We start from the raw sequence: 195,577 nt of genomic DNA, 5'->3' as shown, positions 1-195,577 counted from the left end.
CCAGGTCGGTGAAGGCGCCCAGGACGGTCTTCGACAGGAAGTCCCGGCCGCGGTCGACGCGTACGTGCTCGGGTATGCCGCCCGCTGGCCCGTACGGGCCGGTGCGCAGCACGGCGGCGCGCAGAGCCGCCAGGATCGAGGCCCTTGAGGGATGGCCGGGGGTGACTGCGGTGCCCGTGATGGCCTTCGTCGCGACATCGATGAACCACGTCACCCACGGGCGCACCAGCTCCCCGTCCGCGTCGACCACAAGCGGCGCCTGGACGTGGTCGGACTCCCAGGTGTGGTTCCGCCACAGCCTCGGCCTGCGCCCGAACACATCGTGAGCCCGGGCCGCCTCCGGACCCCGGGCCAGGCCCGCGCGTTCGCCCGCGGTCAGGTCACGGCGCACCGCGCGCAGGAACGTCGACAACGACGGCACCGGATCGAGCAAGGGAACCGCCTCCATCGGCGCCCCGCCTGGCACCGCGGTGACCAGATCACCGGCTGCGGCACGGGCGCGGACCACCAGCTGCCGGTGTACCGCCGAGGCGTTGCCCCGCCAGTACGCCAGGAGCACCCGCACCTGCGACGTCACCTCGAACCGGTCCACCGTTCTCGCCCCCGGACGGGCCGCCATACGGGGCTCGGCGTCAGCCTGCGCGAGCCACCGCCACACCGTCCGCTCCGACACCCCCAGACACTCCCCCGCAAGGCGCACGTGCCCCCGTGAAAGCCGCCTCTGGGCCCGCAGCCGCAGCAGCCGCTGAACCACAGCACCGCGCAACGCGGCGAGCGCCGGACCCTGGAGCTCAGGCACCGGCTCTGGCACGTCCAGCGGTGCCGACGCTCCCGCCTCGGATGAACTGATCATGGAACCGCTCCCTGCCGCCCGCTGTTGGTCTCCCTTTTCGATCCTGTGCCGTCGGCCGTTACGGGTAGGGGCCAAGCCGGGCGCAGGCCTGCTCGATCAACACACGGTCCACGCGTACGTCCCTGCCTCGCTTGGACAGGGCGTAGACATGGGAGGTGATCTTCGCCCAGGTACGGAAATTGCCCCGCGCAACCGTCGCATCCGCCCATCCCACGTCCGCCGGCTCGACGCCCTCCCACACGTCATGGAACATCGCCAGCGTCTCTGCGAGCCGCTCCTGGTCCAGGCCGGGAACCTGGTGCCAGGTCAGCACCCGCGACCGCAACGCAGGCGCCCGCGCGATCACCCGCTCCGCACCCGCCCCACACAACAGCAGCGCGGCAGCCGTACCCGGCTCGTCCCACAGCAGACGCAGGTAGTCCAGCAGCGGCGGGGACAGGCGCTGTACGTCATCGAGGAACAGCACCCCAGGCCTGCGCAGCGCCTCTCCGAGGGCGCGGTCCGCCGACTGCGCCCGGTGCGAGAGAGAACCCGCCGCCAGCCCGAGCGCGTCCAGCAGCGAAGCGCGCATCTGCGGCAGGCCCGGCTTCACGCCGACCACCGCCCGCCATACAGGCACCCGATCAGGCAGCAGATGCAGCGACTGCTGCACGGCCACCGTCTTCCCCACCCCCGGCTCCCCGAACACACACCCAATTCCCCGCGCGGCCACGGTGTGCCCCGCGGCTTCCACCACAGCAGCAACGCCGGCCGTCGACACCACCCGGGCACCCGGCACAAACAGCCGCACCCCACCCCGCGACGGACCGGTCTTCCCCTCGTCCGGCTCGGCAACAGCTGGGACTTCCGAAACCGCGTCCACCACCGGCAGACCCTCACCCGCCCGCTGCAGCTTCAGGTCGGCCAGAACCCGCTCATACCGGCTGGCCTCGACCCGGTTCCGGGAAGGCCTCGCCACCTCCAGCACCCGCCCCGCCCGCAGATCACGGAGCACCACGCGCTGGAGCGTCGAGAGAGACGGGACGCGCCCGACACCCCACTCCTCCAGCCCACCATCGGCGTGTGCCCGCTCTATCCGCCGATGCAAGCCGGAGACGTTACCGCCCTCTTCCGCGAGGACCGCCCACAACGCATCACTCAACGCGAACCCGTCCCCGCGCGGCCTCGCCTCCATCCGCCCCGCCCGCCCCTCAGCGAGCCAACGCCACACCGTCCGCTCCGACACCCCGGCAAGCTCCGCCGCGACCTTCACATGCAGCCGCGATACAACCCCCGACTCCTCCACCGCGAGCAGACGCCGAACCACCACACCCCGACCCGCACCAGACCCCGCAACCGAAGCCCCTGCCTCACCACGTACACCGCGACCCGACCGAGCAGCCATACCCACCAGCACAGCCCAAGCAAGCCACCCCGAACACAGGAACTTTCAACCCTGTGACAGCCACACCATCCACGTGCTATCGGCCAATGGCAGCCCCCTGGTCAACCCATGACAGCCATCACAGACCCAGGAACCGTGCTGTACCAGGCCAGAAACCCATCACGCAGCGATGACGCCCAAACCCCGCCACCACACCCCCAACTCACACGCTGGAGGACGGGTCCTGCTGGTCGCCGCATACTGGCGGGCCAACCTCCGCTGCGGCAGTTGGCGCCGCTGTCCGGAGTATCGAAGTCAGCTGCCGGCCGCATCGTCGACCGCAACGCCCCGGCGATGGCGCCGCAGCAGCGAACCGGTGGTGGCGACCAGCGCGGCGGCGGCCAGGTCCGCGGACAGCTCGGTGATCAGTGCCAGGGCGTGATGCTGCCGCAGTGAGGAGAGCAATCGCCAGATGCCGCACTCACGATCATCACTAAGACGATGAGAGCCAGGACGACCAAAGCTACGACGATGAGAGCCAGGACGATCACAGCTACATGGCCAGCCCAATTGCCTTTTTCAGGTGGGGTTTTCGGAGCGCTGCCCTGCGGGACCTCATTGTGGCTCTCGGGCTCGCCACTGGGCCCGTCGTGTCCCTCTGCCGCCACCGTGTCATCCCCCGTCGCAGTGTGTCCTCTCATGGCACGACGTCAGATCTCCTCCGTCAAGGCCTGCGGCGGGTTGCTATCGAGAAGAGCCGCACCGGCTTGACGGATCGTTGTGGACGGGGCGGGAGTGGACGCTGCGCTCTGGCCGGCTCAAGGGGCCGGAGGGCCAGGGCCGTACGGGTCCTCGGAAGGTTCAGTGCCTGTGTCTGAGCTAGCCATGACATTTGAACCGTTGAGTCGATGTCGGGAGACTTAGACCACTGGTGCCTCCATGACGCTCCGAGCGGATGTATCAGTCGTCCGTCAGTGGGAAGCGGGCCCGCTATTAAGGTGTCCGTAAGTGCGCGCACGCCAAACCGTGGATACGTTGCCTGCGCAGTTGGCAGGCAGGCCACGGTCATGCCGTGGCCTCACGGAGTACCGCACGAGAGCGGGAACGGAATGGCAATCCCACGTATCAGGACGGCCGCACGCCTGGGCTTCTGTGTCGTCATCGCGACCGTCTGGCAGTTGGTTCCGCTGTCGGCCCAAGCAAACCCATCGCACGAGCTGCTAGTCCCCAAGAACTACCCCACCATCCAGGCCGCAGTCGATGCCGCCCAGCCCGGAGACCGGATCCGCGTCCGGCCCGGTGTATACCGAGAGCAGGTGGTGATCGACAAGAATGTGTCAATCACCGGCTCGGGCGCCAGGAAAACGACGATCCTTGCTCCGCATACCCTGGTCGCCGGCGAGGACGGCGGCACTTCGATTGTCGAGATCCACAACGGCGCGTCCGTCGCGCTGTCGCAGCTCGCCGTCAGCGGACCAGGTTCCGGGACGTGCAGCGACGGCGCACTCGGGTCCGGCATCCGCGTGCTGGGGGGTGCCCGGCTCGACCTTGGTCACGCTCGCGTCACCCACATCACCGACACGCCCGCAGCGCCTTGCGCCCGCAGCGCGGTCGCCGTCTTCGTCGGAGACTTCCCCGTCGGAACAGGTTCGGTGACGATCCACGATTCCGAGATCTCGGACTACCAGGGCTCGGCCGTCACCGTCCTCAACCAGGGGTCGAGCGCCACGATCGTCAACAGCACCGTCACCGGACACCCGCTCCTGTCAACGGACGGGATCGGGTTCCTCTTGGGCGCGGTCGGGCGCGTCACCCGGAACACCATCAGCGGCAACGAGTGCCGGGAACCAGATCCGGCCTGCGGCCCCGACTTCTTCAGCGAGACCCAGCATGTGGGCATCGCCGCCGGCACGGGCACGGTAATTGAGCACAACCGCCTCATTGGCAACCACGTCGGGATCTACGCTGTCGGCGGATCGGACAGCATCGGGCACAACGACATCACCCGGAGCTCGTACTTCGGCATGGCCCTGCAGGACGGTTCGTTCACGGTCCGCAAGGATCGGATCGACGGCGGCGTCGGGGGCGTCGCGGTGGTCGCTGCCTCGGCCGACACGCAGGTGCTGCTCGACGGGGTGCGTATCAAGGGAACGTCGGGGGCGCCAGTACGCACCTTTGAGTGCTGCGGCTTCAATGCCACGGTGACCGTGCAGCCGTAGAACGGCCGATGAGCACCAGCGCCTGAGCCTCTTCATGGTGTGTGACTGCGAGTCGTTGATTGAGCTGGAGATGTTGCGAGGTCATGGAGAGGGGCGACACCGTTGCCAAGATCCGTCTCACCGGCCACGTTGCTGCACTGCTCATGATCACCATGACGACGATGACGGTGGTGCAGGCCGCCTTCGCCCTGTATGACCAGCGGGCCGCACGACCGTACTAGGCGTCGGGCCCCCACAGCTGCGCCCGGACCGTCGCGAGGAACACCCGGCGGGCCTCGGCGTACTCGGCACGCACCATCCTGTATGCGTGCAGGTACTCAGCCAGCTGGGTATCGGCGTGGTCGGCGCCTCGTACGTCGTCGTCCGGGACGGCGGCCCGCAGGAACCGCTGGTGCGCGACGCTCACGCCCTGGTCGGCCAGGCGGAGAACCTGCCCGAACACCGCCCTGGCCAGCGTCCCGACCTTGGGGCCGCCGGCCAGGCGGACTTCGGCCAGTGACTCGCGGACCTTCCCGGCGCGCTCTCGGAGAGGCTGGGGAAGCTCCGAGGTCTCGTCGGTCTCGGTTCCTTCCCAGCGGCCGGGTTCCAGGTCCGCAGGGTCGGCCGAGTAGACGTCGCACGCCACCAGCAGGGCGCTGATGTCCTTCAGGAACGCAAGGTATGCGGTGTGCTGGGCGGTGCGCAGGTTGGCGGCCCGGTCGTGGTCGGCCTTCGCGTTGGGCTGGGCGCGCTGTTCGTCGAGCGTGAGGCGGGTCAGCTGGCGGGTGGAGCGGACGTTGACCGCGCCCATGACGATGGTGACGACGATGGTGACCAGCGCACCGATCAGGAACGGGACGTAGCTCGGGCTCGGCGCGACCGGAGCCGGCGCGGGTGCCGTGGTCGCGGCGAGGATCGTTGTCGGTGTCATGCCGGGGAGCGTAGGTACGGGGTGCGGGCGGGTGGCGGGGATTTGAGCTGGTTCAGAGCGTCGCCCGTCGCTACCTTGGCGCCGCGCGGGTTATCTGGCCAGACTTACCAGTTCGGTCAGGGGCAGATGCCCTCCAGGCCGCCGCAGCACGGTCGCGACCAGCACGTGCTGGCTGCGTAGCCGAAACTCGCTAACAAAGCCAATCCGCGGTTGCCCGCGATCGAGCCGCTGCTTAAAAGAGCGTTTTATCCCGCTGTAGGTGCTTCATTGCAGTTCAGGTGGCGGGCCGCTTCGGGTCGGATGAGGCAGTGGGTTTCTGCTATGGCAGGTGGGGCGGGTGATGGCCTTCGAGAGTCCGTTTCGATCTCTTCGCTCCCGTCTGATCCCGACACGCCCCCGGTCGCGCCTGTTTGCGCCCTGTGGCGGGAGGGCCGCGATCAGTACTACAGAAACATGCCTCGCAGACAGCGGCCGTATCCGAGCGACCTGTCCGATGCCCGTTGGGAACTGCTGGAACCAACTCTGACAGCCTGGCGGGCCGAACGGAGAGGGAAGGGGCTGGACATAGGCCGGCCGCCCGAACACGACCTTCGTCGGATCATGGACGCGATCCTCTATGTCGACCGGACCGGGATCCCCTGGCGGTACCTGCCGCACGACTTCGCCCCGTGGGAAACCGTCTACGGTTACTTCGCCGCCTGGCAGAAGGACGGGGTCTTCGACGAGCTCAACGGTCTCCTGCGACGACTGGTCCGGGAAGCAGAAGGCCGCGACGCCGAGCCCAGCGCCTGCGTCCTCGACGCCCAGAGCATCAAGACCTCCGCGAACGTCCCGGCCGTTGGCCAGGGCATCGACGCGGGCAAGAAGATCGTCGGCCGCAAACGTCACATCGGCGTCGACACACTCGGCCTCCTCCTGGCCGTGTTGGTCACCGCAGCCAGCGTCTCCCACAACGCCGGCGGCATCCAGGTGCTCTCGCAGATCGCCCAGGCTCATCCGCACGTCACCAAAGCCTGGGCCGACACCGGTTACCGCACCAAGGCCATCGACCACGGCGCTCGTCTCGGCATCGACGTCGAAGTCGTCCACCGCGATCCCGGCCAGAGGGGCTTCAAGGTTCTTCCGCGGCGCTGGGTCGTGGAGCGAACGTTCGGCTGGCTCATGCACCACCGCCGCCTCGCCCGCGACTACGAAACCCAACCGCACCGCTCCGAAGCCATGATCAAGCTGGCGATGGTCGACCTGATAAGCCGCCGGCTGACCAGGGAATCCACGCCGAACTGGCGCTATACCTGAACCCCCGAGTGCGTCAATGGAACGGGTAGAGGCGCTGGCTCGGACCGGGAGGGTCAAAGCTCACCCCGTTCTCGTCGAGTGCGTTGAAGACGGTCACGCGACCCGTGTCGAAGGCGAAGCTGATGTCGACGTTTCCCTGAGCGACGTCCCCGCCCATCCATTCGAGCAGTTCGGCCCCCTTGAGCGGCAGCCCCCTCAGAGCCTGCAGCTCGGGAAGAGGTTCGGGACGCCACTGCAGGTCGAAGCCGGGCCACCGGACTGGACGGGTGGGGTCGATCATGTTCCACGTCAGGGAGAGATCGCCCAGCTTTTGGTGGTTGATCTCGACCTGCTGGCCATCGAAGTCGAACAGCACCGGGCAGTCGCAGAACCACTCGTCGTCCTTGAGGTCCCAGACCATCCAGACTCTCGTGAGCGTCCGGCCGGCAAGACCTCGCAGACGATGCCCATGTTCCTGAACGACGTCACCACGGCTGTCCAACCATGCTGGCTGGTAGCCCGCGATGCCGAAATCGAACATGACGTCATCTTGCCAGTGGTGCCTTCCTCTGATCAATGCAGTCGCGAGCGGCGACCAACCGTCGACTTCTCAAACAGCCCTGCCGGGACAAAACGCTCTTTAAGGATGGCCTCCCTCGCCTCCGATGGTCTTGAGGCCGACGGGCCCTTCTTCATCCTGTCCTCATTCCCGCTCAGGACCAGAAGGTCGTCCGCGCTCGGCTGCTTCTCCGACGCGAGGAGCATGGGAGCGATGCGTGTCCGGTCCCGACGGCGGCCAGGGCCTGGAAGACGGGAACCGCGCGTTTGTGGCTTCGGTCTGGTGGTGGCTGATGGCGGCGAGCTCCTGGCCGTACGCGACCGGGTCACCAGGTGTCTCAGTCCTGGTGGAACAGTGGACTCTGACACCTTTGGCCGGCACGGGAACGACCGCAACCTGGACTCTCGCCGTCGACGCCAGCCCTCCCGCGTGCCACCTCACCACGTAGAACACGGTCTTATGCCCGGTGGCAGACACGTTGATTGAATGTCTGTCAGGAAATCCGACATTAGCGGATGACGTTAACGCGATTTCCGTCAGGGGTATTTCGCCTTCAAGCGTGTGCAACGCGCCGCCCGGTTTCGGCCGGGCGCTGCTCACGGTCGGCCCATCCGGTGGAGCAGGCATCTCCGCGCGGGAGGAGTTCTCTCGCCTGTCTCAAGGAGTGTCATGGACACCTCGACGTCGCTGTCTGCGCATCCGCAGTCCCTTCCGGCTCACGGTTCCCCGCAGGGTGTCTTCCCGTTCGCGTCGGGAACGACGATCGCGGTCGGGACCGCGCCCCAGGGCATCGCCCTCACGCCCGACGGAACGCGAGCCTATGTGGCCAACCGGGGCTCGAACACGGTGAGTGTGATCGACACCGCCACCGACACCGTCACTCACACCATCCCCACCGGCACCGGGCCGACGTTCGTCGCGGCCGGCCCGGACGGCACGCGGGTGTACGTGAGCGTCAACACCGACGGTCTCCTCAGCGTGATCGACACCTCCTCGAACACCATCGTCGCGGAAGTTCCCGTCGGGGCAGGCGCGTCGGTGGTGGGGGTCACGCCTGACGGCGCCCACGCCTATGTGTCCGTGCAGAACTCGGACTTGGTGAGTGTGGTCGACACCACCACCAACACCGTCACAGGCACCGTCCCGGTCGCAGGCGCGCCGATCGGTCTGGCCGTCACGCCGGACGGGGCGCGGGTGTACGTCGCGTCTCTGTTCTCCAACACGGTCAGCGTGATCGACACCGCCACCGACACAGTGACCGGCACCGTCCCGGTCGGCCCCAACCCCATCCTGGTCAACGCAGCGCCCGACGGGGCTCACGTCTACGTCACGAACGTCGGTGACTCCACGGTGAGCGTCATCGAGACCGCGACGAACACGGTGACCGCGACCGTCGGCGTCAGCTCGCAGCCGCGCCTGGTGACGGTGAGTCCCGACAGCGCTCACGCCTTCGTGGCGAACTTCGAGCCGGACACGGTGAGCGTGATCGACACCGCCACCCACACGGTTGTGGAGAACATCGACGTCGGTGACGGCCCCACGTGCATCGTGTTCACCCCCGGCGGGACTTACGCCTACGTGACCGAGAACGCTTCGGGCAGCGTGGGCGTCATGGCGACGAGCGTGATCCCGGACCAGGGATCCACGGCCGGCGGCACCACCGTGACGATCACCGGCCACCACCTGGCCAACGCGACTTCCGTCCGCTTCGGCACCGCGTCGGCCGTCGTCACCGCCAACACGGACACCTCGCTGACCGTCACCGCCCCGGCCGGAAGCGGTGCCGTTCCGGTCTCGGTCACCACCCCGGGCGGCACCGGAACCCTCGGAACCTTCTACTACCGCCCCGTCCCCGCCCTCACCAGCACCAGCCCCGCCGCAGGTCCCGTCGCCGGCAGCGACCAGGAGATCACCATCACCGGCCGCAACCTCGCGGGAGCCATCGACGTGTACTTCGGGCCCCGCCGAGCCGTCATCCAGAAGGTCTCCGACACGCAGCTGGCCGTCAGGACACCGGCCGGAGTCGGGACCCCCGTGTCGGGCGGCGTCGCCATCACCGTGATCACCCCCGGTGGACGCGCCGAGGGCCTGCTCTACACCTACCTCAGCACACCCACCGTCACCGGCGTCAGCCCCAGCACCGGGCCCACCGCCGGCGGCACCCAAGTCACCATCACTGGCACCGGACTGGCCGCCGCCGACGAGGTCACCTTCAACGGCGCCCCCGCCGCCTTCACCACCGTCTCGGACACCACGCTCATCGCCACCTCCCCGCCCAGCGGACAAGAAGGCACCCTCGACATCACCGTCACCACCCCTGGCGGCACCACCACCGGATCCTTCACCTACGTCGCCGAACCCACCCTCTGACACCTGCGGCACGCAGACCCTCCGCGACCCTGGGCTGTTCCCAGTGCCACGGACGGCGACCGACAACGGGCACGAGTAGGTGATCTCAGCGGATGATGAAGTGGATCGAGCCGTTCTCTCGAGGAAGTGTTCGGCCTTGCGTTCGTAGCGGCGGTGGAGTCGGCGACAGCCAGCGAGCCAGGACACGGTCCGTTCGGCGACCCATCGGTGACGGCCGAGCCGCTTTGAGGACTCGATGCCCTTGCGCGCGATGCGGTGGCGGATGCCGCGTTGGCGGAGCCATCGGCACAGGTGGTCGTAGTCGTAGCCCTTGTCGGCGTGGAGCTTGCCGGGGCGCCGTCGGCGAGGTCCTCGCCGGGACCTGATCGGCGGGATGCCCCGCACGAGTGGCTCGAGGCCGAGGCTGTCGTGCATGTTCGCGCCTGAGATGCCGAGTGAGATCGGCAGTCCGTTCCGGTCGGTGATGTCGGCGTACGGACTTTTCTTCGCGTGTACGCCGACATTTGGCGTCGGGCGGTTCGAGGCGGCGAGTAAAGCGGCCCGTGGGCGCGGGCCGAAACGGTGCGTGAGGTCGCTGACTCATGGGGGGCTGGGGGTTGAATGGGGCGGCGTTCCATGAGAGCCCGCTGTGCGTCACCGGAGCGTTTTCGGGAGGTCGAGGCGGGCGTGGATCTGGGAAGCGGCGACGCACCGCGGCGCGCCGATCAAGGGGGGGGATTTACGCGTCAGCCGACGCCGGCCGACGCCGGCTGACGGATCCAATTCCTCTCGCCGGGTGCCCATCGTGGCGGCCTGCCCTTTCTGCGGTCCGGCACGAGGCCGGCATGCAGAAGGGCGGGCTTACACTCCCCTGGAGAGGATGGGCGGCCACTCATTGGATGCAACTGTTATCGCGTGGCGGGGCATATGGCGGCAACACTTGCCCGCAGACTGCTACCTGAATGGCCTAACGCTCTGCGATAATCATTTCGCCTCAGCCGAAAGCGTTCAGTGGGCTCGGCAGGGCGGCGGCTGCCGGCCTTTAGTTTACCCGGGCGGCCTGTTTCGCCCGATGTTTTTCAGCCATATTCGTGCGGGACGGTTTTTCCGCTTTTCTGGTACTGCGCAGCCGCAGGGGGCCTTTTCGGTGTGCGCGGACCTTGGGGGTGCGAGCCGCGAGGGTTTTGGGTTCCGGACTCGTGGCAACCGGCCCTGCCCGGGGGGCTGGCAGGCTGCGGCGGATGCCGGTCTGCCTCCTCAGGGGCCGGGGCGCGGAGCGCGGTGCGGCTTCGCGTCCGGTCGGCACCGGGGGTGCTTGCCTTGACGTTCGGCACCCGTGGGGCATGGGGGCAAGGTGACACGCTTCCACGAACGGGTGAATCTCATGCGGGAGTCTTGCCTGGCGGATGCGTCGCCTCTACTACTGGAGTACCGGTAGGCCGCCCATCCACGCCGGACAGCCACATCTCGGATGTCCGCTGACGTGCCTCGAAGGGCCGTTTCGGCTTCTCCCCCGCTGCCTCGCTCAGGCAGCAGGCAGCAGGCCGTACGGTGATCCACCCGGAAGTCCGCAGCCACACGCGGGTTCCCGTGACCCCTTCGCCTTGGCCCACGTCATCCACCGCACGCATGGCACACGGCGCCGCCGCTCCCAGAACCGGGCGACTCCGGCCAGCGTGCGCCTGCGCGGACGTCCACCGAACAACACCAGCGACTCGCGTTCAGGAGACGTACATGTCCGCAGAACTGCTTTCCGGCCTGACCCTGACTCCCATCCTGACGCAGCCGACGCTGTTCGCCGCCGTGCTGGGCTTCGGGCCCACCTCGGGCGGCAACACCGTCGTGCTGGTCGGCCTCAACCTCAACGGGGCGACGTCCGTCACCTTCGGCGGTACGCCGGCCACGATCGTCTCGCAAGACCCGTCGGGCATCCTGCTCACCGTCACCGCACCGCCCCACGCGCCCGGCAACGTCCCCGTGGTCGTCACCACCCCTGCGGGAGCCAGCAACCCGGTCAGCTACACCTACCTCGGGCCTGCGGTGCCTCCGCCGCCCGCCGTCTTCGCCATCACCCCCACGAGCGGGCCGACCACCGGCGGAACGCCGTTCACGATCGTCGGCACCGACCTCACCGGCGCCTCGGTCACCTTCAACGGCGTTCCGGCCACCAGCGTCAACGTGATCGGCGGAGTCCTGCTGACCGGTGTGACTCCGGCGGGAACGGCCGGCAACGCCACCGTCCAGGTCACCACTCCCGCCGGCAGCGCGACCGTGGCCGGCGGATTCACCTACGTTGCGCCGCCCCCGCCGATCGTGGTGGCCATCACCCCGCTGAGCGGGACGATCGCCGGCGGAACGCCGTTCGTGATCACCGGCGCGAACCTCACCGGCGCCAGCGTCACCTTCGGCGGCACCCCGGCGACCAGTGTCGTCGTCACCGCCAACGGCACGGTGCTCGTCGGCCTGACTCCTGCCGGAGCGGCCGGCAATGTCGCCGTGACGGTCACCACCCCCTCGGGAAGCGCCACCGTCACGGGTGGGTTCACCTACGTCTGACCGCGCCCAGCCAGTGGCCCGGCCTCCCTCCGGCCGGGCCACCGGCACGTCCCGCCCAGCGGCTGCAGTGCAGCACCGGCCGGTCCGGCCCGCAGATCGGCTGTGCCCGCTGCGTCTGTGCGGTCGGGGCCAGCACGCACCCCTGGAGGCGGGCGGCACCGCTGACGCCGGCCGGTCCGGCCCAGCCCTCGACTGCCCTTCAGTGAAGCCGGTGGTCACATGCGGTCAGCTCCGCATCAGCTGAAGATCCGGCAGGCACGGCCAACTCCGCCCTCGCTCCTCAGAGCCGGCCAACTCCGTCCTCGCCCCTCAGAGCCGGCCGAGTCTGCGCGCGCTGCGGGTGCAGGCGGCGCGCAGGGCGAGGGCCAGGAAGCGCCGGGCGGGGGGCTGCGACCATGAGTTCAGCGGCCGCCAGGGGGGGGCGGGCCCCGCGCCGAGCTCGTACACCCATGCGGCCAGTACGGGTGGTCCGTGAAGAACGGGCAGACCAGGCAGGGCCTTCCGGCGCGCAGGGCCGAAGCCGTCGCGCCGGCTCCGCCATGGTGGACGACAGCGGCCGTCTTGGAGAACAGCCAGCCGTGAGGGGGTGCCGCCCACCACCAGGGTGTCCCCCTCGCCAGTAGCGGGGCCCCCGGCAGGACTGCACGCAGATTCGCCCGGCACAGGGCCCGGCATACCAGGGAGTTGACGGCCGGGAGACCGCAGTTGCCATACCGCCCGAAACCCCCACAGAAGAACGGGGCCCCTACGGCCAGGGCCGGTCTTGTCGGCGAGCTTCTCCAGCAGGCCCTTGCCCGGGACGCGCCGGTCAGCGGCGTAGTGGATGCCGAGCGAAACCGCGAGCGCGGCGGCGGCCGCGGCGGCGTGGACCCGGATCCCGAGGGCGCGGGCGCCGAGCCCGGCGACGATCGCATGCGTGGCCACGTAGGTCAGGCAGTGGTGCAGGCACGCCTTGCGGCCGTCGGTGGTGCCGTGGGTGGTCTCCTTCTCGGTGACCGGGTGCTTGTCGGAGGCGCCCTTCACGCGGGCGCAGAAGTCGTTCTGGAAAGGGGTAGTCGCCGATGGCGCTTTTGGCGCGGGTCAGTCCGAGCAGGGCGGCGAAGTCGGCGGAACGGTGCGTCATGCGGTTCGCCTGAGCTCGAAGGGTGAGGGAGCGGGCGGCTGGCCTTTGCTGGTGCTGTGGCCGCCCGGATGGTTCGGCCCCGTCCCGGCCGGTGTGGCCGGGACGGGGTTCGGATCACGCGGCCAGTCGGTGCGCGGTGGGCGCCGGGCCGGTCATGCAGTTGCTCGGGTCCACAGGGGTGCCGTCGTGGCACTCCAGGCAGCAGCCGAGCTTCTTGGAGAGGCAGATGCAGAACCGACGGCCGCATTCGCCGCAGGTCTGCCGGGCCGCCATCGCCTGATCGAGGGCCCGCTCCTGGGCGAGCGTGGGTACGCGTTTGGGCTGCTTGGAGTCGGCGACCGCGGAGGCGGAGCCGAGTTCCCGGCCGGCGCGGCGCTGGGCGGCTGACAGGAACGGCATCACCGCGAGCGACAGGGCGGCGATGACGATGCCGGGGACCGACCGCTCGGCTTCCCCGGTGCCGGTGAGCGCACGGACGGCGTCGACGGTGACCCAGGCGACGGCGGTGGCGGAGGAGACCTCGATGACGGAGTCGAGGCCGAAGCCGATCAGGGCGGTGCTGGCGACCAGGAGCGTATTCGGCGGGCGAGGAGGTCGCGGCGGGCAGGGCTGGGCCCGAGGGATATCGCGGTCATCAGCAGCACCCCTTGTCGTCGGCGTCGACGCAGGTGCGGTCGGTGGCGACGGCCACGACGGCGTTGCGCAGGTCGTCCAGCGCGTGGCCGAGGCGGGGGTCGGCCAGTTCGTAGCGGGTGCGCCGGCCGTCGGGGACGGTGACGACCAGGCCGCAGTCGCGCAGGCATGCCAGATGGTTCGACAGCCGGGTGCGGGAGATGCCGAGGGCGTCGGCGAGGTCGGAGGGGTAGGCCGGGGCCTCGCGCAGCGCGAGCAGCAGGCGGCAGCGGATCGGGTCGGCCAGCGCCCGGCCGAAGCGGGTCAGGGCGTCGAGATCGGTCGCGAGGGTCAGCATGGACAAGACGATACACGGATGCTTGAATCCAAGAAATCCTGAACTCTTGGAGGTCTGCCGTGTCCCGCCGCGTCCCCATGCCGCCCCACCTGCTTGAGGCGTTCACCGCCGAGATGTCCGCAGCCCGCGCGCCTGGGCCGACGGCGGAGCGATGGCGGGCCGCCGAGCGGGCCCACATCCTGTCCCAGCCCTGGCCGTGGCCCCACACCCGCACCCACTGGGCAATGCTCCGCCTCGCCCTGCGCGACCACGACCTGCACGAGGCCCTCGGCCAGCTGGTGCGCCTGGTCGTGGCCGCTCCCGGCTCGGCGGCCGGGAAGTACCCGGACGGCAACACCGGCCGCACCCGCGCCGGACTCACCACCCCGATGCCAATCCCGGACGACCTCGCCACCCTGCTCCGCGAGGCCGGCGTCGCACTGCGACCGTAGAACCCGATCCATGCACGCCGCCCGCCCGGAAGCAAGCACTCACAACTGCGAGGGGGGCCTGGGACGTCGTGCCGTTGTCGAGTTCGAAGAGGCGGACCTCGCTGGTCGGCACGGTGAGAACGGCGTCGGTTTCAAGGACAGCTGGTCTCCTTGAGGGCGGGGTTGGCCTTTACCTGCCAGTCGGTCAGGTACTCCCGGCTGCCGGGGACAGTGTCGGTGTAGGCGAGGGGCGTGTCGGTCACCGCGACGGTGTGCGGGCTGAACCCGGCGCGGGCCGTCGCTCCGGTGCCGGCCTTCGGTCGGGGCGGGAGCTCGTTGCCGTCGGCCAGAGCCTTCTGCCCGGCCGGTGATGTCCCAGATACCTTCCCGGTGACGAAGTTTTCGACGTCCGAGGACAGCAGCCCGCCCCCTGCCGGCGGGGATGCTGTCGCCCTCGGACGACGCGCAGCAGCTCACATTGAGGGCACTGAGTCTGGGTGGACGGCTTCGTCTGACCGGCCGCCTGATGTAGCGGCATCTCGCTCCGTTTGGCAGCGTCACCTCACGGGGCCCACGACGCACTGGCCTGGAGAACGCATGAACCGCAAAATCGCCTGCACGACCACACTCGTCATGGCCACGGCCCTCCTCACCTCAGCTGGCTCGTGCGACCCAGGCGCCCCTGGGTCCTCCCAGGCTGTTCTAGATGCCGTCAACCAGAAACGGGAATCCGTCGGCTGCCCCAAGGTCAAGGGCGACGAGAAGCTGCGCATCGCCGCCGACAAGTACGTCGTAGACCTTCGCGACCACCCGGAAGTCCGCAACAAGCCTTGGCCCCACCCCGGCTCAGACGGCAGCACAGCCCCCTCACGCATTGCGGCCGCCGGTTTCGCACCAGCCACGCACATCGGCGAAATCGCCTTTGTTGACACCACCGCCAAAACGCAAGATCAGCATGTAGCGGACAGCATGACCTACTGGTGGGGTAGTCCTCCGCACCGCGCAGCCATCTCCAACTGCGCCTTCACCCGAGCCGGCGTTGCCCTCGTATACCCCAATAATCAGTGGTTCACCGTCGTAAGCTTCGGCAGGCTCCAAGGCGACTAGCCTGGTGCGAAAGTGCTGGTCACAGCCATTCGTTGATGACTGCGACCAGCACGGTCGCTTCGTAGCGGACCGCGAGTTTGTCGTACCCCTCGTAGCGACAGCCCGGTGGCGCTTGAGGCGGTTGATCCCGCACTCGACCGCGTGCCGCTGCTTGTAGTCGTCCTTGTCGAACTTCGGCGGCCGCCCGCCCCGCGATCCGCGCTTGAGCCGGTTGCGGACCCGGTCAGCAGGCACCGGAATCGTTGCCTCGATTCCGCGTCTGCGCAGGTAGGAGCGGTTGCTGCGGGAGTCGTACGCCTTGTCGGCACGGACACGGTCCGGGCGCTTGCGCGGCCTGCCCAGCCCGAGCCGCGGCACCCGGATCGCCTCCAGGACCGGCTCGAACTGCGGCGAGTCACCCCGCTGCCCGGCCGTGATCACCACCGACAAAGGCTTCTGCCCCTGCTCGACGGCGAGAGGGGTTCTGCCACCGTGCTGTTCGAGGCTGAGCTGGCCCTTGAGGGTGCCGATGACGGCCTCGATCCACTGGCGGACTCGGGCGGTCTTGCCGTGCCGGGCGGGCTCGTCCCTGCGGTCCGGCCGCACCAAGTGCACGCCGAGGCGTTCGGTGCAGAACCCTTCGAACTCCTTCCCGGCGAAGCCCTTGTCGGCCAGGATCACCTGCCCGGCCCGCACGAGGTGGCGGTCGCGTTCCAGCAGCGCGGCCATCACCTCCCGCTCGCCGATCTTCGGGCTGGCCAGGCACCAGGTGACGGGCATGCCCTCGGCCGTGGTGACCAGGTAGAGCCGGAAGCCCCAGAAGCACCGGGAGTGGCTGCAGCAGTAGCCGTATCCGCAGTGGCCGGCCAGGTCGGAGCGTTTGACGGTCTCGCGGGAGGCCGCGCAGGGCAGCGGGGTGGAGTCGATCAGCCGCAGGTCGTCGTTCCAGGTGGGCACCTGCCGGGCCACGGCCTCGATCACGTGGCTGATCAGAGGACCTGCGGCGTTCAGGCGCTTGTTGTAGGCGGACTGCTGGGGCAGGTAGCGGAAGAGGTGTCCCAGCCGGGCGTGCGCGAAGCGGATCCAGTGCCGGGCCGAGGGGAAACCGAGCAGGACCTGGGCCACCGCGAGGCACAGCAGTTCGGCGTCCGTCAGTTTCGGGGGTCGCCCAATCCGGCGACGGGGGGCCACATGGTCGTCGATGAACACGTACAGTGCGGCCAGAAGGGCGTCCAGGCTGGTAGTCACACACGAGCCAACGGGCGCCCTTCGCCATGGTCGCGGCCAGCACAAACATCGGACTCATTCATCTAGTCGTGCCCGGGGTCCGTCGTGGACGGTCAGCGCTCCGGCGAGGTCGAGGTCGGCGAAGGTGCCGTGCGCCCCGGCCCGGACGAGGAGCACCGCGCCGAGCGCGGTGCTCCAGAATGTCCTGGCCTCCGTGCCGAGCGGTCGGCGGGTCTGCCAGTCGCGGCTGTCGACGAGCTGGCCCACGAAGCGCTCGGACTGCCGGAACAGCAGTTGGAGATGCCGGTCGACCACGGGGGCGAGCTCTGGCTTGGAGATCGCCGCGGCGAGCGCTCGCGCGGCCGACGGGAGTGAGGGCATGGCCAGTACGGCGCGGGCGACATTGCGCCGGAAGGCCGCCGCGTTGGGGGCCTGCCGGCCGATGCGCTCGACTCTCCGGGCGTCGTGCAGCAGGCCGAGGAAGGCTGCGTGCACGAGCAGCGCGTCCTTGGACCCGAAGTGGTAGGTGACCTGGTTGGGGAAAACACCCGCCGCTTTCGCGATCTCCGCGACGCTCGGCTCGGCGCCGGGCCGCTCCCCGCAGAGCTGTGCGGTCACCTCGATCAGCAGGCGCCTTGTCGCGCGCCCCCGGTCGCGTGATCGGGTCGGCGTCGCCCCGGCTTCGGTTCGCTTCTTCTCCACACCTGAATTGTATGTGATACAACAAGACCTCGTTCGCTTGTATCGCATACAAGAAAGGTGAGAGGCATGCACCGGACCGAAGTCGTCGTGACCGGACTTGGCGCGATCACACCCCTAGGCAAGGACGTGGAGTCCACCTGGAACGCCCTGCTCGCTGGCGGGTCCGGCATCCGCGGCGGTGTCCTGCCCAGCCACCAGGACCTCGGCCTTCCCGACGTCGTCGCGGGGATGATGGCGGCCGACCCGGCCGATTCCCTGTCGCCGGTGCGGGCGAGGCGGCTCGACCGCTCGCAGCAGGCGGCCCTCGTCGCGGCGGCCGAGGCATGGGCCGACGCTGGTGCCCCACGGGTGGGCCCGGACCGGCTCGCGTCCGCGATCGGCACGGGCATCGGGGGCGTACACACGCTGCTGAGGGAGGACGACGTGCTGGAGGCGGCCGGAACACGGCGCGTCTCGCCCCGCACGGTCCCGATGCTCATGCCCAATGCGGCGGCGGCCCTGATCAGCATCGAGTACGGCGCGCAGGCCGGTGTCTACACACCCGTCTCGGCGTGCTCCTCCGGCGCCGAGGCGATCGCCCTGGGAGGCAGGCTCATCCGCGCGGGCGAGGCGGACGTGGTCATCGCGGGCGGGACCGAAGCCGCGATCACCCCGATCACCGTCGCCGGCTTCGTCCAGGCGCAGGCGCTGTCCCGGTACACCGCCGAACCCGCCTCGGCGTCCCGGCCGTTCGCCGCGGACCGCAGCGGATTCGTCCTCGGTGAGGGCGCGGCCGTCGTGGTGCTCGAAAGCGCCGAGCACGCCGCCGCCCGGGGCGCGCGCGTCCACGCGGTGCTCGCGGGCGCCGGCATAGCCGCCGACGCCCACCACATCACCGCGCCCGCCACCGACGGCTCCGGCCAGATCGCGGCCATGCGCAAGGCGCTCTCGCAAGCCGGCCTGGCCCCCGAGCAGATCGCCCACGTCAACGCCCACGCCACCGGAACCCAGGTCGGCGACGTCGCCGAGGCACGCGCGATCGGGAAGGTTTTCGGCTGCGCCACCGTGACCGCCCCCAAGGCGGCACTGGGCCATCTCTTCGGCGCGGCCGGCGCAATCGAGGCGCTCATCGCCGTCCTCAGCGTGGAGCACGGTATCGTCCCGCCGACTCGCAACCTCGCCACGTCCGGCATCGGCCCCGACATCGAGCTCGACGTCGTCACAGAGCGACGGGACGCCCCCCAGGAGGCCGTGCTCAGCAACTCCTTCGGCTTCGGCGGGCAGAACGTCTCGCTCGTCGTCACCGGTGCGCAGCACCCCGCCACTCGAACGGCCGCGACGACACCATGACCGCACGGACACCCCGACACCCGTCCATGATCCGCCGGACACGACCGAGTGACCTGAGTCAGAGATTCGTCGGGAGATCGGCGTCATCCCCGCCTGGCGGGGCATAGGCGCCTCCCGCCGCATGCACGACGTCCTCCTGGCCAGCCGAGCGGAGGTCCACACCACGCTGATAGCCAACCCCGCCGCCGGCGCCGGGAAGGCCATGCGACTCTACGAGGGCTGGGGGTACCACGAGACGGGTGTCGTCCAGCCATCACCCGCCTCCCCCTGGCTTGTGTGTATGGGCCGGTCAGTGCACGCCTGACAGCCAGCCACAACCTCCAGAACCTGGCCCGCACCGGGCTCGTCCGCCTGGTGGCCCGTGGAGGCGGGACTGAGGTGGAGCTGCCCGACCAGACCTTGGCAGGCCGCCGAAAGCCTTGCCCCGGGCGCGCGAGGGCGGACCGCCGAGCCCGCTGTACGGGCAGTCGCCGCCGGCTACATCACCGACTGGTGGGCCACCGAACGCGTCGAAACCCCGAGAAGCGATGGAAGGGGGGGCGAACTACACCTGGCTGTGGGACAGTTCGTGATGCCGCGTCACTGGTTGCCGCGAGAAGGGCACGATATGGCTGGGGAATCGGAAGGCGACTGGCTGACAGCGCGCCAAGTGAGCACTTTGTGGCCGGGCGTCGGTGCTCGCTCGGTGTATGTAAATGCGCTGGCCCATGGAGTGCGGGTCCGTACGGACAGCTGGATGACCACCACCGGGTCCGCCAGTAAGACGTGGTATCACGCCGACGACGTGCGCCGAGTGGCCCCGCAGATAGCAGCCCAGCCACCGCTCAAGGGGCCGTCCCCGCTACCGTGCTGTCTACTGCTGATCATTGTGGCAGCGGTACCAGTCGTCTGGCTGGCGCTGGCCATACGAGACACAGTTTCTCCCTAACTTGATCTTCAACCTGTGCGGCGGGGTCGTGGGGTCGTCGACTTCGCCTTCTGGGACGTTGCAGTGCCCGTCTTGGGGGGTGTGTGGACGTCATGACGTGGGATGGGTCGCGAGTTCTTGCGCCCTGGGGGACGTCCAGGTCCGGGGCCGGTGGGTTTCGGTATTTGGGCTGGGAAGGCGGTGTTGGGGCGGATGTGCCGAAAGTCGCGACGGACTCGAGCCGGGGTGAGGCGGTCGGACGGGGTGGGTTTCTCCCATGGACGGTGACGGTCGGCTGCCAGTGGCCGGGCCAGTCGCAGCTGGGTATAGGCCGCCAGGATCAGCCAGGTCCAGCGGTCCGCCGCCTCGGGTGTGCGGAGCTGCGGGCAGGTCCAGCCGAGGGTCTGTTTGAACAGGCGGAAGGTGTGCTCGATGTCGAAGCGTCGCAGGTAGGCCTGCCAGAGCCGGTCGACGCCGGCGGGGTCGGCGCCGGTGCCGGACCACCACAGCCAGACCGGCTTGGGGGTGGCTCCGCTGGGCAGGTGGTCGATGTCCAGGCGGATCACCGTTCCCTCGACGATCGGGAGGGTGCCGTCGGCTGCGGCCCAGGAAGAACGGTGGGTGGGCTTGGGGTGGAGCCGGTCCCACGGGCGTGCTCGGGCGGTGCCGTAGAGGCGGGTGTCGGTGACGGTTGCGGTGTCCGGGGTGCCCCAGGTGTCGGGCTGCCCGAACACGAACTCGCCGCCGTGCCGCGGCGGACGGCCCATGGTGTGAGGCTGCCGCGGGGGTGCGGGCCGGCGCAGGACCCGGTCCGACCGCATCCGGGCCAGAACCTGGACCGGCAGGTCCCGCAGGAGGTGGGCCAGGCGTGGTGCGTCGTATCCGGCATCCGCGATGATGAGGACGTCCGGGTCGCCGGCCTGCCACTTCCCGGCAGCGATCAGCCGCTCGATGAGTTCGCGCAGCTGCCGGGCGGTGACGGTGGCGGTGTCGTCCGCGAGTGCCAGACGCAGCGCGTCCAGCGGGTTGCCGCGGCTGCGGGCCGTCCGCCGTGCCCGCCCGGGGGCCCGCAGCCGCCGCATAGTGGTCCGCTGCGTCCTGGGCGACGCGTGGTGGGTAACTCGCGGTGGAAGGTGGGGCATTCGCCGGTCCAGGCTCGTATCAGGTCCTGGATGGCGTCGAGGACTCGGTAGAAGGTCAGGCCGGGCGCCTCGAAGATGCGGATCCCGTCGAGGACCTGGCCGAAGGGAGTCGACCGCCGCGGACGCCGCTCCGCAGATCGTCCTCACCTTCGGCCCGAAGTAACCGAAGGAGAAGCTCAACCCGGCCGCCCGGCTTCGGCTTCGGCTTCGGCTTCGGCTTCGGCTTCGGCCAGGGATTCCCCGACGGTCCGCTCGCGCGGGTCCTGGAGCACGGCATAGAGCTCCAGGGCCCGCCGCAGAGCCCGCCGGGCGTGCGCGGGGCGGCCCCAGGCCTGGAGGCAGATGCCCAGCTGGTGCAGGGCGTGCGCGGTTCCGGCGCGCATGCCCGTGCGTTCGTGGAGGCCGATGGCCGTCCGGTAGCACGCCTCGGCCCGGCCGTGGTCCCCCATGTCCCGGTGCGCGGTGGCGATCAGCGTCCAGGTCGAGGCCTGGAACCACAACGAGGCGTGCGTGCGGTGGAGTTCCTCCGCCCGCTCCAAAGGGGCGACGGCCTGATGGGGCCGGCCGAGCGCGAGCAGTACCTCGCCGAGGCCGGTGAGGGCCACGCCCATTTCCCAGGTGTCGCCCGTGCCCGCGGAGAGCTCCATCGCGCGGGCGATACGGGCGTCGGCTTCCGTGTCGCGCCCTTGCCGTACGCAGGACATCGCGTACGCGACCAGCGCCGTGATCTCCCCGACCGCGTCGCCCGCCGCTGCGAACCGCTCGACGGCCTGCCTGTAGTGCCCGCCGGCCCGCACGTGGTCCCGCAGCCCGGTCCGGGCCGCGGCGAGCACGCTTTCGGCGCAGGCCACCGCGCGCGGCCCGGCGCCTTCCGCGGCCTTCCGGGCCACGGTTCCGACGCTCAGCAGGTCACCGTGGTGGTGGCGCAGGTACAGGTAGGGCCACAGGGCGTACGGCAACCGCCAGGCCACCGGGCTCCCGGCCGTGTGCGCGGCCTCGACGCACGCCTTCAGGTTCGCCCTCTCGCCCTCGCACCACTCCAGCGCCTCCGTCAGCGAGGCGAACCGCAGCGGCACGCACCCGTCGGGCGCGTCCGCGGTGTCCACGCGGTGTCGCGCCCGGCCCAGCAGCACGTCCGCCACCGATTCGGCCGCGTGCGCGTACCAGGCGAGGCCCCGGGCGGTGCCGGCCTCCAGCTCCTCCCGGGGTTCGTCCGCCCGGGCGCATTCGCGGGCGTAGTCGCGTACCAGGTCGTGCATCCGGAAGCGGCCGGGCCGCACCTCCATCACCAGGTTCGCGGCGCGCAGTTCGCCGAGGAGCCGACCGGTTGCCGCGGCAGGCTCCCCCACGACGGCGGCCGCGGCCGCCACGCCCGTCTCGGCGCCCGGATGCAGGGCGAGCAGCCGGAACGCCCGCGCCTGGTCGGCGGGGAGCGCCCGGTAGGACCAGGCGAAGACCGACCGCACCGCGGTGTTCTCTCCCGGCACTGTCAGGAGGTCCAGCCGTGCACCTGCGGTGTCCGGCCGCCCGGCCAGTGCGGCGGTGAACGGGTCACCCCACTCGATGACGTGCTCGGCGGCGATCATCATGGCGAGGGGCAGGCATCCGCAGTACCGCGCGACGGCCGACAGCGCGGCGTCCGAGGTGTCCGTCGCGTCGGGGACATCCGGGACGTCCGTGGCGTGCGGAACGTCCGTGGTGGCCCCGGCCCGCGGTGCGGCCGGCAGCACGGTCCGCCGGCCGAGCGCACTCCGCAGGAACCCCACGGCCTCGTCGACCGGCAGCGGCTCCAGGCCGACCCTCAGGGCGCCGTGCCGTACGCTCAGGGCGGTCAACCGCCGCCGGCTGGTGACGATGGTCAGGCTGTCGCCGACGGCCGGCAGCAGTGGTGCCACCTGGGCGGCACCGGCGGCGTCGTCGAGCACCACGATCACCCGGCGCTGCGCGAGCACGCTGCGGACGAGGGCCATCCGCTCGGCGGGCTCCACCGGGACGGTCTGCGGCGGCCGCCCCAGGGCGTGGAGCAGACCTGACGCCACCTCCTCCGGCGCCGCCCGGTTCCCGGACGGCCCGTGTGCGCCCAGATCGGCGAAGAGCGTCCCGTCCGGCCAGGACGGGGCCAGGCCCGTGGCGAGCGCGACGGCGAACGTCGTCTTGCCGACGCCCCCCATCCCGTCGACCGCTATCACGGCGGGCCCGCCGTGCCCGTCGAGGAAGGCCCGGACCCGGCCGGTCTCCGCCTCCCGGCCCCACATCCGCCCCACGGCGGGCAACTGGGCGGGTACCGGGTTCCCGCTGCGGGACTCGTCCGGTGCGGGTGGGGCTGCCGCGTCACCGGAGTGCTGGGACAGGAGCCGGTCGTGTACGAGCCGGGCCAGTTCGTCGCCCGAGCCCATGGCCCGGTCGCAGCGCTCGGCGAGTTCGAGCGTGAGGGGACGCAGGCCGTTCTCGACCCGGCTCAGGTAGCTCTTGCTGTAGTGGACCTGCCCGGACAGCCGGTCCAGCGACCAGCCGCGCCGGACGCGCAGCGCACGGAGATGCCCGCCGCCCTCGAACGGACGCGCCATTCACTTTCCTTCCGAACCACTACCGGTCGTTGCCAAGGACGGTCGGCAACGACCGGCAACGCTCCACGAGGTCTCCCGGTGCGTCAACGGCCTTACGGTCGTGATGTGCCGGATCAGGACACGGGGGCCTGTCCGGCACACCTCCCTTGCCACCCTTCGGAACGGCTTCATTCAGCCTCAGGAGCGATCATGACCTTAGCCATCCTCCGCCGCTCGGCGCTCGCCGCCACCGCCCTCGCGCTGGCCGGTGCCGCCCTGACCGCCGGTACGGCCAACGCCGCCCCGGCGCCGGCCGCGTCGGGCTACTGCCACGTGTCGGGGCTCGGCGGCGACTACATCTGCGAGTACGGGGAGTCCTGGCACACCTACCCCAACGGGCAGCGGCAGGTGTTCATCATCGGCACGGACTTCGCGATCTGGACCCGCTGGAACGACTCCAACGGCAACTGGAGCGGCTGGCTGTCGATGGGCGGCAGGGCCGCCAGCGGGGTGCGGGTCGACGGGAACAAGACCTGGAACCCGACCATCTCGCACGTCGGCACGGACGGGGACCGCTGGTACCGCCACCGTCTGAGCAGCGGCTCCTGGACCAACTGGCAGAAGTGAGCGCGGCCGGTCCCGCTCGGCGGCCCCTACGGCAGCGTCCGTAGGGGCCCGCCCCCGTGTGCGGGGCCCGTCGTACCGGCCTCCCGCCGCGGCGTCCAGGCCGGCCCGGGCATGCGTGCGTATCCGGCCGGGCACGGTGCGGCAACCATGGCCGAAGATCAACTACGCGGTCCGGGGACCCGCAGCCGACTCCCTCACCTGTTCGAGGTACGTCGTCGTGCGAACGCGTGACTGCGTTTGCGGCGCACCTGCGCGCGTAGGGGCTGGAAGGCGGCGCATCCGACGGCGTACGGCGAGAGGCGGTGATCGTAAGCTTCGCACGGTGCGCACGACGGTCCGGACCGCCGCTTCGTTGGCAGCCGCGATGATCCGGCTGCTCCTGGGGTCCGTTTCGTTGCGAGGCCCCCGCTCCGGGCAAGGCACGGACGCCACCGGCGGCGGGCCCACGAGTTGCGCAGGGCAGAGTGCACCGTCCGGCGTCGTATGCGCGTGAGGTTCCGTACCGAGTGTGTCGCCGGATCCCTGGCGGGCTCGCCTGCCGGGGCCGCGGGCGCCGTGGCCGGGAGCAGCGGTCCGGACGCCCGCGCGGAGTACCTGTGTCGGCCGTCCGGTTCCGGTTCACGCCTCGCTGCATCAAGCCAGCCTTAAGAGATCGTTAAGTCGAAGGCCACACGAGAAAACCGCAGCTCAGAGGCGTGCAAGGAGTGACGTGTGACGTTGCCATGACGGTTGCCCCTCCGTAATACTCACTGCCTCGGGTGACATTGCGTCACTTTTGAGAGCGCTCTCGTACCCCTCCTGTCATTCTTCACGGTTCGCCCGGCCTGGCGCCCCTCCTCCTCCCCCACCCAGACAAGGAACCATGCCCATGGCTGCTGCTCATCGCGCACGTCGCCGCTCTCTCGGCGGAGTGGTGCTCCTCGTGACCACCGCCCTGGTCGCGGCGGTGCTCATGTCCTTCAGCCGTTCGGTCACCCCGCCCGCCGGTGCCGCGGTTGTCGCGCAGACATGGTCCGACGAGTTCGACGGCGCGGCCGGTCGCGCACCTGACGCCGCCAAGTGGACGCTCGAGACCGGCGGTTCGGGCTTCGGCAACCACGAGCTGCAGTACTACACCAACAGCACCTCGAACGCAGCGCTCGACGGCCAGGGCAACCTCGTCATCACCGCGCGGAAGAACACCGACGCCGACCTCGGCTGCTGGTACGGGCCGTGCCAGTACACCTCGGCCCGGCTGAACACCGCCAAAACCTTCACCCAGGCGTACGGCCGCTTCGAGGCACGCATCAAAATCCCGCGCGGCCAGGGCATCTGGCCCGCCTTCTGGATGCTCGGCAACGACCTCGGCAGCGTGGGCTGGCCCGGCAGCGGCGAGATCGACATCATGGAGAACATCGGCCGCGAACCCAGCACCGTGCACGGTACGGTGCACGGCCCCGGCTACTCCGGAGCGGGCGGCCTCAGCACCGCGTACAACCTGCCCGACGGCCGCGCCTTCGCCGACGACTTCCACGTGTTCGCCGTCGACTGGAGCCCGAACTCCCTCGTCTGGTCGGTGGACGGCACCACGTACAAGACCCTCACGCCGGCCGACACCGGCGGCAACAAGTGGGTCTTCGACCACCCGTTCTTCGTCATCCTCAACCTGGCGGTCGGTGGGGACTGGCCCGGCACCCCGGACGCCTCCACGTCCTTCCCGCAGACGATGACCGTCGACTACGTCCGCGCATCCTCCGCCGGCGCCCCCGCCGCACGCCCGATCCGTGGCATCGGCGGCATGTGCGTCGACGTCGCCGGCGGCTCCGACGCCGACCGCACCCCCATCCAACTGCACGACTGCACCGGCAGCGCGGCCCAGCAGTGGACCATCGGGGGCGACGGCACCGTCCGCGCCCTCGGTAAATGCCTGGACGTCGCGGGCGGCTCCACCGCCGACGGCGCCGTCGTCCAGCTCTACACCTGCAACGGCACCAACGCCCAGAAGTGGACGTACACCGCCGCCCGTGACCTCACCAACACCGGTGCGGACAAGTGCCTGGACGCCAAGGGCAACTCCTCCGCCGACGGGACCCGGTTGCAGACCTGGACCTGCACCGGCGCCGCCAACCAGAAATGGACGGTCGGCTGACCCACCAGCCCCGCCGCCCTCCCTTCCCCCTGTCCCTGCGTCCGACCGCTCCCCGCCCGACCTCACGAAGAACGGACCCCCACCGTGACGGCTCGCCACCAACGAACCATGCCCCGTAGAAATCTCCTCGCCGTGACAGCGGGCCTGGCCCTGGCCGCGCCCGCCGCGGCCACCTGGCTCGAGATGAGCGCCAACGCGACCACCACCACCACGCTCCCCCTGGACCTGGTGAACACCACCGGCAACCACACGGTGTACGCCTATGTGCTCGGCCGTGACCCCGCGGCCGGCGGCACCTGGGCCCTCATCCAGGCCAACGGCTCCAGCCTGTACCACCCGCCGGCTCCGGCCAACGATCAGACCCCCCTCGGGGTCGACTGTGCCATCCGGCTCAACGCCTCCGGCGCCGGAGCGCGGAGGGTGACGCTGCCGCGCCTGGACAGCGGCCGTATCTACTTCTCCGTCGGCACGAAGCTCACCTTCCTGGTGAACCGCGGCGGCGGCCTGGCACTGCCGTCGGTGAGCAACCCCACCGACCCCAACGCGAACGTCGCTCACGACTTCTGCGAATTCACCTTCAACAGCGACCAGTTGTACGCCAACATCACGTTCGTCGACATGGTCTCGCTGCCGATCGCCTTCCGACTGGAGACCGGCCAAGGCACCCAGACGGTGCGCGGGCTGCCCGCCGACGGACTGTCCCGGGTCGCCGCGGCGCTGCGGGCCCAGTCCGCCGCCGACGGCAGCGACTGGAGCCAGCTGATCGTCACCGCGGGCGGCCGCGACGTGCGCGTACTCAGCCCCAACCTGGCGATCCGCGGCAACAACGCCTTGTTCCGAGGCTACTTCGACGGCTACGTAGACGAGGTGTGGAACAAGTACCGCTCCACCGACCTGCGTATCGACACCCAGTTCACCTGGGGAACCGTTACCGGCCGGGTGAACGGCGATGTCCTCGCCTTCCCCGGAGCCGGCAGCTTCGCCAAGCCGTCCACCCTTTCCATCTTCTCCTGCAGCGACGCGCCCTTCACCACGGGCAACGACCTGATGGGCAATCTCAGCGCACGGCTCGCCGCCGCCTTCAACCGCACCACCCTGCTGGACAACCCCCACCAGCCGACCGCCGAGGAGCCCGCCGCCTTCTACACCCGGCCGCGCACCAACCACTACGCCCGCATCCTGCACACGACCACCCCCGACCATCTCGGGTACGCCTTCCCGTACGACGACGTGCACCCGGCCGGAGTCGACTTCGAGGGCAAGGTGCAGTCCGACACCCCCGGCCGCTGGACCATCACGGTCGGCGGTGTGGCCGGCGGCGGCACACCGGCCCCGACGCCGACCGCCACCGCCCCGGGCGGCGGGGTCAGCGCCTTCACCACCATCCAGGCCGAGGCGTTCAATGCCCAGTCCGGAGCACAGGTCGAGGCCTGCTCCGACGGCGGCAGCGGATCCGACGTCGGCCATCTGTCCAACGGCGACTGGCTCAAGTTCTCGGCCGTCGCCTTCGGCTCCACCGGCGCCACCCGCTTCGACGCCCGCGTCGCTTCAGGGGCCGCCGGCGGAGTCAGCGGCCTGGTCCAGGTCCGCCTCGACAGTCCCACAGCCACCCCGGTCGGCGGCTTCGCCGTCGCCAACACCGGCGGCTGGCAGGCCTGGCGCACCGTCCCCGCCGACATCCGCCGCACCACCGGAACCCACGACGTCTATCTGACCTTCGACAGCAGCCAGTCCTCCGACTTCGTCAACATCAACTGGTTCTCCTTCGCCTAGTAGTGCTGTGACCGGGAAGGAAATACGAGTCGCCTCGGGCGAGGTTGGCCGCAGTGGCCTGGGGGCCTTTCCGGTGAGGGCGAGGTCGTACAGGCGGGCGATGCCGCGCATGGCGTGGTGGACGTCGTCGCCGTTGAGGCGGCAGTCGCGGAGGATCTCGCAGAGAGCGGAGCGGGTCCGTTGAGAGTGCGTGTCAGCGAGGGATCTCCTGTCCTGCTTCGGTGAGGGTCAGTGTGAGGCACCCCAGCCACGCACCGGATTGCGGGTACTCCCAGTTCTCGGCGTTCGCCAGGACGGCGGGAAGGTCCTGCCTCGGGATGGGAGGACCGGGCTGCTCACCGAGAGAGCCATTCGGCGTCGACCAGGGAACGAGTCGGCACACTTCGATCCATCCTCTGTCGACGAGGGGAAGGAGGATCGGGACGAGAGCCGAGGCAGGCCCTGAGACCAGCGGCTCGGCGAGGTCGCCCCAGACACCGGGGAGGATGTCGATCTCGGTGGCATTGATCATGAAGGCGCGTTCGGCGGAGGACAGTTGGTCTGTCGCGGGATAAATCACGTGCAGAGTGTCGCAGCTCAGGAAAACGGCCGGCGAGAGTCCTCGGCGGCTTTCTGAAGAAGTGGTCACACGGACGAGATGATCTCGATCCTGACTGGTGTGATCACAGCGTCGGAGTCGTCCTGGACAGCCCCGTTCTCCGGGCTGAGTCCGAGAGCCTTCGGGAAGCTGGTGACGGTACTGCGTCGCGCAGGTGCGGACGCAGTACGCGAGGGCCGACCATGGGGCCTCTCATTGGAAGACCGGGCCTTGCTGGACATCGCGTACCGGCGAACGAACCTGACCTGGTCGGCCGGCCGCTCACCGGAGAAGAACCGCAACGACTGCACGGCGTGGGAGGAGTCCGGCGCCAAGGCCGCCGTCGGCAAGACCCTCACGATCGCCGACGGCGGATATCCGGGAACCGGACTGGTCATCCCGCACCGCCGCAAGCGCGGCCAGAGCGAACTCCCGGACTGGAAAGAGGAGCACAACAAATCCCACAAGCAGGTCCGGGCCCGAGTCGAGCACGTCTTCGCCCGCATGAAGGCCTGGTGCTCGGCATCGGACGGATGTGCAACAGGGCGGTCTGCGCCGCCCGGGTGACCGGCTCCAGAGCCTCCTGGAGCGTGCCCGGGACCTCACGGACGAGATCCCCGGCCCGCCAGGCCTGCACCGGCCCCTCGATGCCGGCCGCCCCCTCCAACAGCACACCGCCCCGCCCTCCAGCCGGATCCGGGTCAGAGGTGCCACCATGCCTCCTCCGTCGGTCGCGCGCTCACCCGGGATCACAGCCAGCATCCGACACGGCCACCCACGCCACGACACAGAGTGGGCCATACGAAGAACACGTCACCACCCCACTCGAACCCGCATTTCCGGCCGCGCGGCCAGGGACGCCGAGTTCTCCGATCTGCACCCGGACCAGGTGGCCGCGCTCGCTGGCGCGGGGATCTACCGGCCCCACTCGACCGGCACGTCCCCCTCGACCCGGGCCAACTATGGTTCCCCAGCTCCTCGTTCTTCTGCTCGCGCTGAACCTTTCCAGTGCCGGATGCGCGGTGGAGATCTTTTGGTGGGTCGCGATCGCGGTGCTGGTCCTGTGGCTGGTCGGCTTCGTTACCCTTCCCAGCGGCAGCAGCGGACCTGGTACCGCTGGTAGCTCGTCAGGCTTCGTGCGGTGTGCAGGTGACCCCGCCCCCATGTGGGGCGGGGCCACCTGCGCATAGGCACTCCGCCGGACGGCCGGTCCGCCGTCCCGTGACGGGGACGTGACGGACGGGGCCCGCGTCAGAACGCGTAGAGCGCGTTGCCGTTCAGGCCCGCGGACATCGCGCACCCGTTGGAGAACGTGTGCTTCCACGCGAGGCGGCTGCCACGCCAGACGCCGTCGGCCGTGATGGTGACCGGGTCGTAGTGCAGCGGGCAGGCCCGGTGCGGAGTCTGCGTGGCCACGAGGCGGTTGAGTTCGCCGTCGGTGGCGTTGAGGGCGTCGCACGCCGCCCGCGGGTCGGGGTGTGTGCCCTCGGCGGTGTAGGCGCAGTTGAGGACCGTCGCCCGCAGGACGGTGCCCGTGCCCGCGTCGTCCCCCTGAGTGATGGTGAGGACCACGGCGGACGGGGCGTACAGGCTCGCGGGCGCCGCCTCGGCCGCGCCCGTGGCACCGGCGAGGCAGAGGAGTGCGGCGGCGGAGACTGCGGCTAAGCGGGGGCGCATGACAACACTCGCTTTCGATTCGAAGGTGTATGGGGCCGTCACATCTGTGATGTGGCGGTGGACTTACTCGACCCTGACAGGTGCGAAGGCGGCCCGCACACCGACGGTCGACTTACGGACAGGTGGTGCGGATTCCGGATGAACCCGGCTTCGCACAGCTCCCGCCGGGTGCGGGCGCGGCCGGCCCGCCCGACCGCGCTTCCCTCCGGCGTCCCCGCGCTGGTGGCGGCCGGGCCCGGTGCACGGGAGGGCCCACCAGGGTGACCGGTTCGATGCGGTGGGCCGGGGTCCGAAGTCGCCGGAAGACCCAGCCGGCCGCTAGCCGCGGCGGTGGCGGGCCGCCTTGCCTGGGCCGGGTCCGACCCAGGTGCTACCCGTGCGTAGTGCACGCCGAGCTGGTGACAAACGCGACTGTTGCCGGGTCGCCACGCCGTGACACCTTGGACCGCGTCACCGACCGAGGGAGCAGGTGTGAACAAGGGGCACGCGGCGTTCTGCGACGCCGACCGCTGGTTCTACGACGCGCCGTACCGGCGGGTCGGCGAGTGCTTCCCGGCCGCCCTGGCCCCCGTACCCGAGGGGTGGACCTCGCACCGCAGCGGCGACTGGCTCGCACTGCGCCCCCTCGGCCTCCGACTACCCTCCCAAGGCTGGAAGATCCACGTCTCGGCCGGTCTGGGCAACGCGGAGGCGGTCCTCGACAAGGTCCACGCCTACTGCGTGGAGCGGGGCATCGCCTTCAAGTTCGTGCCCAGCCAGTACCTGCTCCACCTGCGCAACGCCAAGTACGCGGACCGTTCGGCGAGCGGGAAGTTCCTCACCGTCTACCCCGCGGACACGGACGCCTGCCGGCGCATTGCCGAGGACCTCGACGCCCTGCTGGCCGGTGAGCCCGGCCCGTACGTCCTCAGCGACTTGCGCTGGAACGACGGCCCGGTCCACCTGCGCTACGGCAGCTTCACCCTGCGGCACTGCTACGACGACGCCGGCGAGCTGGTCCCGGCGGTCGAGGCGCCCGACGGTCGCCTGGTGCCGGACGCGAGGGGACCGGTGTTCCAGCCGCCCGCCTGGGTCCAACTCCCCGACTTTATGCGCCCCCACCTGGAACGCCGCTCGGCCGTCACACTGGAGGGCGTCCCGTACACCGTGGAGCGGGCCCTGCACTTCTCCAACGGCGGCGGGGTCTACGCGGGGCGCGACACCCGTACCGGCGAGCCGGTCGTCCTCAAGGAGGGCCGCCCGTTCGCCGGGCTCGCCGCCGACGGGGCCGACGCCGTCACGCGGCTGCACCGGGAGCGCCGGGCCCTGGAACAGCTCGACGGGCTGGACTGCGTCCCCTCCGTCCGCGGCACCTTCACCGTCGGCGACCACCGCTTGCACGAGGGGGAGCACCTCGCCGTCGTCGGACCGAGCGGCATCGGCAAGTCCACCCTGGCCGCGCTCCTGGCCGGGCCTGCCACCCGACCGGGGCACCGTGCTGCTGGCCGGTGCCCCGGCCGGCCGCCGTCCCGCCCGGGGCCCGGACCCCCGGCGGACCCTGCTGCCGCAGCAGGCCTACGTCTTCACGGGCTCCGTCCGGGAGAACCTCGGCCACCTGTCCCCGGGGCCGGTGCCGGAAGAGCGGCTGGAACGCGCCCTGTCCGCCCTCGGCGTGGACGGGCTGGTGGACCGGCTGGGAGGCCCGGACGCGCCGGTCGATCCGTCCCGGCTGTCCCAGGGCGAGCGCCAGCAGCTGGCCCTCGCGGCGGCGTACCTCTCCCCCGCGCCGCTGCTGCTGCTCGACGAGGCCACCTGCCACCTCGACCCGGAGGCCGAGGAGCGCGCCGAACGGGCGCTCGCCCGACGCCCGGGAACCCTCGTCGTGGTGGCCCACCGCATCTCCTCGGCGGCCCGCGCCGACCGGGTCCTCGTCCTCGACGGCACCCGCGCGGTCCACGGCACGCACGCCGACCTCCCGGCCCGCTCGCCCCTCTACCGCGATCTCGTGGGAGGGTGGGACGCGCAGGGGTGAACGGGCCGGTGCCCTTGGCCCCGACGCCTCAGACCCAGCCGGCCTGCCGGGAGATCCGGATCGCGTCTATCCGGTTGCGGGCGCCGGCCTTGCGCTTCACGGCGGCCATGTAGTTGGGCACCGTGCCGCTGGCGAGGTGCAGGGCGTACGCGATCTCCGCGACGGAGTCGCCCTCGGCGGCCCGGGCCAGCACGCTCAGTTCGCGCGGGCTCAGCGGCACGTCGCCGGCGTCGAGGAGGGCCGACGCCAGGGAGGCGTCGACGAACCGCTCCCCGGCGGCGACCTTGCGCACCGCCCGGACCAGCCGACCGGGCGACCCGTCCTTGTCCACGTAGCCGCGGGCCTCGGCCCGGACGCCCCGCCGCAGCGAGCCGGGCGCCCCCGGCGTAGCCAGCATCAGCAGCGCAGGCGGCAGCTCGGGCAGTGGACCGGCGGAGCCGGTAGCGGTGCCGGCCTCGAGGGCGGCCGACGCGCCCGGACAGTCGAGGTCGACGACCGTCACGTCCGGGCGTAAGGACCCACCCCGCCGCGCACAGGTCCGCCAGCTGTCACAGCTGACGTCGAAGCCGCCTTCGGATCTCAGCAGAGCGGCGAGGGCCGACCTCACGATGCTGACGCTGTGTAGGACCAGGACCTTGGTCATCCGGGCTCTCCTCAGGAGGTGATCACTGGGCACCAAGCGGGTGCCCAAATCCGCCGCGGAGGAACGTCGCATCCCGCCCCGTCCGAGCGCCCGTGGCCAAACGCCGCTCTGTGCCGGTGCCTCCCTCTGAGCCACCGCCTGCGCGCCACGCTCCACAGCTACACCCGCGACGTCGCGAGACACGCGCGGCCACGCCGAACCGGTGGGGCCGATTCCGCTCGGGTACTGAATCCATGTCACCAGCCTCGACGACATGGTCCGCAACCTCACCGCCGCCGACTCCACAGAACGCCCGACCAGCAAACTCGGCAGCTACCTACGGCCGGCCGTCCCTGTTCTGGACGAGGTCGGCTACCAGCCCTCGCGCGCACCGAGGCGAATGTGGTCTTCCAAGTCATCTCAAAGCGATACGAAAAGGGCTCGATCATCCTGACCTCGAACAAGACCTTCAGCGACTGGGGACAGGTGTTCGGCGACGAGGTCCTGGCCACCGCCATCCTCGACCGCCTCTACCATCATTGCGGAGGCCGACGATGCAGCCTGCCGCAGCGGCCTGCATCTACCTGGGCGGCCGCTGACTACGGGCGGCGGCCGAGCGGGCATTGCGAACCGCCGACGTGCCTCTGAGGACCGCGAACTCGTGCGGCCCCTGGACGAGTCGGCATGAGCCGGTGTCCTGATCGACAAGGATTGGCCAGTGTCCGCCGACTCGGACCGGACGCCCTTCCTCGTCCTTTGCGGTGGGGTGCCAGGTGAAGCCGAACATGCCTGTGACAGCCGGAGTCGCCCACAGGCCGAGCTCAAAGGCCCACTCATCCCAGCGCTCGGTCAAGCCACGCCCGAACTCCTCCGCAAGGCGCGTGGCCTCACCCTCCTCCAAAGGGCCCCTCCTACGGCGTTCAATCCCACAGGCAGACCCTACGAGAAGGGTCCGATCTGGGATGCTGGGGAGACGGCCGACGCGAGCACACGAGCGACACGATCCCCGACGAGTTGTGGGAGCTGTTCCAGCGGGTGGTGCCGCCGACGGAGGTGATGCGCCCGCAAGGCGGCGGACCCGGCGGGCAGGCCTCTCCGCGTCCAAGACCAACGCCTCTGACAGAGCGAGCGTAGTTCGTCGACCAGCGTGCCTGGCGGACGCCTCGTCGGCGCGGCTACGCGGTGAGCGGAAGGGGCCCGAGTGGGGTCGCGCAGGGTACCGGGCCGTCCGGGCCGCCTCCACCGCCGCAGCCGAGGTGTAGAGGGTGAGGGCCCCTCCGCCGTGGACCAGCTTGGCCGCCGCCCAGTGGAACGGGTTCGCCCGCCCCTCCGCCGCCGCGTGGTCGTTCACCAGCCGCTCCACCCGGGCCAGGAGTGCGGGGGCGAGCCTCCTGCGTAGTCGGCCGTGCGTCTCCTGCTGCTGCGGGGCGTACAGGTTGAACGGCAGGTACAGGGTGGCGTCGTCCGGCCGTGCTCCGTCGCAACCGAGACCGGAGCCGGTGACGCGGACGATTCCACCGGTCCCGGTGATCGCGATACTTGCCACGACCGAACCCAGTGCGGCCCGTCTGACGCTTCTCACTCCGAGCGAGCACCTGTCGGCAAGCCATGGGAGGGCAGTTCGCACGATCAGCCTTCCTCCGGCTTGACGGGGTGTCGTATGCGGAAGGGAGCGAAAAGGAGAGGTGGAACGGGCGCGCGCTCGTCCCGGATCGGGCGGGGCGCGGCGAAGGCTCCCGGCGGGGCTCCGACCAACCGCCGAGGACCCCCATCTGTACAAACGTACGCGCCACACGCCCGACTGACCGATCGATCAGCACGCCTGGCCGCTCCTCCACTGTCCGGGGGATTGCCCTACCCGCCACCCGGCGGTTGGCAGGATCGCCGAGCGCCGCTTTCGCGGAAATGCTGGTACGGGCCGGGGAGCTGTCCCCGGCGAAGCGATCCAGCGGCCGCCAGCGCTTTCCGGAAGGCCGCTCCAGTGCAGGGGAGATGGTGGCACGTGCGTGATCAGACGGAGGAGCGGTTCCGCCCCTCGGGACGGCGGCGGAGGCTACGGCGCAAAGTTGTGCCGGGAGCGGCCGCAGTGGTCGTGGGCGTGTTCCTGGCGGCCGCCGCAGTACCGCCTGCCGCGGCAGCGCCTACCGCCGACCGGGACGGCAGCCTGCAGCAGGCTCTGAACGCACTCGTGCGCTCGGACGGCATGCCCGCCGCCCTGGCCAGTGTCTCGGACGGCAAGGGGCGCACCCGTACCTACGCCGCGGGCGTCGGCGACATCGCCACCGGTTCCGTGGCCCCCCGCGACGGTCAGGTCCGCATCGGCAGCAACACCAAGACGTTCACGGCCGTGGTCGTGCTGCAACTCGTCGCCGAGGGCAAGGTGAAGCTCGACGACCACGTCGATGCCTACCTGCCGGGTCTCGTGCACGGGGACGGCATCGACGGTGGCCGCATCACCGTCCGCCAACTCCTCCAGCACACCAGCGGGCTCCCCAACTACGTCGACTACCTGAGCGACGACATCCGTCACTACGAGCCCCGCGAACTCCTCGACCTCGCCCTCCGGCACAAGGCCGACTTCGAACCCGGGGAGGGCTGGAAGTACAGCAACACCAACTACCTGGTCGCCGGACTCCTCGTGCAGGAGGTCACCGGACGCCCCCTCGCCGTGGAGATCGACCAACGCGTCATCCGGCGTGCTGGGCTGCGTCACACCTACTTCCCCGCCCCCGGTGAGTTGCTGATCCGCGAGCGCCACCCCAAGGGCTACCACCGGGATTCCGCGGGCGCGCCCTTCGTCGACGCCACCGAATGGGACCCCTCCTGGGCCTGGGCGGCGGGGCAACTGGTGTCCACCAACTCCGACCTCAACCGCTTCTACTCCGAGCTCCTGGGCGGCCGCCTCGTTGCGAAGCCACAGCTCGAACAGATGCGCACCACGATCCGCGCCGGCCACCCCTTCGCCGACGGCGCCCGCTACGGCCTCGGCCTGGTCAGCACACCGCTCTCCTGCAACGACGAGGTGTACTGGGGGCACGGCGGCAGCATGACGGGTTACGAGACCCGGGGCGGCGTCACCGAGGACGGCCACGCCGTCCACGTCGCCGTCACCACGCAGCCGGGGAAGGCGACGCAGAAGCACATGGAGGAGCTCGTGAACGAGGCCCTTTGCTCCACCGCACGACCGGGCAACGGCAAGGACAACGGCCCATCACAGTGATGGCTGTGGTCTGCCGTAGCCGAAGGTCACCCTCGGACGGCGGCTTGCCCACTCCGGCCGGTTCCGCCGCCGGTGGAGCTTCAGGGCCAAACGGCTGAGCAGGCATGTTGATCGCTGGTGGGTGCCGCAGTTCCTCATAGACGTCTCCGGCCAGACGGCCTGGGCGACAACGACGGCAGCACGGCGTGAGGACGATGTCTCGGACCGCGGCAGCGCTGGTGGGCGCGGTAGTACTGGCCATGACCGGCGCGGGCACTGCGCAGGCGGACGGACTGCTCGGCGACCTGCTGTCGCCGTTGGTGTGCGGCCTGCAGAACAACGTGGTGGGCAACGACAACCAGATCAGTCAGTCCAAGACATGTGATCAGACCGCGTCACCGGCTCCGGGTAACGGCGGTGGAGGCGGCGTGACGGGCACGCAGCAGTACGCATCCGCTGCCCAGGGGGGACGGACCGATGCGTCCATAGCCCGGTCCTATGGGGAGCGGCAGGGTCGGCCCGGCCGTGTTTCCGGCCTGCACAGGCCCGGTCTATGGAGCCATCGGATCGACCGCCTTACTGCGGGACGGCCTCCCGGGCGGCCGCAGCGATGGCGCAGATGGTCCTCGGGGCCACCCCTTCGGCTGCGGCCGAGCGGTTCGACACCGGGGCGAGCGTGCCGGACCGGGGACGGACCTGCGGCCGGCGGGGCTGCGAAGTACCCGTAGGCGGTTTTCCACGGTGCGAAGTCGTGCGGCAGGTACCGCCAGGCGATCCCTATGCGGTCGACATAGAGGACCGCGTCCATGATCCAGCGAAGGTCGTGCTCGGGCGGACGGCCGACGTCCAGGCCCTTCCCTCTCCGCTCGGCCCGCCAGGCCGACAGCATCGGTCCCAGCAGTTCCCACCGGGCATCGGACAGGTCACTCGGCCGCTCCGGAGGGCCGTTGTTGTTGGCGCACGTTTCGGTACTACCGTCGGCCGACACCTCCAGACAGGGCGCAAACAGGGGTGAGCGGGGGCGCCTTGGGAACAGACAGGAGCGAAGGGGCCGAAACGGACCGACAACCGCCGTCAACAGCCGCATCTGCCACAGAGCAGCCAGACACCGCAGTCACCCCATAGCAGCCAACCATCCAGACCGAGAGCAAACGCCATCTACGGGACAAAAGCTCTTTGGCCTCGCGCACACCGTGTCGTCGTGCACACACCCACGTCAGGAGATCCGAGAAGAATCGCCAGGGATCCGTCTTTACATTGACATTGCCCAGAGCAGGATTGATGTGAGGACGGACCCCCGCGCGGGCGGCTCACTGAGACAGGCGGTCCCAGAACGAGCATTGGTGTGCGGAATACGCGTCGACAGGGTGGATCCCGCCCGGTTCCGGACCCAGCGACTGCACCGACGGCGCGTGAGGTGACGAAGCGCGGAGGGCGGGCCATAGCGGGGCGTCGGTGGTGTTCGGGTTTCCGGTGCGTGCGAAGTTCGTCCAGTAGCCGACCATCCGGTCCGACAGGGCGCGCTGGCCGTCGTCCAGCGGTCGTTCGGTGGGGAACGGGGTGAATAGGAACGGCATCTCGAAGCCGTGCGCCGCGCCGTAGGGGAAGTCCGGGTTCGCCGGCAGGCCGGAGAGGACAGGAGCGTGTGGATCGTTGAACTCGTAGCCATAGAGAGGAAGGCCGGGGGCGCGTGCCGCGATGGACTGGCCGGCTGTCAGCGTGGTGCACGTGAAGGACCGATCGGTCAGCACCGAGGCCCAGGCCAGCGCGGGAGAGGGATGGTGTGCTGCCGGATACCGCGCCTCGACGGCCGGGGCCGCGGCCCCGAAGGCTTCCGCCAAGCGGGCTCGGTAGTCGTCCTCGGTGCGGATCGGGAACGCGGCGAGCGACAGGCCGACGAACATCCGCATCTCATCGCGGTTGGTGCCCAGGATGACCGGCAGGCGGTGGAAGCGTCCCGACGCCAGCGCCTGGGCAGGAGCAACGGGCAGCAGCCCGTTGCCGAAGGCGGGCCGGTTGAAGGACTGCATCAGCTGCGCGGTGGCGAGACGATCCGTGCTTTGCCCGCGCAGGCACGCCAGAACCTCGTCCCCGCCGCCCGCCGTGCAGCCCAGGTGCCGGGCGGCTTCGGCACCGGCCGTCTGGACATCGGCCTGTGCGGCAAACGGCTCGTACGCCGGTGTTCCGGGGGCGAGTGCGCCGCGCGGGAACGACGTGAGGCAGGAACCGCTCTGGAGGACGGCCCTCTGGAAAAGTCCTGCGGCTGTCGGCGAGGTGAGGTGGGCACAGATGCCGAGGGCGCCCGCGGACTCACCGAACAGCGTGACACTGCGCGGATCGCCGCCGAAACGCGCCGCGTTCGCCCGTACCCAGCGCAGGGCGGCCTGCTGGTCCGCCAGGCCGAACGGCGGGGCGGCGCCCAACCCGGAGTGGCCGAAGTAGCCGAAGATCCCCAGCCGGTAATTGACCGTGACGACGATGGCGTCACCCTGGACCGCGAGCCGTTCGGCGCTGTAGTCACTGCCGGAACCGCCCAGGAACGCACCGCCGTGCATCCACACCATCACGGGCCGCTTCCTCGCAGCCGGCTCGGCCGCCGGCACCGTGACGTTGAGGTAGAGGCAGTCCTCCGAGCCGATGACCCCGCCCGCACCGGGTGGCGGCATCTGCACACAGCGTTCAGCCGGCCTCGTCGCGTCCCGGACACCCTGCCATGCAGCGGCGGGGACGGGGGCACGCCAGCGCAGCGGTCCGGTCGGCGGCGCGGCGTACGGGATGCCGTCGAAGGTGGTGTACGAGCCGTGGGACATGCCGCGTACCAGGCCCTGCTCCGTCCGTACGACCGTACGGTCCTGCCTGTCGGAGTCGGGGAACCCGGGGCCTGCGGCGGCCGCGGGTGCGGCGGTGGCCGACACCAGCGTCACCGCGCACAGCAGGGGGAGGAGTGTCACGCGGAGCGCGGCCTTTCGGTACGGACGCGGTGACGTGGTCGGGGGCATGAGTACCACCGTTCTTGGTCGGAAACGGGACGGGACGCCAAGGGACGCCAAGGGACGCCGTGGCACGCGGCCACACCGGTCCACGCAAGACGGCACGACACCTGAGCTGCGAGAACGGTGCGGACTGACCCGCTGGCGATCAATACGCTAGAACCTCCCGCGCACTGGAGGTTCAAGGGACTGTGACGCAAGACACGTGGAGCATCGGTGAACTCGCTGCCGCAACGGGCCTTCCCGTCAAAACGCTCCGCTACTACTCCGACAGCGGTCTGCTGCCGGTGGCCGCTCGCAGCACCGGCGGTCATCGGCGCTACGGCCCCGAGGCGTGGGAGCGCATCCGGCTCATCAGACGCCTGCGCGCGCTGGACACCCCGATCGCAACGATCACGCAGGTGGTCACGGGGGAGTGCACACTCGGCGAACTGGTGGCGACCGAGCTCGAAGCGGTGCAGGAACGACTGACCGAACTGCGGTGGCGCGAGGCCACACTCAAGGCACTGGACGACTGCCCGGGCGAGGAACGGCTCCGGCGCCTGGAGATACTCTCCCGCGTGCAGCGGCTCCCGGAGGCGCACCGCACGCTCACTGATCACTGGTACCGCGAGCTGTCCGCGGCCATGCCCAAGCCTCGACTCGACATCATGGTCGCCATGCTGGCCCCCGCCCCACCGCAAGACCCCGTCCCCGCCTCGGCCCTGGCCTACGCCGAGCTGCACCTGCTCATTTCCACGGCCGGTTTCACCCGCTGGACCCAGGACCACGACGAAGAGATGAGGGACGGCCCGGCCTTCTACGCGGAGATCGACGAAGCCGCCGCGCTGACGGCCGCCGCTCTGGCCCAGGGCCTGCCGCCCGGTGCCGGCGACGCGGTGGACGCGTTCGTGTCCGCCCACGCGCGAGCCCGCCGCGAGTCGGACACCCCCGCCTTCCGCGCACGCCTCCACGGATTGGTGTCACGGTCATCCGGCTTCGACCCACGACTCGAGCGGTATTGGGCCCTGGTCGGCACTGCTACGGCCGGGCGCGTCCTGAACATGACCGTGGCGCATCGATGGCTCACTGACGGCCTGGCCATGTCGATCGCCGCAACGAACACCTGAGAGGTCGTTTTTTCGTCTGCACTGCCTTCATATAGGGCGATTCCTGGAGTGCGGGATGGTGGCACGAAGATATGAAAGGTGTGTTTGGGGTCTGTGGGTCGGCTGGGGTGTTGAGTGGGACGGGATGAGGCGTGTTCATGTCTCATCCCAGGACGCCGGTCCTCGCTGTCGCGCGCTTCCGCTGGCGTCGCCGTGCGCCTGGGCGCATTCGCTCCGCAGCAGTACGCCGGAAGCATGCCGACCCGACGCCCGTACCCGGGTGATCTGTCCGATGCCCGCTGGGAGTTGATCGAGCCGGTGCTCCAGGCCTGGCGTTTGGAGCGCCGCGGCCGGGCCCTGGACTTCGGTCGGGCCACCAGAGCACGATCTGCGTGAGATCATGAACTTCCCGCACTGGAACACCGTCCCGGACGGCGTCGGCGTCCCAGCGGGCGTAGCGCAGCAGCCGCTGCATGGGCCCCTGGCCGGACATGACCAGCCTGTTCAGCCAACTGCCAGCAGTTCTTCCGCTCTACGTGCGACAGCAGCCCGAGCAGATAGGCACGGGCACTCACTCTCGGCTCAACTGGGCCGCGGTGGCCCGCGATCCGGGCCACGACCTGGTCGAACATCATCTGCCAGCGGGCAGGGTCCACGCTGTCGCTCACGGTCACCGAACGATCTTCGTTTGTCCACACACCAACCGCTGATCGCGCGGTGGCCGTACCCGTTCCCATCTGGGTCCCTTATGAGGCTGCAAGATCAGGACGGGTTACCAGGAGTCCCGTCACCCTCGACATTGGCCACCATCTTGCGTAGCACCTTGAGTGCGGCCACGTACTCTTCGTCGCTGACGCCCTGGTGGACCACGGCGCGTATCTCGGTCGCCAGATCACGGAGTCGCACTCTGGCGGCCTCCCCGGCATCTGTCAGGTGCAGGCGCTGCCCGTCGCTGATCCGGAGCCATTCGCGGTGGAGCAACTGGTCGATGACTCTGGCGATTTCGTGCGGCCCGTCGGCAAGGTGCGCCAGTTGCGCGATGGTCTCCTCGCGGCTCGGCGCCGTGGGACCGACGTTCACGCGGTTGAGTACCCAGTACTGCGGCTGCGTGACGTCGACCTTGGCCATGGCGTCGCGCAGATGCCGGGTGACGGTCGTGTGGGTCAGGCCGGTCCAATAACCGACTGGCTGAGTTGCCAGCATCTCGTCGGTGGCGGCTGGGTTTGCCGGCGCCTGATCGGTGGTGGTTCCGGTGAGTGTTTCCATGATCGCGACGCTACGTGCCCCCGGCGCAGGGAACAATCGGAATGCGGTATTCGCTGCAACTCGACCTGGGGTACGCCGGAAGCGCGACCACCGTCATCCTCCCAGCTGGCGCGGCCCGCGCCGTCATGCCGAAGCCCACCGCGGCCTGTGCCGCTCGCCGGCACCACCGAGGGCGCCCGCCGGCTGGCCGACTTCACCACCACCGCCCGCCCCTTGCTGCTGGACCTGAGCGGCGACTTCGCCGAGGCCGCGCAGCCCTGGCACGACCGGGTCGATGTCATCAGCGGCAAGGCCGACGGCACGAGCGCGACAGGCCTGCTGCTACGCCCCGACTGCCACATAGCATGGACCGGAACAGAACCGAACGACGTCAGCGGTCTGCGAGCCGCGCTGCACCAGTGGTTCGGCGAACCGATGAACAACGCCCGTGAGCAGGGCACGTCTCAAAAAGGGATCAGTCCCACTTTCTAATGAGAACGGGTTCTGCGAGCGAACTCGCGTTCGGTGAGGTCTGACGACCGGTGATCGACTCGCTCGCGCAAAACGACCAGATGGCGGACGCGGCCAATGAACCCGCGCAATCCGGGGGTTCACGGCGGCCCGAATCCAATCAGATCCGACGGTGATTGCCGACAGGGTTTGACGACAGACAGGGGCCGATCCTCCGTACGGAAGGGACCCCAATGACAAGCCTGATCTACAAGCGGGTCTCGACCGACCAGCAGTCCACCGCCCGGCAGGACCTCGTCCTGGAGGAGGCCGGGAACGAGGACCCAGTCGTCTTCGAGGAGTACCCGGGCACCTCCAGCCGCCTCCACCCCCTCCAGCGCCCGAAGTTCCGCGCGCTCCTCGACTACGCCCGACCCGGGACACCCCGCACGTCTTCGAGATGTTCCGCCTCGTACGCGGCAACTCGACGGCGCCCCGGACGCTCCGGCGGTCCCGGCACAGCGCAAGGCCCGCCGCGACTACGACAGCTCATGCTCCACCAGCGCTGGCTGACCGAACGGCTCGCCGTCATCGAGGACCCCGAACACAACCGGCTTCTCCGGCACTTCGCCCCTTGGCACCAGATGCGTCGCCTGCGGGCCGCGGCGGCGAAGGGGCCACTGGACGCTCCCAGACCCACCAGGCCAAGCAGGAGACCACCCAGGCCGAAGCCCTCATTATCTGGCTCGCCGACCGAGGCCGCACCATCGAACACTGCCGGCAGGCCGACCTCGGCGGCTGGCACACCGAGAAGCCGGCCACCCGGCGCCCTGCCCAGACGTTCCTGCGCTGGTGCATGAAGATGGGCCGGATGCCCCGCCTCGCCATGCTCCGGCGGGTCCTCAACGACGACTCCCTGCCGCTGCGGAGCCGCGTCGTTGCTGCGCTCGTTCTCCTCTACGCCCAGCCTGTCAGCCGCATCGTTTGCCTCACCATCGACGACATCACCGATGACGGGACCGTCATCGCCGTCCGGCTGGGAGATCCGCCGTCGCCCCTCCCGAGCCCGTCGCCGACCTGCTGCGTGCCTACGTCCGCTCCCACCAGCGCCTGCCCTGCGCCAGCAGCAGAAGTGCCCGATGGCTCTTCCCCGGCCGTCAGCCCGGGCAGCCGGTGAACCCGGTCAGCCTGCAGGCCCACCTGCGCGAGATCGGCGTCCCTTCACAGCGTCCCGCAGGCCTCCGTCCCCGTCATCGCGAAGGCGCTTGACTACCACGACAAGACCGCCACGCGGCTACGGAAGCGGGCGGAACCTGGAGCCGATACGCCCCCGGCGATCACGAACGGCGCCGATGACGGACACAATGCCGGGATGACCCGACCCAGAATCCGTGTCGCCGCATACGTGATCCGGCAGCGCGCCGTCCCCGAGCTGCTGGTGTTCGACCATGTCGGTATGCCGGAGGCCGGCACCCAGGTCCCTGCGGGAGGAGTCAAGCCGGGCGAAGGGCCGGAAGACGCGGTTCTTCGAGAGGTCGTCGAGGAGACCGGTCTGCTGACAGCCACCGTGGACCGGCAACTCACTGTGGAGGAGAAGCCCCACCCCGACACGGGTCAGCCACGGCGAACCGGCTTCTTCTACCTCCAGGCACCCGCGGACACCCCCGATGCGTGGGAGCATCACGTCCACGGCGACGGAGACGACGCCGGCCTCACGTTCGCCTGCCGGTTCCTCCCACTTCCCCTGAAGCAGCCACTGGCCGACGATCAAGACGCATGGCTGGGCCGCATCGACTCGCGATGGACCACCGTCACCGGTGACAGTCAGTGATCAGCCGCCGAAACCGCACGGCGAATACGCGACACCTCTACATGCGAGCCCACCAGTCCCGAGGCCGGCCACCTCTCCGTAGAGTTGCTCAGCGTCACCGGAGCTGATCCGGCTGGCACCGCAGGAAGGGAGAACCCGCCTACATGACCACCCCGCCGTCCGAGCGCCCCCTCATCTACGCCGAAGATCTCAGACCCGAGGACGTCCGCGCCTTGGAGACGTTCCTCAACGTCCAGTTGGGGCGGGTGTACAAGGAGGTCGGGGAGACCGGTGAGACGTCACTCGCGATGCGGTCTCTGCTCATCCTGGTCTGCGACTCGGCCGAGCTCCTGTACACGCTCCTCGCGGTGGAGCGGCCACGGATGTGGCAGCGGGCCGCGATCGTGCGGGAGTGGCAGCGGCTACGCAGTACGGCCCATGAGTTCAACCATTGCGAGGGCTACGACCACGACCGCTGGTGGAACCAGGTACGGCACTTCGACGCCTCCGACGAGACCTGCGAACAGGACCGGATCCGCCGGTTCGCCGATGTCGGGCCGTACCCCGAAACCGGACATTAACCGCCTGGAGCGGGACTGCCTCGGCGAAGGCCGCGGAGTTACCAGACACAAGAAACCTCGCGGCGCCGCTCACCCGCCCGATCCGCAGGGAAGTGATCGCCGCCAACTCAGATGCGTCCCCGGCGGCGCCGGGGTTTGGTCAAGGCTTCCTGCCCCAGGGCCTGTGTCATGCCGTGATCAGTTCCTGGGTTCTGTCCTCTTGGCGGAGCGGAAGCCGGTAGGACTGCGATCGTGACACGCAGGCAACTCCCTGTGGAAGTTCATCGAGCCGTATCTGCCCATCGGTAGGTACGGCCCGTACCCGGAGCGGTTGCGGGAGCAGTTCGAGGGGTGATCTGGCGGTTCCGGTCGAGTGCTCAATGGCGGGAGATGCCTCGCGAGTTCGTCCGACTCCCCGCTCTCGGGGCTCACCTCTTGGCCGACGGCGCGCTCCACACGAGGCGGCCGTCGGCATTAGGGTCACGGGTGTGGAGATGCGGACGATCATCGCGGGGCTCGCTGAAGAAGCCGAGCGGCAGATCCGGGACCGGGTGTGGGAAATGACGGCCACCGAGCGGGTGGTCGCCGGGAAGACAGCCGACGACCTGAGCAGCGCCGTCGGGCCGCCCCACGTGCAAGAGGCGCTGGCGGTGATCGACCGGCTCGCGCGGCTGCGGGAAGCCCTCGCCGCCCTCGCATTGTCCCTGGCGCGCGTCCACGGTCGCCTCGCCTGGTTCCTCGGCGCAGCCTGCACCCCCCTCGCCCCCGTCCTGCACTGGCGCGCCCTCCCCGCCGAAGACGGCACCGCCTTCGGCGCCATCCCGCCCAGCGTGCAGCAATACCAAGACGCCGAAGCCGCCGTACGCCGACTGGAGGCCGCCCTCACCCACATCACCACCACCTGACCACGGCATCCGCATCCGCCTCCGCCTCCGTCCGGCCGACCTGGCTGCGCGTGGGAAGTCCGCCCCTCCCCCGTCCTTGCACAGCCGCCCGTGGTGGCTCTTGGAAGACTTGGCCGGGGACCTCGATCTGCGCCCCGGGGTGAGGGTCCTGTACCTCGGCTCCACGTAAGGGCGCCTCTTCCGTATGCCTCGCCCGCGAGTTCGGTGTGGACGTCATTGCCGCCGACTGGTGGATCCCGGCCAAGGATGCCGCCGCCGTATTCGCCGAGGCGGGGATCAGCGACGAGGTGAGGACGTTATGGGCGGAGGCGCACGCCCTGCCCTTCGAGGCGGAGAGCTTCCACGCGGTCGTGAGCATCGACGCGGTCGATCCGCGCAACGTGGCCTTCGACCGAGCCGGAGCTCCGAGGCAGAGTGAGGCCGTTGACGACGGCGTCCCAGTCGTTCTGCGGGAAGGCGACGAAGCCCTGGACCGGTCCACACCGCTGGCCCGCGGCACGACCTTGCCCGTGCGGTGGTGCACTACATCCCACACGCCGTGGGCGAACCACCCGCCCGCTACGACGTAGCCAGCGCCCGGCGGGTCCACCGCGAGCGCCAAGAGCCCCACGGCCGTAACTGGGGTTGCCAGCCGATGACCAGCACCCGTCGGCGCATGCGACGCCGCCGGGCCGGAGCGCCTCCGGCCGGGGTGGGCAAGCTGTTCGGGGGTGGCTTGCCCAGGCTCCCTTTGGGCTTGCCCAGGGTGCGTGCGTCGCGTTCAGCTGCGGCGGCGGAAGAAGCCGGGCCCGGACCGGACCAGGTCCACGGTGCGCTTGTCCTCGCCCTGTGGCAGCAGCCGGCCGCACTCCCCGTACCGCGCAGTTTCTGCTGGACTCCGTACACCGGCTTCCCCGCCGCCTTCGTCGTGGAGCACTGGCTCGGAGCCGAGGGCCTGCCACGCCGGTACGCCGACTACCTGGCCGCCGACGGATGCACCGCCCGCAACACGGTCTCCACCATCGGCTCCTTCGTTCTCGGCATGTCAGACCATGCCGTTCTCCTACCACGTGCGGAAGACCGCCAAGAGCGCTACGGGAGTCCAGGTCGAGGCCCCCTGGGGTACGGCCGCTCCCTGGAATGGGCGACCTCCTGCCCCCGCCGCGGCACAACTTCGTCACCCTCCCCCGTGTCCGTCCCGGATCCCCTGCCTTCGACCGCCACCACCCGGGGATCGGGTGGGGGGCTGGGGTGGGGTGATCAGGCCTGTTTCGTAGGCGTAGACGACGGCTTGGACTCGGTCGCGTAGGTTCAGTTTTGACAGGATGCGGGCTACGTGGGTCTTGACCGTGGTGGGGCTGAGGAACAGGCGGGAGGCGAGTTCGGCGTTGCTGAGGCCCGTTGCGAGCAGGCGGAGTACCTCGAGCTCGCGGGGGGTCAGGGCGGACAGGTCGCGGTGGGCTGGGGGCTGTGGTTCGTGGTGAGGGGCGAAGCGCTCGATCAGGCGGCGGGTGATCGTGGGCGCGAGGAGAGCGTCGCCCGTCTGTACCAGGCGTAGGGCGGCGACCAGGTGTTCGGGGCTGACGTCCTTGAGCAGGAATCCGCTGGCGCCGGCTGTGAGTGCGGCGTAGACGTAGTGGTCGAGGTCGTAGGTGGTGAGGATGATGACCCGCGTTTGGGCCTGGTCGTCGCCGACGATGCGCCTGGTGGCCTCGATGCCGTCCATCTGCGGCATCCGGATGTCCATCAGGACGACGTCGGGCCGGGTGCGGCGGACCGCTGCGACGGCTTCGGCCCCGTCGGCGGCCTCGGCCGTCACTTCGATGCCGTCCGCGGTCAGGATCATCTTGAAACCGGTGCGTACGAGGGCCTGGTCGTCGGCGATGACCGCGCGTAGTGCCCTGGTCATGCGGCGCTCCGGGGGATACGGGGGGTCACCCGGTAGCCGTCGGCGGTCCTCGAGGTGTACGAGCCTGTCGAGCTGCTCCTGCTGGGACTGGGCGGGGTCGCGATCGCGGTGCTGGGCGCGTTGGTCCCGGCCGGCTGGGCCGCCAGGGCCCGTACGGCGACGGCGCTGCGCACCGAGTAGTCCGACAGGGGGCGAGTCGATCCCCTCCCGCCGCCCCGCAGGTGCGGCCCCTGCGGCGGGGCAGCGGTGTACTGCCCCGCCTCGTCGGCGGTAGCACGCGGCCGCAGCTCTCACACTGCACGCCCATACCTCCAGCCCAGGTCCCGCAGTCGGGGGGGGTGTCTCTATGTCCTTCGTCAAGGGTGCGGTGCCGGGTTTGGGTTGTTTGGGGTGGTTATGCGGCGAGGGTGACGGTGGGGGGTCGGGATTCGTAGAAGGTGCCGTCGCGGAGCATGGCGAAGAGGACGCTGATGCGTTGGCGGGCGAGTCGGAGGAGGGCTTGGGTGTGGGTTTTGCCGCGTGCTCGTTGCCGGTCGTAGTAGGTGCGTGAGGCGGGGTCGGCGTTCATGCAGGCGAAGGCGGAGAGGAACATGGCGCGTTTGAGCTGCCGGTTTCCGCCTCTGGGTGCGTGTTCGCCGTGGATCGAGGTCCCTGACGACCTGGTGGTGGGGGCGAGGCCGGCGTAGGAGGCGAGGTGGCTGGCGGTGGGGAAGCCGGTCCCGTCGCCGACGGTGACCAGCAGGACGGCGGCGGTCCTGACTCCGACTCCGGGCATCGAGGTCAGGACCGGGTGAAGAGGGTGGGCCTCCAGCAGGGTGTTGATCTGGGTTTCCAGGGCTCGGCGCTGTTCGTGGACCGCGGCGAGCGCGCGGGCCAGCGAGGGGATGACCACGTCGAGGGTGCCCGTGCCGGGGACGACGACGGTCTGTTCGTCGAGGGCGTTGAAGATGTCGTCGATCAGCCTGTCGGCCATGCGCGGGGCCTTGGGCCGGATTACCTCGACGAGTCTGCGGCGGCCGGCCTTGCGCAGTGCGGCCGGGGATCCGTAGCGCTCCAGGAGCCAGGTGACGGCGGGGTGGTCCAGTCGCGGTCCGAGCACGCGCTCCAGCGACGGGTGGAACTGGGTGAGCAGGCCGCGTATCCGGTTGCTGGTGCGGGTGGCCTCGGCGGCGAGGTCCTGGTCGAAGCCGGTCAGGACGGTCAGCTCGGCGGTGATCTCGTCGGTCAGCTCCAGTGAACGCAGGGTGTGGGGCATGGTGCGGGCCGCGTCCGCGATCACCGCCGCGTCCTTCGCGTCGGTCTTCGCCTCCCCCGGATACAGGTCGGCGATCCGCCGCATCGCCAGTCCGGGCAGATAGGCGACCTCGCAGCCGGCGTCGCGGGCGACGGTCAGCGGGAGAGCCCCGATCGAGGCGGGCTGGTCCACGATCACCAGGACGCTGCCGAACTTGGCTTTGAGCTTGTCGAAGACGGCCCGCAGCTTCGGTTCGCTGTTGGGCATCGGCTTGTCGAAGACCTTCTTCCCGGCCGGGGTGAGCCCGTGGCCGTGGTGGGCGGTCTTGCCGACGTCCATCCCGAGGAAGACGCCTATGCCTTCGGTGTCTAACATCGCAACCTTCCGCAGGTGTTGACCGTGCCGGCCTCGGCGGTGGCACCGTGCTCGCGCATCCACGTTATGCAGACCTGCCGCCCACGTATCTGCCCGGCATTGCGCCGGACCGGACGGTGGCCGGGTCTCTCATCAGCGTCTCCGACGGCACCTGCCGGGCCCGGCGACACCACCCCCCAGGTCATCCGTTCGACAGAGGGGACACAGTCATACCGGGCCCGGAGGCCAGCGGCCCCATTGCAGGACCGCGAAAAACATAACGGGGGACGAGGGGCCAGGGCCGGCGGGCCGCTGGGGGTTTCGGCAGCCGCGTTGCTCAGGCGCTCCCCTCTTGCCAGCCTGGCAGCTCCCCCCACGCCACCAGGCCATCAGCCATGCCGTTTCCTTGGCGGCGTCCAAGAGATACGTTGCGGGGATTCGCCGACGCGGGACGTAGATCAGGCCGATGGCCAGGAACGTCATCGCTGTGCCGATACCGGTGCGGCGGGCGTGGAGCATGCCCTCCGGGTCGGCGCCTGCCGGCAGCATGCTGATCCCCGCCGAAGCGAGGAGAGCGCCGCTCGTCTTCTGCAGCCGCCCGTCGGCCTTGGGGCCGTAGACCAGCTCGGACTTCTGAGCGAGACGAGCCGGCCACAGGCCGCCCAGGAGATCGAAGAGTCCCTGTGCTCGCGCCAGGGTCACCTCACGGAGCATGACGGCGCCTCCTCCTGCCGGCCGGCACTCGCGTCGCGGTCTTCGGTCCGCCCGTGGACAGTGTCCTCTCCGCTCACGTCCCGCTGGCCTTCGCGGTGTATCGCGGAAGTTGGGCGGAGGCCCGGTCCGGACGGTGGACGAACCCGGCCGGCTCCCCTGAGATCTCGGCGTCAACGGCACGCCGGTCCGCGTCAGGCCATCGGCTACGGGCCGTGGGGTGCGTGTGGTTCCTCCCCCGCGTACATCCTCGTGAGTTCGGCGGCGATCCGGGCCAGCCACTGCCGTACCTCCGGCGGCTCCAGTACCTCCAGCCCCGCTCCCAGCCCGGCCAGATGTCCTGCCAGGGCCTTGGCGGCCGGGCCGTCGACCCATACCTCGGTCCAGCCATCGGGCAGCGGACCACCGACGCGCACGCGGCCGCCGAGAAACCGTTGCAGAAGGGCCAGCGTGTCGGGGTGGACGCGGGCCCGGGCGGTCACCGCGTGCATGCCGTCCTGGAAGGCTCCCGACAGCGTCCGCCACGCCGTGGCGAGGTCGAAGTCGGGCGGCCGGGTCACCGGTTCGCCAGTGGGCTCGACGGAGGTGACCCGGCTGAGCCGGAAGGTGCGCAGGCCCTTGTCCGTGCCGGCGACCAGGTAGTCCACGCCCGCCTTGGCCACGAGCCCGAGGGGGTCGACGGTGCGTTCGCCGGCTGGTTTACCGACGGCCGCGTACCCGAGGCGGACGCGGATCCCGTCCACGACGGCGCCCTGGAGCGCGGAGCGGTGGGCGGCATCGGCGGTGACGGCGTTGCGGGACCAGTCCGTGGCGTCGACGACCCCTGCCCGGGTCGCGGCTTCGGCCTGCGCCCGCATGGTCGGGGGCAAGGCCCGGACCAGCTTGCGCAGCGTGGTACGCAGTGCGGGGGTGGCCGACAGGGGGCCGGTGGCGAGGAAGAGTGCCCGGGTCTCGTCGGCAGTCAGTCCGGTGAGGTTGGTACGGGCCCCGCCGACGAGGGACCAGCCGCCGCCGCGGCCGCGCTGCGAGTAGACGGGGATACCGGCCGCGGCCAGGGCCTCCAGGTCGCGGCGCGCGGTGCGCTCGGACACCTCCAGTTCGGCGGCCACTTCGGGGACGGTGACGCGGCCGCGTTCTTGGAGGAAGAGCAGGGTCGCCACCAGCCGGTCGGCTCTCATGTGCCCCTTTTCCTCCTTCGTGGGTGCCGCGTCGTCGCCTTTCATTCTCTTCGGAAAACTGGCCAGAAGGTGGCCACTTCTGTTTGCAGGATGGACCCATGAACAAGACCGAGCAGCTCATCGAGACCCCGTCCGACTCCACCGATGCCGTCGCCGCCCCCTCCTCGTTCGATCCGCGGACCGATCTCGCCGCGGCCGTCGAGCTGGCGGGCCGTACGCTGGCCGCCGTCCGACCCGAGCAGTACGACGCCCCGACCCCCTGTGAGGAGTTCGACGTACGGCGGCTGTCGAGCCACCTCGTCGCCGTCGTCCGCCGAATCTCGGTGATCGGACGCGGCGAGGACCCGTTCAGCGTGCCGTCCTTCGCCGACGAGGTCGCCGACGGCGCATGGGCGGAGGCCTGGGTGTCGGGCGCCCGCGAGGTCGCGGAGGTGTGGGCGGATCCGGGCATCCTCGGCCGGCAGCTGCGCCTGCCGATGGGCGTCCTGCCGGGCGCGGCCGCCGCGGCCGTCTACACCCACGAACTCACGGTGCACACCTGGGACCTGGCCAGGGCGACCGGTCAGGCCCCGGACTGGGACCCGGCTCTCATCGAGCGTGTGATCGGCGTCGTACGTGGCGCGCTGCCGGCGGAAACCCGCGGCGGGCGGATCCCCTTCGGGGAAGTGGTGGCCGTGGGCCCCGAGGCCCCGGCCATCGACCGGCTCGTGGCGTGGGCCGGACGCCGGCCCTGAGGGCCCCGGCACAGGACAGCCCCCCAGGTCTGCCGGAGGGGGGCCGCCGGGGTCAGGATGCGGCGGACGCGTAGTGGTCGGCGTACGCCTGGAGGCGGGGGGCGAGCGGGCTCTCGGGGCCTGAGGAGTTCATCTGCGTCCACAGCTCGTTCTCCACGACGAAGCGGTACGCGAACTCCTCGAAGGTGTCGGCGCACCGCATCAGCGAGGAGGCGACCGCAGCTTTGGCCTCCTCGGTCGGCTCCCCCTGCGCCCACCAGCCGGCGGACTCCAGTTCCAGGTGCGAGAGGACCACGAACGCCTCACCGGAGGGGCGCAGGTAGAGGTACCAGATGACGCAGTCCTGCTGGTCGCGCAGGAAGCGTACGAGGCGGGCGCCCTCCTCGGCCGGGCTGTGCAGAGGGCCGGAGAGGTGGCTCCAGCAGGCCGTCACCGAGACCTCGTCGAAGGTGTGGCAGAGGCGCTCGCTGCCGTAGAAGGCGGCGAAGCCCTCGGGGAGCGCCAGTCCGGCTCCGGCCAGTTCCCGCTCCAGGGACGCGAGATGCTCCGTGTGCTCGGAGTGCGGCCCGCCCGCCCCGCCCAGCCAGTCGTACCCGTCGTCGAGGTGCGCGGCCTCCAGCGGCGGCAGGCTCTCCAGGGGGTACACCTCGTAGGTGGATGCGCACGGCCGCAGGCTCCCCAGGTCCGTGGCGCACCAGCCGGTGGGGAAGGGGACGGCCGCGGCGTCGGCTGCGGGCCCGGAAACGGAAACGGACATGGAGAACCCCTCAGAAGGTGGCCGGTTCAGCGGTACGTCCACATCCTCGCGCCTGCCACTGACAGCGGCCGGCTCGTCGATCCGGTCAGCTCGGGCCGCTCGCCCCCGTGTGCGTTTCGACGAAGCGACGCAGCTCCTCGCGCGGATCGGGTCCCAGCCCGCCGCGCCAGATCCGGTTGGTCGCCACCCCTGCGGGAATTCCGGCGAGCAGCATGTCGCGCATGGCCGAGATGGCGGCCCGCTTCGCCTCCGTGACGCGATGACGGCTCTCCTCGCTTCCGTCGTCCGCGGCCAGCGCCTCGGTCAGCTGCCGCTCCCAGGCACCCAGCTTGCCCCAGGCATACATCTCCCCCTGTCCGGAGCCCATGTGCTGAAGACCGACGAGCGTCCATCCCTGGCTCTCCGTCAGGGGTGTGCTCGCCGAAACCCACGCGGTGGCCAACTCGGCCGCCTTCCATGCCAGTTCGGCATCCGCATCGGCGTTGACGGAGTGGACTGCGTCGGCGTTCTCGTCTCTGGTTTCGTTCATGAGCCGACCATACCAGCAATTTCGTCACATCGACGATAAGGGTGGGTCTGTTCGATCCCCGCCGATCGCTCCCGCCGTCGCGTGCCCGTGGCGCGGCCACGGCCGTGAAAACCTCCGTCATGCCCGAATCACGCTTGTCACCCGTTCCGTCTTCCGCCGGCTCAGGTGAGGGCGGCGATAACCTCCCGATCCGCCCGTTCGCCCTCGGTGGCCCCGCCCTCCATGAAGCCCGGGAAGTGGGGGGCGGCGGTGGCGCAGGGGGCCGTTCGAACGCCGGCCGTCGGCCCGACAGCCGGACCGGCAGGTGGGGTGGTTTGGAGCCTGTCAGGGTCTGTTCAAGCCGGGGCCGGGTGGGCGAGGATCACACCCGCCCCACCCACGCCTTCCCCACCACGCCTTCCCACCCCCGGAGGATGTCCATGACCCGCCGCACACCCCGCGGCACGCTCGCCGCGGCCGCCGCCACCGTGGCGCTCTTCTCGCTCGCCGGCCCGGCCACCGCACAGTCCTCGGCCCCGACGGCCGGCGCCACCGCGCCGCAGGGCCGGATCTTCATGGTCAACCCTGTGCAGGCCACAGGCGACCAGGCACTGACCGACGGCAAGGACGCCGATTCCGCCGTCCCCGCCACCGCGTACACTCTGGCCGCACTGCGCAACCTGGACGCCGGCGGCGGGCTCCACGGCCGCTGGGCCTCCGTGCGCTCGGACACCGGCGCGTCGGCCAAGACCGGCGAGGCCGCCGGGTACACCCGGCACGACGACCGGTTTGAGCAGGTCATGGCCTACTTCTGGGTCAACGAGGCGCAGGAGTACCTCCAGTCCCTGGGCTTCGGCAGCGAGCTGCCGGGCGCCAACGACCGGGTGCAGCCCGTGCGCATCAACCAGTGGGGCGCAGACAACTCCTTCTTCACCGACAAGAAGGACGAGATCCGCTTCGGCAAGGGCGGGGTCGACGACGCCGAGGACGCCGAGGTGATCGTCCACGAGTACGGCCACTCGGTGCACGAGGCCCAGGTGCCCGGGTTCGGCGCCTCGCCCGAGGCCGGCGCGATCGGCGAGGCCTTCGGCGACTACCTGGCCGTCGCGGTCGGCGAGTACGCCGGCGCCCGGTACGGATGGACCCGCCGGACCGAGCTGGGCTGCGTCGCCGACTGGGACTCGACCGGCTACAGCGCCGCCCCGCACTGTCTGCGCCGGATCGACGGCACCAAGGTCTACGCGGACCGCGTCGGCGAGGTCCACGCGGACGGCGAGATCTGGTCCCGGGCCCTGTTCGACATCCGTGGCGCGCTCGGGGCCCGCACCGCCGACCGGATCATCGTGAATGCGCAGTTCGGCTTCGCCCCCGGCACCGGCTTTGCTGACGCGGCCCGGACGACGGTCGCGACCGCGGAGCGGATGTACGGCGCCGCGGCCGCGCGGCAGGTCCGCGCAGCCTTCGCGGCCCGCGAGATCCCCGGCGTCTGAGGGGACTCGGTCCGGCGTCGTCCCTCCGACGACGCCGGACCCCGCTGCCTCGCCGGGCCGGATCCGCCGCCCCCACTGCATGGGCAGCGCAGAGAAGTTGGGGTCATCTGGAAGCGGCTCGAGGTCGACCTCGACGGTCGCCCCGCTGACGCCTGCTCGGCGACTCGGTCCGGCCTGCTGTGTCGTCGACGACGTTGGCTCGTGTGGCGGGCCGCGGAACGCTTCCAGGTCAGCCCTGCCACCGCAGCCCGCTCCCGCCGGCTGGGTGTCGCCGGAATGAGTGACCGCTCAAGGCGCCCCCCGCCACCAGCCCGGCAGGACACCAGTCGAGGTCGAACGGCAGGTCATCCCGCTCCGGCGCAATCACCGCATCGACCCTGCGACTGGCGACCCGAACCGGGATCGAAACTGCCCCGGGCAGGCACGTACCCCGGGTGTGAACGCCATGCCGCGGTCCATGTCCACGCCGAGGGCGGGCACGGCGACCTTGCGCCCGCCCCGCGGCGACACGGGATGGCCTCCCCGGTCACAGGCGGGTGATGAACCGGCCGTCGGGAAGTATGCGCAGCCGGCCGCGGTCGACGAGTGTGATCAGTCTCCCGCGCAGCGGTTCCAGTTTGGCCCCCACGCTGACGTCGACTCCCAGCATCTCACGGACCTGCCGGGTCATGACCGGTCCGGCGGCCTGCCGCACGGCGGTGAAGATGCGCTGGTAGTCCGGCGGGCGCGTGGCCTCCTCCACGCCCGGTGTGGTGTGCGGGATCAGCATCACCGCCCGACCACCCACCGGCCCAGGCGCCGGGCGGCCAAAGCGCGCTCGCCAGCGAGTTGTTCGCTCACCCGCTCAAGGACGCGTTCGGCGATGGCGCGTTTCGTTCCGTTCGGCCCGCACCTCCGCCCGCTGCTTGGCCAGCTGTTCTTTGAGTTCATCCAGTTCCGCGGGCCGCGTGGTATCCGCTCCAGCAGCTCGGCATCCAGCATGCGGCGGATCGTAGAGGGTCGCTGGACCGCAGCGGGCAGGAACCGCTGAGCCGATCGCTCTGGCAGACCCTCTGCGCCGCAGAGTGCCGCCCACGACCAGGTCACCGGCCGGCTCAACTCAGCCGACCGCAGCATGTCGTGAGGCAGCGACAGGAAGACGATCACTAGATCGGGTGCCATATACGCAGTTCGGCGCGCCTTCAGTGCAATTGGCCCCATGCTGGAGAAACCTGCGAGACAAGATCACGAAAGGTCGACCCATGACCACGACAGCACAGGACGTCATCACCACCAAGCTCGAACGTAATTTCGATATCATGGACGCCAACCACGACGGCTACCTGGACTGGACGGACTACCAGAAGCTCGCCGACCGCTACATCCAGGCCTACAAACTCGACAAGAGCGACCGGCGGGCCAGGGCCATCACGGCCTTCTGCCAGATCTACTGGCTGGAGCTGCTGCGCCACGCCGGTGTGGACGCGGATCGGCTCACCAAGGACCAGTTCGTCACGGCCAACCGCCTCGCGGTCATCGACACCAGCCGGCTCAACATCACCGAGGGCGGCGGGCACGCGATCTTCGACGTCATCGACGTCGACGGTGATAACGAGATCAGCAAGGACGAGTTCGAGCGCTTCCTGAGGGACGTGTGGAAGAGCGACGCGCCCGACGCGATGGACGCGTTCCCCAAGCTGGACACCGACGGGGACGGCGTGATCTCGCGCCACGAGTTCATTCGGGCGGTGCGTGAGCACTTCCTCTCCAACGATCCGGACGCGCCGGGCAGCCTGTTCTTCGGGCGCGTCTGACCCGCCCGCTTCCCGGCGTTCACCAGTTCGGCCGGGAGATCCCCCGGCCGCCCCTGGACTTCGGTGCCGGTGGGCGGCCGTCCCCGTGCGTGATACGGCGAGTCGAATTCCCCGACGAAGCCATCCGCGTGCCCACGGCGAACAGGAACCGGCGAGCCAGCCACACGGGCAAACGATCTACTGCGCGGACTGCCGTCCACGTCCAGCGTGAGCACCCCGAAGGTCGTCACACCAGCCCTTTGACCTGCGAATTCAAGGGGGTGGAGGCTCGCTCCCCCACCGCGATGTCCAACGGGTGGAGTCCGCTTTCACCCGACGGACATCGCGGTGGACTCCATTGCCGCCGGGGTGCTCGCCACGGTGGGCTCCACTCTCCACTCGATGCAGCCCCAACAGGAGGCTCAGTCGTTCTGCAGGTCCTTCAGCTGGCGTACGGCGACGCGGCCTTCGTCGGTGAGACGGGCACGGGTCCTGGGCCCCATGGTGCGGAGGATCTGTACCAGGTCGTCTCGTCGAGCTGGAGATCCAGGATGGCCGGATCCTCGTCCTCCAGCCGCGGCCCGGCGCCGGTGGGGACACCTCCCCTCTACGGCCGCGGAACTGCCTAACGCCGGCCGGCCTGAGTCAGGAGGGCAGGGCCATCAGGAGGAGGGGGTTGGTCGTGGGTTGTGGGGATCCGCCGACGGGTTCGAGGCTGAGTCCGACCGCATGCGCGTCGGCGGGACTGCCGCTGAGCTGGACGGTGCCGTCACCGGTGATGAAGCCGGCGGGGCGCATGGAGCCATCGTGGTCGAGCCAGAGCTGGTAGGTCTTGCCTGCTGCGGGTGCGGGCAGTCTGCTGGCCGTGAAGACGGCTTTGTTCAGCTGCTCGGAGGCGACGACCGTGGTCAGGGCTCCGTTGGTCGTCCGCCCGTGAACCGTTCGTGCGTCCGGCGCCGCGAGGACGAGGCTGGCGTCGTCCAGGCGCTGCTCGGCCTGTTCGGCCCGCTGCTGCAGGTCGTCGCTGTGCTGCCTCTGCCACGCGGCCAGGCCTCCCAGCGAAGCAGCGGCGGCCACGCTGGCGGCCAGCGCGATGGCCCTGCGGCGCACGGCAGCGCCGAGGGTGGTGGTGGGTGCGGTGGTGGCCACGCGCGGGGGCAACTGGCGCACACCATCGATGGCGGCCATGATCGCCGGTTTGCTCGCTGCCGACGGTTCCCGGGCCACCGCCGCCGAAAGCCGCGCTGCGGTTGCCTGGAACTCGGCGACTTCCTGCCGGCACGCCTCGCAGTGCTGTAGGTGGGCGTCGAAGTCCTTGCGCTCGCTGGGGTCGAGGGCGTTGAGCGCGTAGGCGGCGGCGAGGGTGTGGGCGTCGGATGCGTGGTGTTTCATGTGGTCACCCCCATGCAGTCGCGAAGCCGGATCAGCCCGTCGCGCATGCGTGTCTTGATGGTCGGAAGTGGTGTGTGCAGGGCTTCGGCGACTTCACGGTAGGTCAGTCCCCCGTAGTAGGCCAACGTCAACGCCTGCCGCTGGAGTTCGGTCAGACCGCGCAGACAGCGACGGACCTGTTCGGACTCCAGCCGGGTCTCGACCTGCTCGGCGACCTCGTCGAAGGCGGTGGTGTGCTCGCGGGCCGCCTGGGTGTGCTCGCGGTCGGCGGCGGCCTGGGCGGAGCGGACCCGGTCCACGGCCCGCCGGTGCGCGATCGTCGCCGCCCACGTGGTCACGGCGCCGGCGTCGGACTGGTAGCGGGCGGCCTGGCGCCACAGGTCGATCATGACTTCCTGGGTGACCTCCTCCGACTGTGCCCGGTCGCGTACGACTTTGACCACGATCCCCGACACCAGCGGCGCCAGGGCGTCGTACAGGACGGAGAAAGCCTGTTTGTCGCCCTGGGCGACCTTCTGCATGACCTCGGCCAGGTCGGCACGGTCCGCTGAGGGACCGGCGCCGAAGGGAAGCGGTTGGCTCACCGGCAACGCTCCGGCCATGGGGAGAAGGCGAAGAGGCGGCCGGCCGCGGCCGTCGGGGGGCGGGGTGTCCATCGCATGCCAGTCCTTGACTTGTCGCTCAAGCGGTGACCGGACCACCCCACGTGGTCGGCGGGCCACCGCAGCAGGTGGGCGTGTCGGCAGTTCTTCGTAGCGGACGGGCGTGCGGATGGGAGGGCACTTCGTCGGCCATTCCCCGTCGGCTACTTCGTTCGAAGGAGGGAGGGCCGCGCGGCCCAGCCGGCGGGCGGGCAGCGGCGAAAGCAGGGTGACGGAGCCGGACGGCTCCCTCACCGGCCGCGCGGACCCTCCGCACGGCATAGGCACACATGGGAGGTGGTTGAGATGGTTCGTGTGCGACGAGGTCTTGCGCTGGCGTGGCGGCCGGCCCGGTCGTGGTGGACGGCGCGTCAAACTGCGGAGAAGGGCCCCGGGCTGGCGTCGCCGACACGACGGAGCGGCGGGGACCGGTGACCCTCTGGTTGCAGGCCAAAGGCGCGCTGAGCGTGTCTTTCCACGCGTGCCGGATGGGTCGACTGCGGGTGGCTGTCGGCACAGTCACCCGCAGCACCACGCCGCCTCGCTGCCCGCTCGCCAGGTCAGCACCGCGATGAACTGCTTGCCGCGGACGCAGGGGCTGGCGAAGAGGTCCACCCCAGGGCCCTGAGGGTATTCAGGCCTCGCCTGCCCCCCCCGTTATGTTTTTCGCGGTCCTGCAATGGGGCCGCTGGCCTCCGGGCCCGGTATGACTGTGTCCCCTCTGTCGAACGGATGACCTGGGGGGTGGTGTCGCCGGGCCCGGCAGGTGCCGTCGGAGACGCTGATGAGAGACCCGGCCACCGTCCGGTCCGGCGCAATGCCGGGCAGATACGTGGGCGGCAGGTCTGCATAACGTGGATGCGCGAGCACGGTGCCACCGCCGAGGCCGGCACGGTCAACACCTGCGGAAGGTTGCGATGTTAGACACCGAAGGCATAGGCGTCTTCCTCGGGATGGACGTCGGCAAGACCGCCCACCACGGCCACGGGCTCACCCCGGCCGGGAAGAAGGTCTTCGACAAGCCGATGCCCAACAGCGAACCGAAGCTGCGGGCCGTCTTCGACAAGCTCAAAGCCAAGTTCGGCAGCGTCCTGGTGATCGTGGACCAGCCCGCCTCGATCGGGGCTCTCCCGCTGACCGTCGCCCGCGACGCCGGCTGCGAGGTCGCCTATCTGCCCGGACTGGCGATGCGGCGGATCGCCGACCTGTATCCGGGGGAGGCGAAGACCGACGCGAAGGACGCGGCGGTGATCGCGGACGCGGCCCGCACCATGCCCCACACCCTGCGTTCACTGGAGCTGACCGACGAGATCACCGCCGAGCTGACCGTCCTGACCGGCTTCGACCAGGACCTCGCCGCCGAGGCCACCCGCACCAGCAACCGGATACGCGGCCTGCTCACCCAGTTCCACCCGTCGCTGGAGCGCGTGCTCGGACCGCGACTGGACCACCCCGCCGTCACCTGGCTCCTGGAGCGCTACGGATCCCCGGCCGCACTGCGCAAGGCCGGCCGCCGCAGACTCGTCGAGGTAATCCGGCCCAAGGCCCCGCGCATGGCCGACAGGCTGATCGACGACATCTTCAACGCCCTCGACGAACAGACCGTCGTCGTCCCCGGCACGGGCACCCTCGACGTGGTCATCCCCTCGCTGGCCCGCGCGCTCGCCGCGGTCCACGAACAGCGCCGAGCCCTGGAAACCCAGATCAACACCCTGCTGGAGGCCCACCCTCTTCACCCGGTCCTGACCTCGATGCCCGGAGTCGGAGTCAGGACCGCCGCCGTCCTGCTGGTCACCGTCGGCGACGGGACCGGCTTCCCCACCGCCAGCCACCTCGCCTCCTACGCCGGCCTCGCCCCCACCACCAGGTCGTCAGGGACCTCGATCCACGGCGAACACGCACCCAGAGGCGGAAACCGGCAGCTCAAACGCGCCATGTTCCTCTCCGCCTTCGCCTGCATGAACGCCGACCCCGCCTCACGCACCTACTACGACCGGCAACGAGCACGCGGCAAAACCCACACCCAAGCCCTCCTCCGACTCGCCCGCCAACGCATCAGCGTCCTCTTCGCCATGCTCCGCGACGGCACCTTCTACGAATCCCGACCCCCCACCGTCACCCTCGCCGCATAACCACCCCAAACAACCCAAACCCGGCACCGCACCCTTGACGAAGGACATAGAGACACCCCCCCGATCCGGTGCGCGGCAGCACAGTCTGCGGACAAGGCCCGTGGTGCCGTCGCTGACGGCGATACCCACCCTCCCCCGCTCCAGCGCGAAGGTGAGCGCATAGAGTCCGAAGACGATGTGTAGGAGATCCTCGGCGATCTCACGCTGACAGGGTGCCGTCGCCAGGAGCCGTGCGGCGATCCGACGGGCGTGGCCTGGCGCTTGGGCATCCGGCGGGAGCAGGATGTGCAGTGGTGCCTCCGGCGAGACAGGGGGCAATCGCGGTGGCCGTGATCCTTCCTTCCAGTAGCGGGCCCGTGGCGGGAGACCGGGTGGGTACGGAGGCGAACGCAGTGGTACTCCGGTGTCGGAACCCCACTACGGCCTGTCGGTGATTACCACTTGTCGTGGCAGTTCGGAGCGGCCGGGCACCCAGTGGCCGACGTAATGGCCGGGCACCCGGTGTCCTTGCCCCACCAGCCGTCGTGCCGCTTCCCGTGGTAATCCCGCTGACCGTGGTGCCAGGTGACCTCGTGCCATTTCCATTCCCAGCGACCCTTGACCCACATCTTGGTCCACTGGCCCTTCGCGCAGCTGCAACGCTCATGACGGTCGTGTCGGTCCCACCGGACATGCCGATGTTCACCATCGCCCATGACTGCCGCAGTCACGGCATACGTCGCCGACGCGGCATTCGCGTTTGCGGGAACGCCGAGCAGGGACGTGTCGGCCAGGTCATCGCACTCACCTCCTCAAGTCTGTCGTTCGGTGTGCTGTGCGGCCCCTCCCCCTCAGGTGCCTCACGTGGGCGATGCGAGGCAAAACACCTGTCGGAGTTGCGTGCAGCGTCACGATGTGTGCCGTCTGCCGCCCACGACGCCCGCCCATCTCGCCCTGGTATGACAGGGAATCGTTTGGCGACAGCACCTCCGTAAGGCCGTGGTTGCGTCCGCTCGGAGCCGCTGCGGCGTCGGCGGTTGCCAGCCAGCCCCGCCCCGAAGCAGCTCAGTACGAAGACGTGGCTCTCCGTTGATGCTGCATCGTCGCGATCGGCATCCTCATCGGTCCTGTCCTCGTACGGCTCTGCCTCGTCCCCGCGCTGACCTCGGGCCCCGCGTCCGGTGGGCCGCTTCTCCTGCCCGGTGACCGGGCCCGAGCCGCCTGCGGTTCCTGCCCCGCCCCGGCAGCCGGCGCCCCGGGCTGACATGGCCATTCCCGACCTGGCCCGACGGCGCCGGGCGAGGGGTTCACTCATTCGGGTGTCCAGCCAATCCGCCGGCCGGGTGCCGCCGAATGGCGGGTGTGAGCAGCTTCCGCAGCACCCTTTCCCGCGCCGCGCTGGGCGCGTTGGCCGGACTTCTGGCCGCTTTGACGGCGCTTGTCGTGGCTGAGCTGGTCGCAGGGCTGGTACGGCCCGCCGCGGGACCGGTGACCGTGGTGGGCGGCGCGGTGATCGACCGGACGCCGGCCGCGGTGAAGGATTTCGCGATCCGTACGTTCGGGGAGAACGACAAGACCGTCCTGCAGCTGGGGATCCTTGCGGTTCTCGCCCTCAGCGCGATCGCCCTGGGTGTGTTCAGCCTTCGTCATCGGCGGGTCGGCGCCGCGGGTGTGCTGCTGTTCGGGATCGTCGGCGCTGCCGCGGCCCTGAGCCGCCCGGACTCCACCAGCGTCGGTGACGCTCTGCCCTCGATCGCCGGAGCAGTCCTCGGCGCCCTGACCCTCTACGTCCTGGCCTTCGAAGCGAACTGCGCGCCAGACCCGGCAGGTACAGGCAGCGAGACCGTCTCCGGTGCATGGAGCAGGCGCGGATTCCTCACCGCGGCGGGCGTGACCGCCGCCGCGGCAGCCTCGGCGGGCGTACTCGGCCGTTTCTTCTCCGGCCGGCAAGGCCTGGGCGCCGTCGCCTCCCGCGCGAGCCTGGTCCTGCCGAGCCCTGCCTCACCGGCCCCTCCCGTCCCGGTCAGCGGCCAGTTGAAGGTGCCCGGCATCAGCCCCTTCACCACCCCCAACCCCGACTTCTACCGCGTCGATACCGCCCTGACCGTGCCCAAGATCGATGCCGGGACCTGGCGGCTGCGCATCCACGGCCGTGGCCTCACCCGCCCCCGCGCCTACACCCTCGAACAGCTCCTGACCCGCCCGCTCATCGAACGCGACATCACCCTCACCTGTGTCTCGAACGAAGTGGGCGGACCCTACATCGGCACCGCCCGCTGGCTCGGCGTGCCCCTAGCCGACCTCCTGAGGGAGGCCGGTGTCCGGCCACCGTCCCAAGGTGGAAAGGCGGATCAGCTGGTAGCCCGCTCGGTGGACGGGATGACGCTCGGCTCCCCGGTCGAGGACGTCATGGACGGCCGGGACGCGATACTCGCGGTCGGCATGAACGGTGAACCGTTGCCCTTCGACCACGGCTTCCCCGTCCGCATGCTCGTCCCCGGCTTGTACGGCTACGTGTCGGCCTGCAAGTGGATCACCGAGATCGAGCTCACCACCTTCCAGGCGTACGACGCGTACTGGGTCGAGCGGAAGTGGTCCCGCCGCGCGCCGATCAAAACGCAGTCCCGCATCGACACCCCCAAGCCGTTCGCCCGCCCCGCCGCCGGCCCCGTCACCATCGCCGGGGTCGCCTGGGCGCAGCGCCGCGGCGTCGCCCGCGTCGAGGTCCGTATCGACGAGGGGCCCTGGCAGGAAGCCCACCTCGCCGCGCAGGACACGGTCGACACCTGGCGGCAGTGGTCCTACCGCTGGAACGCCACCCCGGGCGGACACACGCTCACCGTCCGCGCCACCGACGGCACCGGATCGGTGCAGACCGAACAGCGCACGCGCACCATCCCAGACGGCGCGAGCGGCTGGCACAGCGTCTTCGTCACCGTCCCCTAGACCACCGGCACGAACACAGGCCGGCCGGGCAGCACAACCAATCAGCGCAAAACCCATACGAAAGCACGTCAAGGAGCAAACAGTCATGAACAGCCTGAAGATCCGCCATACCGCTATCGCCGTCACCGCGGCAGCCCTGCTGCCGTTCTCCCTGGTCGCGTGCTCCGACTCCGGTAACGCGACCAAGGCCGCTCCCACCGCGGCCGCCGAGGACGCCGGCAAGACGGGCGAGGACACCCCGACCCCCGCGGGCGGCCAGATGACCGGTGAGGCGCCGTTCGGCCCGGCCTGCGCAGGGGTTCCCAAGGAGGGCGCCGGTTCCTTCGACGGCATGGCCAAGGACCCGGTCGCCACCGCCGCGTCCAACAACCCGGCCCTGTCCACCCTGGTCTCCGCGGTCAAGCAGGCCGGCCTCGTCGACACACTGAACAACGCGCAGGACATCACGGTCTTCGCACCCACCAACGACGCTTTCGCCAAGATCCCGAAGGCCGACCTCAACAAGGTCCTCGCCGACAAGGCGATGCTGACCAAGATCCTGACCTACCACGTCGTCGGGCGGAAGCTCAGCCCCCAGCAGCTGGAGAGCGGCAGCTTCGAAACCTTGCAGAAGGGCATGGTCACCACCACCGGCTCCGGCGAGTCCTACAAGGTCAACGACACCGCGAACGTAGTCTGCGGCAACGTCAAAACCGCCAACGCCAACGTGTACATCATCGACACCGTCCTGATGCCGAAGTAGCCCTCCCCCGCCCAAGAGGGCTCCCGAACGGCCGGTGGCCCTGCGCCCTTGGCTGCAAGGATGCAGGGCCGTCGTCGACGAGCTGCACCAGGCCGTGACCGTCGACGTGTTCGAAGCGGTCGCCGAGTCCTACAACGAGGGGCACCGCGCCGCCGTCGCGGAGCTGCGCGCCCTGTCCGACGACGCGCGCCGGCTGGTCGACGACCGGCTACCGCAGGCGCACGCCGTCGACCGCCTCGCACGGGAAACCGTCGACGTCGTCACCCCGACACACCGCTCGATTCTGCGTGCCGTCGTGGACCGGTTCCGGGCCGTCGTCTCCGAGGTCACGGCCACCGTGACACTGGGCACCGGCACCCGCCGCCAGGCCACCCAGGACGCAATGGGCAGGTGGGCCGACGACCGGGGCCCACACCTGCAGGTGGAGCACGCTACCCGTGACGGGGCCATGGTTCCCGTGCGCGTCGCCGGACCCCTCGACGAGGCCCGCCTTGCAGGGCTGCAACACCCGAACTGCCGCCACAGCGTGTCGACGTACACGCCCGGCCTGACAGTGATCGAGAAGGCCGCAGCGACCCGGACGGGTACGAGGCCGGGCAGCGGCAACGCGCCATCGAGCGGAGGACCCGCCAGTTCAAGCAGTGCCAGGCCGCCGTCACCCCCGACGCCAAGCGCGCCGCCGGGGTCAAGCTCGGCAGCGGCAAGGCGCCATGCGCAAGCACCTCGCCGCGCTCCCGGACCTGCGCCGGCTGCGCCACCGCGAGCAGCCCGGAGCGTCGAACCTTCCCGCACCGCGCCGCGAGGCGACGACCGAGCAGGTCGAGGCCGCCCGGCTGTGGCCCGGCAACGAGACGACGCCGCGCGACATGAGCGACGACCAGCTGGCCGCCGCCATGCGCTCGAACCTGCTCGACGACCGGGTCGCGCACGGATCGAGGCCGAGACCGACCGCCGCGACCTCGCCGCCCTGCTCGCCCGCGTCCGCCCTACCGGACGGTTGACCCTTGAACTGGCGGGTCTGTCGGACGACGAAGTCGCCCGGATCCTGCCGCACCTCGACGACGCCGACACCCTGCGCGTCATGGCCGAGACCCACCGCCACAACCGCGCCGGCACCCTGCCCGGCGTGCGCGCGGACCTGGTCCACCTCTCCGACGACGAGCTAGCCACCCGCTACCGCAACGCACCGGCCGACCAGGAGGCCACCGCTGCCAAGGCCGCCCGCAGCGACCTGCTCGCCCGCACGTTCACCGCTGGGACGCTGCGCGCCGACCTCGGCCAGGTCGACGACGACACCCTCGCAGGGGCCATGCCCTACCCCGACCCCGCGGAGCTACTGCGGATCGCCGAAGGGATGGGCCGCCGCGACGAAGTCGACATACCGCAGCCGGCCGACACCGGCAACGCCGTCGACGACTTGCTCACCGACCGCCAGGCCCTCGCCCAGGCCCTCGCTCCCGCGCCGGGCCCTGACGGGTGGGGCGCCCTCGCCGACGACGCCGTATGGGCTGCCGTCACCGCGGGGGACGGGCAGACCGCGGGGCCGCCGAGGAGGACCAGGAGCACGAGGATGGGCCGCGGATCACCCGCCGCGAGGCCCGCCAGCTCTACGACGAGTACGTCTATCGTCGGTCCCTCCGCGCGGGACACGGCTGCAATGGCTACCTGCTCAACGGGAAGGCAGGCCCAGGCCGCCGGACACACCCCGGTGTCCCTGTTCAGCGGGCCCGCACGCATCGCGTGTGCGCGCGTCGGACGAGCTGAAAGAGTGGTGGCAGGAAAACGGCCGGCTCACGCAGGCCGAGTTCATCGAGGCCGCCACCGGCCAGCGCCAGCGCTGGCCGAGGGTGCCCGCAAGAACGGGGCCGACCACCAGGCGAAGCGGTAAGGGGGCACCGTGGGAACACGAACGCAGATCGTCGAAGCGCACCAGCAGGGCACCGAGGCCGGGCGCAGAGGTGATCCGCCGAACGGGTGTCCGTACGGCCGTGACTCCATCCTCCAGGCCGCATGGATCAAGGGATACGTGGCGGGTCTGCGTCAGGTGGAGAGGAGCGGTCCACACGCGGACGAACGGGCAGCCCCATGACTGGGGCATACATCTGAAGTGCCCGTAGGACGCGCGGCTGGATCGGGCCCACGATCTCGAAGCCACACCCTGCCTGTACCGCCTTCTCCCGCGCTCGGACCAGGATGGCGAGTCCGCGGATGTCGGAGAACGACAGGTCCCGCAAGTCGAGCTCGATACGGTGAGCCCCGCCCCCCGTGATCGCCTCGTCGAGCGCTGTGTGCAGAGGCCGATGAAAGTAGACGTCCAGCTCGCCGCCCACGGCTACCGTCGTTCGATCCGCGGCGTAGATCAAGGACACCCAGAACAGGCTGCTGCCGTCGTCCACGGGCTGAGCCTGACTCGGGGCAGAAGCAGCCACCACCCGTGACTCCGCTAATCAGCTCCGATCACCACCCAAACGGGGCCCGCCAGGTGCGGGCCCCCTTTCGCATGTCCGTACGCCCGTCAGGAGCGGGCCGATCAGCCCCAGGAGGGCGAACCATGAGCCACCCCCGCCCGCCGCCCAGACCAGCCACCGGGCAGGACCCGAACACCGCGCCGGCGCCCACCCCGCCCGCGTCTCCACAGGCCCCCGGCGAGCAGGACCAGGCCGCGACGACAGTTCCGCCCCCGTCGGGAAGGGCACGCCGGGCGCGACGGCGCGACGGATTTGCACGATGGGAACCAGGGGTACGGCGGGTTCCTGCTGGCTCATGTCCATGTTGTAGTCGCAGTGCTCTTCCCGGCACACCGGCCACGGCTCCGCGGCAGGCCAGAGCAAAGGACCTCCGACGGAACTGTCCTTGCAGGCAGGAGAACCAGGACGTGGGTGCAGGCGGAAGGACGCACGGCGGAACGGGAGCAACTCGGGAAGGATGCCGCCGACGGATGCTAGGGTGCGGCTGCGCCGGACGGGCGCCGGCCTTCCGGCGGGCATGGGCGGCGAGGCCGGCGGCCTGGCGCGGGACACCGGATCGAACTGGTCACCTGTCCCGAGGCCGTTGTTCTCACCGGCCTGTTGGCCTCCCCGCATCGGCGCGGCACAGCGACTTGGCATCGCTCCTGAGTAGTCACCGACAGGCTTGAAGCAGATCTCCGGCTAGCAGAACCCAAGAGCAATCAGCCTCTGACCACACAGAAGGGATGCCCGGCCGGATCGGTGAGGACCCGCCACCTGCCCTCATTCGGCTGGTGCTCCGGTTTACCCGCGCCCAGCTCCAGCAGCCGGGCCTCGGCGACGTCCAGGTCATCGACCGCGAAGTCGAGATGAGACTGCTGAGGAACGGTCTGATCAGGCCAGCGCGGAGCCCGGTAGTCGTCGACCCGTTGAAAGCCGATGAAGAGCCCATCCTCACAGGTGAGACCAGCGAAGTCGGCGTCGGATTCTGGGTGGGGCTCGAGGCCGGTGGCCTGCTGATAGAAAGCCGCCAGAGCCAGCGGATCAGGGCAGTCGAGTGTTATCGCGCGCAGCTTCATCTGCAGGGGCATGACACCTCCGGGCCGATCGGTGGACTTGCACGATGCAACCCTAGAGGCGGCCACCCGCTCGCCGACCGCAGGCCGGGGGCGACGGCAGCGATCCACGTCGAGGATCCAAAGCACGCTCTGACTCAATCCGCAGGTCTACGGCCCTGCCTCTGCAAGATCTAAGAGGCCGTTGTCGTAGCGATCGCGGGGCTTGTCGATCGAACGGGAGTCCTGCTCGGGTGATCGCGGTCGGTGCTGGGCGCGCGAATGCCCAGTCAGCCCTGACGGGCGATCTTGCGTGCTTTGACCGGGAACCGCCGCGGCTGCTCATTGATCGCCAGCGGGAAGCTGGCATTCCGGTACCCGGCTACTTGGGCCCCTCCGTTGCCGTGGCGCTGGTGGACGAGGCGGGTGCGGGCGGCGCAGGAGCGGGCGGCCACGATGAGGACGATGCCCGACCACCGGATGCCAGGCCGCCGAACTCGGCGAACCAGGTGGTCCCCGAGCTGGTGGTGAACGGCGGGACCGGCTTGATCTCGGGCAGCACATCGGCAGCCATGAGCAGGGCCATGGCGAGAAGGACGGCCCCATACCTCGCCAGTGGGATAGCGGTCAGCCACGCTGGAATCAAGGGCAGCAGGCGCGGGACCCGTCGTCCGGACGACAGCAGCCCCAGCAGCAGGAGGATCTGACCACCGCGGCCGGCACGGTCGCGTCGATCCCCGCCGACGCGGTTGCCTTCGACGGCCCCGACGCGCTGGCGACCGATGCCCTCTGCCAGTCATCGCCCGCGACACCGAGCGTGTCGCCGCCGGCGTCCAGATGGTCTTGGTTCCCGCCCACGGCAGGACATCCCGCATGACGGGCACTGCAGCGTCCCAGAAAGGCGAAGCCGGCGGCTCCGCAGCCCCGCCGCACAGGTTAAAGATCAAGCTAGTCCATGGTGAACCTGGCGTCGCCCCATACCGTGCGGAGCGGTGCGTTCGTCGTCTCGAAGGGGCGCAGGGTGACCTCAGCCTCGATGGTCAGGCGCCGGGCGCCGGCAACGGACAGGTCGAGCGAGCGTTGCTCGCCCACGCGCAGGGTGAAACCGGAGTCCACCGGCGTGCCGTCGCGGTCGATCTGGAAGAAGACGGCGTTTCCATCCGGGCTCCTGTCGTCGAGCCCGGCCGCCACCTTGAAGTGCTGCATTCCCAGGGGGACGTTGTACGTCAGGGTCATGCGCTTCGAAGGGGACTGGCTGGACGCGAAGACGATGCTGTTCCCGTAGGTTCTGCCGCCCATGTCGACGGAGCCGGTCCGCTTCCAGTTTCCCAGCCCGCCGATCGGTTCGAGGGCGGAGAGGTACTGGAGGCGGGGCCGCGCTGCGGGCTCGGTGCGCTTGTCGCTGGGCAAGGGGTCCGGCGTCCGGTCCCGGGGCGCGGCCGTGGTGGGCGCCGCGGTCTCGATGGGCGGGGGCTGCGGCGGCCGCGTCGTGGCGTAGGCGCCGCCGCCGGACGAGGCGGAGGGTGCGGGCGACAGCGGGGCGACCGCGGACGGCTTCGCCTCGCCGCCCTGCGGGCCGGCGGCCCCCTGGGAGTCGTCCGGTGAGAGCAGGTTGGTGAGAAGAGTGAAGGGAACGCCGATGACGAGCAGGACGAGGCCGACCTTTAAGTCCACACTCTGCCACCACGGCTTTGGGTTGCCCGTTGCCACGCCCGTCCCCCTGTGTGCTGGGCCGCCAGTCGGTGACCGCGATGCTACAGCCGGGCGACATATCCTCAACTTCGCACAATAGTCCGGCATTTATGGCGCAACCGGACGCGGCCGGGTGGAGGCCCAGGAGTTCCGCGGCAACAGAGAGTGCACCCCTTCCCGTTCGCTTCCGGCACCGCTTGGCGCACACCCTTGGGCTGCGAGGCCCTGCCGGTAGGCTCCACGTCGACAGTATGACTCCCGTACTGACAGCGGTCCGAAGAACGTGCTACTCCGTGCACGTACGATCAACTTCATGCGTGGGGCTGCCAGGAGTGACGTGCCGCGTCCGTGCCGCCGAGCGCCGAACCGACGCTGTGGGAGCTGCACCGCGCGGTGTCACAGCTTCGTGAGGACCTGCGAGGTGAGATCGCCGGTCTGGCTGCTCGTCTGGATCACGTCGTCACCCAGGACATCTACCGTGCTGACCAGCGGGCTAAGGGGCGGCGCATCGGCGCTGTCGAGGCGGGCCTCGCCGGCTTGCGTAGCGAGCACGTCCAGGTCGCTGAACGCGCCGAGCAGCAGCGGCGCGATGACCAGGCCCATTCGGTGGCGACGCGACGGCTCGTGCTCTCGTCCTTCGTGGCACCCCTGCTGCTGATGGTGCTCCAGCTGTGGCTCGGTCGCCGTTCCTTGGGCGCTGCTGCTGACGTCGAGTGGCTGGCTGGCATGGCCATGGGCTCGTGGCTCGGTGCAGTCGCCACGCCACCTCCGCCTCGGTCACCGGCGCCATCACCGGCGGGAAGAAGGCTGGGCCCGGTCGAGCGGGTAGTGGCTGGCCAGGGGGACGGGATTGCCCGGGGCGGCGAGTATGTCGTACGCGAGCGCGATTGGCCGCCGTGGCCCGCCCCGCGGTCACTGCTCTCCCGCCTCCGATCCGGGAAGTCGGCGCGGAATCCCAGCACCCCGGGGCGGGCCGGCCCTCATGGCTGCTCAGCGGCCCCTACCGTGCTGATCGGACGGGGTGCACTGGTGTGCCGAGGTGGAACCATGCCGGACCCTCTCGGAGTTGGCAGCCCGCGGGCCGTGCGCGCTGCAACCCTGCCGCCGGCCGCACCACACCGCCTTGACCCAGCCCACTGCTGGAAAGGGCGTGGGCAAGGCGACCAGTGCGCTCCTGCGCCGTACGAGTACGCCTTCGCCGCGGAGTGCGGCGAACCGGAGCAGTAACCACCCCTTTTGCAGTGCAGGGTGAACTCGACGGTTACGGTACGGCCCTTCACCTTGTAGTAGGTGGCGTTGCAGCCGTCGTCCACCGGCTCGGCACGAAGATTTCCGCTGCCGACACGTGTCGTGCGCGCAGGCCTTCGCGGTGCGGTGCGCGGTCTGCCGCTGACTGCGGGATGGGTTGGGTCAGTCGGGGAGGCCGGCCACGAGCTGGACGTCGACCTCGTGGCCCATCGTCCTGACCCGCCAGGCGACGAGCTCCTGGTACGCGGGCGACGTGTACCAGTCGCGCGCCGACCGGTCGGTGGGGAAGGCCACCAGGGCGGTCTTCGTGAACGTGGAGGGGCCCTCCAGCCGGGTCGGGCTGTCGAAGGCGAGCAGTCGTCCGCCGAACGCGTGGAGCGTCGGGCCGACGTGGGTGAGGTAGTGGCCGAGGGCGCTGTCGGGTGTGTCGTCGGTGCGGGCGAACAGCACGTAGTGCACGGGCTTCTCCTGATCGCCCAGGCGTGCCCCGCGAGGGCACACGCATGACTTCGAAAGGTCGCATAACGAAAGATTCGATTTCTAAGCTTTCGTGAGTGAACGGTAGACGGGGCACCGTGTCGGAGTCAAACGGTTCGACGTCGAAGTGTGGTGCTAGTCTTGGCGTCATGCGCGACACGGTGGACGAGGTCATCGAGCGGTGGGACGCGGTCCGCCCCGGACTGGACACGGAGCCGATCGGCGTCGTCCTGCGGATCTTCCGTGCATCACGGCTCCTTGAGCAGGGGATCAAGGGTTACTTCGACGAACACGGGCTGGAGACGTGGGAGTACGACATCCTGACCACGCTCCTTCGCGCGGGCGGCGGCAACACCCTCCGCATGAGCGACCTGGCCGGCGCCGCAATGATCAGCCCCGCGGCCCTCACCCACCGCGTCGACCGGCTGGTCGCCAAGGGCCTGGTCACCCGCGCCACCGACCCCGACAACCGGCGCTTGGTACGCACGGAGCTCACCGCCGAGGGCCGCGGCATCGCCGAAGGCCTGATCGAAGGCCATCTGGCCAACGAGCGCGAACTCATCGAGAGCCTCAGCCCCAAGGAGAGCCAGCAGCTGGCGTCCCTGCTCCGCAAGCTGCTGGTGCCCTTGGAGGGCGACTCCTCCAAGACCAAGAACTCCTGACGCGGCGGGGCCGCGCCGCGAAGGCCCGGCTCCCGCTCCAGGGGGCGGGGCAAGCTCGGACCGGTGTCGGACTCGTGGCCGTGCCCTTTGCCCCGCGCCCGTCGCGTTTCACCAGGGGCGCCGGACCTCAGGATTCCCGGGTGAAGGTGACCGGCCGTGCCTGGCCCGAGCGTGCGAACTTCTCGATGGCGGCCGGGGTGACGGGGGTGAAGAAGTTGACGAGGTTGCCGTCGGGGTCGCGCAGCAGCAGCGACCGGTTGCCCCACGGCATCGTGGTGGGCCCGTTGACGAAGTCCGTGACGAAGCCGGTCAGGTCCCGGTGGACGCGGTCCACGTCGTCGACGAGGAACTCGGTGATCACACTGTGGTTGTCCGCCGCGCGGGCGCAGCCCGGGGCGAACAGCGGGACGGTGCGGGTGCCGGCGATCGCGAGGGTGGCTCCCCCGGTCCTGAGCTCGGCGAAGTCCTCGGTGGCCCATGCCGCGCGAGCCCCTGTGGCCCGCTCGTAGAACGCGACGAGGCGCGCCACGTCGCCGGTGATGATGCGGATCGAGACGAAGTCCACGGGAATCTCCTTGGCCTGCCAAAGGCGGAAGCGGAAGTGAAGAGCGGAGGTGTACGCGTCGCAGGCTAGGAGAGATAGCGGACAGAATCGGTCCTGTATCCGGGCTAGTCTGCCGGCATGCCCCGACCGACCGCCCGCGTACTGACCCTCCTGGAGCTGCTGCAGTCGGGCGGCACCCGCACGACGGCCGAACTCGCCGACCGCCTCGGCGTCGAGGGGCGCACGGTGCGCCGGTACGTGGACCAGCTGATCGACCTCGACGTGCCCGTGGAATCGGTGCGCGGCCGCTACGGCGGGTACCGGCTCGCCCCCGGCTACCGGCTTCCTCCGCTCATGCTCAGCGACGACGAGGCGCTGGCCGTGCTCCTCGGCCAAGATCCGGCGGGTGCTGCCCAAGCGCACCGCCCGTCGGCTCGACACGCTCCTGGACGCCCTCGCCTTCAGCGACCTGGCCGACGACGCCGACATCCCGGTCAAGACCGACATGCGCACCCGCATCGGCAGCGTCACCAAGACCTTCACGGTCACCGGCGACCTCGAGCTCGTCGACGACGGGAAGGTACGGCTCGACTGGCAGGTATCCGCCTACCTCGGCGGGGTGCCCGGCGGCCACCGCATCACCGTCCGGCAGCTCGCCGCCATGCGCAGCGGCCTCTACGACTACACCGAGGACCCGCGCTGGCTGGCCGCTTTCCGGGCCGACCTGTACCACACGAACTTCACCGCGGACGGCGCGACCGTTGACGCCTCCGGCTGGAACGCCTCCTGGAGCTGGGCGGCCGGCGCGACGGTCTCCACCATCGACGATACGAGACCGTCGCCGTCCGGCTCCCGCAGGACGGCGCGACCCTGGTGATCGTGGTCAACTCCGACGTCGACGGGAAGTTCGGCAACCTGAGCTCCCTCATCGCCAACAGGGTCACCGGGATCGTGGTGCCCGAGCACGTCTGGTCGCTACCACCGGCGGCCCAGCCCGACGCCGTCCCGGAACCGTCGACGCCGCCCGCGTCCCCGAAGTCGGGCTCGAGAGGCAGGTGACCGGACCGGCGCCCTGTGCGGCTCGCCCCCAACCGCCCCGCAGACTTGGGCCATGGAGCATACGCAGCGACACGTGTACGAGCTGGTCGACGCGCTCGTCCGGGCCGGCAACAGCTTCCGCCCCCGTCCACCTGGCCTCGGCGACGACCCGTTCTGGCTGACCAAGGGCGAACCCCACTGCTACATGGAGATGCCGATCGACTTCACGGTGGCCAAAGCTGTGCGGGGGCAGCCCGGGGATCTCGGATTCGACGAGGACAACGACATGATCTTCTGCAGGCTTTGCTGGACGGCCATCACGGGTTCGAACCATCGCCCCGCGACGGTGTGAAACCACTGGGCGGCCACCGTCCGCTACGACCGACGAGGGTGAGTCCGTCTCGGCACCGCAGTTGGCCGACCCCGTCACGCGGCGGCCGGTCACCGGCGGGCTGCCAGAACTCCTTCAGGGGATCCGCCGGGAGCGGCTCCCGCACGGGCACCAGTTCGGCGACGCAGATGCGCACAAGGTGCTCGGAGCAGCGCGTGACGGGGCCGCTTGCACCGTCGGGCCAGACCGACCGGGTCTGCTCCACGAGCCAGCTCGTCGGGGACGTACGGAACACGAGACAGCCGTGCTCCTCCCGGTCGAAACCCCGCCCGTCGGTCCGGCTCATCTCCTCGACCCGGACGAGGGCCGCGTCCTTTCGCCATCCTCCGTGAGCTGGAGCCGGTGCCACCCGAGCATCAGGAACGGCGGCCACTCGGGCCCGTGTTGAGCGCGGCGGCGATGTCTTCCAGGATGCCGACGAAACTCCTCGGCCGCGATCTCGGCCACGAAGACCGCACCGGCGTCTTCAGGGTGGCTGAGCAGGTGCTCCTCACGCCAGAACTCGAACGTGAGTACCAGGCGGTCCCCTTCGCGGAACAGGCAGGCCGTCACGTTGTCGGTGGTGGGGCCCCAGAGCAGGGCCCGAAACCGGCCGTGCAGTTGGTGGTCGCCGTCGGACTCGCCGTCCCCCGCATCCTGCATGAGACGACGGTGTGTGGCTTCGGCCGACAGACCGGCGAACGGCAGGGGAAAACCGTCGCCGGACCGCAGCCGGGCGGCGGCGTCCAGCACATCGCGGCGGAACTGGGGAACGTACGCCATATTGTCGTCGCAGGTCAGCCACTTTCCAGCTGCCCACAGGGCGACCCGGCACAGCGGGCCTGGCTCACCGACCTCTGCGGCGAACCTGAGCTTCTTTCCCAGCACCACGTTCATGCCGCTGACCGTCGCAGGCTCGGCCCCTCACGAACAACCGAATACTTCGCCGGGCCGTTCACGCGCATGCCTCGGCAAGGAATCGAACGGCCGCTGATTCACTTCTGGGTCAGCGGCCACGGGAGCGGCGGCAGAGTGGCGAAGACGCCGACGTCCCGCCGGACGCGGAAGCGTCCGTAGACGGTGGCCCAGGGGCCGAACCTGACAGGCATCTCCCGCCACGGGGCACCGGGACGACGGTGATGGTGGTGGATTCGGGAGCCATCGGCCCTGATCGCAGACCAGGACATGCGACTCCTCCAGCACGCCGCGCCGGGCCGGACGCGGGGGTCCGGCGCCTGGCGGAGCGTTCACCGGGTGAGGTGTTGCCGGTGGTGTGCGGCGTCTTCGCGGGGTGGGGGTGGTCAGCGGGCGCTGCCGAGGTTGCGGTCGGAGTCGGTCCCCTTGAGCATCAAGGTAGTCTCCTCGATGCGCCGGAAGCGGCCGTCGGGGGCCATGTCGGCGAACACGTACACCTCCATGCTCACGGTCGTACCGTCCTTCTTGGTGATGTGGCAGGTGTGCCGGTCGGCGTACCTCTCGCCGTCGTAGAGCTCTTCGTGGACCTCGATCTCTCCAGCGGCGACGAGCGTGCGCAGATGGGCGATGTGGTCGAGGAACTGGGAGCGGTCGGCCCACTCGCCGTCGGTGCGCTGGCGGTAATCGGGGGTGAAGTGCCGGTCGGCGGCCTCGGCCAGGGCGATCTCCTCGTTGAGGAGCAGGTCGGTGAGAGCGGCCTTGATGCCTGTGCGGGTCATGTGGGGTCGGGTCCTTCGAACGGAGGGGGGCAGCGGGTTCTTGGCGGTGTCTGGTGGGCCGGGCTCAGGTGTCTGGTGGGCCGGGGGTCAGGGGCGGGTGTTGGTGAGGGTGGCGTCGAGCCAGTCGTAGATGCGGGCGTTGGCGTGGCGCGTGGCGCCGGGGTGGCAGTGGGCGCCGGCGCCTTCCTCGGCGGTGAAGAGCATGAGGGTCTTGGGGCAGGTGAGGTGTTCGTAGAGCTGCTCGGGCTGGCCCTTGAAGAACTCGTCCTCCGCGGCGTCGCAGACGAGGGTGGGGCACTGGATCCGCTCGGCGATCCCGCCGGCGAGGGTGTAGTCGAGGTAGGAGGCGTTGAAGGCGCGCGGGCTGTCGACCCCCATGACGTACATGCCGTGGTTGAGTGCCCAGCGGGCGATGGGGTCCTCGGCCATGATCTGCTCGAGGGCGGCGTCGAGTTCCGGGGCGGAATCCGCCCGCAGGAGACGTTCGGCCTCCTTGCGGTCGCCGGGAATGTTGCGGACGGACGTCTGACCGAGGTCGTAGAGGCCGTCGACGGCTATCAGCGCGGCCAGCCGGTGCTCGAACGCGGCTGCCCGGGGGGCGAGTACTCCGCCCATGCTGAGACCGAGTAGTCCGATGCGGCTGTTGTCGACCTCCGGGATCGTCTCCGCGAAGTCGATCACCGGGGTGATGACGTTCTCCCAGTCGGGGCGGAAGACCAGGCCCTGGTGGTGGCGCGGCCCGGGCATTCCGGGGCCGTCGAAGACGAGCACGGTGTAGCCCCGCTCGACGGCGGCCAGCGCACCGAAGAAGTGCATCTCCTCCGCGGTTCCGTCGAAGCCGTTGTGCATGATCAGCGTCGGCCGGGGGGTGCCCGAGTCGTCGGCCCGGTAGAGGTAGCCGGGCAGCGTGGTGTTCTCGTAGGGGATGAGGACCGGCTCGATGCGCGGGGTGGTGTAGAGGGCGGCGGCGGCCTTGAAGCACTCCACGGAGCGGTCGTAGGCGTGGTCGTGGCGCGGGTCGCAGTCCTTGCCGTGCAGGAAGAACTCCGCCGACCGGTAGTAGTTCGAGGCTCGCAGGAACCCGTCGCGGGCGCTGACCCGGTGACCGGCCGCCAGGGCCTTCTCGGCCTCTGCCGACACCCGGCCGGCGGTGGCGTACCACTCGGTGTACCAGCTGTCGTAGTCGCCCTCGGTGATCCGCGCGGCGGTGGAGACGACCTCGCCGAAGTCGGCGCCGCCGTAGGCGATGTGGCTCATCGAGCGGAGGGTCTCGTACCAGAACTGGGTGTTGTTCGGGAACAGCAGCTGCTTCATGGCGGTTTCCTTCAACCGGGACCGCAAGCACAGATTTGTGCTTGCAAGGTCGACTGTAGGACCCCGTCCCGCCGGAAGCAAATATCCGTGCTTAAGATGGGGGTGTGACTCAGAAACAACCGGCCGCGCGCATCCGCAGGAGTCCTGAACAGGTCCGCACAGCCGTCCACCAAGCGGTCATCGGCCTTCTCTCGGCCCCCGAGGCCGAGGACCTCACCATCCCCGCGATCGCGCAACGCGCCGGCGTCAACCACACCAGCATCTACCGACGTTGGGGCAGCCTCGACGCGCTACTGGCCGACACGGTCACCACCCGCCTCGAACGCAACTCGCCCCTGAACGACACCGGCACCCTGCGCGGTGACCTCATCGCCTGGGCCGAAGCCAGCGTCACGAGCATGCGCACACCCGAGGGGCGCGCCCTCGTACGCGCCGTCGTCCTGTCCATGCCGAGCAGCGCCCAGGCGCAGACCGAGCGCGCCCAGCACTTCCGGCGCCGCATGCGCTCCATCGAACAGATCCGCGAGCGGGCCACGGCCCGGGGCGAGAACCCGCCACCGCTGGAGCAGATCCTCGACCAGCTGATCGCACCCTTCTACATCCGGGCGATCTTCGGCATCGACCTGCCGGCCACCGGCTACCCACAGCTCCTCGTGGACAGACTCCTCGGCAGCGCAGGCGGACCGGACGCGGCCTGAGGAACGGGGACCTGGACCTCCTCCACATGACCTGACCGCCACGGCGTCGGGCCCGGCAGCGGGCCGGCTACCCCCTGCCCGGCGAACGTGCCCGGGCCCCCGGGAGATACGGCGCCGACCGAACGGCGGTGCGCGCGTTCCTCACGGGTCTCGCGGCATTGCCGAAGGTGATCGTCTCGTCGGCGCCGCCCTGGGTGAGGCTGTTGTGCCGGCAGGAGGTGCTGGTGTCCGGGTCGTACAGGCCGACCGTCTCAGTACTGTTGGTGCGCTCGTAGCGGTAGGGCTGGTAGCCGTTGGCTGGCGGCCGGCGTCGGGTCCTCGCCGTCTGCCCCGTCCGGATGACGGGGCCCGGTCCCAGGGACGGCCCACATCCCCGCCTAATGCGCGTCCATGATCATTCATCAGACAGGAGTGCGCAGCAGACATTCCGCTCTGCTCTGGACCGCGCTGGCGGCTCTCTTCGGCTCCATGCTGTCGACGGCGCAGTCGGCCACGGCCCCCGTGGCGCAGTCCATCACCTCTCAGCCGTTCGCGGCCACTTCGGAGGGATACACGTGCTTCCGGATCCCCCAGCCCGTGCACACGGCGAAGGGGATCCTGGCCATTGCCGAGGCCAGGGTCGACCACTGCGGCGACGCGGGCGACATCGACCTGGTGGCCAAGTGGTCCGCGGACGGCAAGACCTGGGGACCCCTCCAGTTGCTCCGCGGCGCTGACGACGACGGCGGTTACGGCAACCCGGTCCCCGTGGTGGTGGACGCCGCTGAGGGCCACGTCAACGTCCTCTACGCCCGCAATGACGTCGTCAAAGGCAAGCGATCGCAGATCTGACGGCGGCATATCCACGCCTGACGGTGGATCCCTCCCCACATCCCGCACCGGAAGGGTGTGAGGAGATCGCCTGGTCGGAGCTGCCCGGTCGTACGGACGGGGTCCCCCCACTGTTGTACGGCCTGGTCGACCCCGACGCCGCCGAGGCTGCCGGACGGACGCTGAGCTGCTGTTGATGGTTGGCAGGCGTCACGCCGGCGACAAGCCGGTGTCGCCAGGCCGAACAGGTCCGGCCCGCGCTCCCGGCCCTGCTCAACGCCGCAACAGGCTCTTCCGGGCAGGCGGCTTTATGGCGCGGTGGTCACCGTCGCGGTGTGGCCGTTGTCCTCGAAGGTCCGGATCCGGTCTCCCGAGACGTTCGCGATCCCCACCCGGTCCAGCCGTACGGTGGTGTCGGTTTCCCCGGCGATGGCCGCGACGCCGTTCGCGCCGCCCCGGATGGTGTCCTTGACCGCGGTGAACGTGCCGTCTTGGAAGGCGATCCCGAAGTAGTCGCTGTCGCGGATCGTGTTGTGGCTGGTTTCGACGGTGCCGAAGGCGTAGATGCCGAGCTGGTTGCCGACAAGCCTGTTCCTGGTGACGGCGACCCCCGTGTTGGCAAGGATGCCGGCGTGCTGGATGTCGCTGAAGAAGTCGGTGCCGCAACCCGGATCCGGCTCGCGGCAGGAGTTGTCACTGACGAGGTTCTGCTCGGCCCTGCCGGTGGCGTCGACGAACTCGATGCCGTCCGTGGAGATGCTCTTCTGGCCGGTGACGACGTTACGGAGCACCGTGGCGTTCGACTCCGCGCTGAGCGCGACGATGCCCGAGCCCTGGTAGTCCGTGATCCTGGAATCCCGGATGTCCGCCGACCCCGCGCCGGAGGGGAAGTCTCCGATGAGGACGGCGTTGGCGCTGCGGAAGCACGGGGCCATGGGGGTGTCCTTGATGTGGGACACCGCCGCGTGGCTCAGGTCCAGGTGTGCTCCGTCCCGGACCCGGATGCCGGCTCCGAGCGCGCCCTCGTCGCAGGTACCGGAGCCCGGTCCGCTCACGGAGAGCCGGGAGATCTTCACGCGCGCCGCGTTGTCGAGGTAGACGATCGAGTTGAGGCCGTCGGGGCCCGTCACCAGCCGCTCGGGGGCGAGGATGGTGCTCTTCCCGGCCCCCGCGCCCGTGAGGGTGAGGTTCTTGTGGATCGTCACCTGCTCGCGGTAGACACCGGCGCGGAGGGTGATGCGGCCACCGGGCTGCGCGGCGTCGACGGCGGCCTGGACGGTCGGGTAGGCGGCCGAGGGAACCACCAGTGCGTCCGGCTGCGGCACGGCGGACGAGGATGCGGCGCCGAAGGAGCCGAGGGCCACCGTGGCGAGCAGCGTGCCGATGGCTGCCGCGCAGCGTGTGCGGAGAGGGTGCATGGGTTTCTCCTCCCGAAGGGAACGGCTGGCTGCGCATGGCCGCCCGACGCCGTGGGACAGGGCCACCCGAACACAGGGCGGGCGCGGTTGACGCGGGCCGTGCCGTGGGGGTCGGCTGTCCGGACCAACAGGACCACACGCCGAGCCACGGGGCGCCCCGGGCGGCATACGAGGTGCAGCGCGGTCCGGCCGGGCCGGTCCTGCCCGAGCTGCGCCTGGATGGCGCCCAGCGGTCCGATCGGTGTCACACGGACGGTTCCCACTCCTCAGGGCCGGCACCTTTCCGCTCCACGAAGTCGGTGCTGGTGAGGTCCACATCCTCGGCGTTCTCCAGCCCGATCGTTGGCAGTGAAGCCGTCGATGTCGGCCAGGCGGCGTCCCGCGCCCGGGGCAGCCCGCCCGCTCTCCCCACCTGTCGTCAGGACTGTTCAACGGCGATGACACGCCGGCACGGACAGCTGCCCGACATGCTGCCCAGCGGCCCAGGCTCGCCCGACCGCTGGCCAGCCTGTCGGGGGCTGGTTCAGGTGGGGTCCGGGGGCGTGGCCGAAGATTCGGCGGAAGACATCGATGAAGGCGCTGACGGACGACCAGCCGCAGTCGGGTGCGCCACTGCCGTCGTCGAGCCAAGAGTGCCAGAGGGCACCTGACCGGGCCGGTCCCTCCACCACACCTCCCAGGCCCCGGAAGGGCCGGCCGCGCGGTCCGTACGACCGCCAAGGCGATCGTCGCGACCGTCTTCGCCTGCGTCGACGACCGAGCTCCGCGACCCGGTACGACGGACGGCCCGACCTCGCGGACCTCCACGGCCAGTGCCTCGCGGCGGTGCGGGACGGAAGCCGAGGCGTGCGCTGACGCCCTGCCGCCCCTCGGGCCGCCTCACCCGGGGAGGCCCTCGCACGGCGGGGTGCGGGGAGTGCCGGAGGGCAACAGCGCGCGCTCGGCCGGGGTGTAGTCCCGGCCCGCCGCGGCGCAGAGGGTCCTCATCATCTCCCGCGGCCGCAGGTCCAGGTCCTGGTACCAGCCGTCGCCGGCGATGAGCAGCCGCTCTCCGCGCAACGTGAAGCCGAGGTCGGACGGCACCGGGTGACTGGCGAGCAGCAGTCCGCTGCCGAGGTCCCAGAACTGCATCTCGTAGTCGCGTCCGAAGGTGATGAGCGTGTCCTTCGCCCCGAAGCCGACCAGCTCGACGACGTCGGCGCCGCCCGCGGCGATCGCGCGGCCGACGGGGGCGCCGCCCGGCACCTCCCATTGGCGCAGGAACCCGTCCGTATGGGCCGTCACCAGCCGGTTGCCGTCGGGGCTGAACCGCAGCGGGGTCGGATCCGAGGCTTCGAAGCGGGTCTTGAGGGTGGATCCCACGGCGAAGGCGTGCAGGCGGGTACGGGTCCGTATGCTCCAGATCTCCACGGTGCCGACGGCGGTCCCGCCGCCCGTCACGGCGATCTCGTCGGGGTGCCCGGGGCGGGCGCGCAACTGCCCGTAGGCGGTGAACGGGTTCGTCTTCTCCGCCTCGCCCTTGTGGACCGTCCGGACCGGTGGCCCGGCCTGCCGGCCGGTGGCGGCGTCGACCAGGATCAGCCGGCCGTCCCGCGTGAGGACCGCCAGCTCGCTGCCGCCGACGGGCTCGATCGCCTCCGCGCCCCGCCTGCCGGGCTCGTCGGCGCCCGCCTCCCACACCAGGTCCACGCGGTGGGTCGGATCGGCCGCCCGGTACGCCACCGGGGCCGCGTCCCCGCGCCGCTCCAGGACCACCCACTGGGAGTCCGCCGTCCAGATCGGCGGGGACGGATTCCCGACGGTGGCGTCCCGGGGCACCTTCCGGGCCGTTCCGCCGGCCACCGTGATCACCTCCAGGGACTTCTCGTCGATCCGCGCGACCAGCGTCCCGTCCGGGGAGAGGGCGCCGTTGTCCAAGTCGGTGGGCTGGCCGACCCGGTCCACCGCTTCCACCGGCGCGGCCCCGGCCGTCAGCAGCGAGTCCGCCGCCGGGACGAGGACGGTGACGCGGCCGTCGTCGGCGGGTATGACGGTGAGCGGCGTGTCGTCCCCGAGGACCGGTGTGCGGGTGCGGTATGCCTTGCCGGTGCGCAGGGACATCAGGGTGAGCTCCACGTAGCCCTTGCCGCGGGTCGGTGCCTGCCTGAAGACGGCGTATTCACGGGTCGTGTCCATCCGGTCGTCCAAGGTGGTCACGCCCTGCGAGGGGGTGGGGAGCGTCGTCCCCGGACCGGGTACGGCGGTGGCCGGGAAGACCCGCGCGACGAACTCCCGTGACGGATCCGGGCGTCTCTCCTCGGCGATCAGTTCTCCCCCGCCGGCGATCACCGTGAGGTCCTGTCCCTGCTCGAAGGCATGGACCTGGCGGCCCGTCAGCAGATCCCGGATCACCGTCTGTCCGGTCTTCGGAGGGTCGTACTGCGCGGTGAACACCACCTGGCCGGAGTCGGCGGTGAAGGCGACGTCCCGCGGATCCCCGGGCACCAGGTCGCGGGGCGTGTCGAGGCGCTGCCCGGTGGACAGCTCCCAGGCGGAGAGCGCGGCGTAGCGGTCGAATTCGCCCCGGGAAGCGGTGGCGTCGTAGAAGTGGACCATCCGCAGCAGCCGGCGCCCGTCGCCGCTGAAGTCGAGGGTGGCTCCGTTCACCTTCCGGCCCTGCGCGTCCTGGGACGGCAGGGCGCGGGGCGGCCCGTCGGCGGTGAGGTCCCACACCCACACGCTGCCGTCCGACCCGGCCAGGGCGTAGCTGCGGCCGTCGGGACTGAGGGCGCTGTGTTGGCCCTCGGCCACGGCTGTGGGGACGTTCCGCAACTCCCGGTGCCGCGGCTGGTTCTCCCGCAGACCGGTGACCACGGTGAAGGTCGGCTTCCCAGTGGGCCCGGAGGTGCGCACCACGCTCGTGCGGCCGTCCGGGGTGGTCCGCATGTCGAGGAACCGGCCGGACCACAGGCCGGTGTGGCTGGCCGTGAGCTGCTGGCCGCGGGGATACTGGCGCAGCAGCGCCCCGTACGCCTCCGCGGTGTCGCCGGTGCGCCATGCGGCCATCGCGAACTGGAGGGACAGCGAGAGCTCGCCGGCCTCGTGGCGGTGCGAGAGGTCGGCGAGCACGCGGGAGGCACTGGTGCGCAGTTGGGCCTCGACCGCCGCTCCGCGCCGTTGGACGGCCACCGCCAGGCCGGCCGCGAGCAGGGTGAGGACGGTCAGGCAGGCGGCCACCGTCCGCCAGCGGCGGGCGCCGCGCCGCAGGTGGCGCTCGCTCTGGCGGATGTACGCGCGCTCGCCGTCGGGGATGTCCTCGGGCCGCCGCTCCAGCCAGTCCGAGGCGGTGGCGAGGATGCCGCCGCGCAGCAGCGCGCCGGATTCACGGCCCTGGCCCTGCCAGCGCTGGAGGTCCCGGCGCAGCTGCTCCTGCCAGTGGCGGAAGTCCCGGGACTCGGCCAGCCAGCGGCCGAGCCGGGGCCACAGGGTGGCAAGGGCCTCGTGGGCGAGTTCGACGGTCTCCGCGCCGTCGGGGCCCCGGCCGAGGACGAGCAGCTTGGTGGGGCCGAGCCGGTGGGCGAGGTCCCGCAGGGCGGGGTCCAGGTCCGCCGTGGGGGCGGGGCGGCGCGCGAACCCGCCGCCGTCGGCCGGTCGTACGGTCTGGGCGAACAGCCGCCGCGCGAGGTACTCCTCACCCTCGGCCAGGCGCGTGCTCAGGGCCTCCTCGGCGTAGCCCACCAGGGCTCCCGCCACGCCGCCGAGCCGGTCGTAGACGGCGTGCGTGAGCATCGACCGGTCCCGCTGCTCCCAGAGCCGGGTCAGGGCGAACTCCACCAGCGGCATGCGGCCGGGTTCGTCCGCCGCGTCGGCGACGATCCGTTCGGGCAGGCCGGCCTCGAACCAGAGGCCGGGGACGGTCTCGACGGGGGCGGTGACGGCCTGGTACAGCCCAGCGGCGGAGAGCGGGGCCAGGAACCGCGTGGCGCCGCCGCTGAGCAGGTCGGCGGTGTCGGAGGTGACCAGCGCGTCGAGGGACTCGGGCCGGGCGGTCGCGACGACGCGGAGCACTTGGCCGATGGGGGAAGACCGGACGGCGGACGCACCGGAGCCGGGCGGCGGGGCGGAGCCGGGCGGCGGCACGGAGCCGGGCGGCGGCACGGAGCCGGAAACCGGCGGCAGGCCGGAGGGAGGCGGCTGGTCCGATACCAGGGCCACGAGGAGCCGCAGCAGGGTCCGGGCGTCGTCGGGGCGGGCCCCGGCGTACTCCTCCAGCTGGTCGACGAAGAGTACGTGCCCTCCTGGTCCGGCGTGCGCGAGCAGTCGGGCCCGCAACGCGCCCGCGGACTCCTCGGACAACAGCCCGGCGAGGTCGACGGCCGCCCGGAGCCCGCCGACCTCGCCGAGCCCCGGTTCCAGCACCGGCACGAGCGCCCGGGCCAGCGCTGCGGCGGGGGCCGCCCCTGGCAGGGCCCGCAGCTCGGAGACCGTCAGCCCGTCAGCCATCAGCCGGGGCAGCAGGCCGGCCCGCACCAGCGAGGACTTGCCGGAGCCGGAGGGGCCGACGACCAGCGTCAGCGGATGGCCGGCGACGGCCTCGCGCAGCTGCCGCGTCTCCTCGGCGCGGCCGTGGAACAGGTCGGCGTCGGCCTCGGTGAAGGCGGCCAGGCCCCGGAACGGGCAGCGGGGCCGCAGCACCCGCTCGTCCATGAGCGACGCCGAGGGGATCAGGTAGGCGGTGGTGGTACCGGCGGCACGCTCGGCGGCCACCGTCATGCCCACGACCCCGCGCTGTTCGTCGTCCCAAACGGGGGAGCCGCTGAACCCCGGGGAGATCCGGGGCTCCCCGGCCGCCGTCTCCATCTGCAGCCAGCCGGCGCCCTGCGGGCCGCGGAGCGTGCCGAGCGTCCAGACGCCGTGGGGGGCGTGGGCGGGGAACCCGATGGTGCGGAACGGGTGTTCCCACACTCGGGTGCCGTCCACCAGCGGTACCGGCCGGCTGCCCTCGACGGGGCGGTCCAGGCGGAGCAGGGCGACGTCACCGGTGTCGTCGTCGTTGATCCGGCGCCAGGCGACGACGGCGGCGCGGGCGGTGCGCAGCGCGCCGGTGCCCTGGTCGCGGAGCATCGGGAAGTCCAGGCGTACGGGGGCGGCGGGGGCCGCGTCGGGGGTCTCGGACAGTCCGGCCGCGGCGGCGACGACATGGGCGCAGGTGGACACGACATCGGCGTCGACGAGGAACCCTGCCCCCACCACGTCGCCGTCGCCGTCGCGGATCCGCACGACGGCCCGGGAGAGCACGTCGTCGTCGTGAACGGCGGTCACCGTCGGCCCCCCTCCGCCGGAAGGCCACCACCTTACGTCAACTCTCCTATCTTGCAGCCTTGTTCAGACCAGCGAGACGGGGTCGCGAAGGGCGTCGGCCCGCCTCGCCCCTGACCGCCCCAACGGGTCGCCGCGGCACGATCAGGGCCGGGAACCGGCGGCCGGAAAGCAGTCCCGACTCGCTCGGGAGCACCGGCCGAGGGCCTCCGGCGGGGTCGTAAGCGCGCTCCGGACCCCTCCGTGCACCCCCGGAGCCGGCGGCCGCGCACACCGTCGGCCCGAGGGACCGGCGCCGCACGGGCGCGTTGACGAGCGGTCCAGGGCGACGCCACCGGCAACGCCTGCAGGTCGTAGCCGCCTTCGCGCACCGCCAGCGCGTTCTTCGACTCCCCGGTCCACCGGCGCGCGACACCGACCCGGGCGGCCTCGGCAGGTCCGCGTCCGACCCTGGGCCAGGGCCCTGGACCGGGCTTGGCCAGGCAAGGCCAGGCCAAGCCGCCAGGATCCTCCCCCTGGAACGGCGCCCGCCCCCGCACACCGGCCGGCGCTACCCGGAGACCGACATCGCGACGGGGTCGGTCGTGGGGCGAGGCGCCGGTGCCGGGATCTCGGCCAGTGTCGGGTAGTCCGTGTAGCCCGTGGCCCCGCCCACGTACATGGTGTACTCCTCCCGGATCCGGTTGAGGGGCGCACCGGTGCGCAGCCGTTCGACGAGGTCGGGGTTGGCGAGGAAGGCACGCCCCAGCGCGATCAGGTCGGCTCCGGCGCCCAACAGCCGTTCACCGGCGGCCCGACCGCCGTCTTCGGGTAGCGGTGCCGGCCAGCCCAGGGCCGGGTTGGCCATCAGGGTGCCGGGCCAGTCGTCCCGGATCCGCGCGAAGAGGGGATCCGAGGGATCGGCGAACTCCAGGTGGAGGTAGGCGAGTTCCAGGTCGGACAGGCCGGCGAGGAGGGCTCGGTAGAGGCGGGCCGTCTCCTCGCCCTCGTCGATGCCGTTGACGGTGTTCGCCGGCGAGATGCGCAGGCCCACCCGCTCGGGGCCGATCGCCTCGGCAACGGCGCGAACGACCTCGACCGCGAACCGGACGCGGTGGGCCACCGGACCGCCGTAGGCGTCGGTGCGGCGGTTGGTGTTGGCCGCCATGAACTGGTGGAGGAGCATGCCGTTGGCCCCGTGCACCTCCACGCCGGCGAAACCCGCCTCGACGGCGTTGCGGGCGGCCCGTGCGAAGTCGGTCACCGTGGACCGGATGTCCTGGAGGGTCATCTCGCGCGGCACGGCCGGCGCCACGCGCCCGCCGTGGGAATGGATGGTCTCCGGGAGCGGGACAGGCGACGGGGCGACCGGCACCAGTCCGCTGGTACGCGGGTGGCCGACCCTGCCGCCGTGCTGGAGCTGGAGGAACATCGTGCCGCCGGCCTCGGCCACCGCCCCGGTGACCTGCCGCCAGCCGACCACGTGCGCCGGGTCGTGGATCGCGGGGATGTCCGGGTAGGTCTGTCCCTCACGGTTCGGGGTGGTGCCCTCCGCGATGATCAGGCCGGCCGAGGCGCGCTGGGCGTAGTACGTGGCCATCAGGACGCCGGGGACGCCGTCGGCTCCAGCCCGATTGCGGGTGAGCGGGGCCATGACCAGGCGGTTGGGCAGATGGAGCGGGCCGAGCGGGGCGGGCTGGAACAGGCGGGGAGTCGGGGTCGTCTCTGTCATGGCCGTACCGTAGGAACTGACACGGATGTCAGGTTCAAGGCCGCCGCACGGCGGGTACGGACGGACGGCACGACAGGCGGGGTGGGGACATGCGGATCGGGGAGCTGGCGGAGCGCACGGGCGTGAGCGAGCGGTCGCTGCGCTACTACGAGCAGCAGGGTCTGCTCACCGCCGAGCGGACACCCGGGGGGCACCGCGACTTCGGGGCGTGGGCGGTGGACAGGGTGATCCGCATCCAGGCGTTGTTCGCCGCGGGGCTGCACAGCTCGAAGATCGCGGAGCTCCTGCCGTGCCTGCGGGACGCGGACGGAGGGCCGTCGGAACGGGCGACCGGCAGACTCGTCACCGAACTGCAGCACGAGCGGCAGCGCATCGACCGGATGATCATGGACCTGGTCCGGTCCCGGGACACCCTGGACGAGGCGATAGAGCTGGCGTCGCAGCCCCCCGCCCTCCGCGGAGCCCGTACGGCAGCTTGATCCGCACCCCGTCCCGGTGGCGACCGCTGCAGTGCCGGCCGCGACGGTCCGGTCCGCGCGGCGGGCCGCCTCCTGGTGGGCTCCCTCATCGCGTAGATACGAAGCCAATGACGAGCTGCGGGTGCCGGTCGGTGTCGAAGAAGTCGGCAGCGCGCAGGTACGCGTCGCGCTTGGCGTGGCCGGTGCCCGGGGACGCGGCGTCGGTGACCAGGTCGCCGAAAAAGTGGCGGTGCCGTCGGCAGCGACCTCGCCCTCGCCGCCAACGGGGGAAGGTCCCGGTCACGGTCAGCATGCCCACTGGGACTTGTTGCGCACGGTCACGGTGGACTGATCGGGCTGGAGCACCCCCACCGGCCCGGCGCGGCCCTGCTGGAGGCGCGGGGACCCGGGTACGCCGTCCCGGGATGCGCGGCGGCGCTCGGCCGGTTCACCGACGCGTTCCCCGGCGAGCCGGTGGTGCTCTCCGCCCAGGCCGCCAACGACCGCTCGGTACGTGTCGCGGCGAAGCCGGGGTTCACCGAGGCGGAGCGGTTGGAGGAGTACGTCCTGGGCCCCGCCGTCTGCCACGGCGACCGGGCGCCGACGGGGCGACGCGATCGGGGACGGGGTTCCGGCACGCGCGTACTCGAGTGCGTTCTCGCGCTGCGATCGTGTGCTGGTCCGGCCGAACAGGGCGCAGGGGGATTGATCCAGCGCGCCTTCGCTAACAGCGGGCTCTGGATCGGCATACTGGCCGTCTCCCGCATCGTTCTTCGGCAGACCCCATCGGCTCCGGCCACGAGTCACGGCCGATTGGGGTGGTGTTCTCCCTCATGTCGTTCTTCATTACACCCGGACCGGTGAGCATCGGCGTGCGGCACGTCGACCGCGCGCCCTCCCGGGCTGCGGTCACCAGCGTCCGGCGGCCATCGTGACCGCCGGCGCCGGAACGGTGCCCCAGGACGAACCAGAGGACTGGCCCTCGTTCCGCCGGATCATCTGGACCGCGCTGCGCGTGGTCGGCTCGGTCGCCGTACTGGTGGCCGTGTACTACGTGGTACCCCTGGACCGCTCCTCGATGGGTTCCGCGATCGCCATGCTGCTCACCGGTCTCGTGGGGTTCGTCGTCCTGGTCGCCGTTCAGGTCACCTCGGTCCTCCGGTCTCGTTACCCGTGGCTGCGGGCCGTCGAGGCGCTGGCCGTCAGCGTCCCGTTCTTCGTGTTGCTGTTCGCCGCCGCCTACGTCGCCATGGCGGCGCAGTCTCCCGGGAGCTTCGGCAGACGCCTTTCCCATACCAACGGGATCTACTTCGCCGTCAGCGTGTTCTCCACCGTCGGCTTCGGTGACTTCACGGCCAGAACCGAGGCAGCCCAGCTGGCTGTCACCGGGCAGATGCTCTCCGACCTGGCCGTCTTCGGACTGGCCATCAAGGTCATCGTCAATGCGGCTCGCCAGGGCCGACGGCGCAAGAGCACCATGGCAACCGCCGTGCGCGAGGGGGAAGCGAAAGATCGCCCTCGACCGGACTGACCGGCTGCGGAGGGCTCGGAGGGGCGGCGGCGTCAAAAGGACCCATCGGGGACCTGCCGAGCAGGGCTTCCTTCAGGCAGGGGTGCGGCTGGCCAGGGCGGGGACGTCGAGGTTGGCGGAGGCATCGGGATCATCGGCGCGGTCGGCGACCCGGCAGTGGTCACGGTGGGTTTCCAGCGCGTCGGCGGGGCCAGATTGAGCCTCTCCTCGTCGCCCTCCACGGGCTGCGCCAGCAGCACGGTCGGCGGCATCCCGGCGGAAGTCCTCGACGTGTTGATGCGACACGGGACCGGATCGAACCGCTGGTGCCGGCGAGCCGGTCCGCTCCGCGTGTTCCCCGTAGTCCGTCGTACGCCCCCACCCGAAGGTCGAGGGGTGACGTACTGTCGAAGGTCTCTGGACCTCGTACGGACGGCTTGTATCTGTGAGTACACCCATCAGCACCGGCCCGGTCGGAAGCCGGCCGATATCCCGGCCGGTTTCCGGCCGGGTCGACGGCTCGTGCCTGAGCCCTCTCACCGCTCCGTGCGGAGTGCTTGATCTGCGCGGGGCTGCCGGGCGGGATGTACGGCTCTCGTACCCGTTCGACGCGGCGGTCGTGGTCTGCGGGCTTCCCGGGAGCGGGAAGAGCACGCTGCTTCGCGCCTGGTCCGGTTCCGCCTGTGTGGTGGATCCCCGCGTCACACGCTCGTCGTTCGAGGCGTGGATGCCGGCGTGGCTTCCCTATGCCCTCTACCGGCCAGCGGCACGGCTGAGACACATGTGCTGGTTGCGTCGCGAGCTGCGCCGCGGCGGTCCCCTCCTGATCCACGACTGCGGAAGCAGGAGCTGGATGCGCTGGTGGCTGGCCCGTACCGCGCGCGGGGCCGGACGCCCCCTGCACATGGTGGTTCTGGACGTCGGTTCCGAAGAAGCCCTGTCGGGTCAGCGTGCTCGTCGGCGGCTGGCGTCGCAGCGGGTGTTCTCCCTGCACCAACGAGGGCTGGCGAGGCTCTTGGCGCAGGTCGATCGTGGTGGTCTGGCCAGGGTTCCCGGGATCAGCTCCGTGGTGGTGTTCGACCGTGGGCAGCGGGATCGCATCACGACGGTGACGTTCGGGCTCCCTCCAGCCTGAGCGGGCCTGAGCGGTACGGCTGACCCAGGACGGAATGGAGTGGGAGTACCAGGTGCGCACCGACAACGGCGACACGGTGAAGTCGGGCTGGTCGCCGGCCGTCAGGGCCACTGCGCATCCCAAGACCACTCCGCCGCCCGTCGGTATCGTCACCACGGCCACCGCGACCGGCCTCGATGTCGTCTGGGGCAGCCCCAGCGGCCCGTACACCGGCACCATCGACCGCTACCAGGTGATCACCTTCGACAAGGACACCCCGGGCGCCATCATCGACAGCACCTCGGTCACCGGCAAGTCCATCCACATCGAGGGCCTCACACCCGGCCACCACTACGCCGTGGCCGTCGTGACGTGGAACGCCGCGGGCGGCGGCATACCGGGCGCCGGGCGAGTCGTCACCATCGGGGCGGCCACCCCGCCTGCGCCCCGCAACCTCCAGGTGACCTCGACCGACCCCACCACGGTGCAACTCACCTGTTCGGGCTCCCCACAGGCGGCCGGATGCCGCGTCTGGGTCCGCAACACCACCAACGGCAGCCAGTCCTCCGCCGACGAGTTCGTCGTCGACACCACGCACCGTGGCATCGCTTACCTCTTCCCCGGCACCTGGCGGCCAGGACGTGCTCCGGGTTGCGCGGGCGGCCAGCCATTCGGTGAGGTCGCCCCGCGATCCGGTCAGTGGATCTCGACGCTGGCGTGGTGTTCACGCCGAGTGGTGTCGCGGCGGACGATCTCGTAGCCGCCTTCGTCGGCCGCCCCCGGTACACGCCGCCGCGAAAGCCGTGCGCGGCAGCGCGATGCCGCTCAGCCCTCCGGCACGGGCACGCGTACGGGTTCCGCGGGCAGTCGTTGCAGGCTGGCGATGACCGGCCTCGGGAAACGATGACCGTAGCTCGTGGGGACGAAGTTGCCGTTCGCGTCCTGTGCCCAGGGGGCGTTCATGTGACCACGGTCGACAGCGCCTGCTACTGCGCGCAAACCGGCCGATCACGAGGGTGCGGTCAGCGGCGCTTCCCAGACGGGGTGCGGCGGGCAGTGCGCGTCGTTCTGTTTGACCGGGCCGGCGCGGGCAGGCTCCGTGTCGCGCGTCCGACGTGTGAGTCGGCCTCGCGTCCAGGACGACTGGTCGCTTACCAGGGGACGACGCCCTCGTCGTCGAAGAACGCGCCGGACGGGCCGTCGTCCGGCAGCGTGGCGAGCCGGATCGCCGTGGCCGCGCCCTGCTCCGGGGTGCGGTTCCCGAAGAAACCGGTGAAGTCGGTCGCACACAGACCGGGGCAGGCGGCGTTGATCAGGATGTCTGTGTCGGCGAACTGCCGGGCGTACTGCACGGTCAGGGCGTTGAGGAACGCCTTCGACGGCGCGTAGGCCGCCATGATCGCTCCGAGCTCGATGCCCGGGTCGGCCTGCCGGGTCATGGAACCCACGCTGCTGGAGATGTTGACGATGCGCGGGGAGGACGAGCGGCGCAGCAGCGGGAGCATTGCGTTCGTCACCCGGATGACGCCGATGACGTTGGTCTCCACGACCGTGCGGACCAGGTCGAGGTCGAGGGACGTCGGGTCCTGCACCCAGCCCGGACCCATCTCTCCGGAGATGGCCGCGTTGTTGACCAGTACGTCCAGCCGTCCGGCCTCACGCTCGATCAGCTCCGCGGCGTCGGCGACGCTCTGGTCGCCGGTCACCTCCAGCGGCACGCCGAACGCCTCGGCGCCGGTGGCGCGCAGCTTCTCGACGGCGCTCTCGAGCCGGGCCGCGTCCCGCGCTCCGACGGCCACGCGATATCCGAGGGCTCCGAGCCCGAAGGCGATCGCGTAGCCGATTCCCTTGTTCGCACCAGTGACCAGCGCGGTCTTCGTTTCGCTCATGCCGTCCATGCTCGCTCCCAGGTGAGCGCGCCGGCCAACACCGATCGGGTTGGCTGTGATACCCGGTGGGTATCGCAGGGGTACGCTGTCGCGGTGGACGTCCTCGAGACCCGTGAGCTGAGATACTTCGTGGCCGTCGCCGAGGAGCTGCACTTCGGCCGGGCCGCCGCACGCCTGGGCATGGCCCAGCCTCCGCTGTCGCGGGCGGTCCAGCGGCTCGAACGTCGTCTCGGCGTCCGCCTCCTGGAACGCAACCGCCGCGGCGTCGCACTGACCGATGCCGGAGCGGTGCTGCTGGACGAGGGCCGGGCGACGCTCGACGCGGCCACCGCCGCCGCGCGCCGCACCCGCCGCGCCGGCGGAGCGGACGACCCGAGCGGGGAGCGCACCCGTCTGGTGCTGGCCGTGAAGACCGCAGCGGCTCACGAACTACTGCAAAAGCTCCTCGACGCCTACGCGGCCGAGCCCGACGCCGCTGAGGTCGAGGTCCTGCAGTGCGGCATGTGCGACCAGGAGGCACGGCTGCGCGACGGCAGCGCCGACGTCGCGCTCATGCACGTGCCGTTCAACTCCCTCGCCGGGTTCGACAGCGAGGAGCTCATGACCGAGAACCAGTTCGCCGTCCTGCCCGCCGGCCACCCCCTGGCCGCGCGCAGGACCTTGTCCCTGGCCGACATAAGCAACGTCCCCGACCTCCCGCCAGCGCGCTGGCCCCGTCACGGCGTCTACGCCCCCGGCCCCGGCCCCGAGATCCGCGATCAGACGCAGTTGGCGCAGCTCGTCGCCCTGGGACGCACCGTCGCCGTCGTACCGGATTCCGCGCGCGCCTGGCTGTGGTCCGAGCACGCCGCCGTCCCCCTGACCGACGCGCCCCCGGTCGTCACCCACGTCGCGTGGCCCCCGCACAGCCGCTCACCAGCCCTGGCCAGCCTGGTCAGAACCGCCGTACGGCTCGCGTCCTCCCGGTAGCCGCCGGTGGGGGCGGACGGTTCCTACCGCCTGGCGCGAAGCCCGGTCAGGCCGCACCGGCCTCCTCGCGTTCGAGGAGGACGCCTTTGTCGAAGCGGGCCCCGGCCCGAACGCGGGCGACCAGATGAGGTGCGTTGACGGCGCGCCAGCGGTCCTGGGCCGACTTGATGATCTTGAAGGTCCTCGCCAGGGCGGCCGAGCGGGACCCGGCGCCGCAGCCGATGCTCGGCCGGGTAGTCGTAGAACGCGCTACGTCCTCGTCGTCGACGACCTTCGCGACGGCTGAGCGTCGGCTGCACGCGGGCGACGCGACCGGGCTGCACCTCGCGCCTGCGGCCGGACTTCCTGGTGACGGTCGGCTACAAGTGGCTCCTCGGCCCTTTCGGGCTCGGCTACTTGTACGTGTCTCCGGCACGGCAGGAGGGGCGGCCGCTACAGGAGAACTGGATCCTGCGCGCCGATGCTGAGGACTTCGCCCGGCTCATCGACTACCGCAGCAACTGCGTTCCGGGAGCCCGCCGCTTCGACGTGGTACAGCGCACGGCGTTCGAACTCACCCCCATGGCAGTCACCGCCCTGGAACGGCTGTCGCAGTGGACGGTCCCCCGCATCGCGGGCCTATGGGTCGTTGTGGAGCGCGCTGTTGACGCCTTCGCCGAGGGGTACGAACTCGCTCAACAGCACGCCGTGCGCCGGCAGGAGGCGGAGCGCCGCGAGTTCATCGACGACCTGCTGTACGGGGGCGGCGACTTGGTCGTCCGGCCGAGCGCGCCGAGCGTTTCGGCCTGCGGCTGCCGCAAGCCCATACTGTTGCCGTGGCCCAGGGGCGGAGCCGTACGGTAACGGCTACGCGGTGGCAACCGGCACATCCTGCTGGCCACCAAGGACGGCCGCCTGGTCTGCGTGGCCCCGGGCGACCAGCCGGAGGTGCTGACGTACTTCGCCAAGCAGGCGTGCGCCGCCACCGACGGCGGCCGAGCGGCGATAGGCCGGGCCCATCCCGGCGCGGGCGGCGTCGTCCACTCCTACGAGGAGGCGCTCAACGCCCTCGACCTCGCGGAACGGATGGAGCTGGCCGAGCCGGTGCTGCACGCCGCCGACCTGCTCGTCTACCCGGTCCTCGCCCGCGACCGGCAGGCCATGGCCGATCTGGTCGATTCCACCCTCGGTCCGCTGCCCCAGGCTCGCGGTGGTGCGCAGCCGCTCATCGACACGCTCACCGCCTACTTCGATGCCGGCTGCGTGGCCACCGACGCAGCCCGGCGGCTCTCGCTCAGCGTCCGTGCCCTGACGTACCGGCTGGAGCGCATCCATGCCCTCACCCGCCACGACCCGCCGACGTCACGTGATCCCGTCCGAGCACGAGATGGGCGAGCGTGACCCACCTCGTCACCGGCCGAATGCTCGACACTTCGCGGATGGTCGCTGTAAGGCGGCTTCATCCCCTGGCCGGTTCTCAGCCGCGTCGAGGCCCGCCGTGACGGAACTTCTCGAGTGCGTCGGGCCCGCGGGCGAACCGATGGGCGGTCTGATCGAACCGCCCGGAATCCACCGGCGCGGCCTCCTCCGCCGCCGCCAACACTGTCGGCGCAGGGCGGCCCGAGCATCGGGCCGGGGCGGCGCCGAGTCCCACCTCGGCGCCGCCCCGGTTCATCTCTCTCCCCAACACCACGTGTGTCTTCGCGCTCGCCGGCTGACCGGGGCGGCGGCCCTCCTCGGTCAGCCGGCACCGCTCCGGCCCGTGGCTCCCGGAGCGGCGAACGGCGTGCGGTCAGGGAAGGAGCGGGAAGAGGACGAGTGTCAGTGGCGCCGACACGGAGGACGAGGCGTAACAACTCGTCCCCGCGAAGGACGCGGTGTAGCTCGTCGCCGTGATCACCGTGCTGGGAACCGGCAGCATCGGCGGGGCCAGTGTCGCGACCCCACTGGCGTTGGTGAGCGCGGTCCCGAGGACGGTGGGCACGGGCAGCGTGTTCGCCCTGAACGTGACCAGTTGTCCCGCGAGCGGAGCGGTGCTGGAAGTGACCTTGAGCGTGGCGCTCATCGACGGGATGACGAACGTGCCGTTCGTCCGAAGCCGGATCTGCGCCGGGGCAGCCGTCAGCGTCGTGGGAGCCGGGTTCACGGTCAGGTTCGCCGCGGCGGCGGAGGGACTGTGGCAGGGGCCTCCGTTGTAGACGGCGTTCACCGTGCCGCTGGTGCCTGCGGTGGTGGTGACGCAGGCCTTGCCGCTCGCGTTGAGCGCCACCGTCTGGCTGAAGCCGCCGGGCCCGCTGAAGGTCACCGTCCCGGTGGGGGTGCCGCTGCCGGGCGCGATGGTCGTGACCGTGGCGCACAACGTCACCGGCTGACCGCAGACCGCGGGGTTGGGGGTGATGGTGAGCGCGGTCGCGGTCTGGGCGTTGTTCACGGTCACGCCCGTCGTGCCCGTCGATGACGTGAAGCATCCGTCGCCGTTGTAGACGGCCGTGACCGTGCCGCTGGTGAGGCTGCTGGTGGTGACGCATGCCGTGCCGTCGGGGTTCAACGGCACCGTCGAGTTCAGCCCAGCCCCCGTGAAGGTGACCGTTCCGGAGGGGACGCCACTGCCCGGTGCCACCGCGGTGACCGTGGCACACACCGTCACGGACTCACCGCACACCGACGGGTTGGGAACCACCGACACCGACACCGTGCTCGACGCCTGGTTGACGGTGACCGGCGCAGTGCCCGTCGACGGCAGGAAACATCCGTCGCCGTTGTAGACGGCCGTGACCGTGCCGGTCTCCAGGGTGGTCGTGGTGACGCATGCCGAGCCGTCGGGGTTCAACGGCACCGTCGAGTTCAGCCCAGCCCCCGTGAAGGTGACCGTTCCGGAGGGAATGCCACTGCCCGGTGCCACCGCGGTGACCGTGGCACACACCGTCACGGACTCACCGCACACCGACGGGTTGGGAACCACCGACACCGACACCGTGCTCGACGCCTGGTTGACGGTGACCGGCGCAGTGCCGGTTGATGAGGAGAAGCATCCGTCGCCGTTGTAGACGGCCGTGACCGTACCGCTGGTGAGGCTGCTGGTGGTGACGCATGCCGTGCCGTCGGGGTTCAACGGCACCGTCGAGTTCAGCCCAGCCCCCGTGAAGGTGACCGTTCCGGAGGGGACGCCACTGCCGGGCGCCACCGCGGTGACCGTGGCACACACCGTCACGGACTCACCGCACACCGACGGGTTGGGGACCACCGACACAGCGGTCGTAGTGGCCGCCTGGTTGACCGTCACCTCGGAGGTCCCGGTCGAGCCGGCGAAGCAGGAGTCGCCGTTGTAGACGGCCGAGTAGGTACCGCTGGTGAGGCTGCTGGTGGTCAGGCATGCCGTACCGCCCGAGTCCAGCGCCAGTGTCACGTTCAGTCCGCCGGGGCCGGTGAACGTGACGGTTCCGGAGGGCGTGCCACTGCCGGGCGCCACCGCGGTGACCGTGGCACACACCGTCACGGACTGGCCGCACACCGACGGGTTGGGAACCACCGACACCGACACCGTGCTCGACGCCTGGTTGACGGTGACCGGCGCGGTGCCCGTCGACGGCAGGAAACATCCGTCGCCGTTGTAGACGGCCGTGACCGTGCCGGTCTCCAGGGTGGTCGTGGTGACGCATGCCGAGCCGTCGGGGTTCAACGGCACCGTCGAGTTCAGCCCAGCCCCCGTGAAGGTGACCGTTCCGGAGGGGACGCCACTGCCGGGCGCCACCGCGGTGACCGTGGCACACACCGTCACGGACTCACCGCACACCGACGGGTTGGGAACCACCGACACCGACACCGTGCTCGACGCCTGGTTGACGGTGACCGGCGCAGTGCCCGTCGACGGCAGGAAACATCCGTCGCCGTTGTAGACGGCCGTGACCGTGCCGGTCTCCAGGGTGGTCGTGGTGACGCATGCCGAGCCGTCGGGGTTCAACGGCACCGTCGAGTTCAGCCCAGCCCCCGTGAAGGTGACCGTTCCGGAGGGGACGCCACTGCCGGGCGCCACCGCGCTGACCGTGGCACACACCGTCACGGACTCACCGCACACCGACGGGTTGGGGACCACCGACACCGCGGTCGTACTGGCCGCCTGGTTGACCGTCACGTCGAAGGTCCCGCTCGAGCCGGCGAAACACGTGTCCCCGCCGTAGGTGACGGTGACCGTGCCGGTCTCCAACACGGTGGTGGTGACACACGCCATGCCGCCGACGTCCAGCAACACCGTCTCGTTCAGTCCGCCGGGGCCGGTGAACGTGACGGTTCCGGAGGGAGTGCCACTGCCCGGTGCCACCGCGGTGACCGTGGCACACACCGTCACGGACTCACCGCACACCGACGGGTCGGGCTCCACCGACACCGACACCGTGCTCGACGCCTGGTTGACCGTCACGTCGAAGGTCCCGCTCGAGCCGGCGAAGCAGGAGTCGCCGTTGTAGACGGCCGAGTAGGTACCGCTGGTGAGGCTGCTGGTGGTCAGGCATGCCGTACCGCCCGTGTCCAGCGCCAGTGTCACGTTCAGTCCGCCGGGGCCGGTGAACGTGACGGTTCCGGAGGGAGTGCCACTGCCCGGCGCCACCGCGGTGACCGTGGCACACACCGTCACGGACTCACCGCACACCGACGGGTCGGGCTCCACCAACACCGACACCGCACTGGTCGCCTGGTTGACCGCCACATCCGCGGTGCCCGTCGACGGCAAGAAGCAGGTGTCCCCGCTGTAGGTGACGGTGACCGTGCCCGTCTCCAGCGAGGTCGTGGTGACGCATGCCGAGCCGTCGGGGTCCAGGGTCACGGTTTCGTTCAGACCGCCGGGGCCGGTGAACGTGACGGTTCCGGAGGGAGTGCCACTGCCCGGCGCCACCGCGGTGACCGTGGCACACACCGTCACGGACTCACCGCACACCGACGGGTCGGGCTCCACCAACACCGACACCGTGCTCGACGCCTGGTTGACGGTGACCGGCGCGGTGCCCGTCGACGGCAAGAAGCAGGTGTCCCCGCTGTAGGTGACGGTGACCGTGCCCGTCTCCAGCGAGGTCGTGGTGACGCATGCCGAGCCGTCGGGGTCCAGGGTCACGGTTTCGTTCAGACCGCCGGGGCCGGTGAACGTGACGGTTCCGGAGGGAGTGCCACTGCCCGGCGCCACCGCGGTGACCGTGGCACACACCGTCACGGACTCACCGCACACCGACGGGTCGGGCTCCACCAACACCGACACCGCACTGGTCGCCGGGTTGACCGCCACATCCGCAGTGCCCGTCGACGGCAGGAAACATCCGTCGCCGTTGTAGACGGCCGTGACCGTGCCGGTTTCCAGGGTGGTCGTGGTGACGCATGCCGAGCCGTCGGGGTCCAGGGTCACGGTTTCGTTCAGACCGCCGGGGCCGGTGAACGTGACGGTTCCGGAGGGAGTGCCACTGCCCGGCGCCACGACGGTGACCGTAGCGCACACGGTCACAGACTCCCCACACACCGAGGGGTTGGGGTCCACCGACACGGTGGTGGTGCTGGCAGCCTGGTTGACGGTAACCGGTGCGGTGCCGGTCGACGAGGAGAAGCATCCGTCGCCGTTGTAGACAGCCGTGACCGTGCCGGTCTCCAGCACGGTCGTGGTGACGCACGCCATACCGCCCGCGTCCAGCAACAACGTCTCGTTCAGTCCGCCGGGGCCGGTGAACGTGACGGTTCCGGAGGGAGTGCCACTGCCCGGCGCCACCGCGGTGACCGTGGCACACACCGTCACGGACTCACCGCACACCGACGGGTCGGGCTCCACCGACACGGCAGTGGTGCTGGAGGCCTGGTCGACCGTCACGTCGAACGTCCCGGTCGAGCTGGTGAAGCACGTGTCCCCGCTGTAGGTGACGGTGACCGTGCCGGTCTCCAGTGCGGTCGTGGTGACGCATGCCGTGCCGTCGGGGTCCAGGGTCGCGGTTTCGTTCAGACCGCCGGGGCCGGTGAACGTGACGGTTCCGGTGGGAGTGCCGCTGCCGGGTTCCTCCACGGTGACCGTGGCGCACACGGTCACGGCCTGGCCGCATACCGAAGGGTTGGGCTCCACCGACACCGACACCGCGCTCGACGCCGGTTCGACCGTCACCTCGAGGGTCCCAGCCGAGGCGAGGAAGCACATGTCGCCGTTGTAGACGGCCGTGACCGTGCCGCTCTCCAGCGTGGCCGTGGTGACGCATGCCGTGCCGTCGGGGTCCAGGGTCGCGGTTTCGTTCAGACCGCCGGGGCCGGTGAACGTGACGGTTCCGGTGGGAGTGCCGCTGCTGGGGGGCGTGGCGACGACCTTGGCGCACACGAACACGGTCTGGCCGCATACCGAGGGGTCGGGCTGCACGAACACGGCGGTGCTGCTGGGCGCCTGGTCGACCGTCACGTCGACGGTCGCCCCGGTCCCGCCGGCGTAGCACTCGTCACCGCTGTAGGAGACGGTGACCGTGCCGGTCTCCAGCACGGTCGTGTCGACGCACGCCGTGCCGCCCGCGTCCAGCAGCACCGTCTCGTTGAGCCCGCCGGGACCGGTGAAGGTCACCGAGCCCGACGGGTTGCCGACGCCCGAGGAGGTCGGCGCCACGGTGGCGCAGAGCGTCACGGTCTGACCGCACACCGACGGGTTGGGGTCCACCGAGACTGCGACCGAGACGGGTGCGGGGTTGACGACGTGGAGCATCAGGGGGGAGTTCGACCCGTCGAAGTTCGCGTCGCCGGTATAGAAGGCGGCTGCCTGGTGGAAGCCGACGTCCAGGTTGCTGATGCTGACCTGTGCCTGCCCGTTTGCGTCCACGGGAGCGGTCAGCACCGGACCGTCGTCGCTGACGATGAAGGACACCAGCCCGGTGGGGGTTCCCGCGCCCGGCGGAACGGGGGTCACCTGGGCGGTGAAGGTCACCGTCTCGCCGCAGACCGAGGGTTCGGGGTCGAAGGCCAGTGTGGTGGTGGTCTCTGCGAGGGTGACCTCTTGGGTGTCCGCTCCCGCGGACGGGTCGTACTCTGCGTCGCCCGAGTAGTCGGCCTCCACCCCGTGGAGACCGACTTCCAGATCGCTGGTCGTGTACTGTGCCTGGCCGCTCGTGTCGAGCGGCACCGTCGTGACGGACACGCCGTCGACGACGAGCTCAACGCTGCCGGTCGGGGTGGGGCCGCCGGTGAATTCCGGCTGGACGGTGGCGGTGAAGGTGACCGCCTGGCCGAAGATGGATGGATCCGGTGCCGAGGTCACGGTGGTGATCGAACTGGCCATGGTACGGCTCCCTTTCGGATGACCCACGAAAGCAGGCGATTTCCTTCTCACCCGTATGGCGGAGCGCGGAACGTACGCGGAAATACTGGTGCGGCGTTCCGGAAGGAGCCCTTAGTCCACGGGGAGGGGGGCACATCAGCCTGCTGACACCAGCAGTAAGCATTCCGGGTGGGAACCTGGGCTAGACGGGTGAAGGTAATACCACTCGTTCGGCTCAGCGCGCACAGGCGCGCGAGAGGCGCTAAACCCGAATCGCGCGGCGCATTGTCGCCCCTTCCGAGAGGGAAAGGCTTCCTCCTCCGCCGTCTTCCAGGGTGTGCACAACCTGGCCCGGTGGGGCGTACTCGCGCTTCCGGGACAGTCTGGCGGGCTTAAGTGCGAAAGGAAGGATTCGGCACCGAGACGAACCGTGGTATTCCCCCGTGGGGTCCGGAATTCTCGGGGGTGTCACGGCCCCGCCGCAGCCCCTCGGCGCACGGCTGAGCGGTACGTCGAGGGGCTGCCGGTGCGGACGTCAGCCTTCCGGCGTCCGCCGGAGTGAGGGCGGGATACCCACCGGAGCCTGCGCCGTACCACCTGCGCGGTGGTGCGGTGCGGGGCATGGCGGGCACACGTGCCCGCCATGCCCCGCGGGGTGCGCTCCAGGGCAGCCGGCCGCTTCCCAATGCCGGCAGGGGCCTACGGGCGGACCGCCGTGATGGAACCGCCCCCACCCGCCCTCTTGTTGGCGGCGTCGGCCTCCTGCCGCGTGGGGTAGTCGCGCGTGACCCCGTTGGGGAGGGTCAGCCGGTAGACGAGTGTGGACCGGCCGGCGCGTCCGCAGTTGCATGCCATGGTCTTCCTCCTTCTGTTCGGCCGCTCCTGCGGCCGGTCAAGCGGGAGGGCCGGGGGAACTCCGAGGCATGCCCGACTCCCCGGCTCGTTCCCTCTACCTCTTATCCCCGGGCATCACACACTGACACTCAACGCCATATAGTCATATTTACATGCGGCGGCGATATTGCTGCTTCTCCCGACGTGACCTTCAGTCAAGCCAGTTGGCCGCCAGACCGGTGAGATAGGAAAGGGTGAGTACCATGGCGCCCGCCTGGAACCACGTTTCGCCGCCGACCCAGTGGGCGAGCGTGGTGACGGCGCCCGCAACCCAGATGCTGACGCACCATCCGCAAGTGATCAGATACGCCGGGTGGGAGTCTTCGCCGAAACGGTCGGCGACCCGAGAGCGAAAACCCGCGGCGAGGGCGTCCTTGGTGATGAATCGCGTGACGCGACAGACTGTGCCGAGCGACAGGAAGAAGATCAGCGCACTCATGGAGTTCATCGTAGGGTTCCCACTTCCCGCCCCTCTCGCGTTTCCTGGAATCCGACGGGAAGGGCGCAGCGGCGGGGAATGCCGGGAACGCCGGGGTGCCCCGCGGTCCGGGGGCCCGCGCCCCGCGCGGTCGGCGGTCATGGAGCGGGGCCCTGGGCCCGACGGAGTCCTGTCGACGCGGCCTCGTCGGCGTTCACCCGCGCCGAGGAGAGGCGACGGCGACCCCCGTCAAGCGGAAGCCAAAGCCGACCTCGCCGACGGAGGCGGCCGGCATCAGCACGGCCACCGCCCGCTCGAACGCAAACAACGTGGCCGAGTCAGTCCACTGTCCGCCGCTGGCGCGACGAACCACCGAACCCACAGGGGACAACCACCCCAGCCGCCCGGTCACCTGGTCAAAGCCCGCACGCCGAGTGGTACCGCTGCCCAGCCTTGGCCGAGCGGCACGTGCAGGTCGAGCAGAGCCGGCACGGCCCCGGCGACGGGCCAACACGGCCACCTGCTCAAGGAGGACGTCGGGGAACTCGACGTCACCGCCGAGGTGGACCAGAAGCAGTCCAGCCGTGGGGAGGACGCCACCGTCACAGCGCGTTGATCCGGGACGGTTGGCGGGACTCCGAAACGCTCAGCGTCCTCGAAGGCGTGCGGCGAGGCGGCCCGGACCGCCCGTGAGCGGCCGGGCAGCCCCTTACAGGCTCAGGCCAGCTTCTTGAGGAGCTCCTGAGCGAGCGGGGCCGAGGAGGCCGGGTTCTGGCCGGTGACCAGGTTGCCGTCGACCACCACGTGGGGCGCCCACGGCTCGCCCTCCTGGAAGTCCGCTCCGAGCTCCACCAGCCGGTCCTGCAGCAGCCACTTGGCGCGGTCGGCCAGGCCCGCCTGCGTCTCCTCGGCGTTGGTGAAACCGGTCAGCCGGCGGCCGGTGAACGGCGAGCTGCCGTCGGCGTTCCGCGCGGCCAGCAGTGCGGCCGGGGCATGGCAGACCACGCCGAGCGGCTTGCCGGAGGCGAGTGCCGCGGCCAGCAGCCGGCCCGAGACGGCGTCGACCGCCAGGTCCTCCATGGGGCCGTGCCCGCCGGGGTAGAAGACCGCGTCGTAGTCGCCGAGGTCAATCTCCTCCAGCTTCAGCGGCTTCAGAAGCGGGGTGATCGAGCCCAGGGCGGCGGCGATCCGGTCCGCGCCCTCCTGGCCGCCGTTGGACTCCGGGGCGAGGCTGGCCCGGTCCACGGTCGGTACGACGCCGCCCGGGGTGGCCACGACGACCTCGTGGCCCGCGCTGGTGAACACCTCGTACGGAGCCACGGCCTCCTCGGCCCAGAAGCCCGTCGGATGCTTGCTGCCGTCGGCCAGTGTCCAGTGGTCGACGCCGGTCACCACAAATAGGATCTTCGCCATTTCTCACGTCTCCGTTCACACTCAACGCCGTCGATCGTTGCGAACGTACGCCCTGCAACCCATTGGTATCCAATAGGCTCGCCTTTATGAGGAATAAGAAACCCAATGGGTCACGGAGCTCGGGGGACTCGGGGTCCGAGCCCGCGTTGCCCGCCCCGGCGGTACCGGGCCCGACGGACCTGAACCTCCTGCGCACCTTCCTCACTGTGCACCGGGCGGGATCCTTCACCGCCGCCGCGCGCCTGCTGGGCCTGTCCCAGCCCACCGTCACCACCCAGATCCGCGCCCTGGAGCGGCACCTGGGGCGCGAGCTGTTCGAGCGGCTGCCCCGCGGAGTGGCGCCCGCCCCGTACGCAGACGAGCTCGCCGCCCGCATCGGTGCCCCCCTCGACGAACTGGCCGTCGCCGCCGCACCGGCCGGGGGCGAGCACGACAGCCAGCCCGACCCGGTGCACCTCGCCGGACCCACGGAGCTCCTCTCCACCCGGGTCCTCCCCGCCCTCGCCCCCCTGATCGAGGCCGGGGTGCGCCTGCGCGTGACCACAGGCCTGACCGACCCGCTCCTGGAGGAACTTCGTGCGGGCCGCCACGACCTGGTGATCTCCACCCACCGCCCGCGCGGCCGCGCCCTGACGGCCGTACCCCTCGCCGACGAGGAGTTCGTCCTGGTCGCCGCCCCGGCCTGGGCCGACCGGATCGGCGGCCCGGCCCGGATCGCCGCCGAGGGTCCTGCCGCCCTGCAGGGCGTCCCGCTGATCAGCTACGCCGAGGACCTGCCCATCGCCCGCCGCTACTGGCGCCATGTCTTCGACCGCCGTCTGACCTGCCGGGCCGCGGTAACGGTCCCGGACCTGCGCGCCGTCCTGGCCGCCGTCGCGGCGGGCGCCGGCTACAGCGTGCTGCCCCGCTACCTGTGCGAGCAGCACCTCGCCTCCGGCGCCCTGACCACCCTCCACGACCCCGCGGACCCCCCGATCAACACGGGCTACCTGGTCCAGCGCCCCGGCTCCGCATCCAACCCCCACGTCGCCCGGGTCCGCACCCACCTCCTCCAGATGGCCCGCACCTGGTAGCGAGGCTTCGGTTGGACCGCCTTGCAGCGGCGGCGCCGACCACCGGGCGGGCCTACCCCCACGACCTGGCCGAGGTGCTGGGCGGCCCGGCCGCGGGCGGCGCGGTGCAGCCCACCACGCCGGCCCGGTGCACGCCCCGACCCGAGAGCCGTCCCCGGCATCGGCAGTCGTCCACGGAGTCTCCGTTCAGCCGACGTGGATGCCCGGTCGGCGGTCCGGGTCGGGTTCGTGGCTGCGGATGATCTCGCGGGCCACGGGCGCGGTGTCACCCCGTCCCAAAAGGAAGTACCGGACCATGTGGACCAGCGGGCTGCCCTCCGCCCACGCGAAGTGGCAGTGCGGCCGTACACCGGTGGCGTCACGCAGCGCCAGGAGGATCGCGGCGATGGCGTTCGGGGCGGCGGGGGCTTCGGCCCGCAGGATGCGGTAGCCGTCGACCTCCACCCCGCGCACGGTGAGCGTGTCGCTGAAGTCGGACGGGTCCACGACGTCGATCTCCAGGAAGAGCACGTCGGCACGTCCGGGTACCGGGTTCAGGCTGCGCTGTTCGTGCTCCTTGGCGCTGTACTCGGCGACGTCGCCGGCCTGCCGCCGGTTGGCGATGAAGTTGAGGGCCTGGTCGTGGGCGAGGCTGTCTGCGACGAACCTGCGTGCCGCCTCGTCGAAGACGAGGCGGTCGGCGCGCAGTTCGGTGGTGCGCGAGATCCGGGAGACGAGCGACACCAGGATGATGCCGGCGATGAACACCGCGGAGATGGCGATGCCGTCGGGCTTGTCGACGATGTTCGCCACCAGCGCGTAGAAGAGCACCAGGGTCAGTACCGAGAACCCGAGCGCGGGCGCGCGCCGGCCCTGCCGGGCCTCCGACAGCGTCACCGCGAAGGCGCCCGAGACCATCATGGCGAGGATGCCGGTGGCGTACGCTCCCGCCTGCTCGTCGACGTCGGCGTCGAACACGAACGTGATGACGATGCACACCGCGGTGTACACGAGTACGACCGGCCGCACGGCGCGCCCCCACTCCGGGGCCATGCCGTAGTCGGGCAGGTAGCGGGGGACGATGTTGACGAGCCCGGCCATCGCCGAGGCGCCCGCGAACCACAGGATGAGGATCGTGCTGATGTCGTAGACGGTGCCGAAGCCCTCCCCGACGTGCTCGTGGGCCAGCCAAGCCAGCGCGCGGCCGTTGGCCGCGCCGCCGGGCTGGAACTCCGCCGGCGGGATCAGCACGGTGGTGACGAAACTCGCCGACAGCAGGTACACGCTCATGATGAGCGCGGCGGTCGTCAGCAGTCGGCGGGTGTTGCGGATCCGCGACCGCAGGCGTTGCTCCTCGTCGGCGCCGTCGGCGGCGACGAGCGGCATCATGCTCACGCCGGTTTCGAATCCTGACAGACCCAGCACCAGCAGGGGAAAGGCGAGTAGCGCGGGGCCGACGAGGTGGCCGAACCCGGCGCCCTCGCCGACGAGTGCGCCCGTCCACGCCGTCAGCGCTCCGGGGGTGGTGAACACCTCGACGAGACCGACGGCGATGACGACCGCGTTGAGCGCCAGGAACACCGCGACGAGAGGGATCGCCACGCCGACCGCTTCACTGAACCCGAGCAGGAACACTCCGCCCAGCACCAGGAGCAGAGCGACGGTCAAAGCGACCTCGTGGCCGTGCAGCGCGGCGGGGAAGAACGGGTTCTCCACCACGTGGACGGAGGCGTCGGCCGTGGACAGCGTGATCGTGATGATCCACGAGGTGGCCACGAAGCCGAGCAGGACGAGGACGAACAGCTTCCCCCGCCAGAACGGGAGAAGGTCCTCCAGCATCGCCACCGAACCGGCGCCGTGCGGGCTCTCCTCGGCGACCCTGCGGTACATCGGCAGCATCCCGGCCAGTGTCAGGACCACGATCAGCAGCGTCGCCAGGGGAGACACGGCTCCGGCGGCCAGGGCGGCGATCGCCGGCACGTAGGCGAGGCTCGAAAAGTAGTCCACGCCGGTCAGGCACATGATCTTCCACCAGGTTTGGGGCACGGCGTGCCCTTCGTCCGCGGCAGGACCCACCGGCTGCACCTGGTGCCTCAGCAGCCATCGTTCCAGCCTTCCTCGCGGCTCCTTCCGCAGCGCGGGCCTGTCCACCGTTTCCGGCAGCGCCGGTTCGTTCTGCTCCGCCATGTCCTCGCAGCCCCTTCCGCCGGCCCACACCGTCACCGTGGCCCGGTCACGACACGCTTCACCCGCCGCGACGCGAACGCAACGATCACCGAGTATGTGCTGCGCGGCGGGACTGGGGCTGCGTACTCGCCGAAGGCTGCGACGGCCGGATCTCGGGTCGCCGCGGTACAGCGCCGACGCCACCAGCAGCTCACCACCTTGGTCGCGTACGGCTTCGTCGGTACGGCCGCCGCGAGACCCGGCGGGGAGGCCATCCGTGTCACTGGGCGATCATCATGTGATGAGCCCGGACTCGCGGACGGTGCTCCCGGATGCCGAGCGCGACCAGCGGGGATACGTCTGTCAGGCACAGGCGCCGTCGTCCTCCACGAGGGGCGGTTCAGCTGACCAACGCGAACCCCCGCGTCCACAGCACTTCGTAGGCGCACCGGTCCTCCGCCCCGGCCCTGGAAGCCGAACTACGGCCGGGTGACCTTCTGAGCTGGGACGCGAGGGCTCTCCGCGGCTTGCCGGCCGATGCGGGCGCTATGCATCCGTCTTCTCCCCCGCTTGAGGGCTTGCCAGCACCTCCGCCGGCCCACCGGACCGGCTGTCCCCTCGCCGCTTCGTAGGGTCTTGCTCTGCCTCTTGAATCAACTTCTCGGGCGGTCGTCCTGCGGCTCTGCGGGAGCTCTCTCTCCCGTGGAGTCCCGCCTGTAGGGCGAGATCGCCAACATGAGCGAATCGGAACTGAGGACGGCGAGTTCGCGGATGCGGCCCTGTGGCGGTGAGACGGCCGATGCCGGGGCTGGCGGCCGGATGGGCCTAGTCTCTCGCGCCGTTCAGTCGCGGAGGGCGAGTTCCTGGGCCATTTCCGCGCAGCGCACTCGGGCCGGGGAGAAGCCGTGGGGCAGCTTGGTGACTGCCTCGAAGGCGCTCAAGCCGCCGTCCTCGGCATCCGGCTCCGGTGTGTCTCCGGCGCCCGCGGGGTGCGCGGTGTCCAGGGCGTCGAGGAGGACTTCCTCCTCCTCCGCGATCCCGGACTCTTCGATCACCGTCATCAACTTCTTCTCGAAGGCGTGGCGCTGGGCGGCCGTCTCGGCGACACGCGGGTCGTCGACGGCGACGGTGTCGTCGAGTGCTTCCTCGCCGGCGTCCACGCGGTCGGACTCGGCCCGAAGTTCGGGATGGGTGGCCAGCGCGATGAACCGGGATGCCTGCACGGCCGCGCCGAGTGGGCCGAAGACCCGCTCGGTGACGAGCAGGGCGTCCAGGTCCGCGGGGCGCAGCGAGCCTTCGGGAAGGTTCTTCAGACGGCTGGTGACTGCCTCGGAGAGCAGGCCCATCCGGCTGCCCTCGGCACGCATCCGCTGCACGCGGGCCCGCTGGCGGGCAAGCTGCACCTCCTGGGCGGCGAGGGCCTCCTCCAGCCGGGCCAAGGTGGCCTCTATGCCGTCCCCTTCGTTCTCGCCGGTCCCGGTCCCGGTCCCGGTGCCTGTACCGGGCACGGTGGCGGTGAAGGCGTCACGGATGTCGTGCAGGGCGATGCCCGCGTCGGCCATCTTCCTGATCCACAGCAGCCGGACCACGTCCTGGAAGCCGTAGCGGCGGCGGCCGTCGCCGCCCCGTCCGGGCTCTGGGATCAAGCCCATGGCGTGGTAATGCCGGATCGCCCGCGGAGTCGTGCCCACGAGGGCCGCCACGTCACCGATCTTGGCCTGACGCGACACGAAGAAGGACATGGGCATCAGTGGAGGACCTTTCACAGACGAACTGAGGACGGCTCCACCTGACCACATCACGCTACGGCAGGTGCAAACCTGCACCTGCACCTCCACCTGCCCCTGCCGCGGTGCTTTGCGGAAGGCCGGCCGCCGCCGCACCGCGACCCGCTCGTTCGCGCGTGTGAGTCGGGTTCCGCCCGACCTGGTGGTCGGGCGGAACCCTGGGGTGGTGTCCGGCGTCAGGACGCGCGGCAGACTCGGCCGAGCGGCGCACCGGGTGTGCACCTGCCGCATGTCGACCGTCCAGGCCGCGGCCGCCCCGGTGACCCGAAGCACAGCCCGCACGCATGCACGCACTGCGGTTCCGGATTCCGGCGGCGGCGGGCATGGGCGGCTGCACGACGCTGCAACGCTGCGACCGGCGGTGGCGCACGCACTGCTGGGGTGAGGCCGGGCGGGCCGCGCTCGGCCGCCGATGCAGCCAGGCCGGCTGCCAGTCGAGGCCGGGCCCTGCGCGCGTCAGACGTGCCGGTGGCTGTGGCGGTTGCCGGTGACGGCGCGGTGGAGGGCGAGGACGATGACGGACCCGATGATCGCGGTGATCCAGGTGGACAGTTCGAAGAAGCCGTCGACGGATTCCACCCCGAAGATCACCTTGCCCAGCCAGCCACCGAGGAGACCACCGGCAATACCGATCAGCATGGTGATGACGAGCCCGCCGGGGTCCTTGCCCGGCATCAGTGACTTGGCGACGGCTCCGGCGATGAGTCCGATGATGATCCAAGCGATGAGACCCATGATGTTCCCCTTTGTCGATGGTGCAACTTCGCTGTCCGTGTGTACGCCGGTCGGTCGGTCAGAAACGGCCCAGTGGCGCGTCGCCCCAGTAGCCGCCGACCGAGCGGTGGTAGTCGGGGTCACCGAGGTGCTTGTCCCGGAGGAATTCGGGCGAGTTCTTGACCTGCTCCTTGGTCCGGTCGACGTAGACCTTCCGCTCCGTGGTGTCGATGCGGAGGATCGTGCCGGCAGGGAGGAGCACTTCCTTCCCGAAGATCCACGGTCCCGTGTCGACGACGATCCACGAGGCGTCGGTCTCGCTGGAGTGCTTGTCGACGTGGCCGATGCTGCCGTCGACGGCCTCCACCGCGTAGCCCACCAGGTCTGTGCCTTCGAGGCGGCCAACGGTGAGGCGGTAGGCCCAGATGTTGCCGGTCATGACGTTCCTTTCTTGGCGGCCGTCAGGGTGCCTGACGGTGGGGCTGCTGTTCTTCACGTGCGCGGCCGGATGGCAGGCGGATCGTGCAGAGGGCACGGCGGGTGCTGTGGTCGTCAGCAGCTTCCGAGATGACGCGAGCGGCGGTGGACCACCGACCGCGCCCCCAGGCCGAGCAGGCCGGCGGCCGTGAGCAGAACGGCCGTGTGGCCGTGGGCGAACGACTGCGCACGGGCCTTCGGCTGCGCCGCGGATCGAGCGAACGCCGCAGACCTGCCACGGCTGCGGCTGTTCGTGCCGGCCTTCCCGGCCACGCGCGAAGCGGCGTCGCTCATCAGGCGCGTGAAGCGGGACATCCAGGCGGGACCGGGCGGGGCCGTGCCGTCGGCGTGTTCGGGCGTCATGTTGACTGTCATGGAGCGCGCTTGCCCCGTCTCGGCGAAATGACTCACCCTTCTTGCCGGAACGTGGCTCGCCCGACGAGGAGCGCATGGGCGAGGGGCCGACGGCCGGTCCAGCAAGTGGTGAACCACCTGATGCCCGGGCGGGACCGGGTCCGCCCCGACGGTTCGGTTGTCGGCCAGGCGTTCAGGCCGTCGGAAGTGATCGCGTCCCACAACTCACGTGGGGGCCAACGGCCATGCGCTGGAGGCTGAGGTACCCGGGTCCGACCAGACCTCTGGCCGCCCATCGAAGACGATCTGGGCGCAGCGGGCACCTCCCGGCCCCGCGGCGTCGGCCCCTATCCGGAGCACGGCGGCCATCGCCGACGTACTCGCCAGCTTCCGGCGATGTTCTCAGACGCACGTCAGCCCCCGTTGGGCCCTTCCGGGTCCGTACGGGGGCTGTCAGGCCTGCCGTTACTTCAGCAGGGTGCGGAACTCTTCGAAGTCGAGGACCCCGTCGTGGTTCAGGTCGGCCGCCATCGCCTTCTTGACCTCTTCAGCGAGGTGCCCCTGGGCGCCCTCGGCCTTGAACCCCTCCGCCAGTTCGACGATGTTGATCTGCCCGTCGCCGTCCGTGTCGATCTCGTCGAACAGCGCCCTGAGCTCGGCCTCGTTCATGACATTCCCCTCTCGCGTTCACAGGACCCCGAAGGTCCAAACATGCCCCACCACCCTGCCACACCATCAACACCACGCTGACCGGTCGAGCCTTGGGGCGGGACCGCCTCGCCCGCCAGCGCCCCTGGCCCCCACACTGACGCCGGCACCGGGCCTCCCCCGCCGGGCTTTGCCCATCGAACGGAGGGTCGCCCAGCGCCCGCGCGCCCCGGGGCGCGCGGGCGGTGCGTCAGGGGATCCAGGGCCGCCAGACGTCCTCGTGCCGCTCCACCCAGGTGCGGGCGGCCGCTTGCGGGCTGAGTTTGCGCTCGGCGATCAGCAGCGCCACCTCGTTCTGGTCCTCGGCGGTCCACCGGAACCGCTTCAGGAACTCGGCGGCCTGTCCGCCGTTGTCGGCGAAGCGGGCGTTGAGGTACTTCTTCAGCGGGGTGTGCGGGTAGGCGCACGCCACCTTCTCCGGGTCGGCGTCGCAGCCCTCCTCGTGTTCGGGCAGTTTCACCTCCGTCATCGGGACGGTCTCGAACAGCCACTGCGGCACGTACCAGTACGTCAGGAACGGCTTGCGCTCCTTCGCGAACTGCTTGATCTGGGTGATCTGGGCGGCCTCGGAGCCCGCGAACACCACCTCGTAGTCCAGGCCCAGGTTCTTCACCAGGGCCTTGTCGTTGGTGACATAGGAGGGACTGCCGTCGAGCAGCTGGCCCTTGCCCCGGCTCTCCGGGGTGCGCATCCGGTCGGCGTAGCGGTCGAGGTTCTTCCAGTCCGTGACGTCGGGGTGCTCCTGGGCGAAGTACTCGGGCACGAACCAGCCGATGTGGCCGGTGAGGCCGTTCTCCCCGCCGGAGACGACGGTCTTCTTGTCCTTCACGTACCGCTTCTCCTGCTCGGGGTGGCCCCAGTCCTCCAGGAGGGCGTCGATGCGCCCCTGGCTGAGGGCGTCCCAGGCGGGGACCTCGTCGACCTGGACGGTGTCGACGCGGTAGCCGAGTTCGTGCTCCAGCAGGTACCCGGCGACGGCCGTGTTGGCCTGGGCGCCGACCCAGGACTGCACGGACAGGGTGACCGACTTGGCGCCCTGCGCGGCGGCGTACGGGGACGCCTGCGCGGTCATGTCGGCCGCGCCGCAGCCGGTGGCCAGCAGCAGGCCGGCCGCGGCTGCGGCCGCGGTGACCGGCGTACGGCGGGCGCCGGAACGGGGATGGTGGGCGGTCATGCCTTCGACTCCTTCGCCGGCTGGGTGATGCGGTCGAGCAGCAGCCCCAGGCAGACGATCGCCGCGCCCGCGACCAGTCCGGTGGCCAGGTCGCCGCGGGCGAGGCCGAACACGACGTCGTATCCGAGGGCGCCGCCGCCGACCAGGCCGCCGATGATGACGACGGCGAGGACGAGCACCACGGCCTGGTTGACCGCGAGCAGCAGGGACGGGAGGGCCAGCGGCAGCTGGACCTGGCGCAGCAGCTGGGCCCGGGTGGCACCCAGCGAGCGGGCCGACTCCACGGCGGCCGGACTGACCTCGCGCAGTCCCTGGGCGGTGATGCGAACCACGGCGGGCAGTGCGTAGATGACGGCGGCCGCGGCGGCCGGGGCGCGGCCCACGCCGAACAGGGCGACCACCGGGATCAGGTAGACGAACTGCGGCAGGGTCTGGCAGACGTCGAGCACGGGCCGCAGCAGCCGCTCGGCGCGGGCGCTTCGGGCGGCGCCGATGCCGATGGCGAAACCGAGCAGCAGGGTGACCGTCACCGCGGCGAGGACCTGGGACAGGGTGTCCATGGAGGCGTCCCAGACGCCGAGGACGCCCACGGCCGCGAGGGCGGTGACGGCGCTGACGGCGGTCCGCCAGGTACCGGTGCCCAGGGCTGCGGCGGCCACCAGCAGCAGCACCGACCACCAGGGCAGCCCCTGGAGTGCCGCGCGCAGCGGGTCCAGGACCCAGCCGGTGAACGCGGCGGCCCAGTCGGCGGTGCCGCCCACGACGGGCACGCCGGAGTGGAGGTGGCCGGTCGTCCAGGCGACGGCCCGGTTGACGGGCTCGGCGACGGACACGGTCCAGGTGTCGGGCCACTGCGTGGTGCCGAGCATCCGGCCGGCGACCGAGACGGCGACGGCGGCCAGCACGGTGAGCAGGTGCCCGTACCAGCCGGAGAAGACCTGCCACAGCAGGGGGCGGTCGGCCGGAGCGGGGCGGGCGCCCAGGCGTTCCCCGGCAGCGTGCGCGGTGCGGTCGAGGACGACGGCGAGCAGCACGATGGGGATGCCGGCGGCGAGGGCGGCGCCGACGTCGACGGAGGCGAGGGCCTGGTAGACGCGGTCGCCGAGGCCGCCGGCGCCGATCACCGAGGCGATCACGGCCATGGAGAGGGCCATCATGACGGCCTGGTTGACGCCGAGCATGATCTGGCGGCGGGCCAGGGGCAGCCGGGCCGTCAGCAGGCGCTGCCGGCCGGTCGCGCCGAGGGAGGTGGCGGCCTCCAGGACGCCGCCGTCGGCTGCGCGCAGACCGAGCGCGGTGAGCCGGGCCATCGGCGGCGCCGCGTAGACGATCGTGGCGAGGACGGCGGCCGGCACGCCGATCCCGAAGACCAGGACGACGGGGAGCAGGTAGGCGAACGCCGGAAGGATCTGCATGGTCTGCAGGACCGGGGCGAGGAGCCGTCCGGTGCGCGGGGACAGTCCGGCGGCCAGTCCGAGCAGGCCGCCGATGAGGACGGACGCGGCCACCGCGACCACCATCAGGGCGAGGGTCTGCATGGTGGGGATCCACATGCCGAGCAGACCGCACACGGCGAAGGCGGTGACGGACACGGCGGCCTGGCGGACACCGGCGAGGCGCCAGGTGAGCAGGCCGGCGAGGGCGAGGACGCCGGTCCAGCCCGCGGCGAGCAGCACCAGGTAGACGGCCCGCACGGAGATCACCACGGTGTTGCTGATGTGCCCGAAGAAGTAGAGGAACGCGGGATGGGTGTCGCGGTTGTCGATGATCCAGTCGCCGGCGGAGCCGAGCGGGCCGGAGAGGTCGACGTCGAGTGCCGTGGGCCAGGCGGCGCCGGGGAACAGCAGTCCGAGGGTGACGAGGGCCGCCGCGGCGGCGGCGAAGGGCAGGAGGCGGCGCCGGACGTGCCGGGCGAACGGGGCGCGTCCGCCGGCCGAGCGGCTGCCGGGGCGGGCCGGGGTGCCGCTTCCAGCGGAGGGGCCCGCGGTGCGGGTGTCGCCCGTGCCGGACAGCACGACCCTGGCACTGGTCAGGGTGCCGGTGGCGGGGCGGGGGCGGGCGCCGGGCGGGGGCGTGGGGTTCCCGTTGCCGGGGCGGACGGTGCCGCGCGTCCGGCCGGCGGGGGTGCTGGTATGGCCGGCGGTGCTCATGCGGTCGTCTCCCCCCGGCCGGTTGCGGGGTGCGATACGCCGGCCACCACCGCGAGGAGCGCGGCGTCGTCGACGACGCCCAGGCAGCGTCCGTCGTCGACCACGCGGGCGCTGCCGCCGCTGCGCGCGACGGCCTCGATGGCGTCGGCGACGGTGGCCGACGGGGCGAGGGCCGGCCCGTGGCCCGGATCGCCGGGACCGGCGGGGCGCATCGCGCTGCGGACGGTGAGGACCCGTTCGCGCGGGACGTCGCGGACGAATTCGCGGACGTAGTCGTCGGCGGGCGAGGCGACGATCTCCTCGGGTGTGCCGATCTGCACGATCCGTCCGTCCCTCATCAGGGCGATGCGGTCGCCGAGGCGGAGGGCTTCGTCGAGGTCGTGGGTGATGAAGACCATGGTGCGGCCGTCCTCGTGGTGCAGGCGCTCGACCTCCTGCTGCATCTCGCGGCGGATCAGCGGGTCGAGGGCGCTGAACGGTTCGTCGAAGAGCAGCACTTCGGGGTCGCAGGCGAGGGCGCGGGCGAGGCCGACGCGCTGCTGCTGGCCGCCGGAGAGCTGGTCGGGGCGGCGCTCGCCGAGGCCGTGCAGGCCAACCTTGTCCAGGAGTTCGCCGGCGCGGACCCGGCGCTCGGTGCGGCCCATCCCCTGGATCTCCAGCCCGTAGGCGATGTTGTCCAGGACCGTGCGGTGCGGGAGCAGGCCGAAGTGCTGGAAGACCATGGCGACGCGGTGCCGCCGCAGCTCGCGGAGCCCGTTCCGGTCCATGGCGAGGACGTCTTCGCCGTCCACCGACAGGTGGCCGGCGGTCGGCTCGATGAGCCGGGTCAGGCAGCGGACCAGGGTGGACTTTCCGGAGCCGGACAACCCCATGACGACGAACACCTCGCCCTTGCGCACGTCGAAGCCGACGTCGCGGAGGGCGGCCGTGCAGCCGGTACGGGCACGGAGGTCGGCCGGCGGCAGGGCCGCCTCGGCCGAGCCGGGGATGCGGGCGGCGGCCGCGGCCGGGCCGAACACCTTCCACAGGCCGCGGACGGAGAACACCGGGGGACGTTCGGCGGGCGCGTCGGCGGGCGGGGACTGCGGGGGACGTCGCGGGTCGTGCTGCGCGCCGGGCTGCGGGAGGTGCTCCGTGCCGGGCGCGCCGCCCTGGGCGGGGACGGTGTGCGCGTACGGGTTCTCCGCGTGGGTCGCGTGTTCCGGGGCGCGGCTCATCAGGCACCACCCCCCAGCAGTTCGGCGGCCTTCTCACCGACCATGAGCACTCCGATCATCGGGTTGACGGCGGGCATCGTGGGGAACACGGACGCGTCGGCGATGCGCAGGCCGTCCAGGCCTCGGACCCTGAGCTCCGGGTCGACCACCGCCTCCGGATCGTCGGCGGCGCCCATCCGGCAGGTGCCCGCCGGGTGGTAGACGGTGTGCGCGACGGATCGGGCGTAGGCGCTCAGTTCCTCGTCGCCGGTGATCTCCGGGCCCGGGCAGACCTCCCGCCGCAGCCAACCGGCGAGCGGCTCGGTGCGGGCGACCTCGCGGGCCATCCGGATGCCGTCGACCAGGGTCCGGGCATCGTGATCGTCTTCGTCGGTGAAGTACCGGAAGTCCAGGGCCGGTTTGACCGTCGGATCGGCACTGGTGAGGTAGAGCCGGCCGCGGCTGCGCGGCTTGGGGATGTTCGGGGTCATCGACACGCCGTGCGCGGGGCGTGTGTAGCCGTGCCGCTCGGGGTTGTCGGTGAAGGGCACCTGGTAGAAGTGGAACATCAGGTCCGGGCCGGCGGAGTCCGGGTTCCGGCGTACGAACAGGCCGGCGTCGCTGTCCATCGCGGAGTTGTCCGGGATGGGGCCCTCCGTCTCCCAGACGATGACCGACTCGGGGTGGTCGAGGAGGTTCTCGCCGACGCCGGGCAGGTCGTGGACGACGGGGATGCCGAGCTCGGACAGTTGTTCGCCCGGTCCGATGCCGGAGAGCAGCAGCAGCCGCGGGGTGTCCACGGCGCCCGCGCAGAGGACGACCTCACGGCGGGCGGTGAGCAGGGCCTCGGTGCCGTCCGCGCCGCGGACGTGCACGCCGCGTGCCCGGTTGCCGTCAAGTTCCAGCCGGTACGCCCAGGTCTCCAGCAGCATCGTGAGGTTGTCGCGGGTGTCCATGACGGGGTGGAGGTAGGCGACGGAGGCGGAGGACCGCTTGTTGGTCTCCGGGTGGTAGGCGAGGTCGAAGAAGCCGACGCCCTCGTGGAACGGCTTCTCGTTGAAGCCCTCGATCACGGGTACGCCGAGCGCGGTGCGGGCGGAGGCGACGAAGTCGCGGGCGATGGCGTTCCGGTCCTCGTCGGCGACCGGGACGATGTGGTTGAGCAGCTTGTCGAAGTACGGGTCCATGGCGGAGGCGTGCCAGCCGTCGGCGCCCGCCTCGGCCCACTCGTCCCAGTCGGAGGGCAGCGGCCGGAACGAGATCAGCGTGTTGTGCGAGGAGCAGCCGCCGAGGACGCGGGCCCGGCTGTGCCGGATGTGGGAGTTGCCGCGGGATTGTTCGGTGGTGGGGTAGTCGTAGTCGAGTTCGCCGCCGAGCAGCTCCGTCCAGCGGCGCAGGGTCAGCACGTCGGGGCGGTCGACGTCGCTGGGGCCGCCCTCGACGACGGCGACCGAGACGTCGGGGTCCTCGGTGAGCCGGGAGGCGATGACGGAGCCGGCGGTGCCGCCGCCGACGATCACGTAGTCGTACGCGTGCGTGGTGTGGGGGTGGGTGTTCACGGTGTGCGGTTCCTCTCCTGGGCTCGTCCACTCATCCCGCGAACCAACGCACGGGGCGCGGGGCGAGGTTCTGGTAGACGTGCTTGGTCTCGCGGTACTCGGCCAGTCCCGCCGGCCCGAGCTCGCGGCCGGTGCCGGACTTGCCGAAGCCGCCCCACTCCGCCTGGGGCAGGTAGGGGTGGAAGTCGTTGATCCAGACGGTGCCGTGGCGCAGCCGTGCGGCGAGCCTGCGGGCGCGCCCTGGGTCCGCGGTCCACACGGCGCCGGCCAGGCCGAACTCGGTGTCGTTGGCGAGGCTGACGGCCTGGTCCTCGGTGCGGAACACCTCGACGGTGAGGACCGGTCCGAAGACCTCCTCTCGGACCACCCGCATCCCGCGGTGACATCCGTCGAGGACGGTCGGCCGGTAGAAGTAGCCGTCGGCGAGGCCCGGTTCGCCGGGGCGTCGGCCGCCGGCCCGGAGCACGGCCCCCTCGGCCAGGGCGGACGCGACGTACTCCTCGGTGCGGGCGCGCTGCGCCTCGGACACCAGCGGGCCGCATTCGACACCGGGGTCGGTGCCGCGGCCGAGGCGGATCAGGTCCGCGCGGCGGGCGAGTTCGGTGACGAACTCCTCGCGTACGTCCTCCTCGACGATCAGCCGGGAGCCGGCCGAGCAGACCTGGCCGCTGTGGATGAAGGCGGCGTTGAGGGCCTGGTCGACGGCGGTGTCGAAGCCTTCCTCGGTGGCGAGGGCGTCCGCGAAGACGATGTTGGGGTTCTTGCCGCCCAGTTCGAGGGCCGTCCGCTTCACCGTGTCGGCGGCGGCGCGGGCGACCGAGGTGCCGCTGGTCAGGCCGCCGGTGAAGGACACCAGGTCGACGGAGGGGTGTGCGGCGAGCCGGGCGCCGACCGGGTCGCCGGGGCCGGTGACCAGGTTGGCCACGCCGTCGGGCAGTCCGGCCTCGGCGAGCAGCTCGATCAGCACGACGGTGCTCAGCGGGGTGACCTCGCTGGGCTTGAGCACGAGGGTGTTGCCGGCGGCGAGCGCCGGGGCGACCTTCCACGCGGCCTGGAGCAGCGGGTAGTTCCAGGGGGTGATGAGGGCGCACACGCCGAGCGGTTCGTGGACGACGACGCTGTGCACGTCCTCCGAACCGGCGTCCACGACGCGGCCCGCGGTGCCGTCGGCGACGAGGGAGGAGTAGTACTCGAACGCGGCGGCGACGCACTCGACGTCGGTCAGGGCCTCCTGGACGGTCTTGCCGGTGTCCCGGCTCTCCAGCAGGGCGATCCTCGCCTTGTCGCGGCGCAGCAGGACGGCGGTCCGGCGGAGCAGGCCGGCGCGGACCCCGGTGGGGGCCCGGGACCAGGTGCCGGCGTCGAAGGCGTCGCGGGCTGCGGCGACCGCCGCGTCGGTGTCGGCGGTGCCGGCTTCGGACACCACGGCCAGCACGGTGGCGTCGGCGGGGTCGAGGACCTCGCGGGTGGCCCCCGAGATGGCGGACCTCCAGGTTCCGGCGATGTGGATCGTCTGCTGTTCCGACACGGCTCTTCGTACCTCCGGTGGTGCTGTACCGCGGGGTGTCCGCGGAGTTTCGGGCATGACGCCGCGGTTGCCCCGACGCGGCCGAAGCATGCACCTGAGGTAACTGAAAGTGACGGAGGTCACTGATGGTGCTGGTGTTTCTCGACGGCCCCGGCCAGCGCCGGGTGGCCGGTCCGGGGCCCGGCGGGGGCGGCGGCGTCGATGCCGAGGTCACGGCCAGGACGAGGGGCCGGATCAGGGTGCGGAGCCGGATACCCATGAGGCGGGCGCCCAGCAGGAGGCCCGTTGCGGGCTCGGCGAGGACCTTGCAGGGGCCGGTGGTGTCCCGTCCGGTAGGGGTGGGGGGCGCTCTCGTACGGTCGGCCGGGGTCAGCGACCGGAGCGACCGGAGCGACCGCACTGCCCGGGTGGGTGTTCCCCTGGAGCGTCGGCCTCGGTGCCGTGATGTCCGTGGTCGCCCTGGCGGCGCCGGTCGTGCGGGGCCGGCAGGGCGCGCTCGCCGCGCAGTTCCTTGCGGAATGCAGGGCACTGCTGGTGGTCCCCGGTCACGCATGAGCGGGTGCGCCGATCGAACGTCTCACGGTCCCCGTCCTCGCCGGCCTCGGAACCGACCGCATCGCGGTGCAGGGTGGCCTGGCTACGCCAGCGCACCTGGCCACACTGCTCGACGGCCCAGATCCTGCGTACGTTCGGGCGTGTGCTCCGGAACACCGGAACACACGCCCACGCCGCCGCGCCGAACCCTCCCCGGTAACGCGGTACCGGTCAGCGGCGCTTCAGGGCGCGACGGGTTCGCGTGAAGCGCTTCCGCGCCCGCCACCGGGCCCGGGTCAACCGCGGGGGTGGCCCGAGTGGTGACCGGGCTGGTGGTGAGGTGCGTACCCCTGCGGCCCCGGGTGGTAGCCGGCCTGCTGGGGTGCGTACCCCTGCCACGGCTGGTACACCGGGGTGCCTTGCGCGGGCTGCTGGTGGGACGCCCGGGCCGGATGCGGGCGGCGCAGCAACGCGTCGAAGCGCTCGTACAGGTCGCGTGCCCTGTCGGGCGGGGGAACGTAGGCGGTGACGGATCCGTCCGTCTGCTGGACCGTCACCACGGCGCCGGCGTCGGGGTCCACCTGGTGCCACACTCCGGCGAGGGCCGCACCGGGAACCCACCCCGGCTCCCCCTCCTCGCCGCCGCCGCGCCACCGACGCATCACCGTCCGCCGGTAGCTCGGGATCAGCAGCCCCGGGAGGGTGACCACCACGAGCAGGAAGAACACGACGCTCGCCACCACTCCGGAGGTCCAGTGCAGCAGTGCGAGGAGCGCCCCGTAGCAGACCGCGACGATGCCCACCCACAGACAGGCCTCGATGGCGGCGTCCGGCGCCCCGACCTTCCGGAGCAGGCTGAAGAGGCCCACTGACGCGAGCAGCACCAGTGCGGTGATGCACCCGGCCTCTTCGCCGAGGAGCTTCTCGGCGGTACGGCCTACGCGCTGATCCGGCCTGACAACGAAGCCGTCTTCGTGGAACTGGACGCGTATGCGCCCACCTGGCGTGGCTCTCACGCCGTTGATCTCGTACATGGCGATCACGCTAGCGCCGCCGTTCGCCCTCCGGAAAACCGCCCGGTTCGGTCCGGGACCGCGGAGCCCGTTCGCCTCAGCGCGCCACGCCCCGTCCAGCCGTCCTTGCGTCGTTGCCCCGGATGCCCCGGATGGGGGCTTCAGAGGACCAGGACCCTACGCCCGCGCGTGTGACCCGACTTGCTGTCGATGTGCGCCGCCGCGGCCTCGGTGAGCGTGTACGACTTCTCGACCGGGATGCGGAGCTTCCCCCGCGGGATGAGGCCGGCGGCCTCGGCGAGCGCCTCTGGCACACTCCCGGCCACGCCGGAGAAGCGGACACCGAACCGTGGCGCATCGAGATCGGCCATGGAGACCACCTTCTGCGCATCCCCGGTCAGCTCGACGAGCTCGCGGATCACGCCCGAGCCGGCCAGATCCAGAGCCGCGTCGACCCGGCCGAGCTCGCGCACCCGCTCCACCCAGCCCTCCCCGTTCGTCGTGGCGAGGGCACCCAGGCTCCGCAGATAGTCCTGGTTCGCGGCTCCCGCCGTGCCGATCACCGTGACGCCCCGGTCCCGGGCGATCTGCAACACCGCCGATCCGACTCCCCCGGACGCACCGCTGACCAGCAGCGTCTGCCCGGCGTGCACACCGACATCGCGGATGACGCGCAGCGCGGTCCCCACCACGGAGGGGTACCCGGCCGCCTCTTCGAAGGTCAGCCCCTCGGGCATTGGGCCCAGGCCGACAGCACGGCGAACTCGGCATATGTACTCGCCCCTTCGCCGAACACCTTGTCGCCGACCTCGACCCCTTCGACGCCCTGGCAGACCTCGTCGACCACCCCGGAGGCGTCCAGCCCGGCTCCGGAGGGCAATTCGACGGGATGCGCCCCCAGGACCTGGCCTTCACGGAGTCTCCAGTCGACGGGGTTCACGCCCGCCGCCCGCACGGCGATGCGTATCCGGCCGGGGCCCGCGTGCCCATGGCCGTGAGTCGCGGCCGTAGCCCGCACGCTCGTCGTGATCGACCCGCAGGCGCACCTGTTCCCCGCGAATAGCTCCACCAGGAGCTTGCGGCCGTCGCGGCGCACGGGGTGATGGCAATCGAGCCCGATCCGGCATCAACGCGTGGGTTCGGCCCGGACCTGAATGACCGGACGGTCCGGGAACCGGCCTACCAGGCGGGTCTTCAGGCCGTGCGTGCACTGCGCCAGGTCTGCGGCAAGCGACTACCTCCAGCGCTACTACCTGCACACCCCCCTCCACCCCTCCGCGTACGGCCCTCCCCGCGCCCTCGGCCCCGGCTCGACCAGCGCCGACACGCCAGGAACGTCTCGGTCACCGGTTCGAACTGCGCTGTGGAGGACTCCACATCACCGTCCACCACATCCCCGCATGGCTGGTCGGACTGATTACTGCCGCCGCAGGCGCAGCCGGGGCCTGGTGGACGCAGCAGTTGTAGGGACGTCGGGCAGCGGGCTGCCGGCTTCACACGGACCGGGGTACAGCGCCCGTAGGGGCGAGCAGTCCGCGTTCGGTCCTTGCAGGGCTGCGGGCCCGGGCAGGGAGGCGTCCCGGCTGAACGGTCGGTGCAGGGGCCGTACCGTGTCGGCGGGCGCGGGCGTCGGGTCGACGCGGCGCAGCGGTCGGGGCCCGCCCGGGGAGTCGTCGTCGAAGCCCGTCCGCCCGCGCCGGACCGCGCTCCGAATCCGCCTCTGTTTCCCCGTTCCCCTCCGTGTGCGACGCCCCGTCAGGCCCGGGAAAACACGCGGCGTAGGCTGGGGTTCCGTGCCATGGCACGTAAAAGTGAAATAAGAGGAAGGCTGATCGTGCGAACTCCCCTCTCATGGCTTGCCGGCAGGTACTCGCTCGGAGTGAGAAGCGTCAGACGGGCCGCACTGGGCTCGGTCGTGGCAAGTATCGCGATCATCGTGACCGGTGGAATCGTCCGCGTCACCGGCTCCGGTCTGGGCTGCACCGATTGGCCCATGTGTACGGGAGAGACGCTGGCCCCCACTGCGGAAATGGGAGTGCACGGCGCCATCGAATTCGGGAACCGGCTCCTGACCGGGGTGCTGTGCGCGGTGGTGGGCTGGGTCATCATCACCGCACGCCTCCAGAAAAGGCCGATGCCCGCCGTGCTGCGCGGGGGCTGGGCGCAGTTCTGGATCGTGGTGCTGAACGCGGTCGTCGGCGGAGTGACCGTATGGATGCGGCTGAGCCCCTACATCGTCGCCGCCCACTTCCTCGCGGCCACCCTGCTGCTCACCGCCGCGGTGTACACCTGGCACGCGGCGTACGCGGACGAAGGTGCCGGTGCTGGTGCCGACGGTGCTGCGGGGGAGGCGAGCGGCCACGGTGGCGGGGGCGTCCGGCCCGGCGTGAGGACCCCGTCGGCGCCGCGGACCGCCGCGCGGATCCGGTCGCTGTCGGCGGTCCTGGTCGCGGTGACGGCCCTGCTGGTCGTCGTGGGCACGCTCGCCACCGGTTCCGGCCCGCACGCGGGCGACTCCTCCGACGTGGTGCGCATGCCCTTCGACTGGACGGTCGTGACCGTGGTCCACGGGGTGCTGGCCGGGGCGGTCCTGGTCCTGGCCGGAGTGCTGCTGTCCGCGTTGCCCCGGGACGGCTTCGGTGCCGCGCGGCGCAAGGCCACCGTCTTCCTCGCCGTGCTGCTGGGCCAGGGCGTGGTGGGGCTCGTGCAGTCGCTGACGGCGCTGCCCTCCCTCGTCGTGATGCTCCACCTGCTGGGATCGGCCCTCGTGTGGACGGGAGTACTTCAGGTGCACTTCACGGTCAAGAGGGCCTCATTCGGCCATTCCGGTCAGCCGGGCGGCGCACCGCTGCCGCGCGCGCGGGGCGCGGCGACGCACGCCTGACCCACCGGGAGACCAGTGCATCTACCATGTACTCGCAATTGGAATTTTGCATTCCATTTTCGCCCGTATTGTGACTTCCGGCCATCACGGGCGATGACATCGGAAAATCGTTCTCGCAGATCCCCACTCCCGCTTGTTAGGTTCTCAATCAATCGAGCGGAGGGGGGTGACACAAATGAACGACCACGAGGTTGTCGAGTACGAGGCGCCCGAGATGCTGCCCATCGGCGAGTTCTCCGAGCTCACGATGTGGTACGGCTGGGCCAGCAACGACGGTGAGGGCACGGCGATCATCTGATCGCCGCGCGCAAATTCGGTTGCCTAGGGGGATTCCTTGAGTGCGTCATGGTTCATCGCTTTTCCGGAGAACGCAGACGACGCATTCCCGGTCCCCACCGGGCCGCCTGAGAACACCGATGTGCTGACGTACGCCTCGGGCCGGACATGGGTGGTCGCGGACCGCTCCCATTCCCGCCTGATCGCCGCAGATTCCGGCGCCAGACGCCTCGCGCTGTTCGGCGAGACGAGCATCGACGCGGGGCGTCTGGCGCGCCTGCTGGCTCAGCACGACCGACCCGCCGACCTGATGGACGCCGCACACGGGATCCCAGGCAGCTTCCACATCCTCCACACCGACGGCCGCTCCACCTACGTCCAGGGCAGCGCCTCGGGCCTGCGCCAGGTGTTCTACGCCCGGTGTCGGGACGGCTCGTACGCCGCGTCCGACTCGGCCGAACCGCTGGCCCGGCTGAGCGGTGCCACCCCGCGCATCGAGATGGTCGCCTGGGGGATGCTGCACCCCGGATTCGACTACGGGCTGACCCACGGCACCTACTGGCACGGGGTCCACCGGCTCCCCGCCGACCGGCGGCTGCGCATGACCGCCGACCGGGTCGAGGCCACCGCGTGGTGGCGTCCCCCGGCGCCGGAGCTGTCGGTCGCCGACGGCGCACCGAAGGTGCGGGCCGCGCTGGAGGAGGCGGTGGCCGTCCGACTGGCCACGGCCGGAGGTCTCTCGGCGGACCTGTCGGGCGGCATGGACTCCACGTCCCTCTGCTTCCTGCTGGCCGGCCAGGGGGCCCGGTTCCAGTCCTTCGTCGAGCAGACCGTCGATCCCAACCACGACGACGCGCACTGGGCGGCGATCGCCGCCCGGGAGATCGACAGGCCGCTGACGGTCCTCGGCCCCGAGGACGTTCCAGGGCCCTACGACGGCATCTGGGAGCCGGACCGGGGACTCGTCCAGGACGTTCCCTACGGGCTGGGCGAGCCGTACACCCTCATCCGGAACCGGGCGAGGAAGACCGCCATGGCCAGGATCTTCGCCGCCACCGGCGCCGACGTGCACATCGGCGGGTTCGGCGGGGACGAGCTGTTCACCATCGCACCGTCGTACTTCGGCGACCTCTACGCGCGCGCACCCCTGCGGGCGGTCCGCGGCATCCGCGACCTCGCCCGGCTGAGGCGCTGGAGCCTGCCCTCCGTCCTGCGGGCGCTCGCCCGGCAGCAGACCTACCAGGGGTGGTTCGAGGAACAGCTGAGCCGTCTGCACCTGCCCCGGCCAGCCGTCCTCGGCCCCGGCCTGAGCTGGGGCCCGCAGGTCCGCGTGACCCCGTGGTCGACGCCCGCCAACGTCGAGGCCGTCCGCGCGGTCGCCGCCGCCGGTGACGCCGGCCGGACCCCACAGGCGGACACCCGCTCGGTGCACACCAGCGTCGCGGGACACCGCATCGGCGGACAACGGCTCGGACCGCTGCGTGCACTGATGGAGCACCAGGGGATCACCCTGTCGCTCCCGTACATGGACGACGCGGTACTGGAGGCCGCCCTGTCGGTCTCGCGGGCCGAGGCCCTGCCGGGAACCGGGTTCAAGCCGGTCCTGAAGGCCGCCATGCGGGTGGACGCGGCGGCGCCGGGCTCCCGCGCAGGCGCGCTCTCCCGCTCCACCAAGGGCGAGTTCAGCATGTCGGTCCACCGCGGCCTGGCCCGCAACCGCCGCGCACTCCTCGGCCTGTTCGAGGACTCGCTGCTCGCCGAGCACGGCCTGGTGGACATCGACCGGTTGCGCGCCGCCCTGCGGGACACGATGCGCCCCGAACACGAGACCAACGCGCTGGAGCTGACCGTCGCCGCCGAGGCCTGGATGCAGGCCGTCGCGGCCGCCCCGGCCCGGGCCCCGGTCCCGGCGGCTGCGCCCGAACGATCCCTCACGAACCGACGACTGGCCCCACCATGCTGAAGATCTCCCCTCACGTCGTACTCACCAGGACCGAGGACGCGGCCGTCCTCCTCGACAAGAAGTCCGGCACGTACTTCCGTATCAACCCCATGGGGACGGCGGTGTTCGAGATGCTCGCCGCCGGACGCACCCAGGACGAGGTCGTGAGCGAGCTGTCCGCACGGCACCCGGAGGCCGCCGACCGGATACCCGGCGACGTCGCGAAGCTGGTCGACACCATGCGGCGCGCGAAGGTGCTGGTGTGACGTGACACTGCCCATGACCCTGGAACCGCGCGCCCGGCTGCCCCTGCGCCGACGCCCCCTGCCGGTGCTGGCCGTCGCGGCGAGCCGCCTCCTGACCCGGCTGAGCCCGCACGCGCTGGAGCGGATGCTGCGCCGGGCCAGCCGCGGCGCCCGCCCCGCCACCCACGCCGAGGCACTGGCCGCCCGTAGCGACGTCGTCTCCGTCAGCCGTCGCGCCGCCGGACCGTACTGCCTGGAACGCTCGATCGCCGCCGCCCTGCTGGCCCGACTGCGCGGCAGCTGGCCCGACTGGGTCTCCGGCGTCAGCCTGATGCCGTTCGCCGCGCACGCCTGGATCGAGGTGGACGGCCGGGCGGTCGGCGAGTCCATGCGGCTGGACGCCTTCCACAAGAACATCGTCGTCTCCCGCGCCCCCCGCACGGGGCGCAGCGGCGGGCGACACGACCACCCCTCCGAGAGTTGAGACGGACGGACACCATGGACACCAAGCACATAGTGGAGCAACTGGCGAGTCGGGGACACGCCCTGGTACCCGGCTTCGTGACGGGCGAGGCCCTCGCGCGGGCACAGGCCGCGATCGACACCTACTTCCCCGACCCGGAAAGGAACGGGAGCATCCCCGAGGAGGTCAATGCCCTCAAGCACGCGGTTCCGTTCCCGTTCACCAGCAACGACCTGAACCGGCACGCGTTGGACACCCGGGTCATCGACGTCGTCGAGGAGTTGCTCGGCACCACCGACCTGCGGCTGACGAGCTCCTTCATCCAGGCCAAGTACGGCACGGCGTACGGGGAGAGCCGGGACCAGACCCTGCACAACGACGCCTGGGCGGCCAGCAGCCTGGTGCACCCGCGTGCGGACGGCGTCTACCAGCGCGTGTACGGCATCCTCTACCTGACCGACGTGACCGTGGACACCGCGCCCACCTACGTCGTCGACCGCGCCGCACACCTCGGGCTCCCCCTGTTGACCGAGGCGGGCAAGGGCTCCTACGACAAGGCGGAGTATCCCGAGCTGTACGAGCAGGAGCGGCCCGTGGAAGCCCAGGCCGGCTCGCTCCTGCTGTTCGTCGGTGACATCGTCCACCGGGGGTCGGCCTACAACGAACCGCTCGGACGGCGGCTCGCGCTCTTCTTCAACATGCACGGGGCACAGGCCCGTTGGACGGACAAGCACCTGTGGTCGATGCGGCCGGCCCACCCGAACTGGAACACCCTGCACGAGCTCATGGTCGAACTGGACCCGCGCCAGCGCCACCTCCTGGGCTTCCCTCCTCCCGGGGACGGCTACTGGACCGACGAGACGATCGGGCACCTGGAGCGGATGTACCCCGGGATCGACTCCGAGCCCTACCTGCCGCCGACCACCCCGGGCCGGGCCCCGGGTCAGGTCCAGGTCCCGGCTGCCGCGGTCCCGGCCCCGGTCGCCCCGTGACGACGGAGCGGTCCGGGTACACGGGACTGGCCATCGACGGGCTGCACTACCTCGGCGAGGTGCTGGAACTGGGGGACGGCTTCGACGCGGCGGCCGAGGAATCCGTCCGTACCCTCTTCGACGGCTGGGGCCACCGGGTCTCGCGGGACGACGACGGAGGCGGGACCAGGCAGGAAGCCGCGTCGACCGCCCCGTTCGAGTACTCGCTCGTCCTGCAGGGGGACCGCGTCGACGTCCGGCTCTTCTTCCGGCCCCTCCCCGAACGGGGCCCCACCACGGTGCCCGGCAGCTGGGAGCGCGGCCGGCGGACACTGGCCGGCCTGGAACGCCTGGGCGTCGCGCACCTGGAGCGGGTCCGGGCGGTCGCCGACCTGTTCCGGCCGCGCAGCGAGCGGGCGGCGTTCGGAATGTGCCTGGCGGCTTCGGTCCGCGCTTCGGGCATCGCCCGCCCCAAGGTGTACTTCGACACGCTGGCGGCGGGCACCGAACACAGCCGGGAAACGGTCGGGACGGCACTCGACCGGCTCGGCCAGGGCAGGGCGTGGAGCTGGCTTCAGCGCCACGACCCGCAGGGCATGGCGCACCTGATGCCGGCGTTCCTCGCGCTCGACGCGGACGGGGCCCCGCACGCCCGGATCAAGTTCTACACCACGGTCACGGAACGCTCGGCCGCCGAACTGGAAGCACGCCTGGCCCCTTGGGGCCGCGGTGCGGCGGCCGCCGCGGCCGGCCTGGTCGCGGACACCGCCCCGCAGGGCTCGACGGCGCTGGACATGGCGGGCGTACGCCCGACCCTGTGCTGGAGCATGACCTCGCGCGACGGAGCACGGCCGGACGACGCCACCCTGTACCTGCCGTTCAACCTGTACGCCCCGCAGCAGCAGGAGACGCACGGCCGACTACGCAGGAGGCTCGCCCCCGCACTCCTGGCCCGGGTGGAGCGGCTGGTGAACGACCACGCGGCGGCGGCGGAGGGGCGGGCGAACCCGTTCCACTGGGCGGCGGCCAAGCTGGTCCACGGCGGAGGGGCCCTCACCCTCTACACCTCGGCCGCGGCGGTGGAGGCGGCCCGGACGGCCCGGCCCCCTGCGCGACCCCGCTCGGCCCCCCTTCCGCTGACGACGTAGCCGTGCCGGCGAGGCCTCCGCCCGGCGCGGATCAGCAGCTGCCGCAGCGCACCGCTGCCGGCGGGTTGCCGGATCCTCGGGAGCCAGGACTCACGGCACGGAAAGCGCATCACCCCGGACGGATGTCCGTGACCAGCAGGCCATGCTCGGCGCGCAGGCGCTCGGCCACGAGTGAACGGTGGCACGCCTCCGGATCGCGCTCGACGCAGAAGAGGGCGGTCACCGCGCCGGTCGGGAGATCGGCCGCGAGTGCACCCAGGTCGAAGCGGTCGAGGATTTCCCGGCTGTAGCGCTCGGCGTACTCGGGCGCCAGGACGATGCGGTTGCGCTTGCCCACGCCCTGGCGGTCGTCCTCGCGGTACTGCAGCTGACGCAGTTCCGTCGTCGGTGCCAGCCCCTTCACGTGCCGGTAGCGGATGCCTGCGGCGGCGAGCGCGCGCTGGAGGCGCGTCGAGTTGGCCCAGGAGTAGTCGTGGCCGCGAACGCCGCGGCGCTGGCGGAGATCGAGAAGCAGCCCCACACCGCCACCGGCGAGCTCCGCCAGGAAGGCATCGGCCGTGAAACCGTAGACGCCGATCGTCGCGATGCGCCTCATCGGGCCTGCCCCTCACCACCAGAGCAGGCGATCATGGGCTGCCGTTTCCCGGGGCCGACCCCGCTCACACGTTCAGCATGACGGCGTAGGCCAGGAAGAACAGGGCGCACGCCAAGGCCACCACGCAGATCAGTACGAGGGGGCCCTTGGCCCAGCCCCGGGTGAGAGGACGGTACGGGCCCGCGCCGGATCCGGTGCTCGACTCACCAGGCGGCGTCTCGCCGGGCGGCACCCCTTGGTTGGGTCGGGAGGTGTTGCGCGGCTCCGGGTCTGGAATTCGTGCGGACATGGCTGCCTCCTCGCGCCCGCCGAGCCGGCCGGTCGGCCGGTTTGTCCGGCACCTACCCACCGTGTGGTGCCCCACTACCTCCATACGCCTACTGGCGACACGTGCCCTCCACGAGCGGCTTTCCGGCCGACGTCCTCGCCCACCAGCGCCACGGCGACCGCCCCTCACGCGGCCGGGTGCCCGTGCGGCGTGTGCCGGGCAGGTACGGGCGTGGCTTCGGCGATGAGGAGGGCGACGTCGTCGTGGTCGTCGGGGTGGCGCAGGGCGTGCAGGAGCCAGTGGCAGGTGTCTCCCAGGGGCCGGCGCGGTTCGTCGAGCGTGCGCAGCAGCGTGTTCAGGCGGTCGTCGATGGAGTGGTGGCGGGTTTCTACGAGGCCGTCGGTGTACAGGATGAGCCGGTCGCCGGGCCGTAGCTCGAAGAAGTTGGTGTGGAAGGGGACACCGCCGACGCCGAGCGGCGCGCCGGTGGGGAGGTCCAGCAGCCGGCGGCGGCCGTCGGCTGCGTCGAGGACGGGCGGGAGGTGTCCGGCGTTGGCGACGTGGCACCGCTGGTCGTGGGGGTCGTAGACGGCGTAGATGCAGGTGGCGATGTAGTGCTCGAGCCCTTGGGTGATCTTGTCGAGATGGCGGAGGACTTCGTCGGGTGCGAGGTCGAGGTCGGCGAAGGCGCAGGTGGCGGTGCGCAGGCGGCCCATGGTGGCGGCGGCGTCGATCCCGTTGCCCATGACGTCGCCGACCACCAGGGCGGTCTTGTCACCGGCGAGCGGGATCACGTCGTACCAGTCGCCTCCGACCTCGTGGGTTGCCATGGCGGGCTGGTAGAGGGAGGCCACGTCCAGCCCGGTGAGCGACGGCGGATGACCGGGCAGGAGGCTGCGCTGGAGGGTTTCGGCGGTATTGCGGACGCTCTGGTGCCAGCGGGCGTTGTCGATCGCGACGGCAGCCCGTGCGGCGATCTCCCCGGCGAGGAGGACATCGTCCTCGTCAAAGGGCAGCGGGTTTCGTGCCCGGAGCAGGTCGAGGACGCCGAGGACCTCGTTGCGGGCGATCAGCGGCACAGCGAGGTAGGAGTGGACGCCGGCCCGGGCGAAGGTGGCCGCGGCTTCGGCATCGCGGGCGATGTGCTGCAGATCGTCGCTGTCGGCGTGGGAGACGACGATGGGCGCTCCGGAGTGGACGCATCGGGTGATCAACCGGTCGGCGGCGTACGCCGCGAGGTCACCGGCCGCCAGCGCGGCGGTGGTGGCGTGGGTGGGGTAGGCCGCGGCCACCGCGAGAGCCCGGAACATCTCCGGGCCCGGATCGTGGGAGGGGGTGGTGGGGCGGAAGGCGAGGACATCGTCGAGGACGTCGACCGTCGCGATGTCGGCGAGGTCGGGCACGGCGACGTCGACCAGCTCCTTCGCGGTGTGCTCGACCTCCAGGGTGGTGCCGACGCGGGCGGAGGCGTCTGCGATCACGGCCAGTCGGCGCCGGGCCCGGTCCGCTTCGGTGGTGGCCCGGTGGCGTTCGCTCACGTCGACCACCGAGTTCGCCACGCCGATCACCCTGCCGCTGGAACTTTCGATGCGAAAGTACGACACCGACCAGGCGTGGTCGTGGTCGGGGTCGGCGGGGGTGCGGCCGACGGTGTACTGGTCGACCACGGGCGTGCCGGTGAGCAGCACCTGGCGCAACGCGGACTCGATGGTGCCGACGTCGAGGAAGGTCAGGATGTCGTGCGGATGCTTGCCGATGTGATCGGCGGCCGGGATGCCGTTGATGCGCTCCAGGGCCGGGTTGATCAGCAGGTAGCGCAGGTCGGTGTCGAGGAGGGCGATGCCGATGGGGGCCTGCGAAACCAGGCGCTGGGAGAGCGCCAGGTCGGTCTCGACCCGCTGCAGCATGGTCCGGTCGGCGGCGATGCCGAGGGCGTAGGTGTCGCCGAGGTCGTCCAGCAGCCTCATGTTGCGAAACTCCACCAGCCGTGTGCTGCCGTCCTTGTGCCGGATCGGAAAGGCGCCGGCCCAGCTCGCCCCGGTGCTCATCACCTCCGCGAACAACCTGATCACCAGGTCTCTGTGCTCGTCGCGGACCAGCATGGCCGCGTACTGGCCCAGGGCCTCCTGGGCGGTGTAGCCGAAGACCTCCTCGGCCTGGGGGCTCCAGAACACGATGCGTCCTCGGGTGTCCAGCACGATGGCCGCCACGCTGAGTAGATCGAGCAGTCCTCCCGGTGGCGACGGCCCCGACCCGTCGTCCTGGAGATGCAGCGGCTCGTTTGCGGCCATGGCTCAACGCTCCCTGCTCCGCACGGCCGGCTCGGGCGGGCCAGTCGAGGGGCTCCCTTCCATGCTGCTCCCCGAACCGGGTCGTGGACGATCCGCCCGCACGCGGTACAGGGGGCGCGCTCGGACCGGCCGACGCGTCCTGCTGGTCAGGCTGGCTGAGGGCGGCCGAAGAGATGGTCGAAGCCCTGAGGAAGCCGAGGGCCTGCTGAGCCCCGTTCCCCATCCAGCGGCTGGCCCCACCGACAGCAGCCCCTGTGGTGGTCGTGGAGCACCCGGCGTCTTGGTCCCTGGTCGTCATCGATTTCGCGCACCCGCACCCGGTCCGCCGCGCAGAGAGCGTGCCGTGACCGAGACGATCCGTGCCAGCTCCGGTACCGCTTCACGCCATGCGACGCCTCCGCAGCTCAGCGAGCCAGAGCCGAACCTGCTCGTCGTCATGCAGGTAGCCGCCGCCCGGTCCTTCGTAAAGATCGATTCCATGAAGGAGGCTCAACGCCCACCAGGAAAGGTCGTCCCAGTCCAGCTCGTCCTGCGTCACCCACCCCGCGGCCCAGCGGTCGACCTCGTCCCGTGCCAGCCGGCCCTCGACAAGCGCAACGAAACGGTCTTCGATCTCATCGAGAGTCGGCTGCGAAATGGCACCCATGCCCCGACCGTACCGGCGGGGCGAACGTTGCCTGATGCGGCGCTGAGAGGTCGTTTCATCCCGCTGTTTTATCCCGAGATCGGCTGTTTGGTCTGTGGTGTCGGGTCGCGCCAGGAGACGGTGTTCTCGCTGGTGAGGCGGCGGGCCATGAGGTCGGTCATGGCGATGTGGATCACTGCTTCGGAGCGTTCGGGGAGGGTCTCGTAGTCGCGGGCCAGGCGGCGGTGGAGCATGAGCCAGCCGTAGGTCCGCTCGACCGCCCACCGTTTCGGGATCGGGGTGAATCCCCTGGTCCCGGGCTTGCGGGCGGTGATTTCCATGTTGATTCCGAGGGCGGCGGCGTGTTCAACGAGGTGTTGGCGGTAGCCGCCGTCGACCCACACCTTGCGGATGCGAGGGTGCTCGGCCGCGACTTGGTCGAGCAGTGCGGTGCCGGCGACGGAGTCCTGCACGCTGGCCGCGGTGACCAGCACGGCGAGGAGGAGGCCGAGCGTGTCGGTGACGATGCTCCGCTTCCTGCCCACGATCTTCTTCCCCGCGTCGACGCCCTGGCCGGCAGCAGGGACGCTGGTGGAGGTCTTCACGCTCTGGGCGTCGATCACGCAGGCCGACGGCTCGGCGTCCCGGCCTTCTTTCTCCCGCAACAGTTGCCTGAGCAGGCCGGTGAGCTGGGCGAACACGCCCTCGTCGGCCCATTTGGCGAAGTAGCCGTAGACAGTGTTCCAGTGCGGGAAGTCATGCGGGAGATAGCGCCACTGGACCCCTGTCCGGTCCACGCACAAGATCGCGTCCATGATGTCGCGCAGGTCGCGCTCGGACGGCCGGCCGAAATCCAGAGCCCTGCCACGGCGCTCGAACCGCCACGCGGCCAGGACCGGCTCGATCAACTCCCAGCGGGCATCGGACAGATCACTCGGATACGGGCGTCACTTTGTCATGCCTCCGGCGTACCGCCGCAGACCGAGTGCGGCGCGCAGCCGCGGCACCGGAAGCACGCAGGCCCCGGAGGTCGGACGTTCTGGGATGAGACAGGAATAGAACCCAACCCGTCCCACCCGCCACCCAACGCGGCCCACAGGCATCCACTGCACCCGTGGTCACTACCGCACCGCGATCGCACGCCTTGAGAACCGCCCTAAACCCGGGTAGTACAGGTGAAAACGACCTCTAAGGACCCCCGCGTCACGCCGGCGTCCCGAAGACCTGCACTGCGTAGTTGTCGCTGACGCCGACACCGGTGTCGACGAATGCACAGTTGACCATGTTGGCGTGGTGGCCCGAGCTGCCTATCCACCAGTCGACGGCAGCCTTGGCGTCGGTGCTGCCGTTGAACCGTCGGTGCTGCCGTTGAACATGTTCTCCCCGAACATGCGCGCGTTGCAGCCCGCATCCTTGATCCGCTGTTGGGCGGAGGAGCCGTCGGAACGGTGTGGGATCGTCACGGTGCCGGGCAGCGGATGCGAAAGGCTTCCATGCGCTGCCCCGCAGGTGGGTGGTCGAGCGGGCACTCCGCTGGCTGGGACGGTGCAGACGGTTGACACGGGACAACGAGCGCAAGACCGCGCACGCCGAAGCGACGCTGGCAGTCGCCATGATCCGCCTCATGGCCGCCCGCCTCGCCGACGAGGAGACCGAACCGCGCGGCCCCATCGGGACCGAAGCGGCCCGCCACCTCACCGACGACCTCAAGAGCGAGTGATCACCCGATTGCCCAACACCGTCTTACGCGCGTGCGGCCAATTCACGGAGCCTGCCTCGCAGTTCCCCGAGCCCCTGAGGGTGAGACCGTGTAGACCTTCCCGTAGGCCCGGAGGGTGTCGGCCGGGTCGCCGGGGCGGCCTCGCAGGACGGCGTCCAGGAAGGCGAGGGTGGCGCGGGCGACGACGCGCGGGCTCTCGGTGCGGCCCAGGGTGCCGACGATCGAGGGCACCGGCGGCAGGTAGAGCGGGCCGTCCATGAAGGTGAGGTGGCCGGCACCGGGGACGGTGAGCCGGTAGCTCGTCGCGGTGTTGTGTTCGAGGGCGTCGGTGAGGCGGGGCGGGTAGCGCGGGTCGGTGCCGGCGGTGATCTCCTGGGTGAGCGCGAGCGCCGGCTGCTCGAGGGCGGGTGCGGTGGGGCCGTGGGGGTAGCCGTCCAGGTCGACGACGGCGTCGAACCGGCGGTCCTGCCGGGCCGCCTGCAGGGCGGCGGCACCGCCCAGGGAGTGGCCGGCCACCGCGGCGCGGCCGGTGTCCAGGCGTCCGGTCAGCTGGTCGGCGGTCTCGCCCCGGTCCAGCCGTTCCAGCTGGGTGAGGGCGAAGCCGAGGTCGGCGGCCCGGACGGCGGTCCAGCCCGCCGCCAGCTCCTCGTCCCGGTCCCGGTCCCCGCTGGAGGCGGTGGTGGCGCGGATCGTGCGGCCGTCGGCGAGGACGACGACGGCGGAGTCGTACGGATGGTCGAGGGCGGCGACCACGTAGCCGTGGCTGGCCAGCTCCTCCGCCCAGGCGGTGTTCTGCGTCCGCACCCCGCCCGACCCCGGGGAGAACAGGACGACCGGGAACCGCTCTCCCCCACCGGCCACCGGGGCGTCGACGACCGCACGGCTGCGAGCCCGCGGGACGCCGTCGACCAGGAAACCGGGCAGGCCGGTCCCGCCGGCCAGGGCCTCGGCGACGGTGCGCGCCTCCTGCTGCGTGCGGCCCAGGTACTGGGCCCGCTGGGTGCCGGCGGGGCTCCTCTGCGCGGGGTACCAGAGCTGGGCCACGACCGTGCGCCGGTCGTCCGGATCGGCGGTGAAGCCCTCGGGGCGGAGCGGGTCGGTCCACTGCACCACCCGGGTGCCGACCGCGAAGCCGCCCGACGGCTCGGGGAACTCGGGCACGGGAAAGGCCCAGGCCGCCACCGGGCCGGTGGCGATCAGGCCGGCGCAGGCCAGCGATCCCGGCAGGGCCAGCCACCAGCGGGCCCGCCACGCCGGTCGGCCGGCACGGCGCCGCAGCAGGGGCGGGAGGGCGAACGCCGACGCCAGGGCGGCGCCGGCCAGGACGGGCAGCAGCTGCCAGCGGATCCCCGCCACGCCCAGCACGGTCGCGGACGCCACGAGCACCGCCCCCGCCCCGATCGTGACGGGCCGGCGGGCGGCCGGGGGGAGCCAGCGCGCCGCCACCAGCGCGAGGGCACCCAGCAGGACGAGGACTTCCGGAAGGGACATCGACAGCCCCGTGATGGTTTCGGTCACCCGGTCATGCTCGACGCCGGGTCCGCGCCGCCGCATCGGTCCCGGGTCGCCGACCGTTGCCACTGCGGTCGCAACCCGGGCGGGCCGCGGTGCGACCGGAGTGGCAACCGCCTCACGCCCGTCCGGCGGCCGCTCTGCGACCGCGGGAGGTGGTGGGCGTCCTCCTGCGGTCGTACCCCGGCAGGGTGGGGTCGGCCGGTGGGCTCATGCGCACCGCCGACCCCGCGGCCTAGGCTCCGGCTGTACGCGCTGACGGTCCCGGTCGGGCCGCCACGACGACCGATCGACGAGGAGGTGTGACGGTGCGCCACCGGGACCGGGTACCGCCCCTGTTGTGGGACGCGGCGCTGCCGATCCTTCTCCTCCTCAACGTCGTGACCGCCTACCCGGCGCGGGAGTTGCCGGTGGCCGCGGCGCTCACCGCCGCCCTGGCGCTGCCCCTGCTGTGGCGGCGCCGGACCCCGCTCGCGGTGTTCGGCGCCGTGGCGGCCGCGGCCTTCGTCCAGTGGCTGATGGACGTCCAACTGCCCGCGGACATCGCCCTGCTGGTGGCCCTCTACACGGCGGCCGCGCACACAGGCCGGCGCGGCACGCTCCTCGCCGCCGCCGTCGTGGAGGGCGGAGCCGTGCTGGCCTGCCTGCGCTGGACACCGGACGGCGCGTTCCTGACCCCTTTCGTCGCGCTCTCCGCGACGGTCGTCGCCGCCGCCGTCCTCGGGGTGAACGTGCGGACCAGCCGGGCCTACCTCGCGGCCGTGCAGGAACGGGCCGAACGGCTGGCACTGCACCAGGAGCAGCAGGCACGACTGGCCGTCGCCGAGGAGCGGGCCCGGATCACCCGCGAGATGCACGACATCGTCACCCACAACCTGTCCGTCATGGTCGCGCTCACCGACGCCGCCGTCTACGCCCAGCACAGGTCCCCGGACCGGGCCACCGCCGCGATGCTGCAGATCTCCGAGACGGGCCGGCAGGCGCTGACCGACATGCGGCGCTCGCTGGGCGTCCTGCGGACCGACGAGCGGGATGCGGAGCGCCATCCGCTCCCCGGTATCTCCCAGCTGGAGGCCCTCGCCGACCAGATGGGCACCGCCGGGCTGCCGACCCGCCTGGAGGTCCGCGGCGGGCACAGCCACATCCCCGCCACCGCACAACTCACCGTCTACCGTCTGGTACAGGAAGCCTTGACCAACACCCTCAAGCACACACCCGCCGGCACGCGCGCGACGGTCCTGGTCGAGTGCTCGGCCCAGGCCGTCGGCGTGGACGTCACCGACAGCGGCCCCCGCCCGGCACTTCCCGCCGCCACACCGCCCGGCCACGGCATCCCCGGCATGCGCGAGCGAGCGGCCGCCTACGGGGGGACGCTGCAGGCCGGACCGCTTCCGGGCGGCGGCTGGGGCGTCCGTACCCGACTCCTCCTGGGCGGCGGCGGGGCGGCCTCCGCATGACGATCCGCATCCTGATCGCCGACGACGAGGCGCTGCTCCGGATGGCCTTCGGCACGGTCCTGGAGGCCCAGCCCGACATGACACCGGTCGGCGAGGCCGAGGACGGCGCCCAGGCCGTCCGCCTCGCCCGCGAGCTGCGGCCCGACGTCGTCCTCATGGACGTCCGGATGCCCGGGACGGACGGGATCGAGGCGACCCGACAGGTCGTCGAGGTCTCCCCGCAGAGCAGAGTGCTGATCCTGACCACCTTCGACCTGGACGCGTACGCCTTCGCCGGTCTCGCCGCCGGAGCCTCGGGCTTCCTGCTGAAGAACACCCGGCCGGAGGAGCTGCTCGCCGCGATCCGCAACGTCGCGGCGGGCGACGCGGTGCTCTCCCCGCGGATCACCCGGCGCCTGCTGGAGGACTTCCGTCCGCACCTGCCCGACGGGGGCACCGCCGTCCGCGACGAGCGGCTGGACCGGCTGAGTGCTCGTGAGCGCGAGGTGCTCGTCGAGGTCGGCCGCGGCCTGTCGAACGCCGAGATCGCGGCCGCGCTGTACCTCGCGGAGGCGACCGTGAAGTCCCATCTGGGGCGGATCCTGCACAAGCTCGAACTCCGCGACCGGATCCAGGCCGTGGTCTTCGCCCACGACAACCGCCTGATCCGCCCGGCCTGAGAGGTCGGTTTCGTCCGATGTCTCATCCCTGGACGGGGTGTTCGATGGTCTTCTTCGGGTCGCGCCAGGAGTTGGCTCGACTGGGGGCTCAAGTCATACCGGGCCGAAGGCCGGGAGTCACCGCAGTTCGAGCGGGTTCTGGAAGCGATCCGGGTGCCCCGGCTCGGGCTCGGCAGTGCGGGATCAACCGCCTCAAGCGCCACCGCGCCGTCGCCACCCGGTACGACAAAATCGCCGTCCGCTACGAAGCGACCAGCACCTTCACAACCGGCCCTAGACGTGAAGGGAGCCGAGCTCGGTGAGGAGCAGAGCGATGTCGTCGGCACGGTACGAGGAGCGCCGAGCGTTGTGCAGCAGCCGGTCGGCGAGTTCGTCCAGGGATTCGGCGTAGGCATGGGCCAGGGATGTCCGTAGGCGGTCGATCCCCACGTCGATGTCGGTTCCTGGTTCCTCGACCAGGCCGTCGGTGTAGAGGGCGAGGAGGGATCCCGGCGGTAGGGCGATCCGGGTCGGGGGATAGGCGCCCGAAGGCTCCACGCCGAGGAGTGGGCCGACGTCGAGGTCGAGGGCGCCGGTCGGGCCGTTGGGACGGCGGAGCAGGGGTGGAGGGTGCCCGGCGGTGACGGCGTGGGCTTGGTGGCTGCGGGTTTCGAGGCGGATGTAGCAGCAGCTGGCCAGGAGCCCGGGGTCGAGATCGATGAGGGTCCGGTTGACGCCCGCCATCACATCGCCGGGGGCGTTGCCCACAGCGGTGAAGGCCCGTACTGCGCTGCGCAGCTGGGCCATGGTGGCCGCGGCGGCGATGCTGTGCCCCTGCACGTCTCCGATGACGAGAGCGACCCCGTTCTCGACGGGGATGACGTCGTACCAGTCGCCGCCGATGTCCATTCCACTGGTGCCGGGCAGGTAGCGCGCGACGGTACGGATGCCCGGGACCACGGGCAGCCGGTGGGGAAGGAGGGTCTGCTGCAGGCCCCGCGCGACGGCGAACTCCGAGTCGTAGAGCCGCGCCCGTTCCAGGGCCTGGGCGATCAGCCCGGCGAGTGCGGTGAGGACGCCGCGGTCCTTCTCCGTGAACCGGTGGGCCTCGTCGAAGCCCAGAACGCAGGTGCCGACAGGGCGGCTGGAGGCGATCAGTGGCAGATACGCCCAGGAGCTCACCTCTCCGACGGGGATACCCGGGTAGCCCCGGGAGAGGTCCTCCTGCGACTCGATGAAGAGCGGCGCACCGGAGGTGAGCGTCTCCGTCCCGGGCAGGCGGGCGTGCAGCGGAACGCCCTCCAGCCAGTCGAGGAAGTCCTCGTGGCGGCCGGTGTGGAAGAGCCGGTGCATCGTCTTGCCGCGGACCACGTAGATCGCCAGCTGCTGCCCCCCGAACGCCGGCAGCAGCTGGTCGGCCAGGACCTGGCAGACTTCCCGTGCCGTGACCGCCTCAGTCAGCGCGCTGCCCAACTGCAGGACGTGGTACATGACGCCCATCCGCGCCGGCGCCCCTGCGGTCGCGTCGACGCCGACTGCTGACACAGAGGGGGGACGGGCGTCGAGGACCACCCGCCCGGTGACCCCGTCGCGCTGGGGGTGGAGGGAGAAGGCCAGCCACTGGTCGGGCGAGCAGCGGGCCAGGAAGGACGAGGGCGTCTGGGAGATCATCGCGGACCGGTGCCGGTACTCGACGTCCAGGTCCGACAGCCAGGGCACCACGTCCCACAGAACCCGGCCCAGCAACTCCTCACCGGAAACGCCCAACAGCCGCAAAGCGCTGGGGTTGGCGTAGGTCACCCGCCCGTCAGGGGCGAGGGAGAACACCCCGTCCCGCAACCTCTCGACCGCGGCGAGAGCCGCATGGCCCGCCCGGGCCTCCACGACCGAACCGATCAGGTGCATACGCGCCCCCGCGTCATCGGTCCCCAGTCGGCGCGCCCACAACTCCACCGTGCGGTGGCCCTCGCCGCCGCCCCCGCGCTCCCGTATCCGAAGGCGGCGCGCCGCGATCCGCCTTCCGCCGGCCACCTCCCGGGCAAGGGCCCGGAACGCGGCAAGATCGCCGGGATGCAGGCAGGCAGCCAGCGTTTCGGCTCGGCCGTCGAACCCACCGGGATCGAGACCGAAGGCCGCGCAGAACTCGTCGTCCGCGGTGAACGTGCCAGAGGCTAGGTCCCAGTCGAACAAGCCCACCCGCACGGCCCTGGCGACGGGAGCCGGGATCTCGACCGGGGTTGTGCCCGGATCGCATTCCACCGGATCGCCGGTACGGGCACGCAGAGCCACCAGGGAGTCACCGAGCCGCCCGGCGACGGAGCGCAACCTGCGGCGCCAGGTCTTGGAAACACCCTCGTTGCCGGGTGAGGTCGCCCAGACGATCGCCAGCGATCCGAAGGTCTCCCCGCCTGCGGCCACCGGCACGGAACAGGAGCCGAAGGCGTACGGCAGCGCGACGGCGAGCTGGGGAAACCGGCGCATCGTCTCGTCTGCGTCGGCCAGGTGGACGGTGCGGCCGGTGCTGTATGCCACGGCGACGGGGATGGGACTGCCCACCGGAATGAGACGCCAGCCACCGAGCAGGGAGGGTGTCGTCCCGTAGGTCGCGCTCAGCGCGAGGGACCGGCGGTCGCGGGAGCGGAGAAAGATGCTCCCCGCATACGCGCCGGTTGCGTCGACGGCCTCGACGACGGCTGCGGCGAGCAATTGCTCGCGCTCCGCCGTCCAACCGACGGGCATCTCGCGCACACCTCCAGTCTGCACAGGTCAGTGGAGGTCGCCCTGCAACGAAAAGCGACCTCGGCCGGTGCACGCCCGAGCCGCCCGCGGCCAGAGCCCTACGAGGCAGCGGCGAGGACAAGAAGGGGCCTTCCGCCCGGATCGGAGCACACGGCAATTCACATCAGCGGTCACAGCCCGCTGAAACTGACTACGCCAAGTCGACGATCATGGACTCGAGACGGTCGCGGGGAGCGGCTATGCGGACAGTCGCCGGAGCCATTCCGTCAGAAGTTGCTGTTCGGCCTGGCTGAGGGCGCTCTGGCCGGGCAGTGCTGCGCGCAGGGCACGGGCAGCGCCACCCGGCCCCGGTTCCTCCACGGCCGGCTCCTGGGTGGTGATGGCGGTGATCATCGATTCGCGCAGGGCGACAAGGAGCGCGGGGTCTCGCTCGGGCTCGGGGACCGACTGCCAGGTCAGGACGGCGCCGCTGGCGGTGGCATGGACCATCTGGGCCGCGAGTCCCTCTTCCATGCGCAGGAGCCCCGCGGCGGCGATGCGGCGGATTCGGTCCATGAGGTGTTGGAGGCCGATCCGGAACACGGTCGCGGACCGGGCGGGTTCTCCGTACATCAGTGCGTACAGCGCGGGGTTGGCCAGTCCGAACTCGACCACGGTGTCCCAGCCGTCGCGCAGTTCCCTGACCGGATCCTGCGGTGCGGGTTCGATCTGCTGCTTGGCCGCCAGGAACCGGGTGAAGCCGTGCTCGGCCACTGCGTCCAGCAACCCCTCCTTGTCGCCGAACAGCCGGTAGAGGGCCGGTGGCTGGAGTCCGGCGGCGTCGGCGACCGCCCGGGTGGTGACCGCGTCGCGGCCCCCGCGCTCCAGCAAGCCGGTCGCGGCCTCGATGATCCGGCGACGCGTCTGCTCTCGCGCGGCAGTGCCGGGCTCCGCGGCCCGCCGGGCGAGGTTCGGTTCAACAGGCATGGAAGCAACGGTAGCGCCTCCGGGACCGCGACGCTATCGCTGTTATCGATTCCATGTTTCCGTCGACATTATCTACGGTAACGTTGAATGAGTATCACTGGAAACATCGGTGCGAGGAGAAGCGTCATGACCGACCGTTTGCGGATCATCGGGGTGGAAGAGACCGTCGTCGTACCGGCCGTCTACGAGGCGTACCGGCGAGCCGGATCGCCGCAGGTCTTCTCGCGCGGCTTCGGGGACAGCCCGATCGCGAGGAACCTGCACGAGGTCGGCGAGCAGCGGCTGGCCCACATGGACGACCAGGGCATCGACGTCGCCGTGCTGTCCCTGTCGTCTCCAGGCGTGCAGGACCTGCCCGAGGCCGACGCCGTCGCGGTGGCGCGCGAGGCCAATGACCAGCTCGCCGAGATCGTCGCCTCCCGGCCCGACCGCTTCCAGGCGTTCGCCGCGATTCCCACCCAGTCGCCGGCCGCGGCCGCGGCCGAACTGGAGCGCGCCGTCTGCGAGCTGGGCTTCCCCGGCGCCATGCTGTACGGACGCACCGGGGACAAACTGGCCGACCACCCGGACAACGACGAGCTGTACGCGACGGCCGAGCGTCTGGCCGTGCCGCTGCACTTCCACCCGCAGACACCGGTCCAGCCCGTCATCGACGCCTACTACTCCGACCTCCCCGAGCCCATGGGCTCCGTTCTGGCCGGAGCCGGGCTCGGCTGGTACTACGACCTCGGTGTCCAGTACCTGCGCATGATCTTCTCGGGAGTCTTCGACCGGTTCCCCGACCTGCAGGTGATCGCCGGGCACTGGGGGGAGGTCGCGCTGTTCTACCTCGACCACACCGGCTTCTTCGGCGAAGCAGGCCGCCTGCGCCAGCCCCTGGCGGACTACTTCAAGCAGAACTTCTGGGTCTCCGGCAGCGGCACCAACAGCCCCCGCTACCTGCGGTGGACCGCCGAGGTGATGGGCACCGACCGCATGCTGTACTCCACCGACTACCCCTTCACCTACGGCTTCCGCCCCGGCGGTTTCCCCTACGTCGACACCAGCAACGGTGAAGCCCGCTCCTTCCTGGAGAACTCGCCCTTCACCGACGAGCAGAGGGCCGACATCGGCCACCGCAACTGGGAACGCCTCACCGCCCGCGCCAGGCGCCCGACGGCCTGAAGCCCCCGGAGGCCGGCCGGAACCGTGCGGTCCGCGGACATCCGCCACTGCTGGTTCGGCTGCCCCGTGCAGTCCCAGAGCCGGGCCGGCGACGCGGTCGCGCTGAGCACTCGGCGCCGGTAGGGGTTCCAGCGTGCGGCGTGGAGGCGAGGCACCGGGGCAGGCTGCCCATGGAAACGTGGTCGCAGGGACGCTCGGTCCACTTCGGACGAGCTGCTGACCAAGCCAGCGGGTGGGCCAGGTCGGTGCCTCTGTCCGGCAGAGATCTCGTACGAACGACGGCCCTTGACGGAGCGCCCGTTGTGTTGCGAGTCATGCCGGATCACCGGCGTCGAACCTGGCAGCAGCCCGTCCCGGGCCGCAGGAGAACTCTCACCGGTACGCGGGGGCCCGCCGGCCTCCGGGCCCGGCGGCTGTTCCGAGGGCCGGGCCCGGATGTGTCGTCAGCGGCAGAACGAGGCCGCCGTTGGGGGTTTCGCCGTGCCGCAGGGCAACAAGCGGCGGGGGCGCTCGTGGCGCGTACCGGTCGGGGTCGGCTGCGGGGCGGCGGCGCTCGGGCTGGCCTCGCGGCCCGGGAGGGCTTGGAGGCGGCCGATGGCATTGCCGAGGAGTTCGGTGAACCAGACGTTCCGGTCAGGTCCGGTCGCGATGTTGAAGGGCACTTTGTCCGGACCGCCCGGTACCGGGAACTCGGTGATGCCCCCCGTCGGGGTGATCCGCCCGATGCGGCCGAACTGGTCGGCGTACCACATGTTCCCATCGGGGCCGCGGGTGATTCCGTCGGCGCCGCCGCCCGGGTTCGGCCGGGGGAAGAGCGTGAGGGAGCCCGACGGGGTGATCCGCCCGATCTGGTCGGACGCGGTGAACCACATCCCGCCGGGGCCGGCCGCGATGTCGGACGGGAACTCGAACCCGGTGGGCAGCGGGTACTCGGTCACGTTGCCGAAGGAGTCGACACGGCCGATCTTGCCGGCGATCAGCTCCGTGAACCACACGCCGCCGGGGCCGGCCGCGATGTGGTACGGGAAGCTGTCCGGTGTGGGGATGGCGTACTCGGTGACGGTGCCGTCAAGTCGCATTCGCCCGATCTTGTTCGTACCGTTCTCGGTGAACCACAGGGCACGGTCGGCACCGAGTGTGATGCCTGTGGGAAAGCTGCCCGCCACGGGCAGGGGGAACTCCGTGACCGCGCCCGCGGTCGTGATCCGCCCGATCTTGTCGGCGGCACCCTCGGTGAACCACAGGGCGCGGTCGGGGCCCTGTGTGATGTCGAAGGGGAGGCTCGCCTCGGTGGGAACGGCGTACTCGGTGAGAATGCCGCCTGTCGTGATCCGTCCGATCTTGTCGGTACCGGACTCGGTGAACCACATCGCCCGGTCCGGACCCGCCGTGATCCCGGCGGGAAAGCTCTCGGGCGTCGCGATCGGGTACTCCGTCACGTCCCCCACGTCGGCCCGGGCGGGAGCGGCCTGCACCGCGACCGCGAGCAGTACGCCCAGCCAGACGGAGAGCAGGCGGTTGAGTCGTCGGGACGTCGGCGTGCCCGGCATGGAGCATCCCCCCTTGTGGTGAACGACCGGAGAGTGACAAGTGACGGCTTACCAGCTCACGCTCGGGCCCGCCCGGTTCGCGCCACCGAGTCGGCCGCGGACCAGCCGACTGTCGTAGCGGGCAGGCATTGCGGAGTACCGCGCGGGCACGTCAGGTGCACATGCGGCCTCGCGCCGCCCGGCAGTAGATGCTCCGCCTTGCCCGTACGGCGCCTCCGTCCAAACCGCGGTCGTCGGCACGCACTCCAAGACGTGCGCCGGGCACGTAGAGCGACTCCAGGAACCCTGCGCCCTCCGGCTGCCGTCGGCTGCCGTCAGCCGCGCGTTTACCACCCACGCCATCGCGCACCCGCATCGAATGGCCCCGGGCTCAGCGCGGGGGCACCCCCTACGGCCTGGCCGCGTCGCATCACGGTCAGCGCGACGGAAGCGGCGCACGACGGGACCCGCGGGCAGTGCGGCCCGTCGGGCCGTTCCCCGGGCTAACGTCGGCTCCATGAAGCGAATCCGAGCCGTTCTCGTCGACATCGACGGGGTCCTCACGGTGTCCTGGAAGGCTCTGCCCGGTGCGGTGGCGGCCGTGCGGAGGCTGCGCGCATCCGGTCTCGGCTTGGTGTTGCTGACGAACACCACCTCCCGGACCCGCGCCTCCATCGCCGCGCGCCTGTCCGACCTGGGTTTCCCCGTCGTCGAGCAGGACGTCCTGACCGCCCCGGCCGCCACGGCGGCCTACCTGAGCGAGCATTTCCCCGGTGCCCGATGTGTGCTGCTCAACAGCGGGGACGTGCGGGACGACCTGCCGGGGGCCACCTTTGTCGACGAAGGAGAGGTGGACGTGGTCGTCCTGGGCGGAGCCGGCCCGGAGTTCGACTACCAGGCCCTGAACCGGATCTTCGGACACCTGCAGCGAGGGGCCCGTCTCGTGTCGATGCACCGTAACCTGTACTGGCGTACCGAGGGAGGCCTCGACCTCGACACCGGAGCCTTTCTCGAAGGCCTGGAGAAGGCGGCGCGCACGCGGGCGGAGGTAACGGGCAAGCCGGCTCCCGCGTTCTTCGAGAGTGCTCTCGCCCAGCTGGGCGCCGACCCCGCCGAAACGCTGATGATCGGCGACGACATCGAAACCGACGTGCTGGCCGCGCAGCGCTGCGGCATCACCGGCGTCCTGGTGAAGACCGGCAAGTATGCCCCGGAAACCCACCACGGCGCCTCCGGCACCCCCGACCACGTCCTCGATTCCTTCGCCGACCTGCCGGACCTCATCGGCCGCCTCCGATGACCCGCGGGCGCGCTGCGGGTTACCCGGCTCGCTCCTCGTCGGACATCGCGGCGCCCCTCACTGCCCGGCACCCGGGTGACCGTCGCTGCTGCCAGGTGAGCAGGCCTCGCCGACGCCGACGCCGAGACCGGTGAGCGGCGCGCCGCGACCGGCCGGATTCCGGTCACGGTTCCCGCGCGGGACCTGCTCGCGCGGACCGGAGCGCGGTCCAGCGCCTGGCCCCTCGCCGCCGTCGCACCGTTGCGCGGCATGCCGATCAGGTCGGGGAATGGCCGTAGGGGCTGTGCATGGTGAGGAAGCTGATTTCCAGATCGGTTTCGAGGTATTCCATGCGCCGGTCCCAGAACTCGCGCAGGTGCGGCAGCGCGAGGTGCGCGTCGAGGTCGGCTTGCGAGCGCCACGCCTCGTAGAAGACGAACACGCCGGGGCGGTCTCGGTCCTCGTGGAAGTGGTACTCCAGGCAGCCGGCTTCCCGCCGGGTGGGCTCGACGAACGACAACAGCAATTCCTTCAGCTCCGCGGCGCGTTCCGGCCGTGGACGGGCGGTCCCGACGAGGGTGACGAGTGGTTCGGTCATGGGTTCCCCCTGGTTGAGGATCCGGTCGCCCGCGTGTGCAGCCGAATGAGGTAGGTACGGCTATTTTCGTACCTACGACACGCTAGCGATCTTCAAGGTACGATTCAACTCGTACCTGATCGATGCGTGCCGCACACGACCGTGGGGGAAGACCCGTGCCCGACGCAGAAGGCCACCCGGACCTTGCCGAGATGGAGCTCGGCAAGGTCCTCGCCGCCCTCGCCGACCCGCTCCGCCGCACGGTCATTCGCGAACTGGCGGCGGCGCCCACGGGCACCGCCCGCACCTGCAGCTCGTTCGCACTGCCCGTGTCGAAAGCGACCGTGACCCACCACTTCCGCGTCCTGCGCGAAGCGGGCCTGATCCAGCAGGTGAACCGTGGCAACAGCCGCATGGCCACTCTGCGCCGCGCCGACATCGAGCAGCGCTTCCCCGGTCTCCTCGCCCTGTTGGCCGCGGAGACGCCATCGTGACCACCCACCCGACCGACGGCGTGCGGCTGCGCCGGCTTCCGGGGTCGCCTGCTCGGTGCGCGCCGCATCCGGCACCATCACGGTCGTTGGCTCACCCGGCCAGCGATCATCTCCCTGGGCGGCCCTCCTGACCCGCCATCGGCTCGGCAGCCGCGGCCGGTGTGGCCGGTGCGGCGGTCAGGGGAGGATCTCGACGTACCCGTCGGTGCCGTGCACGCGAATCCGCTGGCCGTCCCGGATCAGGCTGGTGGCCCGCTCCACGCCGACGACGGCCGGCAGACCGTACTCACGGGCGATCACCGCCCCGTGGGTCATCAGGCCGCCCACCTCGGTCACCAGGCCCGCGATCCGGACGAACAGCGGCGACCAGCTGGGATCGGTGAAGGCCGTGACCAGGATGTCGCCCGCTTCGAGATCGGCCTCCGCCATGTCCAGGACGACCCGGGCCCGTCCCTCGACGGTCCCGGCCGAGACCGCCACGCCGGCCAGGGCGCCGGCCGGGACGTCGTCTCGGCGGTAGGAGCCGGTGAAAGCCTCGCCGTCCGAGGTGAGCACCCGGGGCGGAGTGAGCGCGTGGTGCGCCCGGAACGCCTCCTTGCGCTGCCTGACGAGCCGCGGGTCGACCGGCCGGCCCGAACGCACGACCTCGTGGAGTTCCGGGAAGGTGAGGTGGAAGACGTCCTCCCGCTCGGCGAGCACGCCCGCCTGCAGGAGACGTTCGGCCTCCGCCATCAGGGCCTGCTTGTAGACGAAGTAGCGGCTGATGATGGCGTACTTGGGGTACTCCCGGTACCCGATGAAGGTGCGCACCCGGTGGATCATCCGCTGGGTCTCGTCGGCCTTGCGGTCCCCGTCCGGCAGGGCGCGCAGGCGTGTCAGCACGTCCTGTTCCATCTGGTGCGCCTTCTGCCGCCCCAGCTCGAAGCGCCGCTCGGCGGCACCCGGCTCGAAGGTGCGCACGTGGTCGAGGATCACAGGGACCAGCGTGCTGGGGTGTTCGCGCCAGCGCGGCCTGGTGATGTCGATCTCGCCGACGCAGCGCATGCCGTACCGGTCGAGGTAGGTGTCGATGGCGTCGCGGGCCTCGGGCCCTCCCGGGAGCTTCGCCAGCTCGTCCAGGAAGCCGTCGTCCTGCACGTCGCGCAGGAACGCCACCACCTCCGGCAGCGGGCGGATGACGTCCGCCACGTCGAGTAGGGCCAGCCCCATCTGCGAGGTGATGTTGTCAGGGGCGGACAGCGTCAGCGTGTCGGCGGCGTTCTTCTCTCCGAGCCACTCCCCCAGCTTGTCGTTGAGCCACCACGTGGCCTCCATGCCCGCCATGATCGCCTGAATGCTCTGCGGATCGCTGAGGAGGCGCTTGTGCTCCTCGAAGGCCTCCAGCAGGAAGTCGAACAGAGCCGGTCCGCTCTTCGTGCGGATGTCGCTTTTCAGGGCGGCGAGGGAGGCACGGCTGCGCTCGATCAGTTCGGTGACGATGGCCGGATCTGTCTCGATCGGGTCGGGCGCACCGCCACCGCCGGGCGGCAGGCCGCCGGGGTCCAGCCCTGGTTGAGGCAGCGAGGGAGCGAGGTTGTGGTGTGCGAGGACCGTCTCCAGAGCGTCCCGGACCAGCGGGTCGCCCTTGCCGAGGGCGTCCAGGAGGGCGGTGCGGCTCGCGGGCGAGGCCAGGCGCTGGGTGACGTCCACGAACAGCCGCCCGCCTGCCTCGTGCATCGGCACCATGGCCGTCAGCTGCCACATGGAGAACCCCAGCGGCTTCATGGGATCCGTCATCATCTGCCCGTGGCCGACGGAGACGTAGACGTGGTTGTCCCGGTCACTCCTCTCCGGGACGGGGAACAGCGTCGTGATCGGCCGGCTCTGCACGATCCGGAAGCCGTCGTCCACCAGGCACCATTCGATGTCCTGGGGGCAGCCGAAGTGCGCTTCGATCCGCCGCCCGAGCTCGACCAGCCGTAGGGCCTGCGCATCCGTCAGCGCCGGCTGCGCCTGCTGCTGCGGGTGGAGCGCCACCTCGTGCGTGCCGCCGGCCGGCAGGGCGGTCAGGGCGCGCTGTTTGGCCGTGATGGTCCGGGTGACGACCTTGCCGTCCCGCACGGTGAAGACGTCCGGGTTCACCAGGCCGGAGACCAGTGCCTCGCCGAGGCCGAATCCGGCGTCGATGGTGGCGACCTTCCGGTTGCCCGTGACGGGATCGGCCGTGAACAGGATGCCGGACGCGTGCGGGAAGGCCATCTGCTGCACGACCACGGCCATGTGGACGGTGCGGTGGTCGATGCCGTTGCGAAGGCGGTAGGACACGGCACGCTCGGTGAACAGCGAGGCCCAGCACCGGCCGATGTGCTGGAGGATCGCCGTCGGCCCCACGACGTTGAGGTACGTGTCGTGCTGGCCGGCGAAGGAGGCCGTCGGCAGGTCCTCCGCCGTGGCGCTGGACCGAACGGCGTATGCGGCCCGTTCGCCGGACCGGGCGAGTGCGCGGGTGATCGCCGCCGCGAGATCGTCCGGGACCGCGGTCTTTTCGACGGTCCGGCGGAGCTGCGCGCTGAGCGTGCGGATGGCTTCCCGGTCGTCCAGGTTCACGTGCGACAACCGATCGAGCAGGTCGCCGACCGGGGGTGCCTGCGCGATGATCCGCCGGAAGGCTTCGGTCGTGACACAGAAGCCCCCCGGGACGCGGACTCCTTCGATGCGCGACAGCGCACCCAGGTGCGCGCCCTTGCCGCCGACGGTCGCGACCCGGGTCGCGTCCACTTGGTGAAAGTCCCACACGTACTGCTCGTCCACTGCGATGCCTCCGGGGCGGTCATGGCTCGGGCGACGATTCTGCGCCCTGCCCGGGGCCTTGCGGCAAGCCCCGGGTCGCGCTATAAGTTGAGAGTGGCAAGGAGAGTGCTCTCCTTGCCTTTTTCGTTTGCGGCCCATGGCGGCACCCGAGCGGGATTCAGGGCGACTCAGCACCCTTTGACCCTGTGACGCCCCTGACGCCGGTCGATGCGCAGCCGTTGGCGCCCCTCCAGGAGGGAGGGCCGGCGGCGGTGTCGCGCCGTCGGCCCGAGGGTCACTGCCTGGCGTGGGCCGGCGACGTGGTCAGCCTGGAGCGGACCACGCCCTCGTCGGATACGGCGATGTGTTTCCGCTCGAATCCGGCCGTCTCCAGGAGCGTGAGGGCGAGAGCGGCCCCCGCAGGGGCGCGGCGCCAGCGGGCGTGGAAGGCGCTGGGCGTGGAAGGCGCTGGCGCTCCGGAACTCCCGGCCCGGCTTCCCCGTGTTCCGAGGGCCGACCGAGACAGCCGAACCTCTTTTCGTCCTCTTGACGATATAACCGTGCGGCCATTATCGTCACTCAGACGAATAAAGGGGGTTCACCATGGCCGACATCACCCGGCGCTTCGGCTGGCGTCATCTGCGCTCCGCGCCCAACGCTCACGTCCGCCACCACAGGCGTGGCCGACTCGTCCATGACGGCCGGGGGCTCAGCTTCTGGTACCGGTCGCTGTCGGCGGCGCTGTCCGAAGTGCCGGTCGACGACCGGGAGCTGGCCATGGCCTTCCACGCCCGTACGGCCGACTTCCAGGACGTCACCGTGCAGGCCACCGTCACCTACCGGATCAGCGACCCGGCCGAGGCTGCGGACCGGCTCGACTTCTCCGTCGACCCGGACACCGGGAGCTGGCGCGGCGCTCCCCTGGAGCAGATCGCCACTCTCCTCACCGAGACCGCACAGCAGCACACCCTGGACGTACTGGCCCGCACCCCGCTGGCCGCCGCCCTGGTGGATGGCGTCACCTCCGTGCGGCAGCGGGTCACCGACGGTCTCGCCGCCGAGCCCAGGCTCCCGGCCACCGGCATCGACGTGGTGGCCGTACGCGTCGTGGCGATACGCCCCGAGGCCGAGGTGGAGCGCGCCCTGCGCACCCCGGCCCGCGAGCAGATCCAGCAGGAGGCGGACCGGGCCACCTACGAACGGCGGGCCGTCGCCGTCGAGCGCGAGCGTGCCATCGCAGAGAACGAGCTGGCCAGTCAGATCGAACTGGCCCGTCGTGAGGAGCAGTTGGTCGACCAGCGCGGCACCAACGCCCGCCGCGAGGCGGAGGAGAACGCGGCGGCGGACGCCGTACGGACCGAGGCCGAGGCGGCCCGCAAGGTCTCCCTGGCCCGCGCGGACGCCGAAGCGGCGCGCGAGACGGGCGCGGCACGCGCCGAGGCCCAGGCCGCCTGGCTGCGGGTACACGGCGAAGCCGACCCGGGCACGCTGCGCGCCATGGCGGCGGCCCGGCTGGCGGAGAACCTGCCGCGGATCGAGAGCATCACGCTCTCTCCGGACGTCCTCACCGGACTCCTCACCCGGCTCGGGCGTCCCGAGGGCGGAGCGGGCGCGTGAGCCTGGCCCCGCGGGCCGTGCTCGTGCACCGCAGGACCGAGTACGAGGAACTCCTCGCCCGGCACGGGACGCACGGGCAGGCCGCCTTCTTCCTCTCCAGCCGGGGCCGCTCGATCGACGAGTTGGTCCGCCGCCACGACCGCGTGCAACAGGCACTGCGGGAGGTGGCGGCGGCCGTGCCGCTCACCTGGCGCAGCTCCCGGGTGGAGCGGGCGGACCTGGACCGCTTCCTGTTCGCCCCGCAGGACGTGGTGGTCGTGGTCGGCCAGGACGGCTTGGTCGCCAACACCGCGAAATACCTGTGCGGGCAGCCTGTCGTGGGCATCGACACCGACCCGGGGCGCAACGCGGGAATCCTGGTCCGTCACCGCTGCGCCGACACGGCCGCCCTGCTGCGCGCCGCGGTCGCCCCCGGGGGCCGGGCGGACGAGCTGACCATGGTCGAGGCCGTCGCCGACGACACCCAGCGCATCCTGGCGCTGAACGAGATCTACCTGGGCCCGCCCGGCCACCAGACGGCCCGCTACCGCCTGGGCCCGGACACGGAGAACGGCCCGGGCGAGGCCCAGGCATCCTCCGGAGTGCTCGTGGGCACCGGCACGGGCGCCACCGGCTGGCTGCGCTCCCTGTGGCTGGAGCGCGGCAGCACCGCGGCACTGCCCGCACCGTGCGACCCGCGGCTCCTGTGGTTCGTACGCGAAGCCTGGCCCTCGCCCGCGACCGGAACGAGGAGGGTCGCCGGTGAGCTCGGACGGGCGCAGAAACTGCGCCTGACCGTGGAGTCGGATCGCATCGTGGTCTTCGGAGACGGAATGGAGGCCGACGCCCTGGAACTGACCTGGGGCCAGAGCGTACGAGTGGGCATTGCGGGAACGTCGCTGCGGCTGGTGACGTGAAACCGCGGCTTGTCCGCCCGGGCGTCCGCGGGGGCTGTGGGGGGCTTCGTACCGCGCCCGGCCCGGGAGTCGGCGCCGCTCACGCTCCCCTGGGAACAGGCACGCTCACGGCAGCGGCCGGCTTCCGGACCGGCATCCCCGACATCCGACACCCGACATCCGGCACCGCAGCCTGGTCGCCACCGCAGCGCGGTACGAGCAGCAAGGAGACCGGATGGGCCAGATGCAGCCACGCGGCCGCACGCGTGAAGCCGCCCTGCTCGACGGCGGTGACGAAATGGCGCAGCTGCCGGAGTCCCATAACCAGCGATGCTGGGTGGCAGCAGAACCATCTATTGGCCATATGGATCAGCGCCCCGCAGGCTTGATCGCATGCAGATCAAGGACGCCATAGCCGCCGAACGCCGCGAGCTCGCCGACCTCTTCGACGCCCTCGGGGACAAGGACTGGAACGCCCCCAGCCTGTGCGCGGGCTGGACCGTCCGCGAGGTCGTCGCCCACATGTCGATGGGGTTCCGGCTCTCCCTCCCCGCCACCCTGGGCGAACTGCTCAAGGCCCGCGGCAGCCTCCACCGCATGACCGACCGCGTCGCCCGCCGGGACGCCGCCGCCCACAGCCCCACCCGGCTCAGCGCCTTGCTCCGCGACAACGCCCACCACCCGTGGACCCCGCCGGTCGGCGGACTCACCGCCGCCCTCGGCCACGACGTCGTCCACGGCCTGGACGTCACGACCGCCCTCGGGCTCGACCGGCGCGTTCCCGAGGCCCGGCTGCGCATCCTGCTCGACGACCTCAAGCCGCGCGGCCTCAGGTTCTTCGGCGTCGACCTCACGGGGGTCCGGTTGTGCGCGCAGGACATCGACTGGTCGTACGGCCTCGGGACGGCGCCCGTGTACGGAGCCGCCCAGGACCTCCTCCTGCTCGCCTTCGGCCGCCGTCTGCCGTCCGGCCGCCTCGGCGGCGAGGCTGCCGACCGCTTCACCGCGCGGTGAAGGCCGTGCGCTCCCGGCTCCTCCTGGGCCTGGCACTCCTCTCCACGGGCCTGGTGGCCGGCGCCTTCGGCTACGGGGCCGCCAACCTCGTCCCGACCTTCAACGCGGTGCCGATCGAGATGCGGCTCGGCTTCCACGCCGAACTGATGAAGATGAACGGCATCACCATGCAGGCCACCATGGCGGCCTCGGCCCTCAGTACGCTGGCGCTCGCCGCGTCCGTACGCGGCCGGGCCCGCCGCCAGGCCGGGGCAGCGGGGCTCCTGACCGTTGCCCCGTTCCTGATCACACGGTTCGGGAACGTCCCGATCAACGGCCGCATCAAGGCATGGGCCGCCACCACCGCGCCGCCTGGCCACGCGCGGATCCTGCACCGCTGGGAACTCTTCAACGACGCCCGCACCGGCACCGCCGTCCTCGCCTTCGTGCTCCTCATCGCGATCGCCCTCACGCCTTCACGTGCTCGTTCGACGAACGCGTAGCCCACGGCCCGTCCCGGATCGGCTTGCGCTGCTCGCCGCCGCTCCTCCATCGGATCTGTGCGCCCGCGTCATCGAGCCGGCCATCCTCCTCGCCCGGGCGATGTCCTGGCAGAGCTCCAGCACCGGGCGTCGGTGGGGACGCGGTGGGTGCACGTGCAGCGGGTTTCAGCGCGGACGCAGCGAGACGCCTTGGCGCTCGATGGTGTCCACGGGCGCCATCCAGTAGAAGCTCGTGCCCGGCAGGCGCCTGGTGATGGCACCGACCAGGCGTCCCGACTCGTCCAGGACCCCTGCGCCGGCCGCCACGTCACCGATGCGCGCCTCGTTGGGCTCGATGGTCAACGTCATGTCGAGCTGCCAGTCTCCGTCGGGGCCGCTCGGTCCCAGTACCGTGCCGGCCAGCCACAGGCCCTCGAGTCGGTTGTCGCGGCGGCTGGTGTGCGTCAGGTAGGCCCTCACTCGCCCGCCGATCGGTGGCGCGGGAGCCCATCGGGCGGCGGCCGCTCCTTGGAGGGGATGTCTGGGCGCGAGAACGGTGAAGCCCGTCCTGCTGGTTCCCCGCATGAGCACATCCGCTTCGGACCCGTTCTGCGGTCTGTCGACGGATCGCACCTCGACGCGGTCCCCGTTCAGCGGGCCGGATTCCTCAGCCAGGTCCAGGCTCTGGGTGAGGACGGTCCCGTCGTGCAGGAGGACGCCCGACCAGGTCTGGCGGCGAAAGTACACCAGGAGCGCCGATCGGGAGGGGGCGGGCGCGCGTACCGTTCCGTCGCCCTCCTCGACTGCCTGCTGGTACAGCCCCAGGAAGCGGCTGGCCTCGATAGCGGGGTTCCTGCCGTCGATGGCCCGGCCGGCGAACCAGCGCACGAGGCTGTCCAGTTGCCAGGCGGTGGGCCACCGGGTGCCGTTGAGGACCTTGGACACCAGATCCCGGTCCATGGTGGCCCGGAAGTCGCCGTCGGCCAGACCTGCGCTGATGGTGCGCACCCCTGGTGTATCAGCCGCCCGGTACAGACCGTGCAGGCTTTCGAGCAGAGTCCTTCGCGGTCCGGCGGGAAACTCCTCCACGGGCGGCATCCGCACGCCCCTGGCCCCTCGACGCTGCATCCGGCTTCTCCTGGCAGGAAGTGTCAGCGAGTGTCAGTGCGGCCAAGGCTGTCAGCGGTACTCGCACCAGGTCAAGGGGGTGGGGTGGGGGAAAGTGTCAGAGGCGTGCGGGGCACTTCCGAGGGCTGCGCGTAATGGAGAGCGGGTCACCGTCGGTGCCCCGCTTCCGCAGCGATCTGCCGCGGCCGGCGTTGGCCGCGCTCGCGCGGCGGCAGGCTCTACCCCGTAGGAGTGACGATGTCCTCTCGCCGTCGGCGTCAGCTGCCTCAGGTGCCCGCTGACTTCCTCGTCTTCTTGTCCGTGCTGACGGTCGTCACGGTGCTGATCGTGATCGGCCACACCAGCCCGCAGGAGATGGCCGGATACGCCACGGCCGCGACGGCCCTGTTCGCGGCATGGCGGAGCCCCCGCGACGGCGGCCCGAGGGGAGGGAGCTGAGGCGCGACGCCCGTAGCCACGCCGCAGTGGCTGGGGGCTCGCGCCGGGTGACAGGAGACCTCACCGAGGAGCAGGCCGGGTCGGGGTGACGGTCGGGTCCCCGCCAGACCTACCCGTGCCTGCAGTGAGGGGCGCGGGCCGGGGTCAGAGGCGGACGATGACGAGGGCGATGTCGTCGCGGGCGCCGCCGGCGACCCCGAGCCGGGCGAGGAGGGCGTCGGCCAGTCGCTCGGGGCCGAGGGCGGCCAGGTCGGCGAGGGCGGTGGTGAGCCGGTCCAGGCTGGTGTCGACGTCCTCGTCGCGGCGTTCGATCAGGCCGTCGGTGTAGAGGAGGAGGGTGTCGCCAGCCCGGTAGGCGGTGCCGGCCTGCGGGCGCGGAACGTGCTCCGGGCGCGCGCCGAGCGGCGGGTCCGTGGCCTTGTCCAGCAGGTCGAACGTGCCGTCGGCATGCAGCAGCACCGGGGGCGGATGTCCGGCGCTGGAGTAGACGAGCAGCCGCGTCCGGCAGTCCACGAGCACGGTGACCGCGGTCGCGGCCAGCGCCCCGTCGACGGAGCGGGCGTACATGCCCAGTACCTCCAGCGCGCTGGCCGGGCCGGTGACCGCGCGGCAGGCGGCGGACAGGGCGCTGCGGAGCATGCCCATGACGGTGGCGGCTTCCAGGCCGTGGCCGACGACATCGCCGACAGCGACGGTGAACCGGCCGTCGGGCAGGTCGACGGTGTCGTACCAGTCACCGCACACGTTCAGCGACCCGATCGCGGGCAGGTAGCGGACCGCGACGTCGCTGTGCCGGGCCAGGTCGGGAGAGTGGAGCATCGCCTCCTGCAGGGTGACCGCGACCTCCCGCTCCCGGGCATGAGCAGCCCGTAGTTCCTCGTTCAGGCGTTGCAGCTCACGGGACCTGACGTACAGCTCGGCTTCCATGCCCTCCTCACGCCCGGTCGTCCGCCCGCCCTCCCCGCGGAAGCGTCGGGACTGCACGAAGGCGGTGACGTCCTCGACCCGGTGGATGATCCACGCCACCCGCCCGTCCGGACCCATGACGGGGGTGTTCACCGGTGACCACCAGCGTTCCTCGAACGTCCCCGGCCGTTTGGGCTCCGGGATGTCGTACTTCTGCACGGCCATGGTGTCGGTCTCCCCGGTGGCCAGCACCCGGCCCAGCGACGCGCCGAGGTTCCTCACGCCGTCCGCGCCCGGATCGGCGGGATTGTCGGGGAACGCGTCGAACACGTGCTGCCCGACCAGTTCCTCCCGGCTGCGGCCCGTCGCCCGCATATAGGCCTCGTTGACCGCCACGATCACCAGATCCGGCGCCAGCACCAGATACGGACTCGGCGTCGCCGCGAACAACGCCCTGTAGTCGATCTCCGGCTTCACCAGCCGTCCGCTCCTCACTGCCAGGCCCGGTGCCTGCCCTGCCGCCAAGCTACGCACCCCCACGGGCGTGCGCTCGTCAGCGCATCCGGTCGGCGCGCCCGAGTGAGGGAAGGAGGGTCCGTCTCCGAATGGCGCTGAGTGACGGTCCGCGCGCCCGTCGGGCCGGTCACGGCGGGTCCGGGCTCCTCACCGTCACGGCCGGCGCCGCTGCCCGAGCACGGTGCCGAGGACCCGTTCCACGGGAAAGTACCCCGCCTGGCGCGAGTCGTGGCTGTTCGCCGTGTTGTCGCCGAGCAGGACGAGCAGGCCCGGCGGCACGACCGCGCCCGCCGTGCCGTCCAGGCCGGGTACCCGGTCCAGCGGGGCCGGGTCGCCGGGGACCGCCGCCACGCGTTTGATGATCCAGCGGCGGGACCCCACGGCACGCGGGGAGGCCGCGCGGGCCACCGGCGGCATGGGGCGGCCCCCGTCCTGCGCGGGGTGCTCCAGTACCACCACCCGCCCCACCGCGATCCGGCCGCCGCGGTGTACGAGGACCCTGGCGCCGTCCTCGTACACCGGGGCCATGCTGCTGCCGCGCACGGTGACCCGGATCACGCTGTACCGCAGCAGCACGGCGGCGGCGCCCGCCAGGCCGAGCGCAGCGGCGGGCACCGCCCGGCGGGCGCCGCGCCTCATCGGTGGCCTGCTTCCGGGACGGCATCGGGGTGGGCGGCGGCAGCGGCCGGGGCGTCCTCCGGGCGGTAGCCGGACGCCTGGAGGGCGAAGAGCCGCGCGTACCGTCCGTCCGCCGCCAGGAGCGAGGCGTGGCTCCCCTGTTCGACGATCCGGCCCTCCTCCAGCACTACGATCGCGTCGGCTTCGCGGACCGAGCCGAGCCGGTGGGAGATCAGCAGGCTGGTCCGGCCCCGGCGGTGCGTGCGCAGGGCCTCCTGGATATCCGCCTCCGCCTGCGCGTCGAGCCCGGAGGCCGGCTCGTCGAGGATCATCAGGTCCCGTTCGTCCCTCACGAACGCGCGGGCCAGGGCGAGCCGCTGCCACTGGCCGCCGGAAAGCACGACGCCGGTGGTTTCCCGGCCGTCCTGCGAGGTCGCGGTGAAACTGCGGGACAGCAGCGTGTCGTAGCCGCGGGGCAGCGTGGCCAGTTTGTGGTGGATGCCGGCCCGCTGCGCCGCGCCGCGGATCCGCTCCGTGGCGTCGAGGGCGCGGAGATCGCCCAGTGCGATGTTCTCGGCCGCCGTCATGTCGTACGCCATGTAGTCCTGGAACGCCGCCCCGATACGGCTACGCAGGCGGGCCGGGTCGACGTCCCTCAGGTCGACGCCGTCCCAGAGGATCGCTCCGCGCGTCGGATCGTAGAACCGGCACAGCAGTTTCACCAGGGTGGACTTGCCCGAGCCGTTCAGCCCCACGAGGGCCAGCGCCGCCCCGTGCCGCAGACGGAAGCTGACCCCGTGCAGGACCCACGGGTGGTCTTCGGAGTAGCGGAACCACACGTCCCGGAACTCGATGCCCTCCCGCAGCGCGGGCAGCGGGGCAGGGTCGGCGGCCACCGGCAGATCCGGATCGCTGCGCACGATGTCCAGGTAGTGCTCGAACAGCATCAGCGCCTCGTGGCAGCCTGCGAGGTGTCCCGTGACGGAGGTGAGGGAGCCCTGTACGCCTGCCACCGCCGCGATGAAGATCGCGATGTCGCCCACGGAGAGGTGCCCGGAGCGGGCTGCCAGCACGGCCCACACCACCCCACCGCCGGAGACGAGCGCGGCGAGCAGCGCCAGCCCCGACTGGACGAGCGCGTCCCCGCGGTCCAGTCGCGCCCTGGCCGAATTGGCAGTGCGCCGGTCCGCGAGCATGCGGCCCTGGAGGAAGGCGCCGATGCCGAACAGCCGTACCTCTTTGGCGGCTTCGACGCTCGACAGCAGCCGGCTGTAGAAGATCTCGCGCCGTTCCGTGGGCCCCAGGTCCCAGTGCAGGCGGGCCCGCCGCCGGGACAGCAGCAGTTCGGCGACGAGAGCGGGCATCCCGGCGGCCACCACCAGCACGGTCATGGCGGGGCTGAGGACGAGGAGGGAGCCGACGAAGCCGGTCACGGTGATCGCGGCCTGGGCCAGGCCCAGGATCCCGTTGGCCACCTGGCCGGGCCCGACGGCGCTCGCCTGCTGGGCCAACCGCAGCCGGTCGAGGAAGGCGGGGCTCTCGAACCGCGCGAGTCCGACGAACCCGTTGACCGCCGCGAACAGCCGGTCCTGCGTCAGCACGCCGATGGCGCGGTCCAGTTGCGCCCGCAGATAGTCGTTGGTGTGGGCGGTCGCCGCGATCACCACCCCCACGCCCGCGAGTCCTGCTGCCAGCGAGAGGAGCGCACCCGTCGGGGTGCCACCGGCGGTCAGGCCGTCCAGGGCGAGCTTGGTCAGCCAGGCCGCCGCGACGGGCAGCACACCCGTCGCGAGGGTCAGCAGGACGTGGCCGGCGAAGACCGCCGGAGCCGCGCGTGCCGCGAGGGCGACGGCCGTCGCCGCGTGCCGGGAAAAGCGCGAGAGGCCCGCCCCGCGGGCCGCCTTCGCAGTCCCGGCCCCGGTTCCGGTTCCGGTCACGGTCACGGTCACGGTCACGCGGTGAGGGTGGTCGGGCGGCTGAGCGCCACGTCGTCGTCCACGACGACGAGGCGGCCCGCGGCATCGCGGTCGGCCCGCAGCACGCTCGGGAAGGCCCGGATGCCGAGCGCGGTGCCCACCGCACCGCCGGGATCCTCGACGACGACATGGGCGACCTGGCCGAGTTCGGCGACGAACCCGGACGCCGAGTCGGCGTCGCCGACGACGGTCGCCACCACCGAGGAGCGACCGCCGGGCTCGCGCCGCGCGTACTCGACGAACCGCGGGAGTTTGTCCTTGCAGGGCTCGCAGGTCGGTGAGAAGAACCCGAAGAGGACCGGCCCGGACAGCAGATCGCGCACCAGCGGCTCCCCGCCCACGGTCGAGGTGTCGAACTCCCCGACCTCCTGACCGACTTCGAGACTGACGGGGTCCCCCTGCACGGCTCCGAGAAGCTCGGTGTGCTCCCGCAGCCGTTTGACGACGCCGAGGGTGAGGACCAGGTTCAACGTGCACAGCGTTCCGACGAGGGCCACGACGGCGATCAGGACGGGCATGAGGGCTCCTTGTCCTCTGGCTTCCTTGCTTGCGACTGCTCGGCCTGCGACTGCTCGGCTTGCGACTGCTCGGCCTGCGCCCGCTCGGCTCGCGCTTGCTCGGCTTGCTGCTGCCTGGCACTCCGGTGCCGTACGGGTGCGGCCGCGCCGACCCGCGCACCGGTGGGCAGCGGCCGGAAGAGTGCGACCAGGTGGTCGAGCCGGGTCACCACGATCCCCGTGATCAGCCCGGCGACAGCCGCCACCGCCGCACCGCCCGGCCGGGCGTCCGCTGCGGCCGGTACGGCGAGCGCCCCGGCCCCGCCCGCGGCGACCGCGCAGAGGGCGAGGTTCCGGACTATGTGCGGGGTGCCGAGCGGTGTCGTCGACGGGCCGAAGCAGCGGCAGGGGGCGGCGGCTCCCCGCCGTACGGCGGCCATGATGCCCGCGGTGAACGCCACCAGCAGGGCGGCTGCGACCGCGAAGCCGGCCGCCGCGGCGCCCCGCACCGGTACGGCCATCAGGCCGCACACGGTGGCCTCTCCGGCGATCACCGTCCGGGCCACCGTGCGGACGAGGCCGGGCGGCACCACGCCGAACGACCGGACGGACCCGGCGAAGGCGGTGAACGCGGAGCGTCCGGCGACCTTGCCGGCGAGGGACACCAGGAACACCAGCCCCAGCAGTCCGCGGGCTCCCGCCAACAGGTACTCCATCGCACTGCCTCCGGCAGACAGGGGGTAGGGGAGCCGTGCGGCGGGTATCACCCGCCGCACGGCGGCAACGGCGGAACGGGCCTCGTCAGATGCAGTACCCGGAGCCCGGGCTGCAGTTCGCGCAGCGGTCGAAGGTCCAGGGGCCGCCGCCACACGGCTGCTTCCTGTACCACCGGTGGCCGGTCGAGGCACAGCCGGACGAGCCCTGGACGCACTGGTAGCAGGTGCAGGCCGCCTCGGCGGCGGACGCGTCCACGCGCGGCACCAGGCGGTCCAGCATCCTGCCGCCCAGCCTCTCAAGCGTTGTGCGCATGTCTCACTCGCTCCTTCGCGATCGGATCGATGGGCCGGGGCACCGGCTCACGGCCGCTCGCCGTGAACGGCGCCTCCGACAACGAGGGTGCGGGACGCCTGTCGGGCTGTCGTTGTCTGCGGGTGCGGGGTGGTTGTCGGTCCGTGCGGCGCCGCCCGCTGGCGGAACTCGCGCGGTGGAGCCCCGTACACGGACCGGAACAGGCGGCTGAAGTGCGCCTTGTCCGGGAAACCCCAGCGTGCGGCGATGCAGTGGATGGGGCGCCCTGCCAGCCGGGGGTCGGCGAGGTCGCGCCGGCACCGTTCCAGCCGTTCCTGCCGGATCCAGGCGGCCACGGTCTGGCCGTCCTCCTCGAAGAGGGCGTAGAGGGTGCGGCGGGACAACTGGTGTGCCGCGGCGATGCCCTGCGGGGTGAGGGGGTCGCCGAGGTGGCGGCGGATGAACTGGCGGATCTGCGTCCGCAGTGCTCGCCGGCGGTCTTCGGGGTCCAGGCCCTCGACGGCACCGGCCGCGGCGGCGAGCACCGTTGCGACCAGGGTCGTGGTGGTGTCGGCGAGGCAGGAGAGGTCGGTCCGCGCGAACTCGTGGGGGCGGCCGGTGATGTCCGCGAGCCAGCGTGCGAGCGCGCCGCCCAGGCCGGGGCCGAGGGGGACGGGCACACCCTGGAGCCGCAGCACGGTGCGCGGCGGCAACGGCACTGCGGCGCGCGGGATCTGGGCGATGACGCAGGAGTGGACCCCGGCCGGGTCGTCGAACCGGCCGCTGTAGGTGCTGGAGCCGTCCACCAGCACCAGATGGCCGGCCCCGATCCGGGTCTGGCGTCCTCCGGTGCGGAGCGTGGCCCGCCCCCTCCTCATGTGGAGGATGTGGAAGGCCTGCGGGTCGTGCCGGCGGACGAGCAGCGCGGTGCGGGCGAATCCGGTCCGCGGGCACGCCAGGGCCGCGGCCCACACGCCGCCGAGGTGGAGTGCGCGCAGGCCCGCGCGAAGCCGGTCGGGCCCGTCGTGCAGCAGGTCCGGGGCGTGCCACAGCCCGTTGATCTCTTCCAGCACCGCACGGGTTCCGGGCGGGTGGGCGGCCACCCCCACGGCATCGCCTGGTGCCGGTGTACCGGGTGGACCGGTCGGACATCGTTCGGGCATACCGGTTCGCTCCTTCCTGGTTCGGGGTGGTGGTCGCCTTCGGGACCGGCCTGAGGGGATGCCCGGCGCCCGCAGCGGCCCGCGGCTGGCCCGTGCGGGTGGTGCCGGGGGGTGTCGGCAGCCGGCCGGAGGCCCGTGACCGTGCGCGGCGGCGTTCGTCCGGTCCGGCCGTACACCACAGACTCTGCTGACCCGTGCCGGGCCGGGGCAACGGCAACGGGCTGTCCCGGACAGTCTGACGATGTCCGGGCTGGTCGGAACCGTGTCCGGGTTGCCGTCCTACGAGGACCGGGCAGCGGGGCGGGGCCGCGGTCCACGAACCGGGCGGGGTGTCGGTGTCGCCGGGGCGGGTGGGCTCTGCGGCCGTACCGGGCGGGTGTCCGGGTCGACGTCCGGACACCCCGTGTCATCAGGCCCGACCGGCACTCGGCAAGGACACGGGCGCGCTCCCCCGGCGAGAGCGCGCCGCCGACGCGAACCGAGGCAACGTGTCGGGGTCCCGCGGTACCCGGATGCGGGTTCCAGGCCGTCGCTGCCCAGCGTCCCGGCCCGCCCTGCTCGGCCAGGCACGACACAACGAACCGCCGTTCACTACGGTCGCAGAGGAAAGGATGTGGACATGGCACTGGTCAAAAAGGGATCGCGGCTCATCACCGTGGACGGCACCACATACCGGTGGCGACTCCGCGGACGGCCGACCTACGACCAGGGGCTGGCCATGTCACCGCTTACCTATGCGGTCGAACACGCCCAGACCCCCGGCACCACCCTGGTGATCACCACCAACCAGCCCCACCCGAACAACTGGTTGGGAACAGCCGGCAGCCCGGTCCTGCCCGCCCACGTGGCTGACAGCATCCGCACCGCTCTCACCGACGGCTGGACCCCCCAGACCCCCGGCTCACCCTTCCGCCTCGACCAGTCAGCTGGCTTCATCGCGTCCCGACGCCGGGATTCGGGTGGACCGCTCACAACCGACCCAGTCGCCGACGCCTCGGCAGGCGACACCCCCACCGCCCGCGAGCACGCCGTGCAGCGCATGACCAGCACCTGAGCTGACCCGAGCGGACACAGCGTGCCCCGGCGCTCAGGCAACTGCATGGGCCGGGCCGCCCCCCGGGGCGGGGCGGTGTCACGGCGTGCCGGTTGCCGGCGGCTGGTGCGCCACCGTCCACACCAGCTGCTGGAAGCCGGACACCGGCACACCATGCGTACCTGTCGGCGCCAACGGCCCGGCCGGCAGGTACGCGACGTGGCACCGCCGGCAGGTGAACGCCGCCTCCCACACCGCGAACAGCGCGGGGAAGGCCGCCGTCTGCGCCCGGAACCGCTTCGCGGCCGCCCGCCGGGCCCGCGCACGTGCAACGATCACGGCGACGGCACCGGCCATGGCCGGCAGTCCCGTCACACCCCAGAAGACCATCGCGTTGCGCCCCGAGCCGGGCGCGTCGCTGGCCAGCAGCGGCAGCGTCATCAGGGCCGCGAGCACCGGCACAACACACAGCACGGCCAGCCCGCACCCGCCCCGCTGCTGTTCCAGGAAGGGCTGGGGCGGCGGTGCCAGCTGTTGCGCCAGCAGTGTGCTTGACACCCCCGAGGAATGCACCGTCGAACGGCCGAAGACCGCGACCGACCCTCCACCTGGGACGAAGCCGGCGCCCGACGAGTAGCCGGTCGACACGCCCGCGTAGGTACCGGTCTGCTCCTCGTAGACGGCGCGCACGCTGCGCACCTGGTCGATCGTCCCGCACTGCGGGCAGTTCGTGCCACTCAAGGTTCTCGTTCCCCTCCCACTTCCCGTAACCGTGATCATCACACGCTCGCCCCCCTCGTCGCCTCACGAGCGGTGAGCACGGCGGTCACAGGGCGGCCACCGTCACGAGCAGAGTCGAGAGGCCTGATCCGCGCTGACACATCACGACAGGCCGGATGTCGGGTCCGTCGTGGCGGAGCACCGTCAGAACGGACCACACGACCGGCCTTAGCGCACGCCGGTCGTCCGTCGGCGCGGTGGTGAGCGGGCACACAGGTCGGACCCCGGTCGATCGACCAGGACGGCCTGTGCGGCCCATGGGCGTGGACGGGCGGCGAGCCGCCATCACACTTCCGCGCACACGGCCGGCAACGGTGTTTCTGGTGGCCCGTACGCCGACCGTTCCTGCGCGGTGAGATCGCGGCCGATGGCACGGCACATCCTGGTGACAGCTGCGTCGGCGGTGGGGAGGGCAAGGTCCCACGAACGTGCGGTCTGGTCTCGGCCGGCGGTGACCACAGTGCGTCCATCCGGGCTGAAGGCGACCGCAAGCACGGTGTCGGTGTGTCCGGAGAGTTTGGCCAACATCGCGCCGACGGTGGGGTTCCCTCTGGTGTCCGTGTCCCAGAGCCGCACTGTGCCGTCACCGGCGCCGGTGGCCAGGATGTGCCCGTCCGGACTGAAGGCGGTCGAGACAACAGCGCCGGCGTGCCCTGACAGGATCCCCCGACCTCGGCCCGTCATCGGGTCCCACAACCGCACCGTTCCATCCTCACCACCGGTGGCGAGGGTGCGCCCGTCCGGGCTGAAGGCAGTCGACACGACAGCGTCGGCGTGCCCTGACAGAGTCCCCCGGCCTCGGCCCGTCATCGGATCCCACAACCGGACCGTCCGATCCGCACCGCCGGTCGCGAGGATGCGCCCGTCCGGGCTGAACGCCAGGGCGTTCACGTCTCCGTTGAATCCGGGCAGGCTCCTCATGTGCTCGCCGGTCGCCGCGTCCCACACTTCGACGCCGCGGGCGGTACTGCCGGTTGCCAGCGTGCGCCCACCCGGGCTGAAGGCCAAGGCGGCAGCGTCACCGGTGTAGCCGTGCAGACTCGTCCTGAGGTGGCCGGTGAACACGTCCCACAGCTTCACTCCACCGTCGACGTCGCTCGTGGCCACGGTGTGCCCGTCCGGGCTGAACGTCATTGAGGGAACGTTGTCGACGTGTCCGGTCAGGCTTGCGAGGCGGCGCGAGGCGGTCAGGTCCCACAGGTACGCTGCGTCGCCACCGAAACCGGCTGTGGCCAGGGTGCGGCCGTCCGGACTGAGTCCCATCGAATCCGCTCTCCCGAGATCCCCCGCGAGAAGTGTTCGGGACTCCCCGGCGGCGGCGTTCCAGAGCCGGATGGTGTGATCATCGCCGCCGCTGGCCAGCGTGCGGCCATCCGAGGTGAACGCCAGGGACATGATGACGTGGCCGGTGTGTCCGGGCAGGTTCCGCCGGAGTCGACCGGTGTCCGTCTCCCACAGCCGAACGGTCCGGTCCTCGCCTGCGGTGGCGAGTGTTCGGCCGTCGGGGCTGAACGCCATCACGGCGGCCGGGGCGGTGTGTGCTGCCGGTTTCGTGCGGAACTGGCCGGTGCTCGTGTCCCACAGCTCTACCCCGCGGTCGGTGCTGCTGGTGGCGAGGGTGTGTCCGTCCGGACTGTACGCCACCTCGCCGACCGTACCGTTGCGGTGCGGCAGAGTCCTTTCGTGACGGCCGCTGTTCGCGTCCCACAACTCCGTCCTCCCGTCGAAGGACCCCGTGGCCAGGGTGCGTCCGTTCGGGCTGAACGCCACCGTGCTCACCTGGGCGGTTTGTCTGGGGAGGACTGTCAGAAGATCACCGGTGGTCGTGTTCCACAGCTGCACCTCGCGATCGAAACCGCTGGTCGCCACCGTGGCGTTGTCCGGGCTGAACCTCAAGACGGCCGCGCCATTGGCCTGGGTGCCCAGTCGGGCGCGGACGTCACCCGTGGCCGTGTCCAGCAGTTGCACCGTGCTGTCCTCGGCGCCGACGGCCAGCGTGCGCCCGTCCGGAGAGAACGCCATCACGGCTCCAGGTGGGGCCTGCCCCATCGGGCTCGTTCGGATGCGGCCGGTGTTCGTATCCCAGAGCCGTACCCTGTCCCCGCCTCCGCTCGCCAGAGTGTGCCCGTCCGGACTGAACGCCAGCGCGGTCACACGGCCACCGTGGTCCATCCGGTGCAGGAGCGGCAGGTCAGCGGCAGCAAAGAGAGCTTCCAGGGCCTGGGACGTCGGGCTGGCCCGGTACGCCCCGATGGCGAGCAATGACGCCAGGTCGGAGTCAGTGCCGAGGACGGCGGCGGACTGTGCGGCAAGCTGCCGGGAAAGCGCCACCTGCCGCTGCTCGTTGCCGGTCAGGGTCTGCTGCCAGGCGATCGAGCCCGCAATGACGGCCAGTACCAGCAACACGGACAGACCAGCGACCAGCCCGCGCAGGCGCCGGCTGGTGCGGGCCGCGGCCTGCTGCTCCTGCTCGCGCGCTGCGAGGCTGGCCATCAGATAGGCGTGTTCCAGTCCGGTCAGGTTCCCTTGCGAAGGGCCGCTGAAGTACTCCTGCGCGGTCGCCAGTCGAGTTCCGCGGTACAGGGCTCCGGGGTCGTGGCCCAGTTCCTCCCAGGCGTGGGCTGCCTCGGTCAGTTTCCGTTGGGCGCGAAGACGGTCACGGTCCTGCTCGACCCAGCCGCGCAGCCGCGGCCAGGCACTCAGCAGGGCTTCATGCGCGAGATCGACCGTGTCGTGGTCGAGGGTGAGCAGCCGCGAGGCTGCCAGGGCTTCCAGTACTTCCGTCGTTTCCTTCTCGCCGGCGGCCTGCAGTTCCTCGCGTTCGGCGGACCTGCGGGTATCGGGGGCTCCGTCGCCGGGAGCGACCAGGCGCAACAACAGGATGCGGGCTGCAGCAGCCTGTGCTGCGGTGAACTGGCCGTAAACGTGTTCGGCGGTCTTGGCGACTGCGCCCTCGACACCGCCCGCCGCCTCGTACCCGGCTACCGTCAGCGTCTTGCCCCGCCTGCGGCGCCACGTCTCGAGCAGCACGTGCGAGAGCAGGGGCAGCCCACCGGGAGCATCCACGACCTCCCGGACGAGGAGGGAGGTGAGAGCGCGTTCCACGGTGAGGCCGGCGGCCGTGGCGGGCTTGACTACGGCTTCGCGCAGTTCTGCCGGCGTCATCGGTGCGGCCAGGAGGTTGGCGTCGCGCAGCGCGTCCGCCAGGCCGCGGTGCTCGGCGCAGCGGCCGTAGAAGTCGGCGCGCACCGCGATGAGTACCTTCACCCCGCGTTCAGGCCTACGGGCGGCCAGGAGCATGTCGATGAAGCGGGCTCGCTCTGCGGGGTCCTGGCAGACGGTGAAGACCTCCTCGAACTGATCGACGATCACGAACGCGTCCGCGCCGTCGGGTGGCAGACCGGCTTCCGGGGGGTTGAACGCACGGCTGTGGGTGCGCGCCGGGCGGGGGCCCGGGGTGAGGATCCGCAGGACGGCCGGGCGCACGTCCATGTCCTGGGCCTGCTGGAGGGCAGGGATGAGGCCGGCGCGCAGCAGGGAGGACTTGCCGCTGCCGGACGGGCCGAACAGGGCCGCGAACCGCTGTCTGCGCAGCAGGTCCAGTAGATCGGCGGTGAGCTGGTCCCTGCCGAAGAAGAGACTGTGGTCGGCCGCCTCGAATCGCGCCAGCCCCCTGTAAGGGGGGTCGCCGTCAGAGCTCCCGTCATCCGGGTCCGTGTCGGCGAGCGCCTCCACCGTCTGCTTCCACCGCTCCTCCCACTCCGCGCCGTCGCCGCCGCAAGCCGTCACGTAGGCCAGTACCACCGGAAGGGTCGGCAGTTGCTCGCCCGCTGCCGCCTGCGACAGCGTCGTGACCGAATAGCCGGCCCGCTGCGCCAGCACCCGGTACGTGATACCGCCCGCCTCCATGCGCAGCTTGCGCAGCTCGAACGCCAACCGCTGTACCGGACCGGCTTCGGGGTCCACCGGTACCTCACGACGCCCCGCCATGCCCACCCCCCACGGCCCGCCCGAACCCGCGGCCAACCTACGCACCCTCCATACCGCCAGAAAGACCGCGGCCGGCCATTGTTCGGCCCCCGGAACCCCAGTGCCGAACAATGCGCCGACCGCTGAAATCGGTGATGCAAGCGGGCCCCGCTCCGTGAAGCGCTGCGGATCGCCACGGGGCACCTTGCTCCACACACCCACACGAGAAGGAGACGAACATGCGCGTACGTGTGCTGCTCACCAGCGTTGCGCTGGGGGCGTCTGTGCTGATGGGCGGTGCCACCGTCGCACAGGCGGCGGAGGAGTCCGCCGCAGGCACGGCGGTCGCTGTCGCCGCGAAGGAGTCGGCCCCGGCCGATCGCTACGTGTACTGGGACTGGTACTGGAACATGGGCAACTGCCGTGCTGCGGGCAGCAACCTGGTGGCGGACGGGACGGCGAAGAAGTTCAGCTGCCGGACGAACAACCTTGTCGTGGATCTCTTCATCGTGAAGCGGTAGCGGCCGGGGGGAAACCGGCGAACAGCCGGCCGAGGGTGCCCGCAGCCAGAGTGGCTGCGGGCACCGTGCAGTTCCCGGGACGAGGAACCGCGCGCGGACCACCTGTCCGACCACGGTCTGGACACCTGGCCGCCGTTGCCGTCGAGCCCCACGGCCGCCCTCGCTGAACGCTCGGCTGAGACACCCCGGCCGAGCGCCTACGGGTACTCGGTCCCTGCCGGGACGTCCGGCTCCTATCGGGTGAGGAAGCGGGTCGCCCCCACGTAGACGCGGCCAGTGGAGCCGATGGGCTCCTCCCTGACGACGTCACCGGTCCGAGGCGAGTTGATCATCATCGGCTCACCGTTCCTCGTCCCCGTGTAGATACCGACGTGGGTGACGCCCCCACCGGTGGCGGGGCGGAAGGCGACGATGTCGCCGGGCCTGAGATCCTCCGTCCCGTTGATCCGTACGCCTACGGCCGAACCCGCGGGCACCTGTCCGCCGCCCGCATCGAACTGCGGCTGTGCGTCACGCGGGATCGTCACACCCAGTGCGGAATACACCTGGCCGGTAAGGCCGGAGCAGTCGTAGCCGAACCCGGAAGTGCCCGACCACAGGTAGGACAGGCCCAGGAAAGCGCGTGCGGCGGCGACCACGTCCTCGCCGCTCGGCGCGGCCGGAACCGCTGCAAGGTCACCGGCGCGGAAGAAGACCCGGCCGCCGCTGTTGCCGTAGGCCGTGACGACACCGGGCAGCGGGCCGGCCTCCACCGGGAACGACGTGTTGTACGAGTACTCGGCCGCCCGCCCCGGCCCGGCACCCGCGAGCGCGGCTCCGGCGGAGGCGAAGCCCCGGGCCGTGGGCCGCGTGACGCGCTCCTCATGAGTGCCCCGGGGCGGCTTCCGATGGTCCGATGTCAGCTGCCGGTCGGGGATCCAGCCGGGGTACGCGCCCCGTCCGCCCTTGTCCCTGGGGGTGGGCTGACCCCGTACCCATACGTGATCCCACAGCAGTCCGCCGTACCACTGTGTACCGTCGACAGTCACCTCGGTCCCGTACAGCGCCTGCGTTTCGCCTGCGACGTCACGCCGCTCGTCCAGTGACATGTCCCTCAGCCAGCCGCGGACGTCCGCGGGGTTGGCCGTCGCCGGGGCGTCAACGGCTCGCACCTGCTCGGGACCCACCCAGACCTGCGCCACCGTCACATCGACGTAGCAGGTCGGGGCACCGTCGCAGGGGCGAGCCGCAACGGGCCCGGCGGCGTCGGCAGTAGCGCCGGCGGGCGGAACGGCGAGGGAGAAGAGCACTGCGGCTGCCGTCAGAGCTGTCTTCATGAAGGCCATGGGGCGATTCTGTCCGGGGGCGAGGCCAGCGAACCTTGCGGGATGAACGCAGGGCGGAGTGCTCGACCCCGCGCCCCCGGAGCGGATCGTACGCCGCGGGCGCCGGGACCTCAGGAGTCGCGGGTGACCGGCCGTGCCTGGCCCGAGCGTGCGAACTTCTCGATGGCGGCCGGGGTGACGGGGGTGAAGAAGTTGACGAGGTTGCCGTCGGGGTCGCGCAGCAGCAGCGACCGGTTGCCCCACGGCATCGTGGTGGGCCCGTTGACGAAGTCCGTGACGAAGCCGGTCAGGTCCCGGTGGACGCGGTCCACGTCGTCGACGAGGAACTCGGTGATCACACTGTGGTTGTCCGCCGCGCGGGCGCAGCCCGGGGCGAACAGCGGGACGGTGCGGGTGCCGGCGATCGCGAGGGTGGCTCCCCCGGTCCTGAGTTCGGCGAAGTCCTCGGTGGCCCATGCCGCGCGAGCCCCTGTGGCCCGCTCGTAGAACGCGACGAGGCGCGCCACGTCGCCGGTGATGATGCGGATCGAGACGAAGTCCACGGGAATCTCCTTGGCCTGCCAAAGGCGGAAGCGGAAGTGAAGAGCGGAGGTGTACGCGTCGCAGGCTAGGAGAGATAGCGGACAGAATCGGTCCTGTATCCGGGCTAGTCTGCCGGCATGCCCCGACCGACCGCCCGCGTACTGACCCTCCTGGAGCTGCTGCAGTCGGGCGGCACCCGCACGACGGCCGAACTCGCCGACCGCCTCGGCGTCGAGGGGCGCACGGTGCGCCGGTACGTGGACCAGCTGATCGACCTCGACGTGCCCGTGGAATCGGTGCGCGGCCGCTACGGCGGGTACCGGCTCGCCCCCGGCTACCGGCTTCCTCCGCTCATGCTCAGCGACGACGAGGCGCTGGCCGTGCTCCTCGGCCTCGTCGTCGGCCGCCGAGCGGGACTGCCGAGGACGGAGCGCGCGGCGAGCGAGACGGCCTCGGCCAAGATCCGGCGGGTGCTGCCCAAGCGCACCGCCCGTCGGCTCGACACGCTCCTGGACGCCCTCGCCTTCACCGACCAGGCCGACGACGCCGACATTCCGGACTCCGAGGTCCTGCTCACCATCGCCGACGCGGTGCGCCACGGCCGACCGGTCTCGATCCACCACACCGACCGCGACGGACGCCGCAGCGAACGGACACTGCACGCGTACGGGGTCGTCGCCCACGCGGGCCGCTGGTACGTCACGGGTAAGGACGCCGGGATCGACGAGGACCGGACCTTCCGGCTCGACCGCATCACGGACGCACGCACCCTGCCCGGCACGTTCGAGGCGCCCCCCGCCACCGATCCGGTGCAGCGCGTGCTCTCGGGGTTCGCGACGGCCCCGTACCGGCACGAGGTGACCTTGCGGATCAACGCCACGGTCGGGCAGATCCGCGCCCACCTTCCCGCCAGCGTCGCCCGCCTGGAGGAGTACGAACCCGTGACGGGTGAGGCCGGGCCCGGCGAACGCTGGATGCGCGTCGAGCTGCGGGCCGAGCGGCTCGACTGGTTGCCTCCGGTACTCGCCTCCCTCGACCGGCCGTTCGTGATCGAACGCCCCGAGGAACTACGCGCCCTCGTCACCACGCTCGCCGATCGCCTCGCGTCCAGCGCCCGCCGGCCCTGACTTCGAGGCGACACCGCCACCGGTCTCCCGCTCTCCGGAATCAGGCGGCGCCGGCGGCCGAGCGCCAGGGGGAGGCAACCTGCACTTGATGTGAACCCTGCGAAGCCGCCGCACGAGGCGGCACGCCCGGCCGGAGCCGCGCCCGACGCCCGGACGACGGGCGGCTCCCGCGCGGACACGGGCGCGCCCGCCCGGACGACGGGCGGCTCCCGCGCGGACACGGGCGCGCCCGGAGGCCGGACTCCCGTCCGTGACGGTTACGGCCAGCCCTGCTTCACCTTGGCGGGGGCGGTGTTCCAGCTCTTCGGTATGAACGTGATCACGTAGGCTCCGCGGTCGAAGTCCGAGTACCCGGCGGACCAGTTCGGGAAGGTGCTCTCGTACACCTGCATCGGACCCATGTCCCCACCGGGCGAGTGGTAGTGGTTGGCGTGGGTCCACACCGTCTTCTTCGGATCCGGTTCCGTCTGATCGCCGAACCAGCCGTAGTCGAAGTTGACGTAACCTGCGCCGGGCTTGTCAGGACTGCGCGACACGTTCCTGTCCCCCGACATGTCGACCAGGCCCGTTCCCCGGTGCGGGCGGAAGGCCTCCGGGTCGCCGTACTTGCGCTTGTCGGAGGAGCTCCTGGGATCCTGCCCGCTCCAGAAGTGCTTCGAGTAGACGACCGCCTTCATCCTGGACGGGTCGAAGTTCCCCCCGTCACGCTCCCTGAAGGACGGCGTGCTGCTGAGAGCCGAGTAGAAGGTCGAACGGCCGTCCTCGTGAAGCAGCGGGTCGTTGCTCTTGGCGAGTTCCGCCTTGAGATTGCTCACGTAGGCCCCCACGTCGTGCGCATTTTCCAGGGCCTTGTTCATGACGGATGCCACATCACGGGCTCGTTTGAAGCCCTTCGTTTCGTCGAAGCTTCCCTTCGCGATGCGCCCTTCGAATTCGGCCCGCGTCTCGCCGGGCCGTGGGTTGTTATTCCTCAAGCCACTGTTGTACTTGTCCTCGTCGAACGAAGCGAACGCCAATTTGTTCGTCGGGTAGGGCCCCGAGTTGACCCAGGTGACTCCGACGCAACCGTAGGACAGCTGTTCTCGCTGCGCTTCGGTCATCTGCCGCGCCTTGCCGTCGCGGTGGCTGTAGGCCTGCTGCCACTTGCGTATGTAGTTGCTGACGTCTGTGGTGGCCCTGCCTCCGTAGGCCCGGTACGCGTCAGGCATCCTGTCGAGGGGCTCGGCCGGAGGGGTCACCCGGTCGTCGGCCGAGGCGGAGGGCCTGAGGGACTCGACGGCATCCGGCGGTAACAGGTGCGGGGGCTGCTTGCCGGGCTGCCCCAGGTCCAAGGCCTTCTCGTTCAGTGCGTTGATCTGCCCGACGTCGTCCACCGTCAGGTCGTGCCTCTCGGCGTAGGAATCCTCCTTCCCCCCACCGTCGCGGCCGACGGCCAGACTGACCGATGGCATGAACGCGGTGGTGCACATGACCGCGCCCACCGTGGTGAGGGCCAGAGACACCCGACGTTTATGCATGAATTCACAACTCCCTTGTGATGAGATCGCGATGACGGTGGGGGCGCCGCAGGCCCAAGACGAGAATCGGCCGCCCTTCACATGTCATGGAAGAGGTTGGCGCATTACGCATCACACGCCGACTCCGAATCAGGATCGGCCCGCACGAAAAGCGATCATGTCTCTGCGCCAACTCACCGGCAACTCCGTGACTCGAGAATCGGCCACGCCGTCGGACAGGCGATATCCCGTCATGCGCCCGTCCCTGCCCATCGTTGGAATGCGAAGCGGCAGCGTCCTCTGTTTCTGCTTCCGGACCCTGCTGGAAGCAACCGCCACCCGCCGGACGGACCGCACGATCCGCGCCACTCGCCACTGCGGCCGCTCACCCGGTCCGCCACAGCCGCCAGGGCCGTCATCACTCCCGCCCTCCACAGAACGGCCGGTAAGGCGCTCTGTAGCCGGGTAGGTAGCTCCTGGCCGTCCTACCGCAGCAGGTCGAACACGACGAGGTCGCGGTCCGGATGTCCTGGCCTGTCGTGACACGGCACCACGGAATGTGGGCCGGCGCCTGGAGTTGGCCCTGGCACCGAACGGGGCAGGGTGGCCGAGACCGTGGGCCTTCGCCACGGACGGGACGTCGCTGGACCCCGGACATCCGCTCATGGTCTCCGCCCGCTACCGGATGGCGTACGCGCTGGAGGCGGGAGGAGACGCCGACGCGGCCCTGGCGGTCGCCGGGGACATCATCGAAGGTCTCGGCTTCGGACAGCCGCTGCTCCGGGGCACTGGGCGGGCGCCGGGTCTCCGGGGAGTCGCACCGCGGACCACCGGGCGCAGCGGTTCCGTCGGCTTCCGCGCGGAGTGGGTCTACCTGCGGCAGAGCGCGGTATGGCTGCTGCTCCCGGTCTCCTTCGTGGCGCTCGCCGGACTCGGCGACTCGCACGGATCGCAGCACATCCGCTCCCTGCTGCGGGCCGGGCGGCGTACGGCCCGGCCTCCGTGGCCGAAGTGGCCGACCTCACGGTACGGCGCTCCGAAGGAGAGGTCGTCGGCTACGACTCCACGCTGCTGCTGGCCCTGCCGGGCGGCGTCCGCGTCCGCGCGGAAGACGCCTCCACCCGCTACGAACCGAGACCGGACGGCCGGGTCCAGATGCTCTGGGCGCCCGGCGCACCGAGCCTGGGCGGCGTGGTGGACGACGGCGAGGACCTGGGTCGGTACGTGGACCGGGGCTGGGGTCTCACCCTGGGCGGGATCGCTCCCGGGGCATTCGTCCTGCTGCTGATCCTGGTCGCGATGGTCCCGGTCTCGATCGCGGCGGAGGACGACGGCCTCCAGGAGCTGGCGTGGTCCCCGGTCACCCAGACCGTGCACGCCTGCGCCGTCACGGGCGTGCTGCTGGCCGCGTTGCCGTTCCTGTCCGGCACGGCGTCCGCGAACGACGTCCTCGGCATCGGGGCCGCTTGCGTAGGCTTGCCGGCGCTGTACCTGGTGTTGCCGATCCGAGCGCTGCTCGACTGACCGGGAGTCGCCCGCGCGGTCGTCCGGACGTGCTCGGCGCGGGGCCGGTCGCCGCCCCGGCCAACCGGTCCGCCATCGAGGACGGGTGACGCCGCACAGTGCCGGCCCTCCGCCGCGGTCGGCGGGCCGGGGCTCCCACCTCGGCCCGTCGTCGCCCCCGACCAGCGCCCGCAGAGGGTCCGCCGTCAGGGCGCCACTGCGTCACCGCCACGACGATGTGCCGTGTCCGGTGCACCCGGACGCTGAAGTCGTCCTTGTCTGGCGGACGGGTTCTCCGTGTTCTCGCGCGGTGGACGCAAGCGGGCGTCGAGGACCGACACGTTCCTGCGTCAGTGACGCCGGTTTCTCGGGTCGGGGCGTGAACGGGGCCAGTGTGGTGGGCTGCACCGCGCCGCCCGCGGCCGAGCCGCGCAGCAGTTCGGCCAGGTCGTGGGTGTGGGCCTGCTCGGTGGTCGGTGCGGCTGCTGCGATGCGGTCCAACCGAAAGCCTCGCCCGGTCTGCCGCGTGCGGCACCAGGCGATGAGGTACCACCGGCCGTTCGCGGTGAGCAGTCCGGCCGGTTCCACCGCCCGGTCGCTCACGCGTCCGGCCGCGTCGCTGTAGGACAGCTGCAGGACCGTGCGGGTGGTGAGGGCCTGTTCGACCGCGGCGCGGACCGCAGAATCCGACGACGAGGGAAGCGTGACGATCCGGGTGGCCAGGTGCCGTACCGCCGCCGAGGCGGTGCCGGTCATCGACACCGCGATCTTCTGGGCGGCTGCGCGGGCCGCACCTGCGTACGGGGCGGAGGCGTCGGCCGTGGCGAGGGCGACGGCCAGTGCCGAGGCTTCCTCAGGGGTGAAGTGGATCGGGGGCAGGGTCATTTCCGGGTCGACCGACCAGCCCCCACCCCGTCCGGACGTCGCGCGCACCGGGACGCCGGTCTCCATCAGGACCTGTAGGTCGCGCTGCACCGTGCGCGTGCTCACTTCGAAGCGCGCGGCGAGCGCCGCGACCGTCCGCGGACGTGGCGCCGCCGCACGCAGCTCTTCGACCAGTGCGTACAGGCGGGCAGTTCGGTTCATGCCGACGACGCTACCGTCCCGCGGTGGAGAGGAACTGCCACTGACGTCGCTCTTCGCGTTCGGTGACGGTCAGCGGGTAGAGGGTGAAGCCGTGCATGGCGCCGGCGACGACTTCGAGCTGGACAGGGGCACCGGCCGCCTGCCACCGCGCCGCCAGGAACAGTGAGTCGTCGCGCAGTGGGTCCTCGGTGCCGACGACGAGCCGGGCGGGGGGCAGGCCGGTCAGGTCGGCGAAGAGCGGCGAGACGTCGGGGTGGCGGCGCTGCTCCGCCGACATGCCCGGTGTGAACAGCTCGTAGGTCCGCCGCAGCGTGTCGGTGTTGCTCAGCAGCTGCTTCGATCCGAAGGACCGCTGGCTCGGAGTCATCGACAGGTCGTACGGGCCGAAGAGCAGCTGGGCCGCCCGGAACGCGCCGGTGAGGCCGTGCCGGTCGCGAAGGCGCAGCAGCGTGACGACGCTCAGGTGGGCGCCGGCCGACTCGCCCCCGATCAGCAGCCGCCCGGTCCCGAACTCGGTCGCGGCGTGGTCCACCAGCCACCGGGCGGCCGCTTCGCAGTCGTCGGGCCCGGTAGGGAAGGGGTGTTCCGGGGCGAGGCGGTAGTCCACACTGACCACGGCCAGCCGTGCCTGCTCGGCGAGTCGCCACAGTCTTTCGTCCTGCCCGTCCGCGGAGCCGAACGTCCAGCCGCCGCCGTGGAGGTGCAGGTAGACGCCGTCGACGCGGTCAGGCAGGAACACCCGGGCGGTGATCCCGCCGGCAATGACGCGGTCCCGGCCCTGCGGCAGCCGCGCCGGGGGTGTGTCACCGCCGAGCCTGTTGGCCCGGAGGGTGGCCAGCACGGTCGCGTCCGGCGTCTCGTCACGTGCCGGACGGGTCGCGGCAGTGGCCTCGTACTCCTTGTTGAACGCCAGGGTCTCGGCGAGGCAGTCCTCATCGGTGATCATCATGCCGCCCACGATCGCAGCCGTCCGCGACGACCCCCTGTCACCCTTTCCTGGTGAGCTGCGACACGTTCCCGCAACGCTGTGCCCCGGCCCCGCCCGGCCCTGCCTGCGGAGTTCGTAGGCCCACACGCGATCGCCGTCGCCATCGGCTGGAGCTTCTGGACGCCCGCTCCACCGCGGCTCCCGCCCACGCCCGGCCTGGTCGTCGGCCGACGCCGACGAGGCGGGGCCGCCCACAACGGCCGCTCCCGCGAGAGCGACGGCCGCCGCGGTGTCGATCACCTTGCGGGCGGACTTCCGCGCGAACGCGAACACGTGAAGTTCCCGCTTGTCGTCGGAAAAACCGGATGGTGTCGTGGACGTGCGTCACGTCCATCCGCCGGCGAAGCTAAAAGATCAACAACTCTGGATACAAGGCGACCTGCCGATCACGAGATCGATCCCGGCTGCGGAAGAAGGCCTCCCTCCTGCGCCTGCGCGCGACCGAACGCGGGGCTGGAGGGGCCGCGCGGTCCGACCGTCCACGCCGTTGCGCGGCGGCTGCGCGTACAGTCGGCTCGGTGACAGAGCACCACACCCTCACGGTGAACGGCATCCGGCTGGCGTACCAGGTGACCGGCCCGGTCGGCGGCGACCCGCTGCTTCTGCTGCCGGCGCTGGGCGAGACCGCGGACGACTGGGCCCTCGTACGGGACGCGCTCGCGCGGAACCGCCGGGTGTACGCCCTGGACCTGCGGGGCCACGGTCGCAGCGAGCGGACCGACTCGTACTCGCTGGAGCTGATGCGCGATGACGTGCTGGGTTTCCTGGACGCCGTCGGCCTGGAGCGCGTGGACCTGGTCGGCCACTCGATGGGTGGCGTGGTCGCACACCTGGTCGCGCAGCACAGCCCGTGGCGCGTGGTCCGGCTGGTCCTGGAGGACACCCCGGCGCCACTCCCCCGCGAGCCGGTCGCTCCCGTGCGGCCCGAGGGGGAGTTGGCCTTCGACTGGACCATGGTGCTCGCGGTCCGGCCCCAGCTGGACCGCCCCGACCCCTCCTGGCTGGAGGGCCTCTCCCTGATCACGGCCCCGACCCTCGTGGTGGCGGGCGGGCCGGACAGCCACATCCCGCAGGGGGCACTCGCCGAGCTCGTCCGCCGGGTCCCGGACGCCCAGCTCACCACGATCCCGGTCGGCCATCTGGTGCACGCCACCGCGCCCGAGGAATTCACCGAGGCGGTCACCTCCTTCCTGGCCGACGTACCGGACAGCGAGATCGCCCGGCGCTGGCTCGCCGAGGACGGCATCGCACAGACCGGGCACGACACCTGGTACGACGCGGAGCCGCCCGCCCAGAACCTCACCGTGGAGGACCTGTGCAACGGGCTCGGCTCGTTGGCCTTCACCGACGAAGGGCTCGACCTGCCAGGTAGGCTGCGGGTCGCACTGGGGCTGATGGACCTGCTCGGCGGCCACTTCCTGGTGACCGGCCAAGTCACGTCGGCCCACCTCGGCCCCGAGGGACCGCTGCCCGCGGAGCTGCTCTGGAGCGGCTACCGGCGCAGACTCGAGGCCGTCCGGGAGTACCCGGCCATCACCGACTCGCTCTGGTCCGACTGGTTCGAGGTCTGGCACACCGCGGAGGAGGCCTTCGCCGAAGTCCTCGGCAACGACCGCGACCGGCTGCTGCCCGGTGCGCCGGAGCCGCTGCTACGCCGGGCGCGCCGGGTCCTGGAGACCTCCGGCCCCGTGCCGTGGAAAGCCAAGGCCGCCACGTACGAGGCTGCAGCCCGGGTGCCCGAGCTACACCAGGCCGTCTTCCGAGCCCTGCTGACGAGCTACCACGACGTGTACGGGCAACTCGAACCGCAGTCGGCGCTGACCCTGTTGCACCGGCTGGAACTCCCCCCTCACACCGAGCACCTGGCCGCGCTCCAGCGGGTGCTCACCGCAGGACATCACCATCACTACCGCAGCCCCGGAGCCTGGAGCGCGGAGATACCGCCCAGTGGCCAGGGGATGTCCATGCCCTGACCTTGGACGGCGTCCGGGCGCAGCTGTCGGTCGATGCGCTGCGGGGGTTGGCCGGTGGGCGGCCGGCGCCGCGGCGCTCAGGTCAGGCTCCACGACCATGTCCCGTCGGCGGTGACGAGCCAGGCGAGGACCGCCACGTCGGCCGCGCCCAGGGCGATGCCGAGGCGGGCCCGGCCGGGCCTGCTCGTCCGCCGCCACAGGGCGAGGGCGCCCAGGACGACGGCCGTCGGGCCCAGGAGGAGGTTCATCACGAGCAGTCCCACCAGGCCGAGGACGAACGCGGTGACGGCCATCGCGTCGGCATCACGGACCGCTTTGACGGCGCGCACCCGGGATTCGGTCCGCGGGCTCATCGCAGACCTCCCCGGTCGTGGTCCGGACGTCCGGCCCGGGAGTGGCTCCAGAGGCGCTCGCGCATGGTGAAGAGGGCGAGCCAGAGAGCGATGACGCAGCCGGCGACCATGCTGACCGGCGCGGGGACGTGGGCGGCGGTGCCGATGACGACACCGAGGACCAGCAGCGCACCTATGAGGAAGAGCATGAGACGTCCTTCCGTTCAGGTAACAGTTGTCTACTGACTGCCCGGTTCAGTTTGCCTTATGCTGGCGCCGCGCAACTGTGACGAGGTTGACTTCCCGTCATGAGTCCGTCGACCGGGATCCGTGAAGCCCAGCGCCGCCGTACCCGCCGTGCCCTCCTCGACGCCGCCCTGGCGCAGCTCGAGGAGCGCAGTCTCGGCAGTCTCGGGCTCAGGGAGGTGACCCGTGCGGCCGGAGTCACCCCCACCGCCTTCTACCGCCACTTCGGGGGCATGGACGAGCTGGGAGCCGCGCTGGTCGAGGAGGCACTGGCCAGCCTGCACGAGACGGTACGGGGCATCCTCGCCGAGACCGGCGACGCCGAACGGCGCGGCGACGCCGCAGTACGTTGCGTCGCGGAGCTGGTGCGCGGCCGGCCTGCCCACGTCCGCTTCCTCGTCCGGGAACGCCACGGCGGGGTACCGGCGGTACGGGAAGCCATCGCCCGGCAACTCGACGCCGTGGCCTCGGAGATGGCGGCGGCGCTCGGAGCCGACCCCGTGAGCGCGGGCTGGAACGCCCCCGACGTGACGATGCTGTCCCGACTCCTGGTGGATCACATGTTCATGACGGCTTCGGCGTTCCTCGCCGCCTCACTTCGGGGAGAGGACTGGTCGGCCGCCACCGCGACGGCCCGCAGCCAGCTCCGCCTGATCCATCTGGGGCGCGTGCACTGGCCGGGGTGACCTGGAGCGGGCGCGGGCCGAGCAGCGCTCAGCCCGAAGCGCGCAGCGCCGCAGTGTGGGCCCTGACCTGCTCGGGGGTCAGGTAGGCGTCGGTGTACTCGAACTCCCGCAGTGTCGGCGGCTTGGCGGACCGGATCCCGATCCGGACGAAATCGTCCCCGGCCAGCGCGTTGAGCAGCCAGTTGGTCGCCAGGCGCGTCTTGGCGACGTTGGTGCGCAGTGCGGCCCAGTGGTAGCCGCGGGCCACGGCCTGGGCCGGGAGGCCGCGCAGCGGGATGCCCAGCGGCTTGGACACCGCGTCGGTGCCCCCGAGGTCGACGACGAGGCCCAGGTCCTTGTGGACGTACGGCCGCAGCGGCTGGTGGCGCAGGGTGGCGATCAGGTTGTCCGCGAGCGTACGTCCCTGGCGCAGGGCGTGCTGCGCGGTGGGCGGGCACACCGCACCCTCGTCCTGCGCGGCGAGGTCGGGGACGGCCGCCGCGTCTCCCAGCGCGAACACCCCGGGCGCACCGGGCACGGTCATCTCAGGGGTCACCAGCAGCCGCCCGCGGACGGTCTCCGCGTCGAGGGTGGCGATCAGCGGGCTCGCGGTGACTCCGGCGGTCCAGATCAGGGTCCTGCTGGGCAGCACCCGGCCGTCGGTCAGCGTGACCTCCGTGGCTCCCGCCTTGGCGACGCTGACGCCGAGGGAGACCTGGATGCCGCGGCGTCGCAGGATGTCCAGGGCCGCCTGTCCCAGTGCGTCGCCGAGTTCGGGCATCAGCTTCGGTGCGAGGTCGAGGAGGTGCCAGCTGATCTCCCGGGGATCCAACCGGGGGTAGCGTTTGACGGCGTGGTGGGTGAGCCGCTGGAGGCAGGCGGCCGTCTCCGTGCCGGCGTACCCGCCGCCGACCACGACGAAGCAGAGCCGCGCCGCCCGTTCCGCCTCGTCCTCGCTCGCGTCCGCCAGGTCGAGCTGGGAGATGACGTGATCGCGCAGGTACGTGGCCTCGGCGAGGGTCTTCATGCCCCGGGCGTTCTCGATGAGGCCGGGAATGTCGAAGGTGCGGGTGATGCTGCCCGGGGCCAGCACCAGGTGGTCGTACGCATGGTTCGTCAGGTCGCCGGTGAGGGTGCGCACGACGCAGATCTTCGCCCGGACGTCCACGCCGACGGCCCCGCCGGGGATGATCCGGGTCCGGTAGCGGCTGCTGCGGCGCAGCGAGACGGCGACGGACTGCGGGGTCAGCACGCCGGAGGCCACCTGGGGCAGCAGCGGCAGGTACAGCTGGTAGGAGTTCGGCGTGACCAGAGCGATGTCCGCCTCCGAGGGCGACAGCCTGCGCTCCAGGCGCCGGATGCACTCGACCCCGGCGAAACCGGCTCCCACCACGAGGATCCTCGGTCGTACCACGGTGTCCGTCCTTTCTCGGGTCTGCCAGTCCACCCGCGCATGCCCGCCCGTGCCCGCTCTGCACGTCGAAGCGCCCCACAGCGCGAGGGCGGGGCTGCCGACTCGGGGGTTTCGGCCACGGCGGGGCGGCCATACGAGAAGACGTCGAACAGGTCCAAGACGTACCGATCGCGAGGGGACGGACCACCGTGGCCACCATGATTCTGTTGATCGCACCGATGCTGCTGGCGCTGCTGCTGGTCACCCGCGGGCCGGCCGGCCGCCGTCCGCGCCACCGGGCCGGCCGCAGCTGACGTCCGCGGGGCGGGTACTCAGACAGTTCAGCGTGCCGTACCCCTGGACCCCGCCCGCCACACGGTTGCACGCACGCTGAACACACCCGTCGCCGTCGAGCGCCGTTCGGAGGAACGGCGGGTGTCGCGTAGAAAGGTTCGCAGGCGCGGGTCGTACGTTCGGCCGGTATGACGAACGTATCGAGCGATCGCGCATCCGGCTCCACTCGCCGCACCGCGCTTGCGGGGCTCGTCGGTGGGGCCGGGGCCCTGCTGGCCGCCGGGTGCACAGCGTCGGGCGCGATGCCCGGGAACGCGCCCCCTCGCGTGAGCACGGCGTCGGCCTCCACTCCCCCGGGCGGTCCCACACCCGGGGCGATGACGCTCTTCAAGGACCCGGGCTTCAACTTCGGCGGGCTCCTCGCGCTCGGCGCGTCCGGTCAGGGCGCCGGCGAGGTGGGCGAGGTGCTCACCGCCGTGAACGCCATCAACAGGGCCGGCCTTTCCGCACAGACGTACACCGAGACCTTCAGGAAACTCGGCGACCAGCTGATGGAGGCGCCCCAGGGCAGCAGGCCCGGGACGGAGACCACGCGCTTCCGTGCCCTACGGGCCGCGCAGTACTACGGTCAGGCGCTGTTCTTCGTCCTGGGCTCCGACGACCCCGCCAGCGAGGAGCAGCTGTACAAGGCCGGGCGCGGCGCCTGGGACAAGTTCTGCGCGCTGTGCGACCCGGCACCGGTGACGGCGAACGTCGCGTACGGGAAGAGCCCGCTGCCCGTGTGGTTCTTCCGGCCGGACGACTCCGGCGAGCGGCGCCCCACCGTGATCCTCACGAACGGCAGCGACGGACAGAACGTCGACATGTGGACCTACGGCGTCCCGGCCGCTCTGGAGCGCGGCTGGAACGCACTCGTCTACGACGGGCCCGGCCAGGGACAGCTCCTCTTCGTGGACCAGGTGGTCTTCACGCCGCGCTGGGAGACCGTGGTCACGCCGCTCGTCGACTGGCTGGCCGCCCGCTCGGACGTGGACACCGCCAGGATCGCCCTGACCGGCCTGAGCATGGCCGGCGACCTGGCCCCCCGGGCCGCGGCCTTCGAGAACAGGATCGCGGCCCTGGTGGCGATGCCCGGCGTGCTCCAGCCCTGGCTGGGCTTTCCTGCGGAGATCCGTAAGATCCTCACCCCGGACAAGCAGGTGACCAACGACATCTGGAACAAGGAGGTGGTTCCCGAGCTGCCCGCACCCGCTGCCGCGACGCTGAAGAAGCGCTTCGAGCCCTTCTCCGTGCCGGCGATGCTCGACGCCCGTAAGGGAAGGATGTTCACCGACTTCTACACCCCCGCGAAGATCATCGAGTCGTTGGACATCACGGACGTGGTGGGGCGCATCAAGATGCCCACTCTGGTCCTCGACTACGACGACGAGCAGTTCTATCCCGGCCAGCCGCGCCAGATGTACGACAAGCTCAAGGTCCCCAAGGACTACGTCAGGCTCACCGCGGCCACCGGCGCCCAGCTGCACTGCTCCCCGATGGCGCCGCAGCAGCACTGCGAGGTCGTCTTCGACTGGTTGCAGGAGAAGCTGTCAGGCAGCTGACCCGCCCTCGGCCGCGGCAACGACGCCCCTGCCGTGCCGCCCCGGTCAGGTGGTGGCCGTGCACGTGAAGATGGTCCAAGGCGGCACCTGCCACCCGGCGTGATGTGCAGTGGGCGTCCGATGAGGGAGTCGAGGATGTCGCGAGCGGCGATCAGGTCGTCGATCGACGCGGCGATGCGGCGGCGTTCCTTCGCCAGGCCGTCGACATCGCCCCCTCGGTCAAGCGTTTCGCCCAGCAGATCCAAAGCGGCCACTACCCCGGGGACCGATCCACCATCGCGTCCGCGGCCTCCGGTATCACCCACGTCATCAACACCTGCCTCAGCCACGGAATCGATGCCGGAATGCTCACCGCGGCGAGGAGCGTCATCGACCGGGCTGTCGCGGACGGCCACGGACCGGAGGGGCTGGCACGTCTGACCACCGTCCTCCACGAGTCCGGTCGACCCTGAAGGTCACCGCCGAGCGGCGGTCCAGGTAGTGGGAACGCGCGGGGTGGTGGCCGTTCGGCAGGCGAAACCTCGACGGTGACGGCTCTCCGCCCGGAGGGCGGAGAGCCGTCGGTCAGCCGGCCGACCGGCGATGCACCGCGGCCGCGGCGGCGGGGGTCGGACCGCGCCGCCCCGGCCGCGGGAGGGACTCAGCCCCCGATGGGCCGGAAGATGCCGCCGGGGATGATCACCGGGCGGTCGATCTTCTTGAGGCGGTATTCCATGCTCACGTCATCGATCAGGAACGGCATCCGGTTCGCCGCGTCCTCGATCACCGTGAAGGTGATGTTCACCTTCTGCGGGGAGGACCGGTAGAAGGCGTCCGGCAGCGTGACCGTCACCTGCTCGTAGGAACCGCTGGTCCCCGCCTTGTTCATACGGTCGTGCAGCTCGTAGGGCGTTCCGTCCTCCGCCGTGGCCTCCACGATCAGCTGGCGGAAGCCGAAGCCGCTCGTCCCGCTGTGGACCACGTCGCTGCGCACCCAGAACGACAGCACCGGAACCCGGGATGCCGGGACCGTGACCTGCTGCGAGATGCGGCTCATACCGGTCAGGCCCTGGCCGCCCAGCTCCGCCTTGCCGGTGCCCGAGTGTGCCGGCCACGCGGAGGAGTTGTTGATGGGATGCCCGGCGAACGGGGTCACCTTCTCGTTCCAGGACGCGTTGCCGCTCTCGAAGCCGGGGTTCGCCACGTCGGACGTTCCTGCGCTGGCGATCGGTGCGGCCAGGAACATGCCCGTGGCCGCGACGGCGGTGGCGGCGGCGAGCATGCTCGCTCTCCGCGCTCTCTTTCTCATGGATCTCCTGGCTGTTTCTCGGTTTCCGAACGGGAACGCGCCACAACAGCCGGGCGGCCCGCCCCTGTGCACCCCGACGGAATGTCAAAAGGATGCTGCGGCGGGCCCTGCCCGAGGAGTACGGCAATCAGCCGTCTCGACCGCGGCGCACACTGTAGCGCGTCAGTACGACAGTCGCGCCGACGTCCGGCTCTGCGCGCCTCGGCGCGAACGTCCGGCTCTCAGGTCCCTGGTACTGCGGCCGTCGAAAGGGGCGAGCCAGGCGGCTTGGCCGAGGCCGCCCGCACCCGCGGACCTGTTCGCCGGGTGCCCGAGGTGTTCGCCGCCGGTGCACTCGGCGAGGCAGGGCATCGGCACCTCCCGGTGCCGGAACAGCAGGCGGGAGTACCTGTAATCGTCCTCGTGCTCCGGGAGGGCGTGGTGGTCGTCTTCCTCCCGAAGACCCTCCAGGTGGACGGGAGCATCCTCGAGGGCCAGGTCAAGGGCCATCTCCTCAACGGCGCAGCCCGGGTCGGGCCACAGGCCGTCTGCAAGGTCGCAGGCCAGGTCGCCGAAGGCGCGCGCCATCCGCTGCCGCCAACGGTGGTCCGCCGTCCACGTGTGCGCGGGCAGCCGGTCGAAGACCTCCAACGTCGCGGGGCCGACTTCCGGCAGGAACCGGTCCCCGAGGTGCTGTGCGTCGTCGTAGGCCTCGTCCGCGAGCACGACCAGCACCGTGTGGAGCAGGTGGGCGGTACGAGGGGTGAGCTGCCATCCGGGTTCCCGGCGGTCCTCGCCCCTCCCCGCGGGATCCCGGATGGCGAACAGTGCTGCGAAATCCGGGCTCCCGGCACTTTCCGCAGATCTGGACCGTGGATCCTCCGGACGTCGGTCGTGTATGACCCGGGAGAGGAACGGCGAGGCACTCCGGTGGGCCGGGGCGGCGTGCTGGTGGTGGTGCTGGTGCATGGGGCTGTTCCTCACTGGGCGGTCAGCGGCGCGCGTGGGTGTGTGCGGGCGGGCCGCAGGCGGTCCGGGCATGCCAGGAGCGGTCGGCGGCGCGCTCCGGCGTCCGGTGCGCGGGACGTCACATGGCCCGCCCGGGACAGGGGTTGACGTCAGGGGCCCCCCGTCAGCGCTCGCTCGTGGTCACGGACGGGGAGCTGCCTTCGACCAGCTTGACCGGCTTTCCGGATCCGTCGGCCGGCACCGTGTAGACGAAGGGCTTTCCTCGATCCGCCTTGCCGTAGGCGATGGTGTCGTCGTCCAGCCAGGCGGCCTGGTCGTCGACGCCTGCGGGTGCGGCGAGCGCCGTGTCCTCGCCCGTCTGCAGGTTCAGCACATGGAGGTGCCAGTCGGCACCGACCTTCTTCTTGTACGCGATGCGTGTTCCGTCGGGCGACAGCGACGGGCACTCCACGTTCGGGTGCAGCGCCGTGAGCTCGCGGGTGGCGAGGTCGCCGCGGACGAGGTGGGTGCTCCCCTTCGAGGACATGGTGGCGTAGAAGGTCCGGTCGTCGGCGGCGAAGGTGACTCCCCAGAAGTTCCTGTCCTCCGGCCGGGTGTGCTCGTCGTCTCCGAGGACGGTGAAGTCCTCCAGGGAGCCGTAGTGGTTGCCGTTGCGCAGGTCGTAGATCCCGGCTGTGGTGGAGAACTGGCCGGAGGCGGCGTACGAGTCACCGGAGCGGAAGACCGTCCAGGCGACCAGGTGGCCCGACGGGGAGACGCGAGCCCTGCTCGGGTTGCCCCACACGGGCAGGGTGACCTCGGGCTCGGCCTTCCCCGAGCGGTAGACGCGGACTTCCGAGGAGAACGGGCCGGGAAGTCCCCGCAGGCAGACCAGTGTTCCGGCGGCCACGGCGGCGCGACGGCAGTCGGGTCCGGTGGCGAGCTCCTTGCCCTCCCGGTTCGTCTGGCGTACCCGGAGGCCCTTGGCGTCCACGACGACGAGGGTGCCCGGATCGTCGAGGCGCAGCTCGCCGGCGCCCGCTTCGGCGGCGGCCCCCCTCCAGGCCACGGTCGCCGCGGCCGAGCCGAGCAGGGCGACGATCAGGGCGGTTGCACTGGCGGTGCGCATGACGTTCATGAGTTCTTCCCGGGTCGGTGGATCAGGCGGGCGGCGACGATCGCAGCCACGAACGCGCAGCCGAACACGGCGAAGGCCGTTCCCAGCCCGCTGAACACGGCGACGGCGCCGAAGGTGAGCGCGCCGCCGGCCCGGGCCAGGGACTGCGCGGTCTGCACCACGGCCAGCCCCGTCGTGCGTGCGGCCCGGGGTATGAGCGGCGATATGTGCGCCATCAGGACACCGTCGGTGGCGGCGTAGAACAGGCCGTACAGGCAGAGGACGAGGGCGGTGGCCGGCCAGCCGGTGAACGGCGCCAGCCAGAGGAACAGGTACGCGGCGAGCGCCGACAGGTGGCCGCAGAGGAACAAGGGCCACCTGCCGATGCGGTCGGCGAGGACACCCAGGGGCACCGCCGCCGTCATGAAGACGAGCGCCGTGCCGATGGGCAGCAGCGGGAGCGCCTCGGCCGGTACGTCCAGCCTGCGTTGCAGCCCGACGTAGAAGGACATGTCGCCCACGGTGAGCAGCCCGAGCAGCGCGGCTGCCAGGGTGCAGCGGCGGATGGCCGGGTTGCGCAGGGAGGCGAGGCGTTCACGCAGGACGAGACCTCTTTCCCGCGGTGTCGGGACCGGGCCCCGGCGGACGAAGGCCACGATGACCACGACGCCTGCGGCGGCGAGGCAGAAGCTGACCAGGAAGGCGGTGTCGTACCCGCCGGGGACCGCCAGGAGCACGGCGAAGGCGATCAGGGGTCCGAGCAGGGCGCCGCAGGTGTCCATCGCGCGGTGGACACCGAAGGCCCTGCCCAGCTCGCCCTCGGGGACCGCAGCGGTGATCAGCGCATCGCGTGGTGCGGTGCGGATGCCCTTGCCGACGCGGTCGGCCGCCACCAGCGCGCCGACCGCCGGAGCCGATCCCACCGCGGGGAGGACGAGTTTGGTGAGTGCGGAGAGCGCGTATCCGCAGGTGGCGACGGCCTTGGAGTGCCCGAACCGGTCGGCGGCGTATCCGCCGCCGATCCGGAACAGGGCGGTGGCACCGGTGTGAAGGCTGTCGAGGGCGCCGAGTTGCAGATAGCCGACGCCCAGTCCGTACATCAGGTACATCGGCAGGATCGCCGTGACCATCTCCGCCGAAGCGTCGGTGACGAGACTGACCAGTCCCAGCGCCAGGACGGTGGCGGGCACCCTCGATCTCGCGGTGTCGCCGCGGGTCCCGGTCGCTGCGGGTGTCCGGGCCGCGGCGTCGCGGCTCGGGTCGGTGGCTCTGGCCTGTGACAGGTACATCATGACGCTCCGGCGGAGGGGGATCAGGGCGGGGTGGGCCGACGAGCGGGCGTCAGCCGGCGGTGTTGAACTTCCACTGCTGGCTGCTGCGTCCGTCGCAGGCGTTCTGGACGATGCGGGCGCCGTCCGCCGTTGAGCCGCCCGAGACGTCCAGGCACTTGCTGCTGTGTTGTGCGGTCACCGTGAGGCCGCCCCCTCCGGCAGCGGTGATCTTCCATTTCTGGTCCGCTGCCGAGCCGCAGGCGCGTTGCTGGACCGCTGCCCCGTCGCTGGTGGACCCCGAGGCGACCGCGACGCACAGGCCGCTGTTCTTCACCTTGAGCTGGTAGCTGCCGTCGGAGTTCCTGGTCGCGGTGAACTTCTGGTTGGTGAAGTCGCCGGCGGTCCACTGCACCAGCTGGGCCCCGTCGGTCGTCTTGCCCGGGTTGTCCAGCGCCTTGCCGGACTTGACGTTGACCAGCTGGTACGTCGTTCCGGACTGCACCGGGCCCTCGGGGTCAGGAGTGGGCGCCGGAGAGGTCGGTGCGGGTGAGGTCGGCTTCGGTGTGGAGGTGGGCGTGGGCGAGGGGCCCGGGCCGTTGCCCTTGGCGTGGCAGGTTCCGCTGACCGAGTCGGTGAAGGTGCGGCCGGCGACCTGCTTGAACGTGAACGAGTAGCCGGTGGAGGTCAGGTCGAACTGTCCGACTCCGTAGGTGTTGTTGTTGAACACCTCGGACGGGCCGACCGAGGTGCTGCGCGTGCTGTAGAGGGCCCGGCCTCCGGTACCGATCACGAACGACCGCATGCCGTTCGCGGTGTCCCTGGTGCCGTCGGCCATCGCGGGTGCGAACCGCTCGTAGTGGTGGTCGTGGCCCCAGACGGCCACGTCGGCCTTGAAGTCGGTCAGCGCTTTCATCAGGGGGGCCGTGCCGCTGCTGTCGCCGTGGTCACCGGACGAGAAACGGGCGTGGTGCCAGTACGCCAGCGTGCACGGCTTGGTGCTCGCCGCCAGGTCCGCGCGCAGCCACTTCTCCTGTGCGCTGCCTGCGCCCGTGCTGATGTTGGAGTTCAGCGACACCAGGTGCCAGTCGCCGACGTCCACGCTGTAGTAGCCCTTGTCGCGGTCGCCCGTCCTGACGCCCTTGCCCTGGTAGTAGTCGAAGTAGCCCTTCGCTCCGGACGTCTTGTACTCGTGGTTGCCCGGTGCGGGGTGGACGATCGAGTTGAACTTGCCCCAGTTCTTGTCGTACGAGCCGTTGAACTCGGACAGGGTGCCGGACTCGTAGGCGTTGTCGCCCGCGGTGATCACGGCTGCGGGTGCCATGGCGCTCACCACGGAGGCGGTCTGGTTGCAGGCCTCGCCGCAGATGTCACCGGCCGCCGCGATCCTGACGGAGGCGTTGGCCAGTGCCTCCTTGCCGGACTGGTAGCCGTTGATCGAATAGCTGCTCCCGGCCTGGGAGAGCCTCGGGGTCACCGTCACGCAGCCGCCGCTGAACGCCCGGGTGAAGAACTCCTTGCCGGTGCCGTTGCGGGAGGTGAGTGTGTAGGTGTCCCCGGAGGAGCCGGCGAGCGTGACCGTGTCACTGCCGCGGAGCGTCAGATCGGCGAACCGCAGCCTCATCCAACCCGCTCCGTCGGCACACACCCGGCGCTCGCCGGCGGGTGTCGCCTGCGAGGCGTCACCGCTGAGGTGCGCGGTGCCGAGTTCGGCTCCGGGCTCGGCCAGCTGCGCTACGGCGGTGCTGGCCGCTGCCGGCTCGGCCGGGGCCTGCCCGGCGGATGCGCTGACCACGAATCCGCCGCCGATGAGGGCGGCGATGGAGGTCGCGATCAGCAGGTTCCTCACGTGGTGCCGCTGCTTCGGTTCCGGTTCTTGCACGTCTGCTCCATGAAGGTTGCGGGGGGACCGACCGGTCCACCGGCGACGCGCTGAGGGGTGCGGTGGCGTGGTGGACCGGTCGGGGCTCGGGATGGGGAGAGGAATCTTGTGGACGGTGTTGTTCCGGCGTCGGTTCTACCTCCGTGAGCCGGCCGGCGGTGGCCCGCGGTTGCCACTGGCGCGGGTGGGCAGTGGCCGGTGTGCGGCCGCCCGGCCGAGCCGGAGCGGGACCGCGTACGCGCTGCACCGAGGGCGAACGTCCAGGTCAGCGCGGGCTGCGGGTCATGGTGTGGTGATGCGTGGCCGCGGGCGGTCCGGTGCCCTGGCGGGACCCGGCAGGCGGCCGGCCCCGTCCGTCGGCGGGCCGCGATGGCGGCGTCTTCTACTGGCCGCCGGTGAAGAGCAGCCGATTGGGGGTGTCCTGCCCCGCGCTGCGCACCTTGCCGGTGGTGGCGGCGGCGATCAGAGCGCTCTGGACCTCGGCGGGAGTTGCGTCGGGGTGGGTCGCCAGGAAGAGGGCGGCGGCTCCCGTCACATGGGGAGCGGCCATCGACGTGCCGGTCAGTACACGGCTGGCGGTGTCGCTCTGGTGTCCGGCCGAGGCTATTGCGGTTCCCGGAGCGAACAGGTCGGTGCAGGGCCCGAAGTTGGAGTCCGACCGGCGGGAGTCGTCGGACGTGGCGTTGTTGACGACGATGGCGGCGCCGATGCGGCCCGGAGAGTTGTTGCAGGCGTTGGTGTTGCCGTTGCCCGAGGAGACCACCCAGGTGACTCCCGAGGCGATGGAGCGCTTGATCGCCTCGTCCTCGGCGGTGTTGCCCCCGCCGTTGATGCTCATGTTGACCACGGCCGGCTTGGCGGCATGGGCGGTGATCCAGTCGGCGGCGGTGATGATCGCAGAGGTGGCGGCCTTGTCACGGCAGTCGGTGACGCGCACGGCCACCAGCCCGACCCCCTTGGCCACGCCGAAGTCCTTGCCGCCGACCGTTCCGGCGACGTGGGTGCCGTGCCCGGTGCAGTCGGCTCCGTTGCGGCCGTCGCCGACCTTGTCCACACCGATCGCGGCCCGCCCCTGGAATTGGGTGTGGGTGGTGCGAAGGCCGCTGTCCACCAGGTACACGGTGACGTTGCGGGCGGTCTCGGCGAATGTGTACGTGCCGTCCAGCGGGAGGTTGCGCTGGTCGATGCGGTCCAGGCCCCACGGCGGGTCGGTCTGGCTCGTCGACGCGTCATGCAGGCCGTCCTGCTGTACGTAGGAGACCTCGGGATCAGCGGCCGCCCGTGCCGCCTGGTCCGCGGTCATCTCGGCGGCGTAGCCCCGCAGGGCCGTGCTGAAGACGGTGTGGACGGTGCCGCCGTGCGTGCGTGCGAAGCGTGCCGCCGTGGCGGTGGCCGCCGCGTGTTCGGCGTCGCGGTCCGGGCCGCGCCGTGCGGAGGCGGGCGCCTCCTTGAAGACCACCAGGTAGCGGCCGGGTATCGGCTCGGCGGCGGTCCGCACGTGGCCGTGGGCGGATCCGGCCGCGGCGGGTTGGGCGGTCAGCGTGACGGCGACGACGGTGGCCGTCGCCACGGCCACGGCCACGCTGATCGACCTGTACGACGGGTGCGGGCGTTGGAAGGACACGGATGTCTCCGAGGGGAAGTGGAAGTCCGGGCCCCGGTTGTTCCGGGGCACCACTGGTGTACTCCCCCGCACCCCTGAGCGGTGGCCAGTAATGGCCGGTGGCACCGAAGGGCGCCCCGGCGCGCCGTCCCTCCCGGAACACCCGGCAGCCGTGCGACCGGAGGCAGGCAGTTCTTTGCCTTCACATCGCCCAACGTGCAACGATGACACGGCAGTTCGTTCGCACGGCCATACGACGGCCTCGTCGGCGCCGCGCGCCCCGCCCATCGGCGGAACGCGGTTGCGCCATTCTCACAGGGGGTGGTCCGATGCCCGAAGAAGACATCCGAGCGCACTTGTGCCGTCTCGGCCTCACCCGCGTTCAGGCGGAAATCTATGCGACCCTCCTTGGCACCGGGTCCTGCACCACGGAAGCACTGGCGGCGAAGATGGGCGGCAACCGCCGCGGCCGCGGGGACGACCTCCCGTTCGAGGACCGGGTGCTGGACCGGCACTTGGCGCACCTGCGCCGGCTGGGTCTGATCACCCTCACCGGGACCGGCGCCGGTAGCGGCACCGGCACGGACGGCATCGAACACGCGCCGGTCGAACCGTCGATCGCGTTGGAACGCATGGTCCACACGCGGGCGGCCGAAGTCCACCAGGCGCACCAAGCGGCCATGCAGGCCTATCGCGGATACCGGCGCTCCGTGGCTCCGCAGGGGCAGGAGGACTTAGTCGAAGTCATCAGGGGACCGCACGTCGCCGAACGCATTTGGAGTCTCGAAGAGGCCGTCGAATTCGAAGTCCTCCGATTCGATTCCCCGCCATACCACACGCACGGCACCGCCAACCCGATCGAGATCGAGAAACTCGGAAAGGGAGTGGAGTACCGGGTCGTCTACTCCAAATCGGCCGTTCAGAACGCGACCTACTACAGCGTCAACATCCAGCCCTGCATAGCCGCGGGGGAACAGGCCCGGGTCCTGCCCACGGTCCCCGTGAAACTGAGCATCTACGACCAGCGCCTGGCCACCGTGTCGATGTCGTTCGTCGAATCCGAGGTCAAGGACTACCTGCTGTTGGTCCATCCTTCGAGTCTGCTGTTGGCGCTTGCCGGTCTGTTCGAGACCTCGTGGCGGACAGCACTGCCGATGCACTTGAACGACCGCGTACCGTGCGGCCTGCAACCGATCCACCGGCGCATCCTGGAACTGCTGGCCACGGGGGTCACGGACGAAACCATCGCCGAACTCCTCGGCGTCAGCCGGCGGACGCTGTCCCGTCACATAGAGGCGATCAATGCCCGTGCCGGATCGATGACCCGGTTCCAGATGGCGCTCTACGCGGCGCGCAGCGGCTGGATCTGACGTGCCGCGGCCTCACGGTCGCCGCCGACCCGTGCCTTGCGGACGGTGAGGCGCCCGGCGCCCGGACGGCCTCATGGACGACGCTTCGGTCAGTCGCACTGCGGGTGGTCCCGCAGCCCTCGCTCGACACTGCCGAAGTGGGTGCGCTGGGTGCGCCGGACCCTTCCCGTTTCGCCGGATCACTGCCCGGCGATCGGGCGGGTCTCCGCCACACCTGCGCTCGCCGCCTCTGGCCGGGTGGCCGGGCTGCGGCCACGCACGTTCCGCGCGCCGCCCGGTCCCCGTGCTCCGGCGCAATGCGATGCACTGGTCGACCCCCGCCTCCTTGATCATCGGCTGCACGGGGTGACGGGCAGTTGTTTCCTGTCTGCCGCGAGCGGCAACCGGCGCGTGCGACTGCCGGTTGGACGCCGGGCGGCCCGCCGCACCCCCTCGGTCGACGGCTCGCCGGAGGTTGCTTCCCCCGTGCCGACGACCCCCTGCCCACTACTGCTCCCTTCGGACGCGCACGGTCTGGACGGACCAGTCGGGCGCCGACGACAGGCTTTCCGGAGCGGTCCAGCCGTTGACCACTACGAGCAGCCCGGTCAGGCTGGCGTCCACGGCGCCCCAGGTGGCTGCGGCGTGCCCGTGATCGGCCCGTCACGGGCCAGAAGGGCGGGCGCGTCCCGGCGGTGATCTCGCCTCGCGGGGCCGCGTCGGGACGTATACAACAGATCCGAGGGGATGAGCGCACTCGGGAGGTCCCCATGCGGTGAGGAAGGAAGCGATCTCCTCGGCCCGTCGGCAGGCGATGCAGCACCAGCCCTTCCAGGTCGTCGTCCTCGGTCGCGACGGCGAGATCCGCACGGAGCACACCTACGGAAACGATCCGCGCGACCTTCAGGCCGGCCGCGCCCGGGAACCGCTGCGCCACCCCCTGACCGGGCTCCTTGAGAGGGTGAACTCCGGCAGCCAGGTCCGAACAGGTGATGGCGGCGCGGGACGAGGGCAAGCGCAGGTGAAGGCGAGGACCCGGCCGTCCCCGGAAGACGCCGCAGCCGGGCCGACGTACGGAGGCAGCTGTGAACACCGTGGACCGCATCGCACACCCCTGGGGAACCCGCACCCCGTACGGCCGCCACGAATCCTGGCCGGACCGGGTGGACACCTACCTGACCGAGGGCATCGAACCCGGTGCGGTGGAGCAGTGGGTGCAGGCTGCCTCCATCCTGCACTCCGACGGTGACGCCATGGACATCGCGGTGGTGGGCGGACGGATGGTCGGCGTGCGGGGGCGTGCCGTCGACCGGGTCAACCGCGGGCGCCTGGGGCCCAAGGACCTCTTCGGCTGGCAGGCCAACGCCTCCGCCGACCGGTTGCGTCGGCCGCTGATCCGCATGGAGGGACGGCTCGCCGAGTGCGACTGGGACACCGCGATGGACCGCGTCGTCGGGCACACCCGCCAGCTGCTGACCGAGCGCGGCCCGGGCTCCATCGGCTTCTACACCTCCGGCCAGCTGTTCCTGGAGGAGTACTACACCCTGGCGGTGCTGGCCCGGGCGGGAATCGGAACCAACCACCTGGACGGCAACACGCGGCTGTGCACCTCCACGGCGGCGGAGGCGCTGAAGGAGTCCTTCGGCTGCGACGGGCAGCCCGGTACCTTCGACGATTTCGATCACGCGGACGTCATCGCCCTGTTCGGCCACAACCTGGCCGAGACGCAGCCGGTGCAGTGGATGCGCATCCTCGACCGGCTCGAGGGCGCCGATCCGCCGCAGGTGGTCTGCGTCGACCCGCGCCCCACCCAGGTGGCCGCGAGGGCGACGGTCCACCTGGCGCCCCGTGCGGGAACGAACGTGGCACTGCTCAACGCCCTGCTGCACGAGGTCATCCGGTCGGGGTGCGTCGACGAGCGGTACATCGAGTCCCACACCGTGGGCTTCGAGGAGCTGGCCGGTCAGGTGGAGGCATGCACGCCGCGATGGGCGGCGGACATCTGTGACGTGCCCGCCGCCCGGATCTGCGAGGCGGCGGAGGTCATCGGCCGGGCGCGGCGGCTGACGTCCACGGTGCTGCAGGGGATCTACCAGTCGCATCAGGCCACGGCCGCCGCCGTGCAGGTCAACAACCTGCACCTCGTGCGGGGCATGCTCGGCCGGCCCGGGGCGGGGGTGTTGCAGATGAACGGGCAGCCCACCGCGCAGAACACGCGGGAGTGCGGCGCCAACGGCGACCTGCCGGGCTTTCGCAACTGGCAGAACGACTCCCACGTGGCCGAGCTGGCCAGGGTGTGGAACGTCGAGGCGTCGAAGATCCCGCACTACGGGCCGCCCACCCACGCGATGCAGATGTTCCGCTACGCGGAACAGGGTTCTCTGCGCATGCTGTGGATCAGCGGCACCAACCCGGCCGTGTCCCTGCCGGAGCTGGCCCGTATCCGTTCCGTCCTCGCCCAGGAGCGTCTGTTCGTCGTGGTCCAGGACCTGTTCCTGACCGAGACCGCCCAGCTGGCGGACGTGGTGCTGCCCGCAGCCACCTGGGGGGAGAAGACCGGCACGTTCACCAATGCCGACCGCACCGTGCACCTGTCCGACAAGGCCGTCGACGCCCCGGGGGAGGCCAGGGCGGACCTGGAAATCTTCCTCGACTACGCCGCCCGCATGGACTTCCGCGACAAGGACGACCGCCCGCTGATCACCTGGCACGACGCCGAGACCGCATTCGAGGCGTGGAAACGCTGCAGCGCCGGCCGCCCCTGCGACTACACCGGCCTGACCTACGACAGGCTCCGGGGAGGCAGCGGCATCCAGTGGCCCGTCAACGAGGACGCCCCCGACGGGACCACACGCCTCTACACCGACGGCATCACCTGGGCCGACCCCGACACGTGCGAGGCGTACGGCAAGGACCTGATCACCGGCGCAGCCGACGACGTCGTGGAGTACCGGTCACTGAACCCCGACGGCAAAGCGATGATCAAGGCCGCGGCCTACCTGCCACCGCACGAGGAACCCAGCCAGGAGTACCCCTTCCAGCTCACCACCGGCCGCACCCTCTACCACTTCCACACCCGCACCAAGACCGCCCGCGCCCCGCAGCTGAACACCGCTGCACCCGAGGTATGGGTGGAGATCTCCACCGCCGACGCCGACGCCCGCCAACTGCACGAAGGAGACCTGGTGGAAGTCTCCACCCGCCGCGGCGCGCTACGGGGACGGCTGCGCATCACCGCCATCCGGCCGGGACTGCTGTTCGTACCGTTCCACTACGGCTACTGGGACACCCCCGCCGGTCACGGCCCGGACGACGCGACCCCCGGCCGCGCTGCCAACGAGACGACCATCACCGACTGGGACCCCGCCTCGAAGCAGCCCCTGTTCAAGACAGCGGCCGCCGCCCTGACCCTCCTCGAGCGCGGGGAGGGTGCCCCCGCCCCCGCACCGACGAACACCGCGTCGGCCCCCACGTCAGCCGGCCACGTCCTGGACACAACCGGCGGGCAAGCAGCACATGTCGTCGAGGAAGCGGGCACAGCGCGCGACGGCAGGGGAGGAAGCCGATGAACGGCATCACCCTGGTCCTACGGGCGCTTCACCACGGCGAGCGGCACCTGGCCAGGGAACTGGCAGCCGTCGCCGATCGTCACCGCACCGACCACGAGATCCATCACGTCGCCACCGACCTGGCCGCCTGGTCACGGGAACACACCCAACGCCTCTCGGACGCCGCCCCGCACTACGGCCTCGACCTCAGCGGCCCGCCCGACCCCTCCTCCGGCGACCTGCTGACCACCCTCCGCGTGAAGGCGTCCGAGGCCGTCGGCCGACGCCCCGAGCCCGGACTGCTTCTCCTACGGGACCTGCGCCAGTTGCACCTGGACGCGGCCGAGAACTCCCTGCACTGGGAGATGCTCGCCCAAGCCGCGCAGGCCGGGCGGGACGACACGCTGCTCAGCCTCGCCTCCTCCTGCCACCCGCAGACGCTCCGGCAGATGCGCTGGACCCACACGATGATCAAAACCCTCTGCCCGCAGATCCTCACCAGCCTTTGACTCCCGGCGCGACGCGCGCGATCTCGTACCCGCCCGCAGCGGGAGGTGGTGCGGGGGCCGTGAGGTCGACGCCGTGCTCGTTCGGGAGGTGCTCGCGGGCCCGGGCTCGCGGGCCCGGGGCTCGCGGACGACCTCTCGCCCGCCGCGTCACCCCTCCTCGCGGGGCGGGCTCACGGATTCTCGGCCACGGTGTCGCCGGAGGTCCGGGCCGCCCGTCGTCTGCGATACGCCGCCACCCCGCACACGACGAGGAGCAGGCCGGTCACGGCGGACACCCCGAGGGCCGTCCGCTCGGCGAACAGCCTTCCCAGCACTTCGAGCACGCCGAGCCCCGCGGTCGCGTAGATCAATGCCCAGGCCGCTCCGCCCACGAACAAGGCGGGGAGGTAGCGCGGCAACGGCATGCGCATGCTGCCCGCGAGGAAGTTGGCGGCGGTCTGGAGACCGACGGTCAGGAAGGAGACGGCCACCACCGGCGCGCCCCACCGCTGGATCGCCCGCTCGGCGCGCAGGAACTTCACCGAGGAGATCCGCGCGGCGAACCTGCTGCGCCGGGCACCGGCCCCGGCAAGCCACCCGATGGCGAACGTCCCTCCGGCGCGGAGCAGGACGATGACGTACAGGGCTCCGGCCGTGAGTGCGATCCTATCCATGGCGCCTCGTCCCAGACACCGGGCCGGAACCCGGGAGGCCCGTCACCCGCATGAGCGTCCCGCCTCAGCGGGCGCACGACGCGCACAAGCCCGATCGCCGTCTCTCACCTGCACCCTGCCTCAGCCCGTTCCGTCCTACTGGGTCGCCACCTGCGGCACCGGAAGCCGAATTCCGCACGCCAGGCAAGGTGAGCCTAACCGAACGTGCATACGGGAGTACAGGGCGGGGCCGGCCGGGGAATGATCGGGCTGGTCCGGCGACCCCGGCCAACCGCCGCACACTCATGGAGGCCACGCTGCGGCAGGCCGACACGCTCGCGCATCACCGCGATGGCGACTGCGAACGGGGGCCATCGGTGATCAGACCGCGCACCTCCGACAAGAAACCACCGCGTCCGGCGCTTCGACCGCGCGGACGGCCGCCCAGGGCTGATTCATGGTTGTCGTGGCCACAGGTTGTTGCTGGTCAGGGCAGCCTGAGTAGGTCGAGGGGGCGGGTATGGGGCGCGTAGGAGACCTCGCGCAGGCCAGCCGCGATGCCGCGGTTCCCGGCCTGACGGAGGGTGTCGGTGCGCGAGCCGCGCGCGGTCTGCGGTGTCCCGGTGCGACCCGCGTCCGGTCGGCGTGCTTGCGGGCCTTCGGGCAAGCCGAGTGCCTGGTACAGGGCCGTGAGGTGCCGCGGACGGCGAGGGCGTGCCGGACGGTGCGGCAGAGCTGTTCGCTCCGTTACTCCGACCGCTCCGGCCAGCGCCTACCCCACTCTTTGACCACCCGGTCGCCGACGGCGAGCGACCGATACGTCCGGCCGTTCACCTCGATGCTGAGCTCCCGCCCATCGTCGGTGCGGATGTGCATCATGTAGTGGCCCGTCGGGCCGTAGGTACCGGTCGAACTGCTCACCCCCCGGCCGGTGACCTCACCGGTGTAGGCGTCCTTGCTCTCGCCCAACCCGTGCGCGGCGATCATCGCCAGGACCATGGCGAGCGGGCCGATGGAGAGGAGCAGGACAAAGGTGTTCGACATGTGCGACCCCCTGCATCGACGACGGCACAGGCCATCCACGGCAGCGTTCTGGTCTTCTGGGCGCCAGCCCAGAAGGCATACCCAGAGGGGCTGTTCGGCCCCGGCCGGGATCAGGGCTGACTCATAGTCCGGGTGGTGGGCGTCGTGCAGGTCACTGGAGGGTGACGGGACGGACGAGGCAGTCACGCACGCAAGGAGGCTCCGGTTGTCGGCTCTGCCCGACCCGCGCGACCGTCGCGGACGACGACACTCGCTGGTCGCGGTTCTCCTCACCGCCGCCTGCGCGGTCCTGGCCGGCGCCCGCTCCTACCTGGCGATCGGGCAATGGGCCCGCCACGCTCCCCAGCACACCCT

The 195,577-nt window shown here is 71.0% G+C and carries 165 protein-coding genes and 25 pseudogenes (2 of these 190 only partly in view); 85 read left to right on the top strand and 105 right to left on the bottom strand.

The annotated features are described in order from the left end of the window. Nucleotides 1–742, bottom strand: a pseudogene (locus ACSHWO_RS34970) (Mu transposase C-terminal domain-containing protein); the annotation flags it as partial. 169 nt (nucleotides 743–911) lie between these two features. After that, nucleotides 912–2,162: an AAA family ATPase gene (locus ACSHWO_RS34965; RefSeq protein WP_438309466.1), complete on the bottom strand. Its 1,251-nt coding sequence runs from the start codon at nucleotides 2,160–2,162 to the stop codon at nucleotides 912–914. Between the two features lie 292 nt (nucleotides 2,163–2,454). Here ACSHWO_RS34965 and ACSHWO_RS34960 point away from each other — a divergent pair. After that, nucleotides 2,455–2,588 (top strand): annotated as a pseudogene (locus ACSHWO_RS34960) (transposase family protein); the annotation flags it as partial. On the opposite strand, the gene ACSHWO_RS34955 reads toward ACSHWO_RS34960, so the two are convergent. After that, entirely contained in the window at nucleotides 2,532–2,681 is a 150-nt protein-coding gene (locus ACSHWO_RS34955) for a hypothetical protein (protein WP_438319353.1), read from the bottom strand. The pseudogene ACSHWO_RS34960 and the gene ACSHWO_RS34955 overlap by 57 nt on opposite strands. A 644-nt stretch (nucleotides 2,682–3,325) precedes the next feature. Between ACSHWO_RS34955 and ACSHWO_RS34950 the strand changes: the two genes are divergently transcribed. Further along, nucleotides 3,326–4,435 (top strand): right-handed parallel beta-helix repeat-containing protein, encoded by a 1,110-nt coding sequence (locus tag ACSHWO_RS34950; protein ID WP_438318805.1) that lies wholly within the window; start codon nucleotides 3,326–3,328, stop codon nucleotides 4,433–4,435. Between the two features lie 83 nt (nucleotides 4,436–4,518). Further along, complete coding sequence (locus tag ACSHWO_RS34945) at nucleotides 4,519–4,656, top strand: hypothetical protein (protein WP_438318802.1); 138 nt, start codon at nucleotides 4,519–4,521, stop codon at nucleotides 4,654–4,656. On the opposite strand, the gene ACSHWO_RS34940 is transcribed toward ACSHWO_RS34945, so the two are convergent. Beyond that, nucleotides 4,653–5,345, bottom strand: a complete 693-nt coding sequence (locus ACSHWO_RS34940; RefSeq protein WP_438318799.1) for a hypothetical protein — start codon at nucleotides 5,343–5,345, stop codon at nucleotides 4,653–4,655. The two genes, ACSHWO_RS34945 and ACSHWO_RS34940, sit on opposite strands and share 4 nt — an antisense overlap. 453 nt (nucleotides 5,346–5,798) lie before the next feature. Here ACSHWO_RS34940 and ACSHWO_RS34935 point away from each other — a divergent pair, with 453 nt between their 5' ends. Further along, a complete protein-coding gene (locus ACSHWO_RS34935; RefSeq protein ID WP_438318796.1) occupies nucleotides 5,799–6,641 on the top strand; it encodes an IS5 family transposase in 843 nt (280 codons plus the stop codon). A gap of 13 nt (nucleotides 6,642–6,654) precedes the next feature. Here ACSHWO_RS34935 and ACSHWO_RS34930 read toward each other — a convergent pair whose 3' ends face one another. Continuing rightward, nucleotides 6,655–7,161 carry a hypothetical protein gene (locus tag ACSHWO_RS34930; RefSeq protein ID WP_438318793.1) on the bottom strand — a complete coding sequence of 169 codons (507 nt, stop codon included), beginning with the start codon at nucleotides 7,159–7,161 and terminating at the stop codon, nucleotides 6,655–6,657. A gap of 687 nt (nucleotides 7,162–7,848) precedes the next feature. Here ACSHWO_RS34930 and ACSHWO_RS34925 point away from each other — a divergent pair. Further along, nucleotides 7,849–9,549 carry an IPT/TIG domain-containing protein gene (locus tag ACSHWO_RS34925; RefSeq protein ID WP_438318790.1) on the top strand — a complete coding sequence of 567 codons (1,701 nt, stop codon included), beginning with the start codon at nucleotides 7,849–7,851 and terminating at the stop codon, nucleotides 9,547–9,549. Between the two features lie 123 nt (nucleotides 9,550–9,672). Here the strand turns inward: ACSHWO_RS34925 and ACSHWO_RS34920 are convergent. Beyond that, nucleotides 9,673–10,014, bottom strand: a pseudogene (locus ACSHWO_RS34920) (transposase); the annotation flags it as partial. 1,248 nt (nucleotides 10,015–11,262) lie between these two features. On the opposite strand from ACSHWO_RS34920, the gene ACSHWO_RS34915 reads away from it, so the two are divergent. Then, the gene (locus tag ACSHWO_RS34915) at nucleotides 11,263–12,084 is read left to right on the top strand and encodes an IPT/TIG domain-containing protein (RefSeq protein ID WP_385849906.1); all 822 of its coding nucleotides are present in this window, start codon (nucleotides 11,263–11,265) and stop codon (nucleotides 12,082–12,084) included. 309 nt (nucleotides 12,085–12,393) lie between these two features. On the opposite strand, the gene ACSHWO_RS34910 is transcribed toward ACSHWO_RS34915, so the two are convergent. From ACSHWO_RS34910 to ACSHWO_RS34900, 3 genes and pseudogenes are all read right to left on the bottom strand, one after another. Beyond that, the gene (locus ACSHWO_RS34910) at nucleotides 12,394–13,107 is read right to left on the bottom strand and encodes a hypothetical protein (RefSeq protein WP_438318787.1); all 714 of its coding nucleotides are present in this window, start codon (nucleotides 13,105–13,107) and stop codon (nucleotides 12,394–12,396) included. Nucleotides 13,108–13,321: 214 nt separating this feature from the next. Then, nucleotides 13,322–13,842: pseudogene (locus tag ACSHWO_RS34905) on the bottom strand (hypothetical protein). Continuing rightward, nucleotides 13,842–14,177 carry an ArsR/SmtB family transcription factor gene (locus tag ACSHWO_RS34900; protein WP_361102452.1) on the bottom strand — a complete coding sequence of 112 codons (336 nt, stop codon included), beginning with the start codon at nucleotides 14,175–14,177 and terminating at the stop codon, nucleotides 13,842–13,844. The pseudogene ACSHWO_RS34905 and the gene ACSHWO_RS34900 overlap by 1 nt, the downstream one beginning before the upstream one ends. A gap of 59 nt (nucleotides 14,178–14,236) precedes the next feature. Between ACSHWO_RS34900 and ACSHWO_RS34895 the strand changes: the two genes are divergently transcribed. Together ACSHWO_RS34895 and ACSHWO_RS34890 are read left to right on the top strand one after the other, a co-directional pair. Beyond that, on the top strand, nucleotides 14,237–14,608 hold the full coding sequence (locus tag ACSHWO_RS34895; protein ID WP_385849846.1) for a DUF3703 domain-containing protein: 372 nt from the start codon (nucleotides 14,237–14,239) through the stop codon (nucleotides 14,606–14,608). A gap of 576 nt (nucleotides 14,609–15,184) precedes the next feature. Further along, nucleotides 15,185–15,694, top strand: a complete 510-nt coding sequence (locus ACSHWO_RS34890) for a CAP domain-containing protein (protein ID WP_438318783.1) — start codon at nucleotides 15,185–15,187, stop codon at nucleotides 15,692–15,694. Nucleotides 15,695–15,856: 162 nt separating this feature from the next. On the opposite strand, the pseudogene ACSHWO_RS34885 reads toward ACSHWO_RS34890, so the two are convergent. Together ACSHWO_RS34885 and ACSHWO_RS34880 are read right to left on the bottom strand one after the other, a co-directional pair. After that, nucleotides 15,857–16,921: pseudogene (locus ACSHWO_RS34885) on the bottom strand (IS982 family transposase); the annotation flags it as partial. Nucleotides 16,922–16,975: 54 nt separating this feature from the next. Further along, on the bottom strand, nucleotides 16,976–17,602 hold the full coding sequence (locus ACSHWO_RS34880; RefSeq protein WP_438318780.1) for a TetR/AcrR family transcriptional regulator C-terminal domain-containing protein: 627 nt from the start codon (nucleotides 17,600–17,602) through the stop codon (nucleotides 16,976–16,978). Between the two features lie 66 nt (nucleotides 17,603–17,668). Here ACSHWO_RS34880 and ACSHWO_RS34875 point away from each other — a divergent pair, with 66 nt between their 5' ends. Then, entirely contained in the window at nucleotides 17,669–18,931 is a 1,263-nt protein-coding gene (locus ACSHWO_RS34875) for a beta-ketoacyl-[acyl-carrier-protein] synthase family protein (RefSeq protein WP_438318777.1), read from the top strand. A gap of 936 nt (nucleotides 18,932–19,867) precedes the next feature. Here ACSHWO_RS34875 and ACSHWO_RS34870 read toward each other — a convergent pair. Together ACSHWO_RS34870 and ACSHWO_RS34865 are read right to left on the bottom strand one after the other, a co-directional pair. Beyond that, a pseudogene (locus ACSHWO_RS34870) lies at nucleotides 19,868–20,863 on the bottom strand (transposase); the annotation flags it as partial. Between the two features lie 293 nt (nucleotides 20,864–21,156). Beyond that, nucleotides 21,157–23,547 carry an ATP-binding protein gene (locus ACSHWO_RS34865; RefSeq protein ID WP_438318774.1) on the bottom strand — a complete coding sequence of 797 codons (2,391 nt, stop codon included), beginning with the start codon at nucleotides 23,545–23,547 and terminating at the stop codon, nucleotides 21,157–21,159. Between the two features lie 189 nt (nucleotides 23,548–23,736). Between ACSHWO_RS34865 and ACSHWO_RS34860 the strand changes: the two genes are divergently transcribed. The 3 genes from ACSHWO_RS34860 (at nucleotide 23,737) to ACSHWO_RS34850 (ending at nucleotide 28,054) form a co-directional block, all read left to right on the top strand. Then, on the top strand, nucleotides 23,737–24,153 hold the full coding sequence (locus ACSHWO_RS34860; protein WP_361101576.1) for a hypothetical protein: 417 nt from the start codon (nucleotides 23,737–23,739) through the stop codon (nucleotides 24,151–24,153). Between the two features lie 868 nt (nucleotides 24,154–25,021). Next, nucleotides 25,022–26,281, top strand: coding sequence for a family 16 glycosylhydrolase (locus ACSHWO_RS34855; RefSeq protein ID WP_438318771.1), 1,260 nt, complete (start codon nucleotides 25,022–25,024; stop codon nucleotides 26,279–26,281). 108 nt (nucleotides 26,282–26,389) lie between these two features. Beyond that, the gene (locus ACSHWO_RS34850) at nucleotides 26,390–28,054 is read left to right on the top strand and encodes a glycoside hydrolase family 64 protein (RefSeq protein ID WP_438318768.1); all 1,665 of its coding nucleotides are present in this window, start codon (nucleotides 26,390–26,392) and stop codon (nucleotides 28,052–28,054) included. Between the two features lie 69 nt (nucleotides 28,055–28,123). On the opposite strand, the pseudogene ACSHWO_RS34845 reads toward ACSHWO_RS34850, so the two are convergent. After that, nucleotides 28,124–28,213: pseudogene (locus ACSHWO_RS34845) on the bottom strand (IS5/IS1182 family transposase); the annotation flags it as partial. Between the two features lie 34 nt (nucleotides 28,214–28,247). Continuing rightward, on the bottom strand, nucleotides 28,248–28,682 hold the full coding sequence (locus tag ACSHWO_RS34840; protein WP_438318765.1) for a hypothetical protein: 435 nt from the start codon (nucleotides 28,680–28,682) through the stop codon (nucleotides 28,248–28,250). Between the two features lie 21 nt (nucleotides 28,683–28,703). Between ACSHWO_RS34840 and ACSHWO_RS34835 the strand changes: the two genes are divergently transcribed. Both ACSHWO_RS34835 and ACSHWO_RS34830 read left to right on the top strand, forming a co-directional pair. Further along, a complete protein-coding gene (locus ACSHWO_RS34835) occupies nucleotides 28,704–29,198 on the top strand; it encodes a transposase (RefSeq protein ID WP_438319344.1) in 495 nt (164 codons plus the stop codon). A gap of 395 nt (nucleotides 29,199–29,593) precedes the next feature. Continuing rightward, nucleotides 29,594–29,754: pseudogene (locus ACSHWO_RS34830) on the top strand (hydrophobic protein). Nucleotides 29,755–29,882: 128 nt separating this feature from the next. Here the strand turns inward: ACSHWO_RS34830 and ACSHWO_RS34825 are convergent. After that, on the bottom strand, nucleotides 29,883–30,308 hold the full coding sequence (locus tag ACSHWO_RS34825) for a subtilase-type protease inhibitor (protein WP_361101588.1): 426 nt from the start codon (nucleotides 30,306–30,308) through the stop codon (nucleotides 29,883–29,885). A gap of 471 nt (nucleotides 30,309–30,779) precedes the next feature. Here ACSHWO_RS34825 and ACSHWO_RS34820 point away from each other — a divergent pair. Both ACSHWO_RS34820 and ACSHWO_RS34815 read left to right on the top strand, forming a co-directional pair. After that, a pseudogene (locus ACSHWO_RS34820) lies at nucleotides 30,780–31,703 on the top strand (class III lanthionine synthetase LanKC); the annotation flags it as partial. 79 nt (nucleotides 31,704–31,782) lie between these two features. Further along, nucleotides 31,783–32,319 (top strand): ATP-binding cassette domain-containing protein, encoded by a 537-nt coding sequence (locus ACSHWO_RS34815; protein ID WP_438318762.1) that lies wholly within the window; start codon nucleotides 31,783–31,785, stop codon nucleotides 32,317–32,319. A 28-nt stretch (nucleotides 32,320–32,347) separates the two neighbouring features. Here ACSHWO_RS34815 and ACSHWO_RS34810 read toward each other — a convergent pair whose 3' ends face one another. Next, nucleotides 32,348–32,962 carry a response regulator transcription factor gene (locus ACSHWO_RS34810; protein WP_438318759.1) on the bottom strand — a complete coding sequence of 205 codons (615 nt, stop codon included), beginning with the start codon at nucleotides 32,960–32,962 and terminating at the stop codon, nucleotides 32,348–32,350. A gap of 229 nt (nucleotides 32,963–33,191) precedes the next feature. Here ACSHWO_RS34810 and ACSHWO_RS34805 point away from each other — a divergent pair. Together ACSHWO_RS34805 and ACSHWO_RS34800 are read left to right on the top strand one after the other, a co-directional pair. Continuing rightward, nucleotides 33,192–33,484: pseudogene (locus ACSHWO_RS34805) on the top strand (ATP-binding protein); the annotation flags it as partial. A 1,459-nt stretch (nucleotides 33,485–34,943) separates the two neighbouring features. After that, the gene (locus ACSHWO_RS34800) at nucleotides 34,944–36,161 is read left to right on the top strand and encodes a serine hydrolase domain-containing protein (protein WP_438318757.1); all 1,218 of its coding nucleotides are present in this window, start codon (nucleotides 34,944–34,946) and stop codon (nucleotides 36,159–36,161) included. 691 nt (nucleotides 36,162–36,852) lie between these two features. Here ACSHWO_RS34800 and ACSHWO_RS34795 read toward each other — a convergent pair. Continuing rightward, a pseudogene (locus ACSHWO_RS34795) lies at nucleotides 36,853–37,029 on the bottom strand (transposase); the annotation flags it as partial. A gap of 421 nt (nucleotides 37,030–37,450) precedes the next feature. Then, entirely contained in the window at nucleotides 37,451–39,091 is a 1,641-nt protein-coding gene (locus ACSHWO_RS34790; RefSeq protein WP_438318754.1) for a carboxylesterase/lipase family protein, read from the bottom strand. Between the two features lie 230 nt (nucleotides 39,092–39,321). Here ACSHWO_RS34790 and ACSHWO_RS34785 point away from each other — a divergent pair, with 230 nt between their 5' ends. Next, complete coding sequence (locus ACSHWO_RS34785; RefSeq protein WP_438318751.1) at nucleotides 39,322–40,239, top strand: MerR family transcriptional regulator; 918 nt, start codon at nucleotides 39,322–39,324, stop codon at nucleotides 40,237–40,239. Nucleotides 40,240–40,473: 234 nt separating this feature from the next. Beyond that, nucleotides 40,474–40,566, top strand: a pseudogene (locus ACSHWO_RS34780) (IS5 family transposase); the annotation flags it as partial. A gap of 70 nt (nucleotides 40,567–40,636) precedes the next feature. Here ACSHWO_RS34780 and ACSHWO_RS34775 read toward each other — a convergent pair. Together ACSHWO_RS34775 and ACSHWO_RS34770 are read right to left on the bottom strand one after the other, a co-directional pair. Beyond that, nucleotides 40,637–40,835: pseudogene (locus ACSHWO_RS34775) on the bottom strand (IS701 family transposase); the annotation flags it as partial. Between the two features lie 145 nt (nucleotides 40,836–40,980). Next, the gene (locus tag ACSHWO_RS34770; RefSeq protein ID WP_438318748.1) at nucleotides 40,981–41,484 is read right to left on the bottom strand and encodes a MarR family winged helix-turn-helix transcriptional regulator; all 504 of its coding nucleotides are present in this window, start codon (nucleotides 41,482–41,484) and stop codon (nucleotides 40,981–40,983) included. A gap of 147 nt (nucleotides 41,485–41,631) precedes the next feature. Between ACSHWO_RS34770 and ACSHWO_RS34765 the strand changes: the two genes are divergently transcribed. The 9 genes and pseudogenes from ACSHWO_RS34765 to ACSHWO_RS34725 all read left to right on the top strand — a co-directional run. Further along, nucleotides 41,632–41,955 carry a hypothetical protein gene (locus tag ACSHWO_RS34765; protein ID WP_438318745.1) on the top strand — a complete coding sequence of 108 codons (324 nt, stop codon included), beginning with the start codon at nucleotides 41,632–41,634 and terminating at the stop codon, nucleotides 41,953–41,955. 212 nt (nucleotides 41,956–42,167) lie between these two features. Continuing rightward, a pseudogene (locus ACSHWO_RS34760) lies at nucleotides 42,168–42,293 on the top strand (recombinase family protein); the annotation flags it as partial. 254 nt (nucleotides 42,294–42,547) lie between these two features. Further along, complete coding sequence (locus ACSHWO_RS34755; protein WP_438319352.1) at nucleotides 42,548–43,090, top strand: hypothetical protein; 543 nt, start codon at nucleotides 42,548–42,550, stop codon at nucleotides 43,088–43,090. A 195-nt stretch (nucleotides 43,091–43,285) separates the two neighbouring features. Continuing rightward, nucleotides 43,286–43,744, top strand: a complete 459-nt coding sequence (locus ACSHWO_RS34750; protein WP_438318742.1) for an NUDIX hydrolase — start codon at nucleotides 43,286–43,288, stop codon at nucleotides 43,742–43,744. A gap of 143 nt (nucleotides 43,745–43,887) precedes the next feature. Continuing rightward, nucleotides 43,888–44,304, top strand: a complete 417-nt coding sequence (locus ACSHWO_RS34745) for a hypothetical protein (RefSeq protein ID WP_438318739.1) — start codon at nucleotides 43,888–43,890, stop codon at nucleotides 44,302–44,304. Nucleotides 44,305–44,554: 250 nt separating this feature from the next. Beyond that, a pseudogene (locus tag ACSHWO_RS34740) lies at nucleotides 44,555–44,688 on the top strand (transposase); the annotation flags it as partial. Nucleotides 44,689–44,777: 89 nt separating this feature from the next. Then, nucleotides 44,778–45,188: a hypothetical protein gene (locus tag ACSHWO_RS34735; RefSeq protein WP_438319343.1), complete on the top strand. Its 411-nt coding sequence runs from the start codon at nucleotides 44,778–44,780 to the stop codon at nucleotides 45,186–45,188. 206 nt (nucleotides 45,189–45,394) lie between these two features. Further along, nucleotides 45,395–45,757, top strand: a complete 363-nt coding sequence (locus tag ACSHWO_RS34730) for a hypothetical protein (protein ID WP_438318737.1) — start codon at nucleotides 45,395–45,397, stop codon at nucleotides 45,755–45,757. A gap of 302 nt (nucleotides 45,758–46,059) precedes the next feature. Then, nucleotides 46,060–46,427: pseudogene (locus ACSHWO_RS34725) on the top strand (cytochrome ubiquinol oxidase subunit I); the annotation flags it as partial. On the opposite strand, the gene ACSHWO_RS34720 reads toward ACSHWO_RS34725, so the two are convergent. Further along, entirely contained in the window at nucleotides 46,345–47,076 is a 732-nt protein-coding gene (locus ACSHWO_RS34720) for a response regulator (protein ID WP_438318734.1), read from the bottom strand. The pseudogene ACSHWO_RS34725 and the gene ACSHWO_RS34720 overlap by 83 nt on opposite strands. Nucleotides 47,077–47,130: 54 nt before the next feature. Here ACSHWO_RS34720 and ACSHWO_RS34715 point away from each other — a divergent pair, with 54 nt between their 5' ends. After that, a complete protein-coding gene (locus tag ACSHWO_RS34715; RefSeq protein WP_438318731.1) occupies nucleotides 47,131–47,256 on the top strand; it encodes a hypothetical protein in 126 nt (41 codons plus the stop codon). 214 nt (nucleotides 47,257–47,470) lie between these two features. On the opposite strand, the gene ACSHWO_RS34710 is transcribed toward ACSHWO_RS34715, so the two are convergent. From ACSHWO_RS34710 to ACSHWO_RS34700, 3 genes are all read right to left on the bottom strand, one after another. Continuing rightward, on the bottom strand, nucleotides 47,471–48,685 hold the full coding sequence (locus tag ACSHWO_RS34710; RefSeq protein ID WP_438309567.1) for an IS110 family transposase: 1,215 nt from the start codon (nucleotides 48,683–48,685) through the stop codon (nucleotides 47,471–47,473). Nucleotides 48,686–48,892: 207 nt separating this feature from the next. Continuing rightward, nucleotides 48,893–49,378, bottom strand: a complete 486-nt coding sequence (locus tag ACSHWO_RS34705; protein WP_438318728.1) for a hypothetical protein — start codon at nucleotides 49,376–49,378, stop codon at nucleotides 48,893–48,895. A gap of 203 nt (nucleotides 49,379–49,581) precedes the next feature. Beyond that, complete coding sequence (locus ACSHWO_RS34700; protein WP_438318725.1) at nucleotides 49,582–50,553, bottom strand: helix-turn-helix transcriptional regulator; 972 nt, start codon at nucleotides 50,551–50,553, stop codon at nucleotides 49,582–49,584. A 98-nt stretch (nucleotides 50,554–50,651) separates the two neighbouring features. Here ACSHWO_RS34700 and ACSHWO_RS34695 point away from each other — a divergent pair, with 98 nt between their 5' ends. Beyond that, entirely contained in the window at nucleotides 50,652–51,287 is a 636-nt protein-coding gene (locus ACSHWO_RS34695; RefSeq protein WP_438318722.1) for a TIGR03086 family metal-binding protein, read from the top strand. 52 nt (nucleotides 51,288–51,339) lie between these two features. On the opposite strand, the gene ACSHWO_RS34690 is transcribed toward ACSHWO_RS34695, so the two are convergent. Together ACSHWO_RS34690 and ACSHWO_RS34685 are read right to left on the bottom strand one after the other, a co-directional pair. Next, nucleotides 51,340–52,044 (bottom strand): hypothetical protein, encoded by a 705-nt coding sequence (locus ACSHWO_RS34690; protein WP_438318720.1) that lies wholly within the window; start codon nucleotides 52,042–52,044, stop codon nucleotides 51,340–51,342. Between the two features lie 85 nt (nucleotides 52,045–52,129). Beyond that, nucleotides 52,130–52,573 carry a hypothetical protein gene (locus tag ACSHWO_RS34685; RefSeq protein ID WP_438318717.1) on the bottom strand — a complete coding sequence of 148 codons (444 nt, stop codon included), beginning with the start codon at nucleotides 52,571–52,573 and terminating at the stop codon, nucleotides 52,130–52,132. A 419-nt stretch (nucleotides 52,574–52,992) separates the two neighbouring features. On the opposite strand from ACSHWO_RS34685, the gene ACSHWO_RS34680 reads away from it, so the two are divergent. Further along, entirely contained in the window at nucleotides 52,993–54,042 is a 1,050-nt protein-coding gene (locus ACSHWO_RS34680) for a M4 family metallopeptidase (protein WP_438318714.1), read from the top strand. 79 nt (nucleotides 54,043–54,121) lie between these two features. Beyond that, nucleotides 54,122–54,470 (top strand): annotated as a pseudogene (locus tag ACSHWO_RS34675) (hypothetical protein); the annotation flags it as partial. Nucleotides 54,471–54,568: 98 nt separating this feature from the next. On the opposite strand, the gene ACSHWO_RS34670 reads toward ACSHWO_RS34675, so the two are convergent. Both ACSHWO_RS34670 and ACSHWO_RS34665 read right to left on the bottom strand, forming a co-directional pair. Then, nucleotides 54,569–54,811: a hypothetical protein gene (locus tag ACSHWO_RS34670; RefSeq protein WP_438318711.1), complete on the bottom strand. Its 243-nt coding sequence runs from the start codon at nucleotides 54,809–54,811 to the stop codon at nucleotides 54,569–54,571. Then, nucleotides 54,811–55,023 (bottom strand): hypothetical protein, encoded by a 213-nt coding sequence (locus tag ACSHWO_RS34665; RefSeq protein WP_438318708.1) that lies wholly within the window; start codon nucleotides 55,021–55,023, stop codon nucleotides 54,811–54,813. The genes ACSHWO_RS34670 and ACSHWO_RS34665 overlap by 1 nt, the downstream gene beginning before the upstream one ends. Nucleotides 55,024–55,283: 260 nt before the next feature. Between ACSHWO_RS34665 and ACSHWO_RS34660 the strand changes: the two genes are divergently transcribed. Further along, nucleotides 55,284–55,835, top strand: coding sequence for an EF-hand domain-containing protein (locus ACSHWO_RS34660; protein WP_438318705.1), 552 nt, complete (start codon nucleotides 55,284–55,286; stop codon nucleotides 55,833–55,835). Between the two features lie 624 nt (nucleotides 55,836–56,459). On the opposite strand, the gene ACSHWO_RS34655 is transcribed toward ACSHWO_RS34660, so the two are convergent. Both ACSHWO_RS34655 and sigK read right to left on the bottom strand, forming a co-directional pair. After that, nucleotides 56,460–57,206 (bottom strand): anti-sigma factor, encoded by a 747-nt coding sequence (locus ACSHWO_RS34655; RefSeq protein ID WP_438318699.1) that lies wholly within the window; start codon nucleotides 57,204–57,206, stop codon nucleotides 56,460–56,462. Continuing rightward, nucleotides 57,203–57,790: an ECF RNA polymerase sigma factor SigK gene (gene sigK, locus ACSHWO_RS34650; protein WP_438318696.1), complete on the bottom strand. Its 588-nt coding sequence runs from the start codon at nucleotides 57,788–57,790 to the stop codon at nucleotides 57,203–57,205. Before sigK ends, ACSHWO_RS34655 begins: the two co-directional genes overlap by 4 nt. Nucleotides 57,791–58,764: 974 nt before the next feature. On the opposite strand from sigK, the gene ACSHWO_RS34645 reads away from it, so the two are divergent. The 6 genes from ACSHWO_RS34645 to ACSHWO_RS34620 all read left to right on the top strand — a co-directional run bounded on the left by ACSHWO_RS34645 (nucleotide 58,765) and on the right by ACSHWO_RS34620 (nucleotide 65,735). Beyond that, nucleotides 58,765–59,979, top strand: coding sequence for an IS110 family transposase (locus tag ACSHWO_RS34645; RefSeq protein WP_438309567.1), 1,215 nt, complete (start codon nucleotides 58,765–58,767; stop codon nucleotides 59,977–59,979). Between the two features lie 1,332 nt (nucleotides 59,980–61,311). Next, nucleotides 61,312–62,904 carry a molybdopterin-dependent oxidoreductase gene (locus tag ACSHWO_RS34640; protein ID WP_438318693.1) on the top strand — a complete coding sequence of 531 codons (1,593 nt, stop codon included), beginning with the start codon at nucleotides 61,312–61,314 and terminating at the stop codon, nucleotides 62,902–62,904. A gap of 85 nt (nucleotides 62,905–62,989) precedes the next feature. Further along, nucleotides 62,990–63,646 carry a fasciclin domain-containing protein gene (locus tag ACSHWO_RS34635; RefSeq protein ID WP_438318690.1) on the top strand — a complete coding sequence of 219 codons (657 nt, stop codon included), beginning with the start codon at nucleotides 62,990–62,992 and terminating at the stop codon, nucleotides 63,644–63,646. Between the two features lie 710 nt (nucleotides 63,647–64,356). Then, nucleotides 64,357–64,647 (top strand): hypothetical protein, encoded by a 291-nt coding sequence (locus ACSHWO_RS34630; protein ID WP_438318687.1) that lies wholly within the window; start codon nucleotides 64,357–64,359, stop codon nucleotides 64,645–64,647. After that, nucleotides 64,644–65,534, top strand: a complete 891-nt coding sequence (locus ACSHWO_RS34625; RefSeq protein ID WP_438318684.1) for a hypothetical protein — start codon at nucleotides 64,644–64,646, stop codon at nucleotides 65,532–65,534. The genes ACSHWO_RS34630 and ACSHWO_RS34625 overlap by 4 nt, the downstream gene beginning before the upstream one ends. A 9-nt stretch (nucleotides 65,535–65,543) precedes the next feature. Continuing rightward, a complete protein-coding gene (locus ACSHWO_RS34620) occupies nucleotides 65,544–65,735 on the top strand; it encodes an Rmf/CrpP fold protein (protein WP_438318681.1) in 192 nt (63 codons plus the stop codon). Here the strand turns inward: ACSHWO_RS34620 and ACSHWO_RS34615 are convergent. The 6 genes from ACSHWO_RS34615 to ACSHWO_RS34590 all read right to left on the bottom strand — a co-directional run bounded on the left by ACSHWO_RS34615 (nucleotide 65,662) and on the right by ACSHWO_RS34590 (nucleotide 70,547). Further along, entirely contained in the window at nucleotides 65,662–66,042 is a 381-nt protein-coding gene (locus tag ACSHWO_RS34615; RefSeq protein WP_438318678.1) for an STAS domain-containing protein, read from the bottom strand. The genes ACSHWO_RS34620 and ACSHWO_RS34615 overlap by 74 nt on opposite strands. A gap of 773 nt (nucleotides 66,043–66,815) precedes the next feature. Further along, complete coding sequence (locus ACSHWO_RS34610) at nucleotides 66,816–67,184, bottom strand: VOC family protein (RefSeq protein WP_438318675.1); 369 nt, start codon at nucleotides 67,182–67,184, stop codon at nucleotides 66,816–66,818. A gap of 346 nt (nucleotides 67,185–67,530) precedes the next feature. Then, the gene (locus tag ACSHWO_RS34605) at nucleotides 67,531–67,722 is read right to left on the bottom strand and encodes a hypothetical protein (RefSeq protein ID WP_438318672.1); all 192 of its coding nucleotides are present in this window, start codon (nucleotides 67,720–67,722) and stop codon (nucleotides 67,531–67,533) included. A gap of 374 nt (nucleotides 67,723–68,096) precedes the next feature. After that, a complete protein-coding gene (locus ACSHWO_RS34600; protein ID WP_438318669.1) occupies nucleotides 68,097–68,822 on the bottom strand; it encodes an NPCBM/NEW2 domain-containing protein in 726 nt (241 codons plus the stop codon). A 414-nt stretch (nucleotides 68,823–69,236) separates the two neighbouring features. Next, entirely contained in the window at nucleotides 69,237–69,443 is a 207-nt protein-coding gene (locus tag ACSHWO_RS34595; protein WP_438318666.1) for a hypothetical protein, read from the bottom strand. An 807-nt stretch (nucleotides 69,444–70,250) separates the two neighbouring features. Then, nucleotides 70,251–70,547 (bottom strand): DUF1330 domain-containing protein, encoded by a 297-nt coding sequence (locus tag ACSHWO_RS34590; protein WP_438318663.1) that lies wholly within the window; start codon nucleotides 70,545–70,547, stop codon nucleotides 70,251–70,253. A 167-nt stretch (nucleotides 70,548–70,714) separates the two neighbouring features. Here ACSHWO_RS34590 and ACSHWO_RS34585 point away from each other — a divergent pair, with 167 nt between their 5' ends. Further along, nucleotides 70,715–71,227 (top strand): MarR family winged helix-turn-helix transcriptional regulator, encoded by a 513-nt coding sequence (locus ACSHWO_RS34585; protein ID WP_438317566.1) that lies wholly within the window; start codon nucleotides 70,715–70,717, stop codon nucleotides 71,225–71,227. Between the two features lie 127 nt (nucleotides 71,228–71,354). Here the strand turns inward: ACSHWO_RS34585 and ACSHWO_RS34580 are convergent, their stop codons facing one another. After that, nucleotides 71,355–71,792 (bottom strand): VOC family protein, encoded by a 438-nt coding sequence (locus ACSHWO_RS34580; protein ID WP_438318659.1) that lies wholly within the window; start codon nucleotides 71,790–71,792, stop codon nucleotides 71,355–71,357. Between the two features lie 117 nt (nucleotides 71,793–71,909). Here ACSHWO_RS34580 and ACSHWO_RS34575 point away from each other — a divergent pair. From ACSHWO_RS34575 to ACSHWO_RS34565, 3 genes and pseudogenes are all read left to right on the top strand, one after another. Then, nucleotides 71,910–72,606: pseudogene (locus ACSHWO_RS34575) on the top strand (serine hydrolase); the annotation flags it as partial. Between the two features lie 44 nt (nucleotides 72,607–72,650). Then, entirely contained in the window at nucleotides 72,651–72,830 is a 180-nt protein-coding gene (locus tag ACSHWO_RS34570) for a hypothetical protein (protein ID WP_438318657.1), read from the top strand. 52 nt (nucleotides 72,831–72,882) lie between these two features. After that, nucleotides 72,883–73,161 carry a hypothetical protein gene (locus ACSHWO_RS34565; RefSeq protein ID WP_438318654.1) on the top strand — a complete coding sequence of 93 codons (279 nt, stop codon included), beginning with the start codon at nucleotides 72,883–72,885 and terminating at the stop codon, nucleotides 73,159–73,161. A gap of 321 nt (nucleotides 73,162–73,482) precedes the next feature. Here ACSHWO_RS34565 and ACSHWO_RS34560 read toward each other — a convergent pair whose 3' ends face one another. The 4 genes and pseudogenes from ACSHWO_RS34560 to ACSHWO_RS34545 all read right to left on the bottom strand — a co-directional run bounded on the left by ACSHWO_RS34560 (nucleotide 73,483) and on the right by ACSHWO_RS34545 (nucleotide 76,187). Next, entirely contained in the window at nucleotides 73,483–74,076 is a 594-nt protein-coding gene (locus tag ACSHWO_RS34560; protein ID WP_438318651.1) for a hypothetical protein, read from the bottom strand. A 131-nt stretch (nucleotides 74,077–74,207) separates the two neighbouring features. Further along, nucleotides 74,208–74,312 (bottom strand): annotated as a pseudogene (locus ACSHWO_RS34555) (transposase); the annotation flags it as partial. Nucleotides 74,313–74,480: 168 nt separating this feature from the next. Continuing rightward, entirely contained in the window at nucleotides 74,481–74,873 is a 393-nt protein-coding gene (locus tag ACSHWO_RS34550) for a nuclear transport factor 2 family protein (RefSeq protein WP_438318649.1), read from the bottom strand. An 87-nt stretch (nucleotides 74,874–74,960) separates the two neighbouring features. Continuing rightward, nucleotides 74,961–76,187 carry an alpha/beta hydrolase family protein gene (locus ACSHWO_RS34545; protein WP_438318646.1) on the bottom strand — a complete coding sequence of 409 codons (1,227 nt, stop codon included), beginning with the start codon at nucleotides 76,185–76,187 and terminating at the stop codon, nucleotides 74,961–74,963. Between the two features lie 104 nt (nucleotides 76,188–76,291). Here ACSHWO_RS34545 and ACSHWO_RS34540 point away from each other — a divergent pair, with 104 nt between their 5' ends. Both ACSHWO_RS34540 and ACSHWO_RS34535 read left to right on the top strand, forming a co-directional pair. Next, nucleotides 76,292–76,885, top strand: a complete 594-nt coding sequence (locus ACSHWO_RS34540) for a TetR/AcrR family transcriptional regulator C-terminal ligand-binding domain-containing protein (protein ID WP_438318643.1) — start codon at nucleotides 76,292–76,294, stop codon at nucleotides 76,883–76,885. 390 nt (nucleotides 76,886–77,275) lie between these two features. Continuing rightward, entirely contained in the window at nucleotides 77,276–77,716 is a 441-nt protein-coding gene (locus ACSHWO_RS34535; protein ID WP_438318640.1) for a hypothetical protein, read from the top strand. A gap of 287 nt (nucleotides 77,717–78,003) precedes the next feature. Here ACSHWO_RS34535 and ACSHWO_RS34530 read toward each other — a convergent pair whose 3' ends face one another. The 4 genes and pseudogenes from ACSHWO_RS34530 to ACSHWO_RS34515 all read right to left on the bottom strand — a co-directional run bounded on the left by ACSHWO_RS34530 (nucleotide 78,004) and on the right by ACSHWO_RS34515 (nucleotide 86,122). After that, complete coding sequence (locus ACSHWO_RS34530) at nucleotides 78,004–79,113, bottom strand: right-handed parallel beta-helix repeat-containing protein (protein ID WP_438318637.1); 1,110 nt, start codon at nucleotides 79,111–79,113, stop codon at nucleotides 78,004–78,006. A 527-nt stretch (nucleotides 79,114–79,640) separates the two neighbouring features. Further along, nucleotides 79,641–79,712 (bottom strand): annotated as a pseudogene (locus tag ACSHWO_RS34525) (helix-turn-helix transcriptional regulator); the annotation flags it as partial. 280 nt (nucleotides 79,713–79,992) lie between these two features. Further along, a complete protein-coding gene (locus ACSHWO_RS34520; protein ID WP_438318634.1) occupies nucleotides 79,993–84,414 on the bottom strand; it encodes an nSTAND1 domain-containing NTPase in 4,422 nt (1,473 codons plus the stop codon). 547 nt (nucleotides 84,415–84,961) lie between these two features. Further along, nucleotides 84,962–86,122 carry an alkene reductase gene (locus ACSHWO_RS34515; protein ID WP_438318631.1) on the bottom strand — a complete coding sequence of 387 codons (1,161 nt, stop codon included), beginning with the start codon at nucleotides 86,120–86,122 and terminating at the stop codon, nucleotides 84,962–84,964. A gap of 89 nt (nucleotides 86,123–86,211) precedes the next feature. Here ACSHWO_RS34515 and ACSHWO_RS34510 point away from each other — a divergent pair, with 89 nt between their 5' ends. Then, nucleotides 86,212–86,601 carry a MerR family transcriptional regulator gene (locus ACSHWO_RS34510; protein WP_385807815.1) on the top strand — a complete coding sequence of 130 codons (390 nt, stop codon included), beginning with the start codon at nucleotides 86,212–86,214 and terminating at the stop codon, nucleotides 86,599–86,601. 85 nt (nucleotides 86,602–86,686) lie between these two features. On the opposite strand, the gene ACSHWO_RS34505 is transcribed toward ACSHWO_RS34510, so the two are convergent. Next, nucleotides 86,687–86,893: a YceI family protein gene (locus ACSHWO_RS34505; RefSeq protein WP_438319342.1), complete on the bottom strand. Its 207-nt coding sequence runs from the start codon at nucleotides 86,891–86,893 to the stop codon at nucleotides 86,687–86,689. Nucleotides 86,894–87,511: 618 nt separating this feature from the next. On the opposite strand from ACSHWO_RS34505, the gene ACSHWO_RS34500 reads away from it, so the two are divergent. The 3 genes from ACSHWO_RS34500 (at nucleotide 87,512) to ACSHWO_RS34490 (ending at nucleotide 89,964) form a co-directional block, all read left to right on the top strand. Next, complete coding sequence (locus ACSHWO_RS34500; RefSeq protein WP_438318628.1) at nucleotides 87,512–88,111, top strand: potassium channel family protein; 600 nt, start codon at nucleotides 87,512–87,514, stop codon at nucleotides 88,109–88,111. Between the two features lie 424 nt (nucleotides 88,112–88,535). Next, nucleotides 88,536–89,225: an AAA family ATPase gene (locus tag ACSHWO_RS34495; RefSeq protein WP_438318625.1), complete on the top strand. Its 690-nt coding sequence runs from the start codon at nucleotides 88,536–88,538 to the stop codon at nucleotides 89,223–89,225. A 34-nt stretch (nucleotides 89,226–89,259) separates the two neighbouring features. After that, nucleotides 89,260–89,964 (top strand): fibronectin type III domain-containing protein, encoded by a 705-nt coding sequence (locus tag ACSHWO_RS34490; RefSeq protein ID WP_438318622.1) that lies wholly within the window; start codon nucleotides 89,260–89,262, stop codon nucleotides 89,962–89,964. A 65-nt stretch (nucleotides 89,965–90,029) separates the two neighbouring features. Here the strand turns inward: ACSHWO_RS34490 and ACSHWO_RS34485 are convergent, their stop codons facing one another. Next, complete coding sequence (locus ACSHWO_RS34485; protein WP_438318620.1) at nucleotides 90,030–90,167, bottom strand: hypothetical protein; 138 nt, start codon at nucleotides 90,165–90,167, stop codon at nucleotides 90,030–90,032. 188 nt (nucleotides 90,168–90,355) lie between these two features. Beyond that, nucleotides 90,356–91,093 carry an SDR family oxidoreductase gene (locus ACSHWO_RS34480; protein WP_438318617.1) on the bottom strand — a complete coding sequence of 246 codons (738 nt, stop codon included), beginning with the start codon at nucleotides 91,091–91,093 and terminating at the stop codon, nucleotides 90,356–90,358. A 93-nt stretch (nucleotides 91,094–91,186) separates the two neighbouring features. On the opposite strand from ACSHWO_RS34480, the gene ACSHWO_RS34475 reads away from it, so the two are divergent. Beyond that, on the top strand, nucleotides 91,187–92,062 hold the full coding sequence (locus ACSHWO_RS34475) for a LysR family transcriptional regulator (RefSeq protein WP_438318614.1): 876 nt from the start codon (nucleotides 91,187–91,189) through the stop codon (nucleotides 92,060–92,062). A gap of 46 nt (nucleotides 92,063–92,108) precedes the next feature. Here the strand turns inward: ACSHWO_RS34475 and ACSHWO_RS34470 are convergent. After that, a pseudogene (locus ACSHWO_RS34470) lies at nucleotides 92,109–92,276 on the bottom strand (IS256 family transposase); the annotation flags it as partial. 188 nt (nucleotides 92,277–92,464) lie between these two features. Here ACSHWO_RS34470 and ACSHWO_RS34465 point away from each other — a divergent pair. After that, a pseudogene (locus ACSHWO_RS34465) lies at nucleotides 92,465–93,442 on the top strand (PucR family transcriptional regulator). A gap of 391 nt (nucleotides 93,443–93,833) precedes the next feature. On the opposite strand, the gene ACSHWO_RS34460 reads toward ACSHWO_RS34465, so the two are convergent. The 4 genes from ACSHWO_RS34460 to ACSHWO_RS34445 all read right to left on the bottom strand — a co-directional run bounded on the left by ACSHWO_RS34460 (nucleotide 93,834) and on the right by ACSHWO_RS34445 (nucleotide 102,021). Beyond that, the gene (locus ACSHWO_RS34460; RefSeq protein WP_438318611.1) at nucleotides 93,834–99,317 is read right to left on the bottom strand and encodes an Ig-like domain repeat protein; all 5,484 of its coding nucleotides are present in this window, start codon (nucleotides 99,315–99,317) and stop codon (nucleotides 93,834–93,836) included. Between the two features lie 678 nt (nucleotides 99,318–99,995). Continuing rightward, a complete protein-coding gene (locus tag ACSHWO_RS34455) occupies nucleotides 99,996–100,151 on the bottom strand; it encodes a DUF7196 family protein (protein ID WP_361094270.1) in 156 nt (51 codons plus the stop codon). A gap of 190 nt (nucleotides 100,152–100,341) precedes the next feature. After that, the gene (locus ACSHWO_RS34450; protein ID WP_438318608.1) at nucleotides 100,342–100,629 is read right to left on the bottom strand and encodes a hypothetical protein; all 288 of its coding nucleotides are present in this window, start codon (nucleotides 100,627–100,629) and stop codon (nucleotides 100,342–100,344) included. 696 nt (nucleotides 100,630–101,325) lie between these two features. Continuing rightward, nucleotides 101,326–102,021 (bottom strand): type 1 glutamine amidotransferase domain-containing protein, encoded by a 696-nt coding sequence (locus ACSHWO_RS34445; protein ID WP_438318605.1) that lies wholly within the window; start codon nucleotides 102,019–102,021, stop codon nucleotides 101,326–101,328. A gap of 86 nt (nucleotides 102,022–102,107) precedes the next feature. Between ACSHWO_RS34445 and ACSHWO_RS34440 the strand changes: the two genes are divergently transcribed. Next, on the top strand, nucleotides 102,108–103,094 hold the full coding sequence (locus tag ACSHWO_RS34440) for a LysR family transcriptional regulator (RefSeq protein ID WP_438318602.1): 987 nt from the start codon (nucleotides 102,108–102,110) through the stop codon (nucleotides 103,092–103,094). Between the two features lie 186 nt (nucleotides 103,095–103,280). Here ACSHWO_RS34440 and ACSHWO_RS34435 read toward each other — a convergent pair whose 3' ends face one another. From ACSHWO_RS34435 to ACSHWO_RS34375, 13 genes and pseudogenes are all read right to left on the bottom strand, one after another. Continuing rightward, complete coding sequence (locus ACSHWO_RS34435; protein ID WP_438318599.1) at nucleotides 103,281–105,260, bottom strand: amino acid transporter; 1,980 nt, start codon at nucleotides 105,258–105,260, stop codon at nucleotides 103,281–103,283. Nucleotides 105,261–106,081: 821 nt separating this feature from the next. Further along, complete coding sequence (locus ACSHWO_RS34430; protein WP_438318596.1) at nucleotides 106,082–106,987, bottom strand: MerR family transcriptional regulator; 906 nt, start codon at nucleotides 106,985–106,987, stop codon at nucleotides 106,082–106,084. A 495-nt stretch (nucleotides 106,988–107,482) separates the two neighbouring features. Further along, nucleotides 107,483–107,761 carry a GlsB/YeaQ/YmgE family stress response membrane protein gene (locus ACSHWO_RS34425; RefSeq protein ID WP_438318593.1) on the bottom strand — a complete coding sequence of 93 codons (279 nt, stop codon included), beginning with the start codon at nucleotides 107,759–107,761 and terminating at the stop codon, nucleotides 107,483–107,485. Nucleotides 107,762–107,819: 58 nt separating this feature from the next. After that, nucleotides 107,820–108,179, bottom strand: coding sequence for a PRC-barrel domain-containing protein (locus ACSHWO_RS34420; RefSeq protein ID WP_361094249.1), 360 nt, complete (start codon nucleotides 108,177–108,179; stop codon nucleotides 107,820–107,822). Between the two features lie 113 nt (nucleotides 108,180–108,292). Further along, nucleotides 108,293–108,628: a hypothetical protein gene (locus ACSHWO_RS34415; RefSeq protein ID WP_438318590.1), complete on the bottom strand. Its 336-nt coding sequence runs from the start codon at nucleotides 108,626–108,628 to the stop codon at nucleotides 108,293–108,295. A 408-nt stretch (nucleotides 108,629–109,036) separates the two neighbouring features. Continuing rightward, the gene (locus ACSHWO_RS34410) at nucleotides 109,037–109,240 is read right to left on the bottom strand and encodes an EF-hand domain-containing protein (RefSeq protein WP_361094243.1); all 204 of its coding nucleotides are present in this window, start codon (nucleotides 109,238–109,240) and stop codon (nucleotides 109,037–109,039) included. A gap of 229 nt (nucleotides 109,241–109,469) precedes the next feature. After that, nucleotides 109,470–110,453, bottom strand: a complete 984-nt coding sequence (locus tag ACSHWO_RS34405; RefSeq protein WP_438318587.1) for an ABC transporter substrate-binding protein — start codon at nucleotides 110,451–110,453, stop codon at nucleotides 109,470–109,472. Beyond that, nucleotides 110,450–112,603 (bottom strand): ABC transporter permease, encoded by a 2,154-nt coding sequence (locus ACSHWO_RS34400; protein ID WP_438318584.1) that lies wholly within the window; start codon nucleotides 112,601–112,603, stop codon nucleotides 110,450–110,452. The genes ACSHWO_RS34405 and ACSHWO_RS34400 overlap by 4 nt, the downstream gene beginning before the upstream one ends. Then, entirely contained in the window at nucleotides 112,600–113,820 is a 1,221-nt protein-coding gene (locus ACSHWO_RS34395) for a quaternary amine ABC transporter ATP-binding protein (RefSeq protein ID WP_438318581.1), read from the bottom strand. Before ACSHWO_RS34395 ends, ACSHWO_RS34400 begins: the two co-directional genes overlap by 4 nt. Further along, complete coding sequence (locus ACSHWO_RS34390) at nucleotides 113,820–115,358, bottom strand: GMC family oxidoreductase (protein ID WP_438318578.1); 1,539 nt, start codon at nucleotides 115,356–115,358, stop codon at nucleotides 113,820–113,822. The genes ACSHWO_RS34395 and ACSHWO_RS34390 overlap by 1 nt, the downstream gene beginning before the upstream one ends. 31 nt (nucleotides 115,359–115,389) lie before the next feature. Continuing rightward, entirely contained in the window at nucleotides 115,390–116,886 is a 1,497-nt protein-coding gene (locus tag ACSHWO_RS34385) for an aldehyde dehydrogenase family protein (protein WP_438318575.1), read from the bottom strand. Nucleotides 116,887–117,716: 830 nt separating this feature from the next. Further along, nucleotides 117,717–118,454, bottom strand: coding sequence for a hypothetical protein (locus ACSHWO_RS34380; RefSeq protein WP_438318572.1), 738 nt, complete (start codon nucleotides 118,452–118,454; stop codon nucleotides 117,717–117,719). A gap of 140 nt (nucleotides 118,455–118,594) precedes the next feature. After that, a pseudogene (locus tag ACSHWO_RS34375) lies at nucleotides 118,595–119,463 on the bottom strand (NADP-dependent oxidoreductase). A 768-nt stretch (nucleotides 119,464–120,231) separates the two neighbouring features. Here ACSHWO_RS34375 and ACSHWO_RS34370 point away from each other — a divergent pair. The 7 genes from ACSHWO_RS34370 to ACSHWO_RS34340 all read left to right on the top strand — a co-directional run bounded on the left by ACSHWO_RS34370 (nucleotide 120,232) and on the right by ACSHWO_RS34340 (nucleotide 126,362). Continuing rightward, the gene (locus tag ACSHWO_RS34370; RefSeq protein ID WP_438318569.1) at nucleotides 120,232–121,317 is read left to right on the top strand and encodes a COX15/CtaA family protein; all 1,086 of its coding nucleotides are present in this window, start codon (nucleotides 120,232–120,234) and stop codon (nucleotides 121,315–121,317) included. Nucleotides 121,318–121,492: 175 nt separating this feature from the next. After that, a complete protein-coding gene (locus ACSHWO_RS34365; RefSeq protein ID WP_133895650.1) occupies nucleotides 121,493–121,615 on the top strand; it encodes a lasso RiPP family leader peptide-containing protein in 123 nt (40 codons plus the stop codon). A gap of 120 nt (nucleotides 121,616–121,735) precedes the next feature. Then, complete coding sequence (locus ACSHWO_RS34360) at nucleotides 121,736–123,556, top strand: asparagine synthase-related protein (RefSeq protein WP_438318565.1); 1,821 nt, start codon at nucleotides 121,736–121,738, stop codon at nucleotides 123,554–123,556. Continuing rightward, nucleotides 123,550–123,801 carry a lasso peptide biosynthesis PqqD family chaperone gene (locus ACSHWO_RS34355; protein ID WP_385808161.1) on the top strand — a complete coding sequence of 84 codons (252 nt, stop codon included), beginning with the start codon at nucleotides 123,550–123,552 and terminating at the stop codon, nucleotides 123,799–123,801. Before ACSHWO_RS34360 ends, ACSHWO_RS34355 begins: the two co-directional genes overlap by 7 nt. A 1-nt stretch (nucleotide 123,802) precedes the next feature. Continuing rightward, nucleotides 123,803–124,264 carry a lasso peptide biosynthesis B2 protein gene (locus ACSHWO_RS34350; protein ID WP_438318562.1) on the top strand — a complete coding sequence of 154 codons (462 nt, stop codon included), beginning with the start codon at nucleotides 123,803–123,805 and terminating at the stop codon, nucleotides 124,262–124,264. Nucleotides 124,265–124,278: 14 nt separating this feature from the next. Next, complete coding sequence (locus ACSHWO_RS34345; protein ID WP_438318559.1) at nucleotides 124,279–125,235, top strand: phytanoyl-CoA dioxygenase family protein; 957 nt, start codon at nucleotides 124,279–124,281, stop codon at nucleotides 125,233–125,235. After that, nucleotides 125,232–126,362 (top strand): hypothetical protein, encoded by a 1,131-nt coding sequence (locus ACSHWO_RS34340; protein WP_438318556.1) that lies wholly within the window; start codon nucleotides 125,232–125,234, stop codon nucleotides 126,360–126,362. Before ACSHWO_RS34345 ends, ACSHWO_RS34340 begins: the two co-directional genes overlap by 4 nt. A gap of 109 nt (nucleotides 126,363–126,471) precedes the next feature. Here the strand turns inward: ACSHWO_RS34340 and ACSHWO_RS34335 are convergent, their stop codons facing one another. The 6 genes from ACSHWO_RS34335 to ACSHWO_RS34310 form a co-directional block, all read right to left on the bottom strand. Then, the gene (locus ACSHWO_RS34335) at nucleotides 126,472–126,957 is read right to left on the bottom strand and encodes a DUF488 domain-containing protein (protein ID WP_438318553.1); all 486 of its coding nucleotides are present in this window, start codon (nucleotides 126,955–126,957) and stop codon (nucleotides 126,472–126,474) included. 64 nt (nucleotides 126,958–127,021) lie between these two features. Then, nucleotides 127,022–127,246 (bottom strand): DUF6480 family protein, encoded by a 225-nt coding sequence (locus ACSHWO_RS34330; RefSeq protein WP_385808229.1) that lies wholly within the window; start codon nucleotides 127,244–127,246, stop codon nucleotides 127,022–127,024. A gap of 164 nt (nucleotides 127,247–127,410) precedes the next feature. Beyond that, on the bottom strand, nucleotides 127,411–129,516 hold the full coding sequence (locus ACSHWO_RS34325; RefSeq protein WP_438318550.1) for a SpoIIE family protein phosphatase: 2,106 nt from the start codon (nucleotides 129,514–129,516) through the stop codon (nucleotides 127,411–127,413). 379 nt (nucleotides 129,517–129,895) lie between these two features. Next, the gene (locus tag ACSHWO_RS34320; protein ID WP_438318547.1) at nucleotides 129,896–130,162 is read right to left on the bottom strand and encodes a hypothetical protein; all 267 of its coding nucleotides are present in this window, start codon (nucleotides 130,160–130,162) and stop codon (nucleotides 129,896–129,898) included. A gap of 68 nt (nucleotides 130,163–130,230) precedes the next feature. Beyond that, entirely contained in the window at nucleotides 130,231–131,070 is an 840-nt protein-coding gene (locus tag ACSHWO_RS34315) for an IS5 family transposase (RefSeq protein ID WP_438319341.1), read from the bottom strand. Between the two features lie 274 nt (nucleotides 131,071–131,344). Continuing rightward, complete coding sequence (locus ACSHWO_RS34310; RefSeq protein ID WP_438319340.1) at nucleotides 131,345–131,545, bottom strand: CAP domain-containing protein; 201 nt, start codon at nucleotides 131,543–131,545, stop codon at nucleotides 131,345–131,347. A 64-nt stretch (nucleotides 131,546–131,609) separates the two neighbouring features. Between ACSHWO_RS34310 and ACSHWO_RS34305 the strand changes: the two are divergent. Continuing rightward, nucleotides 131,610–131,783, top strand: a pseudogene (locus ACSHWO_RS34305) (IS5/IS1182 family transposase); the annotation flags it as partial. 120 nt (nucleotides 131,784–131,903) lie between these two features. Here ACSHWO_RS34305 and ACSHWO_RS34300 read toward each other — a convergent pair. Further along, nucleotides 131,904–133,415: an alpha/beta hydrolase family protein gene (locus ACSHWO_RS34300; protein WP_438318544.1), complete on the bottom strand. Its 1,512-nt coding sequence runs from the start codon at nucleotides 133,413–133,415 to the stop codon at nucleotides 131,904–131,906. Nucleotides 133,416–133,675: 260 nt separating this feature from the next. On the opposite strand from ACSHWO_RS34300, the gene ACSHWO_RS34295 reads away from it, so the two are divergent. Further along, nucleotides 133,676–134,830 (top strand): sensor histidine kinase, encoded by a 1,155-nt coding sequence (locus tag ACSHWO_RS34295; protein WP_438318541.1) that lies wholly within the window; start codon nucleotides 133,676–133,678, stop codon nucleotides 134,828–134,830. Next, nucleotides 134,827–135,489 (top strand): response regulator, encoded by a 663-nt coding sequence (locus ACSHWO_RS34290; protein ID WP_438318538.1) that lies wholly within the window; start codon nucleotides 134,827–134,829, stop codon nucleotides 135,487–135,489. The genes ACSHWO_RS34295 and ACSHWO_RS34290 overlap by 4 nt, the downstream gene beginning before the upstream one ends. 273 nt (nucleotides 135,490–135,762) lie before the next feature. Here the strand turns inward: ACSHWO_RS34290 and ACSHWO_RS34285 are convergent, their stop codons facing one another. Then, complete coding sequence (locus ACSHWO_RS34285; RefSeq protein WP_438319339.1) at nucleotides 135,763–138,207, bottom strand: SpoIIE family protein phosphatase; 2,445 nt, start codon at nucleotides 138,205–138,207, stop codon at nucleotides 135,763–135,765. A 237-nt stretch (nucleotides 138,208–138,444) separates the two neighbouring features. Next, nucleotides 138,445–139,173 (bottom strand): TetR/AcrR family transcriptional regulator, encoded by a 729-nt coding sequence (locus ACSHWO_RS34280; RefSeq protein WP_438318535.1) that lies wholly within the window; start codon nucleotides 139,171–139,173, stop codon nucleotides 138,445–138,447. A gap of 126 nt (nucleotides 139,174–139,299) precedes the next feature. On the opposite strand from ACSHWO_RS34280, the gene ACSHWO_RS34275 reads away from it, so the two are divergent. Then, complete coding sequence (locus ACSHWO_RS34275) at nucleotides 139,300–140,337, top strand: amidohydrolase family protein (RefSeq protein ID WP_438318532.1); 1,038 nt, start codon at nucleotides 139,300–139,302, stop codon at nucleotides 140,335–140,337. A 443-nt stretch (nucleotides 140,338–140,780) separates the two neighbouring features. On the opposite strand, the gene ACSHWO_RS34270 is transcribed toward ACSHWO_RS34275, so the two are convergent. Then, the gene (locus ACSHWO_RS34270; protein ID WP_438318529.1) at nucleotides 140,781–141,887 is read right to left on the bottom strand and encodes a Vgb family protein; all 1,107 of its coding nucleotides are present in this window, start codon (nucleotides 141,885–141,887) and stop codon (nucleotides 140,781–140,783) included. 496 nt (nucleotides 141,888–142,383) lie between these two features. On the opposite strand from ACSHWO_RS34270, the gene ACSHWO_RS34265 reads away from it, so the two are divergent. Next, complete coding sequence (locus ACSHWO_RS34265; RefSeq protein WP_361094166.1) at nucleotides 142,384–143,166, top strand: TIGR01458 family HAD-type hydrolase; 783 nt, start codon at nucleotides 142,384–142,386, stop codon at nucleotides 143,164–143,166. Nucleotides 143,167–143,422: 256 nt separating this feature from the next. On the opposite strand, the gene ACSHWO_RS34260 is transcribed toward ACSHWO_RS34265, so the two are convergent. Continuing rightward, nucleotides 143,423–143,743, bottom strand: a complete 321-nt coding sequence (locus ACSHWO_RS34260) for a putative quinol monooxygenase (RefSeq protein WP_361094163.1) — start codon at nucleotides 143,741–143,743, stop codon at nucleotides 143,423–143,425. Nucleotides 143,744–143,898: 155 nt separating this feature from the next. Here ACSHWO_RS34260 and ACSHWO_RS34255 point away from each other — a divergent pair, with 155 nt between their 5' ends. Beyond that, the gene (locus ACSHWO_RS34255) at nucleotides 143,899–144,216 is read left to right on the top strand and encodes an ArsR/SmtB family transcription factor (protein ID WP_438318525.1); all 318 of its coding nucleotides are present in this window, start codon (nucleotides 143,899–143,901) and stop codon (nucleotides 144,214–144,216) included. A 177-nt stretch (nucleotides 144,217–144,393) separates the two neighbouring features. On the opposite strand, the gene rph is transcribed toward ACSHWO_RS34255, so the two are convergent. After that, nucleotides 144,394–147,006 (bottom strand): rifamycin-inactivating phosphotransferase, encoded by a 2,613-nt coding sequence (gene rph / locus ACSHWO_RS34250; protein ID WP_438318522.1) that lies wholly within the window; start codon nucleotides 147,004–147,006, stop codon nucleotides 144,394–144,396. Nucleotides 147,007–147,588: 582 nt separating this feature from the next. On the opposite strand from rph, the gene ACSHWO_RS34245 reads away from it, so the two are divergent. The 4 genes from ACSHWO_RS34245 (at nucleotide 147,589) to ACSHWO_RS34230 (ending at nucleotide 150,973) form a co-directional block, all read left to right on the top strand. Then, complete coding sequence (locus ACSHWO_RS34245; RefSeq protein WP_361094154.1) at nucleotides 147,589–148,602, top strand: SPFH domain-containing protein; 1,014 nt, start codon at nucleotides 147,589–147,591, stop codon at nucleotides 148,600–148,602. Beyond that, the gene (locus tag ACSHWO_RS34240) at nucleotides 148,599–149,498 is read left to right on the top strand and encodes a hypothetical protein (protein WP_385808545.1); all 900 of its coding nucleotides are present in this window, start codon (nucleotides 148,599–148,601) and stop codon (nucleotides 149,496–149,498) included. The genes ACSHWO_RS34245 and ACSHWO_RS34240 overlap by 4 nt, the downstream gene beginning before the upstream one ends. A 372-nt stretch (nucleotides 149,499–149,870) precedes the next feature. Next, a complete protein-coding gene (locus tag ACSHWO_RS34235) occupies nucleotides 149,871–150,491 on the top strand; it encodes a maleylpyruvate isomerase family mycothiol-dependent enzyme (protein WP_438318517.1) in 621 nt (206 codons plus the stop codon). Between the two features lie 5 nt (nucleotides 150,492–150,496). Further along, nucleotides 150,497–150,973 carry a DUF1772 domain-containing protein gene (locus ACSHWO_RS34230; protein ID WP_438318514.1) on the top strand — a complete coding sequence of 159 codons (477 nt, stop codon included), beginning with the start codon at nucleotides 150,497–150,499 and terminating at the stop codon, nucleotides 150,971–150,973. 165 nt (nucleotides 150,974–151,138) lie between these two features. Here ACSHWO_RS34230 and ACSHWO_RS34225 read toward each other — a convergent pair whose 3' ends face one another. Beyond that, complete coding sequence (locus ACSHWO_RS34225; RefSeq protein ID WP_438318511.1) at nucleotides 151,139–151,960, bottom strand: hypothetical protein; 822 nt, start codon at nucleotides 151,958–151,960, stop codon at nucleotides 151,139–151,141. Nucleotides 151,961–152,350: 390 nt separating this feature from the next. Between ACSHWO_RS34225 and ACSHWO_RS34220 the strand changes: the two genes are divergently transcribed. Then, a complete protein-coding gene (locus tag ACSHWO_RS34220; RefSeq protein WP_438318508.1) occupies nucleotides 152,351–152,518 on the top strand; it encodes a hypothetical protein in 168 nt (55 codons plus the stop codon). A 144-nt stretch (nucleotides 152,519–152,662) separates the two neighbouring features. On the opposite strand, the gene ACSHWO_RS34215 is transcribed toward ACSHWO_RS34220, so the two are convergent. The 7 genes from ACSHWO_RS34215 to ACSHWO_RS34185 all read right to left on the bottom strand — a co-directional run bounded on the left by ACSHWO_RS34215 (nucleotide 152,663) and on the right by ACSHWO_RS34185 (nucleotide 159,142). After that, the gene (locus tag ACSHWO_RS34215; RefSeq protein ID WP_438318505.1) at nucleotides 152,663–153,901 is read right to left on the bottom strand and encodes a PP2C family protein-serine/threonine phosphatase; all 1,239 of its coding nucleotides are present in this window, start codon (nucleotides 153,899–153,901) and stop codon (nucleotides 152,663–152,665) included. 192 nt (nucleotides 153,902–154,093) lie between these two features. Next, nucleotides 154,094–154,579 carry a S26 family signal peptidase gene (locus tag ACSHWO_RS34210; protein ID WP_438318502.1) on the bottom strand — a complete coding sequence of 162 codons (486 nt, stop codon included), beginning with the start codon at nucleotides 154,577–154,579 and terminating at the stop codon, nucleotides 154,094–154,096. Beyond that, the gene (locus ACSHWO_RS34205) at nucleotides 154,576–156,513 is read right to left on the bottom strand and encodes an ABC transporter ATP-binding protein (protein WP_438318499.1); all 1,938 of its coding nucleotides are present in this window, start codon (nucleotides 156,511–156,513) and stop codon (nucleotides 154,576–154,578) included. Before ACSHWO_RS34205 ends, ACSHWO_RS34210 begins: the two co-directional genes overlap by 4 nt. Next, nucleotides 156,510–157,052 carry a TlpA family protein disulfide reductase gene (locus tag ACSHWO_RS34200; RefSeq protein WP_438318496.1) on the bottom strand — a complete coding sequence of 181 codons (543 nt, stop codon included), beginning with the start codon at nucleotides 157,050–157,052 and terminating at the stop codon, nucleotides 156,510–156,512. The genes ACSHWO_RS34205 and ACSHWO_RS34200 overlap by 4 nt, the downstream gene beginning before the upstream one ends. Next, a complete protein-coding gene (locus tag ACSHWO_RS34195) occupies nucleotides 157,040–157,747 on the bottom strand; it encodes a MauE/DoxX family redox-associated membrane protein (protein WP_438318493.1) in 708 nt (235 codons plus the stop codon). The genes ACSHWO_RS34200 and ACSHWO_RS34195 overlap by 13 nt, the downstream gene beginning before the upstream one ends. A gap of 85 nt (nucleotides 157,748–157,832) precedes the next feature. After that, nucleotides 157,833–158,060, bottom strand: coding sequence for a hypothetical protein (locus tag ACSHWO_RS34190; protein WP_361094125.1), 228 nt, complete (start codon nucleotides 158,058–158,060; stop codon nucleotides 157,833–157,835). Nucleotides 158,061–158,107: 47 nt separating this feature from the next. Then, nucleotides 158,108–159,142, bottom strand: a complete 1,035-nt coding sequence (locus ACSHWO_RS34185; protein ID WP_438318489.1) for a helix-turn-helix domain-containing protein — start codon at nucleotides 159,140–159,142, stop codon at nucleotides 158,108–158,110. Between the two features lie 679 nt (nucleotides 159,143–159,821). Here ACSHWO_RS34185 and ACSHWO_RS34180 point away from each other — a divergent pair. Beyond that, nucleotides 159,822–160,256: a hypothetical protein gene (locus tag ACSHWO_RS34180; protein WP_438318486.1), complete on the top strand. Its 435-nt coding sequence runs from the start codon at nucleotides 159,822–159,824 to the stop codon at nucleotides 160,254–160,256. A 78-nt stretch (nucleotides 160,257–160,334) separates the two neighbouring features. On the opposite strand, the gene ACSHWO_RS34175 is transcribed toward ACSHWO_RS34180, so the two are convergent. Next, on the bottom strand, nucleotides 160,335–160,976 hold the full coding sequence (locus ACSHWO_RS34175) for a hypothetical protein (protein ID WP_438318483.1): 642 nt from the start codon (nucleotides 160,974–160,976) through the stop codon (nucleotides 160,335–160,337). 324 nt (nucleotides 160,977–161,300) lie between these two features. Continuing rightward, nucleotides 161,301–164,951 (bottom strand): nSTAND1 domain-containing NTPase, encoded by a 3,651-nt coding sequence (locus ACSHWO_RS34170; RefSeq protein ID WP_438318480.1) that lies wholly within the window; start codon nucleotides 164,949–164,951, stop codon nucleotides 161,301–161,303. Nucleotides 164,952–165,223: 272 nt separating this feature from the next. Here ACSHWO_RS34170 and ACSHWO_RS34165 point away from each other — a divergent pair, with 272 nt between their 5' ends. After that, a complete protein-coding gene (locus ACSHWO_RS34165; protein WP_361094110.1) occupies nucleotides 165,224–165,505 on the top strand; it encodes a hypothetical protein in 282 nt (93 codons plus the stop codon). Nucleotides 165,506–165,738: 233 nt separating this feature from the next. Here ACSHWO_RS34165 and ACSHWO_RS34160 read toward each other — a convergent pair whose 3' ends face one another. Then, nucleotides 165,739–166,830 carry a C40 family peptidase gene (locus ACSHWO_RS34160; RefSeq protein ID WP_438318477.1) on the bottom strand — a complete coding sequence of 364 codons (1,092 nt, stop codon included), beginning with the start codon at nucleotides 166,828–166,830 and terminating at the stop codon, nucleotides 165,739–165,741. A 110-nt stretch (nucleotides 166,831–166,940) separates the two neighbouring features. Then, nucleotides 166,941–167,372 (bottom strand): VOC family protein, encoded by a 432-nt coding sequence (locus tag ACSHWO_RS34155; RefSeq protein WP_438318474.1) that lies wholly within the window; start codon nucleotides 167,370–167,372, stop codon nucleotides 166,941–166,943. A 117-nt stretch (nucleotides 167,373–167,489) separates the two neighbouring features. Here ACSHWO_RS34155 and ACSHWO_RS34150 point away from each other — a divergent pair, with 117 nt between their 5' ends. Beyond that, nucleotides 167,490–168,479, top strand: coding sequence for a helix-turn-helix transcriptional regulator (locus ACSHWO_RS34150; RefSeq protein ID WP_438318471.1), 990 nt, complete (start codon nucleotides 167,490–167,492; stop codon nucleotides 168,477–168,479). A gap of 257 nt (nucleotides 168,480–168,736) precedes the next feature. On the opposite strand, the gene ACSHWO_RS34145 is transcribed toward ACSHWO_RS34150, so the two are convergent. Continuing rightward, complete coding sequence (locus tag ACSHWO_RS34145) at nucleotides 168,737–169,996, bottom strand: protein-glutamine gamma-glutamyltransferase (RefSeq protein WP_438318468.1); 1,260 nt, start codon at nucleotides 169,994–169,996, stop codon at nucleotides 168,737–168,739. A gap of 990 nt (nucleotides 169,997–170,986) precedes the next feature. Here ACSHWO_RS34145 and ACSHWO_RS34140 point away from each other — a divergent pair. Continuing rightward, a complete protein-coding gene (locus ACSHWO_RS34140) occupies nucleotides 170,987–171,499 on the top strand; it encodes a hypothetical protein (protein WP_438318465.1) in 513 nt (170 codons plus the stop codon). 201 nt (nucleotides 171,500–171,700) lie between these two features. Here the strand turns inward: ACSHWO_RS34140 and ACSHWO_RS34135 are convergent, their stop codons facing one another. Further along, nucleotides 171,701–172,564, bottom strand: coding sequence for a helix-turn-helix transcriptional regulator (locus tag ACSHWO_RS34135; protein WP_438318462.1), 864 nt, complete (start codon nucleotides 172,562–172,564; stop codon nucleotides 171,701–171,703). A gap of 10 nt (nucleotides 172,565–172,574) precedes the next feature. Further along, nucleotides 172,575–173,513 carry an alpha/beta hydrolase gene (locus ACSHWO_RS34130; protein ID WP_438318459.1) on the bottom strand — a complete coding sequence of 313 codons (939 nt, stop codon included), beginning with the start codon at nucleotides 173,511–173,513 and terminating at the stop codon, nucleotides 172,575–172,577. 557 nt (nucleotides 173,514–174,070) lie between these two features. Between ACSHWO_RS34130 and ACSHWO_RS34125 the strand changes: the two genes are divergently transcribed. Next, nucleotides 174,071–175,525: an alpha/beta fold hydrolase gene (locus ACSHWO_RS34125; RefSeq protein WP_438318456.1), complete on the top strand. Its 1,455-nt coding sequence runs from the start codon at nucleotides 174,071–174,073 to the stop codon at nucleotides 175,523–175,525. A 77-nt stretch (nucleotides 175,526–175,602) separates the two neighbouring features. On the opposite strand, the gene ACSHWO_RS34120 is transcribed toward ACSHWO_RS34125, so the two are convergent. Together ACSHWO_RS34120 and ACSHWO_RS34115 are read right to left on the bottom strand one after the other, a co-directional pair. Continuing rightward, complete coding sequence (locus ACSHWO_RS34120) at nucleotides 175,603–175,878, bottom strand: DUF4190 domain-containing protein (protein WP_385808937.1); 276 nt, start codon at nucleotides 175,876–175,878, stop codon at nucleotides 175,603–175,605. Then, complete coding sequence (locus tag ACSHWO_RS34115; protein WP_438318453.1) at nucleotides 175,875–176,066, bottom strand: hypothetical protein; 192 nt, start codon at nucleotides 176,064–176,066, stop codon at nucleotides 175,875–175,877. The genes ACSHWO_RS34120 and ACSHWO_RS34115 overlap by 4 nt, the downstream gene beginning before the upstream one ends. Nucleotides 176,067–176,165: 99 nt before the next feature. Here ACSHWO_RS34115 and ACSHWO_RS34110 point away from each other — a divergent pair, with 99 nt between their 5' ends. Continuing rightward, complete coding sequence (locus ACSHWO_RS34110) at nucleotides 176,166–176,789, top strand: TetR family transcriptional regulator (RefSeq protein ID WP_361094078.1); 624 nt, start codon at nucleotides 176,166–176,168, stop codon at nucleotides 176,787–176,789. Nucleotides 176,790–176,817: 28 nt separating this feature from the next. Here the strand turns inward: ACSHWO_RS34110 and ACSHWO_RS34105 are convergent, their stop codons facing one another. Next, complete coding sequence (locus tag ACSHWO_RS34105) at nucleotides 176,818–178,182, bottom strand: NAD(P)/FAD-dependent oxidoreductase (RefSeq protein ID WP_438318450.1); 1,365 nt, start codon at nucleotides 178,180–178,182, stop codon at nucleotides 176,818–176,820. A 650-nt stretch (nucleotides 178,183–178,832) separates the two neighbouring features. Between ACSHWO_RS34105 and ACSHWO_RS34100 the strand changes: the two genes are divergently transcribed. Continuing rightward, nucleotides 178,833–180,056 (top strand): alpha/beta hydrolase family protein, encoded by a 1,224-nt coding sequence (locus ACSHWO_RS34100; RefSeq protein ID WP_438318447.1) that lies wholly within the window; start codon nucleotides 178,833–178,835, stop codon nucleotides 180,054–180,056. A gap of 104 nt (nucleotides 180,057–180,160) precedes the next feature. Continuing rightward, nucleotides 180,161–180,508: a hypothetical protein gene (locus ACSHWO_RS34095; protein WP_438318444.1), complete on the top strand. Its 348-nt coding sequence runs from the start codon at nucleotides 180,161–180,163 to the stop codon at nucleotides 180,506–180,508. A 188-nt stretch (nucleotides 180,509–180,696) separates the two neighbouring features. Here the strand turns inward: ACSHWO_RS34095 and ACSHWO_RS34090 are convergent, their stop codons facing one another. The 6 genes from ACSHWO_RS34090 to ACSHWO_RS34065 form a co-directional block, all read right to left on the bottom strand. Further along, the gene (locus ACSHWO_RS34090; protein WP_438318441.1) at nucleotides 180,697–181,344 is read right to left on the bottom strand and encodes a hypothetical protein; all 648 of its coding nucleotides are present in this window, start codon (nucleotides 181,342–181,344) and stop codon (nucleotides 180,697–180,699) included. Between the two features lie 162 nt (nucleotides 181,345–181,506). Next, a complete protein-coding gene (locus tag ACSHWO_RS34085; RefSeq protein WP_438318438.1) occupies nucleotides 181,507–182,049 on the bottom strand; it encodes a hypothetical protein in 543 nt (180 codons plus the stop codon). A 406-nt stretch (nucleotides 182,050–182,455) separates the two neighbouring features. Continuing rightward, entirely contained in the window at nucleotides 182,456–183,409 is a 954-nt protein-coding gene (locus tag ACSHWO_RS34080; RefSeq protein WP_438318435.1) for a TolB family protein, read from the bottom strand. After that, entirely contained in the window at nucleotides 183,406–184,680 is a 1,275-nt protein-coding gene (locus ACSHWO_RS34075; protein ID WP_438318432.1) for an MFS transporter, read from the bottom strand. Before ACSHWO_RS34075 ends, ACSHWO_RS34080 begins: the two co-directional genes overlap by 4 nt. Nucleotides 184,681–184,729: 49 nt before the next feature. Beyond that, complete coding sequence (locus tag ACSHWO_RS34070; protein ID WP_438318429.1) at nucleotides 184,730–186,538, bottom strand: RICIN domain-containing protein; 1,809 nt, start codon at nucleotides 186,536–186,538, stop codon at nucleotides 184,730–184,732. A gap of 382 nt (nucleotides 186,539–186,920) precedes the next feature. Then, nucleotides 186,921–188,162, bottom strand: a complete 1,242-nt coding sequence (locus tag ACSHWO_RS34065) for a S8 family peptidase (RefSeq protein ID WP_438318426.1) — start codon at nucleotides 188,160–188,162, stop codon at nucleotides 186,921–186,923. Nucleotides 188,163–188,470: 308 nt separating this feature from the next. Between ACSHWO_RS34065 and ACSHWO_RS34060 the strand changes: the two genes are divergently transcribed. From ACSHWO_RS34060 to ACSHWO_RS34045, 4 genes are all read left to right on the top strand, one after another. Continuing rightward, nucleotides 188,471–189,511 (top strand): helix-turn-helix domain-containing protein, encoded by a 1,041-nt coding sequence (locus tag ACSHWO_RS34060; protein WP_438318423.1) that lies wholly within the window; start codon nucleotides 188,471–188,473, stop codon nucleotides 189,509–189,511. Nucleotides 189,512–190,265: 754 nt separating this feature from the next. After that, nucleotides 190,266–190,739 carry a DUF2188 domain-containing protein gene (locus tag ACSHWO_RS34055; protein WP_438318420.1) on the top strand — a complete coding sequence of 158 codons (474 nt, stop codon included), beginning with the start codon at nucleotides 190,266–190,268 and terminating at the stop codon, nucleotides 190,737–190,739. Next, the gene (locus ACSHWO_RS34050; RefSeq protein ID WP_438319337.1) at nucleotides 190,654–193,059 is read left to right on the top strand and encodes a molybdopterin oxidoreductase family protein; all 2,406 of its coding nucleotides are present in this window, start codon (nucleotides 190,654–190,656) and stop codon (nucleotides 193,057–193,059) included. Before ACSHWO_RS34055 ends, ACSHWO_RS34050 begins: the two co-directional genes overlap by 86 nt. Then, complete coding sequence (locus ACSHWO_RS34045) at nucleotides 193,056–193,547, top strand: hypothetical protein (RefSeq protein WP_438318417.1); 492 nt, start codon at nucleotides 193,056–193,058, stop codon at nucleotides 193,545–193,547. Before ACSHWO_RS34050 ends, ACSHWO_RS34045 begins: the two co-directional genes overlap by 4 nt. Nucleotides 193,548–193,717: 170 nt before the next feature. Here the strand turns inward: ACSHWO_RS34045 and ACSHWO_RS34040 are convergent, their stop codons facing one another. Next, nucleotides 193,718–194,200 (bottom strand): DedA family protein, encoded by a 483-nt coding sequence (locus ACSHWO_RS34040; RefSeq protein ID WP_385809161.1) that lies wholly within the window; start codon nucleotides 194,198–194,200, stop codon nucleotides 193,718–193,720. A gap of 726 nt (nucleotides 194,201–194,926) precedes the next feature. Further along, nucleotides 194,927–195,223, bottom strand: a complete 297-nt coding sequence (locus ACSHWO_RS34035) for a DUF7489 domain-containing protein (RefSeq protein ID WP_361094037.1) — start codon at nucleotides 195,221–195,223, stop codon at nucleotides 194,927–194,929. A gap of 205 nt (nucleotides 195,224–195,428) precedes the next feature. On the opposite strand from ACSHWO_RS34035, the pseudogene ACSHWO_RS34030 reads away from it, so the two are divergent. Then, a pseudogene (locus tag ACSHWO_RS34030) lies at nucleotides 195,429–195,577 on the top strand (transposase family protein); its annotated part runs 1 nt beyond the window's last position; the annotation flags it as partial. Next, nucleotides 195,548–195,577, top strand: the start of a protein-coding gene (locus ACSHWO_RS34025; protein ID WP_438318413.1) for an ISAs1 family transposase. It continues 555 nt past the right edge of the window; 30 of the gene's 585 nt are visible here — the first part of the coding sequence; it begins with the start codon at nucleotides 195,548–195,550; its stop codon lies off the right edge, out of view. The pseudogene ACSHWO_RS34030 and the gene ACSHWO_RS34025, both read left to right, overlap by 31 nt.

Origin of the sequence: Streptomyces pallidus (ex Mingjun et al. 2026) (genome assembly GCF_051550185.1) — a bacterium.
GTDB lineage: Bacteria > Actinomycetota > Actinomycetes > Streptomycetales > Streptomycetaceae > Streptomyces.
This window is presented reverse-complemented; position numbering and strand designations above follow the sequence as displayed.

Coding starts and splice junctions, on each gene's coding strand:
- ACSHWO_RS34275 (WP_438318532.1), top strand. CDS start 139,300: ATGACCGACCGTTTGCGGATCATCGGGGTGGAAGAGACCGTCGTCGTA.
- ACSHWO_RS34485 (WP_438318620.1), bottom strand. CDS start 90,167: ATGAACGCCCCCTGGGCACAGGACGCGAACGGCAACTTCGTCCCCACG.
- ACSHWO_RS34145 (WP_438318468.1), bottom strand. CDS start 169,996: ATGCATAAACGTCGGGTGTCTCTGGCCCTCACCACGGTGGGCGCGGTC.
- ACSHWO_RS34355 (WP_385808161.1), top strand. CDS start 123,550: ATGCTGAAGATCTCCCCTCACGTCGTACTCACCAGGACCGAGGACGCG.
- ACSHWO_RS34455 (WP_361094270.1), bottom strand. CDS start 100,151: ATGGCATGCAACTGCGGACGCGCCGGCCGGTCCACACTCGTCTACCGG.
- ACSHWO_RS34605 (WP_438318672.1), bottom strand. CDS start 67,722: ATGGCTGCCGATGTGCTGCCCGAGATCAAGCCGGTCCCGCCGTTCACC.
- ACSHWO_RS34450 (WP_438318608.1), bottom strand. CDS start 100,629: ATGAGTGCGCTGATCTTCTTCCTGTCGCTCGGCACAGTCTGTCGCGTC.
- ACSHWO_RS34535 (WP_438318640.1), top strand. CDS start 77,276: ATGATCATTCATCAGACAGGAGTGCGCAGCAGACATTCCGCTCTGCTC.
- ACSHWO_RS34645 (WP_438309567.1), top strand. CDS start 58,765: ATGTTAGACACCGAAGGCATAGGCGTCTTCCTCGGGATGGACGTCGGC.
- ACSHWO_RS34120 (WP_385808937.1), bottom strand. CDS start 175,878: ATGAGCCCGCGGACCGAATCCCGGGTGCGCGCCGTCAAAGCGGTCCGT.
- ACSHWO_RS34925 (WP_438318790.1), top strand. CDS start 7,849: ATGGACACCTCGACGTCGCTGTCTGCGCATCCGCAGTCCCTTCCGGCT.
- ACSHWO_RS34395 (WP_438318581.1), bottom strand. CDS start 113,820: ATGAGCCGCGCCCCGGAACACGCGACCCACGCGGAGAACCCGTACGCG.
- ACSHWO_RS34365 (WP_133895650.1), top strand. CDS start 121,493: ATGAACGACCACGAGGTTGTCGAGTACGAGGCGCCCGAGATGCTGCCC.
- ACSHWO_RS34915 (WP_385849906.1), top strand. CDS start 11,263: ATGTCCGCAGAACTGCTTTCCGGCCTGACCCTGACTCCCATCCTGACG.
- ACSHWO_RS34285 (WP_438319339.1), bottom strand. CDS start 138,207: ATGCCCGTCGGTTGGACGGCGGAGCGCGAGCAATTGCTCGCCGCAGCC.
- ACSHWO_RS34035 (WP_361094037.1), bottom strand. CDS start 195,223: ATGTCGAACACCTTTGTCCTGCTCCTCTCCATCGGCCCGCTCGCCATG.
- ACSHWO_RS34685 (WP_438318717.1), bottom strand. CDS start 52,573: ATGAACGAAACCAGAGACGAGAACGCCGACGCAGTCCACTCCGTCAAC.
- ACSHWO_RS34060 (WP_438318423.1), top strand. CDS start 188,471: ATGCCCGAAGAAGACATCCGAGCGCACTTGTGCCGTCTCGGCCTCACC.
- ACSHWO_RS34130 (WP_438318459.1), bottom strand. CDS start 173,513: ATGATGATCACCGATGAGGACTGCCTCGCCGAGACCCTGGCGTTCAAC.
- ACSHWO_RS34445 (WP_438318605.1), bottom strand. CDS start 102,021: ATGGCGAAGATCCTATTTGTGGTGACCGGCGTCGACCACTGGACACTG.
- ACSHWO_RS34165 (WP_361094110.1), top strand. CDS start 165,224: ATGCGCGTACGTGTGCTGCTCACCAGCGTTGCGCTGGGGGCGTCTGTG.
- ACSHWO_RS34345 (WP_438318559.1), top strand. CDS start 124,279: ATGGACACCAAGCACATAGTGGAGCAACTGGCGAGTCGGGGACACGCC.
- ACSHWO_RS34660 (WP_438318705.1), top strand. CDS start 55,284: ATGACCACGACAGCACAGGACGTCATCACCACCAAGCTCGAACGTAAT.
- ACSHWO_RS34090 (WP_438318441.1), bottom strand. CDS start 181,344: ATGAGAAAGAGAGCGCGGAGAGCGAGCATGCTCGCCGCCGCCACCGCC.
- ACSHWO_RS34550 (WP_438318649.1), bottom strand. CDS start 74,873: ATGACCCGCACAGGCATCAAGGCCGCTCTCACCGACCTGCTCCTCAAC.
- ACSHWO_RS34110 (WP_361094078.1), top strand. CDS start 176,166: ATGAGTCCGTCGACCGGGATCCGTGAAGCCCAGCGCCGCCGTACCCGC.
- ACSHWO_RS34635 (WP_438318690.1), top strand. CDS start 62,990: ATGAACAGCCTGAAGATCCGCCATACCGCTATCGCCGTCACCGCGGCA.
- ACSHWO_RS34935 (WP_438318796.1), top strand. CDS start 5,799: ATGCCTCGCAGACAGCGGCCGTATCCGAGCGACCTGTCCGATGCCCGT.
- ACSHWO_RS34150 (WP_438318471.1), top strand. CDS start 167,490: ATGCCCCGACCGACCGCCCGCGTACTGACCCTCCTGGAGCTGCTGCAG.
- ACSHWO_RS34940 (WP_438318799.1), bottom strand. CDS start 5,345: ATGACACCGACAACGATCCTCGCCGCGACCACGGCACCCGCGCCGGCT.
- ACSHWO_RS34770 (WP_438318748.1), bottom strand. CDS start 41,484: ATGGAAACACTCACCGGAACCACCACCGATCAGGCGCCGGCAAACCCA.
- ACSHWO_RS34160 (WP_438318477.1), bottom strand. CDS start 166,830: ATGGCCTTCATGAAGACAGCTCTGACGGCAGCCGCAGTGCTCTTCTCC.
- ACSHWO_RS34810 (WP_438318759.1), bottom strand. CDS start 32,962: ATGACCAAGGTCCTGGTCCTACACAGCGTCAGCATCGTGAGGTCGGCC.
- ACSHWO_RS34210 (WP_438318502.1), bottom strand. CDS start 154,579: ATGAGGCGCGGCGCCCGCCGGGCGGTGCCCGCCGCTGCGCTCGGCCTG.
- ACSHWO_RS34510 (WP_385807815.1), top strand. CDS start 86,212: ATGCGGATCGGGGAGCTGGCGGAGCGCACGGGCGTGAGCGAGCGGTCG.
- ACSHWO_RS34320 (WP_438318547.1), bottom strand. CDS start 130,162: ATGGGTGCCATTTCGCAGCCGACTCTCGATGAGATCGAAGACCGTTTC.
- ACSHWO_RS34680 (WP_438318714.1), top strand. CDS start 52,993: ATGACCCGCCGCACACCCCGCGGCACGCTCGCCGCGGCCGCCGCCACC.
- ACSHWO_RS34195 (WP_438318493.1), bottom strand. CDS start 157,747: ATGGAGTACCTGTTGGCGGGAGCCCGCGGACTGCTGGGGCTGGTGTTC.
- ACSHWO_RS34380 (WP_438318572.1), bottom strand. CDS start 118,454: ATGTACGAGATCAACGGCGTGAGAGCCACGCCAGGTGGGCGCATACGC.
- ACSHWO_RS34825 (WP_361101588.1), bottom strand. CDS start 30,308: ATGCGCCCCCGCTTAGCCGCAGTCTCCGCCGCCGCACTCCTCTGCCTC.
- ACSHWO_RS34595 (WP_438318666.1), bottom strand. CDS start 69,443: ATGGGCCTGGTCATCGCGCCGCTGCTGCTCGGCGCGTTCAGCGACCTG.
- ACSHWO_RS34515 (WP_438318631.1), bottom strand. CDS start 86,122: ATGACAGAGACGACCCCGACTCCCCGCCTGTTCCAGCCCGCCCCGCTC.
- ACSHWO_RS34530 (WP_438318637.1), bottom strand. CDS start 79,113: ATGCACCCTCTCCGCACACGCTGCGCGGCAGCCATCGGCACGCTGCTC.
- ACSHWO_RS34180 (WP_438318486.1), top strand. CDS start 159,822: ATGGCACTGGTCAAAAAGGGATCGCGGCTCATCACCGTGGACGGCACC.
- ACSHWO_RS34585 (WP_438317566.1), top strand. CDS start 70,715: ATGCGCGACACGGTGGACGAGGTCATCGAGCGGTGGGACGCGGTCCGC.
- ACSHWO_RS34700 (WP_438318725.1), bottom strand. CDS start 50,553: ATGAGAGCCGACCGGCTGGTGGCGACCCTGCTCTTCCTCCAAGAACGC.
- ACSHWO_RS34080 (WP_438318435.1), bottom strand. CDS start 183,409: ATGAACGTCATGCGCACCGCCAGTGCAACCGCCCTGATCGTCGCCCTG.
- ACSHWO_RS34235 (WP_438318517.1), top strand. CDS start 149,871: ATGCAGATCAAGGACGCCATAGCCGCCGAACGCCGCGAGCTCGCCGAC.
- ACSHWO_RS34695 (WP_438318722.1), top strand. CDS start 50,652: ATGAACAAGACCGAGCAGCTCATCGAGACCCCGTCCGACTCCACCGAT.
- ACSHWO_RS34565 (WP_438318654.1), top strand. CDS start 72,883: ATGGAGCATACGCAGCGACACGTGTACGAGCTGGTCGACGCGCTCGTC.
- ACSHWO_RS34425 (WP_438318593.1), bottom strand. CDS start 107,761: ATGGGTCTCATCGCTTGGATCATCATCGGACTCATCGCCGGAGCCGTC.
- ACSHWO_RS34505 (WP_438319342.1), bottom strand. CDS start 86,893: ATGCTGACCGTGACCGGGACCTTCCCCCGTTGGCGGCGAGGGCGAGGT.
- ACSHWO_RS34330 (WP_385808229.1), bottom strand. CDS start 127,246: ATGTCCGCACGAATTCCAGACCCGGAGCCGCGCAACACCTCCCGACCC.
- ACSHWO_RS34640 (WP_438318693.1), top strand. CDS start 61,312: ATGGCGGGTGTGAGCAGCTTCCGCAGCACCCTTTCCCGCGCCGCGCTG.
- ACSHWO_RS34705 (WP_438318728.1), bottom strand. CDS start 49,378: ATGCTCCGTGAGGTGACCCTGGCGCGAGCACAGGGACTCTTCGATCTC.
- ACSHWO_RS34900 (WP_361102452.1), bottom strand. CDS start 14,177: ATGCTGACCCTCGCGACCGATCTCGACGCCCTGACCCGCTTCGGCCGG.
- ACSHWO_RS34610 (WP_438318675.1), bottom strand. CDS start 67,184: ATGCCCCTGCAGATGAAGCTGCGCGCGATAACACTCGACTGCCCTGAT.
- ACSHWO_RS34100 (WP_438318447.1), top strand. CDS start 178,833: ATGACGCTCTTCAAGGACCCGGGCTTCAACTTCGGCGGGCTCCTCGCG.
- ACSHWO_RS34115 (WP_438318453.1), bottom strand. CDS start 176,066: ATGCTCTTCCTCATAGGTGCGCTGCTGGTCCTCGGTGTCGTCATCGGC.
- ACSHWO_RS34865 (WP_438318774.1), bottom strand. CDS start 23,547: ATGGCGCGTCCGTTCGAGGGCGGCGGGCATCTCCGTGCGCTGCGCGTC.
- ACSHWO_RS34655 (WP_438318699.1), bottom strand. CDS start 57,206: ATGAAACACCACGCATCCGACGCCCACACCCTCGCCGCCGCCTACGCG.
- ACSHWO_RS34040 (WP_385809161.1), bottom strand. CDS start 194,200: ATGGATAGGATCGCACTCACGGCCGGAGCCCTGTACGTCATCGTCCTG.
- ACSHWO_RS34335 (WP_438318553.1), bottom strand. CDS start 126,957: ATGAGGCGCATCGCGACGATCGGCGTCTACGGTTTCACGGCCGATGCC.
- ACSHWO_RS34325 (WP_438318550.1), bottom strand. CDS start 129,516: ATGGCCGCAAACGAGCCGCTGCATCTCCAGGACGACGGGTCGGGGCCG.
- ACSHWO_RS34370 (WP_438318569.1), top strand. CDS start 120,232: ATGGCACGTAAAAGTGAAATAAGAGGAAGGCTGATCGTGCGAACTCCC.
- ACSHWO_RS34300 (WP_438318544.1), bottom strand. CDS start 133,415: ATGCGGCGGCGCGGACCCGGCGTCGAGCATGACCGGGTGACCGAAACC.
- ACSHWO_RS34665 (WP_438318708.1), bottom strand. CDS start 55,023: ATGCTGGATGCCGAGCTGCTGGAGCGGATACCACGCGGCCCGCGGAAC.
- ACSHWO_RS34690 (WP_438318720.1), bottom strand. CDS start 52,044: ATGTCCGTTTCCGTTTCCGGGCCCGCAGCCGACGCCGCGGCCGTCCCC.
- ACSHWO_RS34400 (WP_438318584.1), bottom strand. CDS start 112,603: ATGAGCACCGCCGGCCATACCAGCACCCCCGCCGGCCGGACGCGCGGC.
- ACSHWO_RS34490 (WP_438318622.1), top strand. CDS start 89,260: ATGGAGTGGGAGTACCAGGTGCGCACCGACAACGGCGACACGGTGAAG.
- ACSHWO_RS34190 (WP_361094125.1), bottom strand. CDS start 158,060: ATGCGCACAACGCTTGAGAGGCTGGGCGGCAGGATGCTGGACCGCCTG.
- ACSHWO_RS34410 (WP_361094243.1), bottom strand. CDS start 109,240: ATGAACGAGGCCGAGCTCAGGGCGCTGTTCGACGAGATCGACACGGAC.
- ACSHWO_RS34245 (WP_361094154.1), top strand. CDS start 147,589: ATGGCCGACATCACCCGGCGCTTCGGCTGGCGTCATCTGCGCTCCGCG.
- ACSHWO_RS34075 (WP_438318432.1), bottom strand. CDS start 184,680: ATGATGTACCTGTCACAGGCCAGAGCCACCGACCCGAGCCGCGACGCC.
- ACSHWO_RS34265 (WP_361094166.1), top strand. CDS start 142,384: ATGAAGCGAATCCGAGCCGTTCTCGTCGACATCGACGGGGTCCTCACG.
- ACSHWO_RS34850 (WP_438318768.1), top strand. CDS start 26,390: ATGCCCCGTAGAAATCTCCTCGCCGTGACAGCGGGCCTGGCCCTGGCC.
- ACSHWO_RS34950 (WP_438318805.1), top strand. CDS start 3,326: ATGGCAATCCCACGTATCAGGACGGCCGCACGCCTGGGCTTCTGTGTC.
- ACSHWO_RS34480 (WP_438318617.1), bottom strand. CDS start 91,093: ATGAGCGAAACGAAGACCGCGCTGGTCACTGGTGCGAACAAGGGAATC.
- ACSHWO_RS34930 (WP_438318793.1), bottom strand. CDS start 7,161: ATGTTCGATTTCGGCATCGCGGGCTACCAGCCAGCATGGTTGGACAGC.
- ACSHWO_RS34875 (WP_438318777.1), top strand. CDS start 17,669: ATGCACCGGACCGAAGTCGTCGTGACCGGACTTGGCGCGATCACACCC.
- ACSHWO_RS34735 (WP_438319343.1), top strand. CDS start 44,778: ATGCGGACGATCATCGCGGGGCTCGCTGAAGAAGCCGAGCGGCAGATC.
- ACSHWO_RS34290 (WP_438318538.1), top strand. CDS start 134,827: ATGACGATCCGCATCCTGATCGCCGACGACGAGGCGCTGCTCCGGATG.
- ACSHWO_RS34945 (WP_438318802.1), top strand. CDS start 4,519: ATGGAGAGGGGCGACACCGTTGCCAAGATCCGTCTCACCGGCCACGTT.
- ACSHWO_RS34430 (WP_438318596.1), bottom strand. CDS start 106,987: ATGCCCATGTCCTTCTTCGTGTCGCGTCAGGCCAAGATCGGTGACGTG.
- ACSHWO_RS34405 (WP_438318587.1), bottom strand. CDS start 110,453: ATGACCGCCCACCATCCCCGTTCCGGCGCCCGCCGTACGCCGGTCACC.
- ACSHWO_RS34710 (WP_438309567.1), bottom strand. CDS start 48,685: ATGTTAGACACCGAAGGCATAGGCGTCTTCCTCGGGATGGACGTCGGC.
- ACSHWO_RS34260 (WP_361094163.1), bottom strand. CDS start 143,743: ATGACCGAACCACTCGTCACCCTCGTCGGGACCGCCCGTCCACGGCCG.
- ACSHWO_RS34460 (WP_438318611.1), bottom strand. CDS start 99,317: ATGGCCAGTTCGATCACCACCGTGACCTCGGCACCGGATCCATCCATC.
- ACSHWO_RS34435 (WP_438318599.1), bottom strand. CDS start 105,260: ATGGCGGAGCAGAACGAACCGGCGCTGCCGGAAACGGTGGACAGGCCC.
- ACSHWO_RS34670 (WP_438318711.1), bottom strand. CDS start 54,811: ATGCTGATCCCGCACACCACACCGGGCGTGGAGGAGGCCACGCGCCCG.
- ACSHWO_RS34135 (WP_438318462.1), bottom strand. CDS start 172,564: ATGAACCGAACTGCCCGCCTGTACGCACTGGTCGAAGAGCTGCGTGCG.
- ACSHWO_RS34560 (WP_438318651.1), bottom strand. CDS start 74,076: ATGAACGTGGTGCTGGGAAAGAAGCTCAGGTTCGCCGCAGAGGTCGGT.
- ACSHWO_RS34280 (WP_438318535.1), bottom strand. CDS start 139,173: ATGCCTGTTGAACCGAACCTCGCCCGGCGGGCCGCGGAGCCCGGCACT.
- ACSHWO_RS34855 (WP_438318771.1), top strand. CDS start 25,022: ATGGCTGCTGCTCATCGCGCACGTCGCCGCTCTCTCGGCGGAGTGGTG.
- ACSHWO_RS34860 (WP_361101576.1), top strand. CDS start 23,737: ATGACCTTAGCCATCCTCCGCCGCTCGGCGCTCGCCGCCACCGCCCTC.
- ACSHWO_RS34420 (WP_361094249.1), bottom strand. CDS start 108,179: ATGACCGGCAACATCTGGGCCTACCGCCTCACCGTTGGCCGCCTCGAA.
- ACSHWO_RS34045 (WP_438318417.1), top strand. CDS start 193,056: ATGAACGGCATCACCCTGGTCCTACGGGCGCTTCACCACGGCGAGCGG.
- ACSHWO_RS34630 (WP_438318687.1), top strand. CDS start 64,357: ATGCGCAAGCACCTCGCCGCGCTCCCGGACCTGCGCCGGCTGCGCCAC.
- ACSHWO_RS34200 (WP_438318496.1), bottom strand. CDS start 157,052: ATGCCCGTCCTGATCGCCGTCGTGGCCCTCGTCGGAACGCTGTGCACG.
- ACSHWO_RS34545 (WP_438318646.1), bottom strand. CDS start 76,187: ATGAAGCAGCTGCTGTTCCCGAACAACACCCAGTTCTGGTACGAGACC.
- ACSHWO_RS34750 (WP_438318742.1), top strand. CDS start 43,286: ATGACCCGACCCAGAATCCGTGTCGCCGCATACGTGATCCGGCAGCGC.
- ACSHWO_RS34440 (WP_438318602.1), top strand. CDS start 102,108: ATGAGGAATAAGAAACCCAATGGGTCACGGAGCTCGGGGGACTCGGGG.
- ACSHWO_RS34890 (WP_438318783.1), top strand. CDS start 15,185: ATGAACCGCAAAATCGCCTGCACGACCACACTCGTCATGGCCACGGCC.
- ACSHWO_RS34745 (WP_438318739.1), top strand. CDS start 43,888: ATGACCACCCCGCCGTCCGAGCGCCCCCTCATCTACGCCGAAGATCTC.
- ACSHWO_RS34270 (WP_438318529.1), bottom strand. CDS start 141,887: ATGCCGGGCACGCCGACGTCCCGACGACTCAACCGCCTGCTCTCCGTC.
- ACSHWO_RS34720 (WP_438318734.1), bottom strand. CDS start 47,076: ATGACCAGGGCACTACGCGCGGTCATCGCCGACGACCAGGCCCTCGTA.